209 protein-coding genes, 1 tRNA gene, 1 other RNA gene, 1 pseudogene and 1 other annotated feature (2 of these 213 only partly in view) are annotated in these 230,686 nt (G+C 56.1%); of the genes and pseudogenes, 120 read left to right on the top strand and 92 right to left on the bottom strand.

The genetic code is table 11. The annotated features are described in order from the left end of the window. The 4 genes from INF61_RS09720 to INF61_RS09705 form a co-directional block, all read right to left on the bottom strand. Positions 1-974: the 5' portion of a bifunctional diguanylate cyclase/phosphodiesterase gene (locus INF61_RS09720; RefSeq protein ID WP_193547730.1), read on the bottom strand. The gene continues 964 nt to the left of window position 1, outside the view; 974 of the gene's 1,938 nt are visible here — the first part of the coding sequence; it begins with the start codon at positions 972-974; its stop codon lies beyond the left edge, outside the window. A 17-nt stretch (positions 975-991) separates the two neighbouring features. Then, positions 992-1,486, bottom strand: a complete 495-nt coding sequence (locus INF61_RS09715) for a molybdopterin-dependent oxidoreductase (protein ID WP_032652666.1) — start codon at positions 1,484-1,486, stop codon at positions 992-994. Between the two features lie 383 nt (positions 1,487-1,869). Continuing rightward, positions 1,870-3,654: a diguanylate cyclase gene (locus INF61_RS09710; RefSeq protein WP_047057904.1), complete on the bottom strand. Its 1,785-nt coding sequence runs from the start codon at positions 3,652-3,654 to the stop codon at positions 1,870-1,872. A 114-nt stretch (positions 3,655-3,768) separates the two neighbouring features. Further along, positions 3,769-4,878: an AI-2E family transporter gene (locus tag INF61_RS09705; RefSeq protein ID WP_017383139.1), complete on the bottom strand. Its 1,110-nt coding sequence runs from the start codon at positions 4,876-4,878 to the stop codon at positions 3,769-3,771. Between the two features lie 157 nt (positions 4,879-5,035). Between INF61_RS09705 and mmuP the strand changes: the two genes are divergently transcribed. The 6 genes from mmuP (at position 5,036) to tauD (ending at position 10,984) form a co-directional block, all read left to right on the top strand. Then, positions 5,036-6,436, top strand: a complete 1,401-nt coding sequence (mmuP, locus tag INF61_RS09700; RefSeq protein ID WP_017694445.1) for an S-methylmethionine permease — start codon at positions 5,036-5,038, stop codon at positions 6,434-6,436. Next, entirely contained in the window at positions 6,423-7,355 is a 933-nt protein-coding gene (mmuM, locus tag INF61_RS09695) for a homocysteine S-methyltransferase (RefSeq protein ID WP_193547729.1), read from the top strand. The genes mmuP and mmuM overlap by 14 nt, the downstream gene beginning before the upstream one ends. Positions 7,356-7,577: 222 nt before the next feature. Beyond that, positions 7,578-8,540, top strand: a complete 963-nt coding sequence (tauA, locus tag INF61_RS09690) for a taurine ABC transporter substrate-binding protein (protein ID WP_017383142.1) — start codon at positions 7,578-7,580, stop codon at positions 8,538-8,540. A gap of 10 nt (positions 8,541-8,550) precedes the next feature. Further along, positions 8,551-9,318, top strand: coding sequence for a taurine ABC transporter ATP-binding subunit (gene tauB / locus INF61_RS09685; RefSeq protein WP_193547728.1), 768 nt, complete (start codon positions 8,551-8,553; stop codon positions 9,316-9,318). Next, complete coding sequence (gene tauC, locus INF61_RS09680) at positions 9,315-10,142, top strand: taurine ABC transporter permease TauC (protein WP_017383144.1); 828 nt, start codon at positions 9,315-9,317, stop codon at positions 10,140-10,142. The genes tauB and tauC overlap by 4 nt, the downstream gene beginning before the upstream one ends. After that, positions 10,139-10,984, top strand: coding sequence for a taurine dioxygenase (gene tauD, locus INF61_RS09675; protein ID WP_193547727.1), 846 nt, complete (start codon positions 10,139-10,141; stop codon positions 10,982-10,984). Before tauC ends, tauD begins: the two co-directional genes overlap by 4 nt. A 79-nt stretch (positions 10,985-11,063) precedes the next feature. Here tauD and INF61_RS09670 read toward each other — a convergent pair whose 3' ends face one another. Further along, entirely contained in the window at positions 11,064-12,764 is a 1,701-nt protein-coding gene (locus INF61_RS09670; protein WP_015571324.1) for a lysophospholipid acyltransferase family protein, read from the bottom strand. A gap of 128 nt (positions 12,765-12,892) precedes the next feature. Continuing rightward, a complete protein-coding gene (gene hemB / locus INF61_RS09665) occupies positions 12,893-13,867 on the bottom strand; it encodes a porphobilinogen synthase (RefSeq protein WP_015571323.1) in 975 nt (324 codons plus the stop codon). A 452-nt stretch (positions 13,868-14,319) separates the two neighbouring features. Here hemB and INF61_RS09660 point away from each other — a divergent pair, with 452 nt between their 5' ends. Then, a complete protein-coding gene (locus tag INF61_RS09660) occupies positions 14,320-17,094 on the top strand; it encodes an autotransporter outer membrane beta-barrel domain-containing protein (protein ID WP_032652677.1) in 2,775 nt (924 codons plus the stop codon). A gap of 89 nt (positions 17,095-17,183) precedes the next feature. Further along, on the top strand, positions 17,184-17,810 hold the full coding sequence (locus INF61_RS09655) for a helix-turn-helix domain-containing protein (RefSeq protein ID WP_015571320.1): 627 nt from the start codon (positions 17,184-17,186) through the stop codon (positions 17,808-17,810). A gap of 2 nt (positions 17,811-17,812) precedes the next feature. Here the strand turns inward: INF61_RS09655 and ampH are convergent, their stop codons facing one another. Next, a complete protein-coding gene (ampH, locus tag INF61_RS09650) occupies positions 17,813-18,973 on the bottom strand; it encodes a D-alanyl-D-alanine-carboxypeptidase/endopeptidase AmpH (RefSeq protein WP_003859164.1) in 1,161 nt (386 codons plus the stop codon). A gap of 351 nt (positions 18,974-19,324) precedes the next feature. Between ampH and sbmA the strand changes: the two genes are divergently transcribed. Together sbmA and INF61_RS09640 are read left to right on the top strand one after the other, a co-directional pair. Continuing rightward, positions 19,325-20,545 (top strand): peptide antibiotic transporter SbmA, encoded by a 1,221-nt coding sequence (gene sbmA / locus INF61_RS09645; RefSeq protein WP_003859162.1) that lies wholly within the window; start codon positions 19,325-19,327, stop codon positions 20,543-20,545. Positions 20,546-20,557: 12 nt separating this feature from the next. Next, positions 20,558-21,655 carry a DUF1615 domain-containing protein gene (locus INF61_RS09640; protein WP_193547726.1) on the top strand — a complete coding sequence of 366 codons (1,098 nt, stop codon included), beginning with the start codon at positions 20,558-20,560 and terminating at the stop codon, positions 21,653-21,655. Here INF61_RS09640 and INF61_RS09635 read toward each other — a convergent pair whose 3' ends face one another. After that, on the bottom strand, positions 21,656-21,958 hold the full coding sequence (locus INF61_RS09635) for a DUF2755 family protein (RefSeq protein WP_003859159.1): 303 nt from the start codon (positions 21,956-21,958) through the stop codon (positions 21,656-21,658). It lies immediately after the preceding gene. A 248-nt stretch (positions 21,959-22,206) separates the two neighbouring features. Between INF61_RS09635 and INF61_RS09630 the strand changes: the two genes are divergently transcribed. Then, positions 22,207-22,428, top strand: a complete 222-nt coding sequence (locus INF61_RS09630) for a DUF2754 domain-containing protein (protein ID WP_015571318.1) — start codon at positions 22,207-22,209, stop codon at positions 22,426-22,428. A gap of 3 nt (positions 22,429-22,431) precedes the next feature. Here the strand turns inward: INF61_RS09630 and ddlA are convergent, their stop codons facing one another. Further along, positions 22,432-23,529, bottom strand: a complete 1,098-nt coding sequence (ddlA, locus tag INF61_RS09625) for a D-alanine--D-alanine ligase (RefSeq protein WP_193547725.1) — start codon at positions 23,527-23,529, stop codon at positions 22,432-22,434. A gap of 103 nt (positions 23,530-23,632) precedes the next feature. Between ddlA and INF61_RS09620 the strand changes: the two genes are divergently transcribed. The 5 genes from INF61_RS09620 to adrA all read left to right on the top strand — a co-directional run bounded on the left by INF61_RS09620 (position 23,633) and on the right by adrA (position 27,990). Then, positions 23,633-24,316, top strand: a complete 684-nt coding sequence (locus INF61_RS09620; protein ID WP_193547724.1) for an extensin family protein — start codon at positions 23,633-23,635, stop codon at positions 24,314-24,316. A 169-nt stretch (positions 24,317-24,485) separates the two neighbouring features. After that, entirely contained in the window at positions 24,486-25,700 is a 1,215-nt protein-coding gene (locus INF61_RS09615; protein ID WP_015571317.1) for a multidrug efflux MFS transporter, read from the top strand. A gap of 208 nt (positions 25,701-25,908) precedes the next feature. Next, positions 25,909-26,169, top strand: coding sequence for an anti-adapter protein IraP (iraP, locus tag INF61_RS09610; protein WP_003859148.1), 261 nt, complete (start codon positions 25,909-25,911; stop codon positions 26,167-26,169). A gap of 294 nt (positions 26,170-26,463) precedes the next feature. Next, positions 26,464-26,784, top strand: coding sequence for a phosphate starvation-inducible protein PsiF (gene psiF / locus INF61_RS09605; protein ID WP_015571316.1), 321 nt, complete (start codon positions 26,464-26,466; stop codon positions 26,782-26,784). A 102-nt stretch (positions 26,785-26,886) separates the two neighbouring features. Next, a complete protein-coding gene (gene adrA, locus INF61_RS09600; RefSeq protein ID WP_023296005.1) occupies positions 26,887-27,990 on the top strand; it encodes a diguanylate cyclase AdrA in 1,104 nt (367 codons plus the stop codon). Positions 27,991-28,006: 16 nt separating this feature from the next. Here adrA and proC read toward each other — a convergent pair whose 3' ends face one another. After that, on the bottom strand, positions 28,007-28,816 hold the full coding sequence (gene proC / locus INF61_RS09595; RefSeq protein WP_062938210.1) for a pyrroline-5-carboxylate reductase: 810 nt from the start codon (positions 28,814-28,816) through the stop codon (positions 28,007-28,009). Between the two features lie 97 nt (positions 28,817-28,913). Between proC and INF61_RS09590 the strand changes: the two genes are divergently transcribed. From INF61_RS09590 to ppnP, 5 genes are all read left to right on the top strand, one after another. Next, positions 28,914-29,372, top strand: a complete 459-nt coding sequence (locus tag INF61_RS09590) for a YaiI/YqxD family protein (protein ID WP_003859141.1) — start codon at positions 28,914-28,916, stop codon at positions 29,370-29,372. A gap of 144 nt (positions 29,373-29,516) precedes the next feature. Then, positions 29,517-30,041: a shikimate kinase AroL gene (aroL, locus tag INF61_RS09585; RefSeq protein ID WP_017383154.1), complete on the top strand. Its 525-nt coding sequence runs from the start codon at positions 29,517-29,519 to the stop codon at positions 30,039-30,041. A gap of 44 nt (positions 30,042-30,085) precedes the next feature. After that, positions 30,086-30,277, top strand: coding sequence for a protein YaiA (gene yaiA / locus INF61_RS09580; RefSeq protein WP_003859135.1), 192 nt, complete (start codon positions 30,086-30,088; stop codon positions 30,275-30,277). Between the two features lie 236 nt (positions 30,278-30,513). Next, positions 30,514-31,191: an AroM family protein gene (locus INF61_RS09575; protein ID WP_003859133.1), complete on the top strand. Its 678-nt coding sequence runs from the start codon at positions 30,514-30,516 to the stop codon at positions 31,189-31,191. 71 nt (positions 31,192-31,262) lie between these two features. Next, complete coding sequence (gene ppnP, locus INF61_RS09570) at positions 31,263-31,550, top strand: pyrimidine/purine nucleoside phosphorylase (RefSeq protein WP_003859131.1); 288 nt, start codon at positions 31,263-31,265, stop codon at positions 31,548-31,550. Positions 31,551-31,597: 47 nt separating this feature from the next. On the opposite strand, the gene rdgC is transcribed toward ppnP, so the two are convergent. Then, the gene (gene rdgC, locus INF61_RS09565; RefSeq protein ID WP_047063230.1) at positions 31,598-32,512 is read right to left on the bottom strand and encodes a recombination-associated protein RdgC; all 915 of its coding nucleotides are present in this window, start codon (positions 32,510-32,512) and stop codon (positions 31,598-31,600) included. Between the two features lie 123 nt (positions 32,513-32,635). Between rdgC and mak the strand changes: the two genes are divergently transcribed. Further along, positions 32,636-33,541 (top strand): fructokinase, encoded by a 906-nt coding sequence (gene mak, locus INF61_RS09560; protein WP_017383156.1) that lies wholly within the window; start codon positions 32,636-32,638, stop codon positions 33,539-33,541. Between the two features lie 97 nt (positions 33,542-33,638). On the opposite strand, the gene sbcC is transcribed toward mak, so the two are convergent. Beyond that, positions 33,639-36,770 carry an exonuclease subunit SbcC gene (gene sbcC, locus INF61_RS09555; protein WP_193547723.1) on the bottom strand — a complete coding sequence of 1,044 codons (3,132 nt, stop codon included), beginning with the start codon at positions 36,768-36,770 and terminating at the stop codon, positions 33,639-33,641. Continuing rightward, complete coding sequence (gene sbcD / locus INF61_RS09550; protein ID WP_017694432.1) at positions 36,767-37,972, bottom strand: exonuclease subunit SbcD; 1,206 nt, start codon at positions 37,970-37,972, stop codon at positions 36,767-36,769. The genes sbcC and sbcD overlap by 4 nt, the downstream gene beginning before the upstream one ends. Positions 37,973-38,159: 187 nt before the next feature. On the opposite strand from sbcD, the gene phoB reads away from it, so the two are divergent. The 7 genes from phoB (at position 38,160) to INF61_RS09515 (ending at position 49,408) form a co-directional block, all read left to right on the top strand. Further along, positions 38,160-38,849 carry a phosphate response regulator transcription factor PhoB gene (gene phoB, locus INF61_RS09545; RefSeq protein WP_003859122.1) on the top strand — a complete coding sequence of 230 codons (690 nt, stop codon included), beginning with the start codon at positions 38,160-38,162 and terminating at the stop codon, positions 38,847-38,849. A gap of 21 nt (positions 38,850-38,870) precedes the next feature. After that, complete coding sequence (phoR, locus tag INF61_RS09540) at positions 38,871-40,166, top strand: phosphate regulon sensor histidine kinase PhoR (protein ID WP_032647398.1); 1,296 nt, start codon at positions 38,871-38,873, stop codon at positions 40,164-40,166. A 409-nt stretch (positions 40,167-40,575) separates the two neighbouring features. After that, complete coding sequence (gene brnQ, locus INF61_RS09535; RefSeq protein ID WP_003859118.1) at positions 40,576-41,895, top strand: branched-chain amino acid transporter carrier protein BrnQ; 1,320 nt, start codon at positions 40,576-40,578, stop codon at positions 41,893-41,895. 81 nt (positions 41,896-41,976) lie between these two features. After that, complete coding sequence (proY, locus tag INF61_RS09530) at positions 41,977-43,350, top strand: proline-specific permease ProY (RefSeq protein ID WP_017383160.1); 1,374 nt, start codon at positions 41,977-41,979, stop codon at positions 43,348-43,350. A gap of 163 nt (positions 43,351-43,513) precedes the next feature. Next, positions 43,514-45,331: a maltodextrin glucosidase gene (gene malZ, locus INF61_RS09525; RefSeq protein WP_063138390.1), complete on the top strand. Its 1,818-nt coding sequence runs from the start codon at positions 43,514-43,516 to the stop codon at positions 45,329-45,331. A 91-nt stretch (positions 45,332-45,422) separates the two neighbouring features. Next, the gene (locus INF61_RS09520; RefSeq protein ID WP_193547722.1) at positions 45,423-48,032 is read left to right on the top strand and encodes a DUF2339 domain-containing protein; all 2,610 of its coding nucleotides are present in this window, start codon (positions 45,423-45,425) and stop codon (positions 48,030-48,032) included. After that, positions 48,029-49,408: a DUF3999 domain-containing protein gene (locus INF61_RS09515; protein ID WP_047637565.1), complete on the top strand. Its 1,380-nt coding sequence runs from the start codon at positions 48,029-48,031 to the stop codon at positions 49,406-49,408. Before INF61_RS09520 ends, INF61_RS09515 begins: the two co-directional genes overlap by 4 nt. Positions 49,409-49,457: 49 nt before the next feature. On the opposite strand, the gene INF61_RS09510 is transcribed toward INF61_RS09515, so the two are convergent. Beyond that, entirely contained in the window at positions 49,458-50,060 is a 603-nt protein-coding gene (locus INF61_RS09510; RefSeq protein WP_003859113.1) for a peroxiredoxin C, read from the bottom strand. Positions 50,061-50,187: 127 nt separating this feature from the next. Further along, on the bottom strand, positions 50,188-50,769 hold the full coding sequence (gene acpH, locus INF61_RS09505; RefSeq protein WP_015571305.1) for an ACP phosphodiesterase: 582 nt from the start codon (positions 50,767-50,769) through the stop codon (positions 50,188-50,190). A 92-nt stretch (positions 50,770-50,861) separates the two neighbouring features. Between acpH and queA the strand changes: the two genes are divergently transcribed. The 6 genes from queA to INF61_RS09475 all read left to right on the top strand — a co-directional run bounded on the left by queA (position 50,862) and on the right by INF61_RS09475 (position 56,835). Further along, positions 50,862-51,932 carry a tRNA preQ1(34) S-adenosylmethionine ribosyltransferase-isomerase QueA gene (gene queA / locus INF61_RS09500; RefSeq protein WP_193547721.1) on the top strand — a complete coding sequence of 357 codons (1,071 nt, stop codon included), beginning with the start codon at positions 50,862-50,864 and terminating at the stop codon, positions 51,930-51,932. A 53-nt stretch (positions 51,933-51,985) separates the two neighbouring features. Continuing rightward, positions 51,986-53,113, top strand: coding sequence for a tRNA guanosine(34) transglycosylase Tgt (gene tgt / locus INF61_RS09495; RefSeq protein WP_015571303.1), 1,128 nt, complete (start codon positions 51,986-51,988; stop codon positions 53,111-53,113). Positions 53,114-53,135: 22 nt separating this feature from the next. Further along, positions 53,136-53,468 (top strand): preprotein translocase subunit YajC, encoded by a 333-nt coding sequence (gene yajC / locus INF61_RS09490; RefSeq protein WP_003859109.1) that lies wholly within the window; start codon positions 53,136-53,138, stop codon positions 53,466-53,468. 27 nt (positions 53,469-53,495) lie between these two features. Beyond that, positions 53,496-55,343, top strand: a complete 1,848-nt coding sequence (gene secD / locus INF61_RS09485; RefSeq protein ID WP_017383164.1) for a protein translocase subunit SecD — start codon at positions 53,496-53,498, stop codon at positions 55,341-55,343. A 10-nt stretch (positions 55,344-55,353) separates the two neighbouring features. Continuing rightward, positions 55,354-56,325 carry a protein translocase subunit SecF gene (gene secF / locus INF61_RS09480; RefSeq protein WP_003859105.1) on the top strand — a complete coding sequence of 324 codons (972 nt, stop codon included), beginning with the start codon at positions 55,354-55,356 and terminating at the stop codon, positions 56,323-56,325. A gap of 138 nt (positions 56,326-56,463) precedes the next feature. Beyond that, positions 56,464-56,835, top strand: a complete 372-nt coding sequence (locus INF61_RS09475) for a WYL domain-containing protein (RefSeq protein WP_227413468.1) — start codon at positions 56,464-56,466, stop codon at positions 56,833-56,835. A gap of 88 nt (positions 56,836-56,923) precedes the next feature. Here INF61_RS09475 and INF61_RS09470 read toward each other — a convergent pair whose 3' ends face one another. Then, entirely contained in the window at positions 56,924-57,808 is an 885-nt protein-coding gene (locus INF61_RS09470) for a nucleoside-specific channel-forming protein Tsx (protein WP_026080602.1), read from the bottom strand. 268 nt (positions 57,809-58,076) lie between these two features. Continuing rightward, positions 58,077-58,616 (bottom strand): DUF3251 domain-containing protein, encoded by a 540-nt coding sequence (locus INF61_RS09465; protein ID WP_032649957.1) that lies wholly within the window; start codon positions 58,614-58,616, stop codon positions 58,077-58,079. A 152-nt stretch (positions 58,617-58,768) separates the two neighbouring features. On the opposite strand from INF61_RS09465, the gene nrdR reads away from it, so the two are divergent. The 5 genes from nrdR to thiL all read left to right on the top strand — a co-directional run bounded on the left by nrdR (position 58,769) and on the right by thiL (position 62,375). Next, positions 58,769-59,218: a transcriptional regulator NrdR gene (gene nrdR / locus INF61_RS09460; protein ID WP_003859099.1), complete on the top strand. Its 450-nt coding sequence runs from the start codon at positions 58,769-58,771 to the stop codon at positions 59,216-59,218. Between the two features lie 4 nt (positions 59,219-59,222). Next, complete coding sequence (ribD, locus tag INF61_RS09455; RefSeq protein WP_126495329.1) at positions 59,223-60,326, top strand: bifunctional diaminohydroxyphosphoribosylaminopyrimidine deaminase/5-amino-6-(5-phosphoribosylamino)uracil reductase RibD; 1,104 nt, start codon at positions 59,223-59,225, stop codon at positions 60,324-60,326. A gap of 87 nt (positions 60,327-60,413) precedes the next feature. After that, entirely contained in the window at positions 60,414-60,884 is a 471-nt protein-coding gene (gene ribE / locus INF61_RS09450; RefSeq protein ID WP_003859098.1) for a 6,7-dimethyl-8-ribityllumazine synthase, read from the top strand. 21 nt (positions 60,885-60,905) lie between these two features. After that, on the top strand, positions 60,906-61,325 hold the full coding sequence (gene nusB, locus INF61_RS09445; RefSeq protein ID WP_006809908.1) for a transcription antitermination factor NusB: 420 nt from the start codon (positions 60,906-60,908) through the stop codon (positions 61,323-61,325). A 78-nt stretch (positions 61,326-61,403) separates the two neighbouring features. Beyond that, on the top strand, positions 61,404-62,375 hold the full coding sequence (gene thiL, locus INF61_RS09440; RefSeq protein ID WP_193547720.1) for a thiamine-phosphate kinase: 972 nt from the start codon (positions 61,404-61,406) through the stop codon (positions 62,373-62,375). A gap of 90 nt (positions 62,376-62,465) precedes the next feature. On the opposite strand, the gene INF61_RS09435 is transcribed toward thiL, so the two are convergent. The 4 genes from INF61_RS09435 to xseB all read right to left on the bottom strand — a co-directional run bounded on the left by INF61_RS09435 (position 62,466) and on the right by xseB (position 66,532). Next, complete coding sequence (locus INF61_RS09435; RefSeq protein ID WP_193547719.1) at positions 62,466-63,440, bottom strand: aldo/keto reductase; 975 nt, start codon at positions 63,438-63,440, stop codon at positions 62,466-62,468. Between the two features lie 62 nt (positions 63,441-63,502). Continuing rightward, positions 63,503-65,365, bottom strand: a complete 1,863-nt coding sequence (dxs, locus tag INF61_RS09430; RefSeq protein WP_015571294.1) for a 1-deoxy-D-xylulose-5-phosphate synthase — start codon at positions 65,363-65,365, stop codon at positions 63,503-63,505. A gap of 24 nt (positions 65,366-65,389) precedes the next feature. Next, on the bottom strand, positions 65,390-66,289 hold the full coding sequence (gene ispA / locus INF61_RS09425) for a (2E,6E)-farnesyl diphosphate synthase (protein WP_017383172.1): 900 nt from the start codon (positions 66,287-66,289) through the stop codon (positions 65,390-65,392). Then, positions 66,290-66,532: an exodeoxyribonuclease VII small subunit gene (xseB, locus tag INF61_RS09420; RefSeq protein WP_003859094.1), complete on the bottom strand. Its 243-nt coding sequence runs from the start codon at positions 66,530-66,532 to the stop codon at positions 66,290-66,292. Between the two features lie 178 nt (positions 66,533-66,710). On the opposite strand from xseB, the gene thiI reads away from it, so the two are divergent. Next, a complete protein-coding gene (gene thiI / locus INF61_RS09415; RefSeq protein WP_006809903.1) occupies positions 66,711-68,159 on the top strand; it encodes a tRNA uracil 4-sulfurtransferase ThiI in 1,449 nt (482 codons plus the stop codon). Between the two features lie 93 nt (positions 68,160-68,252). On the opposite strand, the gene yajL is transcribed toward thiI, so the two are convergent. Beyond that, positions 68,253-68,846: a protein deglycase YajL gene (gene yajL / locus INF61_RS09410; RefSeq protein WP_063138394.1), complete on the bottom strand. Its 594-nt coding sequence runs from the start codon at positions 68,844-68,846 to the stop codon at positions 68,253-68,255. Beyond that, the gene (gene panE / locus INF61_RS09405) at positions 68,809-69,720 is read right to left on the bottom strand and encodes a 2-dehydropantoate 2-reductase (protein ID WP_032647423.1); all 912 of its coding nucleotides are present in this window, start codon (positions 69,718-69,720) and stop codon (positions 68,809-68,811) included. The genes yajL and panE overlap by 38 nt, the downstream gene beginning before the upstream one ends. A gap of 125 nt (positions 69,721-69,845) precedes the next feature. Between panE and INF61_RS09400 the strand changes: the two genes are divergently transcribed. After that, positions 69,846-70,337, top strand: a complete 492-nt coding sequence (locus tag INF61_RS09400; protein WP_045907203.1) for a YajQ family cyclic di-GMP-binding protein — start codon at positions 69,846-69,848, stop codon at positions 70,335-70,337. Between the two features lie 32 nt (positions 70,338-70,369). Here INF61_RS09400 and INF61_RS09395 read toward each other — a convergent pair whose 3' ends face one another. The 7 genes from INF61_RS09395 to INF61_RS09365 all read right to left on the bottom strand — a co-directional run bounded on the left by INF61_RS09395 (position 70,370) and on the right by INF61_RS09365 (position 78,662). Beyond that, the gene (locus INF61_RS09395; protein WP_017694418.1) at positions 70,370-71,731 is read right to left on the bottom strand and encodes an MFS transporter; all 1,362 of its coding nucleotides are present in this window, start codon (positions 71,729-71,731) and stop codon (positions 70,370-70,372) included. Between the two features lie 114 nt (positions 71,732-71,845). Beyond that, a complete protein-coding gene (gene fucA / locus INF61_RS09390; protein ID WP_033486681.1) occupies positions 71,846-72,493 on the bottom strand; it encodes an L-fuculose-phosphate aldolase in 648 nt (215 codons plus the stop codon). A gap of 28 nt (positions 72,494-72,521) precedes the next feature. Further along, complete coding sequence (locus tag INF61_RS09385) at positions 72,522-73,517, bottom strand: LacI family DNA-binding transcriptional regulator (RefSeq protein WP_045907202.1); 996 nt, start codon at positions 73,515-73,517, stop codon at positions 72,522-72,524. 61 nt (positions 73,518-73,578) lie between these two features. Next, on the bottom strand, positions 73,579-75,168 hold the full coding sequence (locus INF61_RS09380; RefSeq protein ID WP_045907201.1) for an FGGY-family carbohydrate kinase: 1,590 nt from the start codon (positions 75,166-75,168) through the stop codon (positions 73,579-73,581). An 11-nt stretch (positions 75,169-75,179) separates the two neighbouring features. Then, positions 75,180-76,130, bottom strand: coding sequence for an ABC transporter substrate-binding protein (locus INF61_RS09375; RefSeq protein WP_000858088.1), 951 nt, complete (start codon positions 76,128-76,130; stop codon positions 75,180-75,182). Positions 76,131-76,176: 46 nt separating this feature from the next. Next, on the bottom strand, positions 76,177-77,160 hold the full coding sequence (locus INF61_RS09370; RefSeq protein WP_017383183.1) for an ABC transporter permease: 984 nt from the start codon (positions 77,158-77,160) through the stop codon (positions 76,177-76,179). 2 nt (positions 77,161-77,162) lie between these two features. Next, positions 77,163-78,662: a sugar ABC transporter ATP-binding protein gene (locus tag INF61_RS09365; RefSeq protein WP_017383184.1), complete on the bottom strand. Its 1,500-nt coding sequence runs from the start codon at positions 78,660-78,662 to the stop codon at positions 77,163-77,165. A gap of 407 nt (positions 78,663-79,069) precedes the next feature. Between INF61_RS09365 and fucI the strand changes: the two genes are divergently transcribed. Genes fucI through fucU form a run of 3 tightly spaced genes read left to right on the top strand, consistent with a single transcriptional unit; the run spans position 79,070 to position 82,722 of the window. Then, positions 79,070-80,848 carry an L-fucose isomerase gene (gene fucI / locus INF61_RS09360; RefSeq protein ID WP_193547718.1) on the top strand — a complete coding sequence of 593 codons (1,779 nt, stop codon included), beginning with the start codon at positions 79,070-79,072 and terminating at the stop codon, positions 80,846-80,848. A gap of 49 nt (positions 80,849-80,897) precedes the next feature. Beyond that, on the top strand, positions 80,898-82,301 hold the full coding sequence (gene fucK / locus INF61_RS09355; RefSeq protein ID WP_047734410.1) for an L-fuculokinase: 1,404 nt from the start codon (positions 80,898-80,900) through the stop codon (positions 82,299-82,301). Further along, positions 82,294-82,722, top strand: a complete 429-nt coding sequence (gene fucU / locus INF61_RS09350; RefSeq protein ID WP_017694412.1) for an L-fucose mutarotase — start codon at positions 82,294-82,296, stop codon at positions 82,720-82,722. Before fucK ends, fucU begins: the two co-directional genes overlap by 8 nt. A gap of 40 nt (positions 82,723-82,762) precedes the next feature. Here fucU and cyoE read toward each other — a convergent pair whose 3' ends face one another. From cyoE to INF61_RS09315, 7 genes are all read right to left on the bottom strand, one after another. Continuing rightward, entirely contained in the window at positions 82,763-83,650 is an 888-nt protein-coding gene (gene cyoE, locus INF61_RS09345; RefSeq protein ID WP_003859062.1) for a heme o synthase, read from the bottom strand. A gap of 11 nt (positions 83,651-83,661) precedes the next feature. After that, positions 83,662-83,988 (bottom strand): cytochrome o ubiquinol oxidase subunit IV, encoded by a 327-nt coding sequence (locus INF61_RS09340; protein ID WP_006809888.1) that lies wholly within the window; start codon positions 83,986-83,988, stop codon positions 83,662-83,664. Continuing rightward, positions 83,988-84,602, bottom strand: coding sequence for a cytochrome o ubiquinol oxidase subunit III (locus INF61_RS09335; protein ID WP_003859057.1), 615 nt, complete (start codon positions 84,600-84,602; stop codon positions 83,988-83,990). Before INF61_RS09335 ends, INF61_RS09340 begins: the two co-directional genes overlap by 1 nt. After that, complete coding sequence (gene cyoB / locus INF61_RS09330; protein WP_017383189.1) at positions 84,592-86,583, bottom strand: cytochrome o ubiquinol oxidase subunit I; 1,992 nt, start codon at positions 86,581-86,583, stop codon at positions 84,592-84,594. The genes INF61_RS09335 and cyoB overlap by 11 nt, the downstream gene beginning before the upstream one ends. Positions 86,584-86,599: 16 nt before the next feature. After that, entirely contained in the window at positions 86,600-87,547 is a 948-nt protein-coding gene (cyoA, locus tag INF61_RS09325) for a cytochrome o ubiquinol oxidase subunit II (protein ID WP_006809886.1), read from the bottom strand. A gap of 478 nt (positions 87,548-88,025) precedes the next feature. Beyond that, positions 88,026-89,501 carry a muropeptide MFS transporter AmpG gene (gene ampG, locus INF61_RS09320; protein ID WP_017383190.1) on the bottom strand — a complete coding sequence of 492 codons (1,476 nt, stop codon included), beginning with the start codon at positions 89,499-89,501 and terminating at the stop codon, positions 88,026-88,028. Positions 89,502-89,546: 45 nt separating this feature from the next. Further along, positions 89,547-90,125, bottom strand: coding sequence for a lipoprotein (locus INF61_RS09315; protein ID WP_003859052.1), 579 nt, complete (start codon positions 90,123-90,125; stop codon positions 89,547-89,549). A gap of 303 nt (positions 90,126-90,428) precedes the next feature. Between INF61_RS09315 and bolA the strand changes: the two genes are divergently transcribed. From bolA to INF61_RS09270, 9 genes are all read left to right on the top strand, one after another. Further along, positions 90,429-90,746: a transcriptional regulator BolA gene (gene bolA / locus INF61_RS09310; RefSeq protein ID WP_003859051.1), complete on the top strand. Its 318-nt coding sequence runs from the start codon at positions 90,429-90,431 to the stop codon at positions 90,744-90,746. A 331-nt stretch (positions 90,747-91,077) separates the two neighbouring features. After that, positions 91,078-92,376 (top strand): trigger factor, encoded by a 1,299-nt coding sequence (gene tig / locus INF61_RS09305; RefSeq protein ID WP_015571277.1) that lies wholly within the window; start codon positions 91,078-91,080, stop codon positions 92,374-92,376. 260 nt (positions 92,377-92,636) lie between these two features. After that, entirely contained in the window at positions 92,637-93,260 is a 624-nt protein-coding gene (gene clpP / locus INF61_RS09300) for an ATP-dependent Clp endopeptidase proteolytic subunit ClpP (protein ID WP_006809880.1), read from the top strand. A 127-nt stretch (positions 93,261-93,387) separates the two neighbouring features. Then, positions 93,388-94,662, top strand: coding sequence for an ATP-dependent protease ATP-binding subunit ClpX (gene clpX / locus INF61_RS09295; protein WP_015571275.1), 1,275 nt, complete (start codon positions 93,388-93,390; stop codon positions 94,660-94,662). A 184-nt stretch (positions 94,663-94,846) separates the two neighbouring features. After that, positions 94,847-97,201 carry an endopeptidase La gene (gene lon, locus INF61_RS09290; protein ID WP_014882775.1) on the top strand — a complete coding sequence of 785 codons (2,355 nt, stop codon included), beginning with the start codon at positions 94,847-94,849 and terminating at the stop codon, positions 97,199-97,201. A gap of 210 nt (positions 97,202-97,411) precedes the next feature. Continuing rightward, on the top strand, positions 97,412-97,684 hold the full coding sequence (gene hupB / locus INF61_RS09285) for a nucleoid-associated protein HU-beta (protein ID WP_002444653.1): 273 nt from the start codon (positions 97,412-97,414) through the stop codon (positions 97,682-97,684). A gap of 212 nt (positions 97,685-97,896) precedes the next feature. Then, positions 97,897-99,768, top strand: a complete 1,872-nt coding sequence (gene ppiD / locus INF61_RS09280) for a peptidylprolyl isomerase (RefSeq protein ID WP_017383192.1) — start codon at positions 97,897-97,899, stop codon at positions 99,766-99,768. A gap of 148 nt (positions 99,769-99,916) precedes the next feature. Continuing rightward, positions 99,917-100,297 (top strand): helix-hairpin-helix domain-containing protein, encoded by a 381-nt coding sequence (locus INF61_RS09275; protein ID WP_193547717.1) that lies wholly within the window; start codon positions 99,917-99,919, stop codon positions 100,295-100,297. 97 nt (positions 100,298-100,394) lie between these two features. After that, positions 100,395-100,793 carry a YbgC/FadM family acyl-CoA thioesterase gene (locus INF61_RS09270; RefSeq protein WP_017694410.1) on the top strand — a complete coding sequence of 133 codons (399 nt, stop codon included), beginning with the start codon at positions 100,395-100,397 and terminating at the stop codon, positions 100,791-100,793. Positions 100,794-100,855: 62 nt separating this feature from the next. Here INF61_RS09270 and queC read toward each other — a convergent pair whose 3' ends face one another. Further along, a complete protein-coding gene (queC, locus tag INF61_RS09265) occupies positions 100,856-101,551 on the bottom strand; it encodes a 7-cyano-7-deazaguanine synthase QueC (protein WP_015571271.1) in 696 nt (231 codons plus the stop codon). 66 nt (positions 101,552-101,617) lie between these two features. Further along, positions 101,618-103,318 (bottom strand): SgrR family transcriptional regulator, encoded by a 1,701-nt coding sequence (locus tag INF61_RS09260; protein ID WP_193126688.1) that lies wholly within the window; start codon positions 103,316-103,318, stop codon positions 101,618-101,620. A 101-nt stretch (positions 103,319-103,419) separates the two neighbouring features. On the opposite strand from INF61_RS09260, the gene cof reads away from it, so the two are divergent. Next, a complete protein-coding gene (gene cof / locus INF61_RS09255; protein WP_108393845.1) occupies positions 103,420-104,238 on the top strand; it encodes an HMP-PP phosphatase in 819 nt (272 codons plus the stop codon). Between the two features lie 41 nt (positions 104,239-104,279). Here the strand turns inward: cof and INF61_RS09250 are convergent, their stop codons facing one another. Further along, complete coding sequence (locus tag INF61_RS09250; RefSeq protein ID WP_017383196.1) at positions 104,280-105,326, bottom strand: PLP-dependent cysteine synthase family protein; 1,047 nt, start codon at positions 105,324-105,326, stop codon at positions 104,280-104,282. A 115-nt stretch (positions 105,327-105,441) separates the two neighbouring features. Here INF61_RS09250 and INF61_RS09245 point away from each other — a divergent pair, with 115 nt between their 5' ends. The 5 genes from INF61_RS09245 (at position 105,442) to amtB (ending at position 111,331) form a co-directional block, all read left to right on the top strand. Further along, positions 105,442-105,900: an Lrp/AsnC family transcriptional regulator gene (locus INF61_RS09245; RefSeq protein ID WP_015571267.1), complete on the top strand. Its 459-nt coding sequence runs from the start codon at positions 105,442-105,444 to the stop codon at positions 105,898-105,900. A gap of 30 nt (positions 105,901-105,930) precedes the next feature. After that, complete coding sequence (locus INF61_RS09240; RefSeq protein WP_033486672.1) at positions 105,931-107,685, top strand: SmdA family multidrug ABC transporter permease/ATP-binding protein; 1,755 nt, start codon at positions 105,931-105,933, stop codon at positions 107,683-107,685. Next, positions 107,678-109,459 (top strand): SmdB family multidrug efflux ABC transporter permease/ATP-binding protein, encoded by a 1,782-nt coding sequence (locus tag INF61_RS09235; protein WP_193547716.1) that lies wholly within the window; start codon positions 107,678-107,680, stop codon positions 109,457-109,459. Before INF61_RS09240 ends, INF61_RS09235 begins: the two co-directional genes overlap by 8 nt. Positions 109,460-109,670: 211 nt before the next feature. Then, positions 109,671-110,009, top strand: coding sequence for a P-II family nitrogen regulator (gene glnK, locus INF61_RS09230; RefSeq protein WP_006809867.1), 339 nt, complete (start codon positions 109,671-109,673; stop codon positions 110,007-110,009). A gap of 35 nt (positions 110,010-110,044) precedes the next feature. Next, entirely contained in the window at positions 110,045-111,331 is a 1,287-nt protein-coding gene (gene amtB, locus INF61_RS09225; protein WP_015571265.1) for an ammonium transporter AmtB, read from the top strand. Positions 111,332-111,426: 95 nt separating this feature from the next. Here the strand turns inward: amtB and tesB are convergent, their stop codons facing one another. Then, positions 111,427-112,287 (bottom strand): acyl-CoA thioesterase II, encoded by an 861-nt coding sequence (gene tesB / locus INF61_RS09220; RefSeq protein ID WP_039271549.1) that lies wholly within the window; start codon positions 112,285-112,287, stop codon positions 111,427-111,429. A 203-nt stretch (positions 112,288-112,490) separates the two neighbouring features. On the opposite strand from tesB, the gene INF61_RS09215 reads away from it, so the two are divergent. Continuing rightward, a complete protein-coding gene (locus tag INF61_RS09215) occupies positions 112,491-113,018 on the top strand; it encodes a YbaY family lipoprotein (protein WP_023296032.1) in 528 nt (175 codons plus the stop codon). Positions 113,019-113,055: 37 nt separating this feature from the next. Here INF61_RS09215 and INF61_RS09210 read toward each other — a convergent pair whose 3' ends face one another. Continuing rightward, entirely contained in the window at positions 113,056-113,367 is a 312-nt protein-coding gene (locus tag INF61_RS09210) for an MGMT family protein (protein ID WP_003859016.1), read from the bottom strand. A gap of 170 nt (positions 113,368-113,537) precedes the next feature. Here INF61_RS09210 and ffs point away from each other — a divergent pair. Further along, positions 113,538-113,634, top strand: an RNA gene (ffs, locus tag INF61_RS09205) — signal recognition particle sRNA small type. 121 nt (positions 113,635-113,755) lie between these two features. Here the strand turns inward: ffs and INF61_RS09200 are convergent. Beyond that, positions 113,756-116,242, bottom strand: coding sequence for a BsuBI/PstI family type II restriction endonuclease (locus INF61_RS09200; RefSeq protein ID WP_227413467.1), 2,487 nt, complete (start codon positions 116,240-116,242; stop codon positions 113,756-113,758). Between the two features lie 422 nt (positions 116,243-116,664). On the opposite strand from INF61_RS09200, the gene INF61_RS09195 reads away from it, so the two are divergent. Then, positions 116,665-116,916: a hypothetical protein gene (locus tag INF61_RS09195; RefSeq protein WP_006809862.1), complete on the top strand. Its 252-nt coding sequence runs from the start codon at positions 116,665-116,667 to the stop codon at positions 116,914-116,916. Continuing rightward, positions 116,913-117,128, top strand: a complete 216-nt coding sequence (locus INF61_RS09190; RefSeq protein WP_015571263.1) for a hypothetical protein — start codon at positions 116,913-116,915, stop codon at positions 117,126-117,128. The genes INF61_RS09195 and INF61_RS09190 overlap by 4 nt, the downstream gene beginning before the upstream one ends. A 70-nt stretch (positions 117,129-117,198) precedes the next feature. Here INF61_RS09190 and INF61_RS09185 read toward each other — a convergent pair whose 3' ends face one another. Beyond that, entirely contained in the window at positions 117,199-118,620 is a 1,422-nt protein-coding gene (locus INF61_RS09185; protein ID WP_047718600.1) for a PLP-dependent aminotransferase family protein, read from the bottom strand. An 84-nt stretch (positions 118,621-118,704) separates the two neighbouring features. On the opposite strand from INF61_RS09185, the gene INF61_RS09180 reads away from it, so the two are divergent. The 3 genes from INF61_RS09180 to INF61_RS09170 all read left to right on the top strand — a co-directional run bounded on the left by INF61_RS09180 (position 118,705) and on the right by INF61_RS09170 (position 123,657). Next, entirely contained in the window at positions 118,705-119,316 is a 612-nt protein-coding gene (locus INF61_RS09180; protein ID WP_015571261.1) for a YitT family protein, read from the top strand. A 77-nt stretch (positions 119,317-119,393) separates the two neighbouring features. Beyond that, positions 119,394-120,464: a LacI family DNA-binding transcriptional regulator gene (locus INF61_RS09175; protein WP_017383203.1), complete on the top strand. Its 1,071-nt coding sequence runs from the start codon at positions 119,394-119,396 to the stop codon at positions 120,462-120,464. A 103-nt stretch (positions 120,465-120,567) separates the two neighbouring features. Then, positions 120,568-123,657 (top strand): beta-galactosidase, encoded by a 3,090-nt coding sequence (locus INF61_RS09170; protein WP_193547714.1) that lies wholly within the window; start codon positions 120,568-120,570, stop codon positions 123,655-123,657. Positions 123,658-123,692: 35 nt separating this feature from the next. Here the strand turns inward: INF61_RS09170 and INF61_RS09165 are convergent, their stop codons facing one another. Next, entirely contained in the window at positions 123,693-124,508 is an 816-nt protein-coding gene (locus tag INF61_RS09165) for a nickel/cobalt efflux protein RcnA (RefSeq protein WP_160177117.1), read from the bottom strand. A 134-nt stretch (positions 124,509-124,642) separates the two neighbouring features. On the opposite strand from INF61_RS09165, the gene INF61_RS09160 reads away from it, so the two are divergent. Next, positions 124,643-124,915, top strand: a complete 273-nt coding sequence (locus INF61_RS09160; RefSeq protein WP_015571258.1) for a metal-sensing transcriptional repressor — start codon at positions 124,643-124,645, stop codon at positions 124,913-124,915. On the opposite strand, the gene INF61_RS09155 is transcribed toward INF61_RS09160, so the two are convergent. Then, the gene (locus INF61_RS09155; RefSeq protein WP_045907188.1) at positions 124,908-126,476 is read right to left on the bottom strand and encodes an EAL domain-containing protein; all 1,569 of its coding nucleotides are present in this window, start codon (positions 126,474-126,476) and stop codon (positions 124,908-124,910) included. The genes INF61_RS09160 and INF61_RS09155 overlap by 8 nt on opposite strands. Positions 126,477-126,693: 217 nt before the next feature. On the opposite strand from INF61_RS09155, the gene INF61_RS09150 reads away from it, so the two are divergent. Both INF61_RS09150 and ykgO read left to right on the top strand, forming a co-directional pair. Then, positions 126,694-126,954: a type B 50S ribosomal protein L31 gene (locus INF61_RS09150; RefSeq protein WP_015571255.1), complete on the top strand. Its 261-nt coding sequence runs from the start codon at positions 126,694-126,696 to the stop codon at positions 126,952-126,954. 2 nt (positions 126,955-126,956) lie between these two features. After that, entirely contained in the window at positions 126,957-127,097 is a 141-nt protein-coding gene (gene ykgO, locus INF61_RS09145) for a type B 50S ribosomal protein L36 (RefSeq protein ID WP_003859006.1), read from the top strand. Here the strand turns inward: ykgO and INF61_RS09140 are convergent. Continuing rightward, positions 127,094-127,804 (bottom strand): GNAT family N-acetyltransferase, encoded by a 711-nt coding sequence (locus INF61_RS09140; RefSeq protein WP_017383207.1) that lies wholly within the window; start codon positions 127,802-127,804, stop codon positions 127,094-127,096. The two genes, ykgO and INF61_RS09140, sit on opposite strands and share 4 nt — an antisense overlap. A 101-nt stretch (positions 127,805-127,905) precedes the next feature. On the opposite strand from INF61_RS09140, the gene INF61_RS09135 reads away from it, so the two are divergent. Continuing rightward, entirely contained in the window at positions 127,906-129,366 is a 1,461-nt protein-coding gene (locus INF61_RS09135; RefSeq protein ID WP_193547713.1) for a PLP-dependent aminotransferase family protein, read from the top strand. Here INF61_RS09135 and INF61_RS09130 read toward each other — a convergent pair. The 6 genes from INF61_RS09130 to acrA form a co-directional block, all read right to left on the bottom strand. Then, the gene (locus INF61_RS09130) at positions 129,338-129,805 is read right to left on the bottom strand and encodes a YlaC family protein (RefSeq protein ID WP_023296041.1); all 468 of its coding nucleotides are present in this window, start codon (positions 129,803-129,805) and stop codon (positions 129,338-129,340) included. The two genes, INF61_RS09135 and INF61_RS09130, sit on opposite strands and share 29 nt — an antisense overlap. A gap of 116 nt (positions 129,806-129,921) precedes the next feature. Next, the gene (gene maa / locus INF61_RS09125) at positions 129,922-130,473 is read right to left on the bottom strand and encodes a maltose O-acetyltransferase (RefSeq protein ID WP_193547712.1); all 552 of its coding nucleotides are present in this window, start codon (positions 130,471-130,473) and stop codon (positions 129,922-129,924) included. Positions 130,474-130,681: 208 nt separating this feature from the next. After that, the gene (locus INF61_RS09120; protein ID WP_015571250.1) at positions 130,682-130,900 is read right to left on the bottom strand and encodes an HHA domain-containing protein; all 219 of its coding nucleotides are present in this window, start codon (positions 130,898-130,900) and stop codon (positions 130,682-130,684) included. Between the two features lie 27 nt (positions 130,901-130,927). Further along, positions 130,928-131,302 (bottom strand): Hha toxicity modulator TomB, encoded by a 375-nt coding sequence (gene tomB, locus INF61_RS09115; RefSeq protein WP_006809850.1) that lies wholly within the window; start codon positions 131,300-131,302, stop codon positions 130,928-130,930. Positions 131,303-131,812: 510 nt separating this feature from the next. After that, a complete protein-coding gene (gene acrB, locus INF61_RS09110; RefSeq protein WP_023296042.1) occupies positions 131,813-134,959 on the bottom strand; it encodes a multidrug efflux RND transporter permease subunit AcrB in 3,147 nt (1,048 codons plus the stop codon). A 22-nt stretch (positions 134,960-134,981) separates the two neighbouring features. After that, complete coding sequence (gene acrA / locus INF61_RS09105) at positions 134,982-136,175, bottom strand: multidrug efflux RND transporter periplasmic adaptor subunit AcrA (protein ID WP_017694395.1); 1,194 nt, start codon at positions 136,173-136,175, stop codon at positions 134,982-134,984. A gap of 141 nt (positions 136,176-136,316) precedes the next feature. Between acrA and acrR the strand changes: the two genes are divergently transcribed. Beyond that, positions 136,317-136,970, top strand: a complete 654-nt coding sequence (gene acrR / locus INF61_RS09100) for a multidrug efflux transporter transcriptional repressor AcrR (protein ID WP_015571247.1) — start codon at positions 136,317-136,319, stop codon at positions 136,968-136,970. Between the two features lie 113 nt (positions 136,971-137,083). Continuing rightward, positions 137,084-140,431, top strand: a complete 3,348-nt coding sequence (gene mscK, locus INF61_RS09095) for a mechanosensitive channel MscK (protein ID WP_023296044.1) — start codon at positions 137,084-137,086, stop codon at positions 140,429-140,431. A gap of 1 nt (position 140,432) precedes the next feature. Here the strand turns inward: mscK and rsmS are convergent, their stop codons facing one another. Both rsmS and priC read right to left on the bottom strand, forming a co-directional pair. Next, the gene (gene rsmS / locus INF61_RS09090) at positions 140,433-140,609 is read right to left on the bottom strand and encodes a pleiotropic regulatory protein RsmS (protein ID WP_017694394.1); all 177 of its coding nucleotides are present in this window, start codon (positions 140,607-140,609) and stop codon (positions 140,433-140,435) included. A 12-nt stretch (positions 140,610-140,621) separates the two neighbouring features. Further along, entirely contained in the window at positions 140,622-141,149 is a 528-nt protein-coding gene (gene priC, locus INF61_RS09085) for a primosomal replication protein N'' (protein ID WP_017383213.1), read from the bottom strand. Between the two features lie 50 nt (positions 141,150-141,199). On the opposite strand from priC, the gene INF61_RS09080 reads away from it, so the two are divergent. The 9 genes from INF61_RS09080 (at position 141,200) to INF61_RS09040 (ending at position 150,590) form a co-directional block, all read left to right on the top strand. Continuing rightward, the gene (locus tag INF61_RS09080; RefSeq protein WP_015571246.1) at positions 141,200-141,577 is read left to right on the top strand and encodes a DUF454 family protein; all 378 of its coding nucleotides are present in this window, start codon (positions 141,200-141,202) and stop codon (positions 141,575-141,577) included. A gap of 151 nt (positions 141,578-141,728) precedes the next feature. Then, positions 141,729-142,280, top strand: a complete 552-nt coding sequence (gene apt, locus INF61_RS09075) for an adenine phosphoribosyltransferase (protein WP_000127359.1) — start codon at positions 141,729-141,731, stop codon at positions 142,278-142,280. A gap of 88 nt (positions 142,281-142,368) precedes the next feature. Further along, positions 142,369-144,297 carry a DNA polymerase III subunit gamma/tau gene (gene dnaX / locus INF61_RS09070; RefSeq protein ID WP_017383214.1) on the top strand — a complete coding sequence of 643 codons (1,929 nt, stop codon included), beginning with the start codon at positions 142,369-142,371 and terminating at the stop codon, positions 144,295-144,297. After that, positions 143,627-143,691, top strand: a sequence feature (DnaX frameshifting element). Its footprint overlaps the gene before it by 65 nt. Before the next feature lie 53 nt (positions 144,298-144,350). Further along, positions 144,351-144,683 carry a YbaB/EbfC family nucleoid-associated protein gene (locus INF61_RS09065; RefSeq protein ID WP_003858972.1) on the top strand — a complete coding sequence of 111 codons (333 nt, stop codon included), beginning with the start codon at positions 144,351-144,353 and terminating at the stop codon, positions 144,681-144,683. Further along, positions 144,683-145,288: a recombination mediator RecR gene (recR, locus tag INF61_RS09060; RefSeq protein WP_006809843.1), complete on the top strand. Its 606-nt coding sequence runs from the start codon at positions 144,683-144,685 to the stop codon at positions 145,286-145,288. The genes INF61_RS09065 and recR overlap by 1 nt, the downstream gene beginning before the upstream one ends. Positions 145,289-145,398: 110 nt before the next feature. Then, on the top strand, positions 145,399-147,273 hold the full coding sequence (htpG, locus tag INF61_RS09055) for a molecular chaperone HtpG (RefSeq protein WP_193547711.1): 1,875 nt from the start codon (positions 145,399-145,401) through the stop codon (positions 147,271-147,273). 218 nt (positions 147,274-147,491) lie between these two features. After that, a complete protein-coding gene (gene adk / locus INF61_RS09050; protein ID WP_006809841.1) occupies positions 147,492-148,136 on the top strand; it encodes an adenylate kinase in 645 nt (214 codons plus the stop codon). A 124-nt stretch (positions 148,137-148,260) separates the two neighbouring features. Then, positions 148,261-149,223, top strand: coding sequence for a ferrochelatase (gene hemH / locus INF61_RS09045; RefSeq protein WP_017383216.1), 963 nt, complete (start codon positions 148,261-148,263; stop codon positions 149,221-149,223). 62 nt (positions 149,224-149,285) lie between these two features. Next, positions 149,286-150,590: an inosine/guanosine kinase gene (locus INF61_RS09040; protein WP_032104066.1), complete on the top strand. Its 1,305-nt coding sequence runs from the start codon at positions 149,286-149,288 to the stop codon at positions 150,588-150,590. Between the two features lie 93 nt (positions 150,591-150,683). Here the strand turns inward: INF61_RS09040 and ybaL are convergent, their stop codons facing one another. Both ybaL and INF61_RS09030 read right to left on the bottom strand, forming a co-directional pair. Then, entirely contained in the window at positions 150,684-152,360 is a 1,677-nt protein-coding gene (gene ybaL, locus INF61_RS09035) for a YbaL family putative K(+) efflux transporter (RefSeq protein ID WP_017383218.1), read from the bottom strand. A 232-nt stretch (positions 152,361-152,592) separates the two neighbouring features. Further along, a complete protein-coding gene (locus INF61_RS09030) occupies positions 152,593-153,813 on the bottom strand; it encodes an MFS transporter (protein ID WP_015571242.1) in 1,221 nt (406 codons plus the stop codon). A 164-nt stretch (positions 153,814-153,977) separates the two neighbouring features. On the opposite strand from INF61_RS09030, the gene ushA reads away from it, so the two are divergent. Further along, positions 153,978-155,630, top strand: a complete 1,653-nt coding sequence (ushA, locus tag INF61_RS09025) for a bifunctional UDP-sugar hydrolase/5'-nucleotidase UshA (protein ID WP_045907183.1) — start codon at positions 153,978-153,980, stop codon at positions 155,628-155,630. A gap of 89 nt (positions 155,631-155,719) precedes the next feature. On the opposite strand, the gene ybaK is transcribed toward ushA, so the two are convergent. From ybaK to copA, 3 genes are all read right to left on the bottom strand, one after another. Continuing rightward, positions 155,720-156,199, bottom strand: coding sequence for a Cys-tRNA(Pro)/Cys-tRNA(Cys) deacylase YbaK (gene ybaK / locus INF61_RS09020; protein ID WP_010428207.1), 480 nt, complete (start codon positions 156,197-156,199; stop codon positions 155,720-155,722). Between the two features lie 198 nt (positions 156,200-156,397). Further along, a complete protein-coding gene (locus tag INF61_RS09015) occupies positions 156,398-157,192 on the bottom strand; it encodes a TraB/GumN family protein (RefSeq protein WP_193547710.1) in 795 nt (264 codons plus the stop codon). Positions 157,193-157,242: 50 nt separating this feature from the next. After that, positions 157,243-159,741: a copper-exporting P-type ATPase CopA gene (gene copA, locus INF61_RS09010; RefSeq protein WP_063151122.1), complete on the bottom strand. Its 2,499-nt coding sequence runs from the start codon at positions 159,739-159,741 to the stop codon at positions 157,243-157,245. A 108-nt stretch (positions 159,742-159,849) separates the two neighbouring features. On the opposite strand from copA, the gene cueR reads away from it, so the two are divergent. Then, entirely contained in the window at positions 159,850-160,260 is a 411-nt protein-coding gene (gene cueR / locus INF61_RS09005) for a Cu(I)-responsive transcriptional regulator (protein WP_017383222.1), read from the top strand. On the opposite strand, the gene INF61_RS09000 is transcribed toward cueR, so the two are convergent. The 3 genes from INF61_RS09000 to INF61_RS08990 all read right to left on the bottom strand — a co-directional run bounded on the left by INF61_RS09000 (position 160,257) and on the right by INF61_RS08990 (position 162,629). Further along, entirely contained in the window at positions 160,257-160,709 is a 453-nt protein-coding gene (locus INF61_RS09000; protein ID WP_015571238.1) for an NfeD family protein, read from the bottom strand. The genes cueR and INF61_RS09000 overlap by 4 nt on opposite strands. After that, on the bottom strand, positions 160,706-161,620 hold the full coding sequence (locus tag INF61_RS08995; RefSeq protein ID WP_003858941.1) for an SPFH domain-containing protein: 915 nt from the start codon (positions 161,618-161,620) through the stop codon (positions 160,706-160,708). The genes INF61_RS09000 and INF61_RS08995 overlap by 4 nt, the downstream gene beginning before the upstream one ends. Before the next feature lie 154 nt (positions 161,621-161,774). After that, positions 161,775-162,629 (bottom strand): hypothetical protein, encoded by an 855-nt coding sequence (locus tag INF61_RS08990; protein WP_015571236.1) that lies wholly within the window; start codon positions 162,627-162,629, stop codon positions 161,775-161,777. Positions 162,630-162,771: 142 nt separating this feature from the next. On the opposite strand from INF61_RS08990, the gene fetA reads away from it, so the two are divergent. Beyond that, complete coding sequence (gene fetA / locus INF61_RS08985) at positions 162,772-163,443, top strand: iron ABC transporter ATP-binding protein FetA (RefSeq protein ID WP_015571235.1); 672 nt, start codon at positions 162,772-162,774, stop codon at positions 163,441-163,443. Beyond that, positions 163,436-164,218 carry an iron export ABC transporter permease subunit FetB gene (gene fetB, locus INF61_RS08980; RefSeq protein ID WP_017383223.1) on the top strand — a complete coding sequence of 261 codons (783 nt, stop codon included), beginning with the start codon at positions 163,436-163,438 and terminating at the stop codon, positions 164,216-164,218. Before fetA ends, fetB begins: the two co-directional genes overlap by 8 nt. Before the next feature lie 51 nt (positions 164,219-164,269). Here the strand turns inward: fetB and INF61_RS08975 are convergent, their stop codons facing one another. Genes INF61_RS08975 through tesA form a run of 3 tightly spaced genes read right to left on the bottom strand, consistent with a single transcriptional unit; the run spans position 164,270 to position 166,605 of the window. Continuing rightward, complete coding sequence (locus INF61_RS08975) at positions 164,270-165,124, bottom strand: co-chaperone YbbN (protein ID WP_003858935.1); 855 nt, start codon at positions 165,122-165,124, stop codon at positions 164,270-164,272. Between the two features lie 58 nt (positions 165,125-165,182). Beyond that, on the bottom strand, positions 165,183-165,992 hold the full coding sequence (locus INF61_RS08970) for an SDR family oxidoreductase (RefSeq protein WP_006809829.1): 810 nt from the start codon (positions 165,990-165,992) through the stop codon (positions 165,183-165,185). Beyond that, on the bottom strand, positions 165,973-166,605 hold the full coding sequence (tesA, locus tag INF61_RS08965) for a multifunctional acyl-CoA thioesterase I/protease I/lysophospholipase L1 (RefSeq protein WP_003858933.1): 633 nt from the start codon (positions 166,603-166,605) through the stop codon (positions 165,973-165,975). Before tesA ends, INF61_RS08970 begins: the two co-directional genes overlap by 20 nt. Here tesA and ybbA point away from each other — a divergent pair. The 3 genes from ybbA to INF61_RS08950 all read left to right on the top strand — a co-directional run bounded on the left by ybbA (position 166,576) and on the right by INF61_RS08950 (position 171,001). Next, on the top strand, positions 166,576-167,262 hold the full coding sequence (gene ybbA, locus INF61_RS08960) for a putative ABC transporter ATP-binding protein YbbA (protein WP_033486699.1): 687 nt from the start codon (positions 166,576-166,578) through the stop codon (positions 167,260-167,262). The two genes, tesA and ybbA, sit on opposite strands and share 30 nt — an antisense overlap. After that, entirely contained in the window at positions 167,259-169,673 is a 2,415-nt protein-coding gene (ybbP, locus tag INF61_RS08955; RefSeq protein WP_015571231.1) for a putative ABC transporter permease subunit YbbP, read from the top strand. Before ybbA ends, ybbP begins: the two co-directional genes overlap by 4 nt. A 182-nt stretch (positions 169,674-169,855) precedes the next feature. Continuing rightward, positions 169,856-171,001, top strand: a complete 1,146-nt coding sequence (locus INF61_RS08950; RefSeq protein WP_017383228.1) for a porin — start codon at positions 169,856-169,858, stop codon at positions 170,999-171,001. Positions 171,002-171,088: 87 nt separating this feature from the next. On the opposite strand, the gene mnmH is transcribed toward INF61_RS08950, so the two are convergent. From mnmH to ppiB, 5 genes are all read right to left on the bottom strand, one after another. Continuing rightward, positions 171,089-172,159, bottom strand: a complete 1,071-nt coding sequence (gene mnmH, locus INF61_RS08945; RefSeq protein WP_149603771.1) for a tRNA 2-selenouridine(34) synthase MnmH — start codon at positions 172,157-172,159, stop codon at positions 171,089-171,091. 84 nt (positions 172,160-172,243) lie between these two features. Next, entirely contained in the window at positions 172,244-173,311 is a 1,068-nt protein-coding gene (gene purK / locus INF61_RS08940; protein ID WP_003858922.1) for a 5-(carboxyamino)imidazole ribonucleotide synthase, read from the bottom strand. After that, a complete protein-coding gene (purE, locus tag INF61_RS08935) occupies positions 173,308-173,817 on the bottom strand; it encodes a 5-(carboxyamino)imidazole ribonucleotide mutase (protein ID WP_003858921.1) in 510 nt (169 codons plus the stop codon). The genes purK and purE overlap by 4 nt, the downstream gene beginning before the upstream one ends. Positions 173,818-173,936: 119 nt before the next feature. Continuing rightward, a complete protein-coding gene (lpxH, locus tag INF61_RS08930) occupies positions 173,937-174,659 on the bottom strand; it encodes a UDP-2,3-diacylglucosamine diphosphatase (protein ID WP_110870979.1) in 723 nt (240 codons plus the stop codon). A gap of 3 nt (positions 174,660-174,662) precedes the next feature. Further along, positions 174,663-175,157 (bottom strand): peptidylprolyl isomerase B, encoded by a 495-nt coding sequence (ppiB, locus tag INF61_RS08925; RefSeq protein WP_000256009.1) that lies wholly within the window; start codon positions 175,155-175,157, stop codon positions 174,663-174,665. A 175-nt stretch (positions 175,158-175,332) separates the two neighbouring features. Between ppiB and cysS the strand changes: the two genes are divergently transcribed. Next, positions 175,333-176,718 (top strand): cysteine--tRNA ligase, encoded by a 1,386-nt coding sequence (gene cysS, locus INF61_RS08920; protein WP_032647477.1) that lies wholly within the window; start codon positions 175,333-175,335, stop codon positions 176,716-176,718. 87 nt (positions 176,719-176,805) lie between these two features. Here cysS and INF61_RS08915 read toward each other — a convergent pair whose 3' ends face one another. The 5 genes from INF61_RS08915 to folD all read right to left on the bottom strand — a co-directional run bounded on the left by INF61_RS08915 (position 176,806) and on the right by folD (position 181,364). Beyond that, positions 176,806-177,327, bottom strand: a complete 522-nt coding sequence (locus INF61_RS08915) for a metal-dependent hydrolase (RefSeq protein WP_193547709.1) — start codon at positions 177,325-177,327, stop codon at positions 176,806-176,808. A gap of 73 nt (positions 177,328-177,400) precedes the next feature. Next, positions 177,401-178,417 (bottom strand): Mal regulon transcriptional regulator MalI, encoded by a 1,017-nt coding sequence (gene malI, locus INF61_RS08910; RefSeq protein WP_023303216.1) that lies wholly within the window; start codon positions 178,415-178,417, stop codon positions 177,401-177,403. An 83-nt stretch (positions 178,418-178,500) separates the two neighbouring features. Next, positions 178,501-180,000: a PTS transporter subunit EIIC gene (locus INF61_RS08905; protein ID WP_003858916.1), complete on the bottom strand. Its 1,500-nt coding sequence runs from the start codon at positions 179,998-180,000 to the stop codon at positions 178,501-178,503. Between the two features lie 282 nt (positions 180,001-180,282). Further along, entirely contained in the window at positions 180,283-180,495 is a 213-nt protein-coding gene (ybcJ, locus tag INF61_RS08900) for a ribosome-associated protein YbcJ (protein WP_017694378.1), read from the bottom strand. Between the two features lie 2 nt (positions 180,496-180,497). Then, positions 180,498-181,364: a bifunctional methylenetetrahydrofolate dehydrogenase/methenyltetrahydrofolate cyclohydrolase FolD gene (gene folD, locus INF61_RS08895; protein ID WP_006809817.1), complete on the bottom strand. Its 867-nt coding sequence runs from the start codon at positions 181,362-181,364 to the stop codon at positions 180,498-180,500. A gap of 310 nt (positions 181,365-181,674) precedes the next feature. Between folD and fimA the strand changes: the two genes are divergently transcribed. The 6 genes from fimA to sfmF all read left to right on the top strand — a co-directional run bounded on the left by fimA (position 181,675) and on the right by sfmF (position 187,681). Then, complete coding sequence (fimA, locus tag INF61_RS08890; protein WP_015571223.1) at positions 181,675-182,238, top strand: type 1 fimbrial major subunit FimA; 564 nt, start codon at positions 181,675-181,677, stop codon at positions 182,236-182,238. A 69-nt stretch (positions 182,239-182,307) separates the two neighbouring features. Continuing rightward, positions 182,308-182,850, top strand: a complete 543-nt coding sequence (gene fimI, locus INF61_RS08885; protein ID WP_193547708.1) for a type 1 fimbrial protein subunit FimI — start codon at positions 182,308-182,310, stop codon at positions 182,848-182,850. Positions 182,851-182,884: 34 nt separating this feature from the next. Continuing rightward, a complete protein-coding gene (fimC, locus tag INF61_RS08880; RefSeq protein WP_193547707.1) occupies positions 182,885-183,577 on the top strand; it encodes a type 1 fimbria chaperone FimC in 693 nt (230 codons plus the stop codon). Between the two features lie 14 nt (positions 183,578-183,591). Continuing rightward, the gene (locus tag INF61_RS08875) at positions 183,592-186,150 is read left to right on the top strand and encodes a fimbrial biogenesis usher protein (RefSeq protein ID WP_193547706.1); all 2,559 of its coding nucleotides are present in this window, start codon (positions 183,592-183,594) and stop codon (positions 186,148-186,150) included. Then, entirely contained in the window at positions 186,143-187,150 is a 1,008-nt protein-coding gene (gene fimH, locus INF61_RS08870) for a type 1 fimbria D-mannose specific adhesin FimH (protein ID WP_047063265.1), read from the top strand. The genes INF61_RS08875 and fimH overlap by 8 nt, the downstream gene beginning before the upstream one ends. Positions 187,151-187,159: 9 nt before the next feature. Continuing rightward, on the top strand, positions 187,160-187,681 hold the full coding sequence (gene sfmF / locus INF61_RS08865; protein ID WP_023296055.1) for a fimbria assembly protein: 522 nt from the start codon (positions 187,160-187,162) through the stop codon (positions 187,679-187,681). Between the two features lie 50 nt (positions 187,682-187,731). Here the strand turns inward: sfmF and fimZ are convergent, their stop codons facing one another. From fimZ to INF61_RS08850, 3 genes are all read right to left on the bottom strand, one after another. Next, a complete protein-coding gene (gene fimZ, locus INF61_RS08860) occupies positions 187,732-188,364 on the bottom strand; it encodes a fimbria biosynthesis transcriptional regulator FimZ (protein ID WP_003858901.1) in 633 nt (210 codons plus the stop codon). Positions 188,365-189,173: 809 nt separating this feature from the next. Next, positions 189,174-189,890 carry a response regulator transcription factor gene (locus tag INF61_RS08855; RefSeq protein WP_017383240.1) on the bottom strand — a complete coding sequence of 239 codons (717 nt, stop codon included), beginning with the start codon at positions 189,888-189,890 and terminating at the stop codon, positions 189,174-189,176. A 24-nt stretch (positions 189,891-189,914) separates the two neighbouring features. Continuing rightward, complete coding sequence (locus INF61_RS08850) at positions 189,915-190,577, bottom strand: EAL domain-containing protein (protein WP_193547705.1); 663 nt, start codon at positions 190,575-190,577, stop codon at positions 189,915-189,917. A 303-nt stretch (positions 190,578-190,880) separates the two neighbouring features. Here INF61_RS08850 and INF61_RS08845 point away from each other — a divergent pair. From INF61_RS08845 to INF61_RS08805, 9 genes are all read left to right on the top strand, one after another. Beyond that, positions 190,881-190,957 (top strand) — tRNA-Arg (locus INF61_RS08845). A 225-nt stretch (positions 190,958-191,182) separates the two neighbouring features. Then, positions 191,183-191,458 carry a DUF1471 family periplasmic protein YahO gene (yahO, locus tag INF61_RS08840; protein ID WP_015571217.1) on the top strand — a complete coding sequence of 92 codons (276 nt, stop codon included), beginning with the start codon at positions 191,183-191,185 and terminating at the stop codon, positions 191,456-191,458. Positions 191,459-191,658: 200 nt separating this feature from the next. Beyond that, positions 191,659-193,842 carry a TonB-dependent siderophore receptor gene (locus tag INF61_RS08835; RefSeq protein ID WP_193547704.1) on the top strand — a complete coding sequence of 728 codons (2,184 nt, stop codon included), beginning with the start codon at positions 191,659-191,661 and terminating at the stop codon, positions 193,840-193,842. A 127-nt stretch (positions 193,843-193,969) separates the two neighbouring features. Then, a complete protein-coding gene (locus INF61_RS08830) occupies positions 193,970-195,943 on the top strand; it encodes a PhoX family phosphatase (protein ID WP_193547703.1) in 1,974 nt (657 codons plus the stop codon). 102 nt (positions 195,944-196,045) lie between these two features. Beyond that, complete coding sequence (gene pheP / locus INF61_RS08825; protein WP_032103895.1) at positions 196,046-197,434, top strand: phenylalanine transporter; 1,389 nt, start codon at positions 196,046-196,048, stop codon at positions 197,432-197,434. 287 nt (positions 197,435-197,721) lie between these two features. After that, a complete protein-coding gene (locus tag INF61_RS08820) occupies positions 197,722-198,957 on the top strand; it encodes an MFS transporter (protein WP_015571216.1) in 1,236 nt (411 codons plus the stop codon). A gap of 15 nt (positions 198,958-198,972) precedes the next feature. Next, positions 198,973-199,998: a sugar phosphate isomerase/epimerase gene (locus INF61_RS08815; RefSeq protein ID WP_017382558.1), complete on the top strand. Its 1,026-nt coding sequence runs from the start codon at positions 198,973-198,975 to the stop codon at positions 199,996-199,998. Further along, the gene (locus INF61_RS08810; RefSeq protein ID WP_032652872.1) at positions 199,991-201,133 is read left to right on the top strand and encodes a Gfo/Idh/MocA family protein; all 1,143 of its coding nucleotides are present in this window, start codon (positions 199,991-199,993) and stop codon (positions 201,131-201,133) included. Before INF61_RS08815 ends, INF61_RS08810 begins: the two co-directional genes overlap by 8 nt. Positions 201,134-201,208: 75 nt before the next feature. Continuing rightward, positions 201,209-202,180 (top strand): LacI family DNA-binding transcriptional regulator, encoded by a 972-nt coding sequence (locus tag INF61_RS08805; RefSeq protein ID WP_015571213.1) that lies wholly within the window; start codon positions 201,209-201,211, stop codon positions 202,178-202,180. Here the strand turns inward: INF61_RS08805 and INF61_RS08800 are convergent, their stop codons facing one another. Both INF61_RS08800 and INF61_RS08795 read right to left on the bottom strand, forming a co-directional pair. Continuing rightward, complete coding sequence (locus INF61_RS08800) at positions 202,181-203,425, bottom strand: mechanosensitive ion channel family protein (protein WP_015571212.1); 1,245 nt, start codon at positions 203,423-203,425, stop codon at positions 202,181-202,183. It abuts the gene before it with no gap. A 67-nt stretch (positions 203,426-203,492) separates the two neighbouring features. Further along, on the bottom strand, positions 203,493-204,929 hold the full coding sequence (locus tag INF61_RS08795) for an MFS transporter (RefSeq protein ID WP_045344574.1): 1,437 nt from the start codon (positions 204,927-204,929) through the stop codon (positions 203,493-203,495). A gap of 107 nt (positions 204,930-205,036) precedes the next feature. On the opposite strand from INF61_RS08795, the gene INF61_RS08790 reads away from it, so the two are divergent. From INF61_RS08790 to INF61_RS08780, 3 genes are all read left to right on the top strand, one after another. Beyond that, a complete protein-coding gene (locus tag INF61_RS08790) occupies positions 205,037-205,906 on the top strand; it encodes a helix-turn-helix transcriptional regulator (protein WP_017382554.1) in 870 nt (289 codons plus the stop codon). A 139-nt stretch (positions 205,907-206,045) separates the two neighbouring features. Further along, complete coding sequence (locus INF61_RS08785; RefSeq protein ID WP_193547702.1) at positions 206,046-206,375, top strand: type II toxin-antitoxin system RelE/ParE family toxin; 330 nt, start codon at positions 206,046-206,048, stop codon at positions 206,373-206,375. After that, positions 206,356-206,643: a helix-turn-helix transcriptional regulator gene (locus tag INF61_RS08780; RefSeq protein WP_015571209.1), complete on the top strand. Its 288-nt coding sequence runs from the start codon at positions 206,356-206,358 to the stop codon at positions 206,641-206,643. The genes INF61_RS08785 and INF61_RS08780 overlap by 20 nt, the downstream gene beginning before the upstream one ends. 36 nt (positions 206,644-206,679) lie before the next feature. On the opposite strand, the gene nfsB is transcribed toward INF61_RS08780, so the two are convergent. The 3 genes from nfsB to INF61_RS08765 form a co-directional block, all read right to left on the bottom strand. Continuing rightward, positions 206,680-207,333, bottom strand: a complete 654-nt coding sequence (gene nfsB / locus INF61_RS08775; RefSeq protein WP_003858884.1) for an oxygen-insensitive NAD(P)H nitroreductase — start codon at positions 207,331-207,333, stop codon at positions 206,680-206,682. 120 nt (positions 207,334-207,453) lie between these two features. Next, positions 207,454-207,822 (bottom strand): MmcQ/YjbR family DNA-binding protein, encoded by a 369-nt coding sequence (locus INF61_RS08770; protein ID WP_003858883.1) that lies wholly within the window; start codon positions 207,820-207,822, stop codon positions 207,454-207,456. Next, positions 207,812-208,402, bottom strand: coding sequence for a TetR/AcrR family transcriptional regulator (locus INF61_RS08765; RefSeq protein ID WP_128771797.1), 591 nt, complete (start codon positions 208,400-208,402; stop codon positions 207,812-207,814). The genes INF61_RS08770 and INF61_RS08765 overlap by 11 nt, the downstream gene beginning before the upstream one ends. A 191-nt stretch (positions 208,403-208,593) precedes the next feature. Here INF61_RS08765 and INF61_RS08760 point away from each other — a divergent pair, with 191 nt between their 5' ends. Next, entirely contained in the window at positions 208,594-209,697 is a 1,104-nt protein-coding gene (locus tag INF61_RS08760; RefSeq protein ID WP_063413637.1) for a RomA family MBL fold metallo-hydrolase, read from the top strand. Between the two features lie 32 nt (positions 209,698-209,729). Beyond that, positions 209,730-210,071, top strand: coding sequence for a RamA family antibiotic efflux transcriptional regulator (locus INF61_RS08755; protein ID WP_032670430.1), 342 nt, complete (start codon positions 209,730-209,732; stop codon positions 210,069-210,071). Positions 210,072-210,233: 162 nt separating this feature from the next. On the opposite strand, the gene INF61_RS08750 is transcribed toward INF61_RS08755, so the two are convergent. Next, positions 210,234-212,378: a TonB-dependent siderophore receptor gene (locus INF61_RS08750; RefSeq protein ID WP_193547701.1), complete on the bottom strand. Its 2,145-nt coding sequence runs from the start codon at positions 212,376-212,378 to the stop codon at positions 210,234-210,236. Positions 212,379-212,501: 123 nt separating this feature from the next. Between INF61_RS08750 and INF61_RS08745 the strand changes: the two genes are divergently transcribed. After that, a complete protein-coding gene (locus INF61_RS08745) occupies positions 212,502-214,070 on the top strand; it encodes an alpha/beta hydrolase-fold protein (RefSeq protein WP_045910684.1) in 1,569 nt (522 codons plus the stop codon). On the opposite strand, the gene INF61_RS08740 is transcribed toward INF61_RS08745, so the two are convergent. Continuing rightward, complete coding sequence (locus tag INF61_RS08740; RefSeq protein ID WP_192969443.1) at positions 214,056-214,304, bottom strand: DUF1158 domain-containing protein; 249 nt, start codon at positions 214,302-214,304, stop codon at positions 214,056-214,058. The genes INF61_RS08745 and INF61_RS08740 overlap by 15 nt on opposite strands. A gap of 488 nt (positions 214,305-214,792) precedes the next feature. Between INF61_RS08740 and INF61_RS08735 the strand changes: the two genes are divergently transcribed. The 3 genes from INF61_RS08735 to INF61_RS08725 all read left to right on the top strand — a co-directional run bounded on the left by INF61_RS08735 (position 214,793) and on the right by INF61_RS08725 (position 221,837). Then, complete coding sequence (locus INF61_RS08735; RefSeq protein WP_015571204.1) at positions 214,793-217,501, top strand: cation-transporting P-type ATPase; 2,709 nt, start codon at positions 214,793-214,795, stop codon at positions 217,499-217,501. A 106-nt stretch (positions 217,502-217,607) separates the two neighbouring features. Then, positions 217,608-218,672, top strand: coding sequence for an efflux RND transporter periplasmic adaptor subunit (locus tag INF61_RS08730; RefSeq protein ID WP_032671342.1), 1,065 nt, complete (start codon positions 217,608-217,610; stop codon positions 218,670-218,672). Positions 218,673-218,681: 9 nt separating this feature from the next. Continuing rightward, positions 218,682-221,837, top strand: coding sequence for an efflux RND transporter permease subunit (locus INF61_RS08725; protein WP_048973952.1), 3,156 nt, complete (start codon positions 218,682-218,684; stop codon positions 221,835-221,837). Here the strand turns inward: INF61_RS08725 and INF61_RS08720 are convergent. Continuing rightward, positions 221,767-222,888 carry a YbdK family carboxylate-amine ligase gene (locus tag INF61_RS08720; RefSeq protein WP_015571201.1) on the bottom strand — a complete coding sequence of 374 codons (1,122 nt, stop codon included), beginning with the start codon at positions 222,886-222,888 and terminating at the stop codon, positions 221,767-221,769. The two genes, INF61_RS08725 and INF61_RS08720, sit on opposite strands and share 71 nt — an antisense overlap. Before the next feature lie 105 nt (positions 222,889-222,993). On the opposite strand from INF61_RS08720, the gene INF61_RS08715 reads away from it, so the two are divergent. Further along, entirely contained in the window at positions 222,994-223,884 is an 891-nt protein-coding gene (locus INF61_RS08715) for an oxidoreductase (protein ID WP_141414137.1), read from the top strand. Between the two features lie 52 nt (positions 223,885-223,936). Here INF61_RS08715 and INF61_RS08710 read toward each other — a convergent pair whose 3' ends face one another. The 5 genes and pseudogenes from INF61_RS08710 to INF61_RS08695 all read right to left on the bottom strand — a co-directional run bounded on the left by INF61_RS08710 (position 223,937) and on the right by INF61_RS08695 (position 226,659). After that, positions 223,937-224,356 carry a type II toxin-antitoxin system HigA family antitoxin gene (locus INF61_RS08710; RefSeq protein ID WP_141414139.1) on the bottom strand — a complete coding sequence of 140 codons (420 nt, stop codon included), beginning with the start codon at positions 224,354-224,356 and terminating at the stop codon, positions 223,937-223,939. After that, on the bottom strand, positions 224,353-224,664 hold the full coding sequence (locus tag INF61_RS08705; protein WP_033486526.1) for a type II toxin-antitoxin system HigB family toxin: 312 nt from the start codon (positions 224,662-224,664) through the stop codon (positions 224,353-224,355). The genes INF61_RS08710 and INF61_RS08705 overlap by 4 nt, the downstream gene beginning before the upstream one ends. 321 nt (positions 224,665-224,985) lie before the next feature. Then, positions 224,986-225,402, bottom strand: a pseudogene (locus INF61_RS23120) (GNAT family N-acetyltransferase). A 127-nt stretch (positions 225,403-225,529) separates the two neighbouring features. Then, a complete protein-coding gene (locus INF61_RS08700; RefSeq protein ID WP_048229285.1) occupies positions 225,530-225,991 on the bottom strand; it encodes a GNAT family N-acetyltransferase in 462 nt (153 codons plus the stop codon). A gap of 65 nt (positions 225,992-226,056) precedes the next feature. Next, positions 226,057-226,659, bottom strand: a complete 603-nt coding sequence (locus INF61_RS08695; RefSeq protein WP_048229287.1) for a helix-turn-helix domain-containing protein — start codon at positions 226,657-226,659, stop codon at positions 226,057-226,059. Positions 226,660-226,702: 43 nt separating this feature from the next. Between INF61_RS08695 and INF61_RS08690 the strand changes: the two genes are divergently transcribed. The 5 genes from INF61_RS08690 to INF61_RS08670 form a co-directional block, all read left to right on the top strand. After that, on the top strand, positions 226,703-227,398 hold the full coding sequence (locus tag INF61_RS08690) for a B3/4 domain-containing protein (protein WP_193547700.1): 696 nt from the start codon (positions 226,703-226,705) through the stop codon (positions 227,396-227,398). 20 nt (positions 227,399-227,418) lie between these two features. After that, positions 227,419-228,312 carry a dihydrodipicolinate synthase family protein gene (locus INF61_RS08685; protein ID WP_048229290.1) on the top strand — a complete coding sequence of 298 codons (894 nt, stop codon included), beginning with the start codon at positions 227,419-227,421 and terminating at the stop codon, positions 228,310-228,312. Between the two features lie 60 nt (positions 228,313-228,372). Then, positions 228,373-229,584, top strand: coding sequence for an MFS transporter (locus INF61_RS08680; RefSeq protein ID WP_193547699.1), 1,212 nt, complete (start codon positions 228,373-228,375; stop codon positions 229,582-229,584). A 103-nt stretch (positions 229,585-229,687) separates the two neighbouring features. Then, positions 229,688-230,002: a multidrug efflux SMR transporter gene (locus tag INF61_RS08675; protein ID WP_063135111.1), complete on the top strand. Its 315-nt coding sequence runs from the start codon at positions 229,688-229,690 to the stop codon at positions 230,000-230,002. A gap of 143 nt (positions 230,003-230,145) precedes the next feature. Next, positions 230,146-230,686, top strand: the 5' portion of a protein-coding gene (locus tag INF61_RS08670) for a site-specific integrase (RefSeq protein WP_193547698.1). Its footprint extends 62 nt past the window's final position; the window shows 541 of its 603 coding nt (coding positions 1-541); its start codon is at positions 230,146-230,148; the stop codon falls past the right edge of the window.

Genomic DNA, 230,686 nt, shown 5'->3' with positions numbered 1-230,686 from the left:
GCGCGTGAAACGGCTGCGGCTTCGGTTAAGCCACTGGAGAGAAACGCAAATTCGTCGCCGCCCAAACGATAAAATGTCTCTGAAAAGCGGCTCAAAGCGTTAAGGCGCGTGGATACCTCACGTAACAGTAAATCGCCAGCATCATGACCGTAGGTATCATTCACCTCTTTGAACCGGTCTAAATCGAATAACATCACCGTGACCGAAATATGTTTTTCCTCAGCCTGTAGATTAAGTTTATTGAGATCATCCCAGAAGAAAAGACGGTTTTTCATGCCGGTAAGGGAGTCATGATAAACATCGTATTCCAGTTTTGTATTCTGGATTTGCAGGGTTTCTTTGGACAGCTGAAGTTCTTCAGCCAACGTTTTAACCTGTGTATGTGCTTTGAGGATGTTTTTATTTTGATAGATAATCAAAAAGCCCAGTATGAAGCTTAAAATAACCAGTAACAGCGAAAGTGCTGAATAAATATAATACAGAACCTGTATTTTTAGGTTAGTCTCATTGATTGTATTAACATCTTTTGTTAAAGCCGTTGATGAAAGCTGGCTTAGCGGGGCATCCAGTGAATGCATATTTTTCAGATAGAGCTTTAACTCTGAACGGCTCATTTTCTCAAGATGACCATCCAGATAGTTCAGTATCTTTTCCAGGCGTAAGGCGAGCGCCTGATGCGCTTTTTCGCTGTTTATATAACGACCCAGGCCGCCCTCTTTCAATAAATCATTCTGGCTCAGCATGATTTCCAGGCGCATGCGAACCTGGTCTACCGTAACGTCATCAGTCTCGGTTGCGTACAGTCCAATCCATGATTCAAATCGGTAATATTCAGATACCAGTTGGGCTACAGACCAGGACTCAGTGTAGTGAGTCAATTTTTGCAACTCCTGCTGACGGTCGTAGACAAGAAAGGCTATATATCCCGTAGTGATAAAAAGAGAAAAAATGATACCAACCAGTATCCTGTTCATTATGTTCTCCTGAACTACTATTCAATCTTCATTTTGCTGACCTGCCAGGCCGATCGCGAGTAATAAATCTGATTATTGAGTTCAGGAAGACTGTCATAAGGGTAGACGATGAATGACGGACCTTTATCGCGGATGCGCATATATTCGCCATTGACCTTTAAAGCCAGGATGGCGTTGTATTTCTGGAAGTCGCTGAGAGGGATGACGGTCGTGTAATCATTGAGTGCAACCACATTCAGGACAGAACCCTTTGCACCCACATACTCCATGAGTTTGCGCATCGGGATACCCTCAAACTTCGTGCGGCCATTATACCAGGGAGAGGTCGTCTGGAAACTCACCATCCCCAGTTTTTCAAGGCTGGCAATATCAAAAACGGCTTTTCCATTTTCGTTCGTATTTTCTATATTACCGGTAATGGTTAAAATGGGTTTGCCCACAGGTTTTGGCAGTTCGCCAGCCCAGCCTAAACTTTGTACCAAAAAGCAGCACAGCATTAGGATTATTCGCATATTAGCCTCCTCTTTTTAACAGAAGTATAAGAATTATAAGTTATTTATCCTATAAGTTTGTCTATTTTGTTGAACGCCACGTCTTTTTGCAAACGCTACTTGATTAAAATCATAAAAATCAAAACGATAGCGGTTTTTTGCCTCGTGATTGCAGACCGCTGGCTGGAGCTTACGTTTTTTAAAACATAAAAACTCAGTGTAATAAGCCACCCGAGTTTAAAAAATGATCGCTTTGATTTATTGATATATTTACGCACCCCCATTTTTTATCAATGGTGGCATCGTTAAGATTGATTTATTTGTACAAAGAATGATAACGCACCCTCAATGTGAGGGAATAAGAGAGTGCGAGTACCTCTGACGTCATTTGCACTGAGTTTCGGTTAACCCGTCTCCAGCATACTGAAACTGACGATCCGCGAGCGCCCCAACTCTTTCGCCCGGTAAAGCGCCACATCTGCTGCGCGCAGCAGGTCGTCGCTTTGGGTGTGCTGCGGGTAACTGGCGATCCCGATCGACACATCCACCGGGCCAATCTCAGCAAGCCCATAGCGCAGCGACAGCGTATGGACGCCGTTATAAATCTCCGTTGCGCAGGCGTGAGCCGCTTCCTCATCCGCACCCGTTAGCAGCACCAGAAACTCTTCGCCACCAAAGCGGAAGGCCAGGCCGGCATCGTGCACGGCACGCTGAACAATTGTCGCCACGCTCTTAATCACATGATCGCCAGCCTCATGGCCGAAGCGATCGTTAATGCTTTTAAAGTGATCGATGTCGATCATCATGCAGCTCACCGGCTCATCATTGCGCATTGCCTGAGCTATCTGAGTGCGCAGGGTATCTTCCAGGTGGTGGCGGTTACGCAAGCCGGTGAGCGGGTCGAATAGCGCTTTTTCCAGCAGGGCATCGCGCAGACGCTGGTTGGCCAGCGCCAGACCCAGGGCTTCCGCCATTAATTCGAGATATGCGCGGGACGGCGCCGTTTCAGGCGTGATGTTCTGAAACGACAGCAAACCAATGGCTTCCCCCTGCGCAATGAGCGGCACGCACAGTGAGCTGTCTTTTTGTGATTCAGGCAGATGCTGGCAACCGATATCCGGCTCGCCGTTGACCGGTGGGTGGCTCTGACCACGGCGTATGGCCCAGCATTGATCGGGGTGGAAAGCATTTTTTTCTCCCTGTGGAGATAACCATTCCGCCGCACAGCGCATCTCCCACGGGTTTCGATCCAGGATATACAGACGTCCGGCGATACCCGGCGCAATGTTGGGAGCAAACAGCTCTGCTACCTCAATCACGTCGCTGACGTTCTCGCACCCCTGCAAGCGCTGGGTCATTCGCGCGAGCAGCTCGCGGATGGCCCAGTCTGCGTCGCGTTCTTTTTCAAGCCGCTGCCTTGCCAGCCCGTTCTCGCGGAAAATGCGAATGGCCTGCGCCATATCGCCTATCTCATCGACCTGGTTGAAATTGGGCGTTTCGACGCCGTAATCCTGTGAGGCCAGGCGGTGAACCACATCGCTGAGGCGTACTACCGGGCGCAGCACGCGGTGCTTGAGAATAAAGCCCATCACGAATAAGAAGAGCAGGGCGGTCAGGCCGACCATCACCTCTGAGGCGGTACGCAGCGTTTTCGACGTGTTGGTCGCTGCCTGGACATCGGCAATAATGCGCTTATCCAGCAGCATACGAAAATGGTCAATCTTGCTCTGGGCGCGTTCCGTTTCAAGTTCGTAGATTTTGCCGAAGAGTAACGCAATGGCCTGTTGTTCCTCACCCCGGGCGACGCTGGCAATTGCTGCCTGCTGTTCATCCTGTAGGCCATCAACAATCTTCAGCCCTTCATACAGCAGCGCCAGCTCTTCGCCCGTTGCGCCCGTATCTTTTAATTGTCCCACTTTGTGTTCAATATTCTTCAGTTCACCTTCTTTCGCCTGGTACGCTTTCAGCACATCGGGCTCTTTTTTGATGGCGTAAAGGCGCGCTAAATCGGAGAGCATCCAGGTTTCTGCTTCAATCTCTTCCGTAAGCTGGTCAAAAATTTGTCGTTGCTTAACAGCCTGACGCTCTACGTTGTCGGCATGGGAAGCCATCAGCATGACGATACCGGAGGCAATGGTCAGGCACACCGTGACACCATAGGCCCAGTTTGTGATCGTGGCGATTCGCACCTGTTGGATCCTTCTACGACAAATGTGGAAGAGCGTTCATTTCAGATTATAGAAAACCCCTGATTTATCGCGAAAAAAAAGGCGGCACAGGGCCGCCTGACAAAACGCGTTTCGTTAGAGATCCGGAGGGTTTTTTCCCTCTTCGATAAAGTCTGCGTCCAGCTCCTCGGCGTTGCCTGCGTGGTCGCGGCCGGAGAAGAGGTTCCAGCAGGCGATAAACAGGGCGGCAATCAGCGGCCCAATCACAAAACCATTAATGCCGTACAGCTCCATACCGCCGAGCGTGGTGATCAGTATCAGGTAGTCCGGCATTTTGGTGTCTTTGCCCACCAGCAGCGGACGTAAAAGGTTGTCCACCAGCCCGACGATAATGACAAAAAAGCCCACAATGAACAGACCCTGCCACAGCTGGTGAGTGGCAAACAGGAAGATCGCGGCGGGAACCCAGACGATAGCCGAGCCGACGGCGGGCACCAGGGAGAGGAACGCCATCAGCGCTCCCCACAGTACGCTACCGTCAATACCGACGATGGCAAAGGCGATACCGCCAAGCGTACCCTGAACCACTGCCACGACCGCCGTACCTTTTACCGTGGCCCGCGAGACGCCGACAAACTTAGCGAACAGGTGCTGTTTGGCGAAGTCAGACAGCGGCAGCGAGTCGAGGATCTGGCGCACCAGATAGGGCCCGTCTTTGAGCAGGAAAAACAGCAGGTACAGCATAATACCGAAGCTAATAGCAAAGCCGAACGTCCCTTTACCAATCAGGAACGCGCTTCCCGCCAGATACTGTCCACCCTGTAACGCGACATCGGAAAGCTTTTTCTGAATCTGCGCGGCGTTGGTCAGGTTGTGATCCGCCAGGAAGCCGCTGGCCCAGTCCGGCAGGCGATTGAAGATACCGGCGATGACTTCCGGGAACTGCGTGTTGTTCTGTTGCAGCTTGGTGTAAACCATGTTCAGTTCCACCGCGAGCGAGGAAAGGATCACCATCAACGGAATAAACACGATCAGGCAGATAATGCCGAGTGTAAGGAGGGAAGCCAGCCCGTTGCGATCGCCCAGCGCGGTACGCAATTTGTTTTTCACCGGGTTGAAAATGATGGTCAGGATCGCGGCCCACAGAATCGCCGAGAAATAGGGTGACAGCACGTCAAAGAAAGCCCAGGTAACAAGGGCCAGGATGAGAATAAAGAAACCTTTGGTCAGTCCGTTAAATCGCATAGTGAGTCCAGGTGAAGAAGAAACTGTGTCGACTATAGAACTGATTTAAAGATTTACCAATAATTGCGCCGAAGTCGTGCCGGGTGGCTTTTTGTTAACAATCGCGGTATAACACCCTTCTTTGGATGTTTAGATGTCCATACGTTTAGAAGGTAATATGCAAACAGAACAACAAAACGGGCAGCTTAAGCGCACCATGAAAACCCGTCACCTGATTATGCTCTCGCTGGGGGGCGTTATCGGCACAGGGTTATTCTTCAATACCGGATACATCATTTCGACAACCGGCGCGGCGGGCACGCTGCTGGCGTATCTTATTGGTGCGCTGGTGGTCTGGCTGGTTATGCAGTGTCTGGGTGAGCTTTCCGTAGCAATGCCGGAAACCGGCGCGTTCCACGTCTACGCCGCTCGTTATCTCGGCCCGGCGACAGGGTATACCGTGGCGTGGCTCTACTGGCTTACGTGGACAGTGGCGCTGGGATCGAGCTTTACCGCAGCCGGGTTCTGTATGCAGTACTGGTTCCCGCAGGTTCCCGTCTGGACGTGGTGCGTCGTCTTTTGCGTGGTGATTTTTGCTCTTAACGTCATTTCCACGCGCTTCTTCGCCGAAGGGGAATTCTGGTTCTCGCTGGTGAAAGTCATCACCATCATCGCCTTCATTATTCTCGGCGGGGCGGCGATCTTCGGTTTTATCCCGATGCAGGACGGTTCACCGGCGCCGGGCTTAAGCAACCTTACTGCCGAAGGCTGGTTCCCGCACGGCGGTCTGCCGATCCTGATGACCATGGTGGCGGTCAACTTTGCCTTCTCCGGAACGGAGCTTATCGGCATCGCGGCAGGAGAAACGGAAAACCCACACAAGGTTATTCCGGTTGCTATTCGCACCACCATCGCCCGACTCATCATCTTCTTTATTGGCACCGTATTTGTGCTGGCGGCGCTGATCCCGATGCAGCAGGCTGGCGTGGAGAAAAGCCCGTTCGTGGTGGTGTTTGAAAAGGTCGGCATTCCGTATGCGGCGGATATCTTTAACTTCGTGATCCTGACGGCGATCCTCTCGGCGGCGAACTCGGGCCTGTATGCCTCTGGCCGTATGCTGTGGTCTCTGTCTAACGAGAAAACGCTGCCGCGCTGCTTTGCCCGCGTCAACAAAAACGGCGTGCCGCTGACGGCGCTCTCCGTTTCCATGCTGGGTGGCGTGCTGGCGCTGTTCTCCAGCGTGGTCGCGCCGGATACGGTGTTTGTGGCCCTGTCAGCTATTTCCGGTTTTGCGGTGGTGGCGGTGTGGATCAGCATCTGCGCGTCACACTTCGTGTTTCGTCGCCGTCACGTGCAGTCCGGGCAGCCGCTTTCGGCGTTGCAGTATCGCGCGCCATGGTATCCGCTGGTGCCCGTGCTTGGCTTTATCCTCTGTCTGGTGGCCTGCGTCGGCCTGTGGTTTGACCCCAGCCAGCGTATTGCCCTTTATTGCGGGCTTCCGTTTGTCGCCCTGTGTTATGGTGCGTACTACCTGACCCGAAACCTGACCACGCAGGAGCCCGAACATGTCGCAGAATAATCCGCTTACCGCCCTCCTTGAAAACCAGCCGTTTGTCGTGCTGGATGGGGCGATGGCAACGGAGCTGGAAGCGCGCGGTTGTAACCTTGCCGACAGCCTCTGGTCGGCCAAAGTGCTGATGGAAAACCCGGAGCTGATCCGGGACGTGCACCTCGACTACTACCGCGCGGGGGCACAGGTGGCGATCACCGCCAGCTATCAGGCCACGCCTGCGGGCTTTGCCGCACGCGGGCTCGACGAGGCGCAATCCCGGGCGTTGATTGGCAAAAGCGTAGAGCTGGCACGCAAAGCGCGGGAAGCGTACCTGGCAGAGAATGCGCAGGCGGGCACGCTGCTGGTGGCGGGGTCGGTAGGGCCGTACGGCGCGTATCTTGCCGATGGATCTGAATATCGCGGCGATTATGTGCGTCGCGCTGAAGAGTTCACCGCGTTCCACCGTCCCCGCGTGGAGGCGCAGCTGGATGCGGGCGCGGATCTGCTGGCCTGTGAAACGCTGCCTTCTTTCCCGGAGATTAAGGCGCTGGCGGCGTTGCTGACGGCGTATCCTCGCGCCCGGGCATGGTTCTCATTTACCCTGCGTGACAGCGAGCATCTGAGTGACGGGACGCCGCTGCGGGATGTCGTTTCTGCGCTCGAAAGCTATCCACAGATTGTCGCGCTGGGGATCAACTGTATCGCGCTGGAAAACACCACCGCGGCGCTGACGCATCTGCACAGCCTGACGTCGCTGCCGCTGGTGGTCTATCCGAATTCCGGCGAGCATTATGATGCGGTGAGCAAAACCTGGCATCACCACGGTGAAGCCTGCGAGACGCTGGCGGGGTATTTACCGCAGTGGCTGGATGCCGGTGCGAAGCTGATTGGCGGCTGCTGTCGCACCACGCCGCAGGATATTGCTGCGCTGACGGTTCAGCGCTGAGGTCTTTGCCGGGTGGTGGCTGCGCCTTACCCGGCCTACAAATTGCACGAACCGTAGGCCGGGTAAGCGCAGCGCCACCCGGCGAAACAACCGCACAAAATTCACTATCCTTTCCCGCTTTTTTTCTAAAAACGAATCGTCATTAGCGATTCTTTTTTATTCCTTTATCAAAATTCTCGCGCCGGAAATACTGCCCTCATAACAACAAGGGGAGCAGACATTATGGCAATTTCATCGCGGATCACACTTCTCGGCGCACTGGCGCTGTGGGCATTTCAGGCGCAGGCGGTGGACGTCACCGTCGCGTATCAGACTTCCGCTGAGCCGGCGAAAGTCGCGCAGGCGGATAACACCTTTGCCAAAGCGAGCGGGGCGAATGTCGACTGGCGCAAGTTCGACAGCGGCGCGGCGATTGTGCGGGCGTTAGCCTCGGGCGACGTGCAGATTGGCAACCTGGGCTCCAGCCCGCTGGCGGTGGCCGCCAGCCAGCAGGTGCCGATTGAAGTCTTCCTGCTGGCGTCGCAGCTCGGAAATTCCGAAGCGCTGGTGGTGAAGAAAAGCATCACGAAACCCGAAGATTTGATCGGCAAACGCATCGCGGTGCCGTTTATCTCCACCACGCATTACAGCCTGCTGGCAGCGCTGAAACACTGGGGCATTAAGCCGGGCCAGGTGCAGATCATCAACCTGCAACCTCCGGCGATTATTGCCGCCTGGCAGCGTGGCGACATCGATGGAGCATACGTCTGGGCGCCCGCCGTCAACGAGCTGGAAAAAGAGGGCACCGTGCTGACCGACTCCGAAAAAGTGGGGCAGTGGGGCGCGCCAACCCTTGACGTCTGGGTCGTACGGAAGGACTTTGCCGAGAAACACCCTGAAGTGGTGAAAGCCTTCGCCAAAAGCGCCATCGACGCACAGCAGCCATACATCAGCAACCCGGATGAATGGCTGAAACATCCCGCCAACCTGGAGAAGCTCTCACGTCTGAGCGGCGTGCCGGAAGCTGACGTGCCGGGGCTGGTAAAAGGCAACACCTATCTGACGCCTGCGCAGCAGGTCCAGCAGTTGAACGGGCCGGTGAGCAAAGCGATTGTCGACACTGCCACGTTCCTGAAAGAGCAGGGCAAAGTGCCTGCGGTGGCGGCGGATTACAGCCAGTTCGTGACCGATCGCTTTGTGAAATAAGGGGGCTGCAATGCTGAACATTACAAACCTGTCTGCCGATTACGGCGGCAAACCCGCCCTGGAAGAGATCAACCTGACGCTGGACAGCGGTGAACTGCTGGTGGTGCTGGGGCCGTCCGGCTGCGGGAAAACGACGCTGCTGAACCTGATCGCGGGGTTTGTACCGTATCAGCACGGCACGATCCAGCTGGAAGGAAAACGGGTAACGGGGCCGGGCGCAGAGCGCGGCGTGGTCTTTCAGAATGAAGGATTACTCCCGTGGCGAAACGTTCAGGAAAACGTTGCGTTTGGTCTGCAACTGGCAGGTGTAGCGCGTGAACAGCGCCTGAATACGGCGCGCGATATGCTGAAAAAGGTCGGGCTGGAGGGAGCTGAAAAACGCTTTATCTGGCAGCTTTCAGGCGGGCAGCGTCAGCGCGTCGGGATCGCCCGCGCGCAGGCGGCTAACCCACAGCTGCTGTTGCTGGACGAACCTTTCGGGGCGCTGGATGCCTTCACCCGCGAGCAGATGCAAACCCTGCTGCTGCGCCTGTGGCACGAAACCGGCAAGCAGGTGCTGTTAATCACCCACGATATCGAAGAGGCCGTGTTTATGGCGACGGAGCTGGTGCTGCTCTCACCGGGGCCGGGACGCGTGCTGGAGCGCCTGCCGCTTGAGTTTGCCCGCCGCTATGTGGCGGGAGAGCCGGTACGCAGCATCAAATCCGATCCGCTGTTTATTGAACAGCGTGAATACGTCTTAAGCCGCGTGTTTGAGCAACGGGAGGCGTTCTCATGAGCATTGTTTTCAGTGAAAAAACGCGGCGGACGCGCCTTGCCTTACGCTGGCCGTTCTCTCGCCAGCTCACCTTAAGCCTCAGCACGCTGGTGGTGCTGCTGGCGGTATGGTGGGCGGTTGCCGCGCAGCAGTGGGTCAGCCCGCTGTTTCTGCCCCCGCCAGGCCAGGTTCTGGAAAAACTAATTACTATCGCCGGGCCGCAGGGCTTTATGGATGCCACGCTCTGGCAGCATTTAGGCGCCAGTCTGATGCGTATTCTGGTGGCGCTGCTGGCGGCGGTCATTATTGGCGTTCCGGTGGGGATCGCGATGGGACTGAGCCCGACGGTACGCGGCATTCTCGACCCGCTGATAGAGCTTTACCGTCCCGTCCCGCCGCTGGCTTACCTGCCCCTGATGGTGATCTGGTTTGGCATCGGCGAGACGTCAAAGATCTTACTAATATACCTGGCGATATTTGCGCCGGTAGCCATGTCGGCCCTGGCTGGCGTAAAGAGTGCGCAGCAGGTACGCATACGTGCGGCGCAGTCGCTCGGCGCCAGCCGCGCGCAGATACTGCTGTTCGTCATTTTACCAGGCGCGCTGCCGGAGATACTGACCGGGCTGCGCATCGGCCTTGGGGTGGGCTGGTCTACGCTGGTGGCGGCAGAGCTGATAGCCGCCACGCGCGGCCTTGGGTTTATGGTGCAGTCGGCGGGAGAGTTCCTGGCGACTGACGTGGTACTGGCAGGGATCGCGGTGATCGCCGCGATTGCCTTTGGATTAGAACTGGGACTGCGCGCGCTACAGCGTCGCCTGACGCCCTGGCATGGAGAAATACAATGAGTGAACGACTGACCATTACCCCGCTGGGGCCATATATTGGCGCGCAGGTGTCGGGCCTGGACGTAACCCGTCCGCTGAGCGATAACCAGTTTGAGCAGCTGTACCACGCGGTGCTGCGTCATCAGGTTGTATTCCTGCGCGAACAGGCGATCACCCCACAGCAGCAGCGCGCGCTGGCCCTGCGTTTTGGCGACCTGCATATCCACCCGGTCTACCCGCATGCGGAAGGGGTGGAGGAAATTATCGTGCTGGACACCCATAACGATAACCCGCCCGATAATGACAACTGGCACACGGACGTTACCTTTATCGACACACCGCCAGCCGGGGCGATTCTGGCAGCAAAACAGCTGCCGGAAACGGGTGGGGATACGCTATGGGCCAGCGGGATTGCTGCGTTTGAGGCGCTCTCCGCGCCGCTCCAGACCCTGCTGAGCGGCCTGCGGGCGGAGCATGACTTCAAAAAATCGTTCCCGGAGTACAAGTACCGTAAAACGAAAGAGGAACATCAGCGCTGGCTGGATGCGGTCGCAAAACATCCCCCGCTGCTGCACCCGGTGGTGCGGACCCATCCGGTGACGGGCAAACAGGCGCTGTTTGTGAATGAAGGGTTCACCACGCGCATCGTGGACGTAGCGGAAAAAGAGAGTGAGGCGCTGCTTGGCTTCCTGTTCGCGCACATCACCAAACCGGAGTTCCAGGTGCGCTGGCAGGAGAACGATCTGGCGATCTGGGATAACCGCGTCACGCAGCATTACGCCAATGCGGATTACCTGCCGCAGCGAAGGATTATGCAGCGGGCGACGATCCTGGGGGATAAGCCGTTTTATCGTGCGCCTTGATTGCCGGGTGGCGGCGTTGCCTTACCCGGCCTACGTTTAATTGTAGGCCCGGTAAGCGCAGCGCCACCGGGCAACGGAGCTAAAGGTGTGCTTCTATATACCGCTGATAGCGGTTTGCCTTCAGATAACACAGATCCACCAGCACCAGCCCGTCGATACAGTTATTGAACGCCGGATCGCTGCCGAAATCGATAAACTGCACGCCGCCTGGCTCGCATAGCTCGGAATACTGTTTATAGAGCGGCGGGATGCCGCAACCCAGGTTGCCGAGCAGGGATTTCAGCTTTGTCAGGTCATCCACGTAATCCACCCCGCCAAACTGTGCCAGCACGTCCGGAAGTGAGGCCGGGTAGGGTTGACGCGAGGCGGCTAAGGGATGGCTGGCCGGAAACCAGAGACGATAAAACGCCACCAGCAGATCCCGTGCGGCAGGCGGTAAGCCGCCGGAGATGGACACCGGACCAAACAGGTAACGGTAATGGGGATAGCGTGCCAGATAGGCGCCAATGCCTGACCACAGATAGTCCAGACCGCGACGCCCCCAGTAGCGCGGCTGTATAAAGCTGCGCCCCAGCTCAATACCGTGCTCAAGTATGTCCTGCATTTTTTCGTCGTAGTGGAACAGGCTGTAGCTGTACAACCCCTCGACGCCGCGCTTTTCCACCTGCATGGCCGTTGGCATAAAGCGGTACGCGCCGACAATCTCCAGGTCATCGTCATCCCACAGAATAAGGTGCAGATAGTCATCATCGTAGCTGTCGGTATCCCGGCGCTTCCCGCTGCCTTCCTCCACGGCACGAAAGGCAATCTCGCGCAGCCGCCCAAGCTCGCGCAGCAGAGGCGCCTCTTCCTGCCCGTTGCGCTGCCAAAGATAGATGGCCTTACCATCGCTGGTTTTGCCCAGACACTCGGCCTGCGCCAGTTCGCGCTTCAGCGTGGCCCTGTCTTCCGGGCGGGCAATGGCGCACTGGGTTTTAAAGACGCCAGGCAATCCCTTGCCAAGACGTATCACGTGCTGACGACACTGCTCGGCCATCTCACGCGATGAAAGGGTAGAACTAAACCGGTCATTCCAGGCAATCTGCTGGCCGATTTTGATCGGCAGCTGACTGTGACGGCGGCGAAACATCTGTTGCATCAGCAGCAGCATGGATACCGTTGGCGAGACCAGGGTACTGGCATAAAACAGCAGGCTGTTGTGCGCCTGGATATGTACCGGGAGTAGCGGCACCCGTAGTTTGCCGGCCAGCTTGATAAAGCCCGGATGCCATTTTTTATCGCGGATGCCTTTGCGCGTTGGGCGGGAAACTTCGCCCGCCGGAAAGAAGATCAGCACGCCGGCGTTTTGCAGGTGCTGCTCCATCTGTATCAGCGAAGCTTTTGCGGTTCTGCCGCCCATATTATCTACGGGAATAAATAATGAACTGAGGGGCTCAAGGTGGGACAGCATCCTGTTGGTAACAACCCTGACGTCGCGGCGCACGCGGGAAACGGCATACAGCAGCGCCAGCCCATCCAGGGTGCCGGTGGGGTGGTTCGCTATCACAATGAGTGGGCCGTGTTCGGGGATTTGTTCGAGGTCGCGGGCGGAAACGGAGCAGTGAATATCAAGGTGTTCCAGAACCTGCTCCACCATATCCAGCCCTTTCAGGTGACGGTGGCTGGCGGCAAACTGCTGAAATTCGTCTTCGTGAAGCAGTCTTTTTAACAGACTTTTTTGCCAGGGTGCGGGCCTCGCCTGAGGCCAAAGGTCATCAAGAACGCTGTCGAGACTAAACATTGATCACTCCTCCTGCCGTCTTGCCCAGACAGTAGAAGGAGGAGATGTCGTTTGTATTGCAGTTTGGTGAAGATTAGCGCAGAGAGCAGGCCGGGTAAGGCGAAGTCGTTACCCGGCGCTAAAGCGGATTAACGCAGAATTTTCTTCTCAGCCAGATCCAGCGCGAAATAGCTGAAGATCAGATCCGCGCCCGCGCGTTTGATCGCCCCCAGGCTTTCGAGGATCACTTTCTCTTCGTCGATGGCACCCGCCTGCGCGGCGAATTTGATCATCGCGTACTCGCCGCTCACCTGGTAGGCGCCCAGCGGCAGTTCGGTGCGTTCGCGAATGTCGCGCAGGATATCCAGGTATGCGCCAGCTGGTTTCACCATCAGGCAGTCAGCGCCCTGGGCTTCATCCAGCAGAGACTCACGAATCGCTTCGCGGCGGTTCAGCGGGTTCATCTGATAGGTTTTACGATCTCCTTTCAGCGCCGTGCCGGCTGCTTCACGGAACGGACCGTAGAAAGAGGAGGCGAATTTGGTGGAATAGGACATGATGGCGGTGTCGGTGAAGCCCGCAGCGTCCAGCGCCTGACGGATCGCCTGTACCTGCCCATCCATTGCCGCAGAAGGCGCAATGAAATCCGCACCCGCAGCGGCGGCAACTACCGCCTGCTTGCCCAGATTCAGCAGGGTCGCATCGTTGTCCACGCCGTGATCGCACAGCACACCGCAGTGGCCATGAGAGGTGTATTCGCAGAAGCAGGTATCGGACATGACGATCATCTCCGGCACACTCTCTTTGCAGATGCGCGACATGCGGGCGACGAGGCCGTCTTCTTTCCAGGCATCACTGCCGGTCGCGTCAGTGTGGTGGGAGATACCGAACGTCATTACCGAGCGGATGCCCGCATTCGCGATGCGTTCGATCTCGCGGGCCAGATGCTTTTCAGGAATGCGCATCACGCCCGGCATCGCGTCGATGGCTTTGTAGTCATCGATCTCTTCTTCAACAAAAATCGGCAACACCAGATCGTTTAAGGTCAGTGTTGTCTCTTCAAACATGGCGCGCAGTGCGGGAGACTTGCGCAGGCGACGGGGACGTGCAATTAAATCGGTCATGGTATGCCTGATGTTTGTGGAACAAAGAGGTATAGTGTACCTGAAAGCGGGGAGCGGTGTTTTACTAAAGTTGTCTTTTAGATTTTCGAAATCGACTAATATTCGCTGTATGTATTTTGTCTATATTATAAAACTTATTATGGTGTTCAGCGTGGTGTTTAATATTGGTGAGGTTTCTATGTTGGTTCGGGATTATAAATATAAATGATTTATTGCTTTTTATTATATGTGCCGAAGCAACTAAAGTGGTTTGCAATCAGTTGAATTTATAATATTTATTCATAATGATTGATATTGCCCTGGGTTTACAAGCTTATTTGTCTGAATACGGACTTAATGGAATCATTCATTGAACCTTTTCGAAGTGAAACTGCATAATTCCTTCCGCAATTTAATGTTGCTAAATGATTTGATGGACAAACTTGCTTACGTCCCTGAGGAGGGATGACCCAATGCAAACATGGAAAAAGAAACTGGTTGTATCACAACTTGCATTAGCCTGCACACTGGCTATCGCTTCTCAGGCCAATGCGAAAGATATATCCGGCACAACATATAATACTTTTGGCTATGACAATACCGCGTCCACGCCCTGGTATTATGGTTATGCTGACTGGGATTATTCAGATGCCACACATGATGGTGACATTTATCCAGTCATCAATAAATCAACCGTAAACGGAGTTATTTCGACATACTATCTGGATGATGGTGTCAATGGCCGTGCGAACGCGTTGAGTATTTCTAACAGCACCATTAACGGCATGATCACGTCAGAGTGTATGACCACGACGTGTGCAGATGGTGTGGATACTGACGGTACCACTCATACCCAGTATGATCGTTTTAGCCTGACTGTTGATAACTCCACCATCAACGATACCTACGAGCATTACGCCTACGATGTCGTCAATGGTGAAACCACTGAAACGCATTATCTGGACACCTATGGTCTGGGTAACGCGATCACGCTGGACGTTGAATCTGACATCGTTATTCAGAACAACTCCCATATCGCGGGCATCACGCTGACGCAGGGTTATCAGGAGCTGGATAACACGCCATACGACGGTGTTGAAGGCGTTGCTAACAGCAGCAATATCTTTACCGATACGCTGGTGGTGAAAGATTCTGTGCTGACCTCTGGTGCGTACAGCGATCTGGGTACCAGTGGCTTCTACGGTCAAACGGCGAAGCCGAGCGACTACGGTGAAACCAACGCCACGGCTGCGGATGATGCGGCGCTGATCGTTGTTGCTGGCGCGTCTGATAACGCTATGCAGACCACCGCTACCTTCGATCACTCTACCATTACCGGCGACATCCTTTTCGCCAGCACCTTTGATAACAACTTCTACGAGAATGGCGATCCGGCAACGGATACCACCGATGACGGCGTCTATAACCCAACTACCAACGGCTGGGATGATACCGACAAGCTGGATGTCACGCTGACCAACGGCAGTAAATGGGTGGGTGCCGCGCAGTCCAGCGTTGAAGCCATCGGCACGGCGCAGATGTATGGTGAAGGCTACAGCGATGTAGACTGGCACACGCTTTCTCCAAACAGCATCTGGCCTGATTCTACCTTTGACAGCAACGGTCATGTTGCAGGTGAAGAAGTTTATCAGAGCGGCCTGTTCAACGTGGCGCTGGATAACGGTTCCGAGTGGGATACCCGTAAGATCTCCAACATCGACGCGCTGACGGTGAACAACCAGTCTCAGGTCAATGTTGAAAACTCCGGCCTGCTGGCAGATTCCATCACCCTGACCAATGCGTCTAGCCTGAATATTGGCGACAGCGGTGGTGTGGCTACCGACAGCCTGTATCTGGATAGCTACAGCCGTGCTGCACTCACTGAAGAGACAGCTGAGCTGTATGCCAACACCATTACCGTGGACAACGGTGCAGAGCTGGCGCTGGGTCTGGGACAGGTTGATACGCACAATATGGTGCTGACCGATGGCGGTGTGCTTAACGTTGCCAGCCGTGATTATGTGCTGAACAGCGACCTGAACAACGCACGCTATATCACCAACGATCGCTCTAAAGCGGATTACGACTATGGTGTTGTCGCGCTGAACTCTGACGGCCATCTGGCGGTGAACGGTGACGTTGCCGGTAACTATAAAGTGCGCATCGACGATGCGACCGGCGCAGGCTCCGTAGCTGACTACGAAAACAAAGAGATCGTTCGCGTCTATGACAATAACGCGGATACCGCTGCCAGCTTTACTGCGGCAAACAAAGCTGATTTAGGTGCATACACCTATCAGGCGCAGCAGAAGGGCGACACCGTTGTTCTCCAGCAGGAAGAGCTGACTGATTACGCCAATATGGCGCTGAGCATTCCTTCTGCTAATACCAACATCTGGAATCTGCAACAGGATACCGTGGGTACCCGTCTGACCAACAGCCGTCATGGCCTGGCAGATAACGGCGGCGCATGGGTGAGCTATTTCGGCGGCAACTTTGACGCGGATAATGGCACCGTTAGCTACGATCAGGACGTAAGCGGCATTATGGTAGGTCTGGATACTCAGATCGACGGTAATAACGCGAAGTGGATTGTCGGTGGTGCGGCTGGTTTCGCGAAGGGTGATATCAGCGATCGTACTGGTCAGGTCGATCAGGACAGCCAGACTGCGATGATCTACGCGTCGGCGAAGTTCATGAACGACATCTTCCTCGACAGCTCCCTGAGCTACACCCGCTTCAACAACGACCTCTCTGCTACCATGAGCAACGGTCAGTATGTTGACGGTAATACCACGACTGACGCCGTTGGTTTCGGGATGAAACTGGGCTATGACTGGAAACCAAACCTGTCTGGCTACGTCACGCCTTACGCGGCGATCTCTGGCCTGTTCCAGTCCGGTGATGACTACCAGCTAAGCAACGACATGCGTATCGATGGTCAGTCTTACGACAGTATGCGTTATGAACTCGGCGTGGATGCAGGTTATACCTTCAACTACGGCGGCGAGCAGGCATTAACGCCTTACTTCAAACTGGCTTACGTGTATGACGATGCCGACAACAATGCTGATATCAACAATGACAGCATTGATAACGGCGTGGAAGGCTCTGCGGTTCGCGTGGGACTGGGCACTCAGTTCAGCTTCACGAAAAACTTCAGTGCTTACACTGATGCGACTTATCTGGGCGGCGGCGACGTTGACCAGAACTGGGGAGCAAACCTGGGTGTGAAATACACCTGGTAATATAGAAAGCGCGGGGGATTTTTCCCCCGCTTTTTTATGTGTTTTAAAAATTATAAAGAACCGACATATACAGATGACTTGAGGTATGCATGAACGTTAATGCGAAGCCACTTTCTGAATTAAGCCGGCTCATAAAGTGTCTGGAAGTCGCCGGTACCCCATTTAAGATCGAACCACAACAATTAATAACTACCGGCAATAATGATGATGAACCATTGACCGTTGTCATACAATCCGGCCTGACGGCCGTCCACCGTAAATCAGACGAATTACTTATGGGTATTGCGCGGGCACCGTATATCCACGGTTTAAGCGCATGGATAAATGAAAACTATCTTGAATATTCTTTGATGGCACAGACGCCTTGTACCGGATTTTATTTACCGGCATCTGACGCGTACCAGCTTATTCAGGACGCGCAACTTTGGCAAGAGGCTTTCTGCTGGCTGTCATGGCTTAACCATTTATTGGGAAAACGTGACATGCAATTGGTCGGAAATAATTCCTATAGCCAAATCCGGGCGATGCTGATCAATATGGCCGAGTGGGATGACACGCTACGTTCAAAAATTGGTGTTATGAATCATATTCAGCGTAGCACTCGTATTTCTCGTTCGGTCGTTGCTGAGGTTCTGGCGGCGCTGCGACAGGGGAACTACATCAATATGAGCCGGGGCAAACTGATCAGTATCAACCGTTTGCCCACGGACTATTGAGATCAGTTAGAGGCCGTAAGCACCTGCGCTTTATTGGCGCTCAGCTCGGCCACCAGATTATTTACGCCATCACTCATATTCACGAAGCGTGTATTTGGCGACCGGGTGACCACCACAAAAGCGCCTACGTTTGATTGCGGAATCATCGCCATGTAGGTGATGAACCCGCCACCTCCACCGGTTTTTTGAATAATCCCCGGTCGGCCATCTTTTGGCGCCATATACACCCAGCCCATGCCGAGGGCATCGGCTTTACCTGGAACATCCATGCCAATGACGCGTCGTAGCTGAGCACGCTGGTAGATGAGCGTCTGCATTCGGTCGGCCTGATTGCTGCGCGCGTAAAAATCCGATGAGAGGAACTGTTGCATCCAGCGCATCATGTCGCCAGGCGTAGAGTAAACGCCACCGCTGCCAATGGCGGCCAGCGTGTTATTGCACGGGCTGGCCCCTTTTTCCGCCACCATCAGACGCTTGCACTGGTCCGGGGAGGGGGTGTAAGTGGTATCTTTCATCCCGAGCGGACGCGTGATCTGCTCTTCAAACAGTTGAGGGTAGGGCTTACCCGACGCCGTCGCTAAAGCGTCGGCCAGCAGATCAAACGCCAGGTTAGAATAGCCGGCCTGCGAGCCCGGGGCCGATTTCAGGGTTGCTGTGCTCAGGTAGTTCCAGCGTTGCTCGCGGGTTGGCCAGACAAAGACAGGGCGATGCGCAGCGCCACCGGGCTGTTCTCGCGGCAGGGCGCTGGTATGGGTCGCCAGATTCACCAGTCTGATCGGCGTTCCCTGATATGTCGGAACGCGAGCGCCGGGCGGTGCATATTTGCTGAGTGGATCGTCGAGTTTCACCACGCCCTGATCGAGCAGTTTCACCAGCATTTCGCTGGTCATCAGCTTGGTTATCGATGCGACACGGATAACGGAATCCAGCTGCGGACGAACGTTATTTCCCGGTCGTGTTTCACCGAAGCTGCGAAACACCCGCTGGTTACCGTCGATCACGACCAGCGCCATTCCCGTCGCACCGCTGCCGTAATAAATAAGGTTCGCGTAGCGATCGGCAATGTCAGAGGCCAGAACCGGGGCCGTCAGAGGCTGTGCTGCCTGGGCGGTGGACAGGCTCACCGCACACAGCGCGGCGATAGAGAGCAGACAACGTTTCAACGAAAAGCATCCATCAAGTGAATAAGGAAAGTTACGGGTAGTTATACTACTAATCGGCGTCGGGCAATGGCCCGATTTGCATAACGATAGCGAGAAAAACGTAACCGTGGGTAAATTTGAACAATTTACTTGCGGCGTGGCTCCCATTTTGTGACATCGACCGTATGATAGACGCTACGATCGCTGTTGCGAATGAAACGCACCGAAACAATTCCTGAAAACTGTGAAGCGAACTAATAATTCACCCGCAGGTCTCACTTTTTTGCCTGAGCCGGGAGGCTGGCACAGGCAAGGTTTCGTGTGGCGATATGTTGAACACAGCAACAGCCATAACAACAAGAAGGAAGCACAATGTTTAAGTCTTTTTTCCCAAAGCCGGGGCCCTTTTTCCTGTCGGCATTTATTTGGGCACTGCTGGCTGTCATTTTCTGGCAGGCCGGTGGCGGCGCGTGGCTGACCCGTCTTACGGGGGCAACGGGCGATATTCCCATTAGCGCAGCGCGCTTCTGGTCCATGAGCTATCTGCTTTTCTACGCTTATTACGTGCTCTGCGTAGGGCTTTTCGCCATGTTCTGGTTCGTCTATTCTCCTCACCGCTGGCAATACTGGTCGATTCTCGGCACGTCGTTAATCATCTTTGTCACCTGGTTCCTGGTGGAAGTGGGCGTAGCGGTCAATGCCTGGTATGCGCCGTTTTACGATCTGATCCAGACGGCGCTGAGTTCGCCGCATAAAGTGACCATTAACCAGTTCTACCATGAGGTGGGGATCTTCCTCGGCATCGCCCTCATCGCCGTGGTGATTGGCGTGATGAATAACTTTTTCGTCAGCCACTATGTATTCCGCTGGCGTACCGCGATGAACGAACACTATATGGCGCACTGGCAGCACCTGCGGCATATCGAAGGTGCCGCACAGCGTGTGCAGGAAGACACCATGCGTTTTGCCTCTACTCTGGAAGATATGGGCGTGAGCTTTATCAACGCCATCATGACGCTGATCGCCTTCCTGCCGGTGCTGGTGACGCTCTCGTCGCACGTTCCGGAGCTGCCGATTGTCGGCCATCTGCCATACGGCCTGGTGATTGCTGCGATTGTCTGGTCGCTGATGGGAACGGGGCTGCTGGCGGTGGTGGGGATCAAGCTGCCGGGGCTGGAGTTTAAAAACCAGCGCGTGGAAGCGGCCTACCGTAAAGAACTGGTGTATGGCGAAGACGATGCCAACCGTGCGTCACCGCCTACCGTGCGTGAGCTGTTCGGCGCCGTACGTCGTAACTATTTCCGCCTCTATTTCCATTACATGTATTTCAATATCGCGCGCATTCTTTATCTTCAGGTTGATAACGTTTTCGGGTTGTTCCTGCTGTTCCCGTCCATCGTTGCGGGTACGATTACGCTCGGTCTGATGACCCAAATCACCAACGTCTTTGGTCAGGTTCGCGGTTCGTTCCAGTATCTGATCAGCTCCTGGACTACGCTGGTGGAGCTGATGTCCATCTACAAACGTTTACGCAGTTTCGAGCGTGAGCTGGACGATAAGGACGTGCAGGAAGTCACCCATACATTAGGTTAAAAAGGAATTGCTATGCCATTTGCCGTACCACGTGCATTACCGCTGACGTTACTCGCCGCTTTTGTGCTGGCGGGCTGTGCCGAAAAAGGGGCTGCCCCGCTCAAAGAAGGGGAGAAGCCCGTTGATGTGGCGAGCGTGGTGCGGCAAAAGATGCCCGCCAGCGTGAAGGATCGCAGTGAGTGGGCTGATGCGCTGGCAGCGACCTTCAAAAGCCAGAAGATCGCGCCTACCGAGGAGAATATCTGCTCGGTGCTCGCGGTGGCGCAGCAGGAATCGATGTATCAGTCAGATCCTGTAGTGCCTGGCCTGAACAAAATCGCCTGGAAGGAGATCGACCACCGGGCCGAATCGATGCATATCCCGGTTTTCCTGGTGCATACCGCCCTTAAAATCACCTCGCCAAACGGTAAAAGCTACAGTGAACGGCTGGATACGGTGAAAACCGAGAAACAGCTTAGCGCCATTTTCGATGATTTCATCAATATGGTGCCGATGGGGCAGAAGCTGTTTGGCTCACTGAATCCGGTGCATACCGGCGGTCCGATGCAGGTCAGTATCGCATTTGCGGAAAAGCATACCGACGGCTATCCGTGGGATATCGACGGTACGGTACGTCAGGAGGTCTTCTCCCTGCGCGGTGGGCTGTGGTTTGGGACATATCACCTGCTGAATTATCCGGCCAACTACGATAAACCGCTGTATCGCTTTGCCGACTTTAACGCGGGCTGGTATGCCAGCCGAAATGCAGCCTTCCAGAATGCGGTAAGCCGCGCCAGCGGTGTGAAGCTCGCTTTGGACGGCGATCTCATTGCTTACGGCAGCAGTGAGGCCGGGACTACCGAACGTGCGGTGCGAAAACTCTCGACGAAGCTGGAGATGAGCAATAGCGACATTCGCCGACAGCTGGAGAAGGGCGATAGCCTGGCGTTTGAGAAAACGGATCTGTATAAGCAGGTCTTTGCGCTGGCCGAGAAGAAAAGTGGGAAGGCATTACCCAGAGCCATTTTGCCAGGCATTCAGCTGGAAAGCCCGAAGATCACGCGTAACCTGACGACCGCCTGGTTCGCGAAACGCGTGGACGATCGTCGGGCACGCTGTATGGGACTGTAATCAGTGGCGGTTGCGCCAGCGCAGGACAAGGGCAATCACGCCCAGAACCATGCTGCCCGCGAGGAAGGGAATGAGGCCAAATACGGTGCTCACGCCTAAACCGATTTCAACGCGCGGGCGGCCTGTATCCTGCACCTGCATCAGATGCTCATACACGCCAGGGGCATGCACCAGCATATTCAGCAGTTGGGTTCCTGCCCAGAAACAAAACAGAACAAACAGGGCATAGGCAATATTCCCCGCCGTGGAGGTTTTTGGTTGTTTTCCGCCAAAAATCGGTTTCGACAATGTAAAGTCTGCCATAAGACCTCCCGATAATATCACTCTGTTTTAATACGCGTCGTACAGGGTGAGTGTGACAGGTCATAGCATTTGTCAATATCAGAATCGTGGGAAATTCGGCTCAGGATTTCTCCTGGATTGTCGATTTCTGCATCACGTCACAAATTGATAACATAAGTGAAACTGCGCTGCATTTCAGAGTTTACGTATCCGCCACAGACGCCATTATCAAACTGTGAGAGGATAGTTTTTTTTCTGCCGGAGTTGTCATGAAGCTCACTTCCAAATTACGCCGTGACTGGCATTACTACGCCTTTGCGATCGGGCTGATCTTTATTCTCAACGGTGTTGTCGGGCTGCTGGGATTTGAAGCGAAAGGCTGGCAAACCTATGCGGTTGGGCTGGTAACCTGGGTAATCAGTTTCTGGCTGGCGGGATTTATTATCCGCCGTCGTCCCGATGAGACGACGACGGCAGAGAAAGCTGACTAAGCGTTAGTTAACGGAACTTTTCAGGGCGCTGTCAGCGGCGTGGCGCTCCAGTGCCAGTTCAATCAGGCGGGTGATCAGTTCCGGATAGCTTATCCCGCTGGCCTGCCACAGCTTCGGGTACATGCTGATATTGGTAAAGCCCGGCAGAGTGTTGATTTCGTTAATCACCACCTCGTTATCCGGCGTCAGAAACACGTCGACGCGCGCCATCCCACAGCATCCCAGCGCCTGATAGGCTTCAACGGCGATCGCCCGGATCTTGTCGTTAACGTCGGGATCGATCGCGGCGGGAACCACAACCTGGGCACCTTTATCGTCAATATATTTGGTGTCGTAGGAATAGAAGTCACTGTTCAGTACCACTTCACCACAGGTACTCGCCTGCGGGAAGTCGTTGCCCAGTACGGCGCACTCAATTTCACGACCGTTAATTCCCTGCTCAACCACCACCTTATGGTCAAACTCAAAGGCCAGACGAACGGCATCGTTAAACTGCGCTTCGCTGGTGACTTTGCTGACGCCGACGGACGAGCCCTGATTCGCCGGTTTCACAAACAGCGGCAGGCCGAGTTGCGCCTGGATCTGCGCGAAGCTGTGTTTATCGCGGTTGGCGCGAGTGAGCGTCACGAACGGCGCAATATTCAGACCGGCGTCGCGCAGGAGACGTTTTGTGACGTCTTTATCCATGCAGGCGGCAGAGCCCAGCACATCGGAACCGACAAACGGCAGGTTCGCCATCCGCAACATGCCTTGCAGAGAGCCGTCTTCGCCCAGCGTGCCGTGAACGATAGGGAACACTACGTCAATCTGTACCAGCGCCTGCGCGTTCCCGGCATCGATAAGCTGTCCCTGTTCCACGCCTGGAACCGTTGCGACGCTGACATCAGAAGGATTAAGGGCAATGTGCGCCGGATCGTCAGCGTGTAACAGATACTGGCTGGCATCGTTAACATGCCACTGGCCCTGTTTATCAATGCCCAGCAGCACCACGTCAAAACGGCTTTTATCAATCGCATCAACGATATTTTTAGCCGATTGCAATGACACCTCGTGCTCTGCCGATTTTCCCCCAAAGACAATACCTACGCGCTGCTTTGCCATCTCACTCTCTTCCAGTCTGACGAAAAGCCCATAACATACCACGATGCCCGGCGGGTTTCGCGGCCTTCTGCCATAATGTTTTGGGGATGCTGAAGGGGGGCGCGTGAAAGGAAAAGGTCTGCTTATTCTTATTGTTATTGCCGGGATCGCCATGGTGGGCTACTGCTGGTTGCCGCCGTATTACAATCCTTTCGTGCCGCTTACGCTTGACGATCCGCCCGGAAAAATAACCCAGTTTAAACTTCGACGTTTAACACCGCAGGCATGCGAAAGCCTGTTAGCGCAGGCGAATCAACGCCAGCTTATCCGTACCCAGGCTGTCGCTGACAGCGCCGGTGAGTGTCCGCTGAGTAACGTGGTGCGCGTGCGCGATTTTGGCCCGGTGAGCCTGAACAGCAGCTTTCTGGCCAGTTGTCCGCTGGCGTTAAGTTCGGCGCTGTTTGTCAGCCAGCAGGCCCGACCGCTCACCAAAACCTGGACCGGAAGCGAGCTTACGCGTATTGAACATCTGGGCAGCTTCGCCTGCCGCAATATCTACAGCCGCCCGGATGCGCGGCGCAGCGAACATGCCACGGCGGATGCGCTGGATATCAGCGCTTTCAGGCTGGCAAATGGACAGCGCGTTACCGTCCTGAACGGCTGGAAAGCGGAAAAGACGCAGCCCTGGCTACAGGCCCTGCTCTCGGCAAGCTGTGGCTATTACGGTAACGGTCTGGGGCCGGACTATAATGCCGCCCATGCCAACCATTTCCATCTGGGGATGCGCGGCTATGGATTATGTCGATGAAGCATAATCTTCCGCCAAAAATTGGATAAATTGTGACTTATTTCACAAATATGATGACTGGGAAGATAAAACGCCAAAGTCTGCAAGGCCGCATCTCTGGCGCTATGTCATTGCGCGTAACTTGCTAATCTGTCGGCGAATTCGCCTAAAAATGAAGACTATTTCTGTTATGGAATCCTGGAAAGTTAATCTCATTTCAGTCTGGTTCGGCTGCTTCTTCACCGGACTGGCTATCAGCCAGATATTGCCCTTCCTGCCGCTGTATGTATCGCAGCTGGGAGTGACTTCCCATGAAGCGCTCTCGATGTGGTCCGGCCTGACGTTCAGCGTGACGTTTCTGGTCTCCGCCATTGTGTCGCCGATGTGGGGCAGCCTGGCGGATCGCAAGGGGCGCAAGTTGATGCTGCTCCGCGCCTCGCTGGGGATGGCGATAGCCATTTTGCTCCAGGCCTTCGCCACCAACGTCTGGCAGCTGTTTATTCTGCGGGCGATAATGGGGCTGACCTCCGGTTACATTCCGAATGCCATGGCGCTGGTGGCCTCACAGGTACCGCGTGAGCGAAGCGGCTGGGCGCTCAGCACGCTTTCCACGGCCCAGATCAGCGGGGTCATTGGCGGCCCGCTGCTCGGCGGCTTCCTGGCGGACCATGTCGGGCTGCGTGCGGTCTTTATCATTACCGCGATCCTGCTAACGATCAGCTTTCTGGTCACCCTTTTTCTGATTAAAGAGGGCGGGCGGCCTGTTGTCAGTAAATCCGAACGCTTGAGCGGAAAAGCGGTTTTCGCCTCGCTGCCTTATCCTGGCCTGATGATTAGCCTCTTTGTGACGACGATGGTGATCCAGCTCTGTAACGGTTCGGTAGGGCCGATTCTGGCGCTGTTTATCAAGTCGATGGCGCCGGACAGCAGCAACATTGCTTTTCTGAGCGGGATGATTGCCGCGGTGCCGGGCGTGTCGGCGCTGATGTCTGCTCCGCGTCTGGGGAAACTGGGCGACAGGATCGGTACGGCACGTATTCTGATGGCAACGCTCATCATTGCGGTGATCCTTTTCTTTGCCATGTCATTCGTCACCACACCTCTTCAGCTCGGCATACTGCGCTTCCTGCTTGGCTTCGCAGATGGCGCCATGCTGCCCGCTGTTCAGACGCTGCTGGTGAAATATTCCAGTGACCAGGTAACCGGCCGCATTTTTGGCTACAACCAGTCGTTCATGTATTTAGGCAACGTAGCAGGCCCGCTTATCGGCGCCTCGGTCTCGGCGATGGCGGGTTTCCGCTGGGTATTTGCCGCGACGGCGGTGGTGGTCCTGCTGAATATTATTCAACTGGCCTTTGCCTTGCGACGCCGCAGGCGAATCGCTGAGGCAAAGTCGGCCCGGTAAACACGATAATATATTATTTATTCTTATGAACGCCGCATTTTTATATAACGAAATGCGGCGCCTTTCTTTCAGGAAAACGTTTCGCTTTCGCGCTGAAATATCTTTTTTGGCAGCGATGTCACTTTTGCATAAGATAAAGCCAATCCATGCTTTTCATTATTCAGAGAGGGTGTTAATTTCAGGGGAAATCACATAAGGAAATAGCACCATGAAAAATCTCATTGCTGAGTTGTTGGTTAAGCTTGCCCAAAAGGAAGAAGAGTCGAAAGAGCTGGTTGCCCAGGTCGAGGCGCTGGAAATCGTTGTGACGGCGCTGCTGCGACAGATGGCAAAACCGGAGCAGGAGGCGTTGATCGACAACGTTGAAGGCGCGCTGGAAAAAGCGCGTCCTGATTCCCAGGTGCCTGCGGAAGATGCGGAGCTGCTTCAGCAATACGTAAAGAAGCTTTTAAGGCATCCTCGCAGCTAACCTGTCTGAGGTGAAATGACGTGTCACAGAATTGTCATGCAGGATGCCTGGCGTCGCTCTGTTTTTATTTTTACACATTTATGCAGGGAAAATTAAATTGAGACAGAGCACACCTTTCACCGCATAATTTCTGTTATTAATTACCGCCTCCCCCCCGGCGAAACCGGTTAATGAATATTATGCCGATACAGGGCTGAAATAACCGCAGAGCCCGGCGAAAATCAGAGTCGCAGGGTGGTTTTTTTCCCGTAACGAGCCAGACTTAACGTGGAACTTCACATAAAGGATGGTGCAATGAAAACAACAATACTGGTTACCCTGCTCTCTGGCCTGTGTCTGATCGCCTCAGCACACGCGGAAGAGAAAACGTTAACGCCCCAGCAGCAGCGCATGACGACCTGTAACCAACAGGCGACATCGCAAAGCCTGAAAGGGGATGCCCGTAAAACGTACATGAGCGACTGCCTTAAAAATGGTGCGGCTAAACCCGGTGAAAAAAGCCTGACCCCACAGCAGCAAAAAATGCGTGAGTGCAACGCCCAGGCGACACAGCAGATGCTGAAAGGCGACGATCGCAGCAAGTTTATGAGCGCGTGCCTCAAAAAACAGGCGTAGTGCTAACGGGTGAGTCACGGCTGTGGCTCACCCAAAATTTCATACTTTCCCCGCTAACCCCCTCTCTATAATTTGGGAAAATGTTTCAGAATATTCCCAAAAATGATGAATGATGAGTTTTATGACAATCACGAGAACATTCGGGAAGCGTGGCACCAGCAGCTTTCTCAGGATGATTCATACCGTTCCGGTCTGCGATTTGCCCGGCGAATACGGCTGGCACGCATCGTTGGTCTGGCGGCGCTATTTGTTCCGCTTGCCAGCGTCCTGGTGAGCCAGTTTCTTTCCGGCGTCTGGTGGTTATTGCTGGTGGGCTGGGTCTTTGTCTGGCCCCATCTGGCCTGGCAGCTGGCTTTTCGTTCGGCTGAACCCCACAGCAGTGAAATTGTTAATCTGAAAATCGATGCCATTATTGCCGGTGTCTGGATGGGGCTAACAGGGTTCAATGCGCTACCAACGGCGGCGCTGATCGTGATGATCGGCATGAATATGATGGGATCGGGGGGATGCCGGTTATTTCTGACAGGACTCGCGCTACTTGCCCTGTCTGCCCTGTTGACCGTGCAATCCACGGGTACTCCTGTGGTATTGACCTCTGAACCGCTGGCGTTGTGGCTGACGCTCCCCGTGCTGGTGGTCTACCCCATACTGTTTGCCTGGCTCAGCCACCGCACGGCGATCCGTCTGGCAGAGCATAAGCGTCGGCTTGAGCTGATGAGTACCCGCGACGGAATGACCGGCGTATTCAATCGCCGTCACTGGGAAACGCTGCTGCGTAACGAATTTGAGGCCTGCCGTCGAAGCCATCGACAGGCGACGATACTGCTCATCGATATCGATCACTTCAAGACGATCAACGACACCTGGGGGCATGACGTGGGGGATGAAGCGATTGTCGCCATCACGCGCCAGCTTCAGCTGACCCTGCGCTCAGGCGATTATATTGGCCGTTTTGGCGGGGATGAGTTCGCGGTGATCATGTCCGGCACGCCTGCCGACAGCGCGATTGCAGCGATGTCGCGCGTCCACGAACGGCTGGTCAACATGCCGCTGCACGGAGCACCTATGGCGAGGTTGTGTATCAGCGTTGGGGTTGCCCCCTGGGGGGCGCAGTTCACCCACTATCGTGAATGGCTAAAGGCGGCGGACGTGGCCCTCTATAAAGCCAAAAATGCCGGACGGGGCCGCACCGAAGTGGCCGCCTGACGCCCGGCGTAGCGCATCAGGACTTACTGAGCTTCTCTGATTTTTCCATGCATTTTTCCATCGCCTCGATCACGGCGGAGCGGAACCCGCGATCTTCCAGCACGCGCACGGCTTCAATGGTTGTGCCCGCCGGTGAGCACACCATATCTTTCAGTTCGCCCGGATGTTTACCCGTTTCCAGCACCATTTTGGCCGAACCCATCACCGCCTGCGCTGCAAATTTGTAGGCCTGCGCGCGCGGCATTCCACCCAGTACGGCGGCATCGGCCATGGCTTCGATAAACATAAAGACATACGCCGGGGCAGAGCCGCTCACGCCGACTACCGGGTGGATCATCGGTTCGGCAATCACTTCCGCTTCGCCGAAGCAGCGGAAAATATTCAGTACATCCGCCACGTCTTCAGATGTGACCAGCGCGTTCGGGGTAACGGATGTCATACCGGCATTCACCAGCGACGGGGTGTTTGGCATGGCGCGAACAATCTTACGGTCGTGGCCCAGCGCGCGGGCGAGCTGATCGAGGGTCACGCCTGCGGCAATCGATACCACCAGGGTCTCTTTGTTAAGGCTGGAGGTGATCTCGCTCAGGACTTTAATCATGATATTCGGCTTAACGGCGCCAAAGACAATATCCGCCACCTGAGCCACGTCCTGTGCGCTTTCGGCAGCGTTGACACCATACTCATCACGCAGCGCCGCGACTTTATCCGGGGATGGGGTATAGACCCAAATCTGCCCCGGCAGCACCTGCCCGCTGGCAATCAGTCCGCCGAGGATAGCTTTGCCCATATTTCCGCAGCCGATAAACCCGATTTTCTTATCCATCACGTCTCTCCGTTATTATGCGTTGTTATCTCTCATTGATAGCTTAACAACGAAATGCAGGCGACAATAGTCACCAGAATCATAATGGGGAGAGACTATGGCGATTTGGGTTGATGCGGACGCGTGTCCGAATGTCATCAAAGAGATTTTATTTCGTGCTGCCGAGCGCGTGCAGATGCCGCTGACGCTGGTGGCGAACCAGAATATCCGCGTGCCGCCCTCCAGATACATCCGTTCTCTGCGCGTTCCGGCCGGGTTTGACGTGGCGGATAACGAGATAGTACGCCTGTGTGACGCAGGAGATCTGGTGATCACCGCGGATATCCCGCTGGCTGCCGATGTACTGGCGAAAGGGGCGGCGGCGCTGAACCCGCGCGGAGAACGCTATTCGCCGGCAACGATCCGGGAGAAGCTCACCATGCGTGATTTTATGGATACGCTTCGTTCCAGCGGCGTGCAAACCGGTGGGCCGGACAGCCTGTCGCAGCGCGATCGCCAGCAGTTTGCCGCCGAGCTGGATAAATGGCTGCTGGAAGTGAAGCGCCGCCCGGCGTAGCCCACCTCCGGGCGGTTTTGTGGTACAGTGTGGCTTCCACAGGCTTGTCATTCCGTACCGCTTTGCAGTAAAGTTAGCGCAACATCTACTGCAATCATTTCTTTACAGCCTTCAGTTATCCGGCAGCAAGGGGAACACCTGGTTATGAACCCACCCATCTTTTTAGTTGGCCCTCGCGGCTGTGGGAAAACCACCGTTGGTCTGGAGCTGGCGCGTCTGTGCCAGAGTCAGTTTGTCGATACTGACCACTGGCTCCAGGAGAATGCCGGTAAGACCATCGCCGATATCGTTGAAGATGAGGGTTGGGAGAGCTTTCGTGCGCGTGAAACAGCCACGCTGGAAGCGGTGACCGCGCCGTCAACCGTGATCGCGACCGGTGGGGGCATTATTCTGGCACCGTATAACCGCCAGTTTATGCGCGAAAAGGGTGTCGTGATCTACCTCTGTGCCCCGGTCTCTACGCTGGTGGGGCGGCTGGAGGCGTTTCCGGAAGAGGGACAGCGCCCGGCGCTGACCGCGAAACCGCTGAGTGAAGAGGTCAGCGACGTCCTTGCCGAACGCGATGCACTGTACCGCGAGGCGGCACACCACGTTGTGGATGCGTCGGCGTCACCCGAGAAAGTTGCGATTCAGATTATTACCGCCCTGCGTTTGGCTTGCGCCAGCTAACAGCCGTCTATACTCATAGCTCAGACATAAAAAAAGGATGAGCTATGCCAACCAGACCTCCCTATCCACGTGAAGCCCGCATCGTTACCGTTGAAAAAGGTAACGGCGATCAGACCGTAACCTGGTACCAGCTGCGTGCCGATCACCCTAAACCTGATTCGCTGATCAGCGAACATGAAACCGAACAGGAAGCGCTGGATGCGAAACGGCGCTATGAGGATCCTGAGAAGTCCTGACAGGAATCCGAATTCGTTACAACCGTGCCTGAATCACACTTTTAACATATCGCTGATGTTAAGCAGCAGTTAATATTTAGTTATTACAGGTGGATTCGGAAAGGCCAGTCGATCTTTACATTACGGTGTAGAGATCCCCTGCTACCCTTGGTGCTGTTTTGTTGAAAAAATGAACAGTGCAGCGTAGTGAGCCTGTACTTATGTGGCAGTTGTGGTAGTAACGGAAGGCGATCAAAATGAAGGCGACGTTGGCGATCCTCACGATTGGTGTGGTGCCTGTAAGCGAAGTATTACCGCTCTTAACCGAGCATGTCTCTGAACAACAAATTACGCATCTCAGTCTGTTAGGGAAGCTCAGTCGGGAAGAGGTCATGGAAGACTACGCGGTCGGAGAGGGGGAAGATCCCCTGGCAACGTTACTCAGTGACGGTAAACTGGCGCATGTGTCACGCCAGAAAATCGAGCGCGCGCTACAGGGCGTGATCGAAGTGCTCGACAATCAGGACTATGACGTTATTTTGCTGATGAGCACGGCACCCGTTAAAGGGCTCAGCGCGCGTAATGCCATTCTGCTCGAACCGATGCGGATTATCCCCCCGCTGGTGGCCTCAATTGTTGATGGTCATCAGGTTGGGGTCATCGTTCCCGTTGAGGAACTGCTGGATAACCAGACGGTGAAGTGGGCCGCGCTGGAGCACACCCCGCTGTACGCACTAGCAAACCCGTTCTGGGACAGCGAAGCGAAGCTGATTGCGGCCGGGCAGGAGTTGATCGACAGAGGGGCGGATGTCCTGATGCTCGACTGCCTGGGCTTCCATCAGCGGCATCGTGATTTACTGCAAAAGGCGCTGGATGTTCCGGTGCTGCTCTCTAACGTCCTGATGGCGCGCCTGGCGTCAGAATTACTGGTGTAATGATTTTGCGTGACAGGTCATGAGCATGGCCCCTATAGTGGATTTTTCTCAATAAATATAAGGGCCAGTTCATGCTTCAAAGTAACGAATACTTTTCCGGTAAAGTGAAATCCATTGGTTTTACCAGCAGCAGCACTGGCCGCGCCAGTGTCGGCGTAATGGCGGAAGGGGAATACACCTTTGGCACCGCAGAAGCGGAAGAGATGACGGTGGTCAGCGGCGCGCTGAACGTCCTGCTGCCGGGTGAAACGGAGTGGAAAGTCTACAGTGCCGGGCAGGTCTTCAACGTGCCGGGCCACAGCGAGTTCCATTTGCAGGTTGCAGAGCCAACCTCTTATCTGTGCCGCTATCTGAAATAAAAGCATGCCGGGTGGCGCATTCGCTTACCCGGCCTGCGTTTTGCCTGTCAGCGCTGCGCTTCGCCGCCGAGACCTTCCACCAGGTTCTGAATCATCGCCGCCAGCTCGCCGGTCATCAGGATAAAGTCTGCGTCAAAGCGCTGAGCATAATCTTCGCGGTCGATATCTTCGTTCTGATCGCGCAGTTCATCGCAGAACTTAAGGCGCTTCACGGAGCCGTCATCACACATCACAAACTGAATGCGCTGCTGCCAGTCGAGTGCCAGTTTGGTCACCACTTTGCCCGCTTCAATGTGCACGGCGATTTCGTCGCTCACCAGATCCTGTTTCTTCGCGCGGATCACGCCGCCATCTTCCAGCAGCGCTTTCAGCTCTGCTTCATCAAGGATCTGGAAGCCCTGCGCGGCAGTCCCGCTGCGCACCCACTCGGTCAGGGTCAGCTCAATCGGCGTTTCCAGCGCCAGCGGTACCACCGGTAATGAGCCAAGGCTCTTACGCAGCAGCGCCAGCGTATCTTCCGCTTTTTTGGCGCTGGCGCAGTCCACCATGATCAGCCCGTTCACGGTGTCGATCCACATCATGGTCTGGCTAAAGCGGCTAAAAGCGCGCGGCAGCAGCGAGTGCAGCACTTCATCCTTAAGCGAATCTTTTTCGGTTTTTTTAAGCTTACGGCCCTGTTCAGCTTCCAGCTTGAAGATCTTCGCTTCGAGCGCCTGCTTAACCACGGGCGTCGGCAGGATCTTCTCTTCTTTACGGGCGCAAACGATGATTTGCCCCGTGCTGCTGGCGTGGGTCAGCGCATCGCTTTGAGAACCCATTGGCGGAACCCAGCCGGTTTTTGCCATATCCTGGCTACCGCAAGGGGTAAAGGAGTAAGCGGCTAACTGTTTTTCCATCTCTTCTGCACGCAGCGAAACGTCGCGGCTGAGACGGTAAACCATCAAATTTTTGAACCACAGCATGATAATTTCCACGGCCTTTTCGTTAAATCAGCGGGCATGATAACGAATTGTCGCATCGCTTGCATTGCTAATCGGGAAGCGGGCTTCTACTCTGTTGATAATCAAAATAATGAGGAGTGTCTTGTGCGTATTGGGATTGATTTGGGCGGCACCAAAACAGAAGTTATTGCGCTGAGCGAGCAGGGGGAGCAACTGTTTCGCCACCGTCTGCCTACGCCGCGCGATGATTATCACCAGACCATAGAGACGATTGCCCGCCTGGTCGATATGGCAGAGCAGGCAACGGGCGAGACGGGCACGGTCGGGATGGGGATCCCCGGCTCCATTTCGCCGTATACCGGCGTGGTGAAAAACGCCAACTCCACCTGGCTCAACGGTCAGCCGTTTGATAAAGACTTAAGCCAGCGCCTGAACCGGGAGGTGCGTCTGGCGAATGACGCTAACTGCCTTGCGGTGTCTGAGGCCGTGGATGGCGCAGCAGCTGGCGCGCAGACCGTATTTGCGGTCATTATCGGCACCGGCTGCGGGGCGGGCGTGGCCCTCGGTGGGCGCTCGCATATTGGCGGCAACGGCACCGCGGGCGAGTGGGGGCACAATCCGTTGCCGTGGATGGATGAAGATGAACTCAAATACCGCGCCGAAGTACCGTGCTACTGTGGCAAGCAGGGCTGTATTGAGACCTTTATTTCCGGCACGGGGTTTGCCACCGATTATCATCGTCTGAGCGGTCAGCCGCTGAAAGGTAACGAGATTATGCGTCTGGTTGAGGAGCAGGATCCGGTGGCTGAACTGGCGCTCAGCCGCTACGAAATGCGGCTGGCTAAGTCACTGGCGCATGTGATCAATATTCTTGATCCCGACGTGATTGTACTGGGCGGCGGCATGAGCAACGTCGACCGGCTGTACGCCACGGTGCCAACGCTGGTGAAACAGTGGGTATTTGGCGGCGAGTGCGAAACGCCGATCCGCAAAGCCGTCCACGGAGATTCCAGCGGAGTGCGCGGCGCGGCGTGGCTCTGGCCAGAATAAAAGCAAAACAGCAACGCAAGTTGCTGTTTTTTATGTTTGTACCCTCTCCCCGTGGGAGAGGGCCAGGGTGAGGGCACCAGACCGCACCGCCCCCCATTTATTCCACCGCAAACACCTTATCCAGCCTGCTATATCCCAGCCCGTTGATCTTCTTCACTTTGATCTGCACCGGAATGCGCTCTTTCATTGCCTCTACGTGACTGATCACGCCGATAGTTTTCCCGGTGGCGTTCAGCGCGTCGAGCGCGTCCAGCGCGGTGTCCAGCGTTTCGCTGTCGAGCGTGCCGAATCCTTCATCCAGAAACAGCGAGTCAATGCGCGTTTTGTGACTGACCAGATCGGAAAGCGCTAAAGCCAGCGCCAGACTGACCAGGAAACTCTCCCCGCCGGAAAGGGTACGGGTATCGCGTACCGCATCGGCCTGCCAGGTATCGACCACTTCCAGCTCCAGCGCGTCGCTGGCTTTACGCTGAAGCAGATAGCGGCCATGCAGACGGTTGAGCTGCTGGTTGGCAAGCCACACCAGATTATCCAGCGTCAGCCCCTGGGCGAATTTACGGAATTTATCGCCGGTGCTGGAGCCTATCAGCGCGTTGAGATAGCCCCAGTCGTCGGCCTGACGCGCCGCCTCCTCAATCTGCTGCATAAGCGCCTGCTGGTGCAGACGGTTATCGGCGTCCTGTTTGAGCTGCTGGCGGATCTCCCCCTGATGCGTGGTGTTGTCCCGAAGCTGTTGCGCCAGCTGGTGTAACTGCGCCTGAAGCGTTGCGGCATCGGTTTCCAGCCCCTCGGGGCGCTGTGCCTGATGCGCCTGAAGCTGCTGGCTTGCCTGCACCGAAAGCGCCGTGGCCTGCTGGAGCTGGTTTTCCAGCGTCTGCTTTTGTTGTTCAAGCTGGCGGATCGACGTTTCATCCAGCAGGGCGGAGAGAAATGCGTCCCGATCGGCAAAGCAGCTCGCGGTCAGCGCGGCGTTGAACTGAGCCTGTGATTGCTGGAGCCGTTCACGCTCAAGCGTCTCCTGTTGCTGTAGGGTGGTGAGCTGACTTTGCAGCGACACGCATTCGTCGTGGATGCCGCGCCAGTTCTCAGGGATAACCGCGTCGGCTTCTGCATCATTGGTAACCGGCAGCGTCTCCAGAATGGGCATCAGGGCGTTAATACCTTCCTGAATCGTACCGTGCTGGGCCTGTTTTTCCTGCCACAGGGTATATTCGCTTTCGCGCGCGCTCAGCCAGGCGCTTTCAGCCCCTTCATCGGGCACGCTAAGCGACAGCGATTGTAACGAGGCCGCCAGCGCCTGACGCGTCGCCGTCAGCTGCTGCTGGTACTGGCGCGCCTGACCTTCCTGTTCATTAAGCTGGTTTTGCAGCGTCAGACGCTGGCTGAGCTGATACAGCTGGCGTTCATACTGTTCCTGTTCGCTCATCCAGGGGGCAATATCATCCTGAATATTCAGCGCTATGTTCAGGGAGGCGCAGACCTCCAGCCACTCTTTAGTGAGTGCTTGCTCTTCCTCAGAGAGAGCCTGTGCTTCCTCTGTCTCGCGCTGGATCTGCTGGGTCAGCGCATTCACCTGCGCGAGCACCAGCAATCCTTCCTCTTTTAGCGCAGCAACCTCTTTCTCCAGCGCGTCGCGGCGGCGCTGATTGTCAGTCAGTTCAAGCGCCTGATACTGCACAACTGCCGGATGTTCGCGTGAACCGCAGAGTGGGCAAGGCTTACCCGCTTCGAGCTGTGCACGATAGTTCTCAAGATCCTTGATTGTCGCCTCACGCTCACAGAGCGCTTTCAGGTCGGCATAGTGCTGATTTTTCTCTTTGAACTGCTGACGCCGCAGGATCAGCGTTTCATTGAGCTTACCCTGCTCAGCCTGCGCTTTCTGCACGCTTTCCGCATTCTGGCGCAGCCGTTTTTGCAGCGGCTGATAGCGAGCGTGAAGCGCTGTCAGACGCTGGCGGAGCGCCCGCGACTGTGCCTGTTGCTCCATTGCCGTCGCGAGATCCTCAGCCGTCAGCGTCAACGTACTTTCAGGCATCTCAGCCAGCTTCTGACGAAGCTCAGCCATGCGCGCTGACTGGGCAACAAGCTGATTTTTATCGCGACCCAGTTGCGTAAAATGCGCCCGCCAGCCGGCAATTTCCTGCCCCCACTGACGGAAACGATCGTGTTCGGTCAGCCACTGCGTCAGTACCTTGTGCTCTGTCTGCAACTGTTCACGGTTGCGCAGCGCACCGTTGCGAATACGCGAGCGCTGCACAGCTCTGTCGAGTAAGCGAGTATTTACTTCAACAATTCGCTCTGTTGTCTGCGCCAGGCGGGTGGTCTGCTCCTGCTGATACTCCCATAGCGGACGTAGCTGGGCGGCGGGCTGCGCCAGCTTGAGCTTCGCCAGTTGGGGCGCGGCGTCCGTCAGAGCCTGTTGCGCCTGCTGCTGCGAAGCGGCTGCACGCTGCTGCTCACGTATCAGTTCGTCGTTACGCGTAAGCCACTGAAAATCTTTCTGTTGGCTTTGCTGCTGTGCCAGCAGGACTTTTTCTTCGTCAGTAAGTGCCTGCAAACTTTGCTGCAAGTGCTGCTGCTGTTCCTCGCTCAGCAGCACAACCCCTGCGGCCTGCGCTTCGCACATCTCCAGCGCGTTACGTGCCGCTTTGTGTTTTTCAAAAACCATGGCGGAAATCTGGCCGTAAATTTCCGTGCCGGTCAGTTCTTCCAACAGCTCTGCGCGATCGCTCGGTTTAGCATTCAGGAAGGCGGCAAACTGCCCCTGAGAGAGCAACATCGAGCGGGTAAAGCGACCATAGTCCAGCCCGGTAAGCGCGGCGGTTTGTTCCAGCTTATCCGTGACTTTGTCGGCCAGAATTTTGCCGTCTTCGCAGCGGGCCAGCTCAACGCGCGGTGCCTGTAAGTTCCCGTCCGGCTGGTTGCGGGCGCGGTTCTGGCTCCAGAAAGCGCGATAAGCAACGCCTTTGACCTCAAATTCTACTTCCGCCAGGCATTCGGCGGTATCGCGCGTCATCAGGTCGTTTTGCGCCTGAGAGACCTTATTAAGACGCGGCGTTTCGTGGTAAAGCGCCAGGCAGATGGCATCCAGCAGCGTGGTTTTACCCGCGCCGGTTGCGCCGGTGATGGCAAACAGTCCGTTGCTGGCGAACGGCTCCGCGGTGAAATCAATTTTCCACTCACCCTTTAGCGAATTCAGATTTTTCAGGCGCAGGCTCAGAATTTTCATGCGTTTTCGTCCTCGTCATGGAGGGAATGCAGGGTCTGGGCAAACAGCTCGTTAAGCCTGGTGCGTCTGGCCTCGTCCACCTCTTCATGCGCAAGCCGCCGCGCGAACACCTCTTCAACCCGAAGTTCGCTAAGCGTTTCACGCTGGGCGTTGAGCAGTATTTTCTCGCGCTGCTCGCGGCTGCGGCGTACCAGCAGCACCTCCACGGGAAGGTCTTCCGTCAGCGTCTGTATTTTACGCTGCATATCGTACAGGTAGTCGTCGGTGGTGATTTCGATATCGAGCCAGACGGGGGGATTAAGCGCTGCGCCGCGCCACTGCTCAAGCTGAGCGGTAATGGCGGCCAGATCGCCTTTCAGCACCGCCAGCGGCTGGGTGACCGGCACCTCAAGCGTCTCAACGGCGCTGAGTTTGCCTCCGGTGAAGCTCACCAGATGCACGGATTTGGCTTTGCCCGTTTCGTCAAAACTGAGCGAAATGGGCGAGCCGCAGTAGCGGATATGCTCGCAGCCGCCGATGATCTGCGCCCGGTGAATATGCCCGAGGGCAATGTAGTCGGCGGGGGGGAAGTTTTGCGCCGGAAACGCGTCCAGGGTACCGATATAGATCTCGCGCACCGCATCACTCTTACTGGCTCCGACGGTGGTGAGGTGTCCGGTGGCAATGATCGGAATGGCCTGATCGCCGCGCAGGGCGCAGGCTTCCGTATGTTGCTGGTGATAATAGCGGGTGATGGCCTGCAACAGATGCTGCTGTTTTTCGCTGCCGGACAGACCTGCCTGGCTTTGCACGATATCGCGCGGGCGTAAAAACGGAATTGGGCACAGCACTGCGCCCGGCGTGCCGTCGCGTTTTTTCAGGATCTGCGGCGCGTGTCCGGCGCTGGCCACCACGGTGGTATTGAGGAACGCCAGAATATCGCGGGATTCATTCAGCGTCGCCACCGAGTCATGGTTTCCGGCGACAATCACAAGGTGACAACCGGTTTGCTGGAGGTTGACCACAAAACGGTTGTACAGCTCACGCGCATAGCTCGGCGGCGATCCGGTATCAAAAATGTCGCCCGCCACAATAATCGCGTCCACCTCGTGAGCCTGAGCCGTCTCCAGCAGCCAGTTCAGGAACGCTTCATGTTCCGCGGCGCGGCTTTTGCTGTAAAAATTTTGACCCAGGTGCCAGTCTGAGGTGTGAAGTATGCGCATAAAAGATCCGTGGCAATAATAAGAAAGCAGGATTATAAACGTTCGGGGAACGGAAAATAACCGCTGTAATAAAACAACAGTTTGCTATTTATAGTGGTAATGTTTTTCATAAATCTGTCATAAATCTGACGCATAATGACGCCGCATTACAGACTTGTAACTTAAATACGATAAGACAGGGCAAAGTATGGCGAGACGTATTCTGGTCGTAGAAGATGAAGCTCCGATCCGTGAAATGGTGTGCTTCGTGCTTGAACAAAATGGCTTCCAGCCGGTTGAAGCGGAAGATTATGACAGCGCGGTGAACCAGCTGAATGAACCCTGGCCCGATCTGATCCTGCTGGACTGGATGCTGCCTGGCGGTTCCGGATTGCAGTTTATCAAGCATATCAAACGCGAGGCGATGACCCGCGATATCCCGGTGGTAATGCTGACGGCGCGCGGTGAGGAAGAGGATCGCGTGCGCGGTCTGGAAACCGGCGCGGACGATTACATCACTAAACCGTTCTCCCCGAAAGAGCTGGTGGCGCGTATCAAAGCCGTGATGCGCCGTATTTCACCGATGGCGGTGGAAGAGGTGATTGAGATGCAGGGGCTGAGCCTGGATCCTACCTCACACCGGGTCATGACCGGTGAAAATCCCCTCGATATGGGACCGACCGAATTTAAACTCCTGCACTTCTTTATGACCCACCCGGAGCGCGTTTACAGCCGCGAACAGTTGCTGAATAACGTCTGGGGAACTAACGTCTATGTCGAAGACCGAACGGTTGACGTCCATATTCGCCGCCTGCGTAAAGCACTGGAACTGAGCGGCCACGATCGCATGGTACAGACGGTCCGCGGCACGGGTTATCGTTTCTCGACCCGTTTCTGAACAATGACAGGAGTGTGACGCGTGCTGGAACGTCTGTCATGGAAAAGGCTCGTCTTTGAACTGATCTTATGTTGTATTCCGGCCCTCATTCTGGGGGCTATCTTTGGCTATCTGCCGTGGTTTTTACTGGTGGCCGTGACGGGATTGCTCGTCTGGCATTTCTGGAATTTACTGCGTCTCTCCTGGTGGCTGTGGGTCGACAGAAGTATGACACCCCCGCCGGGAAGCGGGAGCTGGGAACCGCTACTCTACGGCCTGCACCAGATGCAGATGCGTAACAAAAAGCGCCGTCGTGAGCTGGGAAGCCTGATCAAACGCTTTCGTAGCGGTGCGGAGTCGCTGCCGGACGCGGTGATCCTGACGACAGAAGAAGGGACAATCTTCTGGTGTAATGGCCTCGCGCAACAGCTGCTGGGCCTGCGCTGGCCGGATGATAATGGTCAGAACATCCTGAACCTTCTGCGTTATCCCGAGTTCACGCTGTATCTGAAAAAGCGGGATTTTTCGCGCCCGCACAATCTGAAGCTCAATAACGGTCGCCATCTGGAAATCCGCGTGATGCCCTACAGCGATCGGCAGTGGCTGATGGTGGCGCGGGACGTTACCCAGATGCACCAGCTTGAGGGCGCGAGACGTAACTTCTTTGCCAACGTCAGCCACGAGCTGCGTACGCCGTTGACGGTGCTTCAGGGCTACCTGGAGATGATGCAGGAGCAAACGCTTGAGGGGGCGCCGCGTGAGAAAGCACTGCATACCATGCGGGAGCAGACGTTCCGCATGGAAGGGCTGGTCAAACAGCTGCTGACGCTTTCAAAGATTGAGGCTGCCCCGTCGCTGGCGCTAAACGACATCATTGATGTGCCGATGATGTTGCGGGTGGTGGAGCGCGAAGCCCAAACGCTGAGTCATAATCAGCACACCCTGAGTTTTGACGTTGATAACACGCTGAAAGTGCTCGGCAGTGAAGATGAGCTGCGAAGCGCTATCTCAAACCTGGTCTATAACGCCGTGAATCATACCCCGAAAGGGACGCATATCGCGGTGAGCTGGCAGCATACCCCGGCGGGCGCTGAGTTTAGCGTCGAGGACAACGGGCCGGGGATCGGGCCCGAGCACCTCCCGCGTCTCACCGAACGATTCTACCGGGTGGATAAGGCGCGCTCGCGGCAGACCGGCGGGAGCGGACTGGGACTGGCAATTGTGAAGCATGCCGTCAGCCACCACGAAAGCCGGCTCAATATCGAAAGCACCCTGGGTAAGGGCACGCGCTTTAGCTTCGTGATTCCGGAACGATTAATTGCCAAAAAAAGCGCCTGACGGCAGATGTGTCAGGCTACCTTTCCACGGGCCAGCGATTGCTGGCCCGTTTGCTTTGCAGTCAAGCGAAACGCGGATGAATATTATACGGCTGGTGCTTTTTTGTTCGCATGATTAGCCATGAGTTTTTCTTATACATGGCATATTATTTTGGTCTGAATTTTCATGCTGGCATATTGTTCTGGTTTTACGATCCCTTCTTGCCTTTAAACGTTATAAGCGTTTAAATTGCCCCCCATATACTGTCAGACCGACTGTATTTGCGTGGTAAATCGAAAAACAATTCTTCGCCACGCCAGGACGGGAGCATATCCCGCTGAAATTGAGCAAATTTTCCGCTGTATCGTCCCGTGAGGGATGGCGAAAATCTCAACGTATTCAACACCACATCCACAGGCAGTAAGGTTTTATGACCCATCACTTGAAATCGCGTGACATTATCGCGCTGGGCTTTATGACATTTGCGCTGTTCGTTGGCGCAGGTAACATCATTTTTCCTCCAATGGTTGGCTTACAGGCGGGTGAACACGTCTGGACGGCTGCGTTTGGCTTCCTGCTTACTGCCGTGGGCCTGCCGGTACTGACCGTTATCGCGCTGGCGAAAGTCGGTGGCGGTGTGGACAGCCTCAGCACCCCGATTGGCAAAGTGGCTGGCGTTCTGCTGGCAACCGTCTGCTATCTGGCCGTTGGCCCGCTGTTCGCGACCCCACGTACGGCGACCGTCTCCTTTGAAGTGGGTATCGCCCCGCTGACCGGTGACGGCGCGATGCCGCTGTTTATTTACAGCCTCATTTACTTCGCCATCGTGATTCTGGTTTCTCTCTATCCCGGCAAACTGCTGGATACCGTGGGTAACTTCCTGGCTCCGCTGAAAATTGTGGCGCTGATCGTGCTGGCGGTTGCGGCCATCGTCTGGCCTGCGGGGCCCATCAGCTCCGCGATGGACGCTTATCAGAACGCGGCGTTCTCAAACGGTTTCGTGAACGGCTATCTGACAATGGATACGCTGGGTGCGATGGTGTTTGGTATCGTTATCGTTAACGCCGCGCGTTCCCGCGGGGTGACCGAAGCGCGCCTGCTGACTCGCTACACCATCTGGGCTGGCCTGATGGCCGGTGTCGGCCTGACGCTGCTGTATCTGGCGCTGTTCCGTCTGGGTTCAGATAGCGCAACGCTGGTCGATCAGAGCGCAAACGGCGCGGCGATCCTGCATGCTTACGTGCAGCATACCTTTGGTGGTGCAGGCAGCATGCTGCTGGCGGCGCTGATTTTCCTGGCCTGTCTGGTGACGGCGGTGGGTCTGACCTGCGCCTGCGCGGAGTTCTTCGCCCAGTATCTGCCGCTCTCTTACCGCACGCTGGTGTTTATCCTCGGCATCTTCTCCATGGCGGTGTCAAACCTCGGTCTGAGCCACCTGATTCAGGTGTCAATTCCGGTGCTGACGGCGATCTATCCGCCATGTATCGTGCTGGTGGTGCTGAGCTTCACCCGCCCGTGGTGGCATAACTCGACGCGAATTATTGCGCCGGCCATGTTTATCAGCCTGATTTTTGGTATCCTTGACGGGATCAAAGCATCAGCATTTGCAGAAATCCTGCCAGCCTGGACACAGCGTCTGCCGCTGTCCGAGCAGGGCCTGGCCTGGCTGATGCCTTCCGTTGTAGCGCTGGTTCTGGCGATTATCTGGGACCGTGCGGCAGGGCGTCAGGTGACATCCAACGCCCATTAATCAACGGCAACAAATTGTTTAACCACGGGGCTTAAGGCCCCGTGGTTTTTTGTTTTTTTCGTGTTGAATGGCAAGATTTTAATGGAAAGCACTAACAAACTTAAACGTGGATTGAGCACCCGCCACATCCGCTTTATGGCGCTGGGCTCGGCTATCGGCACCGGTCTTTTTTATGGCTCGGCAGATGCCATCAAAATGGCCGGTCCAAGCGTTCTGCTGGCCTACATCATCGGCGGCGTGGCGGCCTATATCATCATGCGTGCGCTGGGGGAGATGTCGGTTCACAACCCGTCTGCCAGCTCGTTTTCACGCTATGCACAAGAAAACTTAGGCCCGCTGGCCGGGTTTATCACCGGCTGGACTTACTGCTTCGAAATTCTGATTGTCGCCATTGCCGATGTGACGGCGTTTGGCATCTATATGGGGGTCTGGTTCCCCGCCGTGCCGCACTGGATCTGGGTACTGAGCGTGGTGCTGATCATCTGCGCCGTCAACCTGATGAGCGTGAAGGTGTTTGGCGAGCTGGAGTTCTGGTTCTCCTTCTTCAAGGTCGCGACCATTATTATCATGATCCTCGCCGGTTTCGGCATCATCATCTGGGGTATCGGCAACGGTGGGCAGCCAACCGGCATCCATAACCTGTGGAGCAACGGCGGCTTCTTCAGCAACGGCTGGCTCGGGATGGTCATGTCGCTCCAGATGGTCATGTTCGCCTATGGCGGTATTGAGATTATCGGCATCACCGCCGGGGAAGCGAAAGATCCGGAGAAGTCCATTCCGCGCGCCATCAACTCGGTGCCGATGCGTATCCTGGTGTTCTACGTGGGCACGTTGTTTGTGATTATGTCCATCTACCCGTGGAACCAGGTGGGCACCAACGGCAGCCCGTTTGTCCTGACTTTCCAGCATATGGGCATTGCGTTTGCCGCCAGCATTCTCAACTTTGTGGTACTGACCGCCTCGCTGTCGGCCATCAACAGTGACGTGTTCGGCGTGGGTCGTATGCTGCACGGCATGGCGGAGCAGGGCAGTGCGCCGAAGGTGTTTGCCAAAACGTCGCGTCGCGGCACCCCGTGGGTAACGGTGCTGGTCATGACCGTGGCGCTGCTGTTCTCGGTTTACCTGAATTACATCATGCCGGAGAACGTCTTCCTGGTGATTGCGTCACTGGCGACCTTTGCGACGGTGTGGGTGTGGATCATGATCCTGCTGTCGCAGATTGCGTTCCGTCGCCGCCTGTCGCCAGAAGAGGCCAAAGCGCTGAAGTTTAAAGTGCCGGGCGGCGTGCCAACGACCATTGTCGGTCTCATCTTCCTGGTCTTCATCATTGGCCTGATTGGTTATCACCCGGATACCCGTATTTCCCTGTACGTGGGCTTCGCGTGGATCGTCCTGCTGCTGGTGGGCTGGATGTTTAAATGTCGCCGCGATCGTCAGCTGGCGGAAGCACAGTAAGGTAAAAATGCCGGGTGGCGCTGCGCTTACCCGGCCTACACTCCCTTTTGCCCTTGAAAAAATCTCCTCCTCCGTTCTCCTCCCCCAATAATCCCGAACACGATGAGCTATCTTTAATCACCCTGTGGCAAGGTGACGTCAATTTCATCAAAGGGGATTCGTGATGTTAAACGCCTGGCACCTTCCGGTTGCCCCATTTGTTAAGCAAAACAAAGACAACCTTGTGATTACGCTCTGGCTGGCAGGGGACAATCAGCCTGAACGCGTGACCCTGCGCGCCGAAGTGGATAACGAAGAAACGTCGCTGAAAATGCACAAAGTGCGCAGCCAGCCGCAGCCGGGCGTCACGGCGTGGCGGGCAAATATCGATTTGCGCAGCGGGCAGCCGCGTCGCCGCTACGGCTTCAAGCTGCTGTGGAACGACCGGCAGCTGTGGTTTACCCCGCAGGGCTTCAGCCGTTTTCCTCCGGCCCGGCTGGAGCAGTTTGCCGTGGATCACCCGGATAACGGCCCGCAGTGGGTTAACGATCAGGTCTTTTACCAGATTTTCCCGGACCGCTTTGCGCGCAGCGAAAAGCGCACCGCCGATCAGGACAAGGTTTATTACCATCATTCGGTCGGTCACGACATCATTCTGAAAAAATGGGACGAGCCGCTGACCGCCCAGGCGGGGGGATCGACCTTTTACGGCGGCGATCTCGACGGTATCAGCGAAAAACTGCCGTACCTGAAAACGCTCGGCGTCACGGCGCTGTACCTGAACCCGGTGTTTAAAGCGCCAAGCGTGCACAAATACGATACGCAGGATTATCGCCACGTTGACGAGCAGTTTGGCGGTGACGAGGCGCTGCTGCGGCTGCGGCACAACACGCAAAAAGAGGGTATGCGCCTGATCCTTGATGGCGTGTTCAATCACAGCGGTGATTCTCACGCGTGGTTTGACCGTCATAATCAGTCGATGAGCGGCGCATGCCATAATCCGGACTCACCGCAGCGTGACTGGTACAGTTTTGATGAGAATGGCCGCGCCCTGGACTGGCTGGGCTACCCGAGCCTGCCGAAGCTCGATTTCCAGTCGCCATCGCTGGTGAATGAGATCTACGGCGGCGACGACAGCATCGTGCGCCACTGGCTGAAAGCGCCGTGGAGCATGGACGGCTGGCGGCTGGACGTGGTGCATATGCTGGGTGAAGCAGGCGGGGCGCGGAATAACCTTCAGCATGTCGCCGCCATTACCCGGTCGGCAAAAGCGGTCCGGTCGGAAGCATTCGTCTTCGGGGAGCACTTTGGCGACGCGCGTCAGTGGTTGCAGGCTGATGCAGAAGACGCGGCGATGAACTATCGCGGCTTCACCTTCCCGCTGTGGGGTTTCCTCGCTAACACCGATATCTCTTACGATCCGCAGCATATCGACGCCGAAACCTGCATGGCGTGGATGGAAAACTATCGCGCTGGCCTGTCGCATCAGCAGCAGCTGCGGATGTTTAACCAGCTCGACAGCCATGATACCGCGCGCTTTAAATCATTGCTGGGTAAAGATGTGGCGCGTCTGCCGCTGGCAGTGACCTGGCTCTTTACCTGGCCGGGCGTACCCTGCATCTACTATGGCGATGAAGTGGGGCTGGAGGGGAATAACGATCCGTTCTGCCGTAAAACCTTCCCGTGGGAGAGTGAAAAACAGGATCAGGATCTGCTCAGCCTGTACCAGCGTATGGCGACGCTGCGCAGGCAGAGTCAGGCCCTGCGCTACGGGGGCTGTCAGGTGATGTACGCCCACGATAACGTGGTGGTGTTTGTCCGCGTCTATAACCAGCAGCGTGTGCTGGTGGCGATCAACCGGGGCGAGGCGTGTGAAGTGGTGCTGGAAGATTCACCGCTGCTGGCCGGTAAAACGTGGAAGATCAAAGAGGGTAAAGCGACGTTCCAGGAGAGCGTGCTCACGCTGCCCGCGATTTCCGCTGCGGTCTGGTTCGGCAGCTAAGCGCAGGCAGAATGGTTTTCACCTTTTAAGATGGCGCAAATGCAACGATTTGTGTCAATCTTAGCGGATCGTTTACGGTGAAGGTGGAAACATGGACGAGCTTTACATCCTTGGCTGTTTGTTCCTGGTTTTTGCGCTGGTCGTGGCACCCGTGCTCGCGGTGATAGGTTTTAACCGAAGCACGGCGGCGCGGCAGGAGATCGCCCGGCTTCGCCAGCGCATTGAGGCGCTTGAGCAGCGCGGTGTCACTGAGAAAGCGCCGGAGCCGGTGCAGACCGCCGCGCCGGTGGAGACGCCAGCGTCGGTGGCAGAAGCCGTTACCGCACCTGTCGATCCCTGGCGTCCCGAACCGCCCGTCACTGAAGCAGAACCAGCGCTTGTACCGGCGGCAAAACGGCCTTCCGCCTTTGGCGGCATCCTGTCCTCGCTGACGCGCTGGTTTATGCAGGGCAATCCGCTGGCAAAACTGGGGATTGTACTGCTCTTCCTCGGCCTCTCTTTCCTGCTGCGCTATACCGTTGAACATTCACTGTTTCCGCTTGAGCTGCGTCTTGCCGCCACGGCGCTGTTTGCCATGGTTCTGCTGGCCGTTGGATGGCGGCTGCGGCACAGGCAGCGGATCTACGCGCTGATCCTCCAGGGCGGGGCGACCGGCGTGCTTTATCTAACCGTCTTTGGCGCATTCCGGCTGTGGCAAATGCTGCCGATGACGCTGGCGTTTGCGCTGCTGGTGGTGATTTGCGCGGCGAGCGTCGGGCTGGCCGTGCTGCAAAAGGCGCTGAGCCTTGCCATGCTGGCGAGCCTCGGCGGATACCTTGCGCCGCTGCTGTTGTCTACCGGAGGCGGCAGCGTTGTGGCGCTGTTCTCCTTCTATCTCCTGCTTTCCATCGGCATTCTCGCCATCAGCATCAGGCAGCACTGGCGCGAGCTCAACCTGCTCGGGCTGCTCTTCACGTTTGGCGTTGGCGGGGTATGGGGGCTGAGCGACTACCAGCCTGAAGACTATGCTATCTGTCAGCTGTTCCTGATTGCCAATACGCTTATTTTTGGCGTGTTTAGCGTGGCGCTGTCGCTGCGGGCGCAGGAAAAAGGCAAACAGATTATTGACGGCGCACTGCTGTTTGCTCCGCCGCTGATTGGTTTTGGGATGCAGTATGGCATGACGTCTCACTGGACGTACGGCCCGGCGCTCAGCGCGCTGGGCTATGGTGCGTTTTATCTCTCACTGGCGTTTCTCGCACTGCGACGCTATCCGTCTGTCGGGCGGCCACTGGTTATGGCGGCGCTGGCGATCGGCGGCGGGTTTGCCACGCTTGCCATACCGCTGGCGCTTTCAGCGCGCTGGACGGCGATGGCCTGGGCGCTGGAAGGGCTGGGTATTCTCTGGCTGGGCGTGCAACAGCAGCAGCGGCGCATGAGCTATAGCGGGACGGCGCTGCTGGTGCTGGCGCTCGGCAGCGCGATATGGGCGCAAATGGACGGCGTCACCTCGTTGAGCCTGCTGCTTATTTTCGCAGTGCTCAGTCTTTGCTGGCTGGCTGCGGCCTGGCTGTGGCAGAAAATCGCACAGCCGGGCAGTTGGGCATTGCTGGCCGGTGGGCTGCTGTTCTGGTTAGTGGCGCTGCTGGGCGCGTCGCAGTTGTTCCTGAAGCAGGAGTTATCGGTTCTGGCAGGCGTAATGGCGCTGACGGCGGCGTCGGCCTGGGGATGGCGGCAGGCTGCCGCTCGTCTGGCGTGGCGGGAGCTGGATGCCAGCAAATGGCTGCTGTGGCCGGTGATGCTGCTGATGGTGCTGTATCAGATCTGGCAACAGCAAATCCTGGCGGCCGGCTGGGCAAATCTGGCCTGGGCTATTGCGCTGCCTGCCGCCCTGATGCTGCTGCGGCGCGACGAAGATAAACTTCTGCCGCGCATCTCAATGGGACTGCATCTGTCGCTGGTGTGGACGATTTTACTCGCCATAGCCGCCGAGCTTTACTGGTTTGCCCGCTCCCTGCCGTGGGGCATGACGGCCTGGGGAAGCGGCATTGCGATGGCTGTTGGCGGTGGGGTGATTATGGCGCTCTCCGCGGCTGTACGGCGTCGCGGGTGGCCGTTCCGGGTATGGCCTGCGCTCTACGCCTGCCTTGCCGCGATCCCTGTGGTTGTGGCGCTGGTGGTATTGCTGGTCGTGACCAATTTGCAGGACGGTGTGGTCTATCAACAGACATGGCTGCCGCTGGTGAACCCGCTTGAGGAAGGGGCGGCGTTCGCGCTGCTGGGGCTGGTGGTGTTTTATCGGGAAGTGGATCGCTACTATCCGGCATCGCTTGCGCAGTCCCGTCCGTGGCCCGCCGTTGTGCTGATGGCCCTGGGTTTCTGGTGGCTTAACGGCGCATTGCTGCGCGCGCTGGCGTGGTACGGCGAGGTGGCCTTGAATATGGAGTCGTTGTGGCATTCGCGGCTTATCCAGACCACCTTTGCCCTGTTCTGGATGTTGTGCGCGCTGGTGGTCATGATCCGCGCCACCCGTCACGCCTCCCGTCAGCAGTGGCTTGGCGGTGCGGCGCTACTGGGGGTGGTCATGCTCAAACTGATGCTGGTGGACAGCGCGGGCGGTGGCGGCCTGGCGCGCGCCGTCGCGTTTATTGGCGTGGCGATCCTGGTCCTGATTGTGGGCTATTTCTCGCCGCTACCGCCTAAAGCAGGAGAAAAAAAATGAAATGGATGAACGCGGTTGTTTGTGCGGCACTGCTGGCCGTGGCCGGTCCGGCATTCAGCGAGGGCGCGCCAGCGGAATCCCCGCGGGATTATGCCTATGGCCTGTCCCTTGATACCTCTGCCTCTTCGCCGTGGTATCGGGTCATGCTGCCGCTGGCGGTTTATCAGCAGAGCACATCGCCCGATCTGCGCGACGTGCGCGTGTTTAATCAGTCGGGCGAGCCGGTACCGTTCAGCCTGGTTACCACGACGCGTCCGCAGCCGGCACCGACCACCACGGCGCTGCGCCTCTTTGCGCTTAACGCCTCGCCGGGCGGAGAAGAGGACAGCGGCGATAAAATTATGCTACGGGCCAGAAACGGCGTGGAAATTGTGCTGGAAGGGCAACACGCGGCGGCTGCCGGACAGCACTATCTGCTGACCCTGCCGGAAAACGCGACGGAGGTTCCGCTCTCTCAGCTCCAGCTTTTCTGGGACACGCCGCAGGGCTCGTGGCAGGGGACGGCATCGGTCTATTACAGCGAGGATCTGAAAAACTGGTATACCCTGCGCGAAGAGATGCCCCTGCTGGACGTGATGAGTGGACAGGATCGCCTGAAGCTCGACCGCATCGATACCGATCTGGTGTTATCGCCTGAGGCGAATCGTTATCTGCTGCTGGTGCTGAACACGGGGCGTTCTGCCCTGACGTTAACCGGCGTCAACGCGATTAACGCGACTGCACAGCCGGAATCTGAGCACATTAGCCTGGCGGGAGAGGGGGAGCGGTTATCCGAAAGCGAAGCCGTGTGGCGCTGGAAACATCCGCAGCCTCTGAGTGCGATCGGCTTCATGCTGAATGGCGACGGTGTTCTCCCGGCAGAAATAGCCTGGCGGGAGGCGGATAAGGATCGGTGGCATATGCTGAAAAAAGAGGTGATCTACCAGCTCGGCGGCAAAACGTCTGAACCTGTTCCGCTCCCTGGAGGGCTGGTCGAGGCGGTAAAAATCAAGACCCTCAATGCGCGTTTGCCTGAGAACCTGCCTGGCGTGACCGGGCAACGCGTGCGCTACGATCTGGTGTTTAACGCGCAGGGGAAGGGGCCGTACCTGCTCGCGTGGGGGAACGGGGCTGCGAAACCGGCGAGCGTGGAGACGGATATGCTGATCCCGACCGAACTGCGTAAAACCTACGATCTGGCAGCCCTGCCGATGGCGGATACGCTGGAACCTGTCCCGCTGGGTGGCGAGGCGCGTTTAACCGCGACGTCTGCGGCTGAGCAGGAAAGCAGAATGAAAACGCTGATGGTCTGGGGCGTACTGATTGCGGGGGTGATGGTGCTTGCGGGTATGGCATGGCGCATCTGGCGCGAGGTAAAAAAAGACGGCGCAGCATAAGCCATAAAAAAACCCGCGTATTCGCGGGTTTTTTGGTAAACCGTGCCGATTACAGGCTGGATACGTTCTCAGACAGGTATTTAGCTACGCCGTCTGGGGAAGCCGCCATACCTTCTTTACCTTTTTCCCACTGAGCCGGGCACACTTCACCATGCTCTTCGTGGAACTGGAGCGCGTCAACCATGCGCAGCATTTCGTCGATGTTACGACCCAGCGGCAGATCGTTCACAACCTGGTGACGAACGATGCCGTTCGCGTCGATCAGGAAAGAACCACGCAGTGCAACGCCAGCGTCCGGATGTTCGATACCGTAAGCCTGCTGGATTTCGCGTTTGATGTCCGCAACCATCGCGTATTTCACTGCACCGATGCCGCCGTTTTCGACAGGGGTGTTACGCCATGCGTTGTGTACAAATTCAGAGTCGAAGGAGACGCCAACCACTTCCACGCCACGCTTCTGGAATTCTTCGTAACGTTTGTCGAACGCGATCAGCTCAGACGGGCAAACGAAAGTGAAGTCCATTGGCCAGAAGAACAGAACGGTCGCTTTACCGTTGGTGTGCTGTTTGAAGTTGAAGTTTTCAACGATTTCACCATTGCCCAGAACGGCGGCAGCTGTAAAATCCGGAGCCGGACGAGTTACCAGAACCATATGATTCTCCTGTAGATACTAAGGTTATTTGGAACGCAACGCGGGCCAGTATAGAGGCAGTACGGGAATAAGACAAAGAGGTGGTAACAATCGTTCCACCAGCTTTTACCTATCAATCGAACCGACTTCACAGTTCTTTATTTTTCGCCTGCGTCATCATACGCGGGTAGAACTGCCAGAAGCGGGTTTCCAGCGCATCATAATGTTCATCCAGGTCATGCCATGAGTCGCGCAGCGCGTCCAGACGCGGTCGACGGCTCGCCATGCCGTTCAGGACGTTCTGAATGAAATCCATCTCGCGGTATCGCTCCAGCCAGCGTTCAGACCAGAGATAGTTATTCAGATTCACAAAGCGCGGCGGGGAGTCCGGCAAAATGATCGACACCTGCGCGTGGGCGTAGCGCACAAACTCAGGCAGCGACATATCAGGCGACAGCCGGGACCAGTGGCGCGACAGGAAATGATCCCACATGACGTCGAGCGTGATCGGCGCCACGCGTCGGGTTTCGGGGCGGAACCAGGCTTTGGCTTCCGTCACTTCCGGCAGGTTATCGGTCAGCACGTCGATGCGGCGGTGCATAAAAATCCCGTCGACAACCTCAGGGGAGTACGCTTCCGCGGGGTTGCCGCGTACAAAATCGGCCAGCAAATTGCCGGAGAGGGAGCTGTCCGCGAGATGAGCGAGATGCAGATGAGCGAGAAAATTCATGCGTTTTCGTTGTCCGGTGGCGGCTAGTTGTTGCAGCAAAAGGGTGTGAGCACTAGACTATGCCGCCTGTTTTTAAGTCACGAGTATACGTCATGCGCGTCGCCGATTTCTCCTTTGAACTACCTGAATCCCTGATTGCTCACTACCCCATGCCTGAGCGTAGCAGCTGTCGCTTGCTGTCACTGGACGGGCCAACGGGCGCGCTGAAGCACGGTACTTTTACCGATCTGCTCGACAAGCTCAACCCTGGCGATCTGCTGGTCTTTAACAATACCCGCGTGATCCCGGCGCGTCTGTTTGGCCGTAAAGCCAGCGGCGGTAAGATTGAGGTGCTGGTCGAACGTATGCTCGATGATAAACGTATTCTGGCACATATTCGCGCCTCTAAAGCGCCGAAGCCGGGCGCTGAACTGCTGCTGGGGGATGACGAGAGCATCAAAGCGACCATGACCGCGCGTCACGATGCGCTATTTGAAGTGGAATTCAACGACGAGCGCACGGTGCTCGATATCCTCAACGCCATCGGCCACATGCCGCTGCCGCCGTATATTGAGCGCCCGGACGAAGAGGCCGACCGCGAGCTGTATCAGACCGTCTACAGCCAGAAGCCTGGCGCGGTGGCGGCGCCAACGGCGGGCCTGCACTTTGATGAACCGCTGCTGGAAAAGCTGCGCGCGAAAGGCATTGAGATGGCGTTCGTGACGCTGCACGTTGGTGCAGGCACCTTCCAGCCGGTGCGCGTGGACAGCATCGAAGACCACATCATGCACTCTGAGTATGCCGAAGTGCCACAGGAGGTTGTGGATGCGGTGCTGGCGGCGAAAGCGCGCGGTAATCGCGTCGTGGCCGTCGGTACAACGTCGGTACGTTCCCTTGAGAGCGCTGCGCAGGCCGCGAAAAGCGAGCTGATTGAGCCGTTCTTTGGCGATACGCAGATCTTTATCTACCCGGGCTATCAGTACAAAGTCATTGATGCGCTGGTGACCAACTTCCATCTGCCTGAATCGACGCTGATTATGCTGGTTTCCGCGTTTGCGGGGTATCAGCATACGATGAACGCCTACAAGTCTGCGGTAGAACAAAAATATCGCTTTTTTAGCTACGGTGACGCGATGTTTATCACGTACAATCCGCAGGCTTTGAATGAGCGTGTCGGGGAATAAGTCCGCGGCACCGTATTACAACGTTGGACTGTTTTTCTGACGTCGGAGAAAAAATGAAATTTGAACTCGATACCACCGATGGCCGCGCGCGTCGCGGTCGTCTGGTGTTTGATCGCGGCGTGGTAGAAACCCCCGCGTTTATGCCTGTGGGCACGTACGGCACCGTAAAAGGAATGACGCCGGAAGAAGTTGAAGCCACTGGCGCACAGATTATCCTCGGCAACACCTTCCACCTGTGGCTGCGTCCGGGCCAGGAGATTATGAAGCTCCACGGCGATCTGCACGATTTCATGCAGTGGAAAGGCCCGATCCTCACCGACTCCGGCGGTTTCCAGGTCTTCAGCCTGGGCGATATCCGTAAGATCACTGAGCAGGGCGTACACTTCCGTAACCCGATCAACGGCGATCCAATCTTCCTCGATCCGGAAAAATCCATGGAGATTCAGTACGATCTCGGCTCCGATATCGTAATGATCTTCGACGAATGTACGCCATACCCGGCGGACTGGGACTACGCCAAGCGTTCCATGGAGATGTCCCTGCGTTGGGCGAAGCGTAGCCGCGACCGTTTTGACGCCCTGCAAAACAAAAATGCGCTGTTCGGCATTATTCAGGGCAGCGTTTACGAAGATTTACGCGATATCTCGGTTAAAGGTCTGGTAGAGATAGGCTTTGATGGCTACGCTGTCGGCGGTTTGGCTGTGGGTGAGCCGAAGGAAGACATGCACCGCATTCTGGAGCATGTCTGCCCGCAAATCCCGGCGGATAAACCACGATACCTGATGGGTGTGGGTAAACCAGAAGATCTGGTGGAAGGCGTACGTCGCGGCATTGATATGTTCGACTGCGTTATGCCAACCCGAAACGCGCGTAACGGTCATCTGTTCGTTACCGATGGCGTGGTGAAAATCCGTAACGCGAAGCATAAGAGTGACACCAGCCCGCTCGATTCCGAGTGCGATTGCTATACCTGTCGCAATTATTCTCGCGCGTATCTGCATCATCTCGATCGTTGCAACGAGATTTTGGGGGCGCGTCTCAATACCATTCATAATCTTCGTTATTATCAGCGCTTAATGGCTGGTTTACGTAAGGCTATCGAAGAGGGTAAATTAGAGAGCTTCGTGACCGATTTCTACCAACGTCAGGGGCGGGATGTTCCACCGTTGAACGTTGATTAATTTTAATAATGAGGGAATTTGAATGAGCTTTTTTATTTCTGATGCGGTAGCAGCAACGGGTGCACCAGCGCAGGGCAGCCCGATGTCTCTGATTCTGATGCTGGTTGTGTTCGGTCTGATCTTCTACTTCATGATCCTGCGTCCACAGCAGAAGCGTACTAAAGAGCACAAAAACCTGATGAACTCCATCGCGAAGGGCGATGAAGTCCTGACCAATGGTGGCCTGGTGGGTCGCGTAACCAAAGTAGCGGAAAACGGCTACATTGCTATCGCCCTCAACGACACCACTGAAGTGGTTATCAAACGTGACTTCGTAGCTGCCGTTCTGCCGAAAGGCACCATGAAGGCGCTGTAATCCCAACTTTTCCCAAAGGGAACTGCCGTGTTAAACCGTTATCCTTTGTGGAAGTACATCATGCTGGTCGTCGTGATTATCGTCGGCCTGCTGTACGCGCTTCCCAACCTGTATGGTGAGGATCCGGCCGTTCAAATCACTGGCGCGCGCGGTGTCGCCGCCAGTGAGCAAACGCTGATCCAGGTCCAGAAAACGTTACAAGAAGAAAAAATTACCGCTAAGTCTGTGGCACTGGAAGAGGGCGCAATTCTTGCTCGCTTCGACACCACCGACACGCAGCTCCGCGCACGTGAAGCGCTGATGGGCGTGCTGGGTGATAAATATGTCGTGGCGCTTAACCTTGCTCCTGCAACCCCACGCTGGCTGGCTGCGCTGAACGCAGAGCCAATGAAACTGGGTCTTGACCTGCGTGGCGGCGTTCACTTCCTGATGGAAGTGGATATGGATACCGCGCTCGGCAAGCTACAGGAACAGAATATCGACAGCCTGCGCAGCGATCTGCGCGATAAGGGCATTCCGTACACCACCGTACGTAAAGAAGATAACTACGGCCTGAGCATCACGTTCCGCGACAGCGCGGCACGCGATCAGGCTGTGACGTATCTGTCTCAGCGTCACCGCGATCTGGTGATCACCTCTCAGGGCAGCAACCAGCTGCGTGCGGTAATGACCGACGCGCGTCTGAGTGAAGCACGTGAATACGCCGTTCAGCAGAACATTAACATTCTGCGTAACCGTGTAAACCAGCTGGGCGTGGCTGAGCCACTGGTACAGCGTCAGGGTGCTGACCGTATCGTGGTCGAACTGCCGGGTATCCAGGATACCGCCCGTGCGAAAGAGATTCTGGGCGCGACGGCGACCCTGGAGTTCCGTCTGGTTAACTCCAATGTCGACCAGGCTGCTGCGGCTTCAGGCCGTGTGCCGGGCGATTCTGAAGTGAAACAGACCCGCGAAGGCCAGCCTGTTGTGCTGTACAAACGCGTGATCCTGACCGGTGACCATATCACCGACTCCACTTCAAGCCAGGATGAGTACAACCAGCCGCAGGTTAACATCTCGCTGGATAGCGCAGGTGGCAACATCATGTCTAACTTCACCAAGGACAACATCGGCAAGCCGATGGCGACCCTGTTCGTGGAGTACAAAGACAGCGGTAAGAAAGACGCCAATGGCCGTGCCGTGCTGGTGAAAGAGGAAGAGGTGATTAACATCGCCAACATCCAGTCTCGTCTGGGTAACAGCTTCCGTATTACCGGTATCAGCAACCCGAACGAAGCGCGTCAGCTCTCTCTGCTGCTGCGTGCCGGTGCGCTGATTGCGCCAATTCAGATTGTTGAAGAACGTACCATCGGTCCAACCCTGGGTATGCAGAACATCAAACAGGGTCTGGAAGCGTGTCTGGCCGGTCTGGCGGTGTCCATCATCTTCATGATCTTCTTCTATAAGAAGTTCGGCCTGATTGCGACCTCCGCGCTGATTGCCAACCTGGTGCTGATCATCGGTATCATGTCCCTGCTGCCGGGGGCGACGCTGACCATGCCGGGGATTGCGGGTATCGTTCTAACCCTTGCGGTGGCGGTCGACGCCAACGTACTGATAAACGAACGTATCAAAGAAGAGCTGAGCAACGGTCGTTCTGTACAGCAGGCGATTGAAGAAGGCTACAAAGGGGCGTTCAGCTCCATCTTCGATGCGAACGTAACAACACTGATTAAGGTTCTTATCCTGTATGCAGTGGGTACTGGCGCGATCAAAGGCTTTGCGATTACTACCGGTATCGGTGTCGCAACGTCGATGTTTACCGCTATTGTCGGCACCCGTGCCATCGTGAACCTGCTGTACGGCGGCAAGCGCGTCAAAAAGCTGTCTATCTGAGGAGTGCGTTGTGGCACAGGAATATACTGTTGAACAATTGAACCACGGCCGTAAAGTCTGGGACTTTATGCGCTGGGACTACTGGGCCTTCGGCATTTCAGGTTTTCTGCTGATCTTGTCCATCGTCATTATGGGCGTGAAAGGCTTTAACTGGGGTCTGGATTTCACCGGTGGTACGGTGATCGAAATTACCCTGGAAAAACCGGTCGATATGGACCAGATGCGTGAGTCTCTGCAAAAAGCGGGCTTTGAAGAGCCGCTGCTACAGAACTTCGGCAGCAGCCGCGACATCATGGTGCGTATGCCGCCGGTACACGATGCCAACGGCAGCCAGGAGCTGGGCAGCAAGGTCGTCCAGGTTATTAACGAAACGACCAGCCAGGATGCAACGGTTAAGCGTATTGAGTTTGTCGGCCCGAGCGTTGGTGCTGACCTGGCGCAGACCGGTGCGATGGCGCTGCTGGTGGCGCTGATCTCGATCCTGATTTACGTCGGTTTCCGCTTTGAGTGGCGACTGGCGGCAGGCGTGGTTATCGCCCTGGCGCACGACGTGGTGATCACCATGGGCATACTGTCTCTGTTCCACATTGAGATTGACCTGACGATTGTGGCATCCCTGATGTCCGTTATCGGTTACTCACTGAACGACAGTATCGTGGTATCTGACCGTATTCGTGAAAACTTCCGTAAGATCCGTCGCGGCACGCCGTACGAAATCTTTAACGTGTCGTTGACCCAGACGCTGCACCGTACGTTGATCACCTCCGGCACCACCCTGATGGTGATCCTGATGCTGTTCCTGTTCGGTGGCCCGGTGCTGGAAGGCTTCTCGCTGACCATGCTGATCGGTGTGTCTATCGGTACGGCCTCGTCTATCTACGTCGCGTCCGCACTGGCGCTGAAGCTGGGCATGAAGCGCGAGCATCTGATCCAGCAGAAAGTCGAGAAAGAAGGGGCGGATCAGCCGTCCATTCTGCCGTAAGAGTCTTATGTAGTATCGAAATCCCGGCCTGTTGGCCGGGATTTTTTTTGTCTGCATCTCACAAACACTCCTGACAGTATGCTGTCAGGAGCCCTGTCGTAGACTCCTTCTGAACCCTAACAGCAGGCAGGAGGACGTATGAAAAGTGTTATTAACTGGTTTGAAATTCCGGTCGCCGATATGGATCGCGCCATCAAATTTTATGAGTCGGTGATGCAGGTCGCGCTGCGGCGCGAGAAGATGGACGTGGCTGATCTGGCGATTTCCGCCCAGCGCGTGCTGGCGCTGCATTATCGTGATGAGGCCGGGCAGTTAACCTGGCGTGAGGTGCAGCCGCTTGGGCTGTTCTTCTGGGGGGAGCACTGGCTGTTGGCTGCGTGGTGCGAGCGACGCGATGACTACCGCTGTTTCCGGCTCGACCGATGCCTCAATATTGTGCAGACGGAGAGGCGGTTTAGCGAGAGTGCGGACAGGTCATTGGCAGATTTTTTGCGCAAGGTGAGGCAGTAAAAAGCCGGGGGGCGGCTACGCCTTACCCGGCCTACATTCGGATCGTAGGCCCGGTAAGCGTAGCGCCACCGGGCGGAATCCGCACTGATTAGAAGTTGTAACCCACGACCAGGTAACCACCCCAACCGGTAGAGCGAACGCTGAAGTCGCCGTTGCCAAAGTTCAGGCTGGCGTCGTCGTTCCACTGGCCACCGTTGTGCCAGTAACGCGCAACAACAGAGTAGTGCCAGTGATCGTAGTTCAGCGCCAGGATGTGGCTGGACGCGATGGAGTCGTTAGTGCGCGCTTTTCTGCCGTTCAGGTCGCGGAAATCGTTATCGCCCAGGTCTGAACCCCAGTCAAAGTTGGTGAAGCCGATATAGCTCAGGTTGCCGCCCCACAGTTGGGTAATTGGCACGAAGTATTTCACTTTGAAACGGTAGCCGTCCCACTCGTTCTCGTTCGCGGCGCCGTAGTTCTGCCACTGGTATTTTGCGTAGACGTTCATGGACAGGCTCATCGGCAGGCCAGTCTCAATGTCTGTACCCAGACCCATGTACCAGGTGCTCTGGCGACCGGACTTGTTGCGACCCATGTCGTAGATGTAGTTGTTTGCGAAATACCACTCTTTGAACGGACCAAACGCCAGACTGGTACCGGTCAGTTTATCAATGGAGAAGCGGGGTTCGATCTCCATGAACAGTGGGGAACCGTGGTTCCAGATACCTTTCGCGTCGGTGTTACCGCCGAAGAATACCGGTGCGTCCATGTAGCCATAGAAATCAAACCAGTCTTTTTTAGCGAATGCTTCGTACTCGAGGTAGGTATCGTTACGGATCTGCGGTCCGAAACGGGTATGGTAGCTGCCTACAACGTTAACGCTCTGATGCCACCAGTCGGAGAGGTATTGTGGTTTGTCGTTTTCCGCTGCGTTAACAGTGAAAGAGGTGGAGAGTGCCAGAACTGCACCGGCTGCGAGTAATGTTTTTTTCATAATCATGCCACTGATTGAAATTCCCTTCCGGGAGTGAAAAATGCGCGAATTGCGTTTCTAAATATTTCGTATTTCTGCGGAGCCTATTATAGGAATCCTTGCTCACAAAAATATGTGTTGTTTCACATATCTCTCACATACGTAATCGATTGCGTTCACGTTTGCGTACTTTAGACGGGCGGGATTGTAGCGGCAATCATTTATGTTGCCAATCCATACGAAATGTAAATGTTAGCGGAGTGACATTTCACTCCGCTAGAAGGGCGGGTTATTGCGCGGCGGGTTGAATGTCGTGAATACGGATAAAGCCCAGCTGTTCTGGGGTCAGTCCGCTCAGCTGGAGCGGGATATCAACATCGCTCGGCGCCAGCGTGCTGGCGGGGGCGGTGAAGAGCTGATTCTTCACGTTCACTTCCTGATAGCTCTCCGTGGTGCCCTGAATCTGGCCCCACTCTACGGTGCCGCTGAACGCGGGAAGCGGATCGTTGGACTCACCCTGAATGCGTAATGTTGCGCGAGTACCATCGGCATTCGCTGCAACATTCACCACAGACATCTTTAGCGTGCCAATCTGGCTGTTCAGACGCGCGGGCGTGTTTGCACCTGGCAATAAATAAACGCCATTGCTGGATTTGGCATTTAGCGCGTTCTGCTGGGTGATCTTCACGGTTTCTTTGTTAAGTTTGTCCATCGCCACGTTAAGCGTATTCACGCTTTGTTTCATCTCACGGACTTCGCTTTGCTGTGCGCAGGCGCTGAGCGTGAACAGGCTCCCCACCAGCACTATTTTCAGGTAACGTCTTGTCATTGCGTTTAATTCCTTGAAATCACAGATTGCTGCAATGGTAGACAGGATAGTGCCGTCAGGCATAGATCCTTTGTCTCAAAAAGCTCTTCCTTTGTTGTCGGGCCAGTTCAGGGTAAAATAGAAATCAGTTAACCAGATAACAGGGACATCGTATGCATTGCCCATTTTGCTCCGCTGTGGATACCAAAGTCATCGACTCGCGTCTTGTAGGCGAAGGGTCTTCCGTGCGTCGTCGTCGGCAGTGTCTGGTGTGCAACGAGCGTTTTACCACCTTTGAGGTGGCAGAGCTGGTAATGCCGCGCGTGGTAAAAAGTAACGATGTGCGCGAACCGTTCAATGAAGAGAAACTGCGTAGCGGGATGCTCAAGGCGCTGGAAAAACGGCCCGTCAGCTCCGATGATGTCGAAATGGCGTTAAACCATATTAAATCTTATCTGCGGGGGTTAGGCGAGCGCGAAGTGCCGAGCAAAATGATCGGCAATCTGGTGATGGAACAGCTGAAGAAGCTCGATAAAGTCGCCTATATCCGCTTTGCCTCCGTTTACCGCAGCTTCGAAGACATCAAAGAGTTTGGCGAAGAGATCGCCCGCTTACAGGATTAAGCCCATGCACGATGAGATGTACATGGCGCGCGCCATGAAGCTGGCGCAGCGCGGTCGGTTTACCACTCACCCTAACCCCAATGTCGGGTGCGTCATTGTTAAAGATGGCGAGATCGTGGGGGAAGGTTTTCACTACCGCGCAGGCGAGCCGCATGCTGAAGTGCATGCCCTGCGCATGGCAGGTGAGAAAGCGCGTGGCGCGACGGCCTATGTGACGCTGGAGCCATGCAGTCATCACGGACGTACGCCGCCGTGCTGTGAGGCGCTGATTGCGGCGGGCGTCTCGCGCGTTGTCGCCGCCATGCAGGATCCTAATCCGCAGGTGGCGGGCCGCGGGCTGTATCGTCTGCAACAGGAAGGCATCGACGTCAGCCACGGCCTGATGATGCAGGATGCCGAAAACATCAACAAAGGCTTCCTGAAGCGTATGCGCACCGGCTTCCCGTTTATCCAGCTTAAGCTTGGCGCGTCACTGGATGGCCGCACGGCGATGGCGAACGGCGAGAGCAAGTGGATCACCTCGCCGCAGGCAAGGCGCGATGTGCAACGTCTGCGCGCGCAAAGCCATGCTATTCTCACCAGCAGTGAAACGGTACTGGCTGACGATCCGGCCATGACCGTGCGCTGGGAAGAGCTGAATGCGGATACGCAGGCGCTCTATCCGCAGGAGAACCTGCGTCAGCCGCTGCGCATTATTGTTGATAGCCAGAACCGCGTGACGCCGGAGCACCGCATCGTGCAGCAGCCGGGTGAAACCTGGATTGCCCGCACCAAAGAAGATACGCGCGAGTGGCCGGAAGGCGTGCGCAGCATTATGGTGCCGGAACATAACGGGCATCTCGATCTCGTGGTGCTGATGATGTTGCTCGGCAAACAGCAGGTCAACAGCATCTGGGTTGAAGCCGGTCCGACGCTCGCCGGCGCACTGCTTCAGGCGGGGCTGGTGGATGAGCTTCTCGTCTACGTTGCGCCTAAACTGTTAGGTAATGACGCGCGCGGCCTGTTTGTGCTGCCCGGCCTTGAAAAACTGGCCGATGCGCCGCAACTCTCATTCAGTGAGATTCGTCCGGTAGGCCCGGATGTCTGCCTCCATTTAACGACAGCGTAATTGCTCCTGAAATAGGGAAGCAGTGCGCAAAGTATTATGATAAAATCCGCCCCCCTGCGGGGCCAAATGAACCCGTAAAGGAAGAGTATGAACATTATTGAAGCTGCTGTAGCTACCCCGGACGCTCGCGTCGCCATCACCATTGCGCGTTTCAACAACTTCATCAACGATAGCCTGCTGGAAGGTGCGGTTGACGCCCTGAAACGTATCGGCCAGGTTAAAGATGACAACATTACCGTCGTTTGGGTACCAGGTGCTTACGAACTGCCACTGGCAGCGGGCGCGCTGGCGAAAACCGGTAAATACGACGCGGTGATTGCGCTGGGTACCGTTATTCGTGGCGGCACTGCGCACTTCGAATACGTTGCGGGCGGTGCAAGCAACGGTCTGGCACACGTTGCACAGGATGCTGAAATCCCTGTCGCGTTCGGCGTGCTGACCACCGAAAGTATTGAACAAGCCATCGAACGTGCTGGCACTAAAGCCGGTAACAAAGGTGCAGAAGCTGCACTGACCGCGCTTGAAATGATCAATGTATTGAAAGCCATCAAGGCCTGATTTTTTTGTAAGGGGAATTCCGTGAAACCTGCTGCTCGTCGCCGCGCCCGTGAATGTGCCGTCCAGGCACTTTACTCCTGGCAGTTGTCCCAGAACGACATCGCTGATGTTGAATACCAGTTCCTGTCAGAACAGGACGTGAAAGACGTTGACGTTCTGTACTTCCGTGAACTGCTGTCGGGAGTGGCGACTAATAGCGCGTATCTCGATGGTCTGATGAAGCCATACCTGTCCCGTCTGCTCGAAGAGCTGGGCCAGGTCGAAAAAGCAGTGTTGCGTATCGCGCTGTTTGAGCTGTCTAAACGTGATGATGTGCCGTACAAAGTGGCTATCAACGAAGCGATCGAACTGGCGAAAACCTTCGGCGCTGAAGACAGCCACAAGTTTGTTAACGGCGTGCTGGATAAAGCCGCACCTGCGATCCGTCCCCACAAAAAGTGATCCGCAAACCGGAGTCTTGCATTGCCTTTTTGGCAGTGCGGCTCCGGTTTTTTTATTTAATTTGCTGAGGCATAACGTATGGCATGCGGCGAATTCTCCCTGATTGCCCGTTATTTCGACCGTGTCAGAACCTCTCGTCTTGATGTTGAAACCGGCATTGGCGATGACTGCGCACTTCTCAATATTCCCGAAAAACAGACGCTGGCAATCAGCACCGACACCTTAGTGTGTGGGCGTCATTTCCTGCCGGATATCGATCCTGCCGATCTGGCGTATAAAGCGCTGGCGGTGAACGTCAGCGATCTGGCGGCAATAGGCGCCGACCCGGCCTGGCTGACGCTGGCTCTGACCCTGCCGGAGGTGGATGAAGCCTGGCTTGAAGCCTTCAGCGATGCCCTGTTTGAACAGCTGAATTATTACGATATGCAGCTGATTGGCGGTGATACCACCGCCGGTCCGCTGTCCATGACCCTGGCAATCCACGGCTATGTGCCTGCCGGGCGCGCGCTGAAGCGCTCGGGTGCAAAACCAGGCGACTGGATCTACGTGACCGGTACGCCGGGCGACAGCGCGGCAGGGCTGGCGATCCTTCAGAACCGTTTAACGGTTGAAGAGGCTGACGATGCGGCGTATCTGGTGAAGCGCCATCTGCGGCCAACGCCGCGTATTCTGCACGGTCAGGCGCTGCGCGAGCGGGCCAGTTCGGCTATCGATTTGTCTGACGGGCTGATCTCCGATCTCGGCCATATCCTGAAGGCCAGCGGCGTGGGCGCACGCGTTGACCTGGATCTGTTCCCGCTGTCGGAGCAACTGCTTCGCCATGTCGAACCTGAACAGGCGCTGCGCTGGGCGTTATCCGGTGGAGAAGATTATGAGCTGTGCTTCACCGTGCCTGAGCTGAATCGCGGGACGCTGGATGTGGCGCTAGCGCATCTGGGGGCGAAATTTACCTGCATCGGGCAGGTAATGCCGGAAAGTGAAGGGTTGCTGTTTGTCCGCGACGGCGCCCCGGTTACGCTTGACTGGAAAGGGTACGATCACTTTGGGTGAGTGTTTTGCCGGGTGGCGGCTTCGCCTTACCCGGCCTACGATCGCACTTTATTTGTAGGCCGGGTAAGCGCAGCGCCACCCGGCAAGTGTTTACTTAAACCCTACCACCGGATGCTGCTGATACGGCGTCTCCAGCTCGGCAATCTGCTCCGGCGTCAACGATAAGTCCACCGCACTCAACAACTCATCCAGCTGTTCTTCCCGCGACGTGCCCACAATCGGCGCGGCGACACCGCGCTTGCTCAGCAGCCACGCCAGCGCCACCTGCGCGCGCGTTGCACCGATATCGTCGGCGATCCCGGCTAAGCGTTCGGCAATTAACGCATCGCTGGCTTCTGTATCGTCATACAGGTTTTTACCCACTTCATCCGATACCAGCCGGGCGGTAGTTTCCCCCCACGGACGGGTTAACCTTCCGCGCGCCAGCGGGCTCCACGGGATCACCGCCACGCCTTCCCGGTAGCAGAGCGGCAGCATCTCGCGCTCTTCTTCCCGGTAAATCAGGTTGTAGTGATCCTGCATAGTGACAAAGCGCGCCCAGCCGTGCTGCGCCTGGAGATCGAGCGCCTGGGCAAACTGTGAGGCATGCATGGACGATGCGCCGATGTAGCGCGCTTTACCGGCTTTCACAACGTCGTTCAACGCTTCAAGCGTCTCTTCGAGCGGGGTGTTGTAATCCCAGCGGTGGATTTGCAGCAGGTCGACGTAATCCATGTTCAGGCGTCTGAGGCTGTCATCAATGGAACGCAGGATCTGCGCGCGAGAAAGGCCTTCCGCCAGATCGCCTGACGGGTAGTACACCTTAGTGGCGACCACAACGTCATCACGACGGGCAAAATCTCGCAGGGCGCGGCCCACAATCTCTTCGCTGCTGCCGTCTGAGTAGCTGTTGGCGGTATCGAAGAAGTTGATGCCGCCGTCAATGGCGCGCTTGATGATAGGGCGGCTGCTCTCTTCCGGCAGCGTCCAGGCATGATTTCCCCGGTCAGGCTCGCCAAACGTCATGCATCCCAGGCAAAGCCGGGACACCTTAAGGTCCGTTTTTCCTAATGTCGTGTATTGCATGGTTCCGCTCCTGCTGTTTAAACAATACGTTTAAGCATAGCAGGAGCAGAAAAGGGGAGGGATCAGGCCAGCCAGGTGCGGATTTTAGCTTCGATACCGGCGGCGTCCAGACCAATGTCGGCGCGCGCCTCATCCTGGGTGCCTTGCGGGATGAAGTGGTCAGGGAGGCCGAGATTAAGCACCGGAACGGCTTTACGGTTCGCCATAAGCACTTCGTTCACGCCGCTACCCGCGCCACCCATGATGGCGTTCTCTTCCAGCGTGACCAGAACGTCATGGCTTTCCGCCATGCTCAGAATCAGAGATTCATCGAGCGGCTTCACGAAGCGCATATCGACCAGCGTCGCATTCAGGTTTTCAGCGACTTTTGCCGCTTCCGGCATCAACGTACCAAAGTTCAGGATCGCCACTTTTTCACCACGGCGTTTCACCAGACCTTTACCGATATCCAGTTTTTCCAGCGGCTGTAATTCAACGCCAAGGGCATTACCGCGTGGATAACGTACCGCGCAGGGGCCGTCCTGATAGTGGTAACCGGTATACAGCATCTGACGACACTCGTTTTCGTCGCTTGGCGTCATGATCACCATATCAGGGATGCAGCGCAGGAAGGAGAGATCAAACGCGCCCTGGTGCGTCTGGCCATCAGCCCCCACAATGCCCGCGCGATCGATAGCAAACAGCACCGGCAGCTTCTGAATGGCAACGTCATGGATAACCTGATCGTAGGCGCGTTGCAGGAAGGTAGAGTAGATCGCTACCACCGGCTTGTAGCCGCCAATCGCCAGGCCCGCAGCAAAAGTTACCGCGTGCTGCTCGGCGATAGCCACGTCGAAATACTGGTCCGGGTATTTTTTGGAAAACTCCACCATGCCGGAGCCTTCACGCATGGCAGGCGTCACCGCCATCAGCATGTTGTCTTTCGCCGCCGTTTCGCACAGCCAGTCGCCAAAGATTTTTGAGTAGCTTGGCATCCCGCCGCTGCTTTTCGGCAGACAACCGCTGGTATGGTCGAACTTAGGCACCGCGTGGAAGGTGATCGGATCTTTTTCCGCCGGTTCGTAACCACGCCCTTTTTTGGTCATGATATGCAGGAACTGCGGGCCTTTCAGGTCGCGCATGTTTTTAAGCGTCGTCACCAGGCCCAGCACATCGTGGCCGTCCACCGGGCCAATATAGTTAAAGCCCAGCTCTTCGAACAGCGTACCCGGCACGACCATGCCTTTGATGTGTTCTTCGGTACGCTTAAGCAGCTCTTTAATCGGCGGTACGCCGGAGAAGACTTTTTTACCGCCTTCACGCAGTGAGGAGTAAAGCTTGCCGGACAGCAGCTGCGCCAGATGGTTATTCAGCGCGCCGACGTTCTCGGAGATCGACATTTCGTTATCGTTGAGGATCACCAGCATGTCCGGTTTGATATCGCCCGCGTGGTTCATGGCCTCAAAGGCCATCCCGGCGGTGATCGCCCCGTCGCCAATCACGCAGACGGTGCGGCGTTGTTTATTCTCTTTTTCGGCGGCAACGGCAATACCAATGCCCGCAGAAATGGAGGTGGAAGAGTGGCCGACGCTTAACACATCATATTCACTCTCGCCGCGCCACGGGAACGGGTGCAGGCCCCCTTTCTGGCGAATGGTGCCAATTTTATCGCGACGTCCGGTCAGAATTTTGTGCGGATAGGCCTGGTGGCCTACATCCCAGATCAGCTGATCGAACGGCGTGTTATAGACGTAATGCAACGCCACGGTCAGCTCAACCGTGCCAAGTCCGGAGGCGAAGTGGCCGCTGGAGCGGCTAACGCTGTCGAGCAGGTAGCGACGCAGCTCGTCACACAGCTTCGGCAGACTCTCTTTCGGCAACAGACGTAACTCCTGAGTGGAGTCAACTAACGCCAGTGTCGGGTATTTGGCAATATCAAAACTCATCAAAGGCTCATCGAGATTTATAGTTTATTTATCACGCTGGATTATGTAGTCCGCTAGCGCTTCCAGTGCCGAGGTATCCAGCGATTGCGCGGCCAGCTCATTCAGCGACCGGCGGGCATCGTCTATCAGATCCCGGGCTTTACGTTGGGCATGCTCAAGGCCCAACAGGGCGGGGTAGGTACTTTTGCCAAGCTGCTGATCCGCACCCTGACGTTTTCCCAATGTTGCAGTATCGCCCACCACATCCAGAATGTCATCCTGAACCTGGAATGCCAGACCGATACTTTCTGCGTATCTGTCCAGAACCGGCAGGGCTTTACGCCCGCGTTCACCCGCGCTCAGCGCGCCCAGGCGAACGGCTGCACGAATCAGTGCGCCCGTTTTGTGACGGTGGATGCGCTCCAGCTGTTCCAGAGTAACCTGACGACCTTCAGCCTCCAAATCCAGCGCCTGGCCGCCGCACATCCCGGCGACGCCGCTGGCCATTGCCAGTTCGGACACCATTGCCAGACGATCGCGATCGCTCACCTCAACCATCGGCGCATCGCTCAGAATGGAGAAGGCCAGGGTTTGCAGCGCATCCCCCGCCAGAATGGCATTCGCTTCGCCAAATTTGATATGGCAGGTTGGCTGACCGCGACGCAAATCGTCATCGTCCATGGCCGGCAAATCATCGTGGATCAGCGAATAGGCGTGGATACACTCCACGGCGGCTGCCGGGGCGTCCAGCGTGTTATCGCTGATACCGAACATATTGCCCGTGGCATACACCAGGAACGGACGCAGGCGTTTACCCCCCAAGAGTGCGCCATAGTGCATGGCTTCAACCAGTGGAGTGTTCTGAAAAGGCTGCGGCTCAATGAATCGGCGCAGCGCATCGTTGGCGCGGATGACGCGCGCCTGAAGCGCGTTGGAAAAATCCATTTACTCGGCGTCCGGTGTGAATGGCGTGGTTTTAGCGTCTTCGCTGTCGGAAAGCAGGATCTGCACACGCTGCTCGGCCTGCTGGAGTTTTACCTGCCCCTGGCGCGCGAGCTGCACGCCGCGTTCAAATTCGTTGAGCGCGTCTTCCAGCGGGAGATCGCCACTCTCAAGACGGGTAACGATCTGCTCCAGTTCACTCAGCGCAGTTTCGAAACTGGCCGGTGCGTCGTTTTTCTTCGGCATAGTGAATTGACTCTTAAATTTTTCGCCCTGACATGGTAACGGACTCGGGGCAATTATCAAATAACGCGAGTGGCGCGATGGTGGTATACTTGCGCGCCTGGATGCAGCCACGGGTGTGGGCTGCTGTATCATTTTCCACTACAAGCCTTTATAAGCTTGCCTAAGAAACATTGCCGCCATGAAGTTTATCATTAAATTGTTCCCTGAAATCACTATCAAAAGCCAATCCGTGCGTTTGCGCTTTATTAAAATTCTCACCGGGAACATTCGTAACGTATTAAAACACTACGACGAAACGCTCGCCGTGGTGCGTCACTGGGACCATGTAGAAGTCCGCGCGAAAGACGAAAACAAACGTCTTGATATTCGCGACGCGCTGACCCGTATCCCGGGTATTCACCATATTCTGGAAGTGGAAGACGTTCCCTTCACCGATATGCACGATATCTTCGAAAAGGCGTTGGTGCAGTACCGCGACCAGATCGAAGGGAAAACGTTCTGCGTGCGCGTGAAGCGCCGGGGTAAGCATGAGTTTAGCTCTATTGAGGTTGAGCGCTACGTCGGTGGTGGTCTGAACCAGCACGTTGAAACGGCGCGCGTGCGCCTGACTAACCCGGACGTCACCGTTAATCTTGAGATCGAAAACGATCGCCTGCTGCTGGTCAAGGGCCGTTACGAAGGTATTGGCGGTTTCCCTATCGGCACTCAGGAAGATGTGCTGTCGCTGATCTCCGGTGGTTTCGACTCCGGCGTGTCCAGCTATATGCTGATGCGTCGCGGCTGCCGCGTGCACTACTGCTTCTTTAACCTGGGCGGCGCGGCGCATGAAATCGGCGTACGTCAGGTGGCGCATTACCTGTGGAACCGCTTCGGCAGCTCTCACCGCGTGCGTTTTGTGGCGATCAACTTTGAGCCGGTGGTCGGCGAAATCCTCGAAAAAGTGGACGACGGCCAGATGGGCGTGGTGCTGAAGCGTATGATGGTGCGTGCGGCGTCCAAAGTGGCTGAGCGCTACGGCGTGCAGGCGCTGGTCACCGGTGAAGCGCTGGGGCAGGTCTCCAGCCAGACGCTGACTAACCTGCGTCTTATCGATAACGTGTCTGATACGCTGATCCTGCGTCCGCTGATCTCTCACGATAAAGAGCACATCATCGATCTGGCGCGTAAAATAGGTACTGAAGATTTTGCCCGCACCATGCCGGAATATTGCGGTGTGATCTCAAAAAGTCCAACCATCAAAGCGGTGAAGGCGAAGATCGAAGCGGAAGAAGAGAACTTCGATTTCAGCATCCTGGAAAAAGTGGTGGCGGAAGCGTCCAACATCGATATCCGTGAGATCGCTCAGCAGACCGAGCAGGAAGTGGTTGAGGTGGAGACGGTCAGCGGCTTCGGTGCTAACGATACGATTCTGGATATCCGTTCTGTTGATGAGCAGGATGACAAGCCGTTGCAGGTGGAAGGCGTCGAGGTGGTTTCGCTGCCGTTCTACAAGCTGAGCACCCAGTTTGGCGATCTCGACCAGAGCAAAACGTATCTGCTGTGGTGCGAACGTGGGGTCATGAGCCGTTTGCAGGCGCTGTATCTGCGTGAGCAGGGCTTCGCGAACGTGAAGGTGTATCGCCCGTAGTTTCTCGCCCGGTGGCGCTTCGCTTACCGGGCCTACGGTACCGTGCATTTGTAGGCCGGGTAAGGCGTAGCCGCCACCCGGCTTTTTTATGCACTACTCTTCATAGTAATTATAAATCCCCGCCGCCATCACCAGCGATGACGCCACTTCGTACGCTTTTTCGCGCCCAACCAGCAGGTCAATTATCTTCAGGCCAAAATCAATGGCAGTGCCCGGCCCCTGGCTGGTGAGCAGGTTAACGCGCGGATCCCAGACCACGCGTTTATCCACCCACTGGTCTTCCGGAATTGTGTCCTTCAGGCCAGGGAAGCCTGTCATATTGCCGATGGGGAAAATGTCGTGCGGAACCAGCACCGTACCCGCGGCCGCACAGATTGCCGCGACGATACGCCCGGAAAGATGAAACTGACGAACGGTTTCAACCAGCAGCGGGCTGTCGCGGAAACACTCTGCACCCTTCAGCCCACCCGGCAAAACGATCATGTCGTAATCACCGTCCGCCACCTGTACAAGCGGTGCATCCGCCAGGATCTTCACCCCACGCGAGCAGGTAATCGCCAGACTTCCGTCGCTGGCGACGCTGGCGGTAGTAACCTTAATACCACCACGCACCATCAAATCAATGGTGGTGACCGCTTCTGTCTCTTCGCTACCAGGGGCGAGGCATACCAGTGCCGATGCGCTCATACTCACTCTCCTTTCGTTTTACTAACTCAAACAGACGGCTGTTTTCCGCAACGGTAATACCGTGTGCCCGGGCGCGTTTTAACAGATAACCGGTAATGTAATCAATTTCGGTATGCCGCATAGCCCGGATATCCTGCAACATTGAGGAGATATTTTCTGCCGTACTCTCAATGACCTGGTCGACATAATAACGTAAATCGGACTCTGAGGTGTGGTAGCCTTCGCGTTCAATGACGGCGGCAACTTCCCGGCAAATCAGCGCTACCCGATCGGGGTGCTGGCGCAGCTCACCGTTAGGGCAATCCAGCAGGGCGGTCAGCGGATTGATCGCGCAGTTCACCGCCAGTTTGCGCCACAGTTCCGCGCGAATGTTATTGTGCCAGGCGACGTCAGGCAGCGTGCTTTGCAGGGTATCCGCAAGATAGCTGTAATCGCCGGGCTGTTCACGCGCAGGACCGATATGGGTGATACCACTGGCAACATGGATAATGACGTTACCGTCGCGACGTGCCGCGTGGGTGGTTGTCCCCATCAGAAGCGGTTGCCGGACAGATTTAAGCTCTTCAATGGTACCCATACCGTTGTGAATCAGCAGGATTGGCGTGCGTTCAGGTAACTGGGCGGCCAGGCTTTTCACCGCATCGGAGACCTGCCAGGCCTTCAGCGTGACCAGCAGCAAATCACTGGTGGCAAGAAATTCCGGATCGTTTGCCGTCAAAGACTCGTTGAAAATTGAACCGTCTGTACCAATTACGTTCACACTGCAATAGGGCTGGGGAATTCGCAGCCAGCCCTGAACGTCGTGTCCCTGTTTGCATAGCGCTGTAAGCCAGAGTTGGCCAAGGGCTCCGCATCCAAGCACTGTTACTTTCATCGTTCCTCCTCACCTGCAACGGCGCCAGGTGCTATGACGCTAAGTATAGCGCCATCAGCTAAGCTTCTCGTTATGCCTCGTTGCGGGTATTATGCAACGCAACAAAAATGAAGGGAGAAGAAAAGATGCCATCTTTCGATATTGTTTCTGAAGTTGATTTGCAGGAAGCGCGTAACGGCGTAGAAAATGCTGTCCGTGAGGTTGAGTCACGTTTCGATTTTCGTGGCGTTGAGGCGAACATTGAACTGAACGACGCGAACAAGACGATCAAAGTCCTGAGCGAGTCTGATTTCCAGGTCAACCAGTTGCTGGATATCCTGCGCGCCAAGCTGCTCAAGCGCGGCATTGAAGGGACCTCACTCGATGTACCGGAAGATTTTGTTCACAGCGGCAAAACCTGGTTTGTGGAAGCGAAGCTGAAGCAGGGGATTGAGAGCGCGGTACAGAAAAAAATCGTTAAGCTTATCAAAGACAGTAAGCTCAAAGTGCAGGCGCAGATCCAGGGTGAAGAGATCCGCGTGACCGGAAAATCCCGTGATGACCTGCAATCCGTGATGGCGCTGGTGCGTGGCGGCGATCTCGGTCAGCCATTCCAGTTTAAAAACTTCCGCGATTAAGACAATCATGCCCGGCTAAACCGGGCATTTTTTCAGGCCTTCAGCGCCTGCTCCACCTCAAAGCGGTTAGTCACTTTGCTGTCAATTTTGACATACGCACTGCGCTCTTCCGGGACAATCAGCACTTCGCTCACGCCCTCTGTCGCTTCCAGACGCTGTTTTAACGCGTCACCGATTGCCACGTCATCGGGAATTTCTACCCGCAGGCTACTTACATAGCGCGGCTCTTTCATGGTGCTGGCAACAAACAGCCAGAGCATCGCCAGCAGCGCACCGGCGAGGAAAACGGTCTGGGAGTCAAACAGACCGTCCACCCAGCCGCCGAGCGACCCGCCGATCGCCACGCCGAGAAACTGGCTGGTGGAGTAAATGCCCATCGCGGTGCCTTTGTATCCTGCCGGAGACTCTTTGCTGATAAGCGACGGCAGCAGGGCTTCCATCAGATTAAACGCCAGGAAGAACAGCTGTACGCCGGCGATCAGTTCCCAGAAATGCGGGCCAGCGCCCCACAGCACAATCTCGGCAATCAGCAATAACGCCACGCAGCCCACGAAGACGCGTTTCATTTTGCGCTTCACTTCGGCGTAAATAATGAAGGGCACAACGGAGACAAACGAGATCAGCATTGTGACCAGATAAATTTTCCAGTGCTCTGCCGCCGGGAAACCGGCTGCGGCAAGTTGACCGGGCAGGGCGACGAAGGTGGACATCAGCAGAATGTGCAGGCACATAATGCCGAAGTTCAGCTTAAGCAGGCGCGGCTCGGCGATGACTTTGCTGAAGCAGCCTTTCACCATCCCGGATTCACGGTTGAGGACGTGGTTTTTACTGTCAGGCACAACCCACAGCGTGAGTGCGATCCCAATGGTCGCCAGCACCGCAATCATCCAGAACAGGGCGTGCAGGCCGAGCGCATGAGTGATAACAGGCCCCAGCACCATGGCAATGGCAAACGTGACGCCGAAGCTGACGCCGATAAACGCCATGGCTTTGGTGCGGTTTTGCTCGCGGGTTAAGTCTGACAGCAGCGCCATCACGGCGGCGGCAATCGCCCCGGAACCTTGCAGGGCGCGCCCAAGAATAATTCCCCAGATGGAGTGGGAGAGGGCGGCGATGATGCTGCCAAGTACAAACACCAGCAGCCCGCCGACAATCAGCGGTTTGCGACCTACGCGGTCGGAGAGCAGGCCAAAGGGGATCTGGAATATCGCCTGCGCCAGGCCGTAGATACCAATCGCCAGACCAATCAGCGCTTCGCTGGCACCCTGTAACGCCATGCCATATGTGGTCAGAACGGGCAGGACCATAAACATGCCAAGCATCCGCAGCGAGAAAACAGTCCCTAAACCCCAGGTCGCACGCAGTTCGCCTGGCGTCATTTTATAATCGTTCATTACCACCTCTACCAAAAAGCAGGCCATAGTTTAGGCGGGGTGATAAGTGCGGTAAATAGGTGTTTGTTTAAGAGATATTACGAGGGTGTGATAAAAGCACCCCCGGATAAAAAATTACGCCTCGACGCGCAATCCGTAGCTTTTGAATTTCTCAAGAACAATGGCAATTTCATCGTCACTGAGTACCGGAACGGGATCTACTATCGCCAGCGTGGCCAGGTAGAGTTTTGCCAGCACCTCTACCTCCTGCGCCAGCCACAGTGCCTTTTCAAGATTTTCTTCGCAGGTTATCAGGCCGTGGTGCTGTAATAGCGTCGCTTTGCGATTGCGTAATGCGACCGCGACATGCTCTGACAGCGCGCGCGTCCCGAAGGTCGCGTAAGGGGCGCAGGGAATGGAGTTTCCCCCGGCGGCGGCAATCATATAGTGAATAGCAGGAATGGGGCGGTTCAGTATCGAGACGGCGGTACAGTTAACCGCATGGTTATGGACGACGGCGTTAGCATCCGGGCGGGTCTGATACACAACCTGATGAAAACGCCATTCGCTGGAGGGCAGTTTATCTTCTTCGTGTCGCCCCTGTGCATCTACATAGACGATACTCTCTTCGGTCAGATGCTCGTAGGGAATTCCGGTCGGCGTAATCAGCATGCCGTCGCGATAGCGAACGCTGATATTGCCGGCGGTGCCCTGATTTAACCCCATGCGGGTCATCTCAAGGCAGGTGTCGATAATGTCTCTGGCTAATCGGGCTCGTTCCATTTTTTATTCTCCGGGTACAGTTTTATTTTTACTGGCGGGAACGTTTGACCAGCTTCATATCGACTTTCGCCGTCTCGTTGACCGCTTCGCCGTCGATGGCTCGCTGCATCAGTTCAAACGCTTTTTCCGCCCAGGTATCTTCATCCTGCTGCATGGACCAGACGCTGTTAGGCAGGAACCCCAGCATGGGATGCTCATCGAAGGTGCCGATATTGATGTGTTGGGGCACGGTGCCGGTACGCGTCCGCAGGGCTTCAATTGCCCCTTCCAGAACGGGTAACGATGAGGCGATAAACGCCTGCGGAACACCCTGGCTGTCGATAAGCGAATCCATCAGGGCATATCCGCCCTCCGGCGTATTGTCCGGCCCTTCGATGACCCACTCGCGATGGTGAATACCGGCTGTTTTCAGGGCCTGTAAGTAGCCGTTCAGACGGTCCGTAATGCTGGGCAGTGCGGTATCGCCCACAAGGAACCAGAGCGGCGTTTTTTTCTCTGCCAGCATGTTGCGGGCCAGTTCATCCCCCCCGGCCTCGTTATGACTCTCAACCAGCGCGTTGTCAGTAAAGCCAAAATCCCGGTCGAGGAGCACCAGTGGTTTTTGGATCTGCCGCAAATGATGCTGCTGGTTTTCCAGCGTCGAGGGAACGATAAACAAGCCGTCCACGTTGCGCGCCATCAGGGCTTTGACCAGCTTGTTTTCGTAATCCACATCGTTGTAAGTACAGCTGATCATCAGCTGGTAGCCCGAACGGCGGCAGCGCAGTTCGAGTTTCTCGGCGAGCGTTGCAAAGAACACGTTCGAGATGTTGGGTACGATGAGTCCCAGCGTCTCGGTTTTGTTTAGCTTAAGACTGCGCGCCGAATGGTTGAGGGTATAGCCGAAGCGCTCGACGTGTTCATTAATTCGGGACTGTGTTTTCACGCTGATCCGATACTGTTCGGCTTTCCCGCTCAGTACCAGCCGCACGGTGGTGACGGATAAATTCAGATCCTTCGCTATCTGTTCAACTGTTTTGGCCATCGCTACGCCTCAATCCTTAACGTACGTAAAAAACTGCTGATAAAGCATACGCATCCTGCCATTACATTTCCTGTTGCATCAGGAGATTAAGCGCCTGCTGCTGGGTCCACAGCATCAGGTACGCCTCATATTTTTGCCTGTGGAAAGCCGCGGTTTCCGGCCGACGGGTGATGATGTCGCCGGCTTTGACCATTTCCCGGGTGGCATCGGTGAGCGTTGCCCATGCACCGCTCGCCACAGCGCCGCAAATGGCCGCGCCGAGAGTGACGGCATCTTCTTCGGCTAAGAGATGAATATCGCAGCCCGTGGCATCGGCATACTCCCGCAGCCAGAGCCGGTTATGGGTGGCTCCTCCACAAATGACAATGCGCGAGAAAGTGTGCCCGTGATGTTTCAGGGTATCCATAATATGTCGTGTGCCATAGGCTATGGCCTGTAGCGTGGCCAGATAGAGCCTCGCCAGCGCACGTTCACCGGTTTCTAATGTCAGACCAACCACGCTGCCCCGCGCATCCGGACGCGAACGCGGCGAGCGGTTGCCGTGGTGATCGGCCAGAATGTGCAGGTTGCGGGTGGGATATTTTTCTTCCTGTTCAAGCGCGGCTACCCAGTCGTTGAGCAGCGCCACCGGATGGCGTTGCGCCGCTTCTGCTTTTGCAAACAGGTCTGCGCTGGCTCCGTGCCCGCGCAACGTCCAGTCGACCAGCGCCCCGGCAGCACTTTGCCCGCCTTCCGTCAGCCAGTAGCCCGGCAGCATGGCGCTCCAGTAAGGCCCCCAGACGCCGGGCGTATGGATCTCCGTCTGACTGGCAAGCATATGGCAGTTCGAGGTTCCGCTGATGAGCGCCAGCGTGCCCTCCGGGTGTGAGCCCGTCAGCGCCACGCCACCCGCGTGGGCATCGATCATGCCGCTTGCCACAACCACCTCTTCGGGCAACCCCAGAGCTTGCGCTGCCTGTGGGCTGAGTTTCCCGACGCATTCAGCGACGTCCAGAATAGTATCGGGAATTTTTGTCAGTAAGGTCTCCAGCCCCACCTCCCTGAGCAGCGATTCGCTGAACTGCGCCTCATGCGCAAGGTAGTTCCATTTGCAGGTGAGGGTGCACAGGCTGGCGGCGTCCTGGCCCGTCGCTTTCCAGACCAGAAAATCGGCAAGGTCGAAAAAGCGCCAGGCCTGATTCCATGTTTCAGGATGATGTCGCTGCAACCACAGCAGTTTTGGCAGTTCCATTTCAATACTCACCTCGCCGCCCACGTAGCACAGGGCAGGATCGCGTGTGGCATTGATGCGAACAGTTTCTTCGTGAGCACGATGATCCATCCACATAATGATGTCCTGCGATGCCGGACTGTCGGGGGACACGCTCAGGCCGTTACCCTCAGCATCCAGCGCGACCAGCGAGCACGTGGCGTCGAAGCCAATCGAACGAATGGCGTCGGGTGAGATCCCAGAGGAGTCGACGGCTTCCCGCACCACCGCGCAAACCTGCTGCCAGATCTCCGCGGAGGACTGTTCCACGCGCGCGTTGCTGGCGTGAAACTGCGAAATCGGACGGGTCGCGAAGCTCAAACGCTCGCCTTGCGCAGAGTAAAGCCCAGCACGAACGCTGGCTGAACCCACATCGACCCCGAGGAAATAGCCGTCACTCATCATAAACTTCCTTATTTTTTACCAAACGGATGTAACAGTTTATCAATTTCAGGGGTGTTGATATTCTGCGCATTGACATATTTCACTGGAATATCTATTTCCTTAGCCACCGTCTGTCCGGAAATCACCGCGTTCAGCGCCTTTATGCCCTGATAACCAATCTGGTACGCGTCCTGCACCACGAAGCCCTGAATCACGCCGTTTTTGAGGAAGTTAATGATGGCTTCGGTGCTGTCAAAACCGATGACTTTCACTTTGCCCTTCAGATTCTGGCTGTCGATAGCGTTCGCAACGCCCAGGGTTGAGCCTTCGTTGGTGGCATAAATACCGGCGATATCCGGGTTGGCCTGAACCATATCAATGGTTTTATCCATCGCCTTTTGCGGGTCGCCATCGCTATATTGCACCGGCAGTACCTGAATATTCGGGTACTTCTCTTTCATTCGCTCGCTGAATCCTTCAGAGCGCTCAATGGCGGACGTCGTTCCGGCTACGTGGGCGATAATACCCACTTTCCCCTTCTGGCCTACCTGCTCCGCCAGCGCATCCGCAGCCTGTGCGCCCGCCTTACGGTTATTGGTGGCGACAAAGCTGGCCGGGATATCGGAGTTCACGCCCGAGTCGAAGGTCACCACTTTGATCCCCCGGCTGTTGGCGGTTTCGACCAGCGGGGCAAGGGCGTTTGCATCAAGCGCGGCCAGCAACAGGCCGTTTGGCTTTTGTGCCATGGTGTTTTCGACTAACTGGATCTGCTCGGCGATTTGCGTTTCATCGGCAGGGCCAACGTAGCTGGTTTTGTCACCCAACTCTTTTGCGGCAGCTTCCGTCCCCATTTTGACCGTCTGCCAGAATTCGTGCTGGTAACCTTTACTGACTACCGGCAGGTTTAAATCTTTTGCCAGCGCGCTGCTGGACAGGATGGCAACGAGCGACAGGGCGCTCAGGATATGGCTGGTTTTCATTATTTTGCTCCGTTGTAGGGTTGGCAGGGCTTGTTGTATCGAGAACCTAACGCATTCTTTTACGTAACGTGTCCAGGTAGACGGCGGCAACGACGACCACGCCCATCGCCACCATCTGCCAGAACTGGGACACGCCCATGAGATTGAGGCCGTTTTTCAGCACGCTCATAATGAACGCGCCTATGATGGTGCCGCCAATCGTGCCCACGCCGCCCATCAGACTGGTACCGCCGATCACTACCGCCGCAATGGCTTCCAGCTCATAACCCACGCCTACGGTTGGCTGGCCTGAATTGAGACGAGAGGCGAGGATCACCCCGGCCACGCCGGTTAACAGGCCGCATAAGGCGTAAACGAAAATTTTCACGCGCTGGACTTTAATCCCGGAAAGATGTGCCGCCGTTTCATTGCTGCCGACAGCGTAGATATAGCGGCCCATCACCGTTTTCTTCAGGATCCACATGGCGATCAGTGCCACGATGACCAGGTAGAACACCGGGTAAGGCAGGACGTCGAACAGGCGACCCTGCGCTAGCAGCTTGAACTGCGGGTAGTCAGAAAAATAAATCGCGCGGCCATCGGTCATCACCATATTGATGCCGCGTACCGACATCATTAAGCCGAGGGTGGCAATAAACGGTGGTATGGTCATTTTGGTGACCAGAAACGCGTTCACATAGCCGCAAAGCCCGCCGGCGAGCACGCCTGCCAGAATACAGACCGGCAGCGGCATACCAAACCCGGCGGCGATGCCCACCGCAACCCCTGAGAACGCCACCACCGATCCGAGCGACAGGTCGATCCCGGCGGTAATAATCACAAAGGTTACGCCAATGGCCATGATGCCAATCACCGCCGTTTGCAGGGCGATAGTCATGATATTTTCAGTATTAAAGAAGAACGGTGAGCTGAAGCTGAAAAACAGAACCAGCAATACCAGGCTAAAAAGAGGCGCCAGACGCATCAGGAGCGCTTTATTTATTTTCATCGTATGACTTCCGCTTTGCGGCGATGGAACGGTAACGGACATGATTAATCCTCCAGCGTGGCGTATTGCATGATTTTTTCCTGGGTGGCGTGCTCAGCCTCTATTTCGCCGGCAATGTGGCCGCTGCGCATCACAAGTATGCGGTCGCACATTCCTAATACTTCCGGCAGTTCGGATGAAATCATGATGATCGATTTACCTTTAGCGACAAGGCGGTTCATTAGTTCATAAATTTCCAGCTTAGCGCCAACATCAATTCCCCGGGTTGGCTCATCAAAAATTAAAATATCGGTATCTTTACAGACCCAGCGGGCAATAATGATCTTCTGTTGATTACCGCCGCTTAAATTCAGTGCCGCCTGTTCCAGATGCGGCGTTTTTATTCGCAGCGCATCCACCAGTTTCTGGCTGGACTCCCGGCAGCGTTTTTCATCGACATTACCCGCGGCGCCGGCGTAGTCCGGGTAATTGCCGAGCATAATGTTCATCTCAACGGAAAGGCCGAGGGCGAGTCCCTCTTTTTTGCGGTCTTCTGTTAAATAGCTGATGCCTTTCTCAATGGCGTCAGCCACGTCTTTAATCCGTGTGGGGGTGCCGTTCAGCGTCAGGGTACCGGCGTCGATCGCATCGGCGCCAAACAGGGCCCGGCCCAGTTCCGTTCGGCCTGCGCCCATTAAGCCAGCGAGGCCGAGGATCTCACCGCGCCAGAGGGTAAAGTTGATGTCGTGCAGTACACCATTTCGCGTCAGGCCATTCACCTCCAGCACTTTTTCTCTGCGCTGATGCGGCGGGCGTTTTGGGTAGATGTTATCGAGATTGCGGCCAACCATCATGGCGATAAGCTCGCCGATCTGAACCGTTTCATAATCTACGGTGGCGATGTATTGTCCGTCGCGCATGACGGTCGCGCGATCGGCGATCAGCGCCAATTCTTCCAGACGGTGCGAGATGTAGACTATCCCCGTGCCCTGAGCCTTGAGCATCCGCGTGACGTCAAATAAACTCTCGATTTCACTTTCGGTCAGCGCGGCGGTGGGTTCATCCATGATTAGCACTTTGGCATTGACCGAAATCGCTTTGGCAATTTCCACCATCTGCTGCTGGGCTACGGTTAATTCACTGACGCGGGCGTCCGGGGCGATTTTTAAATTCAGCGTGTGCAGTATTTTCTCAACCGCCTGTCGCTGGGCGCGTTTATCTAACTGCCAGCGACTATTTTTGCAGAATTCACGGCCAATAAAGATATTCTCTTCCACGGTTAAATCGGGAAAGAGATTAAATTCCTGATGGATAATCGTAATACCTGCGTGCTGAGCACTTAGCGGATCGCTGAATGATACGGATTGCCCTTCAAAGCGAATTTCACCGGAATCGGGTTGGTAAACACCGGATAATATTTTCATCAGCGTCGATTTGCCGGCACCGTTTTCACCTAACAGGGCATGAACTTCGCCGCGGCGTAAATCGAAATCAACCTGATTCAGCGCCAGCACGCCGGGAAAGCGTTTGGTGATGCGCGTCATCTGAATAAGAGTCTCTGACATTGCAAAATTCCTGTGTTGGAAAGGCAATGAATCACAAGCCACAGTGATTTAGTTATTAAGCTAACTCGACTTAGCTTTCGTCCTTAAAAGCTATTTTAGGGTCATAATTTAGCCAAATCATTTGTATTCAAATTGTGACGTCGTGCAAAGGTATTTTGTTATTTAATTGAATTTAAACGGTATGTTTAGTTTTTGCTGAATCGTAATACCTGACGCTGATCGAATTTTGACCTCTCATCGTGAAACTGCTCACAGATTCTGCACATTTATCTTGTCTCATTTTTAGTGAGAACCCTAAGCTAATTCGAGTTAGCAAATTTCACCGCTTTCCGTTCACGGTGCTGCCCGGGCGCTTTTTCACGGCTATGCCCCTGAGACGGATAGGTTAACCAACGTGAGGAAGGGCTATGAAAACGATAAAAGCGTTACCCCGGATTGGCATTCGACCTGTTATTGATGGCCGCCGAATGGGCGTACGCGAGTCTCTGGAAGAGCAGACCATGAACATGGCGAAAGCCACGGCGGCGCTACTCAGTGAAAAATTACGCCACTCCTGCGGTACGCCCGTAGAGTGCGTAATTGCCGACAGCTGCATTGCCGGAATGGCGGAATCCGCCGCTTGCGAAGAGAAGTTCAGCACGTGCCACGTTGGTCTGACGATCACCATCACCCCCTGCTGGTGTTACGGGAGTGAAACCATTGATATGGATCCGCTGCGCCCGAAAGCGATCTGGGGCTTTAATGGCACCGAGCGTCCGGGGGCGGTATACCTCGCAGCGGCGCTGGCAGCGCATAACCAGAAAGGGATCCCGGCGTTTTCCATTTACGGCCACGATGTACAGGATGCGGGCGACGAGACCATCCCGGCAGACGTTGAGGAAAAATTGTTGCGCTTCGCCCGGGCGGGCCTGGCGGTCGCCAGCATGAAGGGGAAAAGTTATCTGTCCGTGGGCGGTGTCTCAATGGGGATCGCGGGCTCGATTGTCGATCACAACTTCTTTGAATCCTGGCTGGGGATGAAGGTGCAGGCGGTGGATATGACCGAACTGCGTCGCCGCATCGATCATAAGATTTACGACGAGCAAGAACTTGAGCTGGCCCTGAGCTGGGCGAAGGCACATTTCCGTTTCGGCGAGAATAAAAACGCAGAGCAGTATCGTCGCAATGAACAGGAAAATGCCGCGATCCTGCGGGAGAGCCTGCTAATGGCGATGTGCATCCGCGACATGATGCAGGGCAACCCTAAACTCGCTGCGATGGGCCGCGTGGAGGAATCGCTGGGCTATAACGCCATTGCGTCCGGTTTCCAGGGGCAGCGCCACTGGACGGATCAGTATCCAAATGGCGATACCGCAGAGGCGCTGCTGAACAGCTCTTTCGACTGGAACGGTATTCGCCAGCCGTTGGTAGTGGCGACGGAAAATGACAGCCTTAACGGGGTAGCGATGCTGTTTGGGCATCTGATGACCGGCACCGCGCAGATTTTTGCTGATGTACGCACCTACTGGTCGCCGGAGTCGGTTGAGCGTGTTACAGGCCAGAAGCTCACTGGACGGGCTGAGCACGGCATTATTCATCTGATCAACTCCGGCTCGGCGGCGCTGGACGGTACAGCGGAGCAGAAAGACGCCGAGGGGAAACCGACCCTGAAACCACACTGGGACATTACTGAGCAGGAAGCCAGCGCGTGCCTGGCCGCAACCCACTGGTGTCCGGCGGTGCATGAATACTTCCGCGGGGGCGGTTTCTCATCAAACTTCCTCACCCGGGGTGGCGTGCCATTTACCATGACCCGCGTAAACCTCATCAAGGGTGTGGGTCCGGTATTACAGATAGCGGAAGGCTGGAGTGTTGAGCTGCCGGAACACGTACATGACATTCTGAATAAGCGCACCGATTCAACCTGGCCCACCACCTGGTTTGCCCCACGCCTGACCGGTAAAGGCCCGTTTAGCGACGTCTATTCAGTGATGGCGAACTGGGGCGCTAACCACGGGGTATTAACCGTCGGGCACGTCGGCGCTGATTTCATCACCCTGGCGTCCATGCTGCGCATCCCTGTATGCATGCATAACGTACCGGAGGCGCTGATTTATCGGCCGACGGCCTGGGGCGCTCACGGTATGGATCCGGAAGGGCAGGATTACCGCGCCTGTGAAAATTACGGACCGTTATACAAACATTAATCCGGCCTGCCAGCCTGCTCCGGCGGGCTGGCAGCCTGTGGGGACCGCGATGAAAAAATGTTTTCTGGTTCTCGATTGTGGCGCGACGAACGTGCGCGCCATTGCGCTGGATCCCGAAGGGAATATTGTGGCGCGCGCCGCGGTGGCGAACGAAAGCGAAAGCGCCGCTGAAAATCCGGCCTGGCACCAATGGTCGCTCGACGCCATCATGCAACGGTTTGCCGTCTGTTGTCAGAAAATCAGCGCAGCGCTGAGCGAGCATCAACTGTGCGGAATGAGTGTGACGACCTTTGGCGTGGATGGCGCACTGGTAGATGAGCGGGGAGAACTGCTTTACCCGATCATCAGCTGGAAGTGCCCGCGAACCGTGCCGGTGATGGAAGCGGTTGCCCGTTCATGCTCCCCGGCAGAACTACAGCAGATCACCGGCGTTGGGCAGTTTAGTTTTAACACGTTGTATAAGCTAGGCTGGCTTCAGGACAACCATCCCGATCTGTTACAGCGTGCTCACGCCTGGCTTTTTATCTCCTCGCTAATCAACCATCGTCTGACCGGAAAGATGACGACCGATCTCACGATGGCCGGTACCAGTCAGATGTTCGATCTGCATCAGCAGCGCTTCAGTGAAACGATCTTAAGCAAGATCGGCGTGCCTCATTCCCTTTTCCCGCCGCTGGTTTCCCCCGGAGAAAGGATTGGTGAATTGCGGCCCGACGCTGCATCCAGGCTCGGATTGCCTTGCGGTGTGCCGGTGATCTCCGCCGGGCACGACACGCAGTTTGCCCTTTTTGGCGCCGGGGCGGGAATTAATGAGCCAGTTCTCTCTTCGGGTACCTGGGAGATTTTAATGGCGCGCACCACGCAGGTTGATACCGCTTTGCTGGGGCAATACCCGGGCGCAACCTGCGAACTGGATAGCCGGACGGGGCTCTATAATCCGGGAATGCAATATCTGGCGTCTGGCGTACTGGAGTGGATCCGCGCGCTGTTCTGGTCGCCTGATACCGACTGGGACACTATTCTGGCTCAGGCGGCGGCAATTCCGAACGGCGCGGATGGCGTCACGATGAATACCCAACTGCTCGATTCTCCACTCGCCGGCTGGCAGGGCGTTACGCTCACCACAACGCCAGCCCATTTTTACCGCGCAGCCCTGGAAGGACTCACGGTGCATCTGCAAGAAAAATGCCTGGCGCTGGAGGCGATCGCGCAATTTAAGGCGCGTGAACTCCTGCTGGTGGGGGGAGGTAGCCGCAATATGCTGTGGAATCAGCTCAAGTCCAATGCGCTTGGGATCCCGGTGAAGGTTCTTGAAGAGGCTGATACGACCGTGCTGGGGGCGTCTTTGTACGGATGGTGGGGCGTCGGAGAAACGGCCAGCGCTGAGGCTGCTCGCGATCGGGTCCACTATCGTTACCGTTATTTCTATCCTGAGGAGCAACCTTGTGCTTAAAACGATATCCCCTCTGATTTCACCCGAGCTGCTGAAAACGCTGGCAGAGATGGGTCATGGTGACGAGATTATTTTTGCAGATGCTCACTTTCCCGCGCATAGCCTGGGGCCAAAGACGATCCGCGCAGATGGCCTGCTCATCAGCGATTTGCTGGCCGCGGTGATACCGCTGTTTGAACTGGACAGCTATGCGCCACCGCTGGTGATGATGGCCCCTGTCGACGGGGATACGCTCGATATACAGGTAGAAGCGCGCTATCGCAACGCACTCTTTGGTGAGGCGGAAGGGGAGGGGGTTACGCGTATTGACCGTTATGCGTTTTATGCGCGGGCACAGAAAGCGTACGCCATCGTGGTGACGGGCGAGACCGCGAAATACGGCAATATACTGTTAAAGAAAGGGGTTACGCCGTACCAATAAAAAACGCCGGGCTAAACCCGGCGTTTTTACATCAGCCTTCTTACCAGACGTAAGTCAGCAGGTTTTGTGAATCAGGCACCATGAAGTCTACGGACATCATCACGGACAGGGAGGTGATGGCGACAATCGAGAACACAAACAGCTTGCGTGCCCAGACTTTGTCATCTTCCACTTTGTAACCGCGCAGGGCCATGCCGAGCCACCAGACGCTCACCGCAGCTGCTACCACCAGATATTTATATCCGGCGTAACCGCCCAGAGAGAGCATCAGCGTTGCTACGGCAAAAGCGATGATGTAGAGCGTGATGTGGTTCTTGGCAACCGAAATGCCTTTCACGACCGGCAGAACCGGAATGTTCGCCGCCTGATAATCCTTAAAGCGGAAAATCGCGATGGCGTAGGAGTGCGGCATCTGCCACAGGCTAAAGATAGCCAGCAGGATGAGCGCACCGCTGTCGAACTCGTTCGTGACGGCGCAGTAGCCAATCACCGGCGGCGCCGCGCCGGAGAGAGAACCAATCAGCGTGCCGTAGACGGAGTGACGTTTCATATACAGGCTGTAGACGCCCACATACACCACGAACCCCATCACCCCCAGCCAGCAGGCCAGCGGGTTAGCACCAAACCACAGCAGCATAAAGCCAGCAATACCCAGCAAGGTGGCGTACACCAGCGAGACGGAAGGAGCAATCAGGCCTTTAACCAGCACCCGATTTTTGGTCCTTTCCATCTTCTTGTCGATATCCATGTCGATGTAGTTGTTAAATACACAACCGGACGCAACCACCAGTGACACACCGACCAGCGTGTAAATAAAGAGGGTGTAATCAATGCTGCCTTTAGAGGCCAGCAGGAACCCTCCGATTACGGAGATCAGGTTGCCAAAGATGATGCCTGGTTTCGTGACTTGCAGGTATTGCTTAAACATACTCGCCGCTCTTAGTGAACCATCATGTTGTAGTTAAGGTTCCACATAATCCAGATGGAACCGACTACCAGGATAGCGATGATAATCACGGTAAAGATAAAGGCCGTCATGTTCCAGCCTTCATCGGACTTGGTGTTCATGTGCAGGAAGCAAACCAGATGCACCAGAATCTGAATCACCGCGGTCACCAGGATTGCGCCCAGGATAACCGGCTTAGATGCAGAACCGTTCATCACCATCCAGAACGGGATCACCGTCAGAATGATCGACAGGATGAAACCTGTCATGTAGGTTTTTACGCTGCCGTGGGAAGCGCCATGATCGTTAGAATGACTCATTACATCGCCCCCATCAGATAGACAACAGAGAACACACAGATCCATACCACGTCCAGGAAGTGCCAGAACAGGCTCAGGCACATAATACGGGTACGGTTAGTACTGGTCAGGCCGCGACGGGAGATCTGGAACATCAGCACCGCCATCCAGATCAGACCCGAGGTCACGTGCAGACCGTGGGTGCCTACCAGCGCGAAGAACGCTGACAGGAAGCCGCTACGATCCGGGCCGAAACCTTCCATGATCAGGTGATGGAATTCATAGATTTCCATCCCGATAAAGCCAGCACCAAACAGCCAGGTCAACGCCAGCCAGGAGACAACCTGGCTCTTGTTGTTTTTGTACATGGCGATAGCCGCCATGCCGTAGGTGATGGAGCTGAATAACAGCAGTGCGGTTTCAACCAGAACGAACGGCAGTTCAAAGATGTCCTTACCGGTCGGGCCGCCCGCTGTGCCGTTCACCAGAACGGCATAGGTTGCGAACAGACAGCAGAACAGGATGCAGTCGCTCATCAGGTAGATCCAGAAACCGAAGACTTTCGTCGGTCCTGTATCATGGTGCGCATGTTCATGCGCGTGGGCAGTTGAGTGCGCCAGAGTATCAGTTGCCATTTTTCAGCCCCGCTTTAGAAATCTCGTCAAAATGCTGGTTTTCCAGCTTTTCAACTTCACGGACTGGTACGTAGTAGTCCACGTCCTCGTCAAAGCTCTTCACAATCCAGCTGATTACGATGCCAGCGAAGCCAACAATCGCCATCCACCAGATGTGCCAGATCATTGCGAAACCAAATACCGTTGCGAAAGCGGCAATGACCATGCCCGCGGCGCTGTTTTTCGGCATATGGATCTCTTCGTAATGCTCAGGTTGCTTGTACGCTTCACCTTTTTCTTTCATTTCCCAGAATGCATCACGCTCGTGAATGTGCGGCACTACGGCAAAGTTATAGAACGGAGGCGGAGAAGAGGTCGCCCACTCCAGCGTACGGCCACCCCATGGGTCACCGGTCAGGTCGCGGTTCAGGTTACGGTCACGGATAGACACGTAGTACTGAATCAGCTGGCACAGAATACCGCAGGCAATCAGCGCTGCGCCGCCCGCTGCAACCATCAGCATTGGGTGGAACTGCGGATCGATCTGCTGGCTCAGACGACGGGTCATCCCCATGAAGCCCAGCACGTACAGCGGCATAAACGCCACGAAGAAGCCGATGATCCAGAACCAGAACGCGCGTTTACCCCATTTTTCGTTCAGGGTGAAACCGAACGCTTTTGGCCACCAGTAGGTCACACCAGCGAAGCAGCCGAAGACCACGCCACCGATGATAACGTTATGGAAGTGCGCAATCAGGAACAGACTGTTGTGCAGAACGAAGTCAGCACCTGGTACCGCCAGCAGTACGCCGGTCATCCCACCTACGGAGAAGGTCACGATGAAGCCGATGGTCCACAGCATAGCTGAGTGGAACACGATACGACCCTGGTACATGGTGAACAGCCAGTTGAAGATCTTAACCCCGGTCGGGATCGCGATAATCATGGTGGTAATACCGAAGAAGGCGTTTACGTTGGCACCCGCACCCATGGTGAAGAAGTGGTGCAGCCAGACGATGAACGACAGGACGGTAATACATACGGTTGCCCACACCAGAGAGGTGTAACCAAACAGGCGTTTGCGCGAGAAGGTTGCCGCGATTTCGGAGAACACACCGAACACCGGCAGAACCAGGATGTACACTTCTGGGTGACCCCAGGCCCAAATCAGGTTGATGTACATCATCATGTTGCCACCCATATCATTCGTGAAGAAATGGGTACCCAGATAGCGATCCAGGGTCAGCAGCGCGATGGTGACGGTCAGAATTGGGAACGACGCGATAATCAGGACGTTGGCGCACAGAGATGCCCAGGTAAATACTGGCATCTTGAACATCGTCATACCTGGTGCACGCATCTTCAGGATGGTCACGAAGAAGTTAATACCGGTCAGGGTGGTACCGACACCGGAGAGCTGAAGCGCCCAAATCCAGTAGTCAACGCCCACGCCCGGACTGTACTCAATTCCCGACAGCGGCGGGTAGGCCAGCCAGCCAGTCTGAGCAAATTCGCCCACACCCAGTGACAGGTTAACCAGGATAACGCCGACAACCGTGAACCAGAAGCTCAGGTTGTTCAGGAACGGGAACGCAACGTCGCGCGCGCCGATTTGCAGCGGAACGACCACGTTCATCAGACCGATTACCAGCGGCATCGCCACGAAGAAGATCATGATAACGCCGTGGGCGGTAAAGATCTGATCGTAGTGGTGCGGTGGCAGGAAGCCGGCTTCGCCCGCAGACGCAAGCGCCTGCTGGCTACGCATCATGATTGCATCCGCAAAGCCACGAATTAACATGACGATACCGACGATGCAGTACATGATACCGAGTTTTTTGTGGTCAACCGAAGTCAGCCACTCATTCCACAGGTAGCTCCACTTACCGAAGTAAGTGATCAGGCCAACTAAGGCCGCGCCACCAATGATAATTGCAGCCACCGTAACCATAATAATCGGTTCATGGTAGGGCACTGCATCCAGTGTCAATTTTCCGAACATTTTCTTCCTCGGCCCCTTAGTGAGCGGTTTCCGCGTGGCTCATGTCCATGCCTTCCATACCCTGGTGCGTGTTGTGCTCGCCTTCAGGCTGGGTCATGTCCATGCTCATGCCGTGATCCATAAATTTGCCAATAACGTCTTTGAACAGATTCGGTTTCACGTTAGAGAAGTACTCCACCTTGTTGTATTCGCTAGGTGCAGCCACTTTTTCGAACGCCGCCATGTCAGACATGGTGTTTGGAGACTGCTTCGCTTTTGCAACCCACTGGTCGAAAGTCGCGCGGTCTGGCGTAGCGATAGCTTTGAACTTCATACCCGAGAAGCCCGGGCCACTATAGCTGGCGGAGATACCGTCGTAGGTGCCTGCTTCATTCGCGATCAGGTGCAGGTTAGTCTGCATACCGGCCATCGCGTAAATCTGGCTGCCCAGACGTGGGATGAAGAAGGAGTTCATTACGGAGTTGGAGGTCACTTTGAACTGAACCGGAGTGTTCGCCGGGAAGGCGATTTCATTCACGGTAGCAATGCCCTGTTCTGGATAGATGAAGAACCATTTCCAGTCCATGGAGACCACTTCAATGGTAATAGGTTTTTCATCGTGAACCAGCGGTTTGCTCGGCTCAAGTGCGTGAGTGGTTTTCCAGGTCAGTACAGCAAGGAACAGGATGATCAGAATAGGTACCGTCCAGACCACAGCTTCCACTTTATTGGAGTGTGACCAGTTAGGGCTATACTTCGCATCTTTATTGCTCGCACGATACTTCCAGGCGAAACCAACAGCCATCAAGATGGCAGGAATAACCACAATCAACATCAGGCCAAAAGCCGTCAGTATCAATGAACGTTGTTCCAGTCCAATCTGTCCTTTGGGGTCTAGTAGTGCAGAATCGCAGCCACTGAGTAATACAGTGCCTGCGAATAATGACAACCATCCCAAACTTTTATTGTATTTCCTGAGTCTCATTTAACGACCTCAATTCCACGGGAGTCTGGTGGCGTTTAAAGTGTGGGGGCATTTTACGGGAAGGTTACATTACTGTAAACATCATTAGCCCTGTGTCAGGAAGGTGTTACCGGGTTCTGCCGCACATGTCACAAGTGTTGCAAATTATGTCGCGTTTTCCGGGGGAAGCCGCACGGAGCGGGCGTTATAACGAAAGGGTGCCCCAGCATACCGCAAAAGGGACAATTGGTATAACCATTGTGAAAAATACACAAATAATTAACAATTAATTATCAATAAAAAGACAACTAAAAAACGAAAATTCAATCTTTCGAATGCTGAATCGTTTAACGGAAAATAGCGTAGCGAAATAAGCTCCAATAATTTCCGAATGCTATCCCGCACAAAACAACAAATATTTTTTTTGCCGATGGCGGTTATTTCGCCGTTATAATTTCGTGTCGTTATTACAACGGGAAATAACCTTTCGCTTTTTACTTCATGTCATCTGCGTTTTCCGCAATGACATGAAATCCAGCATCCCACCGGTCAGGATACCCACGATGGCGAGTAACACCCCTGCATCAAGCAGCTGGGTTTCAAACGGAAGCGACAAGGTGGTCGTCGCATTCAAGATGAGTACCGCGAGCCACACTACCAGCGCAAGACAACCAGCCATCAGCAGACGCAGGGCAAACCGATAGGCAGCCTGATATTCCGTGCGCGGCATGAAGTGTTCCGTCCGCTGGGTATATTCCAGCGTCTGGCGACAGACCAGCAGCAATAAAATCCCCGGCACCGCCGCCACCACCGAGAAGAGATAAAACGTCGGCCAGCCGTGAGCTTCAACAAACCAGCCCGCGACGGGGCCAACGTATACGCGCCCGACGGCAGAAAGGGCAGACAGTAGCGCAAATTGGGTGGCGGAAAATGACTTATTGCACAGCGTCATCAGCAGGGCGACAAATGCCGCAGTACCCATACCGCCACACAGGTTTTCAAAGAATACCGCCGTCGCCATGCTGATCATATGCTTGTCGGTGATCGACAGCAGCCAGTAACCGGCATTCGATGCGCCCTGAAGGATGCCGAAGATCAGCAGAGCGCGGAACAGCGTCAGGCGCTGCATCAATACACCGCCGTACAGCGCGCCGACGATCGTGGCAAACAGTCCCAAGGTTTTGTTTACCACGCCGACTTCGCCCGCATCAAACCCGACGCCGCGGATCAGGAAGGTGGTGGTCAGACTCATGGCGAAAGCGTCGCCAAGCTTATAAAGGACAATCAGCAGCAGGATCAGCCAGGCATTATTGCGACCAAAGAAATCTCGGAGCGGTGCGGCGACGGCCTGCTCCAGCGAGCGGGGGACCGGAATCACATCGCTCGGTTCAGGCGCGAATAGCGTGGCAATAATGCAGGGGATCAGCAGAGCGGCCATCAGCCAGTACATTCCCTGCCAGCCGAGATAGCGGTCGGCAAGCCAGAGGGCCAGCCCGCCGGAAACCAGCATACCCAGGCGGTAGCCAAGCACGCTGATTGCCGCACCGGCGCCACGCTCTTCCGCTGGCAGGACGTCCGTCTTCCAGGCGTCAAAAACAATGTCCTGCGAAGCGGAGCAGAAGGCGATCACCACCGCAAGCGCGGCCATCCAGCGCAGCTGTGTTGACGGCTCAAGGAAACCCATTGCGGCAATGGCCAGCAACAGCAGCACCTGCGTCATCACTAACCAGCCGCGACGGCGCCCGAGGAACGGTGGGGTATAGCGATCCATCACCGGCGACCACAGGAACTTAAAGACGTAAGCCTGGCCGACGAGCGAGAAGAAACCAATGGTTTTAAGATCGATGTTCTCAACCGTCATCCACGCCTGTAACGTGCCGGAGGTGAGCGCAAGGGGTAAACCGGAGGCGAAACCAAGGATCAGCAGAATAGCTGATTTCGGTTGCTGGAAAATACGTAAGTAGTGACTGGACATGTTCTTATGAACTGACCCGGTGAAGCACCGGGTCAGTCAGCAGGATTAACGGGCGTTCTGCTTGATGAAGTCGTGAATGCTGGTGTCCTGTGCCATGTCGGCAATGGTGTCAGTCAGCACACTGTTAACCGCGTCAGCGATATTTTTGTTGGAGGCCTGGAATGCGCCTTCAACGGAATAGCTTGCACGGTAGTTTTTGTTCATTTTATTGCCGTTCTTCGCGGTAGCAATGATGGCGATATCGGCTTTGGTCGCAATGTTGTAGCGAACGTTACCCTGGGAGACGTCAGCGTACAGGTTGTTCACGATGATTTGCAGATCAACCGCGCCGCTTGGGCCAATCATGTATCCACGGGAGGTCATCTGTTTTTCCAGCACTTCCTGCAACAGGAAGCGCAGGTCGCGGGAGGCGGTCAGCGTGACCTGCTGGTTGTCGCGAGTCACTTTCGCCAGCGCCTGGTCCTGACGCTGATCGGCGCCATTAATGCTGACTGTGACGCCCATCAGGCTTGGATCCTGCTGAGGCAGGGTAATTTTTGGTGAAACGTCAATGGTCGTCGGCGGAGTCGCGCAGCCGGCGAGCATAAAGAGTGCTACCAACGGAAAGAAGAGTTTTTTTAACATTTTCGGGTTCTCAACGAATCGTAAGCAAAGAGAGAAAAATTGCCGCCATCATAACATCGCTAACGGCCAGGGGAAGTGGTCAACGCATGTAAATTCATCGCCTTGTCCGAAAACTGACCACCTTTCCGCTTTTCTCTGCCTGTAAGTGACAAAACGTATGAACCTCATAGTGAACTTCATTCGTTTGGATGAGAAAATCAGACGAAAGCTAAATATTTGTTGTCAAGGTGTAATGGAACCGGTAAAAGCGGCTAATATTTAAAGGGATGGGTGACACCTTAGCGTTGTCGGAGGAGTGATTTCATGATGATACGTGAACAGATAGAAGAAAAATTAAGGGCAGCGTTCAACCCTGTGTTTCTCGAAGTTGTCGACGAAAGCTATCGTCATAACGTGCCGGCAGGTTCTGAAAGCCACTTTAAAGTGGTTCTGGTCAGCGATCGCTTCACGGGAGAACGTTTCCTGAACCGACACCGCTTGATCTACAGCACCTTGACGGAAGAACTCTCCACAACCGTACATGCGCTGGCGCTGCATACCTACACCATTAAGGAATGGGAAGGGCTACAGGATACGGTATTCGCATCACCGCCTTGTCGGGGTGCAGGCACCATCGCCTGATAAATCGGATTTGCAACCGCCGGAGTTTTTCCAGTATGTTGCTTACAGATTTCGTCAAAACGGCCTTCGGGCCGTTTTGTTTTGTCTGAGTTTTGAGCGGATGGCGCGTTTTTAAGGCTAAAAATAGCCTTAAAGTGTGAAAAAAGCCGCAGCAACATGCTCCAACCGTTCTCGACTCACCTAAGTGATGCCGCTATAATGCCGCGTCTTATTGAATGTCTTCGGGATGATTCTGGCGACAGGGAATGTGAATCTGCACATAAGAGAGCATCCCGGTATAACAGACAGATTCAGAGTTGACCGAGCACTGTGATTTTTTTGAGGTAACAAGATGCAAGTTTCAGTTGAAACCACTCAAGGCCTTGGCCGCCGTGTAACGATTACTATCGCTGCTGACAGCATCGAAACTGCTGTGAAAAGCGAGCTGGTCAACGTAGCAAAAAAAGTACGTATTGACGGCTTCCGCAAGGGCAAAGTACCAATGAATGTTGTTGCTCAGCGTTATGGCGCTTCCGTGCGTCAAGATGTGCTGGGTGAACTGATGAGCCGCAACTTTATCGACGCGATCATCAAAGAAAAAATCAATCCAGCCGGCGCGCCGAACTACGTTCCAGGTGAATACAAGCAGGGCGAAGACTTCACCTACTCCGTAGAGTTCGAAGTGTACCCGGAAGTTGAGCTGAAAGGTCTGGAATCTATCGAAGTTGAAAAACCGATCGTTTCCGTGACTGACGAAGATGTTGACGGCATGCTGGATACCCTGCGTAAGCAGCAGGCGAACTGGAAAGAAAAAGAAGGCGCTGTTGACGCGGAAGACCGCGTAACCATCGACTTCACCGGTTCTGTAGACGGCGAAGAGTTCGAAGGCGGTAAAGCGTCTGACTTCGTACTGGCGATGGGCCAGGGTCGTATGATCCCAGGCTTCGAAGACGGTATCAAAGGCCACAAAGCGGGCGAAGAGTTCACCATTGACGTGACCTTCCCTGAAGAATACCACGCTGAAAACCTGAAAGGTAAAGCAGCGAAGTTCGTTATCAACCTGAAGAAAGTGGAAGAGCGCGAACTGCCAGAACTGACTGAAGAATTCATCAAGCGTTTCGGCGTGGAAGATGGTTCTGTTGCGGGTCTGCGTACCGAAGTGCGTAAAAACATGGAGCGCGAGCTGAACGGCGCTGTACGTAACCGCGTGAAGTCTCAGGCGATTGAAGGTCTGGTGAAAGCGAACGACATCGACGTTCCTGCTGCCCTGATCGACAGCGAAATCGACGTTCTGCGCCGTCAGGCTGCACAGCGCTTCGGTGGCAACCAGCAGCAAGCGATGGAACTGCCACGCGAGCTGTTCGAAGAGCAAGCGAAACGTCGCGTTGTTGTCGGCCTGCTGCTGGGCGAAGTGATTCGTACCCACGAGCTGAAAGCTGACGAAGAGCGTGTGAAAGGCCTGATCGAAGAGATGGCTTCTGCATACGAAGACCCATCAGAAGTGATCGAGTTCTACGGTAAGAACAAAGAGCTGATGGACAACATGCGCAACGTCGCACTGGAAGAGCAGGCTGTTGAAGCGGTACTGGCGAAAGCGAAAGTGACCGAAAAAGAGACCTCTTTCACCGAACTGATGAACCAGCAGGCATAATTTCGCCCCGACGGTTTAAAGTTTGAACAAAAAACCCGTTGCCCTCCGGCGACGGGTTTTTTTTATCACAGCTTTAGTCCTGGAAGGGTGCTAAAACGCCCTTTCAGTGTTAGCGTTACAACAAAACGTTGTTATGCTTGAAATAGGGCATGACGACCCCCATTAGTATGTAATCACGATGATTGAGACTGGCTGATAATCCGTCCATAAGGTTACAATCAGTACAGCAGGTGTTTTCAATTTTGAACCAGGAGACGGAAATGTCATACAGTGGCGAACGAGATAACTTTGCACCCCATATGGCGCTGGTGCCAATGGTTATTGAACAGACCTCACGCGGTGAGCGTTCTTTCGATATCTATTCCCGTCTGCTCAAGGAACGCGTTATCTTTCTGACCGGCCAGGTGGAAGACCATATGGCTAACCTGATCGTGGCGCAGATGCTGTTCCTGGAAGCGGAAAACCCGGAAAAAGACATTTACCTGTACATCAACTCGCCAGGCGGTGTGATTACGGCGGGCATGTCAATTTATGACACCATGCAATTCATCAAGCCGGATGTCAGTACCATCTGTATGGGGCAGGCGGCATCCATGGGTGCTTTCCTGTTAACCGCAGGGGCGAAAGGTAAGCGTTTCTGCCTGCCTAACTCCCGCGTGATGATTCACCAGCCGCTGGGTGGTTACCAGGGCCAGGCGACGGATATTGAAATCCACGCCCGAGAAATTCTGAAAGTAAAAGCGCGCATGAATGAACTTATGGCGCAGCATACGGGTCAACCTCTCGAGCAGATCGAGCGCGATACCGAGCGCGATCGCTTCCTCTCTGCACCAGAGGCAGTTGAGTACGGCTTAGTCGACTCCATTTTGACCCATCGTAATTGATGCCCGCGACGCGAGTGTGCCGCTATACTAAGGTAGGGCGGCACGTTGCCTGTAAGCAGCTTGCGTCTGAGAATGGCATTTGCGTCGTCATGTGCGGCACATAGAACTTAAAAAGAGGTTTGGACTCATGACAGATAAACGCAAAGATGGTTCGGGCAAACTGCTGTACTGCTCTTTTTGCGGCAAAAGCCAGCATGAAGTGCGTAAACTGATTGCCGGGCCGTCCGTGTATATCTGCGACGAATGCGTCGATTTATGTAACGACATCATTCGCGAAGAGATTAAAGAAGTCGCGCCGCACCGTGAGCGCAGCGCGTTACCAACGCCACACGAGATTCGCCACCACCTGGACGACTATGTCATTGGTCAGGAGCAGGCGAAAAAAGTGCTGGCGGTGGCGGTATACAACCACTACAAACGTCTGCGTAACGGCGATACCAGCAATGGCGTAGAGCTGGGCAAAAGTAACATTCTGCTGATCGGGCCTACGGGTTCTGGTAAAACCCTGCTGGCGGAAACGCTGGCGCGCCTGCTGGATGTTCCGTTCACCATGGCGGATGCCACCACCCTGACCGAAGCCGGTTATGTGGGTGAAGACGTTGAAAATATTATCCAGAAGCTGCTCCAGAAGTGCGATTACGACGTACAGAAAGCCCAGCGCGGGATCGTCTATATCGATGAGATCGACAAAATCTCCCGTAAATCAGACAACCCGTCGATCACCCGTGACGTCTCAGGCGAGGGCGTGCAGCAGGCGCTGCTGAAGCTGATCGAAGGTACGGTTGCGGCTGTTCCACCGCAGGGTGGGCGTAAACATCCGCAGCAGGAATTCTTGCAGGTTGATACCTCCAAGATCCTGTTTATCTGTGGTGGTGCGTTTGCAGGCCTGGATAAAGTGATCTCTCACCGTGTGGAAACCGGCTCCGGCATTGGTTTTGGCGCAACGGTGAAAGCCACGTCTGAAAAACCAAACGAAGGCCAGCTGCTGGCGCAGGTTGAACCGGAAGATCTGATCAAATTCGGTTTGATTCCGGAATTTATCGGCCGTCTGCCGGTTGTGGCGACCCTGAACGAACTGAGCGAAGACGCGCTGATTCAGATCCTGAAAGAGCCGAAAAACGCGCTGACCAAGCAGTATCAGGCGCTGTTTAATCTGGAAGGCGTTGAGCTGGAATTCCGTGACGAAGCACTGGACGCGATTGCCAAGAAAGCGATGGCGCGTAAAACCGGTGCCCGTGGCCTGCGTTCTATCGTAGAAGCAGCATTGCTCGACACGATGTACGATCTTCCTTCTATGGAAGACGTTGAAAAAGTCGTGATCGACGAGTCCGTCATTGGTGGCCAGTCCAAGCCGTTACTGATTTACGGTAAACCGGAAGCGCAGCAGGCATCTGGCGAATAATTCACCATTTCATACAATCAGTTAATCAAAAAGGGGGGATTTTATCTCCCCTTTACTTTTTCCGTATTCATGGCGTTGAATGTATGGGAAACATCCCCATATACTGGATTACATTTTAATGGTTGTGTGAAGCACAGTTACATGACCAGTTTACCTGGCGGACACTAAACTAAGAGAGAGCTCTATGAATCCTGAGCGTTCTGAACGCATTGAAATCCCCGTATTGCCGTTGCGCGATGTGGTGGTTTATCCGCACATGGTCATACCCTTATTTGTAGGGCGGGAAAAATCTATCCGTTGCCTCGAAGCCGCCATGGATCATGATAAAAAAATCATGTTGGTCGCGCAGAAGGAAGCATCAACGGATGAGCCGGGTGTAAACGATCTTTTCACCGTCGGGACCGTGGCCTCTATTTTGCAGATGCTGAAGCTGCCAGACGGCACCGTGAAGGTGCTGGTGGAAGGCTTACAGCGTGCGCGTATTACCACTCTGTCAGACGATGGCGAGCACTTCTCTGCGAAGGCGGAGTACCTTGATTCACCGGAACTTGATGAGCGCGAACAGGAAGTGCTGGTACGCACCGCGATCAGCCAGTTCGAAGGCTACATCAAGCTGAATAAGAAAATCCCACCTGAAGTGCTGACGTCGCTGAACAGCATCGACGATCCTGCACGTCTGGCGGATACCATCGCTGCGCACATGCCGCTGAAGCTGGCTGACAAACAGTCCGTGCTGGAAATGTCCGACGTTAACGAACGTCTGGAATACCTGATGGCGATGATGGAGTCTGAGATCGATCTGCTCCAGGTTGAGAAGCGCATTCGCAACCGTGTCAAAAAGCAGATGGAAAAATCGCAGCGTGAGTACTATCTGAACGAGCAAATGAAAGCCATTCAGAAAGAGCTCGGCGAGATGGACGATGCGCCGGATGAAAACGAAGCGCTGAAGCGTAAGATCGACGCGGCGAAGATGCCGAAAGAGGCGAAAGAGAAAGCCGAAGCTGAGTTGCAGAAGCTGAAAATGATGTCTCCGATGTCGGCAGAGGCGACCGTCGTGCGCGGCTATATTGAGTGGATGGTACAGGTTCCGTGGAATGCCCGCAGCAAGGTCAAAAAAGACCTGCGTCAGGCGCAGGAAATCCTCGATACCGACCACTACGGCCTGGAACGCGTGAAAGACCGCATTCTTGAGTACCTCGCGGTACAGAGCCGTGTGAACAAAATCAAAGGTCCAATTCTGTGCCTGGTAGGGCCTCCAGGCGTGGGTAAAACCTCTCTGGGCCAGTCCATCGCCAAAGCGACCGGACGTAAGTATATCCGTATGGCGCTGGGCGGCGTACGCGATGAAGCGGAAATCCGCGGTCACCGCCGTACCTACATCGGTTCTATGCCGGGCAAGCTGATCCAGAAGATGGCGAAAGTGGGGGTTAAAAACCCGCTGTTCCTGCTCGATGAGATCGACAAAATGTCTTCGGACATGCGTGGCGATCCGGCGTCGGCGCTGCTGGAAGTGCTTGATCCAGAACAGAACGTGGCGTTCAGCGATCACTACCTGGAAGTGGACTACGACCTGAGCGATGTGATGTTCGTGGCGACCTCCAACTCCATGAACATTCCGGCCCCGCTGCTGGACCGTATGGAAGTGATCCGTCTCTCCGGTTATACCGAAGATGAGAAGCTGAACATTGCTAAGCAGCACCTGCTGCCGAAACAGATTGAGCGTAACGCGCTGAAAGCCAACGAGCTAACCGTCGAGGACAGCGCGATTATTGGCATCATTCGCTATTACACCCGTGAAGCGGGCGTTCGTAGCCTCGAGCGTGAGATCTCTAAGCTGTGCCGTAAGGCGGTGAAACAGCTGCTGCTGGATAAGAGCCTGAAGCACATTGTGATTAACGGCGACAATCTGCATGCTTACCTTGGCGTTCAGCGCTTCGACTACGGTCGTGCGGACAACGAAAACCGCGTTGGTCAGGTGACCGGTCTGGCATGGACGGAAGTGGGCGGCGATCTGCTGACCATCGAAACCGCCTGTGTCCCGGGCAAAGGCAAGCTGACCTACACCGGTTCACTGGGTGAAGTGATGCAGGAGTCCATCCAGGCGGCGCTGACCGTGGTGCGCGCGCGCGCGGAAAAACTGGGTATCAACCCGGATTTCTACGAAAAACGCGACATTCACGTTCACGTTCCGGAAGGGGCGACGCCGAAAGATGGCCCAAGCGCGGGTATTGCCATGTGTACGGCGCTGGTTTCCTGCCTGACAGGGAACCCGGTTCGTGCTGATGTGGCCATGACCGGTGAAATTACGCTGCGTGGTCAGGTACTGCCTATCGGCGGGTTAAAAGAAAAACTGCTGGCGGCACACCGCGGTGGGATCAAAACCGTATTGATCCCTTACGAAAATAAACGCGATCTGGAAGAGATTCCGGACAACGTTATTGCCGATTTGCAGATCCATCCGGTGAAACGCATTGAGGAAGTTCTGACTCTCGCACTGCAAAATGAACCGTCCGGAATGCAGGTTGTAACCGCAAAATAGTGACCTCGCGCAAAGAGCGCCAATAAAAACAAGGCTGGTAAGTCATTTCGTACTTGCCAGCCTTTTTTTGTATAGCTAATTTAGATTGCTGATTGGGTTAGCCATCAACAACGGGTGTTGTAAGGTCATAGCAGGACTGATATAACTGCTGCGCGGTCGCGCTGTGAAGGATTCAGGTGCGATATAAATTATAAAGAGAGGAAGAGAACAGTGAATAAATCTCAACTGATTGACAAAATTGCTGCGGGTGCTGATATTTCTAAAGCAGCAGCGGGACGTGCTTTAGATGCTTTAATTGCTTCTGTTACTGAATCTCTGCAAGCTGGGGACGACGTTGCACTGGTAGGCTTCGGTACTTTTGCGGTTAAAGAGCGTGCAGCCCGTACTGGCCGCAACCCTCAGACCGGTAAAGAGATCACCATTGCTGCCGCTAAAGTGCCGGGTTTCCGTGCAGGTAAAGCGCTGAAAGACGCAGTAAACTGATTGCTTTCCCGCTCCAGGGAAGCTGAAAAGTACAAGGGCGCATCGTTTGATGTGCCTTTTTTGTTTGTCCAGACCTGATTTGTGCGAGTTTATGCGAGTTGTGGGCTGACAATTGCCCTGTTTTCTTGTCACAATACGCCTTTACGCGCGACGGTCAGGATTTTCCGTCAGCGTCAGGTAACCAGTCACCTACAGCGGAGTGTTGTTACACCATGATGGACAGCTTACGCACGGCTGCTAACAGTCTCGTGCTCAAGATTATTTTCGGTATCATTATCGTGTCGTTCATATTGACCGGTGTGAGTAGTTACCTCATCGGCGGTGGCGCGAACTACGCCGCAAAAGTGAATGGCCAGGAAATTAGCCGTGGGCAGTTCGAGAACGCTTTTGCTGGTGAACGTAACCGCATGCAGCAACAGCTGGGCGACCAATACTCTGAACTTGCAGCCAACGAAGGCTATATGAAAAACCTGCGTCAGCAGACGCTGAACCGCCTTATCGACGAAGCGCTGCTGGATCAGTACGCGAAAAGCCTGGGTCTGGGCATCAGCGATGAGCAGGTTAAAAAAGCCATCTTCTCGACGCAGGCTTTCCAGTCTAATGGGAAGTTCGACAACGCGCGTTACAACAGCATTGTTAACCAGATGGGTATGACGGCTGACCAGTACGCTCAGGCGCTGCGTAACCAGTTGACCACGCAACAGCTGATCAACGCGGTGGTGGGCACCGATTTCATGCTGAAAGGCGAAACTGAAGAGCTGGCGGCACTGGTGGCGCAGCAACGCGTGGTGCGTGAAGCGACGATTGATGTCAACGCACTGGCAGCGAAACAGCAGGTTAGCGACGCTGAAGTTAATGCTTACTACGAGCAAAACAAGAACAACTTCATCTCTCCAGAACAGTTCCGCGTAAGCTATATCAAGCTGGATGCAGCTGCGATGCAGGAAAACGCGACTGACGCCGAGATCCAGTCTTATTACGACCAGCATCAGGATCAGTTCACTCAGCCGCAGCGTAACCGTTACAGCGTGATCCAGACCAAAACGGAAGCAGAAGCGAAAGCCGTGCTGGACGAGCTGAACAAAGGCGCTGATTTCGCCACCTTAGCGAAAGCAAAATCCACCGACATTATTTCTGCCAAAAACGGCGGTGATATGGGCTGGCTGGAAGAGTCCACTACCCCGGACGAGCTGAAAAATGCAGGCCTGAAAGAGAAAGGCCAACTGTCTGGTGTAATCAAATCCTCCGTTGGTTTCCTGGTGGCGCGTCTGGACGATGTTGTGGCGGCGAAAACCAAGCCGCTGGCTGACGTTCGTGATGATATCGCTGCGAAAGTGAAGCAGGAGAAAGCGCTGGACGCCTTCTATGCTCTGCAACAGAAAGTGAGCGATGCCGCAAGCAACGACAACGAATCACTGGCGGGTGCTGAGCAGGCTGCTGGCGTTAAAGCGGTTGAGACGGGCTGGTTCAGCCACGAAAACCTGCCGGAAGAACTGAACTTCAAACCAGTTTCAGATGCCATTTTCAATGGTGGTCTGGTCGGTGAGAACGGTACGCCGGGCAGCAACTCAGACATCATTACCGTTGACGGTGACCGTGCGTTCGTACTGCGCGTCAGCGAGCACAAAGCCGAGGCAGTGAAGCCCCTGGCGGAAGTGAAAGATCAGGTGGTGGCGCTGGTCAAACACAACAAAGCGGCACAGCAGGCAAAACTGGATGCAGAGAAAATTCTGGCCGATCTGAAAGCCGGTAAGAACGATGCGCTGAAAGCGGCTGGCCTGAGCTTTGGCGAAGCAAAAACGCTGAGCCGTACCGGTCAGGATCCTGTCAGCCAGGCGGCGTTTGGCCTGAGCCTGCCGGCGAAAGACAAACCTGTCTTTGGCACCACGACCGATATGCAGGGTAACGTGGTGCTTCTGGCGCTGGATGAAGTAAAAGCCGGTACGCTGCCAGACGCGCAGAAGAAGGCCATGGTTCAGGGAATTACCCAGAACAATGCCCAGATTGCTTTCGAAGCGATGATGAGCAACCTGCGTAAAGAAGCCAAAATCAAACTGGGTGATGTGGTCACTCAGGAGCAATAATTACGTATCTGCTCGCAGATTTTAGTAACGCTCTGCAAAAACTAAAGGCCGCTTTCGCGGCCTTTTCCATTTCTGCAATCTGTTGTTTGTCCCTGTTTTCCCGTGCGGTTATCGTGGCGTGGCTGTCAACAAACAAGGAGAAAACAGCATGAAATGTGGAATCAAAGCACTGTTAATTACACTGGCTATTGCCACTTCCGGGATGAGTGCGGGCGCGCTGGCGGCGTCCCCCTCGGTTAAAGCGCAGGCTGCACAAAACCAGGCCGATGCAACGTCACAAGGTCATGTTAAAGCCAACGCGACGGCCAGCACGAAAGGCATTGAGGACGAGGGTACGCGGGTCAGTATCAATACTGCCTCTGCGGACGATCTTGCCCGCGTTATGAATGGTGTGGGTCTAAAAAAAGCGCAGGCCATCGTCAGCTATCGTGAAGAGTATGGCCCTTTCAAAACCCTTGACGATCTCAAGCAGGTGCCGGGTATGGGCAGCGCGCTGGTTGAGCGCAATCTCGCACACCTGACGCTGTAATCGCGTAATCACTTGCACTGCGGCAAAAATTTGCCAGGATAAAGAGGTCATACCAGTTATGACCTCTGAACCTATAACAACGAAAGGCTATTGCGCTATGCAGACACAAATCAAAGTCCGTGGTTATCACCTCGATGTTTACCAGCACGTCAATAACGCCCGCTACCTTGAATTTCTTGAAGAGGCGCGCTGGGACGGCCTGGAGAACAGCGAAAGCTTCCAGTGGCTGACCGCACACAACATCGCGTTTGTGGTCGTCAATATCAACATTAACTACCGCCGCCCGGCTGTGCTGGGGGATGTGCTCACCGTGACCAGTGAGGTCCAACAACTGAATGGCAAAAGTGGTGTATTGAGCCAGGTCGTTACGCTGGAGCCAGAAGGGCAGGTGGTGGCCGATGCGCTGATCACCTTTGTCTGTATCGATCTCAAAACCCAGAAAGCGTTGCCGCTGGAAGGGGAGTTGCGCGAAAAGCTGGAGCTGATGATCGCGTAAGAAATGTTCAGGAATAACTGTGCTGTCGACACTTACCGTTCGACAGCACGGTCAGGTAGCCCTTATTTCAGCCCGGTCTTTTTCTGCATCGCGGCCATCACGCCCGCTTTATCCGCAAAATAATGATTCAGACCGTTCGCGCGCAGGTTACAGGCGGCACACTGCCCGCAGCCGTCCCCTTTAATGCCGTTGTAGCAGGTCAGGGTCTCGTTGCGAACAACATCCAGCTTGCCCCAGTAGTCGGCCAGGGCCCAGGTTTCAGCCTTATCCAGCCACATCAGCGGCGTTTCGAAGCGGGTCTCTTTTGCCATTCCCAGATCGACAGCGTGATTGAGTGCTTTCACGAATTCATCCCGGCAGTCCGGGTAGCCAGAGAAGTCGGTCTCACATACGCCCGTGATCACCGCTTCGGCTTTCACCTGGTAGGCATAGATCGCCGTCAGGGTCAGGAAGAGAATGTTGCGGCCCGGTACGAAGGTGTTCGGAATGCCGCTGGCATCCGGTTCGTAATCAGGCACCGGAATGCTGTCGCGGGTGAGGCTGCTGACGGCCAGTTCATTTAACAGCGTCACGTCCAGCACTTTATGAGCGCGGGCGCCCAGTTTGAGAGCCAGTTCACGAGCGACATCGATTTCAGCGCGATGACGCTGACCATAATCAAAAGTGACGCAGTGCACTTCATCATACTGGTGAAGCGCCTGAATCAGGCAGGTGGTGGAATCTTGTCCTCCGCTGAACACGACGACGGCACGTTTCATAGATCATCTCGACAGTTACAGTAAAAGCGTCATGTTAACGCCTGGCTAAAGCGGCGACCAGCTTCTTCACGCGTTTGGGGGAGGAAGCCAGGCTTCGGTGAAGTCAAACCAGCCGCGAGTGTTAAGGCGTATGCCGTTGACGCCCGGAGGCGCGCTGATTTGATACTGGTAGTTAAAGAGCGGCGTCAGGACGGCTGACTCCATTAACCGGCTGAATATAGCCTGAAGTCCTGCGTGTCGGTCACGCTCGTCGGCCTGCGTCTGCACCGCATCCAGCGTGGCCTGCAAATGGGCGTATGCCGGTGCGCTCAGCAGATGTGGCCAGAGCGCATCGCAGCGGAGCCACTGCTCAAGCGTGTACGCTGGCGCTTCGCCAATCAGTCTGTCTCCCATCATGATGTCTGCATCGGCAAGCTGCTGGCACCCGTCCCACGTTTTGGCGTCGTGAAAGATGACGGTCAGTTCACAACCCTGCCGCGCAAGGTATGCTTTTAACTGGCTGGCCATGGTGTGAAGCTCAACCGGCAGGTGGTAGACCAGCGTCAATGCCTCTGGCAGCGCAACGTCGGTTAAATCAGGCCATTGGGGGATCGCCCAGCCGGGAAGCAGTTCCTCGGTAGGGGTGATGAGCCCTTCGTTCAGGGGAAGCGTGTGCAGCAGCGTTGAGAGATGAATGATATTAATCAGCCGCTTTGCCTGAAGTTCGCTCAGACGCGGGCTCTGTTTCAGCGTGAGGTAGCAGAAACCCAGACTGGTGCTGTTACTCACCAGCCGCAGGCTGGCCAGTTCGTCGGCCTCGCCAATGGCGATTTGCACCGGGTGGCGACAGCTGGTGCCCAGACTGTAGTCAAAAAGCTGGGGCGTGATCCAGTACTCGATAGCCTTAAGCAACGGATGGCCAAGGTGATACTGCTCGTGGCTTTCCAGACGCACCAGTTCAGGCTCAAAAACGCTCAGCCGGAAGGGACCGCTACCCACCACGGGGTAATCGGGATGCGCCAGACGGCTACAGTAGGTTGCCAGCCTGTGCGCCAGCCAGTAGTCAGGTTGATGGAGAATAAACGTCAGGCACTGCGGATGCGTGGTTTCGATACGTAAGACGCTGCGGAAAAGCGTGCCCAAGCCGGGCTGCGATAACAGCGCCGTCAGGCTTTGCCGGAGCTGTGCCGTCTCTATTTTATCGCCGTTATGCCAGTGCAGGGTGGAGCGAATGTAGAAATGCCAGCGCAGGCCGTCAGCGGAGATTTCCCAGTGATGCGCCAGATCGCCCGTGGGTTCACTGCTGGTACCATTAAAACGCGTCAAACCTGAGAATACCTGTCCCGCCAGATGCTGCTCCGCCCGGCCAGGGAGAAACCCCGGCTGAAGCGGCTCCAGCGAGCGATAGTAGGGAATACGCAGCGTCGGCGTATCGTTCTGCCACTGCCCGCCCATAAACGGATGCAGCAGCGATCGCAAATCTTCAGGCGCGAGCTGGGCCAGCTCCAGCGCGTTGTGCTGCTGTCCACTTTTCAGGGCCTCTTCCATCATCGTATTACGCAACGAGTCCGGGGTGACGTGAAAGCGTAATTCCCCACGCTTACCTCGTCCGGAGCGGGCGTGCCAGCTTAGCCAGCCCGCCTCCTGCGCCTGGCGCAGCAGGGTGCGAACATGTCGCTCGCTGCAAAAGCAGCGGCTGGCAAGTTCACTGATGGTAACCTGCTGCGGTGCGCCGGCGGAGGGGTGCCACAGACGCTGATACTGGTTAAGACGATTAAGCTGGCGCATGAAAAACCCGGAACAATAATTATCATCTATTCACTATTACTTCCGTATATCTCACGTAATACTGATGCACAAGTTAACCGCATCACATTTCGGGAGTAATTATGGCTCGGCTCGCTGCATTTGATATGGACGGCACGCTGTTAATGCCGGATCACCGTTTAGGGGAGAAAACCCTGAACACACTTAAGCGCCTGCGCGAGCGAGAAGTTACCCTGACGTTTGCCACTGGTCGTCATGTGCTGGAGATGCGCCATCTGCTGGGGACATTTGCCCTCGATGCGTTCCTGATCACCGGCAACGGGACGCGCATTCACTCCGTCAACGGCGATGTGCTGCACCGTCAGGATCTGAACCCGGAAGTGGCGGACATTGTCCTGCACAGCACCTGGGATACGCAGGCCAGCGTGCATGTTTTTAACGATGAAGGCTGGTTTACCGGGCGTGAGATCCCGGCCTTGCTGCACGCTCACGTTTACAGCGGCTTTAAATATCAGCTTATCGATTTGCGCCGCATTCCGGCACACAAGGTGACCAAGATCTGCTTCTGTGGCGATCACGACGATCTCTGCCGCCTGCGTATTCAGCTTAACGAGGCGCTGGGCGACCGGGCGCACCTGACCTTCTCGGCGGTGGACTGCCTTGAAGTGCTGCCGGTGGGCTGTAACAAAGGATCTGCGCTGGCGGTGCTGAGCGATCATCTGGGGCTGACGATGCAGGACTGTATGGCCTTTGGTGACGCCATGAACGACCACGAGATGCTGAGCAGCGTGGGTCGTGGACTGATTATGGGGAACGCGATGCCGCAACTTATCGCCGCGCTCCCGCATTTACCGGTTATCGGACACTGTCGTAACGAAGCGGTGTCCCATTTTTTGACGCATTGGCTGGACAAAAATAACCTCCCATATTCCCCCGAATAGTGAGACCCTTCCAGCAAGCCAGGCTAAAGCCTGGCTTTTTTTTATTTCACCAGCTGCGAAATCTGCGCTTTCCACGGTTCTACATCGCCAATAGTTGCCTGCACCCATTCTGCGTTGTAATAGGTGTCCAGGTAGCGCTCCCCGCTGTCACACAGCAGCGTGACGACAGAGCCGGTACGGCCTTCTTCGCGCATCCTCGCGGCCAGCTGTAGCGCGCCCCACATATTGGTGCCGGTGGAAGCCCCGACTTTACGGCCAAGCTGTGTCTCCAGCCAGTGCGCCGTCGCGACGCTGGCGGCGTCCGGCACGCGGAGCATCTCATCCACAACGTCCGGAATGAACGAGGGTTCGACGCGCGGGCGACCAATCCCTTCGATCTTGCTCCCCACGGGGCTGCGCAGGCTGGCATCGCGGGATTGCCAGTAATCGAGGAACACCGAGTTTTGCGGGTCAACCACCATCAGCTGCGTATCATAACCCTGACAGCGGATATAACGTCCGATGGTGGCGGAGGTTCCGCCCGTGCCCGCGCTCATGACAATGTAAGAGGGAACAGGATGCGGCTCGTGGGTCATCTGGCGGAAAATGCTGTCCGCAATGTTATTATTGCCGCGCCAGTCGGTGGCGCGCTCGGCGAAGGTAAACTGATCCATATAGTGACCATTCAGCTCGCGGGCCAGCATTTCGGAGGCCGCATAGATTTCGCAGGCGCTTTCCACAAAGTGGCAGCGTCCGCCGTAAAATTCGATCTGTTCGACTTTACGTTTCGCCGTGCAGGAGGGCATCACGGCGATAAACGGGAGGCCCAGCAGGCGGGCAAAGTAGGCTTCGGAGACGGCAGTTGATCCGGACGACGATTCAATAATCGTGGTGCCTTCTTTGATCCAGCCGTTACATAAACCGTATAAAAAGAGTGAACGCGCCAGGCGATGCTTCAGGCTGCCGGTAGGATGGGTGCTTTCATCCTTCAGGTAAAGCTGAATGCCGGGAAATCCAGGCAGAGGCAGGCGGATCAAGTGGGTGTCTGCCGAGCGCTGATAGTCGGCATTTATTTCGCTGATGGCATGTTTAACCCAGGTGCTATTCATCGTAGTTATCCGTTTGTCATTTTGTGCCCAGCATAGCGAAAAGCACAGAAAAAATTGTTGCTATCTGACCTTTAAAATAGAATGTAAGGAGAATAATTTTCTCTTCGAGGTGGCTATGTTAGATAAAATTGATCGTAAGCTGCTTTCTTTGCTGCAAAGCGACTGCACCCTCTCTTTGCAGGCGCTGGCAGATGCCGTTAATCTGACCACCACACCGTGCTGGAAGCGCCTCAAGAAGCTGGAAGATGATGGCATTCTGCTGGGACGCGTGGCGTTGCTGGATCCCGAAAAACTGGGGCTTGGACTGACCGCCTTCGTCCTGATAAAAACGCAGCATCACAGTAGCGAATGGTACTGCCGCTTCGTCACCCAGGTTTCCGACATGCCCGAAGTGCTCGGCTTCTGGCGCATGGCGGGGGAATACGACTATCTGATGCGCGTTCAGGTGGCAGACATGAAGCGCTACGATGATTTCTACAAGCGGCTGGTCAATAGCGTACCAGGCTTGTCCGATGTCACCTCCAGTTTCGCCATGGAACAGATTAAATACACCACAGCGTTACCCATTGAATAACTTCTTAAAATACCTTCAGGAAAAGACCGCGTGCGATTATTTGCCCAATTAAGCTGGTACTTTCGTCGGGAGTGGCAACGCTACCTCGGCGCGGTGGCCCTGCTTATTATCATTGCCATTCTGCAACTGATCCCGCCCAAAGTGGTGGGTTACGTCGTGGATGGCGTTACGGAACAACATTACACCGCCGCACGGGTGATGATGTGGGGCGGTACGCTGGTGCTGACGGCCGTGGTGGTTTACCTGCTGCGTTATGTCTGGCGCGTGCTGCTGTTCGGCGCGTCCTATCAGCTTGCCGTTGAGCTGCGCGAGGACTTTTACCGCCAGCTGAGCCGCCAGCACCCTGAGTTTTATCTGCGTCACCGTACCGGGGATCTCATCGCCCGCGCCACTAACGATGTAGACCGCGTGGTGTTTGCCGCCGGTGAAGGGGTGCTAACGCTGGTGGATTCCCTGGTGATGGGCTGTGCGGTACTGATTGTGATGTCTACGCAAATTAGCTGGGAGCTCACGCTGCTGGCGCTGCTGCCGATGCCGCTGATGGCGCTGGCAATTAACCGCTACGGCGAGCAGCTCCATGAACGCTTTAAGCTGGCGCAGGCGGCGTTCTCGTCGCTGAACGATCGCACCCAGGAGAGCATGACCAGCATCCGCATGATCAAAGCGTTTGGTCTGGAAGACCGCCAGTCCGCGCTGTTTGCCGCCGACGCCGCCGATACCGGCGCGAAAAACATGCGCGTGGCGCGTATTGATGCCCGTTTCGATCCGACAATTTATATTGCGATTGGCATGGCGAACCTGCTGGCAGTGGGCGGCGGCAGCTGGATGGTGGTGCAAGGCACGATGACCCTCGGGCAGTTAACCAGCTTTGCGATGTACCTTGGGCTGATGATCTGGCCGATGCTGGCGCTGGCCTGGATGTTTAATATCGTTGAACGCGGGAGCGCCGCTTACAGCCGTATCCGCGCCATGCTGGCGGAAGTGCCGGTCGTGAACGATGGCAGCGAGCCGGTGCCGGAAGGTCCGGGTATTCTCAAGGCTGATATCCGCGCCTTTATCTACCCGCAAACGGAACATCCGGTGCTTGAGAACGTCAGTTTCACGCTGCGTCCTGGTCAGATGCTGGGCATCTGTGGCCCGACGGGTTCCGGTAAAAGCACCATTCTGTCACTGATTCAGCGCCATTTTGACGTGAGCGAAGGCGATATCCGTTTCCACGACGTCCCTCTGCCACGTCTGCTGCTGGATGACTGGCGCAGCCGCCTGGCGGTCGTCAGCCAGACGCCGTTTTTGTTTTCAGACACCATTGCCAACAATATCGCGCTCGGGTGTCCGACGGCGACACAGGACCAGATCGAGCACGTGGCGCGTCTGGCCAGCGTCCACGAGGATATTCTGCGCCTGCCGCAGGGCTACGACACGGAAGTGGGAGAGCGGGGCGTTATGCTCTCCGGCGGACAAAAACAGCGTATCTCTATTGCCCGCGCGCTGCTGCTGGACGCTGAGATCCTGATACTGGATGATGCGCTGTCCGCGGTTGACGGGCGTACTGAACATCAAATTTTGCATAACCTTCGCCAGTGGGGAGAGGGGCGCACGGTCATCATCAGCGCGCACCGTCTGTCGGCCCTTACCGAAGCCAGTGAAATTCTGGTGCTTCAGCACGGGCATATTGCTCAGCGTGGTCAGCATGAGCAGCTCGCCGCGCAGACCGGATGGTATCGGGATATGTACCGCTATCAACAGCTTGAAGCCGCGCTGGATGAGGAGGTCGCCGATGCGTAAGTTTGGACAGATGTGGCCGACGTTAAAACGGCTGCTGACCTATGGCTCGCCGTGGCGCAAACCGCTTTCCATCGCCGTGCTGTTGCTGTGGATCGCCGCGATTGCGGAGGTGACCGGTCCGCTGCTTATCAGCTATTTCATCGACAATATGGTGGCGAAAAACTATCTGCCGCTGGGGCTGGTGGCGGGGCTGGGCGTGGCGTATGTCGGCCTACAGCTGACGGCGGCGGGGCTGCACTATGCGCAGTCGCTGCTGTTTAACCGGGCCGCCGTGGGCGTGGTCCAGCAGCTACGCACGGATGTGATGGATGCCGCGCTGCGCCAGCCGCTGAGCGAGTTTGATACCCAGCCGGTCGGACAGGTTATTTCGCGCGTCACCAATGACACCGAGGTGATCCGCGACCTCTATGTAACCGTTGTCGCAACGGTTCTGCGCAGTGCCGCGTTAATTGGCGCGATGCTGGTGGCGATGTTCAGCCTGGACTGGCGTATGGCGCTGGTGGCGATCGCTATTTTCCCGGCGGTGCTGATTGTGATGGTAATTTACCAGCGCTACAGCACGCCGATTGTTCGTCGCGTGCGCGCTTACCTCGCAGATATCAATGATGGCTTCAACGAAGTGATCAACGGCATGAGCGTTATCCAGCAGTTTCGCCAGCAGGCGCGTTTTGGTGAGCGAATGGGAGAAGCCAGCCGCTCGCACTATATGGCGCGGATGCAGACGTTACGGCTGGATGGCTTCCTGTTACGCCCGCTGCTGAGCCTCTTCTCTGCGCTGGTGCTGTGCGGGCTGTTGATGCTGTTTGGCCTGACGACGCGCGGAACCATCGAGGTGGGGGTACTGTACGCATTTATCAGCTACCTTGGACGCCTTAACGAACCGCTGATTGAACTCACCACGCAGCAATCGATGCTGCAACAGGCAGTGGTCGCGGGCGAACGTGTATTCGAGCTGATGGACAGGCCGCGTCAGACCTATGGCGATGACGAACGCCCGCTGGAAAGTGGATCCATAGCGTTTGATCATGTCTCGTTTGCCTACCGCGACGACCAGCTTGTCTTGCAGGATATTAACCTCGAGGTACCGTCGCGCGGTTTTGTCGCCCTGGTTGGGCATACCGGTAGCGGCAAAAGCACGCTCGCCAGTTTGCTGATGGGCTACTATCCGTTGACGCAGGGGGAGATCCGTCTGGACGGACGGCCGCTTGCCGCGCTTAGCCACAACGCGTTACGTAAGGGCGTCGCGATGGTGCAGCAGGATCCGGTGGTACTGGCGGATACCTTTTATGCCAACGTGACGCTGGGACGACCTTTCACGCCTGAGCAGGTATGGGAGGTGCTGGAAACGGTACAGCTTGCGGATCTGGCGCGCGGGTTAAGCGAGGGGATCCATACCCGGCTGGGTGAGCAGGGCAATAATCTCTCGGTCGGGCAAAAGCAACTTCTTGCGCTGGCGCGCGTGCTGATTGAGACGCCGCAGGTGTTAATTCTGGATGAAGCGACCGCAAGCATTGACTCCGGTACCGAGCAGGCGATCCAGCAGGCGCTGGCTGCCGTGCGGGATCGCACTACGCTGGTGGTAATCGCCCACCGCCTCTCAACCATCGTCGATGCCGATACCATTCTGGTGCTGCACCGTGGCCAGGCCGTTGAACGGGGGACGCACAGAGCGCTGCTTGAGGCAAAAGGACGCTACTGGCAGATGTATCAGTTGCAGCTGGCAGGCGACGAACTGGCCGCCAGCGCGCGCGAGGAAGAGTCACTCAGCGCCTGATGCACCATAACAAGGCAATGCGCTAACAGACTTAACCGTTGGTGCAAAACTGAAACGCACCCTGCACTGCCATGGTGCGTTTTTTTTCGCCTCTTCCCGGCGCATCCGCGCCGCGGCGCTTTCCTCCTCACCTTTCACTTCTGGCACACCCTTTGCAATATCCCTTTCGTGTTAGCTGCGGCCATTACCGAATTCTGACTGGAGGGGATATATGAAGCTGGTTACGGTGGTAATCAAACCATTCAAACTCGAAGACGTGCGTGAAGCGCTGTCTTCCATGGGTATTCAGGGACTGACTGTCACCGAAGTGAAAGGCTTTGGGCGTCAGAAAGGTCATGCCGAGCTTTATCGCGGGGCGGAATACAGCGTTAACTTCCTGCCAAAAGTGAAGATTGATGTGGCGATTGCCGACGATCAGCTTGATGAGGTGATTGATGTCGTCAGCAAAGCAGCCTACACCGGAAAAATTGGCGACGGCAAAATTTTCGTTGCCGAACTACAGCGCGTCATTCGCATCCGTACCGGCGAATCTGACGAAGCGGCGTTGTAAGTAACTCCTGGCACACAGTGATAGGGATCGAGAAAATGAAGAAAGCAACAATGAAAACAGGTCTGGGTTCGCTGGCACTGCTGCCGGGCCTGGCAATGGCTGCACCTGCTGTGGCAGACAAAGCCGATAACGCCTTTATGATGATTTGCACCGCGCTGGTGCTGTTCATGACGATTCCGGGGATCGCGCTGTTTTACGGCGGCCTGATCCGCGGCAAGAACGTACTCTCCATGCTGACGCAGGTTGCCGTCACGTTCGCGCTGGTGTGCGTGCTGTGGGTGGTTTACGGTTACTCGCTGGCCTTCGGGGAGGGCAACGCCTTCTTCGGCAACGTTAACTGGGCGATGCTGAAAAATATCGAACTGACCGCGGTGATGGGCAGTTTTTATCAGTATATTCATGTCGCGTTCCAGGGCTCATTCGCCTGCATCACCGTGGGGCTGATTGTGGGCGCGCTGGCTGAGCGTATCCGCTTCTCTGCGGTACTGATTTTCGTGGTGGTCTGGCTGACGCTCTCCTATATCCCGATTGCGCATATGGTCTGGGGAGGTGGTCTGTTGGCTTCCCATGGCGCGCTGGACTTTGCGGGCGGTACCGTTGTGCACATCAACGCCGCGGTAGCAGGTCTGGTAGGCGCATACCTGATTGGTAAGCGCGTGGGCTTCGGGAAGGAAGCATTTAAGCCGCACAATCTGCCGATGGTCTTTACCGGCACCGCCATCCTCTATTTTGGCTGGTTCGGCTTCAACGCAGGTTCAGCCAGCGCCGCTAACGAAATCGCCGCGCTGGCCTTCGTGAATACCGTTGTGGCAACCGCCGGCGCTATCCTCTCATGGGTATTTGGCGAGTGGGCCGTTCGCGGCAAGCCATCGCTGCTGGGTGCCTGTTCCGGGGCGATTGCCGGTCTGGTAGGTATTACGCCAGCGTGCGGTTACGTGGGCGTGGGCGGTGCGCTGCTGATCGGTATCGTCGCAGGACTGGCGGGGCTGTGGGGCGTTACCGCACTGAAACGTGTTCTGCGCGTTGACGATCCGTGTGATGTATTCGGCGTACACGGTGTGTGCGGCATCGTCGGCTGTATCATGACCGGTATCTTTGCTGCCCAATCTCTGGGCGGTGTGGGTTACGCAGAAGGCGTGACCATGATGCATCAGGTGCTGGTACAGCTGGAAAGCATCGCGATCACCGTTGTCTGGTCCGGTGTTGTGGCCTTTATCGGTTACAAGCTGGCTGATATGACCGTTGGGCTGCGCGTGCCGGAAGAGCAGGAGCGCGAAGGCCTGGACGTCAACAGCCACGGCGAGAATGCCTATAACGCATAATTTGATTGCTTTGCCGGGCGGCGGCTTCGCCTTACCCGGCCTGAAAAAGCACAATTTGCAGGCCCGGTGAGCGCAGCTCCACCGGGCTTATAACATCACCCGCGATTACGCATCACACCTTCCTGCACGGTAGAAGCCACCAGCACGCCATCCTGAGTGTAAAACTCCCCGCGTACAAAGCCGCGCGCGCTGGACGCAGAGGTACTTTCCACGCTGTAAAGCAGCCATTCATTCATATCGAATGGACGGTGGAACCACATGGAATGGTCAATTGTGGCTACCTGCATCCCTTTTTCGAGGAAGCCCACACCGTGCGGCTGTAGCGCAACCGGCAGGAAGTTGAAATCCGACGCATACCCCAGCAGGTACTGATGCACGCGTAAATCTGCGGGTACGCTGCCGTTGGCGCGGATCCACACCTGACGGGCGGGCTCAGCGGTATGCCCCTTCATTGGGTTATGAAATTCGACCGGGCGGATCTCCAGCGGTTTATCGCACAGAAACTTCTCTTTTACCTGCGGCGGCAGCAGATGCGCGAGAGCGCGGGCAATTTCGGTTTCCGATTTCAGATCGTCAGGCGACGGGGCAGACGGCATCTTTTTTTGATGCTCATAGCCCGGCTCTGGCGCCTGGAACGAGGCGGTCATGTAGAAGATGGGTTTGCCATGCTGGATGGCCGCCACGCGACGGGCGCTGAAGCTTTGACCGTCACGCAGAACTTCCACGTCGTAAACAATCGGTTTAGCGCTGTCACCGGGGCGTAAAAAATAGCTGTGAAACGAGTGCACCAGACGGTCTGCCGGGACGGTCTCCCTGGCGGCATACAGCGCTTGCCCCACGACCTGGCCGCCAAAAACCTGGCGTAAGCCTAAATCCTCGCTCTGTCCGCGAAATAGCCCTTCTTCTATTTTTTCCAGGTTCAGTAATGTCAGCAGATTGTTCAGTGCCTGACTCATAGTGGTCCTCAATAAACGCCGTAGCGAAAGATACGCTGAGTATAACCCAGAAATGAAAGTGGTCCGATGGGTAGAATAATCTTAATATCCGGACGAAATTAGGCATAAATCCGTGATTTGTGCCACACTTGTATTCGTTGTGTGAATAAAACGACATCAGATGGGATCGATCCCGCTGGTGCATTGATGATAAGGAGACTTCAATGAAACTCGTGCCTATGCTCAGTGGTGTAGCAATTGCGGTAGCGTTGTCCGCCTGTGCTGGTAAGAGTGCCGATGTACCGGTGCCAACAGCAAGCGCAAACGGGATTAACACCCTTTCACAGCAAGCTATTCAGCAGCCAAATGTTTCCGGTACGATCTGGATCAAACAGAAGGTTGCGCTGCCGCCGGATGCGGTTTTAACGGTCACGCTGTCTGATGCTTCCCTGGCTGATGCGCCGTCTAAAGTGCTTGCGCAGCGCGCGGTTCGTACAGAGGGTAAACAGGCGCCGTTCAGCTTTGTGCTGCCGTACAACCCGTCTGACGTGCAACCCAATGCGCGTATCCTCCTGAGCGCGGCGGTAACGATCAACGATAAGCTGGTCTTTATCACCGATACCGTGCAGGAAGCGGTTAACAAAGGCGGCACCAAAATCGACCTGACCCTGGTACCGGTGCAGCAAACTGAAGTGCCCGTTGCAACGCAGACCAATCAGCCGACTCTGCCTACACCGCCAACACAGCTGTAATTCTCTCTCGCCCTCTCCATGTTGACGGGAGAGGGCGTCAGTACTCCCAGCGATACTTCTGCATATCAATTTGTCCTGCCCCGGACACCTGCACCCCTTCTGAAAGTAAAGCCTGACGCTGGCGCTGCAAGTCTGGCCCGGTGAGGGAAATGGCGCCATGGCGATTGACGACCCGGTGCCACGGTAACGTGCTTCCTTCCGGTAGCCTCCTCAGCACGCCGCCTACCTGACGCGCCGCGCGCGGAGAACCCGCCAGCCGGGCGACTTCCCCATAGGTCGTGACACAGCCTTCCGGAATCGAAGCCACGATTTGCCACACTCGCTGTGGGAAAGTGTCATGTTCGTCCATTGTTTCTCCTGCGGGAAATCAGCGAAGGGTAATGTTATACGAAGATAAAGAAGATTGTCGGGGCAGTTTGCGCAATAATCCAGCATCCGGTTGCCAGCGGCTTGCAATTGAGGTGCTCCACAGGGATAATGCGCCAGCGCGTTGGTTATCAACGCTCTCAATGGGGGCTCTGTTGGTTCTCCCGCAACGCTACTCTGTTCACCAGGTCAGGTCCGGAAGGAAGCAGCCAGGGCAGACGACGTGGGTGCCGGGATGTAGCTGGCAGGGCCCCCACCCATTTGTGCTTACGCTAAGTCGTATAGCTTAAAACCTCATCTCTTTGCCAACAATCATTCTGATATAGAGCCGATTATATCCGGCTCCCTTAATCGAAGATGACGTTTTCGGTTTAAGTATGGGGTCCAAGGAATCGATCGCCGTTCAGGTGGATCATATGGGTTGGAGCATCAGCTACCCAGACCTCTGTTTCCCAGGATAATTCCATCAGATATTTTGCCATCACTTTCCGGTCAGGGAAGGCTGTAACGTATACCAATCCGGGTTTAGCAGAAGCAAATAATTTTGCTAACTCACCGTGACGCTTTCCATCGACGGGCCCGTGGGAAGTAACTGATTCAATTAAAAGTAACCAGTTGCGTTTTTGCCAATAAAGAACAACATCGGGCAGTTTACCTTTTCGATCAACATTTACTCCCAGTTCCGCAAGTCGGTCTTTTCTAAAATGATCTTCCTTCGCGCCAGTATCTCCGATGTAAATAACTTCTGCTTCAGGAGCGAAACGAGGACCAAACTCAACGATGATATCCTTGATGAGCTGGCTATGCGCACCGGGGCTTAATTCTAATTCAGTACCGTCATTCAGCTTTAATGGCACCATTTCCATTTTTCGCGCCATGGCATACTGCTCAACTAAGGTCGGTACGTTGCCCATATGTTCTTTAAGCGCTGTTTCCCATTTGGCAGAACCATAGTTTAATAACACGGTATGCAGTTCAGGCGCTATCTGATAGCAAGCTTTAGGGGAGTTAACGGGGCGTTCGGGTTTATCCGGATTGTATATAGCTATTCCGCCATCACAAAACTGATGGAGCGTTTGTCGACGAAAGGTTTCACGCGTGTTTGGGGCGTACTCTTTTCCGTAAACGTCTCTACACCAATCCATGATCGGTGTCACACCCAACATTGGGCGTTCAATTTTCTCCCACTCGCCATCAGGATGAAGATCAAGCAATGCGAGCAAAGTTAAAGCCGAACGCTCGTTTATTTGAGCACGAGGCATTCCAAGTTGACGCAACACATCAAGAGCTTGCTCTATTTTTTCCTGTGCTTTCAACGGGTCAGCGATTTTTCCTTTCGTCATAAGATCTAACTCCCTGTTAATAATATCGTCAATTTGGTTCTGTTTAAGCACTTCATCATCGAACTCACTACCCATTTTTCGCAATACTTGCATTGATGGATAATGAATTGATCTTAAATCAGAGGCATTTACCTGAGTATGCCCACCAAACTGACGGTAATACTTATCCAGCAAAGTGCAGTTCAGATAGACATAAAGCCCGCGGGCGAGATCCGCATCCATACCCTTCTTCTGAATATGGAAGACATTGGTTTTATTATCGAAACCGATCAACTCGCCAGGAAGTGAGGAGTCATATAATGTTGCGACAATGCGACGCTTTTCCTCTTTGCTGCTAAATCTTTTTAAAATCAGGAAGTAGCCCTGGTTTTTCCATAACCAGGGACGTGATGATTCGGAAACCCTAATTGCATTAGGCTTTTTCCCATCAAGGGGCCAATTCACTTTGCCGTTCAAATGCTGAGGAAAAAGTAGCGGCACTGACCCGGAATCCATTCTTTCTCTGAGGTCATTTTTAAGGCGAAAGTCAACTACCGGCCCAGTACTAACCTGAACATTAAGCTCGTCCAGAGTTGTTGTAAAAGGGGATAATCTCTCGATTATGTCCTGTTCTCTGGGACTTGCAGCGATATGAATGAACTTTTGTTTGTCTGCTGGGTTAACTATTTTGTCTATCGACACCTTGCGCTGCGTCATATCGGTGGCCGTGATTTGCCCGGATTCTTCATCAAGATGAAAATCTGACGTTGGGCTGGAGGTGATAATAACCTGCCCCTGCGGAACGCCTTTAACACAGTGAATGATGATATTTTCTTGAAGCACTTCATCCTCAGCAAATGCCGCATTACGGGAGTCGAAAATGTGGATGTGCTTGATGGACGTTTCAGAGAGTAAATGCTCACGGAAAGGCTGATAGTAAGGGCCATTACAGAAAGAGCGTGGAATAATTGCCACTAACTCTCCTCCCTTTTTCAGCTGTTTCAAAGCTAACGCCACAAACCCAGAGTATAGGTTGACCGTTTCTATGCCTGCATTGCGTAAAGAGGCCCGGTGAGCGCTCGACGAGAGAATTTTTTTATAAGGGGGATTCATAATCACATGGCTATAAGTCCCTGGCTCTTCACTGGTCGAAATATTTTTAGCCAGACTTGCCTCAAGTATGTAATCTACCTTACTAATTTTATGGGTTAATTTTCCATTTGCAGCCTCATCACAGGCGTTCAGTGTCTTGCTAAGATACGGAAGCATCACTTCTGCAATGTCGATGGCGTCGAGCTCCATCTTGTCGACATCAAGGCGCAACGCTCGTTCTACGAACGCTGCAGAGAGCGACCCCACTCCGCAGCCTGGATCGAGTAGCTTGATGTCACCTTTTATGTCGTCAAACAGGCTTGCCATGAACAGACAAATCGGAGCCGGGGTCATAAACTGACCGAGTGCAGATTTTGTCTTTGGATTTAACAGCTTATTCGCTTCTTTTCTATGCTGATCAGCCAGTTCCAACAAGCGCATCATATTTCCACTAGGTAACAAAAAAGTTCAAATTGCATACTGCTCCTGTGTCATCCGGAACAATATTAAGAGTCAGAATGCGTCACATGCCGACAATGTTACTACAAACAGAGCAGCGATCAGGATATCTTTAGTCCGTCAAAGGCCGCTTTGCCGATCGCCAGCCTAGCCTGCGCCACCGCTAATGGTAAACCCAGCGTCAACAGTCCGTAGCTGTCCAACGGTTGCTTTACCGATTCTGCTATCCTGGCGTGTAATACAGACTTCATTTAACTGAAATAATAATGTCATAAACCTGTAATAATAGACTGTCATTTTATTTTTCGATGCCTTTATTCTGCCATAAGCTAAAAAATATATATCTGGATAACAAACTTATCTTCGTGTATTAAATTAAACACGTGTTCCGAAAGGATGTGACAATCATGGTTACTGCGGTTTTAAACGTTAAAATTGATGAAGCGCTAAAAGAAAGACTTCGCCACTATGCGGAAGACAATAATGAGAATTTAAGCGTGACCACAGAGAAACTGCTGCTGCTGGCATTTGAAGCAGTAGAAGAGGCGGGAGTATCGGAAGAGGATGTTGATAATCAGCATACGGAAGAAGAGAGCGTAACTCCATTTACTCCTAAAGAAATCAAAGCACTACGTAAACTTCTGAAGAAGAGAAAATGAAACAACAACTATCGACTGCCAGTGACTACAACGAGGCCTGCAATCTGTTACGTTCCGGCTACGTGAAACATGTTCGTCTTGGCTGGAATGTAGGAAGTGATGAGTTCTTTCGTATTGCGTCTGACTGGTGTGATACCGGTGCAAAAATAAAGAAAGAAGGGGATAATTTCATTATTTCGCTGAAAGGCTTCCCGATTCCACCTCAACATTAAGTTGTTCTTCATGAAAACTGCTGACTGCATGCGATACAGTCAGCAGTTTTTATTGTTTCTGGCGAATAATTTACACCAGGCTCCGTTTTACTGGCGCTACACTTTTATTTAATGCACGCCACAGCGGTTTGATCCGCAATAATGCCTCTTCAAGTTCTGGTGAACTGAGTGAGAAGGGCATACGCAGGTAGCGGTCAAACGCGCCTGATAGTCCAAAACGCGTGCCGGTGCCCATAATGATGCCTGTCGTTTCGGCGCGTGCCGCCAGCTGTGTCGCCAGCATGCCGGGTAATTCAATCCAGTATGAAAGCCCTCCCTCCGCTTCCTGAAACCGCCATTCGGGGAAATGTTCCCGCAGCATCTGGCCGCAGCGGTCGCGCCGTTCTGCCAGCATTTGCCGCCGGGCAGGCAGGAAGGTTGCACTGTTTTCGATAAGCCACAGCGTGGCCAGCTGTTCCAGCACCGGAGAGCCCAGATCCAGCGTGTCGCGCGTTTGCGCGAGGGTGGCGATAGTGCGTGACGAGGCGCGGATCCAGCCGAGACGCAGCCCACCCCAGAAGCTTTTACCTGCGGAACCCAGCGTCATCACCGTGGCCTCCGGGTTAAAGGCGGCCAGCGGCGGCGGCGGGGGAACATCGAACCAGAGATCGACCATGGTTTCATCCACCACCAGCGTGGTGCGGGTCTGCGCGGCGATGTCGGTTATGGTCTGGCGCGTCACGGCATCCATGCAACGTCCGGTCGGATTATGAAAATCCGGCATCAGATAGGCCAGACGCGGGGCGGTCTGGGCAAGCGTTGCGGCAAAACCGTCGGTATCCCAGCCCGTTTCAGGCAGCGAAACGCCCACGGGCCGGCATAGCGCCCCCTGAATAGCGGCTATCGCCAGCGGGTAGGTGGGATGATCCACCACCACGCGATCCCCGGGACCGGTCATCATTCTTAAGATCAGGGCGAAGCCGCTGACGGCGCCGTTCACTACCATCACTTCGTCTGCCCGGGTGGGCAGACCGCGTGCGGTGTAGCGGGCGGCGATAGCTTCACGCAGCGCCGGAAGCCCAAGCTGATCGTACCCGGTCAGCGCCAGATTCGGCGTGATGGCCGTCAGCGCGTGGGCGTAGGCCTGGTGGATCTCTGGTCCCGCGTTGAGTGCGGCGGTTGAGAGATCCAGCGCCGCGCTGGCAGTAGAAAGCGTGGGCACGGCGCGGCTGTCTGGCAGGATCGCCCGCGAACCGCTGCCGTGACGGCTCTCCAGATAACCCTCTTCCCGCAGATGTGCCAGCGCGCTGCTGATGGTGGTGCGGCTTACGCTCAGAGCGGCGGCCAGTTCCCGCTCTCCGGGCAGGCGCGTGTTTAACGCCAGCCTGCCATCCAGAATTAACAGGCGTAACGCGTCAGCCAGCTGGCGCCACAGCGGGGTACGGGAAGAGGCTTGCTGCCAGTGCCCTAACAGGCGAACCAGAGACTGGCTACCAAAACGACGTGATGACATGTGCAGTCCACTATTTGAAAACTGGACATTAATCATAGTGCCATTTTCACCGAAGATGGAACCTGGTTCTTCGGAGAAGAGAAAATGGTACGTCGTCTGGTACAACTTTATGTCGGTTTAGGCCTGTACGGGCTTTCAACCGCGATGTTTATTCGTTCGGATCTGGGTGTCGACCCGTGGGATGTCTTTCACCTTGGCGTCGCCATCCAGACCGGGATGAGCATCGGCACGGTGATTATTTTAACCGGGGCCGCGGTGCTGCTGCTGTGGATCCCGCTGCGTCAGCTGCCGGGACTGGGTACTATCAGTAATGTGATTTGTATTGGTCTGGCGGCCGATGCGTCAATGGCGCTGATCCCTGAGCTCACCTCGCTGCCCGTGCGCATCACCCTGCTGGTTTCCGGCATTGTGGTTAACGCCCTTGCCACCGGGATGTATATCGGCGCGGGTTTTGGCGCAGGCCCGCGCGACGGTCTGATGACCGGCATACATGCCCGGCTGGGCTGGTCGATCCGCAGCGTGCGTACCGCGATCGAGGTGACCGTGTTGATCGTCGGCTACCTCCTCGGGGGAGCGTTTGGCGTTGGAACCGTACTGTATGCATTAACCATCGGCCCGCTGATCCAGCTCTGTTTGCCGTGGTTTCGTCAGGGACCGCGCATTCAGAAAGCCGCGCGGCCGGAGCGGATTGTTTAATTTTGCGAAGCGCTCACAGGCTATGATGGCGTAACTGTGTCAGAATAGAGACTTCTCTTTTTACGACGCCAGAATGTATGAAAGCGATCACTCTTTATGACGTTGCCCGCGTGGCGGGCGTTTCCTATCAGACCGTTTCCCGGGTGATTAACGACGCAGAACACGTTTCTGCCCGTACGCGGGAAAAGGTCCGGCAGGCCATGGCGGCGCTACACTATGTGCCTAACCGTGGCGCGCAGCAGCTGGCCGGGAAACGTACCCGCACGCTGGGGCTAATGACCAGCGATCTGGCGCTGCATGCGCCGTCGCAAATCGCCTCAGCTGTAAAATCCCGGGCAGTGGAGCAGGGGGCTAGCGTACTCATCTCCATGGTGGAGCAACCCGCGCAGTGTCAGGCTGCTTTGCAGGAATTACTGGCGCAGCGCGTGGAGGCGCTGCTGGTGAACGTTCCGCTGGAAGATGCACAGGCAGAAATGCTTCAGGAAATGGCCTCGCCGACCCCGGTTCTTTTTCTCGATGTTTCCCCCACAGCTCGGGTTAACAGCCTTGTTTTCAATGCCGAACAGGGCGCTGGCCTGGGGGCAGAGCATCTGCTTTCGCTGGGGCACCAGCGAATTGCGCTGCTCGCCGGGCCGGAAAGTTCTGTCTCTGCCCGGGCTCGTCTGGCGGGATGGAAAACCACGCTGGCCCGGGCCGGCGTGGAGGCGTTTGCGGTGGCGCAGGGCGACTGGAGCGCGGCCTCGGGCTATGAGAAAGGGCATCAGCTCCTGGCGGGCGCGCAGCTGCCGGAGGCGATCCTCGTCGCTAACGATCAGATGGCGCTTGGCGTTTTACGCGCCTGTGCGGAAAAAGGCGTTGCGGTACCGGGGCAGATCTCGGTTGTCGGGTTTGATGATACGGCTGACAGCGCGTGGTTTTCACCTCCGCTCACCACCGTTCGGCAGGCGTTCCGCGAGGCCGGTGAGCGCAGCGTGGAGTGGCTGATGGCACCTGCCCATCACGACGAATGCTGGCAGGAACAACTTCCCGTTACGTTGATAGTACGTCATTCCACCGCGCCGCGCGCCGCACAGCAGGCCGATCGTGAAGATCTGGCGCAACAGCTCAGAACGCTGGCGCTGCTGGCGGAGAAACTGGCGCGCAGCTAGCACTTTTGTGATCGTGCTCGCCTGGTGACGATCAAAGTCTTTACCGCCACCGTTTACCAGGGCATGTTGGCTGAAATTGTGAGCGCTTCGCAAAGAGGTTGATATGTCTTCTACATTGCCGCTGACCCTCAGCGCACTTCTGGCGCGTCGTGACTGGGAAAACCCGGGCGTGACGCAGTGGAATCGTCTGGCTACACACGCGCCTTTTCATAGCTGGCGCGATGAAACCTTCGCCCGCGAGGATAAACTTTCGCTAAGCAAGCGTCTGCTTAACGGCGTCTGGCGATTCAGCTTTTTCCCGGCGCCAGAGCAGGTTCCCGAGGCATGGATAACGGACGATCTGGCTGACGCCGTTGGGATGCCCGTGCCGTCGAACTGGCAGATGGAGGGATTTGACACTCCCATCTATACCAACGTCACCTATCCGATAAATGTGAACCCGCCGTATGTTCCGGCTGAAAACCCAACTGGTTGTTACTCGCTCACATTTGAGATGAATGACGCCTGGCTGTGCAGCGGGCAAACCCGCATTATTTTTGACGGGGTGAATTCAGCTTTTCATCTGTGGTGTAACGGCCAGTGGGTGGGCTATTCGCAGGACAGCCGTCTGCCTGCGGAGTTCGATCTCAGCGCGGTGCTGCGACCGGGGCAGAACCGTCTGGCGGTGATGGTGTTACGCTGGTGCGACGGAAGCTACCTGGAAGATCAGGACATGTGGCGGATGAGCGGCATTTTCCGTGACGTCTCGCTGCTGCACAAGCCGGAAACGCGAATTGCCGATTATCAGATCGTGACCGATCTGAATGCCGAATGCGATCGGGCGATACTCCGGGTTGACGTTGCGCTGGAAGGCTCACGCTACGCCGAATGCGAGGTGGCGTTTACCCTGTGGCGTAACGGCGAAGCCTGCGCGCAAACCACGCAGCAGCCCGGATCGGCCATCGTGGACGAACGCGGCAGTTGGGCAGAACGGCTCACGGTGGCGATCCCCGTGAACGCTCCCGCGCTGTGGAGCGCTGAAACACCGGAATGCTATCGGCTGACAATGTCGCTTCGGGATGCGCAGGGTAACGTGCTGGAGACTGAAGCCTGCGATGTCGGTTTCAGACGCGTCGAAATCAGCAACGGCCTGCTGAAGCTTAACGGCAAACCGCTGCTGATCCGCGGCGTGAACCGTCACGAACATCATCCTGAGAAGGGGCAGGTGATGGATGAGGCGACCATGCGCCGCGACATCGAACTGATGAAGCAGCATAACTTCAACGCCGTGCGCTGCTCGCATTATCCGAACCATCCTCTGTGGTACACGCTTTGCGATCGCTACGGCCTGTACGTGGTCGATGAGGCGAATATTGAAACCCACGGCATGGTGCCGATGAGCCGCCTGGCGGACGATCCGCGCTGGTTGCCTGCCATGAGCGAACGCGTAACGCGTATGGTGCAGCGGGACCGGAATCATCCGTCCATCATCATCTGGTCCCTGGGGAATGAGTCCGGGCATGGGGCGAATCACGATGCGCTGTACCGCTGGCTGAAAACCGCCGATCCCACGCGGCCGGTGCAGTACGAAGGCGGTGGCGCCAGTACGGCCGCTACCGATATTGTCTGCCCGATGTATGCCCGCGTCGATCAGGATCAGCCATTCCCGGCGGTGCCAAAGTGGTCGATTAAAAAGTGGATCGGCATGCCGGACGAAACCCGTCCGCTGATCCTGTGCGAGTATGCCCACGCGATGGGCAACAGCTTTGGCGGCTTTGCCAGCTACTGGCAGGCATTCCGCAGCCATCCCCGTTTGCAGGGCGGCTTTGTCTGGGACTGGGTCGATCAGGCGCTGACGAAAAAAGCGGAAGACGGCACGGCATTCTGGGCCTACGGCGGCGATTTTGGCGATAAGCCCAACGACCGTCAGTTCTGCCTCAACGGGCTGGTGTTTCCCGATCGCACTCCGCACCCCGCCCTTTACGAGGCGCAGCGTGCCCAGCAGTTCTTTACCTTTACGCTGGTGAGCACCGCTCCGCTGGTCGTCGAGATCCAGAGCGATTATCTGTTCCGTCATACTGACAACGAGCATCTGCAATGGTCGGTGGCGCGTGACGGTGCGGTGTTGGCTTCCGGCGAAATACCCCTTTCTGTTGCGCCTCAGGAGACGCAGCGCGTTGAGATCCCGCTGCCTGAGCTTGACGCTGAGCCGGGCGAGGTCTGGCTCAGCGTGGAGATCGTTCAGCCGCAGGCCACGCCGTGGTCGCCGCCCGGCCACCGTTGTGCCTGGGATCAGTGGCCGCTCCCGGCTCCGCTGTACCTTGCGCCACCGAAAGCAGGCGGAGCCCCTCCGCAGCTAACGGTGCGGGACGAAGCGCTGGACATCACTCATCGGCAGCAGCGCTGGCAGTTTAGCCGTCTCACTGGAAACCTGATCCAGTGGTGGAACGAGGGCGCTGAAACGCTCCGTTCCCCGCTAACGGATAGCTTCACCCGCGCGCCGCTGGACAATGACATTGGCGTCAGCGAGGCGACCCGCATCGATCCGAACGCGTGGGTGGAACGCTGGAAAGCGGCAGGGATGTATGGGATGTCCGCGCGCCTCCTCCAGTGTGAAGCGGAGCAGCATGCCCGTGAGGTGGTGGTGACCACGCAGCACGTGTGGGAGCATCAGGGTAAAGCGCTGTTTATCAGCTGCAAGCTCTGGCGGATTGATGACCACGGGGTGCTGCACGGTGATGTGCAGGTGACGGTGGCGTCTGACATTCCTGAGCCCGCTCGCGTGGGCCTGAGCGTTATGCTGGCGGATATCCCGGAAACGGTGCGCTGGCTGGGGCTAGGCCCGCTGGAGAACTATCCGGACAGAAAACTGGCGGCGCAGCAGGGGCGCTGGGCGTTACCGCTGGAAGAGATGCAGACGCCGTATATCTTCCCGACGGAGAACGGTTTGCGCTGCGACACCCGCGAGCTGACGTTTGGCTCCCATCAGTTGCAGGGACAGTTCCATTTCTCCCTGAGCCGTTATAGCCAGCGGCAGCTGCATGAGACAACGCATCAGCATTTGCTGCGGGAAGAGGCTGGCTGCTGGTTGAATCTTGATGCGTTTCACATGGGCGTAGGGGGGGACGACTCATGGAGCCCGAGCGTAGCCCCGGCCTTCATTCTGCAAAACCGCCGGCTGCGATACACGTTTAGCTGGCAGCAGAACGGCTGAGCCGACACGTGCGGCCACTACCGTGGCCGCAATGCTTATCTCAGGATCCCGCTTGCGCCGTGAATGCTCATATAAATCCCGACTACCGCGATCAGTGCCGCTGAGATCCACGGCGCCTTGCGCGAAAAGGCGCTAAAGCCGGGCCAGCGCTTCGCCGCATGTTTCATGCTTAATGCGGCAATTGCGCCAGAGGCGACGAGAGTGAGCGCCAGTCCGATACTGAAACTGAACACCAGCGTGGCGCCGAGCGCGAAATGTTTCAGTTGCAGGCAGATCATCAGCACCGTAATGGAGGCCGGACAGGGGATAAGCCCACCGGTCAGGCCGAATAGCGCGATTTGCCCGGTGGTGACCTCTTTACCGTTGAAGCGTCGGTTAATGTCCTGGGCGTGTGCGCGCTGGTGGGCATCCTGCCACTCCTCTTCAACCAGAGGAGACGTGTGGTCGTGATGATGCGCGTGGTCGTGATGATCAAGATGGTGATGATGATCATCATGGTGGTGATGCGGCTGGCTCTCCTGCCAGGTTCGCCACGCCATCCACAGGGCGATCAACACGATCAGAACCCCGGAAATCAACTGAAACCAGGGCTCAGATGTATCTGCGTCCCATCCCCGACCAAACCATAATCCCGCCATCGCAATGATCCAGACGACCGCCGTATGAGACAGCGTTGCGGACAACCCAAGCAACACAGCCTGTTTCAGCGTACCGCGGATCGCCACAATGAAAGCCGCCATCATTGTTTTTGAATGGCCTGGCTCGAGGCCGTGGAGCGCGCCAAGCAGGATGGCGCTGGGGACAAACAGCCAGGCGTTACCCTGCTGAAGAAGAGAAGAAAAAGCGTTCATTGAACATTCCGGGGTGGAAAACATGCCGAGAATACTACTCCCCCCCAGTAGTATAATACTACCCCCCAGTAGAAAAATACCCAGGGGGAGTAGAGCGTGATATGCTTTTTACGCCACCAAAGAGGAGCTAAGCGATGTCACACACAGTTCGTGATAAAAAAAAGTTATTGACCCGCCTGAAAAAAATTCAGGGGCAAAGCGCTGCGCTGGAAAAAATGCTCAACAGCGATCATGAATGCGCCGAGGTGTTACAGCAGCTGGCGGCGATCAGGGGCGCGGTAAACGGTATGATGATGCAAGTAATTGAGGGACATTTAACCGATCACGTGGTGAAAGAGCCAGAGGAAGCGCAGCGCGAGGCCGATCTCGGGGTCGTGATGCAGGTGATCAAATCGTACCTTAAGTAATGTGCTTCTCCAGATTGTGCCCGGCCCAGAGAATGAAATCCTCTTTAGGCAGCGCCTTGCTGAAATACCAGCCCTGTCCGTACTGCACGCCGTGGCGATGCAACCATTCGATCTGCCCTTCAGTTTCAATGCCTTCTGCGACCATCGCCAGTTTAAGCGATTTGGCCATTTCGATGATGTGGGGAGTCACGTTCTTGTACTCCAGCGCATCCACAAAGGATTTATCAATCTTCAGGGTATCGACATCCAGATCCTGCAAATAGCTCAGGCTGGAGTAACCCGTACCAAAATCATCAATGTAGATAGCGTGCCCGGCGCGGCGAAACGCAGCGATGGCAGGCACGCTGACGGCGGGATCGGCAAAGCCGCGCTCGGTTAATTCAAGGGCGATCTGGCGCGGGTGGACGCCCCATTTGTTGAGCAACTGACTCAGCTGGCGAGGCAGCTCGGGGGACGTTAAATCCGATGGCGCAAGGTTGACAGAAATGTGCAGTTCCGGATGCTGATGCAGCCAGGCGCCTAAATCCTCAAACACCTTATTCACCACCAGCTGCGTCAGCGTTGAAATAAGCCCCGTCTGCTCAGCCAGCGGCACAAAGAGATTGGGCGACAGGTGACTGCCATCTGGCTGCGGCCAGCGCATCAGCGCTTCAGCACCCACCAGTTTTCCACTGCACAGCGCCACGATGGGCTGATAGTAAACCTCGATCTCCCGGTTGTTGATTGCGTCGATCAGGCGGTTACGCGGGGATAACAAACGGCGGAGGATGCGCAGGACAATAAGGGCAGCAGCCAGGCTTAGCAAGATGCCAGCCGGTAGCCAGATGATCAGCTGCTGGTGCCAGGATTCCGCCAGCGGTTTTAACGACGCCCACGCGATCACCGTAAAACCCAGTTCGGGTACAGGTTTCAACACGTACATCGAGCCGTTGTATTGTACGCGCGTAACGTCCTGCTGCTCCTTAACGACAGAAAGAATATACGGGTCGACAATATTGCTTCTGGCAAATATCCGATGGGTTTCACTGCCCACCAGGGCGGCATCCATCGAAATTTCACCAAACGGGACAACATCCACAAGCGAGGCAGGATCAACCATCACCAGATAATGTCCTTTCCCCAGAACGGCCATATAGCGGTGAATGCCGAGGTCGTTTTGCGAGGTGAGCCACGCGCTATACCCGTCTGCGGTGATCCGCATCGGGGGCGGTAAGATCGCCGTATTACTGGATTGTTCAAGGGATGAGCAGAGCGGCTTCAGGTTATCGATATACATCACTTCCTGAATATAGCGCCATGAGAATTCAACCCGACGCATTTCGCGTAAATGCGGGGGAGTGCAGGGTGGGGCGTGGAATGTCTGTAGGTGCGTGAGCGCCTGTTTTGCCTGCGCAACGACTCTGTCGGTACGGATCAGGACGCGCGAGGCATAGCTGTCCAGAGCGTCCACAAATTTATCCTCTGCCTGACGATGCGCCAGCCAGATACTGAGGCACACAGGGACCAGCACAGAGAAGATCAGTATGCCTGTTACCAGGCTGACCAGATGTCGGGTTCGCATGTTGCTTTATCCTTTCCATATGCCCACCTTGGGCCTGGAGTTTGCGCGCCAGAAGAAAAAGTTTTTTATCGCTAAATGATATAGTTATAGCATGTGACAGTCTCAGGCAGGTATCTGAATCAACCTTTCAAAAACAGGCTGTGCGTGACAGGGGTTGTTTTTGCAGCAAAGCTCAGATAGTATTTTATTATGTTATAACAATACATGAAGGCCAGAGATGAAACCGAATATCCATCCAACCTATCGCACCGTTGTGTTTCACGACACCACGGCTAATGAATACTTTAAAGTCGGCTCAACAATTAAGACAGACCGTGAAATTGAGCTGGAGGGGAAAACGTATCCCTACGTTACCCTTGATGTCTCCTCTAAATCACATCCGTTTTATACCGGGAAGCAGAAGACCTTCTCGACGGATGGCAGCGCGGCACGCTTCCGCAAGCGTTTTGGCGGCTTTCTTGATGCGAAGCGAGGCTAATCATGCAGGTGCTGAACTCATTGCGCAGTGCAAAACAGCGTCACCCGGATTGCCAGATAGTCAAACGCAAGGGACGCTTATACGTGATTTGCAAATCTAACCCGCGCTTTAAGGCGGTGCAGGGGCGTAAAAAAAGACGCTAGACGCGCGTTTCTCGCCAGCTTTCCAGGGATCTTTTCTGTTTGCCATCGGCGGTAAAATTGTCGGTGGCAAGCCAGCTTTCAAACGCGCTCGCCAGCGCTGGCCACTCTTTGTCGAGAATTGAAAACCAGTCGGTGTCCCGGTTTCGGCCTTTAATGACCAGCGCCTGGCGAAAACGCCCTTCAAACTGAAAGCCCAGACGCAGAGCCGCTTTGCGGGATGGTTCGTTCAGGCTGTTGCACTTCCATTCATAACGCCGGTAGCCCAGGGTATCGAACACGTACCGCATCAGCAGATACTGCGCTTCTGTCGACATGGGCGTGCGACTTAACAGTGACGAGAAGTGAACATGTCCCACTTCCACAACGCCGTTTTTAGGATCGATCCGCATCAGGGACAGCGTCCCGACAGGAGACTGGGTCTGGTTATCGATAACGGTAAAGTGGATGGGATCGGCTAATTCGCTCACGCTCGCCACCCATTCGGCAAACTCCTCTGCGGTGGCATCGGGTTCACGCAGCAGCCACGTCCAGCTGCGGGTATCTCCGGCCAGGGAATACGCAGAGAACAACGCCGGGGCATGCTCCACGCGCAAAGGCTCAAGCCGACAATAGCGACCCTGAAGTATCACCCGGGACGGGTGCGGGCGAGGCTGCCAGTCGATGAGGCTTTCGCCTACAGGTTGTCCAAACTCATTGAATGTATTCATCTTTATTCCCGTCACATTGAAAAGATCTCCAGATTAATGAATTGCTGGTTCCTTAAAAAGAACCACCAGGCTATGTTTTTCTGGTACCACGAGGAGGAAAGATGAATATACCGGGTGATGAGCTTTACACCTTGCTCCATGCTGCGCTGAAAAAACGTGGGGAAGAGACGCTCCAGCGTGCGCTCTATCTTGCTTTGCGGGAGGCCATACTGTGCGGAAGGCTTCGGTCCGGCAGCCATTTGCCCGGCTCACGAACGCTGGCACAGCAGATCTCGGTGTCCCGAAACACCGTCAATGCGGCGCTGGACCAGCTCACGCTCGAAGGTTATTTGCTGCGTAGCCGCCAGGGTACGCGGGTGGGGCAATTCGCTCCTCGGACGATTGCCCGGACATTACCGGACCCGGACGTCAGGCTGACAAAACGTGTCGCCCTGCTGCCCGCGCCTGTGCCGCGCGACACTCCGGTGATGGCGTTTACGCCGGGAACGCCTGCCATCAACTATTTCCCCTTGCCGCTGTGGCGGCGGTTGTACGATCGCGTCCTGCGCGAGGAGGGAAGCGCCCTGTTAGGGTATGGCGACCCGGCCGGTGAGCCGACGCTGCGGGCCGCCATTGCCCGCCATCTTGCGCTCTCCCGCGGCATTGACTGCGATGCCAGCCAGATAGTGATAACCGAAGGGGCGCTGGAGGGCGTCAATCTCTGCACGATGCTGTTAAGCGAGCCGGGGGATGTCGCCTGGGTGGAAAATCCCGGCTATAGCGGCGCCAAAAGCGCTTTTGTCAAAACCGGCCTGGCGATGACCGGCATACCGGTGGATGATGAGGGGATGTGCTGGGAAGGGCTGTGCGCGCCTTCACCCACGCTGATTTTTACTTCGCCATCGCATCAGTTCCCTTACGGAAGCGTGCTCAGCGCGCGGCGGCGTCTGGCGCTGCTGGAACTGGCCCGGCAGCACAGCGCGTGGATCATTGAGGACGATTACGACAGTGAATTTCGTTATACCGGTGAGCCCGTCCCGGCGATGCTGGGCATGGTCAACAATGCGCCCGTTGTGTATCTGGGGACGTTCAGCAAAACGCTGTTTCCATCGCTCCGGATGGGGTTCATGGTGTTACCGCCAGCGCTGGCGAAGGCGGCGCGTCCGGCCATCGGCTCGCTGCTGCGCGGCGGGCATCGCGCTGAACAGCGCACCCTGGCGCTGTTTATTGAGGAAGGCCACTATGCACGACATCTTGCCGCCATGCGCCGCCTTTATCGTAAGCGTTACCGCCAGCTGCGGGAGGTGCTGAGCGCGGAGCTTCATACGCCGCACCGTGTTCTTGCCGGGGAAGGGGGAATGCATCTGACGCTGGCAATTGACGGTATCGACGACCAGCGGCTGGTGGAGCAGGCGAGAGCGCTTCAGCTGGCACCCGCTGCGCTGAGCTGGTATTACCTTGAGACAAAGCAGGGGCAAACCGGTCTGGTTTTAGGTTACGGTAATACCTCTGCTTCGCAGTTTGCGCCGGGTATCCGACGTCTTCAGGCGCTCATTACACAGCAGTGGGGCGGGAAAGGGTAAAGACATCATAAAAAGAGAGCTGGCCCTTAGTGATGACCATTTTCTGCAACTTCTCTTTTTGCCCGGCTTCGACGGCCGGCGAGAGCAGGATATTGTCGATCAGCTCCTTCGGCACGTAGCGCGTGTTGTACCACTCCCCGTTGTAGCACACGCGGAAATCGAGTACGTCGATATCTTCATACCGGTAACGCGGATTGACGTCGAAAAAGAAAAACGCGTTAAACACCACGAACAGCACAACCAGTAGCCAGACGGAATCGACCAGTGTTTCAGACTTCAGCATGACGATAAGCGTTGCCAGCCAGGCGGCGTACATGGCGACGAACAATCCGGGGTGTTTGCGAATAAAGCTGATGCTAAAGCGCGGGCGATTGTCGCGCTTTTCGCGGGTATTGAGATCGTCGATGGTGGCGGTAAGCAGGCGCTGTATCTCTGTCATTTTTTGCCTTTATGATTGTTAAAAATACAGGTGATCTGCCTATTTTATGAGAGGGGTTTATGCGATGAAAGTAACAGTTATGCCAGGAAAAAGCATAACAGTTACTCAGGATGCGCTTAGATCATTTTAATGATTTTCGCCGGATTCCCGCCCACTACCGCATTGGCCGGCACGTCTTTGGTCACTACCGCGCCGGAAGCGATAACCGCATTATCGCCAATGGTGACGCCCGGGTTAATGACCGCACGTCCGCCGATCCAGACATTATCACCAATGGTAACCGGTTTACCGTACTCCAGCCCGCTGTTACGTTCGGTCGCATCCAGAGGATGCGTGGCCGTATAAATGTGCACTCCCGGCGCCAGCATACAGTTATCGCCAATGCGGACAGGACAGACGTCCAGCATGACGCAGTCAAAGTTGGCGTAAAAATTTTTGCCCAGATAGATGTTATATCCGTAGTCGCAGCGGAAGCTTGGCTCTATATAGGCACCTTCGCTTTGACCCATCAGGTCAGCTAATAAGGCGCGACGTTCGGCCTTCTCATCGGGTGCGGTATGGTTGTAGCGGTGAACAAGATGACGCGCGCGTAAACGGTCAGCCCTCAGCGTGTCATCGCCAGGGCGGTAATATTCACCTGCAATCATCTTCTGTTTTTCTTCACTCATGGGAACCTCTCTGGAATCGTTTTACGCAGCGTAAAGAGGATTAACCAGAAAGGGAACGTTCCCTAAAAGTGGCTGTGACGGGAGTCACAACATTCTTGCGCATAAATACGTTTTATACGGGAACCTGGCGTTTGCATTTGAAGCGTAATTCGAAAGGTAAATTCAGCTTAACAACGGGCGTAATGCCTTTACAGTCTCTCTTCAACGATTAACGAACAAATTTCCACACCGAAGAGGGGATCTTGTCATACAGTTTATTCATGGTCAGCTCAGCAAGACGATGGTCGGCAGCTGAATAAAATACCGCCAGTTCATTATCAGACAGCTCGTATTTATTTTTCTCAATAACTCGTTCAAGGGTGTCAATTGACTGGCAGCGTCGCAGGCGCATCAAATAATCGACTTTTGTTAATGGTTTATCAGACATAAATTCACCTTAGTAATTGTAATAATTTTAACAGGAAAGACTAACCGGATTAGCTCTGCTGACATTAGTGAAGCAGCGAAATAGACGGTTTCCTGATTTACGCCATTTCTGCAAATCCTGTGCGTTAATGCCGTAGCTGCTGAACAACATAAAGGTGTCGTCCAGGTATTCATCAATTTGCTCTATCAACTTATTATCTTCATTGTACTTAATTTTATAATTAAGTGCGAAGGTGGCGATATGCTCGATCAGCTCGTTAAGCTGTAAATTGATAGCAGACGTTGGATCGTTCACCCAGCCATGGTTACTTTCTTCAAGATTGGCAAGGCAGTCATGGTACAAGGATTCGCAGAGAAATTTCAACTGCGCGATATCATGCCTTTTTGGCGAGTACTCGTCCATAGCGCATCCCCTTCTGAGTGATTTTTTACTCACCGAACATCATGTCGGGATGGATACAACTTGCTTAGCCACACGGGAGCTGTGTTCCTGATAACTCTAACTATAAGCCACTCTGATCAAGATTTCACCGCGCTATTACGAAAAATTACAATTAAATCGTTACTGTTCGAGCCTTTACGCAAATCTACCTTTTGCAGCGAACGCGTTAATCAATAAAAAAGACGATTTTTATCGGTTCCTTAGAATTCATTGAGTTAGCGCAAAGTTTCATGTGAAGTCCGAAACCAGATATCTTCAGATATTTTCCATTGCTTAGGAATAGTCCGAATAATTTACGTCACGAAATGATAATAAAAGAAGGCTGAGTTCCTGGTGTAAGTTATCGGCCTATTATGATAGGCCTTATTAAAAAAGAGGAAAATAAATAGAAAGGCAATAGGTCTATTTTATGATTTTTTCTGAAAAAGAAAAAGGCCGCAAATGCGGCCTTTTTATCATGTGAAACCGGTATCAGTGATGTTCTACCGAATGATTGTGCTCAACGTCTTCATTCTTACGGCTGAAGCGGCGGCGAACCACCACGAAGAACACCGGTACGAAGAAGATCGCAAGAACGGTCGCGGTTACCATCCCACCCATTACGCCGGTACCTACCGCGTTCTGTGCGCCGGAGCCCGCGCCGGAGCTGATAACCAGCGGCATAACGCCGAGGATAAATGCCAGGGACGTCATCAGGATTGGACGCAAACGCATACGAACGGCTTCCAGCGTTGCTTCAATCAGGCCTTTTCCTTCTTTCTCCATCAGATCTTTGGCGAATTCGACGATTAGTATCGCGTTCTTCGCCGACAAGCCAATGGTTGTCAGCAGGCCCACCTGGAAGTAAACGTCGTTGGTCAGCCCACGGAACGTTGCGGCAAGCAGCGCACCGATAACCCCCAGCGGAACCACCAGCATAACGGAGAATGGAATCGACCAGCTCTCATACAATGCCGCCAGACACAGGAACACCACAATCAGTGAAATGGCGTACAGGGCAGGGGCCTGGTTACCCGACAGACGTTCCTGATAGGACATGCCGGTCCAGTCGTAGCCGACACCCGCAGGCAGTTTGCTGGCCAGTTCTTCCATCAGGTTCATGGCTTCACCGGTGCTTCGGCCCGGGGCTGCCTGACCGAGGATTTCCATCGATGGCAAGCCGTTATAACGCTCCAGACGCGGTGAACCGTATTCCCAGCGCGAGGTTGAGAAGGCGGAGAACGGCACCATCTGGCCATTGCTGCCGCGAACGTACCAGTTGTTGATATCGTTCGGCAGCATACGGTATTGCGCTTCGGACATCACGTAGACTTTCTTCACGCGACCACGGTCGATGAAGTCGTTGACGTAGCTGCCACCCCAGGCTGCACCCAGCGTGGTATTAATGTCGCTGATGGAAACACCCAGCGCCTGCGCTTTTTCCTGGTCGATATCGATCTTGTACTGCGGCGTATCTTCCAGACCGTTAGGACGTACGCCCACCAGCAGGTCAGGGTGTTTTGCCACCTCGCCAAACAGCTGGTTACGCGCCTGAGTCAGTTTTTCGTGGCCCAGACCGCCCTGGTCAATCAGCTGGAAGTCGAAGCCGGTCGCCGTACCCAGTTCAACAATCGCTGGCAGGTTAAAGGCGAAGACCATCGCATCTTTAATCTGTGAGAAGGTGCCCATCGCGCGGCCGGTAATGGCTTCTACCTTGTTCTCTGCGCCCGGACGTTCAGACCAGTCTTTCAGAGAAACGAAGGCGATACCGGTGTTCTGACCACGACCCGCGAAGCCAAAGCCGTTAACCGCAAACACGGATTCGACGTTGTCTTTCTCTTTGGTCAGGAAGTAGTCGGTCATCTCATCCAGCACCTTTTGCGTACGCTCTTGCGTCGCACCGGCCGGAAGCTGCGCCATACTCAGGAACACGCCCTGGTCTTCATCTGGCAGGAACGAGCTTGGCAGACGAACGAACAGGAAAGCCATGCCCACCACGATGATGATATAGAGCAGCAGGTAACGACCGGTGCTGCGCAGGATGTTACCCACGCTGTCGGTGTAGTGGTGCGTACTCTTATCAAACATGCGGTTGAACCAGCCGAAGAAGCCTTTATGCTCGCCGTGACCGCCTTTCTGAATCGGCTTCAGCATCGTCGCGCACAGGGCTGGCGTCAGGATCAGTGCAACCAGTACCGACAGCGCCATCGCCGAAACTATGGTGATGGAGAACTGACGGTAAATCGCACCGGTAGAGCCGCCAAAGAAGGCCATCGGAATAAATACCGCAGACAGTACCATCGCGATACCGACCAGCGCGCCCTGGATCTGGCCCATTGATTTACGGGTTGCTTCCTTCGGCGGCAGGCCTTCTTCCGCCATGACACGCTCGACGTTTTCGACCACCACGATGGCGTCATCCACCAGCAAGCCGATGGCGAGCACCATCCCGAACATCGTCAGGGTGTTTATCGAGTAGCCAAATATCGCCAGCACCGCGAAGGTCCCGAGCAGTACAACCGGCACGGCGATGGTTGGGATCAGCGTTGCGCGGAAGTTTTGCAGGAACAGGTACATCACCAGGAAGACGAGAATGATCGCCTCAACCAGGGTTTTCACCACTTCGTGAATCGAAATTTTAACGAATGGCGTGGTGTCATACGGATAAACGATTTTCAGACCTGACGGGAAGAACGGTTCCATCTTCTTCAGTTCTGCACGGATAGCCGTCGCGGTGTCCAGGGCGTTCGCGCCCGTCGCCAGTTTGATACCCAGACCGGAAGCCGGTTTACCGTTGAACTTCGCAATGATGTCGTAGTTCTCACCGCCCAGCTCAACCTTCGCCACGTCACGCAGGCGAACCTGCGAACCGTCCTGATTCACCTTCAGCAGAATTTTGCTGAACTCATCGGCGGAGGTCAGACGCGTTTGCGCGATGATCGACGCGTTAAGCTGCTGGCCTTTCACCGGCGGTGTACCACCCAACTGACCGGCGGCAACCTGGGCGTTCTGCGCTTTAATTGCGCTGATCACGTCAACCGGCGTCAGCTGGAAGTTGTTCAGTTTATTCGGATCCATCCAGATACGCATCGCGTACTGGGAACCGAACAGCTGAACGTCACCCACACCAGACGTACGGCTGATGGCGTCCTTCATGTTGGCGCCCACGTAGTCGGAAATATCCTCCTGCGTCATGGTGCCGTTGGTGTTGATCACGCCGACAACCATCAGGAAGCTACTGGACGATTTCTCGACGCTCACGCCCTGCTGTTGTACTTCCTGCGGCAGCAGAGGCATCGCCAGCTGCAATTTGTTCTGCACCTGAACCTGTGCAATGTCCGCATCCGTACCGGATTCAAAGGTCAGGGTGATCTGAACCGTACCGGTTGAGTCACTGTTTGAGGACATGTACATCAGGTTATCGATACCGTTCATGTTCTGTTCGATAACCTGCGTAACGGTATCCTGCACCGTTTTGGCATCAGCGCCCGGATAGGTTGCGGAGATCGTCACTGCCGGCGGCGCAATCGTTGGATATTGCGCGACAGGCAGCTTCAGGATCGCAAGTCCCCCGGCCAGCATGATGATTATGGCGATCACCCACGCAAATATGGGGCGATCGATAAAGAAATTAGGCATGTCTTAACGGCTCCTGTTTAAGTTAAGACTTGGTTTGTTCTGACTGGCCAGCGGCCGACGCTTGTTGTTTGTCGTCAGATTTCACTTCCTGAGCTTTGACCTGCGCACCAGGACGAACTTTTTGCAAACCAGTAATAATTACGCGATCGCCATCTTTCAGACCTTCCGTTACCAGCCACTTGTCGCCAATCGCCTGCGTTGCAGTGATATTGCGTGTTTCGACTTTGTTATCGGCACCCACAACCAGTGCGCTCGCATCACCGCGTGGCGTACGGGTCACACCTTGCTGAGGAACCAGAATGGCGCTTGGGTTAGTCCCTTCCTCAAGACGGGCGCGTACGAACATACCGGGCAGCAGGGTTTTATCCGGATTGGGGAAAATGGCCCGGATGGTGATAGAGCCGGTGGTCTGATCGACGGTCACATCAGAAAATTCCAGTGTGCCAGTCTGTGAGAACTTGATACCGTCGTTGGTAACCAGTTCCACTTTGGCTTTACCGTTTTCCTGTTTCAGGGTGCCGTTAGCCAGCTCCTGTTTGAGACGCAGGAAATCGTTGCTGGACTGGGTGACGTCAACGTAGATCGGGTCGAGCTGCTGCACGGTGGCCAGCGCGTTGGTTTGACCGTTCTGCACCAGCGCACCTTCGGTGACGGCTGATTTACCAATGCGACCGCTGATAGGGGAGGTCACTTTGGTGTAGGCCAGGTTAATACGCGCGGTTTCTACCGCCGCTTTCGCCGCCACAACGGCTGCGTTGGCTTGCTGTGCATCGGCCAGGGCAGAATCGTAATCCTGTTGGCTGATGTACTGCGTGCCGAGCAGTTTCTTGTAACGATTCAACGTCAGCTGCGAGATTTTGGCTGCCGCTTCGGCTTTGGCCAGATCGCCCTTAGCGCTCTCATAAGACGCCTGATAGGTTGCTGGATCAATCTGATACAGAGACTCGCCTGCCTTGACATCACCGCCTTCGGTGAAGTTACGTTTCAGGATGATACCGCTCACCTGCGGACGCACTTCCGCAATGCGGTAGGCGCTGGTGCGGCCCGGTAGTTCTGTTGTCATCTGGAGAGGTTCGGATTTGAGCGTCACGACGCCAACTTCTGGCACCTGCTGAGCTCCTTGTTGAGCCTGTTTGTCGTCACATCCTGTAAGCGCTAAGCTGCCTGAGAGCATCAGAACGACCGCCAGAGGCGTTAACCCTCTGTTTTTGTTCATATGTAAACCTCGAGTGTCCGATTTCAAATTGATCAAGGGTCCTGAGTCTAAAAACCCATTGCTGCGTTTATATTATCGTCATGCTATGGTACATACATTCATAAATGTATGTAAATCTGACTCCTGTAAATTCATCAACGTATGGCACGAAAAACCAAACAACAAGCGCTGGAAACCCGACAACACATTCTGGATGTGGCAATGCGTTTGTTCTCACAGCAGGGTGTTTCGGCAACCTCGCTGGCACAGATTGCTCAGGCCGCGGGCGTCACGCGGGGAGCGATTTACTGGCATTTCAAAGACAAGTCCGATCTGTTTGGTGAAATCTGGGAGCTTTCAGAGTCCAGCATTAGCGATCTTGAGAGTGAGTATCGGGCAAAATTCCCTCACGATCCACTCTCAGTGTTAAGAGAAATTCTAGTATATATCCTTGAAGCGACGGTTGTTGAAGAGCGTCGTCGTCTGATGATGGAAATCATCTTCCATAAATGTGAGTTCGTTGGTGAAATGGCGGTGGTTCAACAGGCGCAGCGCGACCTGTGTCTGGAAAGCTATGATCGCATCGAACAGGTCCTCACGGAGTGCATGCAGGCCAAAATGCTTCCTGCCACATTACTCACCCGCCGGGCGGCGATCCTGATGCGCAGCTATATTTCCGGCCTGATGGAAAACTGGCTTTTTGCTCCGGAGTCGTTCGATCTCAGATCAGAGGCGCGCAGCTACGTCGAAATTTTTCTTGAGATGTGCCAGCTCTGTCCGACCCTTCAAAGTAAACTTAGCCCGCGCTCTGCCTGATCGGGCATGGGAAAAATCGTAGACCCTTTCCGTCGTACTATTCTGCTTCAGCCGGGCGTGATATCCTTCATGCCCGACTATTTCCGGTCATTTCTCACATCACATTCACAACTATGCTGCACATCAATCGCTCGCAACATCCTGTTCTGGCCCTGTTTTTGATCCTGCTGTTTTACTTTGCAGCCGCGCCGCTTTCATGGGCCCGTGCAGACAACGGCAGTGACATTCCCACGCGTGCTGATGTTCAGTCGCAACTCGACACCCTGAATAAGCAAAAAGATCTCTCCGCCCAGGAAAAACTCGTTCAGCAGGATCTGACGGAAACCCTGGAAACGCTGGACAAGATCGATCGCATCAAAGCCGAAACGGCCCAGCTACGGCAGAAGGTCGCTCAGGCGCCGGAGAACATGCGTAAGGCAACGGAGGCGCTGAGTGCGCTCAGCGACGTCGATAACGACGATGAAACCCGAAAAACGCTTGCCACGCTGTCGTTGCGCCAGCTTGAGTCGCGCGTGGCGCAGCTGCTGGACGATCTGCAAACGGCGCAATCCGATCTCTCAACCTACAACAGCCAGCTGGTTTCGCTGCAAACCCAGCCTGAGCGCGTGCAGAACGCCATGTACTCGGCGTCGCAACAGCTACAGCAGATACGTAACCGTCTGAATGGCATCACCGTGGGGGAAGGGGCGCTTCGTCCCACCCAGCAAACGCTGCTGAACATCCAGCAGACGCTGCTAAACGCGGAGATTGAACAGCAGCGTAAGAGCCTGGAAGGCAACACGGTGCTACAGGATGCGCTGCAAAAACAGCGTGACTACGTGACCGCGAATATCAACCGGCTTGAGCATCAGCTTCAGCTGTTGCAGGAAGCGGTGAACAGCAAGCGCCTGACGCTGACTGAAAAAACGGCGCAGGAAGCGGTTTCGCCAGACGAGACGGCCCGTATTCAGGCCAACCCGCTGGTGAAGCAGGAGCTGGAGATTAACCACCAACTGAGCGAGCGTCTGATTCAGGCGACTGAAAGCGGCAGCGCGCTGGTGCAGCAGAATATTAAGGTCAAAAACTGGCTGGATCGCGCTTTGCAGGCCGAGCGCAACGTCAAGGAGCAGATTGCCGTCCTGAAGGGCAGCCTGCTGCTGTCGCGCATTCTCTACCAGCAACAGCAGACGCTGCCGTCCGCCGACGAGCTGGAAGACATGACCAACCGCATTGCGGATTTGCGTCTTGAACAGTTTGACGTTAACCAGCAGCGCGATGCGCTATTCCAGAGCGATACCTTCGTTGCCAAAGTGGAAGAGGGCCATTCAGGTGAAGTGAACGCTGAAGTTCACGACGCGCTGTTGCAGGTGGTGGACATGCGCCGCGAATTGCTCGATCAGCTTAACAAGCAGCTGGGCAACCAGCTGATGATGGCGATTAACCTGCAAATCAACCAGCAGCAGCTGGTGAGCGTTTCTAAAAGCCTCCAGGAGATCCTGACCCAGCAGATTTTCTGGGTGAACAGCAATAAACCCATGGACTGGGACTGGTTTAAATCTTTCCCGGAAACGCTGAAATCCCAGATCAAAAGCATGAAAATTACCGTGAACTGGGAGAAAGCCTGGCCTGCGGTGATGATCGCCTTCCTGACGGGGCTGCCTTTGCTGCTCATCGCTGGCGTCATACGCTGGCGTTTGAAATGGCTGAAACAGTACCAGGCGAAGCTGGCCTCGGAAGTGGGGCAACTGCGTAACGACAGCCAGCTGCACACCCCGAAAGCGATCCTGATCGATCTGATCCGTGCTCTGCCGGTCTGCCTGTTGATACTCGCCGTGGGCCTGATCCTGCTGACCATGCAGCTGAATATCAGCGATCTGCTGTGGGCGTTCAGCAAGAAGCTGGCGCTGTTCTGGCTGGTGTTTGGTCTGTGCTGGAAAGTGCTGGAAAAAGATGGCGTCGCCGTCCGCCACTTCAACATGCCGGAAAAACTCACCAGCCACTGGCGTCGCCAGATTGTGCGCATCAGCCTCGCGCTGCTGCCGCTGCACTTCTGGTCAGTTGTGGCGGAGCTTTCCCCGCTGCACCTGATGGATGACGTGCTGGGGCAACTGGTGATTATGCTGAACCTGCTGCTGATTGCCGTTCTGATGTGGCCAATGTGCCGCGACAGCTGGCGGGATAAAGAGTCCCACAATCTTCGTCTGGCTACCGTAACGGTACTGGCGATCATTCCTCTGGCGCTGATGGTGCTGACGGCGACGGGTTACTTCTATACCACGCTGCGTCTGTCCGGTCGCTGGATCGAAACGGTTTATCTGGTGATTGTATGGAACCTGCTGTTCCAGACCGTGCTGCGTGGTTTGAGCGTGGCGGCGCGCCGCATTGCGTATCGTCGTGCTGTTGCCCGTCGGCAGCATCAGGTGAAAGAGGGGGCTGAAGGGGCAGAGCCGCAGGAAGAGCCGACCATTGCTCTGGAGCAGGTTAACCAGCAAACGATGCGTATTACCATGCTGGTGATGATCGCCCTGTTTGCGGTGATGTTCTGGGCCATCTGGTCTGATTTAATTACCGTCTTCGCCTACCTCGACAGTATCACGCTCTGGCAATACAACGGTACCGAAGCGGGCGCTGCGGTAATGAAAAGCGTCACCATGGGCAGCCTGCTCTTTGCGCTGGTGTCGTCAGTGGTTGCCTGGGCGTTGATCCGCAACCTGCCGGGTCTGCTGGAAGTGCTGGTGCTCTCAAGGCTGAACCTGCGTCAGGGGGCGTCGTACGCCATTACCACCATCCTGAACTACGTCATTATTATTGTCGGGGCGATGACGGTATTCGGCTCGCTGGGCGTCTCGTGGGATAAACTCCAGTGGCTGGCGGCGGCGTTGTCAGTGGGTCTGGGCTTCGGCTTGCAGGAGATCTTCGGTAACTTTGTCTCTGGCCTGATTATCCTGTTCGAACGTCCGGTGCGTATCGGCGATACCGTCACCATCGGTACTTTCTCCGGGACCGTCAGCAAGATCCGCATTCGTGCGACCACCATTACCGACTTCGATCGTAAAGAGGTGATCATCCCGAACAAAGCGTTTGTGACCGAGCGTCTGATCAACTGGTCGCTCTCGGATACCACCACTCGCGTGGTGATCCGACTCGGGGTGGCCTATGGCTCGGATCTGGACAAGGTGAAAGAGGTACTGCTGAAGGCGGCAGCTGACCATCCAAAAGTGATGCACGATCCTGCGCCAGCGGTATTCTTCACCACCTTCGGGCCGAGCACTTTGGATCATGAGCTGCGCCTGTACGTACGCGAACTGCGCGATCGCAGCTACACCGTCGATGAGCTGAACCGCACCATTGACCGTCTGTGTCGTGAAAACGATATTAATATCGCCTTTAACCAGCTTGAGGTTCATCTGCGCAACGAGAAAGGCGATGAGCATACGGAAGTGAAGCGCGAGATTAAGGGGGACGACCCTACTCCCGCCTAATCTATTTCCCTCTCCCCTCTGGGGAGAGGGTAGGGTGAGGGGGAAGTTTCCCCTCAAAATCTCGTCGCACAATCTCCAGCGCTTTCAGCACCGTCTCCGCCGGGATCTCGTGATTCTCCAGCAGCATAATTAAATCGACGGCCAGCTTGACCTCGTCGGGGGCATTTTCCAGTGACATCAGTGGCTCCTGTTAACGGGTCAGGCGTTCAATGACGCGTTCAATCTCATCCAGCGCCTGACGGCAGCGGACGATGCGGCCTTCCAGCGCGCTGATTTCACGCATTAATAACTGCTGCTCTTCCAGCGTTTCGCTGGTGTTCAGGCGGGCTTCGCGCTCGCGCTTCATCTCAAACAGACGGCGCTCAAACTCCTGGTTCTCCAGCCGCTTGCGCTGCCATTTACCGAGCCCCGGCGAGGCGCTGTCCCACGCCCGTAACGGCCAGGCGGCGATTTCGCGGTGCAGGGCGGTGATCTGCTCGGTAAGATGCTCCGCAAGCCACGCGACCTGTTCCTGCTGTTCACTCTCAACCGCGTGACGAAGCTCGTCGAGATTGGTCTGCGCTTCAGCAAGATAATCCTCAATGACGGTGCTGCGGGTGCGGAAGAGCTGTCGGTCAAAGCGCGGTTTCAGCGTGGCGTGGCCCATCAACGGCGTGGCCTGCGCCCGCAGCGCGATCAGCTGATTTTGCAGCCTCTCAAGAAGCAGTGCTGTTTTCAAGGCGCTCTCCAGTGGTAAAGTAGCCGTTCAGTTTGATAACGATTCGCATTATGCAGCGTACTATTTTAATCATCATTGGCTGGCTCGCGGTAGTGCTGGGCACGCTGGGTGTGGTTTTACCCTTGCTGCCGACCACCCCGTTTATCCTGTTGGCCGCCTGGTGCTTCGCCCGCTCGTCGCCGCGTTTTCACCACTGGCTTCTGTACCGCTCGTGGTTTGGCGGCTACCTGCGGCACTGGCAAAAACACCGGGCCATGCCGCCCGGGGCCAAGCCGCGCGCCATTGCCTTCATCCTGATCACCTTCGCCGTCTCGTTATGGCTGGTGAAAATGATGTGGGTGCGCATTCTGCTGCTGGCGATCCTGGTTTGCCTGCTGATCTTTATGTGGCGGATCCCCGTGGTTGATGAAAAGCAACAAAAGCACTGAAGCCTCATCATGGCGGTTGCAATTATGGCGCACAGCCAGTAAATTCGACCGTTTTCGAGCACAGGTGCGCCTGGTCAAAGGTTAAACAACTGTTACTTTGACCGACTCGTCGCGCGCCGTGAGTAACACTGTTTCATTTAGGCACAAACCGATGACCGCAACTGCACAGCAGCTTGAATATCTGAAAAATAGCATCAAAAGTATCCAGGACTATCCAAAACCTGGCATTCTTTTCCGCGATGTCACCAGCTTGCTGGAAGACCCGAAAGCGTACGCCCTCAGCATTGAACTGCTGGTTGAGCGTTATAAAAACGCCGGGATCACCAAAGTAGTAGGTACTGAAGCCCGTGGCTTCCTGTTTGGCGCACCGGTTGCGCTGGCGATGGGCGTGGGTTTTGTGCCGGTGCGTAAGCCGCGCAAACTGCCGCGTGAAACCATTGCTGAGAGCTATGAGCTGGAATACGGCACCGATCAGCTGGAAATTCACGTTGATGCCATCAAGCCAGGCGACAAAGTGCTGGTGGTGGACGATCTGCTGGCAACCGGCGGCACCATCGAAGCGACCGTGAAGCTGATCCGTCGTCTGGGCGGGGAAGTGACCGACGCGGCATTCATCATCAACCTGTTCGATCTCGGCGGCGAGCAGCGCCTGGAAAAACAGGGTATTACCAGCTACAGCCTGGTGCCATTCCCGGGACATTAATCCCGTATCTCACAACCTCGCTCAATGGGTGAGGTTGTGATAGCATTCCCCTCCATTAATTCACCTTCCAGCGTTGCAGAGCCTGCCCATGAGTTATCAGGTGTTAGCCCGTAAATGGCGACCACAAACCTTTGCTGACGTTGTCGGTCAGGAACATGTGCTGACGGCCCTGGCGAACGGCTTGTCGCTAGGTCGCATCCATCACGCCTATCTTTTTTCCGGCACCCGCGGCGTCGGTAAAACCTCTATTGCCCGTCTGCTGGCAAAAGGTCTGAACTGCGAAACCGGGATCACCGCCACCCCGTGCGGCGTGTGCGACAACTGTCGTGAGATCGAGCAGGGGCGTTTTGTCGATCTGATTGAGATCGACGCCGCCTCGCGCACCAAAGTGGAAGACACCCGCGATCTGCTCGACAACGTGCAGTACGCCCCGGCGCGTGGCCGCTTCAAGGTCTATCTGATCGATGAAGTGCACATGCTGTCGCGCCACAGCTTCAACGCCCTGCTGAAAACGCTGGAAGAGCCGCCTGCGCATGTCAAATTCCTGCTGGCGACCACCGATCCGCAAAAGCTGCCGGTCACGATCCTCTCGCGCTGCCTGCAATTCCATCTGAAGGCGCTCGACGTTGAGCAGATCCGCGCTCAGCTTGAGCATATCCTCGATGAAGAGAACATTGTCCACGAGCCACGTGCGCTGCAACTGCTGGCCCGTGCCGCGGACGGCAGCCTGCGCGATGCGTTGAGCCTGACCGATCAGGCGATTGCCAGCGGTGACGGTAAACTCTCCACCGACGCGGTCAGCACTATGCTCGGCACGCTGGATGACGATCAGGCGCTGTCGCTTATTGAAGCGATGATTGCCGCCAACGGTGAGCGGGTAATGACCCTCGTCAACGACGCCGCTGCCCGTGGCATTGAGTGGGAAGCGCTGCTGGTCGAGATGCTCAGCCTGCTGCACCGCGTGGCGATGCTGCAACTGTCTCCGTCGGCCATTGGCGCGGACATGGCGACCATTGAACAGCGGATGCGTGAACTTGCGCGCACCGTGCCGCCGGCTGACGTTCAGCTTTATTATCAGACGCTGCTGATTGGCCGCAAAGAGCTGCCGTTTGCACCGGATCGCCGGATGGGCGTTGAAATGACGCTGCTGCGCGCGCTGGCCTTCCATCCGCGCAAGCCATTGCCGGAGCCGGAAACGCCCCGGCAGTCCTTTGCGCCGGTTGCGCCGACCGCGGTAATGTCACCGCAGCAGGTGCCACCGCAACCGGCATCGCCGCCGCCGCAAAACGTGCCGCTGTCGGATGCCACCAGTTCGGTGCTTGCCGCACGAAGCCAGTTGCAACGTGCGCAGGGAGCAACCAAACCAAAAAAGAGTGAACCGGCAGCGCCTGCAAGAGCGCGGCCGGTGAACAACGCCGCGCTTGAACGACTGGCCTCGGTAACGGAGCGCGTGCAGTCGCGTCCGGCACCGTCCGCGCTCGAGCAAAAAGCCCCGGCGAAAGAAGAGGCATACCGCTGGAAGGCGACCACCGTTGTTGAAACGGTCAAGGAAGTGGTCGCCACGCCAAAAGCGCTGAAAAAGGCGCTGGAGCATGAAAAAACGCCGGAGCTGTCCGCGAAGCTCGCGGAAGAATCCATTGAGCGCGATGCCTGGGCCGCCGAGGTCAGCAAACTGCAACTGCCGAAGCTGGTGGAGCAGGTCGCGCTGAACGCCTGGAAAGAGCAGGACGGTAATCAGGTGCGTCTGCACCTGCGCCCTGGCCAGCGGCACCTCAACTCCCCTGGCGCGCAAAAGGCGCTGGCCGAGGCGCTTACCGCATTACAGGGTGTACCGGTTGAATTGACTATCATTGAAGATGATAATCCGGCGGTGAAAACGCCGCTCGAGTGGCGTCAGGCCATTTATGAAGAGAAGCTCGCGCAGGCGCGCGAGGCGATAATTGCGGATAACAACATCCAGACCCTGCGTCGGTTCTTCGACGCCGATCTGGATGAAGAGAGTATTCGCCCCATTTGATCGTGAGTCTGACTTACGGTTGTAATCCTTAACGTGAAAGAAGAGAGAAGCCTATGTTTGGTGGAAAAGGCGGTCTGGGTGGCCTGATGAAGCAGGCTCAGCAGATGCAGGAAAAAATGCAGAAGATGCAGGAAGAGATCGCTCAGCTGGAAGTCACGGGTGAATCCGGTGCCGGTCTGGTCAAGGTGACCATCAACGGTGCGCATAACTGCCGTCGCGTTGAAATCGACCCGAGCCTGCTCGAAGACGACAAAGAGATGCTGGAAGATCTGGTTGCAGCCGCGTTTAACGATGCCGCTCGCCGTATCGACGAAACCCAGAAAGAGAAAATGGCCTCTGTTTCCAGCGGTATGCAACTGCCGCCGGGCTTTAAGATGCCATTCTGATGCAAACCAGTCCGCTGCTCACGCAGTTAATGGAAGCACTGCGCTGCCTGCCGGGCGTTGGCCCGAAGTCGGCGCAGCGTATGGCGTTTACGCTATTGCAGCGCGACCGCAGCGGCGGGATGCGCCTGGCGCAGGCTCTGACCCGCGCCATGTCAGAAATTGGCCACTGTGCGGATTGCCGGACCTTTACCGAGCAGGACGTATGTAACATCTGCACGAACCCGCGTCGTCAGGAAAACGGTCAGATTTGCGTGGTGGAGAGTCCGGCGGACATCTACGCCATCGAACAAACCGGGCAGTTTTCCGGCCGCTATTTCGTGCTGATGGGGCATCTCTCCCCGCTGGATGGCATCGGCCCGGACGATATCGGTCTCGATCGCCTGGAGCAGCGCCTGGAGTCGGAAACCATCAAAGAGGTGATCCTCGCCACCAACCCGACGGTGGAAGGGGAGGCAACCGCCAACTACATCGCCGAGCTGTGCGCGCAGTACGGCGTTGACGCCAGCCGCATCGCCCACGGCGTGCCGGTCGGCGGTGAGCTGGAGATGGTCGACGGCACCACGCTGTCACACTCGCTGGCCGGACGTCACAAGATTATTTTCTGACCAAACGGAGGCTGCGCGCGCGGCCTCCGCTTGAAAATTCCTCCCCTTATCCCCATCTCTCACTCAACGTTTTACAACCCCATTAAATGGCATTGTTGAGGTCGACTTAGATGAAAGGACAAGAAACCCGTGGTTTCCAGTCAGAAGTAAAACAGCTTCTGCACCTGATGATCCATTCCCTGTATTCCAACAAAGAAATCTTCCTGCGTGAGCTGATTTCCAACGCCTCTGATGCGGCGGACAAGCTGCGCTTCCGCGCGCTGTCTAACCCGGATCTGTATGAAGGCGACGGCGAGCTGCGCGTGCGCGTCTCGTTTAATAAAGAGAACCGCACCCTGACCATCGCCGATAACGGCATCGGGATGAACCGCGACGAGGTGATTGACCACCTCGGAACCATCGCCAAATCCGGCACCAAAGCGTTCCTTGAGTCCATGGGCTCTGACCAGGCGAAAGACAGCCAGCTGATCGGTCAGTTCGGCGTAGGCTTCTACTCGGCGTTCATCGTGGCGGACAAAGTCACCGTGCGCACCCGCGCCGCGGGCGACAGCGTCGAGAACGGCGTGCTGTGGGAGTCTAAAGGTGAAGGTGAATACACCGTTGATGACATCACCAAAGCGGATCGCGGCACCGAAATCACCCTGCACCTGCGTGAAGGCGAAGACGATTTCCTGAACGACTGGCGCGTACGCTCCATTATCAGCAAATATTCCGACCATATCGCGCTGCCGGTAGAGATTGAAAAACAGGAAGAGAAAGACGGCGAAACCGTGGTTTCCTGGCAGAAAATCAACAAGGCGCAGGCGCTGTGGACGCGTAATAAAGCTGAAATTAAAGACGACGAGTACAACGAGTTTTACAAGCACATCGCCCACGACTTCACCGATCCGCTGACCTGGAGCCACAACCGTGTTGAAGGGAAGCAGGAGTACACCAGCCTGCTGTACATCCCGGCGCAGGCGCCGTGGGACATGTGGAACCGCGATCACAAGCACGGCCTGAAGCTGTACGTGCAGCGCGTCTTCATCATGGACGACGCCGAGCAGTTCATGCCGAACTACCTGCGCTTTGTGCGTGGCCTGATAGACTCCAACGATCTGCCGCTGAACGTCTCCCGTGAAATTCTTCAGGACAGCACCGTCACCCGTAACCTGCGCAACGCCCTGACCAAACGTGCGTTGCAGATGCTGGAAAAACTGGCGAAGGACGATGCGGAAAAATACCAGACCTTCTGGAAACAGTTTGGCCTGGTGCTGAAAGAAGGTCCGGCGGAAGATACTGCGAACGTGGAAGCTATCGCTAAACTGCTGCGCTTCGCCTCTACGCACAACGACTCCTCCGCCCAGACCGTGTCGCTGGAAGAGTACGTCTCCCGCATGAAAGAAGGGCAGGAGAAGATCTACTACATCACCGCCGACAGCTATGCGGCAGCGAAGAGCAGCCCGCATCTGGAACTGCTGCGTAAGAAAGGCATCGAAGTGCTGCTGCTGTCTGACCGCATCGACGAGTGGATGATGAACTACCTGACCGAGTTCGACGGTAAATCCTTCCAGTCCGTTGCCAAAGCCGACGAGTCTATCGATAAGCTGGCGGATGAAGTGGACGAGAGCGCGAAAGAAGCCGAGAAGGCGCTGGAGCCGTTCGTTGAGCGCGTTAAAACGCTGCTGGGCGACCGCGTGAAAGAGGTGCGCTTCACGCACCGTCTGACCGATACGCCAGCCATTGTCACCACCGATGCGGACGAAATGAGTACCCAGATGGCGAAACTGTTCGCTGCGGCGGGCCAGGCCGTGCCGGATGTGAAATATATCTTTGAGCTTAATCCGGATCACCCGCTGGTGAAACGCGCGGCGGATACCCAGGACGACGCCCGCTTTGCGGAGTGGGTTGAACTGCTGCTGGATCAGTCCCTGCTGGCCGAGCGCGGTACGCTGGAAGATCCTAACCTGTTCATTAAACGTGTGAATGCGCTGCTGCTGGCGTAATCTTCCCTCACCCCGGCCCTCTTCCACAGGGAGAGGGTGAAAGAGTTCCCTCTCCCTGTGGGAGAGGGTTAGGGTGAGGGCACCAGACCGCACGAAGCCAAATTATCTCCCCCCGTTAACCGTTTCAGCCTTCCCGCCTTCCTTGAGCCATACCCGTTCTGGTGGTATTGTTTAGCGCTTTTTGAAAAATTGAATCGACTTTTGAGGGGATTTTCGCAATGCGTATTATTCTGCTTGGCGCTCCGGGCGCGGGTAAAGGAACTCAGGCTCAGTTCATCATGGAGAAATACGGTATTCCGCAAATCTCCACCGGTGACATGCTGCGCGCCGCTGTTAAATCTGGCTCCGAGCTGGGTAAACAAGCGAAAGACATCATGGACGCAGGCAAACTGGTGACCGACGAACTGGTTATCGCGCTGGTTAAAGAGCGCATTGCTCAGGAAGACTGCCGTAACGGTTTCCTGCTGGACGGCTTCCCGCGCACCATTCCTCAGGCTGACGCCATGAAAGAAGCGGGCATCAACGTGGATTACGTGCTGGAGTTCGACGTACCAGACGAGCTGATCGTTGACCGTATCGTTGGCCGTCGCGTACACGCTGCTTCTGGCCGCGTTTACCACATCAAATTCAACCCACCTAAGGTTGAAGGCAAAGACGACGTGACCGGCGAAGAGCTGACCACCCGTAAAGACGATCAGGAAGAAACCGTGCGTAAACGCCTGGTGGAATACCATCAGATGACCGCACCGCTGATCGGCTACTACACCAAAGAAGCGCAGGCGGGTAACACCAAATACGCGAAAGTGGACGGCACTAAAGCCGTGGCTGACGTACGTGCAGAGCTGGAAAAAATCCTCGGCTAAGCGCACCTCTCTCACCCGGAGCCCCGGGTGAGAAAAATTCTCATCTTACCTATTACAGCAATGGGTTTCGTTTAAACGCATTTCCGCTACAATTGACAGCCTATCAAATGGTTAAGAGGCGTGAATGAGTCAGGCGAAAACCGGCATCCTGCTTGCCAATCTGGGCACCCCAGAAGCACCTACTCCAGCGGCGGTCAAACGCTACCTGCGACAATTTTTAAGCGACACGCGCGTCGTGGATACCCCTAGACTGCTGTGGTGGCCACTGCTGCGTGGCGTCATTCTGCCGATTCGTTCCCCGCGTGTGGCAAAGCTCTATCAGTCCGTGTGGATGGAAGAGGGCTCGCCGCTGATGGTGTACAGCCGTCGTCAGGAGAAGGCGCTGGCCGCCCGCCTGCCGGACATGCCCGTTGCGCTCGGCATGAGCTACGGTAAGCCGTCCCTGGAAAGCGCCGTCGACTCTCTGCTGGCGCAGGGCGTTGAACACATTGTGGTGCTGGCCCTTTATCCGCAGTATTCGTGCTCCACGGTAGCTGCCGTCTGGGACGAACTGGCGCGCATTCTGGCGACCCGCCGCCGTATACCGGGTATCACCTTTATCCGCGACTACGCCGATAACGAGCTGTACATTCAGGCGCTTGCCAGCAGCGCGCGCGCGTCGTTTGAAAAACACGGCGAGCCGGATCTGCTGCTGCTCTCCTATCACGGTATTCCGCAGCGTTTCGCGAACGAAGGGGATGATTACCCCCAGCGTTGCCGCGATACCACCCGCGAGCTGGTCTCCGCCCTCGGCCTGCCGCCTGAGAAGGTGATGATGACCTTCCAGTCGCGCTTCGGCCGTGAACCGTGGCTCACCCCGTATACTGATGAAACGCTTAAGATGCTGGGCGAGAAGGGCGTGAAGCACATTCAGGTGATGTCGCCGGGCTTCTCGGCGGACTGTCTGGAAACGCTGGAAGAGATTGCTGTCCAGAACAAAGAGTTCTTTATGGAGGCAGGCGGAACGAAATACGAATACATTCCTGCGCTTAACGACTCTCCTGAACACATCGACATGATGGTCTCACTGGTCACCACCCGCCGCTGATCGCGTTACGGGCCGGGTTTGTGCTACCATTCCCGGCCCGTATTCTTTGCACAGTTCAGACCATGAAATTTCCCGGTAAACGTAAGTCCAAACACTATTTCCCCGTCGATGCCCGCGATCCGCTGTTACAGCAAATTCAGCAGGAAAGCGAAACCAGCGCTGCCTGGGTGGTCGGTATCGATCAGACGCTGGTGGACATTGAAGCCAAAGTGGATGATGCGTTTGTCGCACGTTACGGTCTGAGCGCCGGGCACTCGCTGGTGATTGAGGATGACGTTGCTGAAGCGCTGTATCAGGAGCTGGTGCGCGAAAATCTTATCACCCACCAGTTTGCCGGCGGCACCATCGGCAACACCATGCACAACTACTCCGTACTGGCAGACGACCGCTCGGTGCTGCTTGGCGTGATGTGCAGCAATATCGAAATCGGTGGCTATGCCTACCGCTACCTGTGCAATACCTCCAGCCGCACCGATCTGAACTATTTGCAGGGCGTTGACGGGCCGATTGGCCGCTGCTTTACGCTGATAAGCGATTCCGGCGAGCGTACCTTTGCCATCAGCCCCGGCCATATGAACAAGCTGCGCGCTGAAAGTATCCCGGAAGAGGTGATCGCGGGCGCGTCTGCGCTGGTACTGACCTCCTATCTGGTGCGCTGCAAGCCGGGCGAACCAATGCCGGACGCAACCATGAAGGCAATTGAGTACGCGAAGAAATACAACGTGCCTGTGGTTCTGACGCTGGGCACCAAATTCGTCATTGCCGACAACCCGGAGTGGTGGCAGGCCTTCCTGAAAGAACACGTCTCGATTCTGGCGATGAATGAAGAAGAAGCCGAAGCGCTGACCGGCGAAAGCGATCCGCTGCTGGCGTCTGATAAGGCGCTGGACTGGGTAGATCTGGTGCTCTGCACCGCCGGGCCGGTCGGGCTGTATATGGCGGGCTTCACGGAAGAAGAGAGCAAGCGGAAAACCCAGCACCCGCTGCTGCCGGGCGCAATCGCCGAATTTAACCAGTACGAGTTCAGCCGCGCCATGCGTCATAAAGACTGCATCAACCCGCTGCGTATCTTCTCCCACATCGCACCGTATATGGGTGGCCCCGAGAAGATCATGAACACCAACGGCGCGGGCGACGGCGCGCTGGCCGCGCTGCTGCACGACATCACCGCCAACGCCTACCACAAAACCAATGTGCCGAATTCCAGCAAGCACACCTTCAACTGGCTGACCTACTCCTCGCTGGCGCAGGTGTGCAAGTACGCGAACCGCGTGAGTTATCAGGTGCTGAACCAGCATTCACCGCGCTTAACGCGGGGGCTGCCGGAACGGGAAGACAGCCTCGAAGAGGCGTATTGGGACAGGTAAAAGCAAAACGGCAACCTGTGGTTGCCGTTTTTAGTGTTTGTTCCCTCTCCCTGTGGGAGAGGGCCAGGGTGAGGGCATCAGACCGCACAAAACTTACCCCGTCACCGCCTCTTCAACTGGCGGTTTTGTCAGCATTGTCAGCATCGTATTCGCAATCTCACGCTCACCCATCACCACCTGATTCGCGCCGCGCTCGGTGATGTACTCCACTTCGTCATCATAATGGGCGCGGGCAATGATTTCGATATGTGGGCATTTTTCACGGGCTGTGGCGACAATCTCGCCAGCCTCGTAACCGTTCGGGATAGTGAGCAGCAGCCAGCGAGCGCAGTCCAGATGCGCCAGATTCATAATCTCTTCGTTAGCCGCGTTGCCCAGCACCGCGCGGATGCCGCGCTCGCGAAGCTCGTCGACGCGAGTGCGGGAGGTTTCAATCACTACCAGGGGGATCCCCTGGGCCATCAGCTTCTCACCGAGCAGGCTGCCGACGCGGCCAAAACCGACCAGCAGCGCGTGGTTGCAGATATCTACGGGGATCTGTTTCTCCTCCTCAATCGCTTCTTCCAGGGTTTGCTCTTCGAGGGTTTCGGTCTTCTCGAGATATTTCTCCAGCAGGGCAAACAATACCGGGTTTAGCATGATGGAGAGGATCGCCCCCGCCAGCACCAGATTTTGCCCCGCCTGTGGCAGCAGGTTCAGGGCCATCCCCAGACCGGCAAGAATAAAGGCGAACTCGCCAATCTGCGCCAGGCTGGCGGCGATGGTCAGCGCCGTGCGCGGCGAGTGACCGAACATCCGTACCAGGAAGAAGGCGGCAACGGACTTACCAAAGATGATGATTGCCAGCGTACCCAGCACGGCCAGCGGCTGCTGAATGAGGATCAGCGGGTCGAACAGCATCCCGACGGAGACAAAGAACAGCACCGCGAATGCATCACGTAGCGGCAGGGTATCGTGCGCGGCACGGTGGCTCAGCTCGGACTCGTTCAGCACCATCCCGGCGAAGAACGCGCCCAGCGCAAAGGAAACGTCAAACAGCTCGACGGCGCCAAAGGCAATGCCCAGCGCCAGCGCAAGGACCGAAAGCGTGAACAGTTCACGCGAGCCCGTGGCGGCGCTGCGGGACATGATCCACGGCACCAGACGGCGGCCCACCAGCATCATGATGGCGATAAACGCCACGACTTTACCGATGGTAATGCTCATATCCAGCGCCAGCGAGGCGAAGCCGATATTCTCTTTTTCCATCATCCCGGCAACGGCAGGCAGCAGAACCAGCGTCAACACCATTACCAGATCTTCAACAATCAGCCAGCCTATCGCGATTTGTCCGCGCTGGCTGTCTATCAGCTGTCTCTCTTCAAGCGCGCGCAGCAGCACCACGGTACTGGCGGTTGAAAGACACAGCCCAAATACGATACCGGTCATGATTGACCAGCCCAGCACCGCCGAAAGCGCCATGCCCAGCAGCGTCGCCACCCCTATCTGGGCGATCGCTCCCGGTATGGCGATCGACTTTACCGCCATCAGATCCTTCAGGGAAAAATGCAGTCCGACGCCAAACATCAGCAGGATCACGCCCAATTCCGCCAGCTCAGGCGCCAGTTTGGTATCTGCGACAAAACCCGGCGTAAAGGGCCCTGCCAGCACGCCCGCCAGCAAATAGCCTACCAGGGGCGAAATACGCAATTTATTGGCAATCATGCCGAGAATAAAAGCGAGCACAAGTCCACCAACAATGGTGGTGATAAGCGGTGTGGCGTGGTGCATTCCGTCTCCTTTCGCGATGGGTGATCCATTTTTGGTGCAAATACCAAAAAGCCGATTAATAGTTTATGACAATTTTTACGCTTATGTTTATGAATAATTGTTGAAATCACAATAAAAAGGCAATAAGCATGAAAAAAGGCAGATTTTGATAAATTTGCTGAGGGGAGGGAGAGGAAAGCCTTATGGCATCAGGTTATCCGGCTGCCAAAGTTTAACTTTGGCAGCCGTGAAGTCACGCTTTATGACGATTGTCAGGCAGGAATATGGTCAACATCCCCAGAAGTGGCAGGAAAGCGCAGATTTTATAGACCAGGAAGATGCTGGTGTGGTCTGCAACCATCCCCAACACGGCTGCGCCAAGGCCGCCCATGCCAAAGGCAAAACCGAAAAAGAGACCGGAAACCATACCGATACGTCCCGGCAGCAGCTCCTGCGCATAGACCAGGATGGCTGAAAATGCCGATGCGAGAATAAAACCAATAATCACCGTCAATATTCCGGTCCATTCCAGCGTTGCGTACGGTAAAACAAGCGTAAACGGCGCGACGCCGAGTATAGAGCCCCAAATCACATATTTACGTCCAATTTTATCCCCCACAGGGCCGCCTATCACCGTGCCTGCCGCCACCGCAAACAGGAAGGCAAAGAGGTGGAACTGGGCGTTTTGTACTGATAATCCGAATTTTTGCATCAGATAGAAGGTGTAATAGCTGCTAATGCTCGCCATATAGAAATATTTCGAGAAAATCAGCACCAGCAGCACGCTGACGGCAAGGATCACCTTATTGCGCGGAAGGGGATTGGTTATCTTCGCGGCAGGTTTTCCCTTATTTACGCGATGCTGCGCGGCATACCAGCGGCTGATTTGCGCCAGGACGACAATCGCCAGCAGCGCGGCCAGCACAAACCACGCCACGTTGCCTTTGCCGTAAGGCGCGATAATTACCGCCGCCAGCAGAGGACCGAGGGAGCTACCAAAGTTACCCCCCACCTGGAACAGAGACTGCGCCAGCCCGTGACGTCCGCCGGAGGCCATACGTGCCACGCGGGACGATTCCGGATGGAACACCGATGAACCGGTTCCCACCAGCGCCGCGGCAACCAGTACCGCCTCAAAGCTGCCCGCCATGGCCAGCAGCACCAGCCCGCTCAGGGTGAAGCACATGCCAATGGGCAGCGACCATGGCATCGGGTATTTGTCCGTCCAGTAGCCCACCACCGGCTGTAGCAGCGAAGAGGCCAGCTGGAAGGTCAGGGTGATCATCCCGATCTGCACGAAGGTTAATGAGAACTCAGACTGCAACAGCGGGTAGATCGCCAGAATCAGCGACTGGATCATGTCGTTGAGCAGATGAGAGAGACTGATTGCGCCTAATACTTTAAAGGAAGTGCGCGATTTCGGCGGCGACGCCGGAGCGCCCTGGACGGGCTGGGTTGATTCACTGATTGCCATAAATACCACGTCGATTTGTTATTAGAGATGCAGGGAGTAATTATTATCCGACTAACATACCCGTCCGTGACATTTGAAGAAAGTCGCAATTCTGAAAACTTATTTGTCTATTCTTGTGAGTCACTGTAATTTTTGCGTTTGTCTATGGGTCAGGGAGAGAGAAGATGAAGTTAATGAAGCGTGGCGTCGCGCTGGCGCTCATCGCCGCATGGGGGCTGACAAGCCTGCCCGCGCAGGCGTATGAAAAAGATAAAACCTATAAAATTACCATTCTGCATACTAACGATCATCACGGCCATTTCTGGCGCAGCGAATACGGTGAATATGGCCTGGCGGCGCAAAAAACGCTGGTGGACGGCATTCGTAAAGAGGTCGCGGCCCAGGGCGGCAGCGTCCTGCTGCTGTCGGGCGGGGATATTAATACCGGGGTGCCGGAATCTGATTTACAGGATGCCGAGCCTGATTTCCGCGGCATGAATTTAATTGGTTACGACGCGATGGCGGTCGGAAACCACGAGTTTGATAATCCGCTGAGCGTGTTGCGCCAGCAAGAGAAGTGGTCCAAATTCCCGTTCCTTTCCGCCAATATTTATCAGAAAAGCACCGGCGAGCGCCTGTTTAAACCGTGGGCGCTGTTTAAGCGTCAGGATCTGAAGATCGCTGTCATCGGCTTAACCACCGACGATACGGCCAAAATTGGCAACCCTGAATTTTTCACCGACATCGAATTCCGTAAACCGGCGGACGAAGCGAAGCTGGTGATCCAGGAGTTGCAGCAGAATGAAAAACCGGATGTGATTATCGCGACCACCCACATGGGGCATTACGATAACGGTCAGCACGGCTCTAACGCGCCGGGCGACGTGGAGATGGCGCGCAGCCTTCCAGCGGGCTCGCTGGCGATGATTGTGGGCGGTCATTCGCAGGATCCGGTCTGCATGGCCTCTGAGAATAAAAAGCAGGTAGATTATGTGCCCGGCACGCCGTGCGCGCCTGATCGTCAGAATGGGATCTGGATTGTACAGGCCCACGAGTGGGGTAAATACGTTGGCCGCGCGGATTTCGAATTCCGTAACGGCGAAATGAAGCTGGTGCACTATCAGCTCATCCCGGTCAACCTGAAGAAGAAAGTGACCTACCCGGATGGCAAAAGCGAGCGCGTACTCTACACGCCAGAGATCGCTGAAAACCAGCAGATGCTCTCTCTGCTGACGCCGTTCCAGAGCAAAGGGAAAGCGCAGCTGGACGTGAAGATTGGCACGCTTAACGGACGACTGGAAGGGGACCGCAGCAAAGTCCGCTTCGTACAGACCAACATGGGGCGTCTGGTGCTGGCCGCGCAGATGGCGCGCACGAATGCGGATTTCGGCGTGATGAGCGGCGGCGGTATTCGTGATTCCATTGAAGGCGGAGACATCACCTATAAAGACGTGCTCAAAGTGCAGCCGTTTGGCAACGTGGTGGTCTATGCGGACATGAGCGGGAAGGAGGTGATTGACTACCTGACCGCCGTGGCGCAGATGAAGCCGGATTCCGGGGCGTATCCGCAGTTTGCTAACGTCAGCTTCGTCGCGAAGGACGGCAAGCTTAACGATCTCAAAATCAAAGGCGAACCGGTTGATCCGGCGAAAACCTACCGCCTGGCAACGTTAAGCTTTAACGCCACCGGCGGCGACGGCTATCCGCATATCGATAACAAACCGGGCTATGTAAATACCGGGTTTATTGATGCGGAAGTGTTGAAGCAGTTTATCCAGCAAAATTCACCGATTGACGTGAACATGTATGAGCCGAAAGGCGAGGTGAGCTGGCAGTAGTGCGTTTTTTTGCCGGGTGGCGGCTTCGCCTTACCCGGCCTACATTCGAATCGTAGGCCCGGTAAGCGCAGCGCCACCGGGCAATTTTCTCAATCCCGGCGCGCAATATCCGCAAATTTCGCGTCCAGCATTTTCGCCAGATCGCCTGCGGCCAGTTCGATATCCAGCCCGCGCTTGCCGCCAGAAATATAGATCGTCTCAAATTCCTGCGAAGGCGCATCGATCAGCGTCGGCAGACGCTTTTTCTGGCCGAGCGGGCTGATCCCGCCGACCAGATAACCCGTTGTGCGTTGCGCAACCATCGGGTCAGCCATATCGACCTTTTTCGCTCCCAGCGCTTTGGCCACTTTCTTCAGATCAAGCTGTCCGGCGACGGGCGTCACTGCCACGGCGAGGTGCTTCATATCGCCGTTCACCGCGACCAGCAGCGTTTTGTAGACCTGGTCCGCGTTCAGCCCCAGCTTGCGCACCACTTCATCACCAAAGTTGGTTTCGTTCGGATCGTGATCGTAGGTGTGGATCCGGAAAGAAATTTTGTTTTTTTCGAGTAATTTAACGGCGGGAGTCATGGCTATCCTTCTTACGACAGACGATTCATACCAGCAGCATACGCCTGACGTTTGTCTAAAAAATAGCACCATCTTGCGCAATAGTATTGGCAGTGATGGTTACTTTGAGCGACAATCGGCGTAGCCGAAGGTCACTTCGGTATAATAAAAACGATGAAATTCCTCTTTGACGGGCCAATAGAGATATTGGCCATTTTTTTATTTCAGCAGCGACGGCAAATTCCCTTCTCCGTACAAATGCAACGCGCCAACCGCGACAACATAACGACCGGCAGGCAGGGCATATAGTGTCTCCCGCCACGCCTGGTTGCGCGCGTTCATCAGCACATCATACAACGATTCACTGAACGTCGACGGTAACGCCAGCTTACCGTCTGCGGGCGGCGCATCCAGCCACCAGCCAATCATCGTTTGCAGCAGACGCGCGTTGGTGTGCCAGTGGGTCAGGGTATCATCCAGCAGCATCAGGCCGTCATCGGGAAGCTGGCGAAGAAGCGCAATCTGGCTGTCCGTGCCTTCCAGTTCAATGACGGACAGGTTGCGCGCCCTTGCCGCATTCAGCAGTTGATAATCGATACCGTAATCGCCGCGCAGCCCCAGGCGCTGCGCCTGGGTGGCCTGTAGCACCATGGCAATTTGCCACAGGGGCAGAGTGTCGAGCATTGAGAGCGAGACGCCGGTCTCATCCGCAAGACGGGTAAGCTTAGCCAGCTGCGTCTCGTTAAGACGTTCCGCCAGGGGGCGATCTCTTTCCAGCCCGGCAAACGGCGATTCATGGCCGGAGATGTCGGCTTCGACGATCAGCGCGTCGGCGCGCTTCAGCAGTTTAATCAGGCCGGAGGGCAGGGGGGACATGTCCTGCGTGCCCATATGAATGCTTCCCACCAGGTGCAGATGCTGCCCGCCCGGAAGCGAAATATCCATACCGGGCCAGGCATAATGGCGGGGAAAAAGGGCGCGAAACGATGTTTTTAGACGATTAAACAGACCCATACGCGCTCCATGATCGGAAAGGTTCATGCTAGCGCGTACGGGTACAAGGTTCAATCCTTCGGTTTAAACCGCAGCAGACGGTTAGCGTTGCTTACCACGGTAATTGACGAGAGCGCCATCGCCGCACCCGCAACAACCGGGTTCAGCAGGGTGCCGGTCAGCGGCCACAAAATCCCGGCGGCAATCGGAATGCCGAGCGAGTTATAGACGAAGGCCCCCAGCAGGTTCTGCTTCATGTTGCGCAACGTGGCTTTCGAAATCGCCAGCGCATCCGCCACCCCCATCAGGCTGTGGCGCATCAGGGTGATCGCCGCGGTTTCAATGGCGACATCGCTCCCGCCGCCCATCGCAATGCCTACGTCAGCCTGCGCCAGCGCCGGGGCGTCGTTGATGCCGTCGCCCACCATCGCCACCTGGCGACCCTGACTTTGCAGGTTCTTGATGGCGTCCGCTTTGCCGTCCGGCAGCACGCCCGCGATCACCTCATCAATACCGGCTTCTTTCGCAATGGCGTTGGCGGTGGTCGTGTTGTCCCCGGTCAGCATCACCAGACGATAGCCCGCGCGGTGCAGGCGCTGTAAGGCATCTACGCTGTCCTGGCGCAACGGATCGCGCACGGCCAGCAGCGCCGCCACCTGACCATCCCTCGCCAGCAGAACCGGCGTCGCGCCCTGAGAGGCCTGCGCGTTTAGCTCTGCGTCCAGCGCGGACGTATCAACGCCGTGTTCAGTCAGCAGTGCCTGGTTGCCCAGCAGCAGCGTATGGCCTTCGGCTTCACCGCTGACCCCTAAACCGCGCAGGGTGCGGAAGTTGCTGACCTGCGGCAGACGGCCATCACCGGCTTTCTCCAGGATGGCGCGCGCCAGCGGGTGGCTGGAACCTTGTTCCAGCGCGGCGGCAAGGCGCAGGGCGTCCGTCTCCGTACAGCCAACGGTACTGACGGCCACCACCTGCGGTTTGCCCTCGGTGAGCGTGCCGGTTTTATCAAAGACAAGGGTGTCCAGCGTGCTTGCCCGTTGCAGGGCGTCAGCATCACGGACCAGTACGCCAAATTCGGCGGCGCGTCCGACGCCAGAGATAATCGACATCGGCGTGGCCAGGCCAAGGGCACAAGGGCAGGCGATGATCAGCACCGTGGTGGCGATCACCAGGGTGTAGACAATCTGCGGCGCCGGGCCGAAGAAATACCAGATCGCCGCGCTCAGCAGGGCAATACCGACGACCACCGGCACAAAAATGGCGGAGATTTTATCGGCAAGCTGACCAATCTCCGGCTTACTGCTCTGCGCCTGGCGGACCATGCGAATGATGCGTGACAGCGTGGTATGGCTCCCGACCGCGCTGGCGCGGAACAGTACGCTGCCGTCCTGTACCACCGTACCCGCATGCACCGCATCGCCCTGAGATTTCTGCTGGGGTATCGGCTCGCCGGTCAGCATCGCTTCATCCAGCCAGGCATCGCCCTGGGTGATTTCACCGTCGACGGGCACGCGGTCGCCGGTGGTCAGGCGCAGCGTCATTCCCGGCTGTACCTCTGAGAGCGGAACGCTTTTTTCCCCGTCGTCCGTGACCACGCGGGCCGTCGGCGGGGTTAAATCGAGTAATCTTTCCAGCGCTTTCGACGAGCGCTGACGCGCGCGGGCTTCGAGCATATGGCCTAAGTTAATCAGACCGATAATCATCGCACTCGCTTCATAATAGAGATGGCGCGCCTCCATCGGGAACCACTGCGGCCAGACGTTCACGCTCATCGAATACAGCCACGCCGCGCCGGTACCGAGCGCGACCAGCGTGTCCATCGTCGCGGTGCGGTTTTTCAGGCTCTTCCAGGCGCTGGTATAGAAATGTCCGCCAGCAAACACCATCACCGCAAGGGTAATCAGACCAATCACCAGCCACAGGGTGCGGTTGTCAGCGGTGACCATCATGTTGTCACCCATCATGCCCCACACCATCACCGGAATACCGACCAGCAGGGCGACAATCGCCTGCCAGCGGAAACGCTTCATAGTGGCGACAGCCGTTTCCTGCTGGCGCTCGCGGCGCTCGGCATCATCTTCGATGGCCTCCGCCCCGTAGCCCGCTTTCTCCACGGCCTGCACTAACTCTGCGGCGGAGGCGCTGCCCATCACCAGCGCAGTACGCTCCGCCAGGTTTACCCGTGCCTGTGCGACGCCCGGTACCGCCTGTAAGGCGTTTTGTACCCGGGAGACGCAGCTGGCGCAGCTCATGCCGTTGATCAGCAGCTGTTGGCTGTCATCAATATCATCAGCTACCGGAAGCTCAGGAGTGGCCGCTGTCAGTGCTTCCGACGGGGATGATGACTCTGCCAGCGGTTTAGCCTTTGGGTGGCTTAACTCCGCCCCGTAACCGGCCTGTTTAATGGTATCAATCAGCGCGTCGGCGCTGGCGCTGCCGGTCACGGCGGCATGATCGATACTCACCTCAGCGCTTTCCACGTCAGGACGCTGCTCCAGGCTTTCTTTAACGCGTTTGACACAGTGGCCGCAGGAGAGGCCGTCCAGTGTCAGGTCAATAGTGTGAGACATAACAAAACTCCCGTATAATGTTCTGGTCAATTGTTGACCTTCACTTTGCTTTTCGCTAACTGTTATGAAGGTTAAACCTTCCATCAAGGGGAAGGTCAAGGGGGAAATGTGAATATCAGCGATGTTGCGAAAAAAACCGGCTTAACCAGCAAAGCGATTCGCTTTTATGAGGAAAAAGGGCTGGTGACGCCACCGTTGCGCAGTGAGAACGGCTACCGCAGCTATACGCAGCTGCATCTTGATGAACTGACGTTACTGCGTCAGGCAAGACAGGTAGGATTTAACCTTGAAGAGTGCGGCGAGCTGGTTAACCTGTTTAACGATCCGAAACGCCACAGTGCCGACGTGAAAAAACGTACGCTGGAAAAAGTGGCGGAGATCGAACGCCATATCATCGAATTACAGGCGATGCGTGAGCAACTGTTACAGCTGGCAGAATCCTGCCCGGGAGATGACAGCGCCGAGTGCCCGATTATCGACAATCTTTCCGGCTGCTGCCACCGTAAAACCCACGCCTAACAGGCTTTAACCCGCAGGGTAATGCCTTCCACCGCAATGACCTCAACCCGCGTGCCGGCGCTGAGGTCATCGTCGGCCACCACCGGCCACGAACTGTCCCCCACGCGCATATGACCGCGTCCGTTGATCAGCGCGTTATCAAGCGTAAAGCGTCTACCCACGATCTGCTGCCCACGCTGGTTGAGGTGCGCGTCGACCGGCTTCTGCGCCTTCACCCGTTTGTTCAGCCAGCGCCACCACAGCCAGGCGGCCAGCAGCGTCAGCACGGCAAACAGCGCGCCCTGCCACTCCCAGCCGACAGGCAGCAGCCAGACGACCAGCCCGGTAATCACCGCGGCAACCCCGCTCCACAGCAGATAACCGTTGCCGCCAAGCATCTCGGCGGCCAGCAGTAAGCCGCCAAGGCTTAGCCAGAACGCATGAGGATGTGCAACGATGAGCTCAATCATTTTTTACGCTCGTTTCCGCCGTCTTTGATCAACTCGGCAATTCCGGCGATAGATCCCATCAGACTGCTGGCATCCAGCGGCATCATTACCACCTTGCTGTTGTTCGCGGAGCCGATCTCCTTCAGCGCATCGGTATATTTTTGCGCGACGAAGTAGTTCACGGCCTGGATATCCCCGGCGGCAATCGCCTCGGAGACCATTTGCGTCGCACGGGCTTCTGCTTCTGCCGAACGTTCACGCGCTTCCGCCTGGAGGAAGGCAGACTGACGGTCGCCCTCGGCTTTCAGGATCTGCGACTGTTTTTCCCCTTCCGCTTTCAGGATTTCAGCCTGACGCACCCCTTCGGCTTCAAGAATATAGGCACGCTTGGTACGCTCGGCCTTCATCTGCGCGTTCATGGAAGCAATCAGCTCTGCCGGTGGGCGCACGTCGCGGATCTCAATGCGTGTCACTTTGATCCCCCACGGATTGGTGGCTTCATCCACAATGTGCAGCAGGCGGGTATTTATGCTGTCGCGCTGGGAGAGCATTTCGTCCAGCTCCATTGAGCCAAGCACGGTACGGATGTTGGTCATGGTCAGGTTGACGATCGCCAGCTCCAGGTTGCTCACCTCATAGGCCGCTTTCGGCGCATCAATCACCTGAATAAAGCACACCGCATCGATGGTGACGTTGGCGTTATCCTTGGAGATGACTTCCTGGGAAGGGATATCCAGCACCTGCTCCATCATATTGATCTTACGCCCAATTCTGTCCATGAACGGGACGATCAGGCTTAAACCCGGCTGAAGAGTATTGGTGTAGCGACCGAAGCGTTCGACGGTCCACTGGTAACCCTGCGGGACAATTTTGACGCCTGCGCCCACGATAACCAGCGCAACGAATATAAGGACAGGAACAACGATGAGCATAAAAACCTCCTGTTTTGCATGCCGTAACGAGAAAAACTGCGTATTTGTTGAACGTAAGTATATCGGCTAACGAACAGGATTTCGCCCCTGTAAAGAGGTGGGAACCGGACTGGCAGAAATAAAACGCCCCGTTCGGAATGCGGGGCGCAAAACGTTACTTTTCAGACCAGGTATAGCTGAAGTCGGTGATAAACCCATCCCCGGCGTCAGCGATGGCTTTTGATAAGCCCTGATAGTATTTTTCCAGGCCGATGGCCTCTATCTGCTGGATCTGCTCGCGAACGGGAGCGCAGAACAATACCGCATTGCCCGCCCCGACACGTTTGTTGTTCGGCGGCAGATCGCCGGTAATCGCCTTAAACCAGGTTCTGATCCCTTGCTTTAAGCTGTGCGGCGCTTTTGTAAGATCCTCCTGGCCGGTCAGCACCTGTAGGGTAGGGAATTCATTAGCATTGACGGCGGTTTTCATACGCGCAAAGAACGCGGTAAAAAGCTCAAAAGAGCCGAGATCCGTGACGCGAGGCTTGGTGGTTTTTCCGTTTTTATTCCCCATTTTTCCGGCAGGGGCTGTAGGCGCCGGAACCACATTGACCTTATGCAGATCCAGACCAAACAGCAGATTGCAGTGCGCCCGGCGCTCTTTAAGCGGATAGGACATCAGCACGTCAATAAACGCCGTCGCCTTCACATCGGCCAGATCATGGTTAATCAGCCATTGCGAGCGGGCAAATTCCGCGGGGGAAACGAACCAGTCCGGCACCTCAGTAAAGCGTCTGGATTTACCCTTGCCGTCAAACTCGAGAAAGTACGCTCCATCATCGAATGCAAAATAGCAGTTTTTAAAGCTACCGATTGTGGTGTTAACGATGAGCGCCTTCTTAACAAAATCGACCACCTCTGCACCCATGACAAAACGCGTGAGTTCAGAAGAATTGATGACTTCCATTAATGTTTCCACATCAGGAACACCAGGCTTCAGGGAAGAGAACTCATAAAAGATATGTGTCATGTTGCTGACTTCCTGTAGTTATAGAGGTGACAATTAGCGAGCAAAAAGTTTAACACTTGCTATAGGTTAAGGCTATTCGCGCTGCGTAGCGGAAAGGATTATGCTAAAGGCTGTTCTTATTACAGCGGTTAATGGAATCGGAATGAATAATAAAAAAAATCTTCTGGATATCAGGGATGTTGGCTTTCGTGTGGGTGATAACACCATCCTTCAGCACGTTGATTTTTGTCTCTCTCCGGGCGAATTTAAACTGATAACTGGCCCCTCCGGCTGCGGCAAAAGCACCCTCCTGAAAATCGTGGCTTCGCTACTGAGCCCAACGGAGGGAACCATCCTGTTTGCAGGAAAAGATATCGCCACGCTTTCACCGGAAAGCTATCGCCAGCAGGTGTCATACTGCGTGCAAACGCCGTCCCTGTTTGGCGACACGGTGTACGACAATCTGGTTTTCCCCTGGCACATCCGCAACCAAACGCCTGATCCGAAAAAGTTTACCGACGATCTGACCCGGTTCGGGCTTTCGCCGGAGACGCTGACCAAATCGATCGCCGAACTGTCGGGAGGGGAAAAGCAGCGCGTCTCGCTGATCCGTAACCTGCAATTCTTGCCGAAGGCGCTGTTGCTGGACGAAATCACCAGCGCGCTGGATGACGCTAACAAGCGCAACGTCAATGACATTATCCATCGCTACGCTCGGGAGCAGAATATTGCCGTGCTGTGGGTGACGCATGATTCAAATGAAATTACCCATGCGGATGATGTCATCACGCTCAGGCCGCAGGGCGGGAAAATGGAGGAGGCTCATCGTGGGTGAACATAACATAACCAACGAATCGCTGGCGCTGTCGATGGTCCTGGTGCTGGTGGCGATTGTGGTCAGCTACCGGGAAAAGCTGGGGCTGGAAAAAGATATTCTTTGGAGTATCGCCCGCGCGGTCATTCAGCTCATCATCGTCGGCTATGTGCTGAAATACATCTTCAACGTCAATCATGCCGTGCTGACCCTGTTGATGGTGCTGTTTATCTGCTTTAACGCGGCATGGAACGCGCAGAAACGCAGTAAATACATCGATAAAGCGTTCATTTCGTCGTTGATCGCCATCACTACCGGGACCGCGTTAACGCTGGCGGTACTGGTACTCTCCGGCTCGATAGAATTTACGCCGATGCAGGTGATCCCCATTTCCGGGATGATTGCGGGCAATGCGATGGTGGCGGTCGGGTTGTGCTACAACAATCTGGGGCAACGGTTCAGCAGTGAACAGCAGCAGCTTCAGGAGAAGCTAAGCCTGGGCGCGACGCCGAAGGTGGCCTCGGCGCGGTTGATCCGCGACAGCATTCGCTCTTCGCTGATCCCAACGGTGGATTCCGCCAAAACGGTGGGTCTGGTGAGCCTGCCGGGCATGATGTCGGGGCTGATTTTTGCCGGTATCGATCCGGTAAAAGCGATTAAGTACCAGATTATGGTGACGTTTATGCTGCTCTCTACGGCGAGCCTGTCCACCATCATTGCCTGCTACCTGACCTATCGGAAGTTTTACAACGCGCGCCACCAGCTGGTGGTGACGCAGTTGAAAAAGACGGGGTAATATCGGCTTTTGTAGGCCCGGTAAGCGTTAGCGCCACCGGGCATTTTTTTACTAGTAGAGCAACGCGTACAGCTGACGACGATATTTCGACGCCAGCGCGTCACCGGTACCCAGCGCGGCCAGGATCTCCTGGAACATCTTCCGCGCCTGTCCGTCTGCGGCGCCCAGGTCCTTCTGAAGATGGCTAAACAGCAGCTCCAGCGCCTCTTCGTTACGCCCCACCTGATGAAGCTGAAGCGCCAGCTGGCTTGCCAGCGCGGCATCCTGCGGGTTGTCCGCAACCTGCTGCTGAAGCTGTTGAATTTCAGGGGTATCGGCCGCCTGTTTCAGCAGGTCAATCTGCGCCACCAGACCCTGATAACGGGTATCCTGATCCTGCATCGGCACCGTTTTCAGCACGGCTTCCGCGTCTTCAGGGCGGTGCAGCGCAATCTGGGTCTCTGCCAGCAGCAGACCAATCTGGCTGTTCTGGTTCGACAGCTGCCACGCGTCTTTTAACAGCGGCAGCGCCTCGTCGTACTTGCCTTCCTGCATCAGCGCCATGGCTTCCTGCGCTTTCAGCTCTTCTTCGCGCGGCAGAACTTTATCCAGCAGGGCGCGGATCGCCTCTTCCGGCTGCGGCCCCTGGAAGCCATCCACCGGCTGACCGTTCTGGAACAGATAGACGGTTGGGATCGCGCGCAGGCCAAACTGGGAAGCCACCATTGGTTCGGCGTCACAATCCAGCTTCGCCAGAATGAACTGACCGTTGTACTGCGCGGCAAGGCTTTCCAGGACCGGCGTCAGTTGCAGGCAGTGTTGGCTGCGTTCAGACCAGAAGTAGAACAGCACCGGTTTAGTCATTGACTGTTCGAGCGTCTGTTGCAGGTTAGCTTCAGTTATGTTGACGATATTCTGTACGGACATGCGGCATTCTCTTTTATCGGTTTACTCTTTACATGGGGGTAAGCGTCGTCGCTTCAACTCAACCCTGCAAAATTTTGTCCATCATCCGCCCCGGCAGCAGGCGTTTCAACCAGCCGACGGCATGGGTTACCAGCGTGACCGGATAGCGCATTTTAGGGGTATCGCTCTCAAACGCGTGGCGCACTTTGGCAACGACGGCTTCTGGCCCAAGCGTAAAACGCGCCGCGATGCCGGGGTTTTCGACCGGTTTGTCCGCCTGCGTCTGGTTAACGTTTTCCGTAAAGCGGGTGCGGATCGGGCCCGGTTCAATCAGGCTGACCTTAATACCGCTGTGGCGCAGCTCCATGCGCAACGCATCGGACCAGGCTTCAAGCGCATATTTGCTGGCGGCGTAAGCCCCGCGGCCCGGCGTGGAGATCAGGCCCATGACCGAGGAGGTCATCACGATGCGCCCTTCGCCGTGCGGCAGCATGGCGGGGAGAAGGCGCATGGTAAGCTGATGCGCCCCGAAAAAGTTTGCGGAGAACTGCTGCTCCAGCTGTTCCCGTGAGAGAGTCTGTAGCGGGCCGTACACGCCGTAGCCCGCATTGTTGAACAGACCGTAAAGACGGTTGTTGGTCAGGGCGATAACCTCATCGGCGGCCTGCTCTACGCTCTCTGGCGAATCGAGATCCAGCAGAATGCCGGTAAATCCCAGCCCTCGCATGCGTTCGACATCCTCGGGTTTGCGGCAGGCTGCCAGTACCCAAAACCCCTGACGTTTCAGTTCAAGGGCGCTTTCAAGGCCAATTCCGCTGGAACATCCTGTTATTAAGACCGATTTTTGCATAACTTTACCTGTCAGGTTCTCAGCTGTTTGACGAGTCATGTTTTACTAAAGGAGCCAGCCGGGTTGCCATCCAGTCGGCAATGAACGGCTGGGCATCGCGATTGGGGTGAATGCCATCATCCTGCATCCACTGGGGTTTCAGATAGACCTCTTCCATGAAAAATGGCAGCAGCGGAATATCAAACTCTTTGGCAAGCTTAGGATAGATCGCGCTAAACGCCTCATTATACCGACGGCCGTAGTTGGCGGGCAGGCGAATTTGCATCAGCAGCGGCTGGGCATTGGCAGCCTTAATGGTCTGCAAAATGGTCCGCAGCGTTTGCTCCGTTTGCTGAGGCTGGAAGCCGCGCAAACCATCATTACCGCCCAGTTCAACCAGCACCCAACGCGGTTGATGCTGCTTAAGCAGGGCAGGCAGGCGCGATAAGCCTTGCTGCGACGTATCGCCGCTGATGCTGCCGTTCACGACAGACGCCCGGGACTGCCATTTATCATTGAGCAGGGCGGGCCAGGCCGCACTGGCGGCCATACGATAGCCCGCGCTCAGGCTGTCGCCCAGAATCAATAACGTGTCCGCAGCCGCCGCGCGGAAGGTCATCAGCATCAAAAACAGGAAGGGCAAATGCCAGCGGAAAACATTGTTGAAGTTCATCGTCTTAAGAAGTCCGTCGGTCAGGGAGAACACGAGCTTTCCATCCTCACCGGAGTTGAACTCGTTGTCAAACGTGCCGAAACCATCGCCCTGATTGGTGAATCCGGTTCCGGTAAGTCCACACTGCTGGCCATTCTCGCTGGTCTGGACGATGGCAGTAGTGGTGAAGTGAACCTGGTCGGCCAGCCCCTCCACGCGCTTGATGAAGAGGCCCGCGCCGCGCTGCGTGCCCGGCATATCGGGTTTGTCTTTCAGTCATTCATGCTGATCCCGACGCTGAACGCGCTGGAAAACGTTGAGCTGCCCGGCCTGCTGCGTGGTGACAATACTCGTGAAAGCCGCGATCACGCCACGGCGTTGCTGGAACAGCTGGGGCTGGGAAAACGTCTCGACCACCTTCCGGCACAGCTTTCCGGCGGTGAGCAGCAGCGCGTGGCGCTGGCCCGGGCGTTTAACGGCCGCCCGGAAGTGCTGTTTGCCGATGAGCCAACGGGCAATCTCGACCGTAAAACCGGGGACAAAATTGCCGATCTGCTGTTTTCCCTCAACCGCGAACACGGCACCACGCTGATTCTGGTTACCCACGATCCGCAGCTGGCCGCCCGCTGCGACCGCCGCCTGCGGCTGGTGAACGGTATTCTTCAGGAGGAAGCATGATTGCCCGCTGGTTCTGGCGCGAGTGGCGCTCGCCCTCGCTGCTGATTGTCTGGCTGGCGTTGAGCCTGGCGGTGGCCTGCGTGCTGGCGCTCGGCAGCGTCAGCGATCGTATGGAGAAAGGGCTTAGCCAGCAGAGTCGGGAATTTATGGCCGGGGACCGGGCTCTGCAAAGTTCTCGCCCCGTGCCGCCGGGCTGGATTGAGGAAGCGCGCAAAGAGGGGCTGAAGGTAGGGGAGCAGATCACCTTTCAGACTATGACCTTTGCGGGCGACACGCCGCAGCTTGCCAGCGTAAAAGCCGTGGATGACATCTACCCGATGTATGGTGACTTACAAACCAGCCCGCCGGGGCTAAAACCGACGGCCGGTACGGTCCTGCTGGCATCGCGACTGATGGCGCTGCTGAACCTGAAACCCGGCGACAGTATCGACGTCGGCGACGCGACACTCAAAATTGCCGGGGAAGTGGTGCAGGAGCCCGACTCTGGATTTAATCCGTTCCAGCTTGCGCCGCGCCTGCTGATGAACACCGCTGATGTGGCGAAAACCAACGCCGTCCAGCCGGGAAGCCGTGTCACCTGGCGGTATAAGTTTGGCGGGACGCCTGCGCAGCTGGAGGCGTACGAAAAATGGCTCCTGCCGCAGCTCAAGCCGGAACACCGCTGGTACGGGCTGGAGCAGGATGACGGGGCGCTCGGCAAATCCCTCGAACGTTCCCAGCAGTTCCTGCTGCTGTCGGCGCTGTTAACCTTGCTGCTTGCCATTGCGGCGGTTGCCGTGGCGATGGGGCACTACTGTCGCAGCCGTTACGATCTGGTGGCGATCCTCAAAACCCTCGGCGCGGGCCGCGCGCAGCTGCGCAAGCTGATTGTCGGCCAGTGGCTGATGGTGCTGGCGCTGTCGGCTCTGACCGGCGGGGCGATAGGGCTGCTGTTTGAAAAGCTGCTGATGGTGCTGCTCAAACCGGTATTGCCCGCCGCATTACCGCCTGCCAGCCTCTGGCCGTGGCTGTGGGCCATCGGCGCGATGACGACGATCTCCCTGCTGGTGGGGTTACGCCCGTACCGGCTGCTGCTCGCCACCCAGCCGCTGCGCGTGCTGCGCCGCGATGTGGTGGCCAGCGTCTGGCCGCTGAAGTTCTATCTGCCGGTGATTATTGCGGTGGCGGTCGGGCTGTTGGCCTGGCTGATGGGCGGCAGTACGCTGCTGTGGGCGGTGCTGGCGGGTGCGGTGGTGCTGGCGCTGCTGTGCGGCGTAGTGGGCTGGATACTGCTTAATGTCCTGAGAAAGCTGACAGTTAAATCACTCCCCATACGGTTAGCGGTTAACCGACTGCTGCACCAGCCGTGGTCTACCCTCAGCCAGCTCTCGGCATTTTCGCTGTCTTTTATGCTGCTGGCGCTTCTGCTGGTGCTGCGCGGGGATCTGCTGGATCGCTGGCAGCAGCAGCTTCCGCCGGAAAGTCCGAACTATTTCCTGATCAATATTGCTCCCGAACAGGTGACGCCGCTGAAGGGTTTCCTGTCTGAGCATCACATTATTCCGGAATCGTTTTATCCGATCGTGCGCGCCCGCCTGACGCAGATCAACGGCCAGTCCACAGAGGGAAATAAGGATGAATCGCTCAACCGTGAACTCAACCTGACCTGGCAGGCGAAACGTCCGGACCATAACCCGATCGTTGCCGGCACCTGGCCGCCGAAAGCGGGGGAAGTGTCGATGGAGGAGGGGCTGGCGACACGCCTGAACGTGAACCTCGGCGACAGCGTGACCTTCACCGGTGATACCCAGGATTTCACCGCCAAAGTTACCAGCCTGCGTAAAGTGGACTGGGAAAGCCTGCGACCAAACTTCTTCTTCATCTTCCCGCCGGGTGCGCTGGACGGACAGCCCCAGAGCTGGCTCACCAGCTTCCGCTGGGAAAACGGCAACGGCATGCTGACGCAGCTTAACCGGGAATTTCCGACGGTGAGCCTGCTGGATATCGGCGCGATCCTCAAACAGGTCGGGCAGGTGCTGGAGCAGGTGAGCCGCGCGCTGGAGGTGATGGTAGTGCTGGTGACCGTCTGCGGCGTGCTGTTGCTGCTGGCGCAGGTGCAGGTGGGCATGCGTCAGCGTCATCAGGAGCTGGTGGTCTACCGCACGCTGGGAGCCAGTAAACGGCTGCTGCGCGCCACGCTGTGGAGCGAATTTGCCCTGCTCGGTCTGGTGGCGGGCCTGGTGGCGGCCATCGGGGCGGAAACCGCGCTGGCGGTACTCCAGAGCAAAGTCTTCGACTTCCCGTGGGAGCCCGACTGGCGGCTGTGGCTCACGCTGCCCGTCTGCGGCGCCGTGCTGCTGTCCCTGTGCGGCGGCTGGCTCGGAACCCGGCTGTTGAAAGGTAAAGCGCTATTCCGCCAGTTTGTCAGCTAGTTTACTGACGTGATGATGACGCGCCGGCATTTCTGCTGGTGCGTCATTGCTTAACGGCACAAATCGTTAATGCCCCTGCATTTAGTAGCACAAAACATTAAAAACCCGCCCACACAGCCCGAATTTTTCCGGTTAATATTCACCAGCTAAATATTTAGCAGCGTGTCTATCAAGGAAAAAGAATGACTATAAGAAAAACAGCGCTGGCGACAACGATCGGCGCAGCAGTGGCATTGGCTTCTTTCGCATCTCAGGCGGAAATCACCCTTCTGAAACAGGATCCGCAGGCGGGTAACCCGCTGAGCCGCCTGAACTTCACCGTTGGCGGCAGTATTCGTCCTCAGTTCCAGAATATGACCGGTGATGACGGCAAAAACAGCTACAAGCGCAACGGCTTTGACGGCGGCACCCGCTTCCGTTTCGCTGCGGATTACTACCTGTTCGATGACATCAGCTGGATCAGCTACTACGAGCTGGGTGTGAACATTCCGGCGCAGTTCAACTGGGATCATCACTACGCCGACGGCGCGCACGACACCTCTCGTCGTATGCTCTACACCGGTCTGAAGAGCGACACCTGGGGTACGCTGACCTTCGGCCAGCAGAACAGCGTGTACTATGACGTAGTGGGCGCAAAAACCGATATCTGGGACTACGACATGATTGGTCAGGCGCCAGGTAACGGGATCAACGGCGACTATGACGGCTCTTACCGTTCACGCCAGATGCTGAAGTACAAGAAAACCGTGGGCGATGCTGACATCTACGCCTCTTACCTGTTTGAAGACAGCGAATACCTGCCGGGCAACGGCCTGCGTTACAAACGTAAAGGCGGCGGTTCACTGGGTATCGATTATCACTTGACTACCGATCTGACCTGGGGCGCAGCGTGGAACTACACCCGCGCGGACATGCGTAACCCGGACAACGGCGACAGCAAATCCTACGACCAGAACATCCTTGGTACCGCCCTGAGCTGGACGCCGGATAACTGGACCTTCTCCGCAGGCGGCGGCTGGTATCAAAACTTCCTGACCACCAAAAAAGTGTCCGTTAACGACTACTTCGCCGGTGATGCATGGGGTATTGAATACTTTGCGGGTTACAAGTTCCCGGTTGGTCAGTATGCGGTGAAATCCATCCAGCCGTACTTCATGGGCGACCGTATTGAGTACGTGAATGGCCGTAACTACCAGCGCATCGACAACGGTGTGGGTATCAGCTTCCAGCTGGATTACGGTTTCCGCGTGGATTACGAACACGTGTTCACCTCCAGCACCGACAACCTGGGCGATATGAACCTGGTGCGTCTGCGTTACGACTTCTAAGTGGTTTGTTCCCCGGTGGCGCTGCGCTTACCGGGGCTACAAAAGCACGCGTAGGCCGGGTAAGGCGTAGCCGCCACCCGGCTTTTTTCAGCGATCGAGCCACTCAGCAATTTCTTCGTACGTCCCGCGATACACAATCTTCTCCGCCTTTTTCTCCAGCTGATAGCCGTACATCGGGTCGTAATAGTCCTTCAGCAGCGGCACAAGCCAGCTGAAGTGCGCGTCAGTGCTGCCAGTACGCTGTTGCTCGACAAGCGCGGCATCCAGCAGGGCGGTAAATTCCGCAAAGCGTTGCAGCCCCAGACGGCGACGAATGGCGTACAGGCCGTGATGCAGATATTCGCTGTACGCTTTCCAGCCCGCCTCTTCACCGTAGGCGGCAGAAAAGTCGGCCCACATGTGGACGAAATACTCTTCGCGCAGGCGCTCAAGACGGATCTCAAACGGATCCTCGACCACTACGACAGGCGCTTCAGCCATGCGGTCGCGCAGGCACTCCGGCAGGTGGTTAGAGCCAATCATCCGGCCCTCGTCTTCAAGCACCCAGCGCGTGGCGTCTTTTTTCAATAGCTCAACCGCAAGGTGATTCTCGAAGCTCGCCTGAGAAAGCTGCGGGGTGAGCGTGCGACCAAACGACGAGCCGCGATGGTGCGCCAGCCCTTCCAGATCGATGCCCTGTGCATGCTGCTTCACCAGCAGCGTTTTACCGTTACCGGTACAGCCGCCGATAAGCACCATCGGCTTTTGTGACTGCTCAATGGTCACCTGAATCGCCGTCTGACGCAGGGCCTTATAGCCGCCGCGTATCAACGGATAGTCGACGCCCGCCTCTTTCAGCCAGGCCTGTGAGATATGCGAGCGCTGGCCGCCGCGCGCGCAGCAAAGGTAGCCCTCAGGATGGGCAAGGCTGGCTTCCCGCCAGGCGCTGATGCGCGCCTCGCGCGTCTCGCCGTTGACCAGGCTATGGCCGAGTGCCAGCGCGGCGTCCGGACCCTGGCGTTTATAGCAGGTGCCGACGGCGGCACGCTCATCGTCGTTCATTAAGGGCAGGTTGAGTGCGGCGGGCATCGCACCCTGGGCAAATTCGATCGGCGCGCGAACGTCGATTAAAGGGGTATCGGACGCGAGGATCGCGCGATAGTCCGTTCCATCGTTCATGGTGGTTCCAGAAGAAAACTGAGCAGCAATGGGCGGGGATTGTACGCCGGGGAAGGGGAAGGTCAACTCCCCGGCGAGGGATACTTACTTCAGTTTTGACTGCGCCCAGACAATACCGCTCGCATATTCTGGCGGCAGCAGGGGAACAATCGCTTCCAGCGTGGCGCTCAGGCGGTCCGTGTCGGTATCGTTCAGGTTCAGATGGCCGACCTTACGCCCCGGACGCACCTCTTTGTCGTACCAGTGCAGGTGCACCAGCGGCAGCTTCAGCCAGTTGTAGTTCAGATCGGTGCCGATCAGGTTGATCATCACCGACGGGCTGGTCACCACCGGCTGCGGCAGCGGCAGATCGGTGATGGCGCGCAGGTGCAGCTCGAACTGGCTGATGGAGGCGCCGTTTTGCGTCCAGTGGCCGCTGTTGTGCACGCGCGGCGCAAGTTCGTTGATCAGCAGACCCGACGGCGTGACGAAACACTCCATCGCCATCACGCCCACATAGCCCAGCTCATGCATGATGGCAGAGAGCATCTCTTCCGCCTGCGCCTGCTGGTCAGCATTGGCCTGCGGGAAGGCGACGCTGGTGCGCAGAATCCCGTCCTGATGCAGGTTATGCGTTAGCGGGTAAAAAACGGTGTGCCCGTCATGCCCGCGCGCGCCAACCAGCGACACTTCACCGCTAAAGTTAATGCCCTGCTCAACAATGCACTCGCCGTAGCAGTCGTCCGGCAGCTCGGCGGTGTCGTTCGCGCGCAGGCGCCACTGCCCGCGGCCGTCGTAGCCGCCGACGCGACGCTTCACAATCGCCAGGTCTCCCAGCATCGCAAACACGTCATCCCACTCGCGCTTATCGGAAAGCAGCTGCCACGGCGCGGTCGCGAGGCCGAGCTTGTCGAAAAGCTGTTTTTGCGTGAGACGGTCGGCAATGATCGGGAAGACGTCGCGGTTCACAAAGGCGTTATGGCGCGCCAGCTCGCGGGTCAGGGCGGTTTCCGGCCAGCGTTCAATTTCGGCGGTGATCACGCTCTGATGGAACGGCACGGCTTCCGGCTCGGCATCCAGCCCGACAGGCCAGACGGCAATACCCAGCGGCTCACCGGCCTGACGCAGCATCCGGCCAAGCTGACCATTACCAAGAACGCAAACCTGCTTCATGCTGCACCCCGCGGATCCGGGTTATCCAGCACCTCATCGGTCTGGGCTTTACGCCACTCCGCCAGACGCTGATGTAACTCTTTATCATGCGTCGCCAGGATCTGCGCGGCCAGCAGGGCGGCATTTGCCGCACCTGCTTTACCAATCGCCAGGGTACCGACAGGAATACCGCGCGGCATCTGGACGATAGAGTAAAGGCTATCCACCCCGCTTAACGCGGCGCTTTGCACGGGAACACCCAGTACCGGCACCAGCGTTTTGGCGGCAATCATGCCCGGCAGATGTGCTGCGCCGCCCGCACCGGCAATGATCACCTCGTAACCGTTCTCTTCGGCGCTTTCGGCGAAGCTGAACAGTTTATCCGGCGTACGGTGCGCGGAAACCACTTCGACGTGGTGCGGAACATTCAGGATTTCAAAGATTTCGGCGGCGAACTGCATGGTAGCCCAGTCGCTTTTGGACCCCATCACGATGGCGACACGCGCCGGATTATTGCGGGAAGACATGCGTCTTAAAACTCCTGTGGTGCGGAACACACTGCTTTCGAGGGCACAGAGAATAGCATGTAATACCGGCAAGGAAAACGGTTGCGTGGTCGGGGAATGGGCGAAAAAACGAGGAGGCGTTAAAACGGGAAGGCGATCAGTTCCACACCTTCCGGCGTAACTTTGACCATCGATCCTTCGCTGTGCCAGGCGCCTAAAACCACGCGATGGGCGGGCTCGCCGTTGGCGATAAGGGAATGCACATCGGGACGATGGGTATGGCCGTGGATCAGCCACTGAACGCGATGCTTCTCCATCACCTTCACCACCGCCTGCGGATTGACGTCCATGATGGTCATCGATTTGCTGCTGTTGGCGGCCTTGCTGCCCGCGCGCATTCTGGCGGCGATGCGGTTGCGGATAAACAGCGGCAGGGCGAGAAACACTTTCTGGATCCACGGGGTGTGAACTTTGGCGCGAAACGCCAGGTAGCCGGTATCGTCAGTGCAGAGCGTGTCGCCGTGCATGATCAGAATATTGCGGCCATAGAGGTTGAGCACCTGCTCTTCCGGCAGCAGCGTCATACCGCTCTCGCGGGCGTAGCGCTGGCCGATCAGGAAATCACGGTTGCCGTGAATGAAATAGCAGGGGACGCCGGAATCCACCAGCACTTTAATGGCCGCAGCTATCTCACGGTGCAGCGGGTTCGGATCGTCGTCGCCTATCCAGGCCTCAAACAGGTCGCCCAGAATGTACAGCGCGTCGGCGCTTTTCGCTTCACAGCGTAAAAAACGCAGAAAACCGGCGGTTATCGCCGGTTCTTCTGTTTGCAGATGCAGATCCGCAATAAAGAGTGTCGCCACGAATTACTCGCTGACGGTCACGCTTGTGATCACAACGTCTTCTTTAGGAACGTCCTGGTGCATACCGCTGCGGCCAGTAGAAACGGCTTTGATCTTGTCGACCACGTCCATCCCTTCAACCACTTCTGCGAATACGCAGTAGCCCCAGCCTTGCAGACTTTCGCCAGAGAAGTTCAGGAAGTCGTTGTCCGCTACGTTGATGAAGAACTGTGCGGTCGCAGAGTGTGGCGCCTGAGTACGGGCCATTGCCAGCGTACCACGGGTGTTTTTCAGGCCGTTGTTCGCTTCGTTTTTGATCGCTTCTTTCGTCTCTTTCTGGCGCATGCCAGGCTCGAAACCGCCGCCCTGGATCATAAAGCCGTTGATCACACGGTGGAAAATAGTGTTGTTGTAGAAACCTTCGCGGCAGTAGTCCAGGAAGTTTTTAACTGTTTCAGGCGCTTTGTCATCAAAGGTTTTGATTACGATATCGCCATGATTAGTGTGGAAAGTAACCATTTTTGCATCCTGTTCCGTTATTGTGGTGCGTCGACCCGTGCTCGGGTCACATATAGGGGCTTGTTATAGCATAACCACAGGACACGATCACCTTGCATTGTGTGCTGACCGTACTCCGAAATATGGGTATTATAAGGAACAAACAATCCACACACGTGTTTACATGGAATCTTCGATGTTAAAAATCTTTAATACAATGACGCGCCAAAAAGAGGAATTTAAACCTATCCATGCCGGGGAAGTCGGCATGTACGTGTGTGGTATTACGGTTTACGATCTCTGTCATATCGGCCATGGCCGTACCTTTGTCGCGTTCGACGTGGTGTCACGCTACCTGCGCTTCCTGGGCTACAACCTGAAGTACGTGCGCAATATCACCGACATCGACGACAAAATCATTAAACGTGCTAATGAAAATGGCGAAAGCTTTGTCGCGCTGGTGGATCGCATGATCGCCGAAATGCACAAGGATTTTGATGCCTTAAATATTCTGCGCCCGGACAGCGAACCGCGTGCGACCCACCATATCCATGAAATCATTGATATCACCCAAACGCTGATCGAGCGTGGTCACGCCTATGTGGCGGACAACGGTGACGTGATGTTCTCGGTGCCGACGGACCCAACCTACGGTGCGCTTTCCCGCCAGGATCTGGACCAGCTCCAGGCCGGTGCGCGCGTGGACGTGGTGGACGTGAAGCGCAATCCGATGGACTTCGTGCTGTGGAAGATGTCCAAAGCGGGCGAACCGAGCTGGCCATCCCCGTGGGGCGAAGGGCGTCCGGGCTGGCACATTGAATGTTCCGCGATGAACTGCAAGCAGCTGGGCAACCATTTCGACATCCATGGCGGCGGTTCGGATCTGATGTTCCCGCACCATGAAAACGAAATCGCGCAGTCCACCTGTGCACACGGCGGCGAGTACGTGAACTACTGGATGCACTCCGGGATGGTGATGGTTGACCGCGAGAAGATGTCGAAATCGCTGGGTAACTTCTTCACCGTGCGCGACGTGCTGAAGTATTACGACGCGGAAACCGTGCGCTACTTCCTGATGTCTGGCCACTATCGCAGCCAGCTGAACTACAGCGAAGAGAACCTGAAGCAGGCGCGCGCTGCGCTGGAGCGTCTGTATACCGCCTTGCGCGGCACCGATAAATCTGTTCCGGCCGCAGGCGGTGAGGCGTTCGAGGCCCGCTTCGTTGAGGTCATGAACGACGACTTCAACACCCCGGAAGCCTACTCCGTGCTGTTCGACATGGCGCGTGAGGTGAACCGCCTGAAGTCAGAAGATATGGCGGCGGCCAATGCGCTGGCGTCTCATCTGCGTAAGCTCTCTTCCGTGCTCGGCCTGCTGGAGCAGGAGCCGGACCTGTTCCTGCAAAGCGGCGCGCAGGCGGACGACGGTGAAGTGGCGGAAATTGAAGCACTGATCAAAGCGCGTCTCGAAGCGCGTCAGGCGAAAGACTGGGCGGCGGCGGATGCGGCGCGTAACCGTCTGACCGAGATGGGCATTATTCTGGAAGATGGCCCGCAGGGAACCACCTGGCGTCGTAAGTAGGTCCGTAACGCCCGGTGGCGCTAACGCTTACCGGGCCTACAGGTGAAAGTAGGCCGGGTAAGGCGTAGCCGCCACCCGGCTTTTCTTTTACCTCCGCCTCCACCACAGCAACCCCATCAGCACCATCCCCGGCAGCCACACCCACAGCAGTTCTGAAATGATTACCTGATGCCCGTACGGCGTGGTGTAGCGTGACAGCGCAAACGGCGCGACCTTGATCACCTGCCACGGCGCAAAGAAGCGTTCATCAGACCATGGCCACAGCCAGCCGACGCCTTTCCCGCCTGTCGTTATTGAATCCAGCAGGCTGTGCGACAGCAATGACACGTTTAAAAACAGCCAGCAGCGCGTCAGGCTGGCCCTGAACCAACGTCGGCCTGCCAGCACGCAGAGTATCGGCACCACCAGGGCAAACAGTAGCGAATGAGTGAAACCGCGGTGGCCGAAAATATTCCCGTAGGCGACACCGAATTTAAACGCCAGTACGTCGGCATCGGGCAGCATGGCGAGGACGATCCCGGCAAACAGCAGGCGGGGTGGGATGACGTTGGTTCCGAGCCCTAAGCCCAGACACAGAGGTACGGCAGCGTGGGTGATAATGGTAGGCATTGCATTTATCCATGGCAAATCATGGGAATATAGCAGCAGATCCGCCGCAGCAAACCTGTGCTAAATTCTGATTTTACGCCGATTCCCGCGCGATAAGCTGCCCGGAGAGAGTAATGCGCTGCGTTTGCAGATCCGGCTCTTTCAGCCTGCGGATCATCAGCCCTGCCGCCTGGCGGCCGGTCTCTTCGCTGGCAGACGAAACGTAAGTCAGTGACGGCGACGTGAGATTAACGTGGAGCATATCTTCAAAACCAATCAGCGCCACCTGCTGGGTTAAAAACACGTCTTTACCCACCGTGCGCCCCACCTGGTGAATACCTGAGATTGAACCGATCATCGCGTCCGGTGAATGGCAGAGCAGGGCGGTAATCGTGTTGTTCTTCTCCAGCAGCTGACGAGTCGCCATGGCCGCCGCCTGCGTGTCATCGGTGCAGGCGGGAGAATATTCCTCACGCCAGACCAGGCCGCTCTGCGTCATCGCGCTGCGAAAACCAAGCAGGCGCTGCTCGCGGATACGGCACCCGTCGCGCCCGCCAATGTAGGCGATGTTACGGTGCCCGCGCTCGATAAGATAACGCGCGGCCAGGTTCGCCGCCTGGCGGTTATCGCGCATCACCAGGTTGCATTTCTCTTCCAGCAACGACTGCGAAACCGCCACAAGCGGCAGCGGGCAGTGACGAATGTGTTCCGGAAGAGAGGCGGCGCGGGTGTCCGACGCCAGGTAGATGACGCCCGCCACGCCCTGCTGCTTAAACGAGAGCAGGGTACGCTCAAGATGTTCGCCGTCGTTCAGCGGCTGACCGAGAAATACCATATAACCCTGTTTCTCCAGTTCCTGAACGATGCTCGCCATCACCTTGATGGAAAAGCTGTCGCTGAAGTCGCGCAGGATCAGGCCGATTAAGTTGGAGGTGTTGGCGCGAAGATTGGCAGCGGCGACGTTATGAACATAGCCCAGCGTTGTGATGGCGGCATTGACCTTCCCGATCGTCGCCTCTGAGATCTTCCCTTTCTGGCGCAGCACCAGCGAAACGGTAGAAACCGACACGCCCGCATGCTTTGCGACATCAATAATGCTGACTTTCTTCAAAACCGCTCCCTGAAATTTCCCGATTATCAGCCAGATAAGAGACGTCCCCCAGCGTACAGGAGACGCCTCCTTCAGGCATCTTATTATTTGCCAATCATCGTGGACATGGTCTGGGCGATAAACTGTGCTCTGGCCCCGAAAATCACCTGTATTCCGTTATCGCCAACGAACACCACGCCGCGCGCGCCAAGCCCGTTCAGCCCGTCCCGGTCCACCGCTTCGCTCTTCGCCACTTCCAGACGCAGACGTGTGATGCAGGAGCCGACGGAATCAATGTTCTGCGCACCGCCCAGCAGGCCGATGATTTCGGTGGCAAGTTCGGAATCGGACTTGTCATTCGCGCTGGCGGTCACTTCGGTGCGGCCCGGCGTTTTCACGTCGAAGCGACGGATCACGAAGCGGAAGGTGAAGTAGTAGATCAATGCCATCGGAATGCCGATGATAATGGCGCTCAGGAAGTTGGTCTGATAGCCGTTAAACGACGGCAGGATCCCGAACGACAGGTAGTCGATAAAGCCCGCCGAGAACGACTTGGCGATGTGCGCATGCAGCAGGTACATGGTCATGTACGCCAGGCCCGCCATGATGGCGTTGAAGACGTAAAGGATCGGCGCCACGAAGATAAAGGTGAACTCTACCGGCTCGGTGATGCCCGTCAGGAAGCAGGTGAGGGCCGCAGAGAACAGAATACCGGCCGCGATTTTCTTATTCTTCGTGTGCGCTTCGTGGTACATCGCCAGACACGCCGCGGGCAGTGCGAACAGCATCAGCGGGAACTCGCCCTGCATGAATTTCCCGGCGTTCTGGTAGGTGTCGCTGCTGAAGGATTTCACTCCCTCTTCCAGCATCTTGAACCAGATGGTCTGGTCACCGTGGATCACCTGACCCGCCTGGGTAGTGTAATCCCCGAACGAATACCAGAAGGAGGGATACCAGATATGGTGCAGGCCGAGCGGGATCAACGCGCGCTCCACCAGCCCGAAGATAAAGGTCGAGGCCGCCTGGTTATCGCCGTTTACCACCACGGACAGGGCGTCGATCCCGGATTGAATATGCTGCCAGACGTACGGCAGCAGCAGGCCGAGCAGGAACGACAGAAACGCCGTCGCAATCGCCACAAAGCGCTTGCCGGAGAAGAAGCCGAGGAACTCCGGCAGCTGCATGGTGTGGAAGCGGTTGTAACACCAGGCCGCAAGAATACCGCAGATCAGGCCGCCAAAGACGCCCATCTGCAACGTCGGAATGCCAACGACCATGGCGTATTTGCCGCCCTGAGAGGCCATTTCCGGCGTGATGCTCAGCACGGTGCTGATGGTGATGTTGGTGACAAACACGGAGACCGCCGCAGAGAGTGCGGCAATGCCGGATTCCGAAGCCAGTCCGACGGCAGAGCCGATGGCGAACAGCATCGGCAGGTTATCAAAGATAACCCCGCCGGCGTTCATCATCAGCGGCAGATGGAACTTATCGCCGAAGGCCAGCAGCAGGCCCGCAGCGGGAAGCAGTGAAATTGGCAGCATTAAGGCGCGACCAATCATCGATAACTTAGACAGCGATTTAACAAACCCTGATATCAGGCTCATGCTGATTTCCCCCGAGTAGCGCTTTTTTCGCGCTGTTATTGTAAGTAGAACGTTTTAGTAGAACGTTCTACTTATCGTGGGGAAAGTCTGAAAATCGCGCAACTTAATTTTCACATTTCGCCAGAGGGAATAGTGATTATTTGAAGTTGATCGATAATTAACCGTGATGGGTGTGAGGGGATTGTGAGAGAAATTGCCGGGTGGCGGCTTCGCCTTACCCGGCCTACAAACGGAGACAGTACGTAGGCCCGGTAAGCGCAGCGCCACCGGGCATCAGACAGCTCAGGCCGTCACGGTCACGCTCTGTCCTGCGAAGCTCACGGTCTGACCCGCGACAATTTTGCAGCGCTTGCGGGTTTCCACCGCGCCGTCTACTTTTACCTGCCCGTCGGCGATGACGATCTTCGCCTGCGCGCCGCTTTCGCTCCAGCCTTCCAGCTTCAGCAGATCGCACAGTTCAACGTGCGGGTGTTTACCTAAAGAAAAAGTTGCCATGATTACGCGTCCTCTACGTCGTGATACTCCTCGCACGCCTGCAAGGTATTCTGAATCAGTGTTGCTACCGTCATCGGGCCTACGCCGCCCGGGACCGGAGTGATATAGGATGCGCGCGCTGCGGCATCTTCATACACCACGTCGCCGACCACTTTGCCGTTTTCCAGACGGTTAATACCCACGTCCACGACGATTGCGCCCTCTTTGATCCACTCGCCCGGAATAAAGCCCGGCTTGCCGACCGCAACGATCAGCAGATCGGCGTTTTCGACGTGGTGACGCAGGTTTTTAGTGAAGCGGTGGGTAACGGTGGTAGTGCAGCCCGCCAGCAGCAGCTCCATGCTCATCGGGCGGCCCACGATGTTGGAGGCGCCAATCACCACGGCGTTGAGGCCGTAGGTATCGATGTTATAACGCTCCAGCAGCGTCACGATGCCGCGCGGGGTGCACGGACGCAGGCGTGGCGCGCGCTGGCACAGTCGGCCTACGTTATACGGATGGAAACCGTCAACGTCTTTGTCCGGCGCGATGCGCTCCAGCACCTTCACGTTGTCAATGCCCGCAGGCAGCGGCAGCTGAACCAGGATGCCGTCGATCTCTTTATCGGCATTCAGAGTGTCGATCAGTTCCAGCAGTTCCGCTTCGCTGGTGGTTTCCGGCAGATCGTAAGAGCGGGAGACGAACCCCACCTCTTCACACGCTTTGCGTTTGCTGCCGACATAAATTTGCGAAGCCGGGTTGCTGCCAACCAGCACAACGGCCAGCCCGGGGGCGCGAAATCCGGCGGCTTTACGCGCCTTCACTTTTTCCGCAACCTCAGAGCGCACCTGCTGCGCAATCGTTTTACCGTCAATAATCTTTGCTGCCATCAGAGAGAAGATTCCGTCTGTAACGTTAGAAAGGAGGGATTGCCTGTATTTTGTCAGAAGCGAGCGCCGCTGTCAGTCACCCTTTACGAGATTTCATCGATGTCCCGCAAAATCCCTTCTCACGGCATGGTCAATTTCTTAGAGGTGATTAGGATGTGACCTGGCAAAATGGCAGCGTTTTGACATATTACAAAATAAATTCCTGAGCTACTTTGTCCTCTCCGAAATAAGCCTTCAATTTTTTAATTGATCGTATTTCTTATTCCCGAATATGCGCGGGAAGGGTTATTTACATTTTAAAGGAATAGACATGAAACTCAGCAACATTGCTTCTACTGTTATTGCAACTCTGGCCCTGGTCGCGGGTGCCGCTCACGCAGAAGATACTACCACGCCTGTATCTGTAAACGGTGGTACGGTGCATTTTAAAGGTGAATTAGTGAATGCCGCGTGTTCAGTGAATACTGACTCTTCAGAGCAGACGGTTAATCTTGGCCAGTACCGTACCGCGAAATTCACTAAAGTGGGTGACACCACCTCCAATATTCCGTTCACCATCGAACTGAACGACTGCGATCCTGCGGTAGCGAAAACCGCTGCTGTTGCGTTTACCGGCCAGATCGACGCCACCGACAAAACGCTGCTGGCGGTAAGCTCCGGTAATAACGACAACTCCGCGAAGGGCGTGGGTATTGAGATCCTCGACAGCAAATCCTCCACGCTGACCCCGGACGGCGCCACCTTCTCTGCGGCGCAGAACCTGATTGAAGGGACTAACACCCTGAACTTCACCGCGCGCTATAAAGCCACGGCGGCGACCACCGAGCCAGGCCAGGCAAACGCGGACGCAACATTCGTAATGAAATACGAGTAATGCCTGAGTACAGGGATGTGGCTGGCCTCAGGGAAGAGGTCTTTTGATCGCCTATACCGGGAGCGAAGGATGACAAGGACTGGGATACTGCTGTGTGCCCTTGCGATTGCCTCAGCGGTAAACGCACATACCGTGGTCATAGACGGCGGCAAAGTACACCTCAGGGGAGAGCTGGTTAACGGCGGCTGCGCCGTGGCCCCGGACAGCCAGAATATGCGCGTGGATATGGGGCAATACCGCACAAACGCCTTTTCCGGCGTCGGCAGCTTTTCCACGGTTAATGTGCCTTTCACCGTACGTCTGCTGGATTGCAGCGTGGACGTCTCCCGCACCGTGGGGATCCAGTTCCAGGGAGTGACACCGGCAGAAGATCCGCAGGTTTTCCTGGCGACATCGCGGCCGGGGGAAAATGCGGTCAGCAGTGGTGTCGGGCTGGCGCTTTTTGACGAACAGCAACGTCAGATCATCCCGAACGCGACGGCGGTGAGCTGGTTACCCATTGACACCCGCGAGCTGATATTTCATTTCAGCGCCCGCTACCGGGCAATTTCCGAACACCTTGTACCAGGCACTATTCAGTCGAATGTCTGGTTTACGTTGATTTATCCCTGACGCCTGCGAACTAATTATTAAAGGTACGGTTGTGATGAACACCCTGATTAAACCTGGACTGTTTTTAGCTTTTATTTTGATGATGGTTTCTGCCAGCGCGAATGCGTCCGGCGGAATTGCGCTGGGCGCGACGCGCGTTATTTATCCGGCCGATGCCAAACAAACGTCGCTGGCGATCACCAACAGCAATAAACAAGAGCGCTATTTAATTAACGCGTGGATAGAAAATGCCAACGGGCAAAAGGAAAAAACCTTTGCCGTCACGCCGCCGCTGTTTGTCAGCGAGCCGGCCAGCGAAAACACCCTGCGCATTATCTACGCAGGCCCGGCGCTGCCTGCCGATCGCGAATCACTCTTTTACATGAACGTCAAAGCGATTCCCTCCGTCAGCAAAAAACATCAGGACGGCAACAACGTCCTGCAACTGGCTATTCTGTCACGTATCAAGCTGTTTGTTCGCCCGGCTAACCTGGCGATGCCGCCGGAAGAGGCGCTCTCACAGCTGCGCTTTGAGCGCGTCGGCAACCATCTTAAGGTGAGCAATGCCTCGCCGTATTACGTCACGCTGGTCAATCTGAAGCTCGGCGGTCAGACGCTGGATAACCTGATGGTTGCCCCTAAAAGCTCGTCACAGCAGGTGCTGCCTGCCGCTGCGAGCGGCACGCTCTCCTGGCAGAGTGTGAATGACTATGGCGCCATTACGCCGGCGCGTAGCGTCAGCCTGTGAGCAGAGACAGGGCGATGAACACTCAATGGCGTTACTGCCCGGTTGCGCTGGCACTGATGGCAACGCTCTGGCCACTCGCTGGCTGGGGCGAAAGCTACTTTAACCCGGCGTTTCTCTCCGATGACACGGCGAACGTGGCGGATTTGTCACGTTTTGAAAAAGGCCACCAGCAGGCACCGGGCGTCTATCGCGTCGATATCTGGCGTAACGATGAGTTTATCGGCACGCAGGACGTGCGGTTTGAGCAAGCTGACAACACGCCGCCGGTCGCGGGCGGTTTGTCGCCGTGCATTACGCGCGCGATGCTCGATCGCTTTGGCGTCAATATCGCCGCCTTCCCGGAACTGAGCAACGTGCAGGGCGATACCTGCGTTCCGCTCACCACGGCTATTCCGGGCAGCGAAACGGCGTTCAACTTCGCCTCGTTGCGCCTGAACGTCAGCCTGCCTCAGGTGGCGATGCAAAACAGCGCCCGCGGGTATATTCCGCCTGAACAGTGGGATGAAGGCATCCCCGCCGCGCTGCTGAACTACAGCTTTACCGGCAACCGGGGCAGCGACGACGACAGCTACTATCTGAACCTGCAAAGCGGGTTGAACTATGGCGCCTGGCGATTACGCAATAACGGCGCGTGGCGTTATACCGAAAGCAACGGACAGCGGCACAGCAGCTGGCAAAATATTGGTACCTGGGCGCAGCGTACGATCATCCCGCTGAAAAGCGAGCTGGTGCTTGGCGACAGCAACACCGGTAACGATGTCTTCGACAGCGTTGGTTTTCGCGGTGGTCGCCTCTATTCGTCCGACAGTATGTACCCGGACAGCCTGCAAGGTTACGCGCCTACCGTGCGCGGAATCGCCCGCACCCCTGCCAAAGTGGTGATCCGCCAGAACGGATACGTGATTTACCAGAGCTATGTGCAGCCGGGGGCTTTTGCGATAACTGATCTTAACCCGACCTCCTCAAGCGGTGACCTGGAGGTGACGGTGGAAGAGAAGGACGGCAGCCAGCAGCGCTACACCGTCCCGTATTCCACCGTTCCGCTGCTCCAGCGTGAAGGACGCTGGAAATACGATCTGGTGGCAGGGGACTATCGCAGCGGCAACAGCGAGCAGGACACGCCGTTCTTTACTCAGGGTACGATGATTGCGGGTCTTGCCGACGGCTACACGCTATACGGCGGAACGCAGCTGGCCTCGCGCTATACCGCCATCGCCATTGGCGCGGGTAAAAACCTCGGTGACTGGGGGGCGGTTTCACTTGATCTCACCCATGCCCGCAGCCAGCTTGCCGATGACAGCCGCCATGAAGGGCAGTCCCTGCGGTTCCTGTACGCAAAATCCCTTAACGGATTCGGCACCAACTTCCAGCTGCTGGGCTATCGCTACTCGACCAAAGGCTTCTACACCCTCGACGATGTGGCCTGGCGCACAATGGAAGGCTACCAGTATGGCGACGATCAGGACGATGACGGCGTGCCGGACGTGCAGAGCTATCACAACCTGACGCTGAATAAAAAAGGGCGTTTCCAGCTCAATATCTCCCAGTCTCTCGGCGATTACGGCTCGGTGTACGTGTCGGGCAGCCAGCAGAGTTACTGGGGCACCAGCGAATCCAACGTCTGGTATCAGCTTGGCTACGCGGGCGGGGTGAAAGGGGTCAGCTACGCCTTATCCTGGTCGTGGAACAAGGCCGTCGGCATTGACGGAACCGACCGGATCGCCTCGTTCAACGTCTCCGTCCCGCTCAGCCTGTTCACCCGTCACGGCTACCGTCGCGATAACGCGATCGACCGGGCCTATGCCACGGCCTCAGCCAGCCGCAACAGCGACGGTGATACCAGCTGGCAGACCGGGATCAGCGGAACGCTGCTCCAGGATCGTAACCTGAACTACAGCGTCACGCAGGGTCACACCAGCAATAACGGTGCCAGCGGCAGCGCCAGCGCTAACTGGCAGGCGACGTACGGCACGCTGGGCGTGGGCTACAACTACGCCCGGGATCAGCACGACCTCAACTGGCAGCTCTCCGGCGGCGTGGTAGGGCATTCAGACGGCATCACATTCAGTCAGCCGCTGGGCGATACCAACGTCTTGATCAAAGCGCCGGGCGCGTCAGGCGTGAGCGTCGAAAACCAGACCGGCGTCAAAACAGACTGGCGTGGCTATGCGGTGATGCCGTACGCCACGGTGTACCGTTACAACCGCGTGGCGCTCGACACCAACACTATGAGCAACAACACCGACATTGAAAATAACGTTTCCAGCGTCGTGCCGACGAACGGTGCGCTGGTGCGCGCCAGTTTTGACACCCGCATCGGCGTGCGTGCGCTGCTCACCGTGAAGCGTGATAACCAGCCTGTACCGTTTGGGGCGGTGGTGCGTGAGACGCAGAGCGGCGTAACCAGCATGGTGGGAGATGACGGTCAGATTTACCTGAGCGGGCTGCCGCTGAGCGGAGAACTGCTGATTCAGTGGGGAGACGGGAAACAGTCCCAGTGTCGTGCGCCCTACAGCCTGCCAGAACAAAGCCTGCAACAGGCGATCACACTTAAGGGGATCCGCTGTGAATAAAATCCATTATCTGGGGCTATCCCTGCTGGCGTTTTTTCCGCTATCTGAGGCCTTCGCCACGGTCTGCGTCAATGAAAATGGCGTGCCGACGGAGGTGTATTACGACCTGACGGATAAATTTAACAGCTCCAATAACCAGGTGGGGCAGATTGTCACGCTCAGCGAGAAGTCCCAGTGGGTGGGCGTCAACGCCGTCTGCCCTAAGGGAACGTCCGGGAACACCACCAAGCGCAGCTATGTTACCGATTTCCCTGTTACGGGCACCAGCGATGGCTACCAGTATCTGAAGCTAAACGACTATCTGGACGGGGCGATGAAAATTACCGACAGCTACGCTGGCACGTTTTATCCGCCCAAAAGCTACATCCAGATGGGGAGCCACCCGAATGTGTCTAAAAACAAACCGTTTGGCGTACAGGATTCCAGCCTCGTCTTCCGGCTTAAAGTGACCCGACGCTTTATCAATATGGTGGTGATCCCCCGGGCGACCATGTTCCGGGTTTACGTCACCACGACCTCCTCGGATCCGCTCACCACGCCGGTTTATACCATCAGCTACAGCGGGACTATTCAGGTGCCTCAGAGCTGTGAAATTAATGCCGGGAATGTGGTGGAGTTCGATTTCGGAGACATCGGCGCCTCCCTGTTCAGTAAAGCAGGCATCGGGAATAAGCCGGAGGGGATCTCAGCGCAAAGCAAAACCATCGGCATCAAATGCACCAACGTCGAGGCGAACGCCATGCTCACGATGCGTGTTGAAGCGGAGAAGGTTTCAGGCAGTGCGCTGGTTTCCGATAACGCGGATGTGGGTTTTGTGATTGCCAACAGTAATGGCGTGCCGCTGACGCCCAACAACCTGACCAGCAAAATCCCGTTCCGTCTGGACGACAGCGCTCAGGCGCAGGTGGGGATCCGCGCGTGGCCCGTCAGCGTAACCGGTAAAAAACCTGCCGAGGGGCGTTTTACCTCTCGCGGCTATTTACGCGTCGACTACGACTAAGGAGCAGGTATGCGAAACGGAATGCGGTATTTAGCCGTCGCGCTCTTTGCGCTTTGCTCCCCTGCACACGCAGAGACGGCGCTTGGGGAAATTAACATTCAGCTCTACGGCAATATCGTGGATTTTACCTGCGTGGCGGAGGGGGACGACAGCAATAAAACCGTCACGCTCGGCACCTGGCCCACGAAACAGCTTCGCACAACGGGGAGCCGGACGCAGCCTGTACCGTTCACCCTGAAGCTGACCGGATGTCCGCCGGGGGCGGCTTCGGTCACATTTACGGGGAAGATGGACGGGCATGATAACAGCCTGCTGGCGCTGAATGATGCCAGCGCGGCCAGCAACGTGGCCGTGGAGATCCTCGATCGGGATAAAACGCGCCTCGCGTTGCAGCAGGCCAGCCAGACGGTGGCGGTGGATGCGCAGGGAAATGCGGAACTGTCGTTTTATGCCAATTATATCGCCACGGCGGATAACCCGCAGCCGGGACGGGCTGACGCCGATGCAACGTTCATGATTAATTATAATTAATCGTATCCACTCTCCCTGTAACGGTTATATGTTGCAGGGAGAGGGTAGGATTATAGTAATTCGTGCGCCTTCGCGTAATCAATTAATTCAACGATACTTTGCACGCCCAGCTTGGAAAAGATATTAGACTTATGGGCGCTAATTGTTTTGTTGCTAAGTAATAATTGATCCGCAATCTCCTTATTAGATAATCCGTTCGCCAGATATCGCAGAACCGTCACTTCACGATTCGATAATGGCATATCCACGGCGGCGCCCGTCCGCGAGCCCAGGTGGTTTATAAAACTCAATGTTTCTGAGGGGAAGAAGGAATAGCCCGTCAGGATCATTTCCACCGCGTTATAAATTTCCCCCAGATCTTTTCGCTTACTGACAAAACCATTTGCCCCGGCGCGGATGGCGCGTCCTGCGTAGAAGGCTTCAGATTTCGAAGAGAGGAAAAGAACCTTAATGTCTTTATTTAAGTTCCTGATTCTTTTCAGTAATACGAACCCATCCGTGCCCGTCATTTCAATATCGAGAATGACCAGGTCAATGGGGTGGTTGCGTATACAGTCAAGCACCTCGTGGCTGTCGCCTGACTTCAGTTTGACCTGGATGTTTTTATTTTTCTGTAGCAGGACTTCTATCGACATTCTGACGATAGGGTGTTCGTCCATAATGATAACGGATGCCGGTTTCATTTTTTATGCCTCAGATTGTTAAAAGCGTTATGCTGAGTTTTGTTAAAACTCTCGAAAAGCCGGAAGGATAATTGCGCAGATCCTTGTACGGTAAATGTCCCTGGGAAGAGCGAAAGCATCCTTGTTTACGTAGTGGTGATATCAATGCCTCAGCGCAGTTATCTCATAAGGCTGGTTATGGCAAAATGATTTTTCTTATTCGCGTGTCAAACACGTCTTATTATACCGTTTAAGTATTGTCCGAAAAGCCTGTAAATTAATATCCATATATTGCTGATTATTATGTTCTGGATCTGAATCACTAACTTTTTAAAATTAGCAAAAATGTCCTGATATTGCATTTACCACACACTTTCATCTTTATGTAATAACAAAAAATAAACGATTTTACTGTATGTTAAATGAATGTTAACAGCGAGCAGGCTGTGACAACCAGTATCCCGCCTGCCTGCCATCCCTGAAATCCGCCATTTCGTGCGTCATCTCTCCGTTTCAAACGCCTCCTGGCAAATTGCCGTTCCCAACAACAGATCAGTACTATCTGCTGTTTTCTTCACCTCTCATCGCATTCTTTTACAGGTGAATCGCTTGTTTTTACACCATTATCATCCTGTTAACTGAAGCGCCAGAACCTTAACGCATGGATAAAATCACTCTCGTTGAGCGTACCGGCAGCATTTCGCATGGTTTAAGACCTGGAATTAGGAATAGTTATAAAATCGAAAGTTTTGTTAAAAAACACAAAAATTTAACATACATCCTAAGTAATTTCCTAAAGGTCTTTAGGAATTAAGAAGTTACTGAATACGTTAATACGTGAAATCTGAGAGGTTGTTGAGAAGATGTAGCAACTCATGACGATGATTCAGTCCAAGTTTCGCCAGGATGCAGCTGAGACGGTAAATAATGCGGCTGTAGGGGCGGTTCTGTAACTGCGCGATCTGCCGCAAGGAGCTCCCCTGCGACAGCGCCTGTAAGATCGGCCATTCATCCCGTGAAAACCACTCTTTGCGGTTGCCGGCGGGTGACGGTGCTTCCAGCAAGGTTTGTTGCATAGCCAGCGCCGTTAGCTGGCGTTCAAGCACATGAAAAGGGCCAGCCGCTTTACAAAACAGGCGAGCATCATAATCATCGGCGCGGACGAGCAGGTAGGGTGTCAGGTAGGGGGCGAACAGGCTGTGGCGGCGTAATCGGTCCAGCAGGTCGATGAGCGGCGAGGCGCGGCTCTCAATGTCTATTACCAGACGCGATGAAGGCCAGTGATTTAAATCACTGAGGGCGGCTTCCAGCGTGGAATAGTCGCAGCAATTGCTCAGGGGCGACTGCCCGCTCAGTAAACCGGAACGGAAAAAATTATCCTGTGTGACCAGAATGATAAAGGGAGCATCGGTTTTGCGGGTCTGGTTGATTGACTGGCTCAAATATTCGAGACGATCAAAAAATGGGAGAGCAAAAGGCGAGTGCGTAGAACCCAGTGAATCACTTCCTGTCCGACGACGCCGGTAACGGCGCACTGTCATTCGCATAGCTTCCCTCTTGGCGATGACCGTTCAGTCCTCCTGCCATCTCCAGGATGGCCAATAATATCCCTGACCGAAGCGCGCGCCAGCATGAAGCGCGCAAGTACGGTCCCGTTCTGTTTCAATGCCTTCAATAAGCACATTCGCAGCGATTTTTGAACAAAGGGTGACCAGCTGTGTCAGCGCCGGCGTTTCACGTAAACGCCAGAAAGCGATCTTATCGATTTTTATTCCGCTTAATGGCAGGCGGCAGGATAAAAATGCTTGTCCTGACGCTTCATCAATATCATCCAGCCAGATCCGGTGTCCTCGCGCGGTCAACTGCTGAAGCGCACAACTCACCCTCAGACGCGCCGGGTCTGAGAGTGTAAAGAACGAGGCAGGCTCCACGAGTTCAATGTTCAGCGGTGGGCTGTTAAGTTGCAGTAAACGCTGAAACATTTCCGGTATGGTCAGAACGGTTATCGGCAAATTTATGAAAAGGTTGTCACAGGGGAAGGGGTTTTTTAACGCGGCGATCTGTGCTTCCAGCAGCATAAGCGCCCGGGCGGCGGACCAGTCCTGGAAAAAGCTTTCGTTTTGCTGATGCGTCGACAGCACGCTGAGCACTTCGGCCCCCACCGTGCGCGAAGATGAGAGGGCGACAATGGGTTCAAGCTTAATGCCTGTAATATCGTGTGAGATGTGCTGCACGCACGAGGGAAAACCTGTCTGGTCTGGCGCTGTCACTCCGTCGTCCTGTTCACTTCCAGCCTCCAGGCGGCCGGGTTACCGCTGGACAGTGTGAAGGTGAAGTAAACAGGAAAACAGCAGGCGTTACTTAAAAGCGGCTAAGCCTTTTCGCAGCCCGTAAAAGAGGGATAAATGTTGAAAAAACAGCCGTATTTACAATCAGCTAGTCATTATCGCCAGAGAAGGCGGAAAAGGCATTGACTCACTACGCATTGACCGTATAATTCCAGGCGTTTCACCACCGCGAAGTACACTCTTCTCCGTGCGCCCTTAGCTCAGTTGGATAGAGCAACGGCCTTCTAAGCCGTAGGTCGTAGGTTCGAATCCTACAGGGCGTGCCATTAAATTTCACAGATTGCCGCCTGCGCGACGTCCTGCTGATTTTCTCCATGAAATACCCCTCGCGAAAGTAGCGTTAACGCACATTTTTCACAGCACAATTGACTGTTATAACAGTATTTTTCTTACCCTATGGCAATTTTGCTATTCCTCTACCATGCTCATATCACCTCACTCTTACTCGTGGGGCTTTTCGTAGTTGCTGATTAATCTCAAGGAAAAAGGTTATGAAAAAAACGACTGCTATTTTGATGGGCGCTGCATTTCTGTTTACCACCAATACCTTTGCGGCTGAACTGCTGACGAAAAACGAGTTTGAGAAAGTGGAATCACAGTATGAAAAAATCGGTACGGTTAGCACTTCCAATGAAGTCTCGGTAGACGACGCGAAAAAAGAGCTGATCGAGAAAGCCGATAAAGAAGGTGCTGATGTTCTGGTGCTGACTTCCGGCAACACCAACAACAAAATTCACGGTACCGCCGATATTTTCAAGAAAAAATAATGCCTTAGCAACCACCCCTGTTTCGGGGTGGTTGCGCGCCATACCTCCCGCCAGTCTTGTTTCTTGTCTCTTCTCGCTCAGAGATGTCCGTTGACACTTGATTACGCATTCATAATGCGTATAGTTCTCATTTGCATTTCTTTAAATAACTTTTAAGGCCCGACAACGGGTCATTTTTGCGCGCACGTTAAGAGCTCATTATGAACAACACCACAATGCACAAAACGCTGCTGGCGATTGCCATCGGCGCGGTTACACACTCCGCTTTTGCGGCGGATGAGAAAAAAGAGGACACCATCGTGGTCCAGTCCACGGCGGGGAGTGATTTCAAACCCGGTGGTGACCAGCTGCTTCCAGCCTTCCTCGACGGCCAGGTGGCGAACGGCGGGCGCATGGGTATGCTCGGTCAGCAGAACGCCATGGACGTGCCGTTCAACATCATCAGCTACACCTCGAAGCTGGTGGAAGATCAGCAGGCAAAAACCATTGCTGACGTGGTTGCCAACGACGCGGGCGTACAATTTATTCAGGGTTACGGCAACAGCGCGGAAACCTTCCGCATTCGCGGCCTGAAGTTTGACGGCGACGATATGACCTTTGGCGGATTGTCCGGGGTGCTGCCGCGTCAGGTGGTGGATGCCCAGATGGTCGACCGTATCGAGATCTTCAAAGGGGCCAACTCCCTGATGAACGGCGCCGCAAGCTCCGGCGTGGGCGGGATGATCAACCTTGAGCCTAAACACGCGGGCGACACCCCGCAGGCGAAAGTGGGCGTTGACTACACCTCGGATTCCCAGATTGGCACCACGCTGGATGCGGGTCGTCGCTTTGGCGATAACGACCAGTTTGGCGCGCGCGTGAACCTCGTGCATCGCGAAGGGGAAACCGGCGTGCCGAACGACCGCCGCCGCACCACGCTGCTCTCCACCGGCCTGGATTACAAAGGCGACCGCTTCCGCACCTCGCTGGACCTGGGCTACCAGAAAAAAACCTTCCACGGCAGCCCAACCAGCGTCAACATCTCGGCGGTGGACTTTGTGCCTGAGCCGCCGAAGAACGATCGCAACTTCTCGCAGAAGTGGGCCTACAGCGATATCGAAAACGAGTTCGGGATGTGGCGCAGCGAGTATGACATCACCGATAGCTGGACGGCATATACCGGTCTCGGCGCGCAGCACGCGCACGAAGAAGGGATCTACAGCGCGCCGAAGCTCCTCGATAAGAGCGGTAATGCGACGGTCAGCCGCCTTGATACCAACCGCATCAGCGATTCCGTCAGCGGCATGGCGGGCATTCGCGGTAACTTTGACACCGGTTTTGTCTCGCACAAGGTCAACTTCGGGTATTCAGCGATGACCAAAAACGAAAAAATCGCGTGGAAAATGTCGGCGGCGGCAGATAACCCGACCACCAACATCTACCACAACACCGGCGTTGATATGCCGGACAGCACTAACTTCAACGGCTTAGGCGGGAAATACAGCGATCCGCTGACCAGCGGGCGCACCCGTACCCAGGGCTGGCTGCTGAGCGATACGCTGGGCGTACTGGACGACAAGCTGCTGTTCACCGCAGGCGCACGTCATCAGAAAGTTGTCATCCGCGGGTACAACAAAATCACCGGCGCGGAAAACGACGCGGACGGTTTCGACGGCAGCCGCTGGATGCCAACCTACGGCGTAGTCTATAAACCGTGGGAGGAAATTTCCCTCTACGCCAACCACACCGAGGCGTTACAGCCCGGTGAAACTGCGCCGAACACTGCTACTAACTACGGCCAGAGCACCGGTATCGTGCACTCTAAGCAGAACGAAGTGGGCGTAAAGGCGGACTTTGGCCGCGTGGGCGGCTCCCTGGCGCTGTTTGAGATCAAAATGCCGTCGGCGATCCTTGACGACAGCGGTCACTACGGCCTGGATGCAGAACAGCGTAACCGCGGCGTGGAGCTGAACGTCTTCGGCGAGCCAATGCTTGGGATGCGTCTGAATGCCAGCGCCACCTGGTTGCAGGCCGAGCTGACCAAAACCAAAAACGGCGTCAATCAGGGCAACGATGCGATCGGTATTCCGAGCTTCTACGCCGTGCTGGGCGCAGAGTACGATATCAAGCCGATTGAAGGCCTGACGGCGACCGCACGCGTTAACCACTCCGGCACGCAGTATGCCGATCTTGCGAACACCAAAAAGCTGGACAGCTACACCACGCTGGATCTGGGCATGCGCTATCGCTTCGCGGTGAACCACAATGAAAACCAGATGACCGTGCGGGCAGGCATCGACAACGTGACCAACGAGAACTACTGGTCAAGCGTGGACGATTCCGGTACTTACATCACTCAGGGCGAGCCGCGTACCTTTAAGGTCTCGGTTGGCTACGAGTTCTAAGCGTTCCACCTCGTTATCCGGGGCAGGGACGCCCCAATCCCTTCGTTGTCGTGTTATAAAATTGTAATAAAAGCTTCTTACACTGGTCGCCACATCCTTACCTCTTGGCCAATGACAGGAAGCCGCTATGGGCAGACCCCTCAAATCCGTATTTAAAAAAGAACATCGCGACGATATCAGTAACCGCAGCGCTAACCCGGTATTCTCCGAGGTTGCAGAGGTGTTCCTCTCCCGCCGCCGTTTTCTCCAGATGGGGGCCGTAGCGGGGGCCGCCGTATCATTCCCGTATCTGATCACACCCGAAAATGCCATTGCCGCGGTATCGAAGCCTTCCGCGCTGGCAAAAGCGGTTTCCCTGGGCTTTACCAGCATCGACGTCTCCACGGAAGACACGGTCAGGGTGCCAGAAGGCTATATTGCCCGCCCGTTCTATCGCTGGGGTGATCCGACGGGAATCAAAGACAACATGCCGGCATTTAAGCCGGACGCCAGCAATACCACAGACGAACAGGCTGTGCAGGCGGGCATGCACCACGACGGCATGGCGTGGTTTAGCCTGCCGCAGGGGGCGCAAAACCCGGAACATGGCCTGCTGGCGCTGAACCATGAATACATCGATAACGGGATGCTGTTTACCGACGGTACGGCGAACTGGAGCCTCGATAAAGCCCGCAAGGGGCAGAACGCGATGGGCGTGTCGGTGGTGGAAGTGAAAAAAACGGGCAGCGGCTGGGAGGTGGTGCGTCCGTCTTCCTTCGCCCGGCGTATTACCGTCAATACGCCGATGCAGCTTACCGGCCCGGCGCGGCATCAGGATTTAATGAAAACCGCCGCCGATCCGCAGGGGGAACGCGTTCTGGGCACCATGCAGAACTGCGCCAACGGCCACACGCCTTGGGGCACCTATCTCACCTGCGAGGAGAACTGGTCGGACATTTTTGTGAAAAAAGCCGATCTCAATCCGCTGGAAAAACGCTACGGCATCAGCGACAGCGATGAGTCCTATCGCTGGAACGAGGTGGATGAGCGGTTCAGCGTCGATAAAACCCCTAACGAACCCAACCGTTTCGGCTGGGTGGTGGAGATCGATCCCTACAACCCGACCTCCACTCCGCGCAAGCACACCGCGCTGGGCCGCTTCAAGCATGAGGGGGCCGCCGTCACGCTCGCCGCCGAAAATCGCGTGGTGGTCTACATGGGCGACGACCAGAAGTTTGAGTACATCTATAAGTTTGTCTCCGACAAAAAATACGATCCCGCGAACCGGGAAGCCAATATGCAGCTGCTGACGTCCGGCACGCTGTACGTCGCCAGGTTCAACCAGGACGGAAGCGGCGACTGGCTGCCGCTGATCTTCGGGCAAAATGGCCTGGATAAAAGCAACGGGTTTGAAAGCCAGGGCGATCTGCTGATCAAAACCCGCCTGGCGGCCGACGCGGTGGGGGCAACGAAAATGGATCGTCCCGAGTGGATTGCCGTCGATCCGCACGCCAGCGGCAGCGTCTACTGTACGCTCACCAACAACAGCGATCGCGGGAAGGAGGGCAAGGCGCCGGTCGATGCCGCTAACCCGCGCGCCAACAACGTGTTTGGGCACATCATGCACTGGCACGAAGAGGGTGCCGATCCTGCCGCCGCACGCTTTAAGTGGGATATCCTGGTTATGGCCGGGCGTACCGACGGCGACGATCCGAAGGCCAAAGGCTCCATGCAGGGCGCGGCATTCGGCAGCCCTGATGGGTTGTCGTTCGATCACCAGGGCGTCCTGTGGATCCAGACCGACGTCTCCTCCAGCACCATCAATAAGAAAGCGTACGAGGGGATGGGCAATAACCAGATGGTCGCCACCATTCCAGGCACCAACGAGTATCGCCGTTTCCTGACCGGGCCGCGCGGATGTGAAATCACCGGCATTGCGTTTACGCCGGACAACCGCACGCTGTTTATCAACATTCAGCATCCGGGGGAGGGCGGGGATGATATTACCGACCCGGCCAATCCGCGCGCTGTTTCCAACTGGCCAGACGCCAGCCCGAACGGGCGTCCGCGATCGTCAACGGTGGTGATTACCAAAGCGGACGGCGGGATCATCGGGTCGTGACGTTTATCCGCCGGGCGCATGCGCTGGCCCGGCGTTAAGCTTGCTACCACCAGCATGAAGTGTTAAAACGTGCCCCTTCTAAAAAAGAGACAGGGGTAGGGCGTGAAAGACGCGTCATCCGCTTCAGGCCATGGTAGCGCTGAAGCTTCGTCGGATCAGAGTCCGACGCTGCAACGTGGTTTGCAAAATCGACATATTCAGTTAATTGCCCTTGGCGGCGCGATCGGTACCGGGCTGTTTCTCGGCATCGGCCCCGCCATTCAAATGGCTGGCCCGGCGGTTCTGCTGGGTTACGCTCTCGCCGGGATTATCGCCTTCCTGATCATGCGCCAGCTCGGCGAGATGGTCGTTGAAGAGCCGGTGTCCGGCTCCTTCGCACACTTTGCCTATAAATACTGGGGGCCGTTCGCAGGCTTCCTCTCCGGCTGGAACTACTGGGTGATGTTCGTGCTGGTGGGCATGGCAGAGCTGACCGCCGCTGGCATCTATATGCAGTACTGGCTCCCGGACGTGCCGACGTGGATTTGGGCCGCGGCCTTCTTCATCATCATTAACGCCGTTAACCTTGTGAACGTGCGCCTGTATGGCGAGACCGAGTTCTGGTTTGCGCTGATCAAGGTGCTGGCGATTATTGGCATGATCGGCTTTGGCCTGTGGCTGCTGTTCTCCGGTCACGGCGGCGAGCGTGCAAGCATCGACAACCTGTGGCAGCACGGCGGCTTTCTGGCGACCGGCTGGAAAGGGCTGATCCTGTCGCTGGCGGTCATTATGTTCTCCTTCGGCGGGCTGGAGCTGATTGGCATCACCGCGGCTGAAGCGCGCGATCCGCACAAAAGCATTCCGAAAGCGGTCAACCAGGTGGTGTACCGTATCCTGCTGTTCTATATCGGCTCGCTGGTGGTGCTGCTGGCGCTCTATCCGTGGGTAGAAGTGAAATCTGACAGTAGCCCGTTCGTGATGATCTTCCACGATTTGAACAGCAACGTGGTGGCTTCGGCGCTCAACTTCGTCATTCTCGTGGCGTCATTGTCGGTTTACAACAGCGGGGTTTACTCCAACAGCCGCATGCTGTTTGGCCTCTCCGTACAGGGCAACGCGCCGAAGTTCCTCACCCGCGTCAGCCGTCGCGGCGTGCCGATCAATTCGCTGTTCCTTTCTGGCGCTATCACCTCGCTGGTGGTGCTGATTAACTATCTGCTGCCGAAAGAGGCGTTTGGCCTGCTGATGGCGCTGGTTGTCGCCACGCTGCTGCTGAACTGGATCATGATCTGCCTGGCGCACCTTCGCTTCCGCGCGGCGATGCGACGCAAGGGGCGCGAGACGCAGTTTAAAGCGCTGCTCTATCCGGCGGGGAACTACCTCTGTATCGCCTTCCTCGGCCTGATTCTGGTGCTGATGTGCACCATGGATGAGATGCGCCTGTCAGCGATGCTGCTGCCGGTGTGGGTGGTGTTCCTGTTTATCGCGTTTAAGCTTTCACGCAAAAAGTAGCGCGGTTTTCTCCCTCTCCCTGTGGGAGAGGGCCGGGGTGAGGGCACCAGACCGCACCACACTGCCCGCCTTCACGCCCGGTGGCGCTGCGCTTACCGGGCCTACATGTTCGGGGACGTTATTTAGTAGGTCGGGTAAGGCGCAGCCGTCACCCGGCACCTCCCCTTCACCGTTATCGTGACTCCCCTCCCAATTCTGTTTTGATCCAGAGGATCTTTGTTTTGTAATCGATTACTTTTCATTTGAGCGAATTTGTAATCGATTACTTTTTCCGGGTGAGGCTTATCATGGTGTCAACTGAGAGTAGTGAAAAGGCGATAACACAGCACCGGCTGCTGGTGCCGCGTCTGTCGCTGATGATGTTTCTGCAATTTTTTATCTGGGGTAGCTGGTCGGTCACGCTTGGCCTGGTGATGACCCGGCACAACATGTCTTTGCTGATTGGCGACGCGTTCTCTGCCGGACCCATCGCTTCCATTCTTTCGCCGTTCGTGCTCGGGATGCTGGTGGACCGCTTCTTCGCCTCGCAGAAGGTGATGGCGGTGATGCACCTCGCGGGCGCGGCGATCCTCTGGTTCGTGCCGGGGGCGCTGATTGCTGAGAACGGCGCGCTGCTGATTGGCCTGCTGTTTGGCTACACGCTCTGCTATATGCCGACGCTGGCGCTGACCAACAACATTGCGTTTCACAGTCTGGCGAACGTGGATAAAACCTTCCCGGTAGTGCGCGTGTTCGGCACCATCGGCTGGATCGCGGCGGGCATTTTCATCGGCGTCACCGGCGTGGCGTCCAGCGTCACCATCTTCCAGGTGGCGGCGGTCAGCTCCGTGTTGCTGGCGATCTACAGCCTGACGCTGCCGCACACGCCCGCCCCGGCGAAAGGCCTGCCGGTAAAGGTGCGGGATCTCTTCTGCGCGGACGCCTTCGCGCTGCTCAAAACCCGCCACTTCTTCGTCTTCTCCGTCTGCGCGATGCTGATCTCCGTCCCGCTCGGCACCTATTACGCCTACACCGCCTCGTATCTGGCGGATGCCGGCATTGCCGACGTCAGCACCGCCATGTCCTTCGGGCAGATGTCTGAGATCGTCTTCATGCTGGTTATTCCTCTGCTGTTCCGCCGCCTGGGCGTGAAATATATGCTGCTGATCGGCATGCTGGCGTGGTTTGTACGTTATGCCATGTTCGCGCTGGGCGTCAGCGAGGAGGGGCGCATTCTGCTGTATCTCGGCATTCTGCTCCACGGCGTCTGCTACGATTTCTTCTTTGTCGTCGGCTTTATCTACACCGACCGCGTGGCGGGCGAAAAGGTCAAAGGCCAGGCGCAGAGCATGATCGTGATGTTCACCTACGGTATCGGCATGCTGCTCGGCTCTCAGATTTCCGGCGCGCTCTACAACCGCCTGGTGGCAGGACAGACCGTGCCGCAGGCGTGGGTCACATTCTGGTGGATCCCGGCGGTGGCTGCCGCGGCGATCGCGCTAATTTTCCTTCTCACGTTTAAGTATGACGATGACAAGGCGTAACGTTCAGGAGGTGGTATGAGGACAATGAAAGGACCGGGCATTTTTCTGTCGCAGTTTATTGGCGGGGAAGCGCCCTTCAACACGCTCGACGGGCTGGCAGGATGGGCGGCGGGGAAGGGTTACAAAGCGGTGCAGATCCCCTGCAACCATCCGCATATTTTTGATGTGGAGAAAGCCGCAGAGAGTCAGGCCTACTGCGACGACATCACCGCCAGGCTGGCCGCGCATGGGCTGGTCATCAGCGAGCTGTCGACCCATCTGGAAGGGCAGCTTGTTGCGGTAAACCCGGTTTACAGCGAGGCGTTTGACCACTTCGCCCCTGCTTCCGTGCGGGGTAACGAGGCGGCGCGTCAGGCGTGGGCGACGGAAAAGCTGAAGCAGGCGGCGGTCGCCTCGGCCCGATTAGGCCTGAAAGCACACGCCACCTTCTCCGGATCGCTGGCCTGGCCGTTTTTCTACCCGTGGCCGCCGCACAACGAGCAGCGTTTTCAGGATGCATTCGGGGAGCTGGCAGCCCGCTGGCGGCCGATTCTGGATACCTTCGACGAGCAGGGCGTGGACGTCTGCTTTGAGCTGCATCCGGGGGAAGATCTGCACGACGGCGTCACCTTCGAGCGTTTTCTGGCGCTGGTCGATAACCATCCGCGCTGTAATATTCTCTACGATCCAAGCCATATGCTGCTCCAGCAGATGGACTATCTGACCTTTATTGATATCTACCATGCGCGCATTAAAGCGTTCCACGTGAAGGACGCCGAGTTCCGCCCCAGCGGGCGCAGCGGCGTCTACGGCGGCTACCAGCCGTGGATCAACCGCGCCGGACGCTTCCGCTCGCCCGGCGACGGACAGATCGACTTTAAGGGCATTTTCAGCAAGCTGACCCAGTACGACTACGACGGCTGGGCGGTGCTGGAGTGGGAGTGCTGCCTGAAGGATGGCGATACCGGCGCGAGTGAGGGCAGTGAATTTATCCGCCGTCATATCATCCCGGTTTCCGGACGGGCGTTTGATGATTTCGCCGCAGGGGGCAGCCATGATTAACGTCGGGATTATCGGCAGCGGGTTTATTGGCCCGGCGCATATCGAGGCGCTCAGGCGTCTCGGGTTTGTGCAGGTGGTCGCGCTCTGTGACGGCTCGCTCGTTAAGGCGCAGGAAAAGGCGCACCAGCTCAATGTGCCGCACGCCTGTGCCAGCGTGGAGGAACTGCTCGCGCTCCCTAATCTGCACGCGGTGCACAACTGCACGCCGAACCACCTGCACGCGGAGATTAACTGCCAGATCCTGCGTGCGGGCAAGCACGTGTTTTCCGAAAAGCCGCTGTGCATGACGCCGGACGAGGCGCGCGAGCTGGTGGCGCTGGCGGAGCAGGCAGGCGTGGTGCATGGCGTGAGTTTTGTCTATCGCCAGTTTGCGATGGTGCGCCAGGCGGCGAGCATGATGCGTGCGGGCAGCCTCGGGCGGCTGTTTGCCTCGCACGGCAGCTATTTACAGGACTGGATGCTGCTGGAAACCGACTACAACTGGCGGGTGGATGCCGCGCTCGGTGGCGCGTCGCGGGCGGTGGCGGATATCGGCTCCCACTGGTGCGATACGGTACAGTATGTGACCGGCAGGCGTATTACCGGGGTGATGGCTGATTTATCCACCGTCTGGCCGACGCGCAAGGCCAGCGCGGGCGGTCATCAGACCTTCTCCCATGACGAGCAGGCGGAGTATGAAGACAAACCGGTCACCACCGAAGACTTTGGCTCGGTGCTGTTCCGCTTTGACGACGGCAGCAAGGGCAGCTTTAGCGTCTCGCAGGTGAGCGCGGGGCGAAAAAATCGCCTGACCTTTGAAATTAACGGCAGCGAGCAGTCGGTGGCGTGGGATCAGGAAATCCCGCAGCAGCTGTGGGTCGGCCATCGCGCCAGGGCAAACCAGATACTCTGCGACGATCCGGGCCTGATGAACCGTGACGTGGCCGACAGCGCCCACTTCCCCGGCGGGCACATTGAAGGCTGGCCGGATGCCTTTAAAAATATGATGGCGCAGTTTTACCGTGCCGTGCAGGCGGGCGCGATGCCGGATAATCCGCAGTTTGCCACCTTCCACGATGGCGCCTGTGTGATGTATATCATTGATGCGATTATGAAAAGTCATCAGCAGCAGCGCTGGGTGCGCGTGGAATACTGACGCATTGCCCGGTTCGCCGGGCAATCAATTTATGGTAGCCTGCACAAAACGCTAACCGCAGGATGTATCGTCGCTATGTCAATTCAGAAAATCGCTCAACTGGCCGGGGTATCCGTGGCAACGGTCTCCCGCGTACTGAATAACAGCGATACCGTGAAGGCGAAAAACCGCGAGCGCGTTTTGCAGGCGATCCAGGAGAGTAACTATCAGCCCAATCTGCTGGCGCGTCAGCTGCGCACTGCCCGCAGCTATATGATCCTGGTGATGGTCTCGAACATCGCCAACCCGTTCTGCGCCGAAGTGGTGAAGGGCATTGAAGCCGAGGCAGAAAAGAACGGCTATCGCATTCTGCTGTGCAACTCCGGCTCGGATATTGAGCGCTCCCGCTCGGGCTTAAGCCTGCTCTCCGGCAAAATCGTCGACGGCATTATCACCATGGATGCGTTCTCGAAACTGCCGGAGCTGGCCGCGCTGATTGGCAACGCGCCGTGGGTGCAGTGCGCTGAATACGCCGATGCGGGCGCGGTCTCCTGCGTGGGGATTAATGATGTTGATGCCTCCCAGCACGTTGTCAGCCAGCTTGCCGACGGGGGACGCAAACGCATTGCGCTCATCAACCACGACCTCAGCTACAAATATGCCCGTCTGCGCGAGCGCGGCTATAAGAGCGTCATACACCTGCGGGATCTGGACTATCAGGCGGTGGAGTACGCCAGTGAGCTCAGCTCCGGTGCGGGCATGGCGGCGATGCAAAACCTGTTAAAAGCAAACCCGCCGGATGCGGTGTTTGCCGTTTCCGATACGCTGGCGGCGGGGGCGCTGCGCGCCATTCAGCAGGCAGGGCTGCGGGTGCCAGAAGATATCGCGGTGGTAGGCTTTGACGGCACTGAGCTGGCGGAGATGATTTCACTCACCACTATTGAACAGCCGTCGCGGGATATCGGGCGCAAGGCGGTCAATCTGCTGTTAAATAAGATCGACAACCCGGATGCGCCCACGGAAAGGGTCATGATGGACTGGCGCTTTATTTCCCGCGCCAGCTCCTGATTATCTGGCGATGACGCCAGCCAGCGAGCGAATATCGTTTCCGGTTGGCGACTGGTGAATACGCAGGCCAAATTCATCTACCACCGCGAAAATATGATCGAAGATGTCGGCCTGAATATCTTCGTATTCCGCCCAGATCACCGTGTTGGTAAAGGCATATATTTCAATCGGCAGCCCGTTGGCATCCGGCGCGAGCTGGCGCACCATCAGCGTCATATCTTTGCGAATGCGCGGGTGGTTACGCAGATATTCATTCAGGTAGGCACGGAAGGTGCCGATATTGGTCATCTTGCGCAGGTTTAATACCGATTCCCCTTCGCCGTTCTGCTGATTCCACAGGTTAATTTCCTCATGACGCGCCGCCAGATACGGCTTCAGCAGTTTCGCCTGAATCAGTTTCTGCTGCTCCTGCTCGTCGAGGAAATGAATGCTGGTGGTATCGATATTCAGGCTACGCTTGATGCGGCGACCACCGGAGGCGGACATGCCGCTCCAGTTGATGAACGCATCGGACACCAGCGCCCAGGTCGGGATGGTGGTGATGGTGTTATCGAAGTTGCGCACTTTAACGGTGGTCAGGCCGATGTCGGTCACCGTGCCGTTGGCGCCGTACTTCGGCATCTCCAGCCAGTCGCCGAGCTTGAGCATGTCGTTGGCGGAGAGCTGAATGCCCGCCACTAAGCCCAGTATCGGGTCTTTAAAGACCAGCATCAGAACGGCAGCCATCGCACCCAGGCCGCTTATCAGAATGGCGGGTGACTGACCGATCAGCAGGGAGATAATCAGTATCCCCACCAGAATGGCACTCACCAGCTTAACGCCCTGGAATATCCCCTTCAGCGGCAGCTGCGAGGCGGTAGCCATTTTCTGCGACAGATTGAAAATCACGTCCAGCAACGAGAAGAAGGAGAGCAGGGCATAAACCATCACCCACAATTTCGCGCAGGTGGTGAGTAATTCCGCCGCTTCGCTGCCTTTTTGCAGCCACAGAACCGCCTGAACGTTGACGATTATCCCCTGGAGGGTAAACGCCAGACGGTGAAATAATTTGTTCTGCGTAATGATCTGCAACCATAAATGACTGCTGGCCTGGGCGCGTTTCTCGAATGCGCGCAGCACCACTTTGTGCAGAATAAAATGAACGATAATGGCCGTAAGAAAAATAATACCAAAGATAATCACTAAAGAGGTGGTGTGATTAATTTCAATCCCTAACTCTTCAACCTGAGCAATTAATTCCTGCATAACGTCTCCTGTATTGATGCAGCCCCATAATGGCGGCTGCGGATCTATTATGCAAATTCAGGCAGTTTTATTTTGTCGCCGGACAGGCCTTGACGACCGGTAAACACAGACGATGACGCATACGCAGCGTGACCAGCGCCAGCACCACCATCATGGCCGTTTCCACCATCAGGAAGACGTTGACCGCCTGGGTATAATCTCCGTGATGATTTTGCAGCCCGTGCAGCAAAATCGCGCCGAAAATGGCCGGGCCAAGCCCCAGCGCAGCCTGTTGCAGCGTGCTTAAAATCGCGCTCGCGGCCCCCGCGTCGTCAGGCTGAATATCGCGCATCCCGATACGGTAGAAGCTGTTTACAATCAGCGCCTGCCCGTAACCCACCAGCCCGGTGGCTGGGGCCAGCGTCAGCGCGGTATTCTGCATTCCCCAGTGACGGAACGTGGCGATCAGCGCCACCAGGCCGACAAGCTGAATCGCAAGCCCGGTCAGCAGGATGGCGCTGGTGCTGTAGCGGGCAATCAGGCGTGGGGCGAACCAGGCAGAAATAAAATAGGTGACGCCAAGCGCGATAAAGCTGTTCCCGGACTGCCACGGCGCCATCCCCAGACCGCTTTGCATGGTCAGCGCCATACAGAACATGAACCCGGACCAGACGCTGAAAAAGAGTATCCCGATCAGCACGCCAAAGCGGATGCTGCGCAGCTGTAACAGGCGCGGCGCGATGAGCGGGTGGGCATTCTCACGCTCTTTTTTGCGCGCGTTCAGCACCATCAAACAGCCCAGCGGCACAATCGCCAGCAGTGCGGCCTTCAGCGGCCACGACCAGTGCCACTGCGGGCCGAGCGCCATCGGGAACAGCAGACAGCACAGTATTGCCGTCAGCAGGACAGTCCCGGTCCAGTCAATGCGCGACGGCGTGTCGCGGCGGGTTTCCGGCACGTAGCGACGGCTCAGCGCCAGCACCACCAGACAAATCGGCACGTTGATAAAGAAGGCGTTGCGCCAGCCCAGCCCGGCGATGTCCGCCGATACCAGCCAGCCGCCACCCATCTGGCCGACGATAAACGCAATTCCGCCGATACCCCCGAACAGGCTGATCGCTCTGGCGTGTGCCGTTCCTTTTAACGTCACATGCAACGTCGCGAGAATTTGCGGCATGATCAGCGCGGCGCCCGCACCCTGCATAATGCGCGCGCCAAGCAACTGTTCGATATTTCCCGCCATGCCGCACAGCAGTGAGGCCAGGCCAAAACACGCCACGCCCCACATAAACAGGCGACGGCGGCCAAGGTTATCGCCCAGCTTGCTGCCGGGGGCCAGGCAGACGGCAAAGGCCACGCCGTAGAGGGCGACAATCAGCTCCAGTTCGGTGGCGGTGGCGTGTAACGAATGGGTGATGGAATCCAGCGCCACGTTGGTGATTGAGGTATCAATCAGCGGCAGCATCTGGCCGGTTAACAGCAATATCAGGCCCGCACGACCCGGTGAAACAACTGACGTATTCATGGTGACTCCATTGCGTCAAACAGCGTAGAGTCGTAGCATCAACCATCTAATAAACGGGTACCAGTTCTTGCTTATACTGGTACTGACACTACCATGCAGGAGATGTTATGGCGCTGATGTCTGAACCTGTCACCTCTCTTCAGGATGACACCCGCAAGCAGCTGGGCGCGTTTTTGCGTGCCCGGCGCGAAAGCCTCGATCCGCAGCGGCTCGGCTTACCGCGCAGCGGCCGCCGCCGCACGCCGGGCCTGCGCCGGGAGGAGGTGGCGATGCTCGCGGATGTCGGCGTGACCTGGTACACCTGGCTGGAACAGGGCCGGGACGTCAATCCGTCCAGCGCGGTGATGGCCGCCATCGCAAAAGCGCTGCAATGCACCCCGACCGAAGCCCGGCATCTTTTTGTGCTCGCCGGTTTGCCGCCGGGCGAAGCCCCGCAGGCGGTGTGCTGCGAGGGGATCAGCGAAGGCACGCGTCGCCTGCTGGATACCCTGATGCCGAAACCTGCCAGTATTCAGAAACCGAATTTCGATATCGTGGCGTGGAACGACAGCTTCGGCCACCTGATGGGCGTCGATTTTAACGCCATCCCGCCGGAAGATCGCAACTGTATTTACCTGTTCCTCACCCATCCGGCGTGGCGCGCGCGGCTCGGCAAACGTGACGACGTGCTGCCGATTTTCGTCTCTTACTTCCGCGCGGCCATGGCTGAGCACCGGGGCGATCCGCTCTGGGAAGCGAAGCTGGCGCGTTTTTTTGCGGTGTCCGAAGAGTTTAAAACCCTGTGGCACCAGCGTAACGACGTGCGCGGCGTGGAGAACCAGCTCAAGCTGTTCACCCATCCCGAGCTGGGGGATTTTCATCTCCAGCAGATGTACTGGTACTCTGCGCCGCGAAACGGATCGCGGCTGCTGGTCTATTTACCCGTGGATGAGGCAGGGGAGAGGGCGATGGCGTGGCTGGCGGAGCAGGGGAAATAAGTTTTTTGCGAGGGGCTTTCAGGGAATCAACGCGGATCCGGTCCTGCCTGGAATAAGCTGGTAAGGTGAATCACGAAAGGCAAAATTAGCCTTTAATGCAAATTGCCTTACATGCTAATATTATCAGGGATGAAATACAGTGTTCAGACTTATCGTTCATGCGGCAGTCAGGGAGGAGATCCTCTCATTGCCTGAGGGAGTACAGGCGAAGCTGATTCGCCAGCTTGATAAATTACGCAACAACCCGACAGTATTGCGTGAACCTGACAGCAAACCCTTACCCAATGGTTTGTTCGAAATCCGAACCGTCGGGCTGATCCATACTCGTGGGATCTACGTTTATCAGCGGGAAAGAACCATTTTTCTGCTGCGGGTGTTTATCAAGAAGACGCAAAAAACGCCCTCTGCTGAACTCCGTCTGGCACTGAAACGACAACAGGAGATGTTGGATGAGCAAAAAGATTATTGACTGGGACGAACTCAGAGCTGAACTGTTAAGCGATTCAGAAGTTCAGGCTTCCTTTGATGCAGAAGAGCGCAAGGAACGCCTGCGGGAGATGCTGGCGCAATGGCGCAATCATGCTGGTCTGACGCGCGCCCAGGTGGCGGAGCGGATGGGCGTCAGCGCACCGACGGTATCACGAATGGAAGCAAATATTACCCGGGCGAGTCTCGATACATTAACGCGTTATGCGCTGGTGTGCGGGGTAAAGCATCCGCAGATAACGCTTTACTGAAAACGGGCACGCCGATAGCCGGCGTGCCAGAAGCGCTTAGCATTCAGTCACAATCGTGCTCAGCGGCAGGCGAGATTTCGGCAGCGTGGCGTTGAAATCTTCCACGCTGTGATGCCCGACCGGGACCACCACCAGGCTGGTGAAGCCTTTCTCTTTCAGGCCAAACTCTTCGTCGAGGATCGCGGCGTCAAACCCTTCGATGGGTACCGCATCCAGGCCCATAGCGGCCACGCCCAGCAGGAAGTTGCCGACGTTCAGGTAAACCTGCTTTGCCATCCACTGGTCGTCATCTTTCAGATCCACGCGGTGCATGTCGGCAAAATAGCAGCGGCCTTTGTGGTTCGCGGCTTTTGCTTCTGGCGTGGCGAAACGGCCGTCAGCCTCTTCCTGATCGACAACGCGCTCAAGCCAGGCATCGTCCATCGCGGTTTTCGCGCAGAACACCACCACGTGAGAGGCATCCAGCATTTTGCGTTCGTTAAACACATAGGTGCCCGCCGCGGATTTTGCCACGCGCGCTTTACCCTCTTCAGTGCTGGCAACAATAAAGTGCCACGGCTGGGAGTTGGTGCTGGACGGGCTGTATTGCAGCAGCGTTTTGATTTTTTCCGCTTCTTCTGCGGTCAGTTTTTTGGCTGGGTCGAACGCCTTGGTAGAGTGGCGTTTCAGGGCGACAGAAATAATATCCATAACAACTCCTGGTGATGAAATTCGCCCGCGGGCGGGCGTGAAAGGAAAGCAGATTACCGCGCGAAGCGGGAAAAGATAAGTGCGATTCGAGCGCTTATTCTGTTCGTCTCAGACGAACAATCAGGCTGGCCGAATCCACTTCTGATCTTTTTTCGGCAGTTTATCAACGACCAGATTCCACGAATCCGTAATCAGGTCGGTGACCAGTTCAGGCGTGATGTCGTCCGTGCCATAAAGTGAGATCCAGTGTTTTTTATTCAGATGGTAACCGGGCTCCACGCCACGGTAGATCTGCTGATTGAGCAGCGATTTTTCCGGATCGGATTTCAGGCTGACGTGGGCCCGACCATGTGCGGTCGCCATCAGCATAAAAATTTTCCCGCCCACCTTAAACACGTCATACTCCGGGCCAAACGGCCAGCAATGTTCGGTAAAAGGCATCTCCAGCGCGACGCGTCTGGCATGTTCCTGCAAGGATTTACTGTCCATGGTTATCTTCCTCAGCAAGCCCGCGCCACATGGCTTCAAAGCCCAGCGCTTTAAAATCGACGGCACGGGACGGATCGCGCGCGGCAAACTCCATGGTGGTTTCAGCCAGCGATAAGAATATTGCATCACCGAAGGTCTTAAACTCGTCAGACATAAACACTGGGCGGATCGAACGACGACACAGTTCATGCAGTTCCGGGAACATGTCTTTCACCGCCTGCTCGGTTTCGGCGTTCAGCTTTTCACTGACGCCAATCTGGCGGATAGCCGCATGCGCCAGGGGGTTACGAATGCCCCAGTCTACATAGCTGTTCCAGATATTGCGGGTATGCTCTTTTGGCTCGGTGATGGTGCGATCGAGATTCGCCAGCATGGTCTGGCAGAGATCCTGCTTCAGATGCAGGTAGAGGGCATTCAGCAGATCGTCTTTGGTAGCAAAGTAGCGAAACAGTGTCCCTTCAGCGACGCCCGCATTACGGGCAATTAACGCCGTTGAGGCGGCAATACCTGACTGCGCAAACGCAGCCGTTGCTGCTTCCAGTAAGGCCTGTTTTTTATCTTCACTCTTCGGACGTGCCACTAAATTTTTCCTCCCGTCAATTGTAAAAGCCCTGATTGAAACACGAGCCTTGATACGCTGCAACGCGGAATGTCAAAGAACGAAAACCTTCTTGACGGCGTAATCATCCTATCTATAATGAGTGCTTACTCACTCATAATCAAGTGTCACCCGCGCAAACCATCGGATGGGGCGCGTAGGCGGGTCAGGAAATGAAAAAGCCTCTATTCATCTGCGTGGTGTTAGTCATGATTATTGCTTCAGCTGCCAGTTTACCGTTTGTACTGAATGCCGGATTTGGCCAGCCACCGCAGGGTGCGCAGCTCTCTGAAGTGGAAGCCTCTCCGCACTATCGCGACGGGCAATTCCATAACACGCTCCCTACGCCGGGCTTTACCGGGCAACAAAATATGCTGGTGGCGTGGTGGCAGTTCCTTACCCGTAAAACCGAAAACGCCCGTCCTGCGCAGCCGCTGCCGCTGGTGAAAACCGATCTGGCGAGCCTGTCGCCTGAACAGGACACGCTGGTGTGGCTCGGCCACTCCTCCTGGTATATGCAGCTGGCGGGGAAACGCATCCTGATCGATCCGGTTCTGAGTAGCTACGCCGCACCGTTCTCCTTCCTCAATAAAGCGTTTGCGGGGGAGTACCCGTGGCGTGCGGAGAGCATGCCGGAGATCGACCTGCTGATTATCTCCCACGATCACTATGACCATCTGGATTACGCCACCATCAAGGCGCTGCTGCCGAAGGTTAAGCGCGTGGTCACCCCGCTGGGCGTGGGGTCGCATCTGCGCTACTGGGGGATGAACCCTGAGATTATCGACGAGCGGGACTGGAACCAGTCGGTGTATATCAGCGATACGCTGACGATTCACGTTCTGCCGGCGCGCCATTTTTCCGGGCGCGGCATTAAGCGTAACCAGACCCTGTGGGGCAGCTTTATGTTTGTCACCCCAGAGCGAAAGGTCTACTACAGCGGAGACTCCGGTTACGGCCCGCACTTCAAAGCGATTGGCGAGCAGTTTGGCGGAGTTGACTTAGCCATCATGGAAAACGGCCAGTACGACCAGGACTGGAAGTACATCCATATGCACCCGGCAGAAACGGCGCAGGCCTCGGCAGATCTCAATGCCAAAGCGGTCGTACCGGGACATAACGGGCGTTTTGTGCTGGCGAAACATACCTGGAACGATCCACTGATCCAGCTGGCGAAAGCCAGTAAGGATAAAAACTACCGGCTGCTGACGCCGGAGCTGGGCGAGCCCGTGCGGGTGAGTGATACCACGCAACAATTTCGCGAGTGGTGGGAATAATGTTTAAGCGAGAAGCAGAGGGGGAGAGCAGTATGACGATTTCCGCTCAGGTCATTGATACGATTGTCGAATGGATTGATGACAATCTACACCAGCCGTTACGCATCGAAGAGATTGCCCGCCATGCGGGTTACTCAAAATGGCATTTACAGCGGCTGTTTATGCAGTACAAAGGCGAAAGTCTGGGGCGCTACATCCGCGAACGCAAGCTGCTGATGGCGGCGCGCGATCTGCGTGAGTCAGACGAGCGCGTGTACGATATCTGCCTGCGCTACGGGTTTGACTCGCAGCAGACGTTTACCCGCATCTTTACCCGCACCTTCAACCAGCCGCCCGGGGCGTATCGCAAAGAGAATCACCGCCAGACACATTGAAATTGACGACATCCAGGCCGGGTAAGGCGTAGCCGCCACCCGGCTTTTTTGTGTGCACGGTGCCTTTAAGTTGCCCGGTGGCGCTGCGCTTACCGGGCCTACAACACATCGTATAGCGCGGACATCCAGGCCGGGTAAGGCATAGCCGCCACCCGGCTTTAACTACCAGCTGTAATTCACCGTCGCCGTCACCGTCCGGCCAATCCCGTAGAAGCACGCCGTATCGCTTGCGCATGACGCCACATACTTCGTGTCTGCCACGTTATTGACGTTGAACTGCACGCTTGCCCCTTTCAGGCTGCGGTTCATCTCGCCCAGATCGTAGCGCAGCATCGCGTCATACAGATCCACCGATGGCACCTTGAAGGTGTTCTTCGCATCGCCGTAGCTGGTGCCGATGTAGCGCATCCCCACGCCAGCGGTCAGGCTCTTCAGCGCTCCGCCCGGAACGGAATAGCTGGCGAACGCCGATGCCATATGCGCTGGAATGCGCGCAGGCGTTTTGCCTTCAGTTCCCGCCACCGTGGTGCTTTTGGTTTTCGCATCGGTGTAGGTGTAGGAGCCAATCAGGTTGATGTTATCCATCAGCGTGGCGTGGATTTCCGCTTCGGCGCCTTTCGAACGCACCTTGCCCGCATTTTCGAACCAGCCTTCAGCGCTGTTATAGGTCGCGACGTTGTCCTGAGTTAAATCGTATAGCGCGAGGGTCATCAGCGTGGTGTCGACCGGCTGATATTTCACGCCAATCTCGGTCTGCTCCCCGGTAGTAGGCCTGAATGGCGCAACGCCCGGCGCACGGTTGGTTTGCAGGTTCGGTTCAAACGAGGTGCTGTAGCTGATGTACGGCGACAGGCCAGAATCAAACGCGTACAGCAGGCCAGTGCGCCAGGTAAATTTGCTGTCGTTCTGCTGGGTTAAGCTGTTATCGGTGAAGTCGTTGGTACGCACTTCGCTCCAGTCGTAGCGCCCGGAAACCAGCCACTCCCAGTTGTTCCAGCTCATCTGATCCTGAAGATACAGGCCCATCTGGTCGAGATTTTGCTGCTCGTCGGTGGCCGTTTTGAAGGTACTTTCATCCACGTTCACGCCGTAAACCGGGTTTGTCCAGTCGAGGTCATACTGTGAGCCGCTCCCGCGCGCCAGCAGCTGTTTATCCTTACTGGTCTTGTAATCAAACCCGCCGAGCAGGGTGTGGTTGACGCTTCCGGTCTCCAGCAGATATTCCAGCTGGTTATCAAGGCCAAATTCGTTGGTCGTGCGCTCTTCACGCTGGGCGCGACGGGTCAACACCGTGCTGTTGGCCGCGCTGTTGGTGTAAACCAGATAACGATATTTCTGCTTGATGGTGGCGTAACGGGCGTTCTGGCGGAAGGTGAGGTTGTCGGCGAACTGGTGTTCCAGCTCGTAGCCAATCATCGTCTGCTCGCGCCAGGATTGATTGTAATTCGGATCGCTGACGTTAAAGTCGCGCGGGATGTACTTCCCGTCGGCGCTTTTCACCGTGCCATACGCGGGCAGGAAGTTGCGGTATCCGGCATCCGGATCTTTCTGGTAGCTGGTCAGCAGCGTAAAGCGGGTCTGATCGTTCGGGTACCAGGTGATCGCCGGGGCGATCGCCATCCGCGTCTCTTTATAATCGTCCACCTGATTATGCTGCGTACGGGCGATACCGTTCACGCGATACAGCACGCGGCCGTCGTCGCTCAGCTTGCCGCCGAAATCAAACGCACCTTCGGCGAGATCGTTATTGCCGGTGCGGAACTGCACGTTGTGAATGGCCTCCGCCGTCGGGCGCTTGCTGGTCATGCTGATTAATCCGCCCGGATTCACCTGTCCAAACAGCACCGACGCCGGGCCGCGCACCAGCTCCACGCGCTCCAGCAGCCACGGGTCAACTGTGCCCGTCTGTGAGGAAGCCGTTGCGCCAAAGCTTAAGCCGTCGAGGAATTTCGGCACGTAGCTAAAGCCGCGCACAAACACCTCGTCGTTACGGTTAGACGAGCCCCGGTACTCGGTAAACACGCCCGCCGAGTAGCGCAGCGCCTGCGAAACGGAGGTGACGTCCTGCATGTTCATCTGATCGCGGGTGATCACCGATACCGACTGCGGCGTCTTCACGATCTCCGCGCTGGTCTTGGTGGCGGAGAGCGTTTTCGTCGCCACAATGCCTTTTACGGGCGCAGTGGGCTCTTCACTCACGCCCTGCGTCACCGTAATCGTTTCTTCTTTCGTTTCTGCCTGAGCCGCGACGCTGGTCGTCGCCAGACTCAGCAGCCAGAGCTGCATTATCTTATTATTTTTAAACATTTTTATTGAACGTCCTTGGTTGCTATCGCCATAAAAACACCGGTAAAACGCCGTTGATGATATTGCAAATTATTACCATTTGCATTAGCGTTGTTAACAAATTTCGTTGGGGAACAAGCGGTAATGAAGAGGGTATGGAGTGGGTTGCTGCTGGGGATCGGCGCGCTGCCCGCCGTGGCGGCAACGTGCGAGCAGTCGTCCCGGCAGGGCGATGTTCAGGGAAAGTTTGATGCCAGCGGCGAAGTCTGCTTCTCCCTGCCCGAGCTGGATGAAAATTACGTTTCCGCCACGCTGCATGGCGTGACGGATGCGCGCCTGCTGGATGGGCAAAACCGTCGCATCCGCACGCTGATCGAAAACGGTCCTGCGGACGGGGAACACACGCTGCTGTTTGCCCTGCCGGTGAAACAGAACACCTCGCTGGTGCTACACGGCGAAGCTGGCAAGCCGTGGCGTTTTCAGTGGCGGATGAAAGAGACCTCTCCGTTACCACGCGTGCAGATGCTGGCGCCAGAAAGCCCGACGCTGAAGGCGCTGGCAAACGTCATTTCTGCCGGTGGAAGTACCGAGGCGTTCTGGCAGGCGCAGCGTCGACAGGGAACGCCGATGGTGGAGCCGGTAGATGCGAGCCATAAGCGGGTGACCTTTCTGTGGCGCGGCGCGCGGGATAACGTCTTCATTCTCGGCTCTCCGGCGGGGGATCACGATCCGCTGTTCCGTCTGGGCAACAGCGACGTCTGGTTCCGCAGCTACGTGGTCCCCGCTGATACGGTGATGCAGTACAAGCTCGCCCCCGATGTGCCGATCGTTGAAGGCTCTGCCCGCGATCAACGCCGCGCCATCCTGGTAAGCGCGCAGGCCGATCCGCTTAACCCGAATAGCTTTGGGGAGCAGAAGACCGATCGCTGGAATCGCTATTCTCTGCTCGATCTCAGCCCGGCGCGCTACTGCTCCGTTCGGGCTACGGCACAGCCGCTGTTACACGGGACGTTGAGCCGCCAGAGGCTGAGCAGCAACATCCTCGGCAATGCCCGCGACGTGATGATCTACCAACCGCGCGGCGCACAGCCTGCACGCTGGACGCTCATCCTTTTCGACGGACAGGTTTATCAGGACGAATACCATTTTGCCAACGTGCTGGACGGTCTGATTGCCCGACATCACCTGCCTCCGATTAACGTGGTGTTTATCGACAGCCTCGATCACGCCCGTCGCGGCAACGAGCTGCCGCCGAACCCGGATTTTGCTGACTTTATGGCGCACGAGCTGCTGCCGTGGCTGCGGGGGAAGGGCATCGGCATGCAGCGGCAGAAAACCGTACTGGCAGGATCAAGCTACGGGGGAATTGCCTCTTCATGGGTGGCGCTGCGCTATCCGCGCCTGTTTGGCAACGTGCTGAGCCTTTCCGGTTCTTACTGGTGGGCGCCGGAAGGTGACGCTCCCGGCTGGCTGACGCGCCAGTACCAACAGTCTCCACCGTATCCGGTGCGTTTCTGGTTACAGGCCGGGAAGTTTGAAACCACGGGGCCGGGCGGCGGCATCTATCGCACCACGCAGGATTTTGAACAGGTGCTGAGGAAAAAAGGCTATCGCGTCAGCTTCCACCCCTCATCCAGCGGCCACGACTACGCGGCCTGGTGTGAAGCGCTGATCCACGGGATGCGCGATCTCACTGGCTTACGACGCCAGTGAAAACCAGCAGCGCCAGATGAAACGCAGGATAAAGAATTCGATGGCGCCGAGCACCAAAAACCACAGACAGAACAGAATGGTGTACAGCTGATTCAGATCGACCATATGAAAGGTCTGAACCAGCTTCTGCGCCAGCACCAGACCCAGCGACGGCGCGGGTAAAAGCAGGCAGGAGAGCAGGGCCATCAGCAAAATGCCCCCTGCGGTGAGCAGCGATTCTAACGGGTGTTTCATCGTAATGTTAATCGTCAGTTAAAAATGTCATTGTCCGGCATCCTGAAACGTAAAGCAATATCATCCCCGCTGGCAAAATTGGGTAAAAGGCCACCGTTATTCTGCGAATTAATAACAGAAAATAGATAATATTTTCGGGGCGATTAAATTAATATCGCGTTATGTAAATAAACGTCTTTCTCACGAAAATAATTTTACAAAGCTATAGGTGCTATATCCAATTAACGTCGCAATAACAATGGCTGCGACAATGTATAACGCCAGACGCCGTCCGCGATAAATACCAAACATGCTTCCTCCTCGTTTAGTGTTGGTTTAGAAATATTTTGTAAAAATCAACGCGTCGAAATAATTTTAATCAGTTTTGAATAACCGGGTAGTCAATATATTGCGGTAGATCAATTTAACCCGCAAGACTTAAAAATGAATTATTTAAAGCCAGAAAGGAATTCCGGCTTCCGTCCACCGGATATTGAAGGAAAAATACCATGACCAAAAAAAATTTCTCGCAGAATATGCCACCCGCAGGCGGGCAGGCGTACCAGCAGACCGTAGAGCAGGTGCTTGCTCAGGCGCAGAGCCAGGCTAATGGCCTGGACCGTGCCGAGGCGCAGGCGCGTTTACAGAAGCATGGCCCGAACGCGCTGCCGGAGAAAAAAGGCAAGCCGGGCTGGCTGCGTTTTCTCGCGCATTTTAACGATGTCCTGATTTACGTCCTGCTGGCAGCCGCCGTATTAACGGCAGTAATGGGACACTGGGTTGATACGCTGGTTATTCTGGGCGTGGCGGTAATCAATGCCTTAATTGGCCACATTCAGGAAAGTAACGCGGAAAAATCCCTGAAGAGTATTCGCAATATGCTCTCCAGCGAGGCGCGCGTTATTCGTAACGGCAACCATGAAACTATCCCGACGACGGAAATCGTCCCGGGCGATATTATTGTGTTGCGTGCAGGAGATCGTATACCGGCGGATATGCGCTTAATCGAAGCGCATAATTTACGCGTGGAAGAGGCAATTCTGACCGGTGAATCCACCGTGGTGGATAAACACACGAGCCCGCTGAACGGCGAATTACCGCTGGGCGACCGCACGAACCTGGTCTTTTCCGGTACGACGGTCAGCGCGGGCGGCGGCGTGGGTGTGGTCATTGCCACGGGCCAGGAGACCGAACTCGGCCACATCAACCAGATGATGGCGGGCATTGAAAAACACCGCACCCCGCTGCTGGTGCAGATGGACAAGCTGGGCAAAGCGATCTTCGCCATCATTCTGGCGATGATGGCCGCGCTGTTTGTCTTCAGCCTGGTGTTCCGCGAAATCCCGATGGGCGAGCTGCTGCTCTCCCTGATTAGCCTGGCGGTAGCCTCCGTACCGGAAGGTCTGCCAGCGATTATCTCCATCATCCTCTCGCTGGGCGTACAGGCGATGGCGCGCAAGCGGGCGATTATCCGCAAGCTGCCGACGGTTGAAACCCTGGGCGCGATGACCGTGGTCTGCTCGGATAAAACCGGCACCCTGACCATGAACGAAATGACGGTTAAAGCCATCATCACCGCAGACACCTGCTACCGCGTGGACGGCAACAGCTACGAGCCGGTGGGCAACATCTACCTCGAAGGCAGCGACGAGCCGGTGCAGATCCAGCCGGGCACTGTGCTGGAGCAGTACCTGCGCACCATCGACCTGTGTAACGACAGCCAGCTGATTCAGGACGAGCGTGGCCTGTGGGGCATCACCGGCGGGCCAACCGAGGGCGCGCTGAAGGTGCTGGCGGCCAAGGCCCACCTCGAGCCGGTCGTGACCACGCTGGTTAACAAGATCCCGTTCGACTCTCAGTACAAGTACATGAGCACCCACTACCAGATTGGCAGTGAGGAGCAGATTTTGATTACCGGCGCGCCGGACGTGATTTTCGCCCTGTGTGAGCAGCAGCAGACCCGCAACGGTGCGCAAGCCTTTGACCGCGCGTACTGGGAAACGGAGATGGAGCGCTATGCGCGTCAGGGGCTGCGCATGGTCGCCGCGGCGTTCAAGCCAGCGAACGGCGAGCAGGCATTAACTCACGACGACCTGAGCCACGGTCTGATCTTCCTCGGCATTGCCGGGATGATGGATCCGCCGCGTCCGGAAGCGATTGAGGCGATTAACGCCTGCCAGCAGGCGGGGATCCGCGTGAAGATGATCACCGGGGATCACCCGCAGACGGCGATGAGCATCGGCCAGATGCTGGGGATCACCAACAGCGAGCAGGCGGTTACCGGCTACCAGCTGGAGAAGATGGACGACGCCGAGCTGGCGGAAGCGGCGGTGAAGTATGACATCTTCGCCCGTACCAGCCCGGAGCATAAGCTGCGCCTGGTGAAAGCGTTGCAGGACAAAGGCGAAATCGTCGGCATGACCGGTGACGGCGTGAACGATGCCCCGGCGCTGCGCCAGGCGGACGTGGGTATCGCGATGGGCATCAAAGGCACGGAAGTGACCAAAGAGGCGGCGGACATGGTCCTGACGGACGATAACTTCGCCACCATCGCCAGCGCGGTAAAAGAGGGGCGTCGCGTTTACGACAACCTGAAGAAGACCATCCTGTTCATCATGCCGACCAACCTGGCGCAGGGGCTATTGATTGTGATTGCGCTGCTGGCGGGGAACATCATTCCGCTGACGCCAGTGCTGATCCTGTGGATGAACATGGCGACCTCCGCCACGCTCTCCTTCGGCCTGGCCTTCGAGGCCGCCGAGCGCAACATTATGCGCCGCCCGCCGCGTCAGACCGGGCAGCACGTGATGGACGCCTACGCCGTCTGGCGCGTGGCCTTCGTCGGCACCATGATTGCCATCGCCGCCTTTGCGCTGGAAGCCTGGCTGGCCCCGCGCGGCCACAGCGCGGAGTTCATCCGCACCGTGCTGTTGCAGATGCTGGTCTGCGCCCAGTGGGTATACATGATTAACTGCCGCAATACCGACGGGTTCTCCCTGAACCGCGGCCTGCTGGCGAACAAAGGGATCTGGCTGGTAACGGGCGTACTGTTCCTGCTCCAGGCGGCGATCATCTACCTGCCGTTTATGCAGATGCTGTTCGGCACCGAAGCGCTGCCGCTGCGCTACTGGTTCGTGACGCTGGCGGTGGCGGGCGTGATGTTCTTCGTCGTCGAAATCGAGAAGCGACTGACCCGCAGGTTCCGTAAGGCTGCATAACCTTTTGCCCTCACCCTAACCCTCTCCCACAGGGAGAGGGAACTCTGCCCCCCCTCTCCCTGTGGGAGAGGGCCGGGGTGAGGGAAAACAACGCCGAGGTACTCCCATGAAATTCCCACTCCTGTTCGCGCTCCTCGCCTGCACCCTGCCACCCGCATTCGCCGCGGCCATTCCCGTGCGTGTCGCCACCGTGGAGCAGACCGCCCACGCCGCCGAGCGTCAGATCCCGGGTCGCATTGAAGCTATCCACACCGTTGAACTGCGCGCCCGCACGGAAGGCGTCATCACCAGAATCCACTTCCGCGACGGGCAGTACGTGAAAAAAGGCGACGTGTTGTTCGAACTGGACGACGCCGAGCCGCGCGCCGCCCTGCGTCTGGCGCAGGCCGAAGTGAGAAGCGCCGAAGCCACGCTGCGTCAGGCGCAGCAGCAGCTTTCCCGCTTCGAAAGCCTGGGCAGCAGCAACGCCATCAGCCGCCACGACGTGGACAACGCCCGCATGCAGCGCGACGTAGCGAGCGCCGCGCTGGAGCAGGCGAAAGCCCGGCTCGACACCCGCAGCGTCACCCTCAACTACACGCGTATTATTTCACCGATTGACGGGCGCGTGGGGCACAGCAACTTTCACGTCGGCAGCCTGGTGAATCCTGCCAGCGGTGTGCTGGTGGAGGTGGTGCAGCTCGATCCCATCCGCATTGCCTTTGCGCTGGAAGAGGGCACGTTTGCCACTAAAGCCGGACAGCATGCGGATATCAGCGCCATGAAGCAGGCCTGGCAGGCGCTGATTGACAGCAACGGCCAGCGCATCAGCGGGGAACTCACCTCCGTGGACAACCGCATCGACCCGCGCACCGCCAGCGTGATGCTGCGCGCCGAGTTCGCCAACCCGCGCCATCAGCTGCTGCCCGGCGGCAACGTGAACGTCTACCTGCGTCCGTCAAGTGAGCAACCAGTGCTGACCCTGCCCGCCGCTGCCGTACAGCAGAATGGCCACGGGTTCTTCGCATGGGTGGTTAACGCCGAGGATAAAGCCGAAATGCGTCCGCTGAAGGTCGCCGGACAGATCGGCCAGCAGTTCCAGATTGCCTCCGGCCTGAAGCCCGGTGAGCGAGCGATTACTGACGGTGCGCAGCGCGTGCAGCCAGGCGTTGCCGTCCAGATACTGAATTAAGGAGCCATCATGCTGACGTTTTTCATCAAACGCCCGCGCTTTGCGATGGTGATTGCGCTGGTCATCACCCTGCTGGGGGCCATCGCGCTGAGGATTATTCCGGTGGAGCAGTACCCGCAGATCACCCCGCCGGTCGTGAATGTGTCAGCGTCATGGCCGGGCGCCAGCTCGGCTGACGTGGCGGAGGCCATCGCCACGCCGCTGGAAACCCAGCTGAACGGGGTGGATCATATGCTCTATATGGAGTCCACCAGTTCGGACGAGGGTAGCTATAGCCTGAACATTACCTTTGCGGCGGGCACCGATCCGGACCTCGCCGCCATCGACGTGCAAAACCGCGTGGCGCAGGCCGTGGCGCAGCTGCCGACCGAGGCGCAGCAAAACGGCGTGCAGGTGCGCAAGCGCGCCACCAACCTGATGATGGGGGTAAGCCTTTACTCACCGAACAACACCCACACGCCGCTGTTCGTCAGCAACTACGCCAGCACCCAGGTGCGCGAGGCGCTGTCGCGTCTGCCGGGCGTCGGGCAGGTACAGATGTTTGGCGCACGGGACTACAGCATGCGCATCTGGCTGCGCCCGGACCGCATGAACGCCCTGAACGTGACCAGCGATGACGTGGCGCAGGCGCTGCGCGAGCAGAACGTGCAGGGGGCGGCAGGCCAGGTCGGCACGCCGCCGGTGTTTAACGGCCAGCAGCAGACCCTGACCATTAACGGGCTGGGGCGCTTAAATCAGGCCGACGACTTTGCCAACATCATTATCCGCGCCGGGGAGATGGGTCAGCTGGTGCGCCTGAAGGACGTCGCCACCATCGAGCTTGGCTCGCGCAGCTACAGCTCTGGCGCGCAGCTGAACGGGCACGACTCCGCCTACCTCGGCATCTACCCGACGCCGTCCGCTAACGCCCTGCGCGTGGCCGATGCGGTGCGCGCGGAGCTGGAACGGTTATCCACGCGCTTCCCGGACGATCTGGTCTATGAAGTCAAATTCGACACCACCTCGTTTGTGGCCGCCACCATCAAAGAGATTGGCGTCTCGCTGGCGCTGACGATGCTGGCGGTGGTGGTCGTGGTGTCCCTGTTCCTGCAAAGCTGGCGCGCGACGCTGATTGTTGCCCTTGCCATTCCGGTGTCGCTGGTGGGCACCTTCGCGGTGCTCTATACGTTCGGCTACTCCGCCAATACGCTGAGCCTGTTCGCTATCATTCTGGCGCTGACCATGGTGGTGGATGACGCCATCGTGGTGGTGGAGAGCGTCGAAACGCTGATGGCGGAAGGGCAGAGCCGGACGGCGGCGACCGCGCTGGCGCTGCGCCAGATTGCCGGGCCAGTGATTGCCACCACGCTGGTGCTGCTGGCGGTGTTTGTGCCGGTGGCGCTCTTGCCGGGGATTGTGGGCGAGCTGTACCGCCAGTTCGCGGTGACGCTCTCGACTGCCGTCACGCTCTCAAGCCTGGTGGCGTTGACTCTTACGCCCGCCCTGTGCGCGCTGTTGCTGCGCCCGCGACCGGAGAAACCTGCGGCACTCTATCGCGCCTTTAACCACGGGCTGGACGCCACGCGCGGTTTCTACACCCGCATCGTGAACGTTTTAAACCTGCGCCCGTGGCTGGCGCTGCTGGCCACCGCGGGTGCGGCGGCGGTGGTGGTATTCAGCTTTATGTCGATGCCAAAGGGCTTCCTGCCGCAGGAGGATCAGGGCTACTTCTTCGCCAGCGTCCAGTTGCCGGAGGCAGCCTCGCTGGAGCGCACCGAAGCGGTGATGACCACCGCGCGCGAGCTGATCGCTAACAACCCGGCGGTAGAAGACGTGATTCAGGTCTCCGGGTTTAACATCCTCAACGGCACCAGCGCATCGAACGGCGGGTTTATCTCCATCATGCTCAAAGACTGGAGCGAGCGTCCGCCGCTGGATGAGGTGATGGGCACCCTTCAGCACCAGCTGCTGGCCCTGCCGGAAGCCACCATCATGACCTTTGCGCCGCCGACGCTGCCGGGGCTGGGCAACGCCTCCGGCTTCGACCTGCGCATTCAGGCGCAGGCGGGGCAAAGTCCGGCGGAGCTGGAGCGCGTGACGCGTGAGGTGCTGGCGAAAGCCAACCAGAACCCGCGGCTGAGCCGCGTGTTCACCACCTGGAGCAGCAACGTGCCACAGATGACGCTCACCGTTGACCGCGAGCGCGCGGCCCGCCTCGACGTGCCGGTGTCACGCATCTTCAGCAGCCTGCAAACCGCCTTTGGCGGCACGCGCGCCGGGGATTTCAGCGTCAACAACCGCGTCTACCACGTAGTGATGCAGAACGAGATGCAGTGGCGCGAGCGCGCGGAGCAAATCAGCGAGCTGTTCGTGCGCAGCAACAGCGGCGAGCGGGTGCGTCTGAGCAACCTCATCACCATCACGCCGACCGTCGGCGCGCCATTTATTCAGCAGTACAACCAGTTCCCGTCGGTATCGGTGAGCGGCTCGGCAGCGGAAGGGGTGAGCAGCAGCACCGCAATGGCGGCGATGGGCGAGATTCTGGCGGAAAACCTGCCAGCCGGGTACGACTACGCCTGGAGCGGCATGTCGTATCAGGAGCAGCAGACCGGCAATCAGGCGATATGGATCGTGCTGGCGGCGGTGGTGATGGCGTGGCTGTTCCTCGTCGCCCAGTACGAGAGCTGGACGCTGCCGGCGAGCGTGATGCTCTCGGTGCTGTTCGCCATCGGCGGGGCGCTGGTCTGGCTGTGGCTGGCGGGCTATGCCAACGACGTATACGTGCAGATAGGTCTGGTGCTACTGATAGCCCTCGCCGCCAAGAACGCAATTCTTATCGTGGAGTTTGCCCGCGCCCGGCGCATGGATGGAATGGCGATTGTCGATGCCGCACGGGAGGGGGCATCGCGCCGCTTCCGCGCGGTAATGATGACCGCCGTGTCGTTCATTATCGGCGTCCTGCCGATGATGCTGGCGACCGGGGCGGGTGCCCAGAGCCGCCGCATCATCGGCACTACGGTGTTCAGCGGCATGCTGGTGGCGACCGTGGTGGGGATAGTGTTCATCCCGGCGCTGTTCGTGCTGTTCCAGCGCCTGCGCGAGTGGGGCCACGGCCTTACGGACTCGTCGCCCACAGCTCACAGTGCTTCTGCACCAGAGAAATCAGCGAGCCGCCATCGGCGATAAAGTCCCGCATGCGCTGCGCCTCGCTCTTGCCCTGCTTTAACAGCAGGGCAATCTCATTGATTGCGCTTGTCGCGCCGAGCTTCTCGGCCGACGGCGCAACCTGCTCGAGCAGCCAGGCGATATCTTCCGCCACGGTTTTGTGCTCGCCGGTATGTACGTCCGTCAGAATGCCTTCCAGCCCGTAGCGACAGGCCTGAAAACGGTTAAAGCGATAGAGCAGAAAATCCCGTTCCTGATGCTTATACGGCCGCGCGGTCAGCAGCCAGTGCGACGTCGCCTGAATAAGCCCGGCGATGTTAATGGCGTGGCTGAGCGTCAGCGGCGTATCCATCACCCGCACCTCGACGGTGCCGAAGTGCGGGCTGGGGCGGATGTCCCAGTGCAGATCCTTAATGCTGTCGATCATGCTGGTGGAGCTCAGGCGGCGGAACAGCCCCTCGAACTCCTGCCAGCTGTTGACCCACGGCATCTGACCGTTATCCGGGAAGCCCGAGAAGATGTTGAGACGCGATGAGGCGAACTTCGTGTCCGTGCCCTGCATATACGGTGATGCGGCGGCCAGGGCGATAAAGTGTGGCACAAAGCGCGACAGGCCGTGCAGCAGGTAAATGGCGTCGTCCCCGGTCCGACAGCCGACGTGTACGTGCTGGCCGAACACCGTCGCCTGCAAAATCAGATAGCCAAAGCGCTCCAGCGTGACGTTATAGCGCTCGTCGTCGCACACTTCCTGCCGCTGCCATTTCTGGAATGGATGCGTCCCACCGCCGCAGATCTGGATATGCTGATCTTCCGCCGCGCGCAGGATGCTCTGCTGCATCACTGAAAACTGCGCCGCTGCCTGGTCGATGGTCTGGCACACGCCGGTGGCGATTTCGAGCATGCTTTCGGTGATGTCGTGTTTGACTTCCCCCCCTTTGATGTCGTCTTTGACGGCGGCGATGAGGGCAGAGGAGTCCTGGCTCAGATCGTAACCCGGCGGGTTAACCACCTGGAGTTCGAGCTCAATGCCGAGGGTATAAGGTTCAGAGGATTTGAAGTCGGGTAAAGGCATGGCGCACTCCGTTGTCTGTTATGAGTTGAGTATAGACAATGGGCGTGGCGCGCTCGTCTCAGGGTGGTATAACTGATAGCAGGCTTAGCAAAAGGGGAGTGACCCATGTCTGACTATCCAACCATTGCGCTGACAGGACCCGGTGCGATTGGGACCACCATCGCCGCGGTGCTGCATGAAGCGGGCCGCACGCCGCTGCTGTGTGGGCGCACCGCGCATCCGGAACTGCGCCTGCGTCATGATGAGGGTGAAATTGTGGTGCCCGGTCCGGTACTCACCGATCCCAGCGTCATTACGCGCCCCGTTGACCTCGTTTTTTTGGCGGTCAAAACGACGCAAAATGCCGACAGCGCCGGGTGGCTGCGCGCTCTGTGCGATGAAAACACCGTGGTCTGCGCGCTGCAAAACGGCGTGGAGCAGAAAGCCCAGCTTGCGCCTTTGGTCAATGGCGCAACGGTGCTGCCCTCGGTGGTCTGGTTCCCTGCCCAGCGCGAGCCGGATGCCTCCGTCTGGCTGCGCGCCAAACCGCGCCTTACGCTGCCGGACGTGCCGCAGGCGCAGCGGGTGGTGGAGGCGCTTCGCGGCACGCGCTGTAACGTTGAGCTCTCGACAGATTTCACTACCGTCGCCTGGCGCAAGCTGCTGCAAAACGCGGTCGCCGGGCTGATGGTGCTGGCCAATCGCCGCGCCGGGATGTTCAGGCGCGAGGATATCAGCGAGCTGGCGCTGGCCTACCTGCGCGAGGGGCTTACCGTCGCCCGCGCCGAAGGGGCGAAGCTGGACGATGCGGTGGCCCAGGATATTCTGGCGAACTTCCAGCGCGCGCCTGAGGACCTGGGCACCTCGATCCTTGCCGACCGTCAGGCGGATTGCCCGATGGAGTGGGACATACGCAACGGCGTGATCCAGCGCTATGGCCGCAGGCACGGGATTGCGGTGCCCATCAGCGACGTGGTGGTGCCGCTGCTGGCGGCGGGGAGCGAGGGGCCGGGGTGAGAGATATAGTGGTATTAACGTCTGGGGAATTGGTCTGGGTGAAAACTTCGCATCAGTTCCCCACAAATGCGCTCACCGGCAAACCGAAACGCTTCGCCAGCGCTCGCATATGATCTAGCGTTAACGTGCGCTGTCCGTTAAGGATCCGACTTACCAGAGACTTCTTACCAATCTCGTTCTCGAAATCACTCTGAGTGAGCTGGTACTGATCCATTAGCGTTCGCAGTAACGCAACGCCTGACAGAATGCTGGCAATACGCGCGTTAAATTCTGCAAACTCCGGGGACGCGTTTTCATACTTATCGATTTTGGCAGTGAGCATATCTACCAGCGGGTTATCGGGGTCGTGCTCGATAAGATACTCCACCAGCGCCAGCGCATCCTCGTAGTCTTGCCGCGACGGGCTTGAACCCAGGAAAGGGAGCTCGTTTGTCAGAGCGTTTGCCGCTTTGATGGCTGCTGCATAATTCATTCTTTCGTTCTCCGGTAGTAGTCCGTGAGCTTGTCATAGTCTGCGTGAGTGCTGATGTGTTTGATGAAGATCTTTCCACGCTCAAAATCAGCAAAAAACATCACTCTTAGATGCCCGCCACCCACATCAATGACCCACCATTTTTCCCGGTATTTCATCCGGTCCAGGCTAGGAAAGCGCTTTCGCATCTCGTCTGGTGAGGGGTAGTGTTCCTTTTTTAGTACCCGGTAAAGATCGTCCAAAGCTTGTGCTTGATTGGGATAATGTCTGGCCGCTGTGTCGAAAGGCGCTCTTGAGACTATGTGCATCCTTGCCCCTTGTTTCCAGGTTGGAAATATTATAGATGGTGGTTGGTGGGTTGACAATGCGGAAACTTCGATGAAATTGCAGTTTCTACATGATCGTGACAATTGAACTTTGCATTGAGTGCGAGCACTTTAAGTTGGAGTGGTATGTCATTAAAGTGCCAGAAGTATCTCGGCCTGAAGTATTTATGTGATTTGCTAAGCGTATTCAGGAATTGCTTGCTGGGAAGGAGTTCCGTGGAGATAGTTTTGCTAACCAGGTTATTTAGAAGCGTGTGAAAGATGCGTCCGCTATGTGCCAAGAGCGGACGTCATGATGTTTATTCAGCGAACGCCAGTTGAACGTTTCATAATGATATCTCTCTGCGGATCTGACCCAACCTGGAAGATATGCTCACCCACCTCGGTAAACCCAAGCTTATGATAAAAAGAAATTGCCCTTGGGTTATGTTCCCAGACGCCTAACCAGACAACATCCGATCCCTTTGCCTCAAATTCAGCAAAGCACATCCGCATAAGTTCTTACGCAAATCCTCTACCATGATAGGGAGCATCAACATATAGACACAGGATTTCCCCGGCGTGAATGCTATTGACACAGGGAGGAAACTCTTCCCACCTCAGTTGGGCATACCCAATCAATTTGCTCTCGTGTTCACAGACTAATGTAACCCAGTCTTGTCTGAGGATCTCTTTCAACTGGATATGTGTTGAATAGCTTGCCTGGCAGTGAAGTTCCATATCCTCCTGAGTATTCCCATCCTGGAAAGTCTTTCTGAAGGTTCGTTCAGCTAAAATGGCAAGCTCTTCTGCATCAGAGGTATTTGCCCTGCGGATCAACATTTGTCTTTGCTTTCTGAAAGTATTCTTAGTTTTTCCCGGGTTTACGATAAATGTCTGGTCGATTGATCTGCCAGACAAAATCTGGCCGGTTCAAAGGGTTATACCCCAGTTTCTGATATAGCCAAGGCGCACTGTCGGTTACCAGCATTATTCGTCGCAGACGTGACATCAACGGATGTGCGTGACAGCATTCAATCAGCCAACGACCAAGACCACTTTTCTGATAATCGTTTAACACATAGACATCGCACAAATAACCAAAAGTAGCATAGTCTGTGACCAGACGGGCGAAGCCGATTTGCCTTGTTCCATCCAAAAGTGCAAAGCAAAGGCTGTTCTGGACGGATAACCTTACCGTTTCGGCATCAATGTCTGGAGCCCAGGACGATTGGGAGAGGTAATCGTGAATGGCTTCCAGCTGAAAAAAAGCGGGATCGGTTGTGACAGTAAATTTGTCTTTGGTAAATCGCAGGTGCTGATTATTCACTGAACTTCTCCTTCAGGACTGACTCGCGATGAGACAGCAGGGCTGACCACTAAACCGGGGAGCACTCAGGATGCTCTTTCATGTACTGTCATGATAAATACCAATGGGTTCTCCCCCCGATTTTCATAGAAATGAGGAACGTCTGTTCTGGCCGTTGCCGAGCAGCCAGCCTTCACCAGATACAGGTGATCATGTACGCCGAGTGTGAGAGTGCCAGTTTGTACATAAAACAATTCAAGCGTTCCTTCCGGGTGACCAGGTGAAGCAAATTTTTCCCCTGGCTGCATTTCCCACATCCAGAGCTCGGTCATATCAGGGCCACCGGATCCGGCAAGCAACCTTGCTCTTCCGCCTTTTTCGCCTTCCCACAATTGAGGGATCTCATCTTCAGCAATGAGATGTACGGTCGGTTTGGCGCTGACATCCACAAAGTCAGCCACCGAAACACCCATCGCGGCAGCGAGGCGGCATAACAGGGCAATGCTGGGGTTCGCCCGGCATCCCTCAATCTCAACCAGCGCGCCCTTGCTGACGCCCGCCCGACGGGAGAGTTCATCGAGGGATATTTTCTTTTGCTTGCGATACAGCTTAATCCGCTGAGAGACGGCTTCGTTTACGGTGCTGGCTATCGCATTAGCATCGGTCATTAAATTGACTTTCTTAGTCATCGGTCATTATCATGGAATAAATTGGTCATAACAGGATTATCACGTGTTAACAGTCTCTCCGTCAATTGCCCCAGAAATCTATCGTATCGCTCCCGGCTTTCGGGCACTCAGTATCTGCGTAAAAGCCGCGCCGATTCTGAACCCTGGTATAGGGGAAACGGTACTGCTGGAAGCCTGTGAAGCGGTTCTGGCCGGCGAACCTGAATGGGCTGAATCTCATCTGGTCGCCTGGGCTGAGGTTTTCCAGACGTTTGGTGCTAAACCGAAACGCACACCATGTTCAGCGGATGCCTTACGTAAGCGCGTATTACGTGACAGTACGACGCCCGCACTCGATCCCATCGTTGATCTCTATAACGCCGTTAGCCTCCGCTATGCCGTTCCTGTGGGGGGAGAGAATATCGCTGCCTATCAGGGTTCACCGCGTCTGGTTGTGGCAAAAGGAACCGAGCCTTTTGATACCGTCAAAGACGGTGAGACCGCCATTGAATACCCGTCGCAAGGTGAGGTTATCTGGTGCGATGATGCAGGCGTGACCTGCCGTCGCTGGAACTGGCGACAGGGGGTCAGAACCCGCCTGGATGTGGAAGCTCAGCAAATGTGGTTCATTCTGGAGAGTCTGCCGCAGATGCCACTGGAGAAGCTTCATGAAGCCGGGAAGATGCTGACCGATGGCCTTGAAAAAATGATGCCCGGTCTGTGGTTTGAGGTGGCTCTTATCGAAGAGCAATACCAGTAATATCATTCAGGAGAAACACAATGTTCACCGGCTTGTCTGCTTTTCCGCTAACTCCCGTCACCGCCAGCGGCGTCGACGAACAGGGGTTCAGTAAGATTCTGGCCCGCCTGACCGCGGCCCGTGTTGATTCTCTGGGCATTCTGGGTTCAACCGGAAGCTACGCGTATCTGACCCGGGAGCAGCGCAATCGCATCGCGACTCTGGCTAAACAGCTTGCTGGAGATATCCCTGTGATGGTGTGCGTGGGGGCAGTCAGCACCGATGCCATCCTGCATCTGGTTGATGATGCGCAGGCAGCAGGCGCAGATGCTCTGTTGCTCCCGGCGGTCAGTTACCAGTCACTCCGTGATGAAGAGGTCTTCGCGCTTTTTGAGGCGGTGACCCGGCATGCGTCTGTTCCGGTCTGTGTCTACGATAATCCGGGTACCACACATTTTACCTTTACGGATGAACTGCACGGTCGTCTCTCATCACTGGCGGGGGTTCGTTCGGTTAAGATCCCTGGCGTCCCGGATAGCCCGGCAGCGGCCGCTGAGCGGGTGAATGCGCTACGCCAACATCTTTGCCCGGGAGTGACAATCGGTATCAGTGGCGATATGTATGCCGGACTGGGATTAAATGCAGGCTGCGAGGTCTGGTACTCTGTGTGTGGCGGTCTGTTCCCGCAAACCGCAAAGCAGATCACCGAGGCAGCAGCAGCAGGGGATCACGCTCGTGTTATGGCATTGACAACCCGACTGGAACCGCTGTGGGCGCTGTTCCGTAAACATGGCGGGAGTATTCGTGTGATTGCCGCTGCCGCTGGTGTGCTTGGACTGACCGATACGGATTGCCTGCCTCGTCCTCTGCAACCGCTGTCAGCGGGCGATATCGCGGATATTGCCCGAGTGATCACCGCGCTGGAGCTGAAGTAACCCACCGACAGGACCGGCACTCTGGCGGTCCTCCTGAAACCTGGCCAGGCAATAATCTTCATGACGACCCTTCAGTATACAAACGCGCCTGTTAAGGCAGGTCTTGTCCGCTATGCCTGTGCCGCGATGCTGGCACGCATTGCGGATGGCGGCGGGGTGCTGGCAGTGATCTTACTGTGCCAGTCATCTGAACAGTATTACACAGTGACGGGGTGGATGGCTGCCTGCATTACCCTCCCACATATGCTGGGGCCGTTTATTGCCCGCAGGATCGATACCGCCAGCGACGGGCGCAGGGTCATTGCGATGGCCTGCCTGGCGTATGCCTTTATTACAGGGATTATGACAGTGACTTTCGGCCACGTCCCTTTACTTTTGACGGCATTACTTCTTATCGCCGCAGGACTCTGTGGCCCACTCCTGACAGGTGGGATCAGTGCTTTCCTGCCTGCCATGGCAGGGCCGGACCAGCGAAGTCAGCGCCGGGCTCAGGGTCTTGATGTGGCAACCTACGGTTTCGGTGGCACGCTGGGTCCCTCTGCTGTTGCCGCCATATCCGCCTGGGCTTCGCCTTCTGCGGCGTTTTACCTTCTGGCCGTTGGTACTGTTTTCGCTGCTTTCTTTATCATGCGGCTACCGGTTTCGCCGGTTACACACAGCGGCAAGCCTACAAAGGTTGCCGGTGCCATCACAACGATGAGTATGATGATCCGGTGCACACCGCTGTGCAGGACACTGTACCTGACGATGGCCGTCGCCTTTGCTGTCGCCGTCCTGCCGGTTGTTGCGGTGAGTATGGCTGATGTTCTTGGTGTTCCAGCAGCCACAGCCGCTTTTCTTACCGTGGCCTACGGAGCGGGCAATCTGGCGGGATCGGTATGCCTGATGGTTATCCCACTGAGAGGTGAACCCGACAGGCTGATGCTGAGCTCCGGAGGGCTGATTGTCGCAGGCCTGCTTTCCATTCTGGTGGTCAGCAGTTTTTTACCCGTGTTTTTCTGCTTCTTCATAACCGGAGTGCTTAATGCCGCTTTTTTCGCCGCCACGCTTGCCGCACGCAGTGAATACTCCCCACCATCCTGCCGGGGGCAGGTCTTTGTCTGGGTGGGTGCAATGAAAATTACTGCGGGCTCACTTGGCACCGCAGCTGCGGGTCAGTTGATGATGTTGGGAGCTTATGCGCCACTGGTGTTAAGCCTGTGCACGCTGTCGACAGTACTGGTTATTTCTCTGTTGGCCCGTATCTGGCCATCGTTCAAATCTCATTGCTGATGGTTTAAGCAGGGATTCCATTTTATTCAGGCCGTAGCGGGACGACCCGTTACATCAGAGGCTTTCTTCGGGACGACCCGGACATATATTAAGAGGAGAAATTATGGCCTGGTTAATGCTGACGGCTGCGGGTTTGCTTGAAGTCGTATGGGCTTATGCGATGAAATTGTCTGACGGGTTTACCCGCCCACTGTACTCGATAGTGACTCTCGTCGGTATGATAGCGAGTTTTGCCTTACTCTCGGCAGCAATGCGCTCATTACCACTGGGCACGGCATATACCATCTGGACCGGGATAGGGGCAGTAGGCTCATTTGTTGCAGGCCTGTATTTTCTGGGGGAACCTGCCACACCGATGCGCATATTCGCTGCGGTGGTGATTGTAGCAGGCCTTATTATGATGAAACTGGCATCCTGAGGTATGTCTTGTGCCAGGATGGAGCAACCTGTCCTGGCAGGAGAGTAATTATCATCATATTTTTGACGCGACATATTTATGTCCGCTTTTCGCTCATAAGAGACAACCATACTCAAATCTCCCACATTGCAGGAGATTTGAGTATGAACACGTCACCGTGGAATAAAGACCGTATCATAGGCCAAAAAAGACCACTTCAGATATCTCATATCTGGGGGATCCGAATCCGGCTTGAACTGGAAGGTAAAACGCGTGATTTAGCTCTGTTCAATATGGCCTTAGACAGTAAGCTACGAGGCTGCGATCTGGTGAACCTGAAAGTATCTGATGTTGCATATGGTAGCTCGGTTTCAAGCAGAGCAACGGTGCTGCAACAGAAAACCGGTAGCCCTGTGCAATTTGAGATAACCAAAGGGACAAGAGAAGCTGTTGCTGCATTGATAAAGCTTGGCAATTTGCACAGTAAAGACTTCTTGTTTCGGTCTCGGAGCGGAACTAACCGGTACATATCAACCCGACAATACAGCCGAATTTTTCATGGGTGGGTAGAAAAGCTTGGTCTCGAAGCTTCGCTTTACAGCACACATTCCATGAGAAGAACAAAACCTTACCTGATATACAAGAAAACCAAGAATCTCCGGGTGATCCAACTTCTGTTGGGCCATAAGAAACTGGAAAGCACTG

Origin of the sequence: Enterobacter cloacae complex sp. P18RS, from assembly GCF_014982105.1 — a bacterium.
Classification (GTDB): Bacteria; Pseudomonadota; Gammaproteobacteria; order Enterobacterales; family Enterobacteriaceae; genus Enterobacter; species Enterobacter hormaechei_C.
This window is presented reverse-complemented; position numbering and strand designations above follow the sequence as displayed.

Coding starts and splice junctions, on each gene's coding strand:
- fimA (WP_015571223.1), top strand. CDS start 181,675: ATGAAACTCAGCAACATTGCTTCTACTGTTATTGCAACTCTGGCCCTG.
- INF61_RS09080 (WP_015571246.1), top strand. CDS start 141,200: ATGCAGCGTACTATTTTAATCATCATTGGCTGGCTCGCGGTAGTGCTG.
- nrdR (WP_003859099.1), top strand. CDS start 58,769: ATGCATTGCCCATTTTGCTCCGCTGTGGATACCAAAGTCATCGACTCG.
- bolA (WP_003859051.1), top strand. CDS start 90,429: ATGATGATACGTGAACAGATAGAAGAAAAATTAAGGGCAGCGTTCAAC.
- INF61_RS09335 (WP_003859057.1), bottom strand. CDS start 84,602: ATGGCAACTGATACTCTGGCGCACTCAACTGCCCACGCGCATGAACAT.
- recR (WP_006809843.1), top strand. CDS start 144,683: ATGCAAACCAGTCCGCTGCTCACGCAGTTAATGGAAGCACTGCGCTGC.
- ribE (WP_003859098.1), top strand. CDS start 60,414: ATGAACATTATTGAAGCTGCTGTAGCTACCCCGGACGCTCGCGTCGCC.
- ampG (WP_017383190.1), bottom strand. CDS start 89,501: ATGTCCAGTCACTACTTACGTATTTTCCAGCAACCGAAATCAGCTATT.
- fimC (WP_193547707.1), top strand. CDS start 182,885: ATGAACACCCTGATTAAACCTGGACTGTTTTTAGCTTTTATTTTGATG.
- ddlA (WP_193547725.1), bottom strand. CDS start 23,529: ATGGCAAAGCAGCGCGTAGGTATTGTCTTTGGGGGAAAATCGGCAGAG.
- INF61_RS09640 (WP_193547726.1), top strand. CDS start 20,558: ATGCCATTTGCCGTACCACGTGCATTACCGCTGACGTTACTCGCCGCT.
- fucI (WP_193547718.1), top strand. CDS start 79,070: ATGAAAACGATAAAAGCGTTACCCCGGATTGGCATTCGACCTGTTATT.
- adrA (WP_023296005.1), top strand. CDS start 26,887: ATGATGAATGATGAGTTTTATGACAATCACGAGAACATTCGGGAAGCG.
- brnQ (WP_003859118.1), top strand. CDS start 40,576: ATGACCCATCACTTGAAATCGCGTGACATTATCGCGCTGGGCTTTATG.
- INF61_RS09715 (WP_032652666.1), bottom strand. CDS start 1,486: ATGCGAATAATCCTAATGCTGTGCTGCTTTTTGGTACAAAGTTTAGGC.
- INF61_RS08770 (WP_003858883.1), bottom strand. CDS start 207,822: ATGGACAGTAAATCCTTGCAGGAACATGCCAGACGCGTCGCGCTGGAG.
- thiL (WP_193547720.1), top strand. CDS start 61,404: ATGGCATGCGGCGAATTCTCCCTGATTGCCCGTTATTTCGACCGTGTC.
- ykgO (WP_003859006.1), top strand. CDS start 126,957: ATGCAGGTGCTGAACTCATTGCGCAGTGCAAAACAGCGTCACCCGGAT.
- INF61_RS08855 (WP_017383240.1), bottom strand. CDS start 189,890: ATGCGAATGACAGTGCGCCGTTACCGGCGTCGTCGGACAGGAAGTGAT.
- queC (WP_015571271.1), bottom strand. CDS start 101,551: ATGAAACGTGCCGTCGTCGTGTTCAGCGGAGGACAAGATTCCACCACC.
- INF61_RS08795 (WP_045344574.1), bottom strand. CDS start 204,929: ATGAATACGTCAGTTGTTTCACCGGGTCGTGCGGGCCTGATATTGCTG.
- INF61_RS09510 (WP_003859113.1), bottom strand. CDS start 50,060: ATGGTTCTGGTAACTCGTCCGGCTCCGGATTTTACAGCTGCCGCCGTT.
- INF61_RS08990 (WP_015571236.1), bottom strand. CDS start 162,629: ATGACACATATCTTTTATGAGTTCTCTTCCCTGAAGCCTGGTGTTCCT.
- purE (WP_003858921.1), bottom strand. CDS start 173,817: ATGTCTTCCCGCAATAATCCGGCGCGTGTCGCCATCGTGATGGGGTCC.
- mnmH (WP_149603771.1), bottom strand. CDS start 172,159: ATGAACGATGGAACGGACTATCGCGCGATCCTCGCGTCCGATACCCCT.
- malZ (WP_063138390.1), top strand. CDS start 43,514: ATGTTAAACGCCTGGCACCTTCCGGTTGCCCCATTTGTTAAGCAAAAC.
- cysS (WP_032647477.1), top strand. CDS start 175,333: ATGTTAAAAATCTTTAATACAATGACGCGCCAAAAAGAGGAATTTAAA.
- INF61_RS09200 (WP_227413467.1), bottom strand. CDS start 116,242: ATGATGCGCTTGTTGGAACTGGCTGATCAGCATAGAAAAGAAGCGAAT.
- INF61_RS08725 (WP_048973952.1), top strand. CDS start 218,682: ATGCTGACGTTTTTCATCAAACGCCCGCGCTTTGCGATGGTGATTGCG.
- fucK (WP_047734410.1), top strand. CDS start 80,898: ATGAAAAAATGTTTTCTGGTTCTCGATTGTGGCGCGACGAACGTGCGC.
- INF61_RS09275 (WP_193547717.1), top strand. CDS start 99,917: ATGAAATGTGGAATCAAAGCACTGTTAATTACACTGGCTATTGCCACT.
- INF61_RS08730 (WP_032671342.1), top strand. CDS start 217,608: ATGAAATTCCCACTCCTGTTCGCGCTCCTCGCCTGCACCCTGCCACCC.
- INF61_RS09160 (WP_015571258.1), top strand. CDS start 124,643: ATGTCACACACAGTTCGTGATAAAAAAAAGTTATTGACCCGCCTGAAA.
- INF61_RS08905 (WP_003858916.1), bottom strand. CDS start 180,000: ATGAGCCTGATATCAGGGTTTGTTAAATCGCTGTCTAAGTTATCGATG.
- INF61_RS09015 (WP_193547710.1), bottom strand. CDS start 157,192: ATGGGTCTGTTTAATCGTCTAAAAACATCGTTTCGCGCCCTTTTTCCC.
- INF61_RS09395 (WP_017694418.1), bottom strand. CDS start 71,731: ATGAACGATTATAAAATGACGCCAGGCGAACTGCGTGCGACCTGGGGT.
- acrB (WP_023296042.1), bottom strand. CDS start 134,959: ATGCCTAATTTCTTTATCGATCGCCCCATATTTGCGTGGGTGATCGCC.
- INF61_RS09400 (WP_045907203.1), top strand. CDS start 69,846: ATGCCATCTTTCGATATTGTTTCTGAAGTTGATTTGCAGGAAGCGCGT.
- thiI (WP_006809903.1), top strand. CDS start 66,711: ATGAAGTTTATCATTAAATTGTTCCCTGAAATCACTATCAAAAGCCAA.
- INF61_RS09340 (WP_006809888.1), bottom strand. CDS start 83,988: ATGAGTCATTCTAACGATCATGGCGCTTCCCACGGCAGCGTAAAAACC.
- INF61_RS08970 (WP_006809829.1), bottom strand. CDS start 165,992: ATGACTCGTCAAACAGCTGAGAACCTGACAGGTAAAGTTATGCAAAAA.
- mscK (WP_023296044.1), top strand. CDS start 137,084: ATGCTGCACATCAATCGCTCGCAACATCCTGTTCTGGCCCTGTTTTTG.
- apt (WP_000127359.1), top strand. CDS start 141,729: ATGACCGCAACTGCACAGCAGCTTGAATATCTGAAAAATAGCATCAAA.
- htpG (WP_193547711.1), top strand. CDS start 145,399: ATGAAAGGACAAGAAACCCGTGGTTTCCAGTCAGAAGTAAAACAGCTT.
- dxs (WP_015571294.1), bottom strand. CDS start 65,365: ATGAGTTTTGATATTGCCAAATACCCGACACTGGCGTTAGTTGACTCC.
- acpH (WP_015571305.1), bottom strand. CDS start 50,769: ATGAATTTTCTCGCTCATCTGCATCTCGCTCATCTCGCGGACAGCTCC.
- sbcC (WP_193547723.1), bottom strand. CDS start 36,770: ATGAAAATTCTGAGCCTGCGCCTGAAAAATCTGAATTCGCTAAAGGGT.
- INF61_RS08995 (WP_003858941.1), bottom strand. CDS start 161,620: ATGCTCATCGTTGTTCCTGTCCTTATATTCGTTGCGCTGGTTATCGTG.
- cyoB (WP_017383189.1), bottom strand. CDS start 86,583: ATGTTCGGAAAATTGACACTGGATGCAGTGCCCTACCATGAACCGATT.
- ybcJ (WP_017694378.1), bottom strand. CDS start 180,495: ATGGCAACTTTTTCTTTAGGTAAACACCCGCACGTTGAACTGTGCGAT.
- INF61_RS08875 (WP_193547706.1), top strand. CDS start 183,592: ATGAACACTCAATGGCGTTACTGCCCGGTTGCGCTGGCACTGATGGCA.
- acrA (WP_017694395.1), bottom strand. CDS start 136,175: ATGAACAAAAACAGAGGGTTAACGCCTCTGGCGGTCGTTCTGATGCTC.
- INF61_RS09195 (WP_006809862.1), top strand. CDS start 116,665: ATGGTTACTGCGGTTTTAAACGTTAAAATTGATGAAGCGCTAAAAGAA.
- yajL (WP_063138394.1), bottom strand. CDS start 68,846: ATGAGCGCATCGGCACTGGTATGCCTCGCCCCTGGTAGCGAAGAGACA.
- INF61_RS09435 (WP_193547719.1), bottom strand. CDS start 63,440: ATGCAATACACGACATTAGGAAAAACGGACCTTAAGGTGTCCCGGCTT.
- INF61_RS09260 (WP_193126688.1), bottom strand. CDS start 103,318: ATGCGCCAGCTTAATCGTCTTAACCAGTATCAGCGTCTGTGGCACCCC.
- INF61_RS08745 (WP_045910684.1), top strand. CDS start 212,502: ATGAAGAGGGTATGGAGTGGGTTGCTGCTGGGGATCGGCGCGCTGCCC.
- ybaL (WP_017383218.1), bottom strand. CDS start 152,360: ATGCACCACGCCACACCGCTTATCACCACCATTGTTGGTGGACTTGTG.
- INF61_RS08790 (WP_017382554.1), top strand. CDS start 205,037: ATGGCGCTGATGTCTGAACCTGTCACCTCTCTTCAGGATGACACCCGC.
- tauD (WP_193547727.1), top strand. CDS start 10,139: ATGAGTGAACGACTGACCATTACCCCGCTGGGGCCATATATTGGCGCG.
- INF61_RS08685 (WP_048229290.1), top strand. CDS start 227,419: ATGTTCACCGGCTTGTCTGCTTTTCCGCTAACTCCCGTCACCGCCAGC.
- INF61_RS08720 (WP_015571201.1), bottom strand. CDS start 222,888: ATGCCTTTACCCGACTTCAAATCCTCTGAACCTTATACCCTCGGCATT.
- maa (WP_193547712.1), bottom strand. CDS start 130,473: ATGAGTGAAGAAAAACAGAAGATGATTGCAGGTGAATATTACCGCCCT.
- INF61_RS08760 (WP_063413637.1), top strand. CDS start 208,594: ATGAAAAAGCCTCTATTCATCTGCGTGGTGTTAGTCATGATTATTGCT.
- INF61_RS08810 (WP_032652872.1), top strand. CDS start 199,991: ATGATTAACGTCGGGATTATCGGCAGCGGGTTTATTGGCCCGGCGCAT.
- yajC (WP_003859109.1), top strand. CDS start 53,136: ATGAGCTTTTTTATTTCTGATGCGGTAGCAGCAACGGGTGCACCAGCG.
- INF61_RS09655 (WP_015571320.1), top strand. CDS start 17,184: ATGAACGTTAATGCGAAGCCACTTTCTGAATTAAGCCGGCTCATAAAG.
- ispA (WP_017383172.1), bottom strand. CDS start 66,289: ATGGATTTTTCCAACGCGCTTCAGGCGCGCGTCATCCGCGCCAACGAT.
- adk (WP_006809841.1), top strand. CDS start 147,492: ATGCGTATTATTCTGCTTGGCGCTCCGGGCGCGGGTAAAGGAACTCAG.
- INF61_RS09245 (WP_015571267.1), top strand. CDS start 105,442: ATGTTAGATAAAATTGATCGTAAGCTGCTTTCTTTGCTGCAAAGCGAC.
- INF61_RS09365 (WP_017383184.1), bottom strand. CDS start 78,662: ATGTCAGAGACTCTTATTCAGATGACGCGCATCACCAAACGCTTTCCC.
- rdgC (WP_047063230.1), bottom strand. CDS start 32,512: ATGCTGTGGTTCAAAAATTTGATGGTTTACCGTCTCAGCCGCGACGTT.
- INF61_RS09155 (WP_045907188.1), bottom strand. CDS start 126,476: ATGCGAACCCGACATCTGGTCAGCCTGGTAACAGGCATACTGATCTTC.
- aroL (WP_017383154.1), top strand. CDS start 29,517: ATGAACCCACCCATCTTTTTAGTTGGCCCTCGCGGCTGTGGGAAAACC.
- INF61_RS09040 (WP_032104066.1), top strand. CDS start 149,286: ATGAAATTTCCCGGTAAACGTAAGTCCAAACACTATTTCCCCGTCGAT.
- INF61_RS09380 (WP_045907201.1), bottom strand. CDS start 75,168: ATGAGTGACGGCTATTTCCTCGGGGTCGATGTGGGTTCAGCCAGCGTT.
- INF61_RS09180 (WP_015571261.1), top strand. CDS start 118,705: ATGGTACGTCGTCTGGTACAACTTTATGTCGGTTTAGGCCTGTACGGG.
- ppnP (WP_003859131.1), top strand. CDS start 31,263: ATGCTTCAAAGTAACGAATACTTTTCCGGTAAAGTGAAATCCATTGGT.
- INF61_RS09575 (WP_003859133.1), top strand. CDS start 30,514: ATGAAGGCGACGTTGGCGATCCTCACGATTGGTGTGGTGCCTGTAAGC.
- INF61_RS08710 (WP_141414139.1), bottom strand. CDS start 224,356: ATGAATTATGCAGCAGCCATCAAAGCGGCAAACGCTCTGACAAACGAG.
- INF61_RS08740 (WP_192969443.1), bottom strand. CDS start 214,304: ATGAAACACCCGTTAGAATCGCTGCTCACCGCAGGGGGCATTTTGCTG.
- panE (WP_032647423.1), bottom strand. CDS start 69,720: ATGAAAGTAACAGTGCTTGGATGCGGAGCCCTTGGCCAACTCTGGCTT.
- ushA (WP_045907183.1), top strand. CDS start 153,978: ATGAAGTTAATGAAGCGTGGCGTCGCGCTGGCGCTCATCGCCGCATGG.
- INF61_RS09185 (WP_047718600.1), bottom strand. CDS start 118,620: ATGTCATCACGTCGTTTTGGTAGCCAGTCTCTGGTTCGCCTGTTAGGG.
- purK (WP_003858922.1), bottom strand. CDS start 173,311: ATGAAGCAGGTTTGCGTTCTTGGTAATGGTCAGCTTGGCCGGATGCTG.
- phoB (WP_003859122.1), top strand. CDS start 38,160: ATGGCGAGACGTATTCTGGTCGTAGAAGATGAAGCTCCGATCCGTGAA.
- INF61_RS08695 (WP_048229287.1), bottom strand. CDS start 226,659: ATGACTAAGAAAGTCAATTTAATGACCGATGCTAATGCGATAGCCAGC.
- INF61_RS09475 (WP_227413468.1), top strand. CDS start 56,464: ATGAAAAGTGTTATTAACTGGTTTGAAATTCCGGTCGCCGATATGGAT.
- ribD (WP_126495329.1), top strand. CDS start 59,223: ATGCACGATGAGATGTACATGGCGCGCGCCATGAAGCTGGCGCAGCGC.
- INF61_RS08750 (WP_193547701.1), bottom strand. CDS start 212,378: ATGTTTAAAAATAATAAGATAATGCAGCTCTGGCTGCTGAGTCTGGCG.
- yahO (WP_015571217.1), top strand. CDS start 191,183: ATGAAAAAAACGACTGCTATTTTGATGGGCGCTGCATTTCTGTTTACC.
- INF61_RS09370 (WP_017383183.1), bottom strand. CDS start 77,160: ATGTCCGTTACCGTTCCATCGCCGCAAAGCGGAAGTCATACGATGAAA.
- INF61_RS08705 (WP_033486526.1), bottom strand. CDS start 224,664: ATGCACATAGTCTCAAGAGCGCCTTTCGACACAGCGGCCAGACATTAT.
- cof (WP_108393845.1), top strand. CDS start 103,420: ATGGCTCGGCTCGCTGCATTTGATATGGACGGCACGCTGTTAATGCCG.
- ybbP (WP_015571231.1), top strand. CDS start 167,259: ATGATTGCCCGCTGGTTCTGGCGCGAGTGGCGCTCGCCCTCGCTGCTG.
- INF61_RS09065 (WP_003858972.1), top strand. CDS start 144,351: ATGTTTGGTGGAAAAGGCGGTCTGGGTGGCCTGATGAAGCAGGCTCAG.
- clpX (WP_015571275.1), top strand. CDS start 93,388: ATGACAGATAAACGCAAAGATGGTTCGGGCAAACTGCTGTACTGCTCT.
- psiF (WP_015571316.1), top strand. CDS start 26,464: ATGAAAACAACAATACTGGTTACCCTGCTCTCTGGCCTGTGTCTGATC.
- tomB (WP_006809850.1), bottom strand. CDS start 131,302: ATGGACGAGTACTCGCCAAAAAGGCATGATATCGCGCAGTTGAAATTT.
- INF61_RS09670 (WP_015571324.1), bottom strand. CDS start 12,764: ATGTTTAGTCTCGACAGCGTTCTTGATGACCTTTGGCCTCAGGCGAGG.
- tauB (WP_193547728.1), top strand. CDS start 8,551: ATGCTGAACATTACAAACCTGTCTGCCGATTACGGCGGCAAACCCGCC.
- ppiD (WP_017383192.1), top strand. CDS start 97,897: ATGATGGACAGCTTACGCACGGCTGCTAACAGTCTCGTGCTCAAGATT.
- INF61_RS09520 (WP_193547722.1), top strand. CDS start 45,423: ATGGACGAGCTTTACATCCTTGGCTGTTTGTTCCTGGTTTTTGCGCTG.
- INF61_RS09175 (WP_017383203.1), top strand. CDS start 119,394: ATGAAAGCGATCACTCTTTATGACGTTGCCCGCGTGGCGGGCGTTTCC.
- sfmF (WP_023296055.1), top strand. CDS start 187,160: ATGCGAAACGGAATGCGGTATTTAGCCGTCGCGCTCTTTGCGCTTTGC.
- queA (WP_193547721.1), top strand. CDS start 50,862: ATGCGCGTCGCCGATTTCTCCTTTGAACTACCTGAATCCCTGATTGCT.
- fucA (WP_033486681.1), bottom strand. CDS start 72,493: ATGGAACGAGCCCGATTAGCCAGAGACATTATCGACACCTGCCTTGAG.
- proC (WP_062938210.1), bottom strand. CDS start 28,816: ATGGATAAGAAAATCGGGTTTATCGGCTGCGGAAATATGGGCAAAGCT.
- tauC (WP_017383144.1), top strand. CDS start 9,315: ATGAGCATTGTTTTCAGTGAAAAAACGCGGCGGACGCGCCTTGCCTTA.
- fimI (WP_193547708.1), top strand. CDS start 182,308: ATGACAAGGACTGGGATACTGCTGTGTGCCCTTGCGATTGCCTCAGCG.
- INF61_RS09270 (WP_017694410.1), top strand. CDS start 100,395: ATGCAGACACAAATCAAAGTCCGTGGTTATCACCTCGATGTTTACCAG.
- INF61_RS09210 (WP_003859016.1), bottom strand. CDS start 113,367: ATGGACGAACATGACACTTTCCCACAGCGAGTGTGGCAAATCGTGGCT.
- INF61_RS09140 (WP_017383207.1), bottom strand. CDS start 127,804: ATGAATACATTCAATGAGTTTGGACAACCTGTAGGCGAAAGCCTCATC.
- ppiB (WP_000256009.1), bottom strand. CDS start 175,157: ATGGTTACTTTCCACACTAATCATGGCGATATCGTAATCAAAACCTTT.
- INF61_RS08675 (WP_063135111.1), top strand. CDS start 229,688: ATGGCCTGGTTAATGCTGACGGCTGCGGGTTTGCTTGAAGTCGTATGG.
- INF61_RS08780 (WP_015571209.1), top strand. CDS start 206,356: ATGAGCAAAAAGATTATTGACTGGGACGAACTCAGAGCTGAACTGTTA.
- INF61_RS08830 (WP_193547703.1), top strand. CDS start 193,970: ATGGGCAGACCCCTCAAATCCGTATTTAAAAAAGAACATCGCGACGAT.
- INF61_RS09465 (WP_032649957.1), bottom strand. CDS start 58,616: ATGACAAGACGTTACCTGAAAATAGTGCTGGTGGGGAGCCTGTTCACG.
- tesA (WP_003858933.1), bottom strand. CDS start 166,605: ATGAACTTCAACAATGTTTTCCGCTGGCATTTGCCCTTCCTGTTTTTG.
- sbmA (WP_003859162.1), top strand. CDS start 19,325: ATGTTTAAGTCTTTTTTCCCAAAGCCGGGGCCCTTTTTCCTGTCGGCA.
- folD (WP_006809817.1), bottom strand. CDS start 181,364: ATGGCAGCAAAGATTATTGACGGTAAAACGATTGCGCAGCAGGTGCGC.
- hemB (WP_015571323.1), bottom strand. CDS start 13,867: ATGACCGATTTAATTGCACGTCCCCGTCGCCTGCGCAAGTCTCCCGCA.
- acrR (WP_015571247.1), top strand. CDS start 136,317: ATGGCACGAAAAACCAAACAACAAGCGCTGGAAACCCGACAACACATT.
- amtB (WP_015571265.1), top strand. CDS start 110,045: ATGAAGAAAGCAACAATGAAAACAGGTCTGGGTTCGCTGGCACTGCTG.
- INF61_RS09375 (WP_000858088.1), bottom strand. CDS start 76,130: ATGAAAACCAGCCATATCCTGAGCGCCCTGTCGCTCGTTGCCATCCTG.
- INF61_RS09385 (WP_045907202.1), bottom strand. CDS start 73,517: ATGGCCAAAACAGTTGAACAGATAGCGAAGGATCTGAATTTATCCGTC.
- mmuP (WP_017694445.1), top strand. CDS start 5,036: ATGCAAACAGAACAACAAAACGGGCAGCTTAAGCGCACCATGAAAACC.
- INF61_RS09235 (WP_193547716.1), top strand. CDS start 107,678: ATGCGTAAGTTTGGACAGATGTGGCCGACGTTAAAACGGCTGCTGACC.
- INF61_RS09515 (WP_047637565.1), top strand. CDS start 48,029: ATGAAATGGATGAACGCGGTTGTTTGTGCGGCACTGCTGGCCGTGGCC.
- fetA (WP_015571235.1), top strand. CDS start 162,772: ATGAATAATAAAAAAAATCTTCTGGATATCAGGGATGTTGGCTTTCGT.
- fimZ (WP_003858901.1), bottom strand. CDS start 188,364: ATGAAACCGGCATCCGTTATCATTATGGACGAACACCCTATCGTCAGA.
- nfsB (WP_003858884.1), bottom strand. CDS start 207,333: ATGGATATTATTTCTGTCGCCCTGAAACGCCACTCTACCAAGGCGTTC.
- INF61_RS08915 (WP_193547709.1), bottom strand. CDS start 177,327: ATGCCTACCATTATCACCCACGCTGCCGTACCTCTGTGTCTGGGCTTA.
- INF61_RS09635 (WP_003859159.1), bottom strand. CDS start 21,958: ATGGCAGACTTTACATTGTCGAAACCGATTTTTGGCGGAAAACAACCA.
- INF61_RS09250 (WP_017383196.1), bottom strand. CDS start 105,326: ATGAATAGCACCTGGGTTAAACATGCCATCAGCGAAATAAATGCCGAC.
- tig (WP_015571277.1), top strand. CDS start 91,078: ATGCAAGTTTCAGTTGAAACCACTCAAGGCCTTGGCCGCCGTGTAACG.
- tesB (WP_039271549.1), bottom strand. CDS start 112,287: ATGAGTCAGGCACTGAACAATCTGCTGACATTACTGAACCTGGAAAAA.
- yaiA (WP_003859135.1), top strand. CDS start 30,086: ATGCCAACCAGACCTCCCTATCCACGTGAAGCCCGCATCGTTACCGTT.
- proY (WP_017383160.1), top strand. CDS start 41,977: ATGGAAAGCACTAACAAACTTAAACGTGGATTGAGCACCCGCCACATC.
- cyoE (WP_003859062.1), bottom strand. CDS start 83,650: ATGTTTAAGCAATACCTGCAAGTCACGAAACCAGGCATCATCTTTGGC.
- INF61_RS09190 (WP_015571263.1), top strand. CDS start 116,913: ATGAAACAACAACTATCGACTGCCAGTGACTACAACGAGGCCTGCAAT.
- hemH (WP_017383216.1), top strand. CDS start 148,261: ATGAGTCAGGCGAAAACCGGCATCCTGCTTGCCAATCTGGGCACCCCA.
- ybbA (WP_033486699.1), top strand. CDS start 166,576: ATGCCAGCGGAAAACATTGTTGAAGTTCATCGTCTTAAGAAGTCCGTC.
- INF61_RS08755 (WP_032670430.1), top strand. CDS start 209,730: ATGACGATTTCCGCTCAGGTCATTGATACGATTGTCGAATGGATTGAT.
- INF61_RS08800 (WP_015571212.1), bottom strand. CDS start 203,425: ATGCAGGAATTAATTGCTCAGGTTGAAGAGTTAGGGATTGAAATTAAT.
- sbcD (WP_017694432.1), bottom strand. CDS start 37,972: ATGCGCATACTTCACACCTCAGACTGGCACCTGGGTCAAAATTTTTAC.
- glnK (WP_006809867.1), top strand. CDS start 109,671: ATGAAGCTGGTTACGGTGGTAATCAAACCATTCAAACTCGAAGACGTG.
- INF61_RS09660 (WP_032652677.1), top strand. CDS start 14,320: ATGCAAACATGGAAAAAGAAACTGGTTGTATCACAACTTGCATTAGCC.
- INF61_RS09030 (WP_015571242.1), bottom strand. CDS start 153,813: ATGGCAATCAGTGAATCAACCCAGCCCGTCCAGGGCGCTCCGGCGTCG.
- INF61_RS08820 (WP_015571216.1), top strand. CDS start 197,722: ATGGTGTCAACTGAGAGTAGTGAAAAGGCGATAACACAGCACCGGCTG.
- copA (WP_063151122.1), bottom strand. CDS start 159,741: ATGTCTCACACTATTGACCTGACACTGGACGGCCTCTCCTGCGGCCAC.
- INF61_RS09630 (WP_015571318.1), top strand. CDS start 22,207: ATGAAGCTCACTTCCAAATTACGCCGTGACTGGCATTACTACGCCTTT.
- rsmS (WP_017694394.1), bottom strand. CDS start 140,609: ATGTCACTGGAAAATGCCCCCGACGAGGTCAAGCTGGCCGTCGATTTA.
- INF61_RS09705 (WP_017383139.1), bottom strand. CDS start 4,878: ATGCGATTTAACGGACTGACCAAAGGTTTCTTTATTCTCATCCTGGCC.
- INF61_RS09130 (WP_023296041.1), bottom strand. CDS start 129,805: ATGACAGAGATACAGCGCCTGCTTACCGCCACCATCGACGATCTCAAT.
- INF61_RS09000 (WP_015571238.1), bottom strand. CDS start 160,709: ATGATTGAGCTCATCGTTGCACATCCTCATGCGTTCTGGCTAAGCCTT.
- INF61_RS08805 (WP_015571213.1), top strand. CDS start 201,209: ATGTCAATTCAGAAAATCGCTCAACTGGCCGGGGTATCCGTGGCAACG.
- INF61_RS09315 (WP_003859052.1), bottom strand. CDS start 90,125: ATGTTAAAAAAACTCTTCTTTCCGTTGGTAGCACTCTTTATGCTCGCC.
- INF61_RS08815 (WP_017382558.1), top strand. CDS start 198,973: ATGAGGACAATGAAAGGACCGGGCATTTTTCTGTCGCAGTTTATTGGC.
- iraP (WP_003859148.1), top strand. CDS start 25,909: ATGAAAAATCTCATTGCTGAGTTGTTGGTTAAGCTTGCCCAAAAGGAA.
- INF61_RS08680 (WP_193547699.1), top strand. CDS start 228,373: ATGACGACCCTTCAGTATACAAACGCGCCTGTTAAGGCAGGTCTTGTC.
- INF61_RS09120 (WP_015571250.1), bottom strand. CDS start 130,900: ATGTCTGATAAACCATTAACAAAAGTCGATTATTTGATGCGCCTGCGA.
- cyoA (WP_006809886.1), bottom strand. CDS start 87,547: ATGAGACTCAGGAAATACAATAAAAGTTTGGGATGGTTGTCATTATTC.
- INF61_RS08715 (WP_141414137.1), top strand. CDS start 222,994: ATGTCTGACTATCCAACCATTGCGCTGACAGGACCCGGTGCGATTGGG.
- lon (WP_014882775.1), top strand. CDS start 94,847: ATGAATCCTGAGCGTTCTGAACGCATTGAAATCCCCGTATTGCCGTTG.
- INF61_RS09215 (WP_023296032.1), top strand. CDS start 112,491: ATGAAACTCGTGCCTATGCTCAGTGGTGTAGCAATTGCGGTAGCGTTG.
- mmuM (WP_193547729.1), top strand. CDS start 6,423: ATGTCGCAGAATAATCCGCTTACCGCCCTCCTTGAAAACCAGCCGTTT.
- INF61_RS09170 (WP_193547714.1), top strand. CDS start 120,568: ATGTCTTCTACATTGCCGCTGACCCTCAGCGCACTTCTGGCGCGTCGT.
- tgt (WP_015571303.1), top strand. CDS start 51,986: ATGAAATTTGAACTCGATACCACCGATGGCCGCGCGCGTCGCGGTCGT.
- ybaK (WP_010428207.1), bottom strand. CDS start 156,199: ATGACTCCCGCCGTTAAATTACTCGAAAAAAACAAAATTTCTTTCCGG.
- INF61_RS09165 (WP_160177117.1), bottom strand. CDS start 124,508: ATGAACGCTTTTTCTTCTCTTCTTCAGCAGGGTAACGCCTGGCTGTTT.
- INF61_RS08835 (WP_193547704.1), top strand. CDS start 191,659: ATGAACAACACCACAATGCACAAAACGCTGCTGGCGATTGCCATCGGC.
- INF61_RS08950 (WP_017383228.1), top strand. CDS start 169,856: ATGACTATAAGAAAAACAGCGCTGGCGACAACGATCGGCGCAGCAGTG.
- dnaX (WP_017383214.1), top strand. CDS start 142,369: ATGAGTTATCAGGTGTTAGCCCGTAAATGGCGACCACAAACCTTTGCT.
- INF61_RS09615 (WP_015571317.1), top strand. CDS start 24,486: ATGGAATCCTGGAAAGTTAATCTCATTTCAGTCTGGTTCGGCTGCTTC.
- INF61_RS09150 (WP_015571255.1), top strand. CDS start 126,694: ATGAAACCGAATATCCATCCAACCTATCGCACCGTTGTGTTTCACGAC.
- clpP (WP_006809880.1), top strand. CDS start 92,637: ATGTCATACAGTGGCGAACGAGATAACTTTGCACCCCATATGGCGCTG.
- tauA (WP_017383142.1), top strand. CDS start 7,578: ATGGCAATTTCATCGCGGATCACACTTCTCGGCGCACTGGCGCTGTGG.
- INF61_RS09470 (WP_026080602.1), bottom strand. CDS start 57,808: ATGAAAAAAACATTACTCGCAGCCGGTGCAGTTCTGGCACTCTCCACC.
- INF61_RS08735 (WP_015571204.1), top strand. CDS start 214,793: ATGACCAAAAAAAATTTCTCGCAGAATATGCCACCCGCAGGCGGGCAG.
- INF61_RS09590 (WP_003859141.1), top strand. CDS start 28,914: ATGGCGATTTGGGTTGATGCGGACGCGTGTCCGAATGTCATCAAAGAG.
- INF61_RS09135 (WP_193547713.1), top strand. CDS start 127,906: ATGAATATACCGGGTGATGAGCTTTACACCTTGCTCCATGCTGCGCTG.
- INF61_RS08975 (WP_003858935.1), bottom strand. CDS start 165,124: ATGTCCGTACAGAATATCGTCAACATAACTGAAGCTAACCTGCAACAG.
- xseB (WP_003859094.1), bottom strand. CDS start 66,532: ATGCCGAAGAAAAACGACGCACCGGCCAGTTTCGAAACTGCGCTGAGT.